Below are 229,598 nucleotides of genomic sequence, written 5' to 3'. Positions count from 1 at the left end.
GCCCCGCTGACCTGGTTCACGGCACCGCCTTCGTTCTCGGGAATGACTCCATCCGCGTGGGTCAGCCTGGCTTACGTATCGATCTTCAGCATGCTGATCGGTTTCGTATTCTGGTATCGCGGGCTTGCCCAAGGGGGTATTGCCGCCATCGGCCAGCTTCAGCTTCTACAACCGTTTTTTGGATTGGCGCTGGCGGCCACGCTGCTTCACGAGCAGGTCAGCATTGGCATGCTGGGTGTTACCGTTGCGGTGATTCTTTGTGTCGCTGGAGCGAGAAAGTTTTCGAAGTAGAGGCTTATGGCAACACCTGAAACCGTCGTTCAATCAATCACCGCGGATTCTGTAGCAGCTGGCGAAGCCTGTGTTCAAGCAGCTTGATCGCCAGCGCCGAGGTTAGCCGAGGTACCGGCAGGCCCGCCGCCTTGTGGCGCAATAATGCATCGGACCCCAACTGGATTAACAGCATGCCGCCCCCCGGGCCTGACCCGTGACGCTGTGCTCATGTTACGTCAGCTGCCAGTCATACTGTCGCCATTGATGCTGGTCGCAGACCTGTTTCAGCGCTGGCGCGGGGTTGACGACACACGCATGCTGGACCGCATGCAATAGCGGCAAATCATTCACCGAGTCACTGTAGCCAAAGCTGCCTTGCAAGCTGTTGCCATGGATCTGCAGCCACGCCTGCAAGCGCTCTACCTTGCCTTCCCGAAAACTGAGCACCCCTTTGGTTGCGCCGGTAAAGCTGCCTGCTACCTGTTCAAGCTCTATGGCGATCACCTCGTCCACGCCCAGCATGGCGGCGATACGGCGGACGATAAAGTCAGCCGTAGCCGAGATGATTAATAGTGTGTTTCCCTGTTGACGATGCCACTCGATTTGCCGACGTGCAGCAGGAAATATGCGCGTGGAAATCATGCTGGAGACAAAGTCATCAGCCCATCGTTCCACTTCGCTGACGGCCACTCCAGACAACGGTTGGAGCGTAAAATCCATGTACTGCGCCATGGACAGTTCGCCCAGATGATAGGCTTGCATCATCGCCTGCTCGGTGACCAGCATGTCGGCTGCCGCCACACCGCGCTGCACCAGATAGCGCAGCCAGAGACTGGAGCTATCGCAATCGATAAGGGTGTCGTCCATGTCAAAAATAGCCAAAATCGTCATGCGACCTCCTGCAGTTCTTCACGATTGAACAGCAGGTCGAGCTGCGCGCCTGCCGGCAGCAAGGATCCAGAACTGCGATTGAGCATATCGACCATCAACGAACAGCCTTGCGCGTCGACGTGGTAGCGAATGACGTTGCCGAGCAGTTGATGGTGACGTACCGTGGCGCGGCACGGTGTACCCAGATGTGGGCCATAGCTGCGGCCGGCTTGCGCCACATGGATCGCTTCCGGCCGGATTGCCAGTTGTCCTTGTATGTGCAGGCCAAGCAACTGTTCCGCCTGGCTGGCATCCAGCAAGTTGTAGCTGCCCATGAAACGCGCGACAAAACCATTGGCCGGTCGTGTGTAGATGGTCTCGGCGCTCCCTTCCTGCACGATGCGACCACCATCCATGACGATGATGCGGTCGGACAGCATCAGCGCTTCTTCCTGATCGTGGGTGACAAAAATGGTCGTCAGTTTCAGCTGCGACTGGATCCGCCTGATCTCTTCCTGCAGGTGCTTGCGGATGCGTGCATCCAGCGCCGACAGCGGTTCATCCAGCAGCAGGATGCGTGGCCGCACCACCAATGCCCGCGCCAGGGCGACACGCTGGCGCTGGCCGCCGGAGAGCTGACTGACGAATTTGTTCTCGTGCCCCTGCAATTCAACCAGGCGCACCGCATCGGTCACGCGCTGGAAGGTTTCATCGACACAGACGCCCTGCATTTCCAGGCCGAAGGCAATATTGCCCGTCACCGTCAGGTTCGGGAACAACGCATAACTCTGGAATACCATGCCGATGCCACGTTTCTGCGGAGCAACATGGGTAATGTTGTTTCCCGCCACATGGATCTGGCCGCTATCAACTTCAGTTAAACCGGCGATGCAACGCAACAAGGTTGACTTGCCGCAGCCACTGGGGCCGAGCAGGGTCACCAGTTCGCCTTCCTTGATAGTGAAATTGATGTCGTCAAACACGCGGGTCTTGTCCGAGCTTTTGCCGAAAGATTTAGATAATTTGGAGACTTCAAGATAATTCATCGCACAGTCCTATCGACTCAAGCGGGTGGCAATCCAGGTCACGACCAGCGTAAATATGAAATAACTCATCACCACAGCACTCACAAAATGGCCGCTGGTGGAGCGCACGGAATAGAGATAGACGTTCAAGGTTTCGTAACGGCTGCCAACCAGTATGTTGGCGAACACAAACTCGCCCAGCAGGAAGGAGAGTGAGAGAAACAAGGCTGCCATCAATCCCTTGCGGATATTCGGCAAGATCACCCGTAAAAAAGCAGCGGGAGTACTTGCCCCTAGCAGATGCGCCGCATCCATCAGGTCGCGCACGTTCAGCCCTTGCAGACCATTGGCCAGTGCCCGGTACATGAACGGCAGAACAATCGTGAAATAACACCCTATCAGTACCCACGGCGTGCCGATCAGCGGTAGCGGGCCGTCGGCATAAATCTGCAGCAAGCCCACCGACGACACCACAGGCGGCACCGCGAACTGGATCAAGATCAGGATGTTCATCCAACGATCCAGGTGCGGAAAATAATAGAACACGACAAATGTGGCGGGCACGATGACCACTGTACTGAAGACCAATGTGCCCAGTGCAATCAGCAGGGAGTGACTAAATGCACTCAAGAAGCGCGGCTCTTGCCACAACTTCAGATACCAGTCGAACGTCAGCCCGTCGGGTAATATCGTTGCACCCCAATGCTGGGAGAATGAATAAACCAGGGTCGCCAGAACAGGGACACTGAGTAGAGCCATCAAGCCATACAGCACGAACTGGTGGTAACGGTTAGTGTGCATGGTAGCTTCTCTTCATCAAGAACTGGTTGACCATCGCCACGAACACCAGCATCGCCACCAGAAGCACGGACAGTGCTGCCGCCAGATTCGGTTCCAGAGAAATGTCCCCAGCGACCAGGCTGGAAATCCGGATGGTGACCAGGTTGTAGTTGGAGGTCATCAGTGCGTAAGCACTGGCATATGCCCCCATGGCATTGGCCAACAACAGAATGAACGTGCCGAATACCGCCGGCATCAGCACCGGTAACGCCACCCGGCGCCAGTAACTGGCACGGCTGGCCCCCAGCAAAGAGGCGGCCTCTTGCCAATCGTCCTGCAGCGCATCAAAGGCTGGATAGAGCAACAGTACCGCCAGCGGTATCTGGAAATAGCTGTAGATCAGCGTCAGCCCAGCCTGCGTGTATAGATCAAACTCAGCCAGCCAACCCCATCGCCGCAAGAGCAAAGTCAAGGCACCATTGGTTCCCATCACGATAATGAAAGCGAATGCCAACGACACCCCACTCAGGTTGCCAGTCATATTGGTGAATGCCACTGTTATGTCGCGAACAGTGCAATCCACCCGTTTCAACGAAGCGGCGGCCACCATCGCGATGGCTAATCCAATCAAGCTGGAGCAGACGGAAACCCAGAGGCTGTTGCCAAAGGCCTGACGGTAAAACGGAGAATTCAGGATTTCGCTGAAGTTCGCCAGCGACCATGCGCCATCCACCTGCACGCTGTTGATCAGCAGCCATGCTGTCGGCGCCAGTGAAAACAACGCCAATACACATAACAAGGGCAGCAGGACCAGCGCCGCCCGCCAGTGGCGAAAGCGTGGATAATGCCGGGTGTCGATAGTCACTGGGGTTGCCAGCGGGTTCGATGCAGCTGTCATACAACTAGCAACTCCGTGTTCCTTGGGTTTTGATAAGTGATAGCGGGGCACCGCGGCAGTAAAGCTTTAGTGCGGCCAATGCCCCGAACACTGTTCTCATGGCCCCCTCGAAAAACCGCAGTGAACGAGCAACGTTCGCGCAGTGGTTTATAGAGGCGGCCTAACGCCACTGGCATTACTTGTTATAAATCATGACTTGCTCTTGCCACTGCCGCGGTATGGCCTTGGTGGTCCCCTCCCACGCCACGAAGTCCTGGATCGGTTTGGCGTTGTTATATTGCGCAGCAGGCAACATCTTGTCCTTTACATCTTGTGGCAGGACCACGTCGCTACGAATCGGACGCGCGAAACCGCGGGCCAGGTTAATCTGGCCGGCATCGCTGAAGATGTATTCACGCACCAGTTTGGCGGCGTTCGGATGCTGCGCGTATTTGTTGATCAGGGTTGAATAGCCGGCACTCACGCTTCCATCTTCGGGAATGGAGACCGTGAACAAGGATGGATCAATCTTGTCGCGGTAGCCCAATGAGGTGAAGTCCCATAACAGCGCGACCTCCACTTCACCTTTTTCCAGGTTGGCAATACTCGCATCGGTCATGGAGAGCCGCCCTTGTTTAGCCAGCTCGGCAAATAACTTATACGCAGGTTGCAGATTCTTTTCGTTGCCGCCATTGGCAATCGCCGCTGCCAGCAGCGCACTGTTGGCCTGCGCCGAAACACCCACTTCGCCTACGGTCACCTTATAGTTGCCTTTGAGCAAATCGCCCCAGGTCTTAGGCGGATTCTTGACCAGCTTGTTGTTGCTGATGAAGGAAATGGTCCCGCTGTAAGCCACTACCCAATGACCATCCTGGTCCTTGGCCCACGCCGGAATTTCGTCCCAGTTGCTCGGCTTGTAGGCTTGGGTTACACCCTTCCTGACCGCAATCGGACCGAACGATTGGCCAACGTCGCCGATGTCGCCTGATGCGTTCGATTTCTCAGCTTCGAATTTGGCGATTTCCTGCCCGGAACTCATGTCGGTATCCAGGTGTACCAGGCCATATTTTTGCGTGATCTGGGCCCAGGTATCTTTCCAGTTCGCCCAGTTATCCGGCATCCCCAAGCTATTGACCGCGCCTTCCTTTTTGGCTGCGGCGACTAAAGCATCCAGGTCCTGCTGCGCATACGCAGCAGGAACTGCAATCGACAAGGCACTTGCAAACAAACTCGTAATCAGGATTTTTTTCATGATTTAACCGTGTGGTATAGACCAGATTGGGGCGAGAACTGGATACTACCCAGAGGAAATGACCGAAATATGACACTCAGGATGCTGCGACACCGACACCGCCCCCAATGCGATGAGATATGCGCTATGCAACAGGGCTGTCGTTGCGCCAGGGAACGTCTGTCGATGCCACGCTCGTTGCGCGCCCGGCTCGACCAGGAACAAGAAAGGTAAGCGCGATCCCAAGATGCACCAGAACGCGAACGCGGACGACGGGCGAGCACCCGTTGCGGGCGATCAAACGTCAGAGGGGTAGTGGGCCAGGTGTGCCCAAAGAGCATCAGTTGAGTGTCGTAAAGGGAATGAAATCATTAACTGGGATAACATCAGCGCTCGAATATCATCCAGACCATCACCGTGACAAAAAAAATCACCACCCAAGCTGCCACCATCCATCACGCCCTGGCGACGCAAATCATCAATGGCACGCTAGCGTCCGGCAGCAAGCTCCCTTCCGAGCGAGAACTGAGCGAGCTGTTTTCCACAACCCGCATTACGCTCAGGGAAGCCCTGCAAAGAATGGAAGCGCAAGGGTCGATCTATCGGGAAAGCAGGCGCGGCTGGTTTGTTACCCCTCCCCGACTGGTGTACAACCCTTTCACACATTCGCTGTTCCACCAGATGGTCGAAAGTCAGGGGCGCAAGGCGGCCACACAGGTCATATCGACCAGTACGGAATTGGCAAGCCCGGAGTTGTGCCTGAAGTTGGCGGTGCCGCCGTTAAGCATGCTGCACTGTATACGCCGCCTGCGTTCAGTCGATGGGCGCCCCGTGATGTTTGTAGAACATTATCTGAAACCAGAGTTCTTCCCGGATATATTGAAACTGGACCTGACTCAGTCGCTGACATTGATTTACCGAAAACACTATGACATCCATTGCGGCCGCGCCACTTTTGATATTTACCCGACCGCGGCACAGGCCAGCGTGGCGAATTACCTCAATCTGCCAGAAGGCAGTCCGCTGCTAATGATCATTCGCATCAACTATGATCAACATGGACAGATACTTGATTGCGATCGCGAGTTCTGGCGTCATGACGCAGTCCGAATCACCATGGATAGCCAGGCACTGCATTCTGACAAGGTCGCTTAAATATTCTCATGGGCATCGGAGCCCCTCCTGGATCTATGAGCTTCACTGTCTGGTCTTCACGGTGACGAACATTTTGATGCGATCGTGAATTTCCTGGAGAGCATGACGAAAAGGTTCATGTCTCTCACTGGTCGTCGGATCTTCAAAGCTCCACACTATCACCTCGCCGGAGGATGGCATCCGAGATGCCTCTTCGCACGACTCATCACACAGAGTGATTACATAGTGGAACTGCTGCCCCTCAAACTCATCGATTGCTTTACTACGCAACCCCGTGGTGTCTACGCCAATATGATCGAGAGTCTCCAGGGTGCGTGAGTCGATCTCACTGGCCTCAAGGCCTGCGCTGAAAGCTTCGAAGTGCAACGAGTCAGTGTGTCGAAGAAGTGCTTCTGCTATGAGTGAACGAACGTCATTTTTTGCGCAAACGAACAGCACTCGAAATTTCTCAGCCATGACTTTCTCCCCCATCTCAGCCTGTTGGACTCGTGATCCTGGAAGCGACATTTTTTATTAAAGCAGCGTTTTTGATCTTGTGGCCCCTAGTCGATGGAATACACTTTTTTCACGCGCAGCCAACTGCGCTTCAGCGGGTCATGACGATCAGCAATGTGCGATAGCCCTCGAAGGCGCTGATGGCCGTAACCGATATCTGCAAGGTGGCTATTGTCGATTAGTGTTTACACATCAGACCATGAAGAACGCCAAACCTTAAACCCGGCTCGGAAGGCGTCATATGCGAGACACCAAACACCTTGAACGCCGCCAGCATGAGCACCAGACCTCCAGGCAGGATGCTCAGGCGATGGCTTTGTAAACCCGCCAGTCTGAGCTGTTTGACATGTCCCACTTCAAGCAGACGCAACGACAAGCGCAACAGGCCGCTGTAGGTGATGCCGCTTTGGCCATCGTCGTTCAACCCGTTGGCCTTGAGCACTTTGGCCAGCATCCGTGCGGTACCTGAAGAGCCTATAACCTGCTGCCAACCCTGAGCGCGATAACGACGCGCCACTTTTTCAAACTGTAGAGTGGCGACACGCTCAGCCTCCAGGAGCGCCGCAGCCGTGATACAGCCGCCCTGGAAGTAACGCGCACCAAAGGTGCCGCTGCCAATGGCAATACTCTCGGTCAACAGAGGCTGAGCGCCCTGCCCCAGAATCAACTCAGTGGAGCCGCCGCCGATATCCACGACCAGGCGCATACTCGCTGTACCGGGTATCGTATGGGCAACACCGGCGTATACCAGTCGGGCCTCTTCATGCCCAGAGATGACGTCAATCCGGAAACCCAGGTGCCGCTCCGCGCTGGCCAGAAACAGTTGAGCATTATCGGCTTCGCGGACCGCACTGGTCGCCACCGCCCGCACACGACCTGCCTCAAAGCCGCGTAACTTTTTGCCAAATCGCGTGAGCGCTTGCCATCCCCGATCCAGAGCCAACTCATCCAGCACCCCGCCTTGAAACCCCTCCGCCAAACGGACAGGTTCACGCAAGGTTTTCACTTCCTGGATCACGAACCCCTGATTCCGTCTGACCGACTGGCCGATCATCATGCGAAACGCATTAGAACCAAGATCAATGGCTGCAAACAGGGAGGCGTCTCTCATGGGGGGATTCCTTACAAATTCATCAACCAGCAGGTGGAAGTCTGCTGGGTGCTCTAGATGGTTTGTGAGGATCTTGCCATGGGTTCGATGACGCTAAGATGACGCCCTCTACCCTTTTCGAATGAGCAGACACCAGGATCGCGGTGAACGAAACCACCCCCTCATCTCCACAGCGTAACAACGAAAAAATCCCGGAAGCAGAAATGCTTCCGGGATTTTTTACTCGCTGAACATCAAGCGCTTACGGTTGGTTTATTGGCGGCCGGGGCCGTTTGGCCGTCTTCTGTTCGGCGTTGCGAGGCATCCCGGTAGTCGAGGTATTTACGCTGCGTGGCAATATGGTCAGCCACATGCTTGGCATCGTGCCAGACGCCCCAGATGAACGAGGAACCGCGACGCGACTGCCACGGCAGGCCCAGGAAATAGACGCCCGACTCGCTCGAAACGCCGCGCTGATGCTGCGGCTTACCGTTTTCGTCGAAGGCGTCGACCTTCAGCCAGCTGTAGTCCACGGCAAAACCGGTGGCCCAGATGATCGAGGTCACGCCGGCCTTGGCCAGATCGAGTTCAAGAATGGGATTCGTCACACACTCCGGATCCCGGAACGTGTGGCGGGCTTCAGGTTCTTCCGGCAGGTCCAGACCATTGCGTTCAATGTAGGCGTCGGCCGCATTGAGCAGCGCCAGATAGTTCTCATCGCCGCGCGCCAGGTTGTCGGCAAGATTCGGTTGGAAGGTCGCCACGGCGCCATTGAACGAACTCGTCAGACCCACCAGCGTCATCCCCCGATGGGCCAGACCGCGGAAGTCCACCGTACGGCCGCCGTGAGCACCGCTTACAGCAATGGTGACGTGTTCCTTGCCTGGCTTCATGGCCGCCGCATCCCATTCGCCGAGAACGCCCAACCACCAGCAGAAGTCACGGTTGCGATAGGCACGTGGAGGACGATCGTGCGCTCCCACCGAGAGGTAAACCTGCTTGCCGGCACGCTGCAATTCATCGGCGATCTGCACCCCCGACGACCCGGCGCCCACGACCAGAACGGCGCCCTCGGGTAGCTGCTGTGGATTGCGGTATTCGGCCGAGTGGATCTGAGTGAATTGCTCATCTTTCGGAGCGATCGGCGGGATAACCGGGCGCTGGAAAGGGCCCGTGGCGGCCACCACGCGATTGGCCTCGATCACGCCCTCAGAGGTTTCAATGGTGAAGCCCGGCCGACCGACATTGCGTTCGACCTTCTTCACTTCCACGCCGGTACGGATCGGAGCGTTGAACTTCCTGGCATAGGCTTCGAAATAATCCGCAACCCGCTCTTTCGGGGCAAAGCCGTCGGGGCTGAGATCGTCGAACTCAAGACCGGGAAAACGATCGTGCCAGGCCGGACCATTGGCAACCAGCGAATCCCAGCGTCCGGTGCGCCAGCGTTCGGCAATACGATTGCGCTCCAGCACGAGGTGGGGCACCCCGAGTTTGCTCAGATGTTCACTTATGGCCACGCCTGCCTGACCGGCGCCAACAACAAGCGTATCTATTTTTATTTTTCCAGCTGTCATGTCTGCGTCCTTCTCAAAGGCGGTTTGATTCAGTTCGGTCATGGCTTGTTTCCTCTGACCAGGTCAAGACCTGAGCATTGTTGTTCCACTCTTGCGGCTGTGGGGGTTCGCTGCATTCTGTTCAGATACAGGGGATAGCGAAATTATGTTTTTTGTCGTCGCAAGGCAGGAAAAAGCTAGGTCCGATATGAAGCGTCGCGCAGAGGTGTCGGATGCGACCGTGGGCTAACGCGCACGGTCAAACGAAGAGCAGAAGGTCGAGACAGGGGGATGCGTGACTCAGCCCTTCAGCATTCCATGGCACATCAGACTGAGAACATCACGCATATGCCTGGCGTGGGCCTCTCTGTCAGGCGTTTTCTCAGTCGCCAGACGGATAAAGGCCATATTGGCGTATTGGTTGAACAGGGTGGCCGCCACGTCTATGTCGATCGACTCCCTCAGCATGCCCTTGCGTTGAAAATGGAGTAGCAGCGCTCGGGTTTCTTCGATTACCGCGGCATTCCAGGGGTGGAAGGTCTCAGAGAGATCGCCGGTGAACATGAATGGGGCAAGCTCGCGCCAGAGAGAAGCCGGCATGGCCCGCAGTTGGTACGTGGTCATCAGGCCTTCAAGTTCACATAAGGCATCCAGCGGGTCCGGGTTATCGTCCAGACGCGAGCGGGCCTCGCGCATTGCTTGTTCATCGGGCTCTTTGAGCAGCGCGAGGAGAATTTCCTGCTTGCCACCGAAGTAGTTCACCACCGTAGGTGCCGACACCCCTGCCTGATTGGCGATCTGCTCCAGCGTGGTGGCGACAAACCCATTGGTCTTGAAAAGCTCCAGGGCGGCGTCGGCGATCACCTGCCGACGCTGCTCTTTTTGTCTCTCTCTGAGTCCACTCATTTCTTTCCTGCATGCGGTTTCAACCAGGCTCCAGCCTATGGGCATTTATTTTCAATCACAAATATTTTCTTTACAAAAATATTTTTAGATGCCAAATATTAGCTGCCACCTTGGCATTCGTCAGACGGGCGCACAGCCATCCATAACCTGATGCGCGCCTTTGCCAAGTCAATTTGCGCTGCCGGCGCAATCACACTGGAGACAAGCAATGTCCACTGAACTCAACCCAACCCGCACCACGAGTGACTATCAGGCATCCGATGCGGCCCACCATATTCACGCCTTCGTTGACCAGAAATCATTGAATGAGGAAGGCCCGCGCGTCATGGTCCGCGGCGAGCGACTGGCGTTGTGGGATAACGATGGCAACCGCTACATGGATGGCATGTCGGGCCTGTGGTGCACCAACCTCGGTTATGGACGAAAGGACCTGGCCGCCGCTGCTTGCGCGCAACTGGAGCAACTGCCGTACTACAACATGTTCTTCCACACCACTCACCCGGCCGTGATCGAGCTGTCCGAGCTGCTGTTCAGCCTGCTGCCCAAGCACTACAGCCACGCGATCTATACCAACTCAGGCTCCGAAGCCAACGAGGTGTTGATCCGCACGGTACGCAAGTTCTGGCAGGTAATGGGCAAGCCGGAAAAGAAAATCATGATCGGTCGCTGGAACGGTTATCACGGCTCGACACTGGCCGCGACGGCGTTGGGGGGTATGAAGTTCATGCACGAAATGGGCGGCACTATTCCTGATGTGGCGCACATCGACGAACCGTACTGGTACGCCCATGAAGGTGACCTGAGCCCAGCGGAATTCGGTCTGCGGGCAGCCCGTCAGCTAGAGGAAAAGATCCTCGAGCTGGGTTCGGACAAGGTCGCCGCCTTCGTTGCCGAACCGTTCCAGGGCGCGGGTGGAATGATCATTCCACCTGAAACCTACTGGCCCGAGATTCAACGTATCTGCCGCCAGTACGACGTACTGCTGTGCGCCGACGAAGTCATTGGCGGGTTCGGCAGGACCGGCGAATGGTTCGCCCACCAGACCTTCGGATTCGAACCCGACACACTCTCCATCGCCAAGGGACTGACCTCGGGCTACATCCCTATGGGTGGGTTGATTCTATCCCGACGCATGGCTGAAGCACTGGTGGAAAAAGGCGGCGTGTTCGCCCACGGACTCACCTACTCCGGGCACCCCGTCGCCGCGGCCGTGGCCACTGCCAATCTGAAGGCATTGCGTGACGAAGGCGTGGTGACACAGGTCAGAAACGACACCGGCCCCTACCTGCAAAACTGCTTGCGGCAGGTATTTACCAACCATCCGCTGGTGGGTGAGATCCAGGGAGTCGGCCTGGTGGCAGCGCTGCAGTTCGCCGAAGACAAGGCGACCCGCAAGCGCTTCGTCAACGAGAACGATATCGCTTGGCGCTGCCGTACCATCGGGTTCGAGGAAGGCATCATCATCCGCTCGACACAGGGCCGCATGATCATGGCCCCGGCATTGATCGCGACGCGCTCGGAGCTGGACGAACTGGTTGAGAAGACGCGCATCGCGGTCGACCGGACTGCGCGGGAGTATGGGAGGCTCTGACGGCAAAACCGGCTCGTCACACGGGCCGGTCATTCCCTGAGACGGAGCGAATACCGTCCCGGCACAGGGCTCCACTAACTATTTTTTTCTTAACCAAGCACCACAAAAAACCTCGTTTCGCCAACCGCAGGGCATGGACAGAATGGGGTCATATCCAACCGAAGTTTAATCAGAGGAAACGTGGATGACCCAACCAACCCACACCCGCATTCGCATGTTCAATACCAAAGAGACGTATCCGAACCAGTCATTGGATAACGACCTTTGCCAAGCCGTGCGCGCAGGTAACACCGTCTATGTTCGCGGCCAGATAGGCACCGATTTTGAAGGCAACCTCGTCGGCCTTGGCGACCCTCGTGCCCAGGCCGAACAAGCCATGCGCAACGTCAAGCAACTGCTTGAGGAAGCGGGCAGCGACCTGAGCCATATCGTCAAGACCACCACCTATCTGATCGACCCTCGCTACCGGGAACCGGTCTACCAGGAAGTCGGAAAATGGCTCAAAGGAGTGTTTCCCATCTCCACCGGGCTGGTCATTTCCGGGCTGGGACAACCGGAGTGGTTAATGGAAATCGACGTGATCGCGGTCATTCCGCAGTAAAGGACGAACACACCATGACGTTTTCAATCGTCGGCCGTTGCGCCGAAACAGGTCAACTGGGAATCGCCATCAGTTCCTCGAGCATTGCTGTGGGCGCACGTTGCCCATGGCTGCGTCCGGGCGTTGGTGCAGTCGCCACGCAGAACATCACCCTCCCCGCGTTAGGCCCTCAGGTACTCGACCACATGGAGAGCGGGCTGTCACCCTCGCATGCGCTGGACAAAGCGCTGACCAGTAATGGTTACAGTCAATTCCGCCAACTGACGGCCGTCGATCATCTGGGTCAAACCGCACATTTCAGTGGCAGTGAAACCCTCGGCACGCACAACGCGCTGGCAGGTGAACAGTGCGTGGCTGCCGGCAATATGCTGGCGAATCGGTCGGTGGTCGAAACCCTGGTTCAGACCTTCGAAAACACTGGCGGCCAATTGGCCGATCGCCTGCTGGCTGCCATGCAAGCTGCAGTGGCCGCTGGCGGCGAGGCCGGCCCTGTTCATTCAGCAGCACTGGTGGTGGTGGGTGAACTGACCTGGCCCATCGTCGACCTGCGCGTCGACTGGGCGGACGAAGACCCGATCGGCAAACTGGCCCAACTGTGGAGCGCTTACAGTCCGCAGATGCAGGATTATATCGTCCGCGCCCTCGACCCGACCAAGGCGCCCAGATATGGCGTACCGGGGGATGAATGAATGAGCCGCAGCCGAGAGCTATTGGCATCGCTGATCGGATTCGACACCACTAGCCGCGAATCGAATCTTGAACTGATCGAGTTCGTCCGCGATTACCTGACCCGGCTGGACGTGCCCTGCGAGCTGATCTTCAACGACAACCGCAGCAAGGCAAACCTTTTCGCGACACTGGGCCCGGACGACCGTCCGGGCATTGTGCTTTCCGGTCACACCGATGTGGTTCCGGTGGATGGGCAGCCCTGGACCGTTGCGCCGTTCGAGCTGACTGAAAAGGAAGGCAAGCTCTATGGGCGCGGGACCGCAGACATGAAGGGCTACATCGCCTGTGTGCTGGCCGTGGTCCCCAAACTGTTGGCTGCACCGTTGCGCATGCCAGTACACATCGCACTGTCCTATGACGAAGAAGTCGGTTGCCTGGGCGTGCGCTCCCTGCTCGCCGAGCTCGAACAACGGCCGCACAAACCCCTGCTGTGCATCATTGGCGAACCCACCGAGCTCAAACCGGTACTGGGCCACAAGGGCAAACTGGCCATGCGTTGCGACGTCCACGGGGCAGCGTGTCACTCGGCCTATGCGCCGCAGGGCGTCAATGCGATCGAATACGCCGCTGAATTGATTGGCGAACTGGGCCGGATCGGCTCCCGCCTGCGCGCACCTGAGCTGCATGACGCGCGTTTCGATCCGCCTTTCAGCACCGTGCAGACCGGTGTGATCAGCGGTGGAAAGGCACTCAATATCGTCCCTGCCGACTGTCGTTTCGATTTCGAAGTGCGCGCGCTTCCCGCGCAGGATCCGCGCGAAGTGGCCGAGCAGCTTGAGCGTTACGCCGAGCAGGAAGTGCTGCCCAGGATGCGCGCCGTAGATGCGGGGAGCGCCATCCGCTTTTCCGAGTTGTCGGCCTATCCGGGACTTGCCACAGACACCCAGAGTCAAGCGGCACAGCTGATTGCGCAGTTCTGCGGCTCAAGCGAGTTCACGACGGTGGCGTTCGGCACTGAAGGCGGGTTGTTCGACGCCATCGGCATCGCGACAGTGGTCTGCGGCCCGGGCAGCATGGACCAGGGCCACAAGCCCGATGAGTTCGTCAGCATCGAGCAACTGGATGCCTGTGACGCGATGCTCGAACGCATGGTGCAGGCGTTGCACGCCTGATGTCAGGCGTCCTCCTTGGGCGCCAACACCTCGCGACAATGATCGACAAACAACTGTGCTGGTTTGGTCAGTTGCGAGCGCCGCAACCAGGCCGCTGAAAGTCCGGAACCTGTGACTTGCTCAACCAACGGCACGCACACCACCTTTTGCCCATCGTAGGTGTATTCGGAGTGCGGTCGGGTCACCAGAATCGAAAAGCCGAACCCGCGCCCGACCATACCCCTGACCATTTCAATCGAAGGCGAGCTGAACAGGATATGCGGGGTCAGTCCACGCTCCTCGAAGATACTCACAAAGTACGTACGGCTGGGTTGCACGTCCAGCAGCACCATAGGTTCCAGCACCAGATCGCTCAGCGATACTTTCGCCTGATGGGCGAAACGATGCCCTTCGGGCAACAACGCATAGGGTTGTTGCGGTGCCATCAACGGCACGGTGTCAATGGTACTGTCCAGGTCGTGCTCATAGAGCATCGCCAGATCGATACTCCCGGAGGTCAACGCCTGGACCAACTCCTGCTGCTCCCCGTCGCGAATACGAATTTCCACCCCGGGCCAGCGATCACGAAAGCCGGCGATCAAGCGCGGCAAATAGAGCGGCGCGACGGTTTCAAAACAGCCGACGTCGATCTGGCCAGAGACCACATCGCTATCTGCCAGCGCGTTCTGCTCGAACTCATGGGCCGCCCGCAACAACTCCTGGGCCTTGCGGTAAAAGCGCGCGCCACCAGGCGTCAATGACACACCCAGCGCATGGTGGCGGATCAACAGCTGTACTCCGAAGCTTTCTTCCAGGTGCTTGATGGCGGCGGAGACCGACGGCTGAGCGATATAGAGCTTGCGTGACGCCTCGGCGACGCTGCCGCACTCGACGGTGGTCATGAAATATTTGAGTTGCCGCAGGTTGTAAGCTGCCATGGGTACCTCGAATGTGACGAAACTCATTGCCAATCAATATATGCCGCCCCCCTCGCCGTTGCGCAGGATATCGGAGCATGGCTAGCGAGTTTTTTTATCGACAGGGAACATATTTTTACTCATTTCCTGCTCTTGGTAGCTGAGCCACTATCACCGCAACTCATCGTGGATGACTCCCTCACAGGGCTACCTTGGAGCTTGCAGTGACTGACCTGAACAGCTGGCAAAACCTGGCAAAAAAACAACACTTCATCGATACAGCGAACATCGGCGGGCGCAGCCATTACTCACAGGACGGCAAGACGTTCGCGGTGATCAATCCGGCCACCAACACGCTGCTCGCCCGTGTCGCCGCCTGCTCCGATGCGGACGTCGACCTGGCTGTCGGCGTCGCCCGCAACGCTTTCGAAAATGGACCCTGGGCACGGATGGCGCCCCGGGAGCGCAAGGCCATCCTCCTGCGCCTTTGCGAACTGATTCTTGCCCATCGCGAGGAACTGGCGTTGCTCGATTCGCTGAGCATGGGTAAGCCGGTGATGGACGCCTACATGATCGATGTACCGGGCGCCGCGCAGGTGTTTGCCTGGTACGCGGAAAGCCTCGACAAACTGTATGACCAGGTGGCGCCCACCGGCCGCAACACCCTGGCCACCATCACGCGGACACCTTTGGGCGTCATCGCCGCCGTGGTGCCGTGGAATTTCCCGCTGGACATGGCGGCGTGGAAACTTGCGCCCGCACTGGCTGCCGGCAACAGCGTGATTCTCAAACCTGCAGAACAGTCGCCCTTCTCTGCCCTGCGCCTGGCCGAACTGGCGCTGGAGGCCGGCGTCCCGGAAGGTGTGCTCAACGTTGTTACCGGGTTAGGTGAGCAGGCAGGACGCGCACTGGGCCTGCACCCGGACGTCGACGCGCTGGCTTTCACGGGCTCGACCGAAGTGGGCAAGTACTTCATGCAATATTCGGCGCAATCGAACCTCAAGCAAGTCTGGCTGGAGTGCGGCGGCAAAAGCCCGAATCTGGTGTTCGACGATTGCCAGGACCTGGACCTCGCGGCCGAAAAAGCGGCGTTCGGGATCTTTTTCAATCAGGGCGAAGTGTGCTCGGCGAACTCGCGGTTACTGGTGCAGCGCTCGATCCATGACCAATTCGTCGAACGTCTGATCGAGAAAACCCGACACTGGCAGCCCGGTGACCCACTGAACCCCGCCAGCAAAATGGGCGCAATCGTCGACGCCAGGCAAGCCGAGCGCGTGATGGGTTACATCACCGAAGCCACCGCCAGTGGTGCACGTCTGGTCGCCGGTGGTGATCGCCTGATGATCAATGGTTCGAACAATTTCATTCAGCCGACGCTGTTCACCGGCGTCACACCCGAGATGCGTTTGTCCCGCGAGGAAGTCTTCGGCCCTGTTCTGGCGATCACTCCCTTCGACGATGAGGATCAGGCGGTGAAGATGGCCAACGATCATATCTACGCACTGGCAGCGTCGGTCTGGACCGACGACCTCAACCGGGCGCACCGCGTGGCGGATCGCTTGAATGCGGGGACCGTCTCCGTGAACACCGTGGACGCGCTGGACGTCAGCGTTCCTTTCGGTGGCGGCAAGCAGTCGGGCTTCGGCCGAGACCTCTCGCTGCACTCATTCGACAAGTACACGCAGTTGAAAACCACATGGTTCCAGCTGCGTTGAACGGCACTTTCTCTGCGTGAAACGCTGTCGCTCTTGCCAGAGCGGCGGCGTTTTTTTTGTGCTGGTCGAATGACCGCGGCGCACGTCCAAGGTCATTCCACAACCGCTCGACAAGCCATTTTTTTCCTCGTCAGCGAAGACATATTTACTCATTTTCCTGCCCCCCGACATCAGCCAATATCAAGGCTGTCGCACAGAGGCAAAAGGTCCGTCAGAGACCGTAAGGATTCAGTTTTTGGCGCTATGCCCCACTGCCCCGAAAAACAACAAAACCATCGTTCCGGGAGTGTTTCATGATCAAGTCATTCGTATCGCGCTGCATGCGTCCCCTGGCCCTGACCGCAATCACCGCTGGCATCGCCAGCGGTGCCCAGGCAGGCACCCTCTCCATCGGCCACACCACCTGGGTCGGTTACGGCACCTTGTACCTCGCCAAAGACCTTGGCTACTTCAAGGAAAACGGCCTGACCGTGGAACTGCCCACCATCGAAGAGTCTTCCATGTACATGGCGGCTCAAGCCTCGGGCCAGTTATCCGGTTCGGCTTCTACCATTGATGAAATCCTCAAATACCGGCCGCAATTCTGCTTCAAGGCAGTCGCAGCGCTTGACGACAGTCATGGCGGCGATGGCGTACTGGTGAGCAAAGGCATCAACAGTCTGCAGGACCTCAAGGGCAAAGCGGTCGCCGTCAACGAGGGCTCGGTTTCGCAGTTCTGGCTCAGCTACCTGCTGAAGAATGCAGGTATGAAGATGAGTGACCTGACCATTCAAAACATGACCGCCGATGACGCGGCGACCGCCTTCATCTCGGGCCGCGTTCCAGCAGCGGTCACCTGGGAGCCGCATCTGTCGACTGTCCGCAGCAAGCAACAAGGCAAAGTGCTGGTCGACAGCAGCACCACACCCGGCGTGATCGTCGACGTCGTGGCGTTGAGCTGCAATGTCATCGAGAACCAACCGGACGACGTCAAGGCGCTGGTCGCCGGTCTGTACAAGGCGGTCCAGTACACCCAGGACCACCCCAAGGAGGCCTACGCAATCATGGCCAAGGGCGTCGGTGGTTACCTGGCTGACCCAATCGAACTGGCTGCCGCCGCCAAGGGCGTACGCTTCTATGATCAGGCCATGAGCGAGAAATTGCTGGGCACCAACGGCAGCACCGGCGACGCCGCCAATGTGATCAAACTGGCGAATGAATCGGCCTCCGAACTGCAAGGCAAGTCGTTCAACGTCAGCTATGCCGACCTGATCGACAACCGTTTTGTCAGCCCGAAGTAAGGAGCATCGTATGTCCAAGCGCAATTCATGGCTGAACCGTTGTCTCACCCCGAAAACCGGCTTGCCTGTTCAGGTGATCTGGAGCGCCAGTGCCCTGGCCTGGATTCTGTTGATCGGACTATGGGCTGGCCTGTCCTATGGCGGCGTGGTGCCCGCGATGTTCCTGCCGACACCCGGAGCAGTGCTGGAAGCCGCGATGCGTCTCGGCCGAGAAGGCACCCTGGGCGAGCATGTCTGGGCCAGCTTCGAAGTGGTGATGGTCGGGTTCGTGATTTCTTCCGTGATCGCGGTCCCGCTGGGTTTGCTGATGGGCAGCTTTCGGGTCGTTCAGGCATTTCTCGAGCCGCTGGTCAACTTCATCCGCTACCTGCCCGTCACCTCGTTCGTGCCGCTGTTCATTTTGTGGATCGGCATCGGACTGGAGCAACGGGTCTCGATCATCATCTTCGGGGTGTTTTTCCAGCAACTGGTGATGATCGCCGACGTGTCGAAAGGAATCTCAAAAGACCTGATCAACGCGTCGTACACCTTGGGTTCCAGCCGTCGGGATGCGGTGCTCCACGTCATCGCGCCGGCTTCGCTGCCCGGCGTACTGGACACCTTGCGCGTCACCATGGGCTGGGCCTGGACGTACCTGGTAGTCGCCGAACTGGTTGCCGCATCGAGCGGCCTCGGTTACCTCAGCCTTAAAGCCATGCGTGGCTTCCAGGTCGATGTGATTTTCCTGGCGATCGCCGTGATCGGCCTGCTGGGTCTGTTCACCGATCAACTTTTCAGATTTCTTCGCTTGAAGGTGGCCGCATGGGCTCAGTAACCGCAACATCCCCAAAGCTCGTCATACCCGTCAGCGCGGCGCCAAACGCGGCCCCGCGGCTTAAAGTGGAAAACGTCAGCTTGCGTTATCAGACCCCTGCGGGCAGTACTTTCACGGCACTGGAGCAGGTATCGCTCGAGGTGCCTGACCAGCAGTTCGCGGTGTTGGTCGGCCCCTCGGGTTGTGGCAAATCCAGCTTGCTCTATCTGACCGCAGGCCTTGCCGAACCCACGTCCGGGGAGATCTTCGTCGGCGGCAAGCAGGTTGACGGGCCTGGAGCCGACCGCGGCATGGTGTTTCAGGGCTACACCTTATTTCCATGGCTGACGGTACGACAGAACATCGAGTTCGGCCTCAAGCGTCGAGGCGTGCCCTCTCGGGAGCGCAAGGAGATCGTCGAGTTCTACCTCAACGAGGTCGGTCTGCTGCGTTTTGCCGACAACTACTCCAAGCAACTGTCAGGCGGCATGATGCAGCGGGTTGCCATCGCTCGCGCACTGGCCAATGACCCACAGATCCTGCTCATGGATGAGCCTTTCGGAGCCCTCGACAGTCAGACACGGTTGCAGATGCAGCAGCTGCTGTTGAAGGTCTGGGAACACAGCAAGAAAACCGTCCTGTTTGTCACCCACGACATCGACGAGGCGATCCTGTTGGGCGATCGCATTTTCGTCATGGGCGCACGTCCGGGGCGTATCAAGGAGGTGCTGGATGTTCCAATGCAGCGCCCGAGAAACCTGGATATGGTGATGGACCCCGAGTTCATCAAAATGAAGAGAAGCATCTTTCATCTGCTGCATGACGGTCCAGAAGAGCATTGAGGCGATCGCGCCAATGGGTGCCTGGCAGGTAACTGCCGGGCACCTGTTTTTCTTGCGCACTTCATCCCCGAACAGTCGCACTGATCCGTGTTTTTCTTCGCTACCTGCATCTGTATCGAAATCAGCCCCCGTCCGACAATATCCCCAAGGGTGGAGCCTGGTGGGGACGTTTGCATGCGACTCGATTTTCGCAGCTCCGCAAACCGATCATTGAGGAGGCCTAATGCCTAAGCTTGCAGTTTTCCTGGTTGGATTTTTAGCATTAACCATCCTGGTGGGTGCACTTGCCACAATCCCTCCAACATAAAACGTCAGACAGGGACGACGCAGAGTCGCCTAATCGGCGCGCTGGGCCCGTTCCGATTCATCCAGGTGCTCCAGCAGCGCCGCTATCGTTGCATCCCGCAGCTTGATGGCCTCCGTCCAGTCCGGCCCCTGCGCCAACAGTGGGGGGCAGACGTTGACATGGATGGCAGCGTGGCGCGGGAACCACTGACCTTCGCGCAGCACCCTGCGCGTGCCGCGGATGGCGACCGGCAGCAGCGGTACGCCGACACGCGCGGCGAGCACGAAGGCGCCCATGTGGAAAGTGCGCAAGCCTGGCTCGCGGGTGAAGGTTCCCTCGGGGAAGAACACCAGGGGCTGGCCAGCCTGCAGCACCTCGGCCAGGGACTCGGCGTCTGCGGTGCTGCGCTGCAGGTCGAAGCGTTCGACGAAGCGGGCGCCGAGCTGGCGCAGGAATCGGCCGGCGATCCACTGGTCAGCCAGTTCGCGCTTGGCAACGAAGCTGAACTGCGGCGGCAAGGCCGCGCAGAGAATGACGCCGTCGAGGTAGCTGGCATGATTGGCGGCCAGCACGCTCACCGAGGATTCAGGCAGGCGCTCCAGCCCCGTGACGCTGAATGGCACACCCGCCAGGCGCAAGAACAGCCGTGCGGCCGCGCGGGTAAAGCTGCGGCACCAACGCTGGCGCGGCAGGATCGCGACGCCCAGCCAGGTCAGCGGTGTGAGCAGCCAGAACAGCAGCCAGATGTAAGCGGCATACAGCGCGGCGCGGCAGGTCCGCCAGCTGCGGCCGAACTGCCCGCGTGCGGCCTGCAGCACCAGGCGCAGTAGCTGGCGCCACACGGCGAGGTGCGGCCGATCCACTTCGCCGCGTTCATACAGTTCGCGGCTGGCAGCACGACGAATCTTGCCGCTGGAGGTCTTCAGTACGCTATGCGGTGGCGCCAGAACGATATCGTCGGGCGGCACACCGGTGAGGTCGACCACGATGCGGTTGACCTCCTGCTGCAGGCGTTGCCGCGCGCCAGCTTCCTTCTCGTAGCTTTCCGCCAACACCACCAGGCGCTCGGTGCCGGTGGCCGGGTCAGGACTACCGAACACCGCGATGCAGCCTTTGCGCAGGCCGGGCAAATTGCCGACCGCTGCTTCGACATCGTAGGGGTAGATGTTGCGCCCGGCACGAATGATCAGGTCCTTGGCGCGGCCGGTCAGGTACACCTCACCGCCGGCCATGTAGGCGAAGTCGAGCGAGTCGAACCAGCCATCGCGCAGCACCCGGCGGGTCTCTTCAGGGTTACGGTAGTAGCCACCGGTGGTGGACGGGCCGCTGAATTGCAGGTGACCTTCGCTGCGCTCGGGGAGTTCGACCCCGCTGCCATCGACGATGCGAATCTGATGGCCCGGCAGCGGTCGGCCGCTGGAGACGAAGCGCAGCGTCGCGCTGACGTCCGCTTCGGCGGGCAGCGCATTGCCGCGGGCCTGGAACGCCTCGCGCTGTACCCGGTCGATCAGCGGCCCCCGGCCCACAGGAGGAAAGGCCACGCCCAATGTGGCCTCGGCCAACCCATAGACCGGCGCCAACGCAGTGGGCGCCAGGCCGTAGCGAACGAAACGTTCGGCGAAGCGTTGCAAGGTATCCGGGCTGACCGGCTCGGCACCGTTGAAGGCCACGCGCCAACTGCTCAGGTCCAGGCCCTCGAGGTCGGCTTCAGCGAGTTTGCTCAGGCACAGTTCGTAGGCGAAGTTGGGCGCCCCCGACAACGTGCCGTGGAAGCGGTCGATGGTCCATAGCCAACGCGCCGGCCGCGCGAGGAACGCCAGCGGTGACATCAACACCAGGCTGTAGCCGTAATACAGGCTGCCCAGCCAGGCACCGATCAGGCCCATGTCGTGGTACATGGGCAGCCAGCTGACGAACACGTCCTGTGGCCCCACGTTCAGAGCCCTACCCATGGCGCGCAGATTGGCCAGCAGGTTGGCGTGGCTGACCATCACGCCCTTGGGCTGGCCAGTACTGCCCGAGGTGTACTGCAGGAAGGCGATGTCATCCGGTTGCCGCGGCGGTGTGACGCACTCGCGCCCCTCGCCTGTCAGCTCGGCCACACTGGCGATGCGAGTCAGGCTCGGGACCTGCGGCTGGAGCAGCCGGGCGAGCAGCTTCGCTTGCGTCACGGTAATCAGTACTTTGGCCTCGGCATTGCGCAGGATGCCGGCCTGGCGGCGCAGATGATCCTCTATCTGTGACAGCCGTAGCGGTGGGTAGATGGGCACCGGCACGCCACCGGCCAACAGAATGCCGAAAAAACCGTAGAGAAAGTCGCTGCCCGTGGGCAGCATCAGGGCCACGGTCTGACCGGTTTGCAAGCCACTGCGTTGCAGCCCTGCGGCAACGGCCAGAGCGCCCTGGTGCAAGGCGCCATAGCTGATGTCTTCCGGCTGGTCACTCTCATCCAGCAGGCGCACGTGGGGATACTGCGGCTGATGGCGCACATGCCATTCCAGCACCTCGATCAAGGTTCGCGCGGTGTCCGGCGTCTGCCCCGATGCTACCGGGGCCTCGCTGGAGGACAATGGGCGAGCCGCCTCGGCGCCAGGTCTGCTGCGCAATACGCGCAGTACATCGGCGGGAGTGTCTGCCGAGGCGAACAGGTTTTCCGGCAAGCGCACAGCGAATTCGTGCTCGATACGGGACCAGAGTTCGACCCGGGCCAGGCTGTCTACGCCCAGGTCCCGGTCCAGCACGCTGTGCAAGGTGACTTGCAACCCTTCTGCGGCCTGCGGGCGCAACTCGACTACGGTGCGCCGGACAATTTCGAGCAATTTTTCCGCGTCCCCATCGGAACGGGGAACGGCGCGGGTTTCTGGAGGCGGACGAGACATCGGCGGCCCCTCATGACAGGACACTCGGTGTGTAAATCCTTGCCCATAGCCATTATGCGCCTATGGCGGCGACTGGGAATGCCATCAGCGCTCGCAGGATGGGTCAGCCAGGGCTAGGCTCAATACCGATCGGTTAACAGAAATCCATGGTCGGACGATCAACTGTGGCGAGGGAGCTTGCTCCCGCTCGGCTGCGCAGCAGTCGTAAAGCCTGTACATGCGGTGTGCCTGGCAGAACCAGCTTGCAGGTTTTAGGGCCGCTGCGCGCCCCAGCGGGAGCAAGCTCCCTCGCCACAGGTGTGATGTTCACCTGAAAATCCTTAACTGAAGTACCTAGGCCTACAGAGAGATCGCCATGTCAGCCAGCCTTGCCCCCGGAGTGACACGCCGAGAAATCTGGGCCTGGGCGATGTTCGATTTCGCCAACTCCGGCTACACGACGGTGGTGATCACCGCCGTGTTCAACGCCTACTTCGTCGCGGTGGTCGCCGAGGGCGAAGCCTGGGGTACGCTGGCCTGGACCAGCGCCACTGCCCTCTCCTATGTCCTGATCATCCTGACCGCGCCGCTGCTCGGCGCCTACGCCGACGCCTTCGCCTGCAAGAAGCGCCTGCTGCTGTTCAGCACGCTCGGTTGTGTCGCCTTCACCGCTGGACTCGCGCTGGCCGGGCCGGGGGAGCTTGGTGTCGCGATCCTGTTCATCGTGCTATCCAACTTCTGCTTCGGCAGCGGCGAGAACCTGATCGCCGCCTTCCTGCCCCAACTCGCTCGTACGGAGGCCTTGGGCAAGGTGTCCGGCTGGGGCTGGGGGTTCGGCTATCTCGGCGGTCTGGTCAGCCTGGGTGCCTGCCTGGCCTTTGTCAGCTGGGCCCAGGCGCAGGGCCAGACTGCGGCGCAGTTCGTGCCGGTGTGCATGCTGATCACCGCGGCCTTGTTCGCCATAGCCAGCGTACCGACCTTCCTGTTCTTGTGCGAACGCAGCCAGCCGCAGCCAGGGCGCAGCGACATGCCTATCGCGCAAGCGGCGCTGGCGCGCTTTGCGCAGACGCTGCGCGAAGCCGACCACTATCGCGACCTGCTGCGCTTCCTTGCCTGCACCGTCTGCTACCAGGCCGGGATCTCGGCGGTGATCACCCTGGCGGCCATCTATGCCAATCAGGTCATGGGCTTCAGTACCCAAGACACGCTGCTGCTGATCTTCGTGGTGAATATCACGGCCGCCATCGGAGCCGTGCTGTTCGGTTGGCTGCAGGACCGCCTCGGCCATCGCGCCACGCTGGCGCTGACATTGCTGGGCTGGCTCGGCATGGTCGGTCTGGTCTGGGTCGCGCACGGCCCCGGGCTGTTCTGGCTGGCGGCCAACCTCGCCGGTCTGTGCATGGGCGCCAGCCAATCGGCCGGCCGCGCGATAGTCGGTCTGCTGGCGCCGCCGACGCGCCTGGCGGAGTTCTTCGGCCTCTGGGGGCTGGCGGTCAAACTGTCGGCAATCCTCGGACCCATGACTTACGGCCTGGCCAGTTGGGTATCCGGCGGCGATCACCGCCTGGCGATGCTGATCACCGGCAGCTATTTCGTGGTCGGCCTGCTGATCCTCGCCGGTGTCGACCTCGAGCGCGGGCGGCAGGCAGCTGTCAGCGGTACCGAGAGTCTCGGAAAGTGAGAGGGACTGTCCATATCCGGTCAGCTTTCGCAGGCCACCGACGGCAACAGGGGCGCGAGAATTTCCCTGCGACAGACCTCGAGAATCTCATCCGCCAGCGGGGAGTCATCCGGACAGGCGCGCGATAACACGACTGCGCCGATCGCATGGGCCAGCCTGTCGATCATCTTTGCCCGAACGTTGTGCTGATCCACACCCAGTGTCGCGCCCTCGCGCTCAAGGGCTGCCAGCATGCCTTCGATCCCGCCAGCAAACGTCGCCTTGATCTCCTCTGACTGACGCGCAGCGTCCCCGCAGAGGGCTGCCATCGTGCAGCCAACGCTGGGGGCATCACGGTGATCCCGGGACACGTAAAGATTGAAGAACCCGGCTACGTCGAGGCCTGCGCTATTTGACAGATTCTGCGAAAACCCGCTCGCGGCCGCTTCGGCCATCAAATCGGCTTTGGAGCGGAAATGCTTGTAGAACCCGCCATGGGTGAAGCCGGCAGCCGCCATCAGTTCCGCCACCCCCACGCCGTCATAGCCACGTTCACGAAACAGGACGGAGGCCGTCTCGACGATGTGCGCCCGATTCGCCTGTGCCTGCGCTTTGGTGACCCTCATATCTAAATGCCTCTTTGCTTCTGCCAACAGTCAGGCGGTCAATATACATTGATGTCAATCATCATCAAAGTTATTGACGATTAAGATTATGATCATCATCATAATGGCTCGCCACTATCTGGAAGGACTGAAGTCATGAGCGACACCCACCTGACAGCGCCGACACGCTTCATCGAAGTTGATGGCGACCGATTCGCCTATCGCCGCTGGGGCAAGCCCTCCGGCGTCCCGCTGTTCTTCGTACAGCATTTTCGCGGCGGCCTGGATCACTGGGATCCTCTGCTGACCGATGGTCTGGCCGAAGGCCGGGAGGTCATCCTGTTCAATGGGCGCGGTATCGCCTCGTCGACCGGCACGCCTCGCAATCGGATCGAAGATATGGCGGACGATATCGCTGCTGTGATTCAGGCGCTCGGCCTGGCCCAGGTTGATCTGCTGGGCTTCTCGATCGGCGGCTTACAGGTGCAAGAGGTCGCGCTGCGCCATCCGCAACGAGTCCGCAAGCTGCTGTTGCTCGGCACTGGCCTTCGGGGCGGTGATCCGACGATGGATCCCAAAGTGTTTGAAGTTGCGCCGAATCCGGTTCCGACCGCTGAAGACTTCCTTTTCCTGTTCTTCGGCCGCTCGGAGGCCGCGAAGAAGGCGGGCCTGGCCTTCTGGGAGCGGCGCCACCAGCGTCTCGAGCAGGATTCACCCAGTTCGGCTGAAGTGGCCAAGGCTCAGACCGAGGCGCACATGGCCTACTTTGCGCCGCTACCGGGAGAGAACCCCTATGCCTACTTGAGCGCGATCAAGCAGCCGACCCTGGTGCTCAACGGCGTCAACGACATCATGATCGCCTCGATCAATTCCTGGCACCTGGCCCAGAACATCCCCAACGCCCAGTTGCTGATCTACCCCGATGCCGGGCACGGCGCGCAGTACCAGTATCCCGAGCGCTTCCTGAAGCACGCGATCCAGTTCCTGGAGGAGTAATGCTGGTGCAAGGTCGCCGTGCTCGCGAAGCGCCGGTCTGACTTGAGCGGTCCCAAGGGATTCAGCACACGACGACGTGCATCTCCAACCATCACCATCAATCGACGTGGAAGCAAGAAGACATGACTGACAAGACTTTGTTTGAGCCCTACACCCTTGGCTCCCTGACACTCTCCAACCGGATTGTCCTGGCACCGCTGACGCGCAACCGCGCCGGTAAGGGCTTTGTTCCGAGCGAGTTCGCCACGACCTACTATAGCCAGCGCGCATCGGCCGGCCTGCTGATTTCCGAGGCCTCTCAGATCTCGCAGCAGGGACAGGGCTATCAGGATACGCCCGGTATCTACTCGCAAGCGCAGATCGACGGCTGGCGCGAGGTCACCGATGCCGTCCACGCAGAGGGTGGGCGGATCTTTCTGCAACTGTGGCATGTCGGGCGTATCTCACACGTTCACCTGCAAGAAAATGGCGCCGCTCCGGTAGCCCCCTCGGCCATCCGGGCCGAGATCAAGACGTTCGTCAACAACAGCTTTGTGGACGTCTCCGAGCCTCGGGCCCTGGAGCTCGACGAACTGCCGGGAATCGTCAACGATTTCCGCCAGGCCGCGGCAAACGCCATCGCTGCTGGCTTCGATGGCGTCGAGATCCACGGCGCCAATGGCTATCTGCTGGACCAGTTCGTCAAGGACGGTGCCAACGTACGTACTGATGCCTACGGCGGCTCCATCGAAAATCGCGCGCGGCTGCTGCTGGAAGTGACGGCGGCCGTGGTGGACGAGATCGGCGCCGAGCGCACCGGCATCCGTATCTCGCCGGTATCGCCAGCCAACGGGATTTCAAGCAGCGATCCGCAGGCGCAGTTCGACTACATCGTCGATCAGCTCGACGCATTGGGCATCGTATACCTCCATGTCGTCGAGGGCGCGACCGGCGGTCCGCGCGATGTCGCACCGTTCGACTTCGACTCCTTGCGCCTGCGCTTCAAGAACACCTACATCGCCAACAACAGCTATGACCTGGATCTTGCCACCTCCCGGCTCACCGAAGGCAAGGCCGACCTCTTTGCTTTCGGGCGCCCGTTCATTGCCAACCCCGACCTGGTGGAACGTCTGAAGACCGCAGCGCCGTTGGCGTCATTCGATCCGACCACACTCTTCGGCGGTGGCGCCGCGGGATACATCGACTACCCGGCGCTCGCAGATTCCAACGCCCTGTAACGCTGGCGGGGCCGCGAACAGGCGCGGCCCCGATTTGTTAGTCGCGCCCCCCCAGCATGGGTTCACCTAATTAAGAGAGCAAATACATGACTACCCGTTCCGCAGTCCTCATTACCGGCGCTTCCTCCGGCATCGGCGCCACCTACGCCGAGCGCTTCGCACGTCGCGGCCACGATCTCGTGCTGGTTGCCCGAGACAAAGCGCGACTGGAGACGCTCGCGGCTCGCCTGCGCGAGGAAAACAACGTCGCCGTCGATGTCCTCCCGGCCGATCTCACCCAGTCCAACGACTTGACCGTCGTTGAGACGCGCCTGCGCGATGACTCCCGAATCGGGATTCTCATCAACAATGCCGGAGCAGCCCAGTCCGGCAGCTTCATCGAGCAGACGACCGACGATGTCACTAGGCTCGTCGCACTCAACACGACCGCACTGGTCCGACTCGCCAGTGCAATCGCCCCGCGGCTTGCGCAGGCCGGCGAAGGCGCGATCGTCAATATAGGCTCAGTGGTTGGATTGGCGCCGGAATTCGGCATGTCGGTCTATGGTGCCACCAAGGCCTTTGTGTTGTTCCTCTCCCAGGGACTGAGTCTGGAGCTCACACCCAAAGGCGTCTATGTCCAAGCCGTGCTCCCTGCCGCCACTCGCACGGAGATTTGGGAGCGTGCGGGCATCGACATCAACACGCTGACCGAGGTAATGGAAGTGGGCGAACTGGTCGATGCGGCCCTGGTCGGCTTCGATCACCGTGAGCCCGTGACCATCCCGCCATTGCATGACGCCGCACGCTGGGATGCCCTTCAGGCCGCGCGTCAAGCCCTACTTTCGGACATCAGGCAGGAGCATGCTGCAGAGCGGTATAGCACCGCCTCGTAAACACCCTGTCGTAGGGGAAATCCAAGGACACACCACCTTCGCCCTAAGCGGGGACTTTCCCACCTCATCACAGAATTTACGGCCCATATGAGACACGCGGAGTAAACAATGACCCATTCCGACAAACACCTTCACCCTGGGCCGGGTACGCCGTATGTAAACGCTGCGAACCGATCGATCAACGTTGGAGGAACTGCTTTTGCCTACCGTGACCTGGGACCTCGCAGCGGAGTGCCATTGATTCTTCTCAATCATTGGGGTGCGGTATTGGACAATTTCGACCCGCGGATCATCGATGGCCTTGCCGGCAGGCGCCGCGTCATCGCCACTGACTATCGGGGGATCGGCGCATCGGGCGGAACAGCACCCGTGACCGTCGGTGAAATGGCACAGGATGCGATCGCCCTGATTCGCGCCCTAGGCTTCGAGAAGGTCGACCTGTTCGGCTTTTCTCTTGGAGGATTCGTGGCGCAGGACATTGCGCTGAAAGCACCAGACTTGGTACGCAAGCTGATTTTGACCGGTACGGGTCCCGCGGGCGGCAAAGCTATCGACAAGGTAGGGCCAGTGTCCTGGCCATTGATGATCAAGGGCCTGCTGACGCTGCGCGATCCGAAGTTCTACCTGTTCTTCACCACCACGGCCAATAGTCGACAAGCCGCGAAGGCCTTCTTGAAACGGCTGAAGGAGCGCAAAACGGATCGGGACAAAGGCCCCACGCCCGCTGCCTTCTTGCGGCAGTTGAAGGCGATCAATGCATGGGGCCGACAGGCTCCCCAGGATCTCGGCAGCCTACGGATCCCGGTGCTGATCGCGAATGGTGATAACGACATCATGGTGCCCACAGTGAACTCTACTGATATGGCACGTCGCATCCCGAATTCGCAACTGATCATTTATGCAGACGCTGGGCATGGCGGGATTTTCCAGAATCACGCCGACTTCGTGCCAAAGGCCCTGTCCTTCCTCGATGCCCTGACACCCTGACCAGCACGTTTCAGTTCTGCACCAGGCCGCGCTCCAACTTCACAATCCAAAGAGCTAAATCATCATGAAGGCATTTTTTATCGACAGCTACGGCAAGAATAATGGACATATTGGCCAGTTGCCCGACCCTGAGGTGCGGACCAACGACGTCCTGGTCCAGGTGCATGCCACAAGCGTCAACCTCCTGGATTCCAAGCTCAGGAAAGGTGAGTTCAAACTGATCCTGCCGTATCGCCTTCCACTGGTGCTGGGCAATGATCTGGCTGGTGTCGTGGTCCGTGTGGGGCCTGGCGTGAGGCAGTTCAAGCCAGGCGACGAGGTCTACGCGCGTCCTCACCAGGATCGCATCGGCACCTTCGCCGAGCTTATTTGCGTGACGGAAGATTCGCTTGCGCCGAAACCCAAGAACCTCAGCATGGAGCAAGCCGCGTCCATCCCCTTGGTCGGCCTGACGGCCTGGCAGGTGCTGGTCGAAACCGCCAAATTGAAGAAGGGACAGAAGGTCCTCATCCATGCCGGTTCAGGCGGCGTGGGCACCATTGCCATCCAACTGGCCAAGCATCTGGGGGCTTTCGTTGCCACGACCACCAGCACAAGCAACGTCGAGTGGGTGAAAGCACTGGGTGCGGACGTCGTTATCGACTACAAGAAGCAAAACTTCGAGACCGTGCTGCAGGACTACGACGTCGTACTGAACAGCCTGGGCGCAGACGTCCTCAAGAAATCAATCAAGGTCCTGAAGCCTGGTGGCCAGCTCATTTCCATCTCCGGTCCACCGACCCCGCAGTTTGCCGAAGAGCAGAAACTGTCCTGGGGCCTGAGGCAGGTCATGCGTCTCCTGAGCCACGGCATCCGGAGGAAAGCGCGCAAAGGTGGTGTCAGCTACGCGTTCGTTTTCATGCGGGCAAGTGGCGCCCAACTGCGTGAAATCAGCGCGCTCATTGAGTCCGGCGCCATCAAGCCGGTGGTGGATCGATCCTTTCCGTTCGAGTCGACAGCAGATGCGCTGAGCTATGTCGAACAGGGAAGATCGAAAGGCAAAGTGATCATTAAGGTTAGGTAACTGGCGAAAACAACATGGACAGCGTTTTGCAATCCCATGATCAATGTCTCATATCAATCGACTGTTCGACTGAAATGCAAAAGGACGCGCCGCTCCCTGGTGAGGGCCAGGCTCAATTGACTGAGCAGGATAAGACGGTTCTTGAAAAACAATGCGAGACGGCCCAGACGCACCCAGGCCTTACCCCCCTCAAGAACCATCCTCCAATCATCTGGCGCGGCTTGATGCTGGAACAGTAATGCCAATGTCGTTAGGTATTGGACTTCAACCTGGTCCACAGGCGAGTACTCAGCCGTGCGATTGCAGGGGGGAGATCCTCGACGATGAAGAGCTTGTCCAGCACACTTTTCGGCGGGTAAATCGCCAGGTCCTGCTTCACGGCCGGAATGACATACTCATCCGCCGCAAGGTTGGGGTTGGCGTAATGGATGCTGTTGCTGATGTTGGCAATGACCTGAGGCTCAAGCAGGTAGTTCATGTAGGCGTAGCCATTCTTCTCGTGCGGCGCGCTTTTTGGCATGACCACCATGTCCAGCCAAAGGGTCGATCCTTCGTCAGGGATCGAATAGGCGATTTCGATTCCGTTGTTGGCTTCCCTGGCGCTGGTGGCAGCTTGCACAATGTCGCCATTGAAGCCAATCACGGCGCAGATGTTGCCATTCGCCAGGTCGCTGACGTACTTGGAGGTGTGGAAATACTGGATGTAAGGCCTGATCTTGAGCAACGCCTGCTCGGCTTTTTTGTAATCCGCAGGCTCGTGACTATGGTGCGGCAGTCCCAGGTAATTGAGGGTGATCGGCAGAATTTGCGTGGGGTTATCGATAATCGCCACGCCGCACTGGCTCAGCTTCTTGAGGTTGTCTTCAGCAAAAAACAGGCTCCAGGAATGGGTGACATCGGTGTTGCCGAATATCGCCTTGATCTTCTCGACGTTGTAGCCAATACCCGCGGTGCCCCACATGTACGGATAGCCGTACTGGTTGCCCGGGTCATTGACCTCCAGTTTTTTCATCAACGCCGGGTCAAGGTTCTTCCAGTTGGGTAGCTGACTTTTATCAAGCTTCTGAATGGCCCCTGCCTTGATCAATCTGGACAGAAAATGGTTCGAAGGACTGACCACGTCATAACCGGTATTACCCGTCATCAGCTTTGATTCCAGGACTTCGTTACTGTCGTGAATGTCGTAAGTCGCCTTGATCCCCGTTTTGTTGGTGAAATGGGTCAAGGTATCTTCGGCGATGTAGCCGTTCCAGTTGGAAATATTGACTGCTTCGGCCGCGTAAGTGGCTGCTGAAAACGTAGTGAGCAATACCACCAGGGAAATATTGTTGACGTGCATGTTCGATCACCTTTTTAGGAGCTTTTGTTCTTTTTTGGCTTTCTGGATTCTTGTTCTTTTGCGGCTTACTAGATTTCTGTTCTGGCCCTGACCGCCTCCACGCGCATTCGCAGCATGGCGCCGATGTCGAGTAATGGTTTGGGCGGCAGCCAGCCGGGCTGAGCTCTGTGCATGACCGAGTGCAATAGTGGCGAGCCGGCACCCGATGCCAGTTCAGCGAGCAGCCGCCCCCAGAGAGTGCCGCGCGCGACGCCCGAACCATTGCATCCGGCCACGGCATACAGGCCCTCTTCGACCTTGGCAAAATACGGTTGCCCGGTGCGTGAGGCGCTCAGGTGTCCGGTCCAGGTGTATTGAATATCCTGCTCGGTAAACCACGGAAAACGTCGCTGCAAGCCCAGTACATGGCGTTTTCGACGGAGCAAGAGATCACTGTCGGACAAATCCCGAGAGCGGTATTCCGCCGTGTTGCGGATCATCACTCGACTATCCGGGGTCAGTCGCACCGTGGCTCCAAGTGGCCGGGTGGACAGCACGCCCCAAGGCTCGACAGCGCCGATCGCTCGGAACTCTTCGTCGCTGAGCGGCCGCGTGAGGCTGGCGCTGAGCTCCATCGGGAACGTTGCGCTGTCATCTATCCCCGCGCGTGGGATGAAAGCGTTCAGGCAAACCAGCACCTGCTTCGCCTCAATGCTTCCATCGACACCATTAGCGCGGATACGCCCTTCGCCCAAGCGTGCAAGGCCAGTGATATCGGTGCTTTCGTAGAGGGTCACATTGTCCGGCAGCGCATCCAGCAGGCCCTTCACGTATTTCGCTGGTTGAAGCAGTGCGTTGCCATGGCCGCACCAGATCGCGGCCTGGTAATGCCGGGTTCCCAGTTTCTGGATCAGCTGTTCACCTTGCAGAAAGTGCGCAGAGGCACCGACGGCTCGTAGCGTCGCCAGTTTGGCCTCGACATGGGTCAGCTTGGCTGGATCGCGGACGGCAAAAAAATAGCCGGAGTCCCTGAATTCGCACTCGATGTCATGACGAGCAATGCGCTGGCGTACCTCCTCGCTGGCGGCCCGTGAAATCGACGTGTCGACTTCAAAATCAGCGAACCCCTGGCAGCCAATCAGCTCATCATTGCCCGGATGTTCGTGGGCCACTACGAATCCTGAATTGCGCGCCGAGGCCCCCTGCGCTGCTCGCTGTCTGTCGACGACCACGATGCGCGCCTGAGGGTGCATTTCAGCGAGCGTATGAGCGGCACAAAGGCCGGTGATACCGGCACCGATGACCAGCCAATCGGCTTTTTGCGTGCCGCTCAGGCGCTCACGAACGGATGAATTTCCAGCTTGCGCAATCCAGCCACATACATTTTCCATGCGTCACCTTATTTGACTGTCGTTCTGCCAGACGCCTATCCCGATACATGCAGCAATCGCATGACTAGCTTGATAAGGCGTTAGCCAGAGCTAGAATCTATAAGGTCTTCGGTGATACAACCAACGTTATAAAATCATTGAGCTATTCATAAATCGCATGGATAAAATTCGCCACGTCCCTTCTCTTCAGGCCATGCAGGCATTGATAGAGGTCGCTGATTCGGGCAGCTTCACTCAAGCTGCGCAAAAGCTCTGCCTGACCCAAAGCGCCGTGAGCCGGAAAATTCAGCAGTTGGAGAGTCACTTCGGCGTACCGATGTTCGTGAGGAGCAGCCGCAGTATTCGACTGACCCCTGAGGGCGAACAGGTGCTTGGCAGCGCCCGGAATATCCTGGAGCAATTGAAGAGTCTCGAGGATCGGCTTTCTCCGCAGAAACGCCCCTTTCGCATACGCATGCATGTGTCGCTGGCGGTTCGCTGGTTGCTGCCCAAACTGAGCGACTTCTACCGGCGTCACCCGGACATTTCCCTGTCGATCGAGACCGTTGCGACGGAGATCGTCGAGCCGGCCAGCGACAGCGACGCTTATATCCTCTATCTGCCCGAGCCATCCAGCGATCCTGACTGCCTGACCCTGTTCGAGGAAGCGCTGGTTCCGGTGTGCGCCCCAAGCCTTGGCAACTCAACCCGGCCACTGGCATCGGTGGCGGATCTTGTACGCTTCCCGCTGCTGCATCGTTCAGCGGACAAGCAAGCCTGGATTGATTGGCTGGCAGCCAACGGCGCCAGGTCGCTGGAGGACTATCGGCACATCCCCTTCAACCTTGACGAGTTGGCGCTCGATGCAGCGGCGCGAGGTCTGGGCGTGGCGATGACCGACATGACACTGGCAGAGGAATCAATCGAACGCGGGGTGCTCATCGTCCCGTTCGGCCAACCCTTGAAGACCAGCGGGCGCTATTCGCTGTGCCCGCAACCCTCGGCCGCCTCTCATCCGGCGTGCTCGCTGATCATGCAATGGTTCGCCCGACAGGCCGGACAGGACGCAGGCTGAAGTTGCAACGGGGTGGTGAAGATAATGCAGTGGTTGGAGGTCCTGGCCATAGCCGAAGGAACATCGGGGCAAATTCGTATACCATATCTGCAACTCATTCCGAACGATCACGACCGTGGCCCTGACAAAACTCAACGCTCCCGACCTTGGCAATTCGCCTTCGACTTCGGAAATCATCACCCGGCATCTGCGTGACGCCATTGTCGCCGGGCATTTCGCCGAGGACGAACCCATTCGCCAGGACGACATCGCCCGCCAGTTCAATGTCAGCAAGATTCCGGTACGCGAAGCCCTCAAGCGCCTGGAGGCCGAAGGCCTGGTGATGTTCCAGCGCAATCGCGGGGCGATGGTCACGCGGGTTTCCGATGCGGAACTGGCGCAAATGTTCGAAGTGCGCATGTTGCTCGAAGACAAGGCGCTGCGCCTGGCCATTCCCAACATGACCGAAGAAACCTTCGCTCGCGCCGAACGCATCTGCCAGGAGTTCATCGGCGAAGATGACGTGGGACGCTGGGCCGAGCTCAACTGGGAACTGCACGCCTGCCTCTACGAACCGGCGCAACGACCGTTTCTGGTCAGCCTGATCCGCTCGGTCAACGACAAGCTGGAGCGCTACCTGCGCATGCAGATGAGCCTCTCGGCCGGCAAGGAGCGCGCCGATCACGAACACCGGGAAATCCTCGCGGCCTGTCGCGCCGGTGACGTGGATCTGGCAGTAAAGCTGCTCGACGAGCACATCGCCGGGGTCTGCAAGACCCTGTTCGAGCACCTGCCTCACAGCCACTGACCGCTCGCCGTACTGTGCCGATTTCGTCATCAGTACTGGATAAAACCATCAAGCCGGTACGCACCCGCACAGGCCACTCTTTCGTTCACTCATCTGAACGGACGTGGCCATCCCATGAAACGCATCACCGTGATCGACTCCCACACCGGCGGCGAACCCACCCGCCTGGTGACCGCCGGCTTTCCTGACCTGGGCACCGGCAGCATGGCCGAACGTCGACGGCGGCTGGCCGAACAGCATGACCAATGGCGCGCCGCCTGCGTGCTGGAACCACGGGGCAGCGACGTGCTGGTCGGCGCCTTGCTCTGTGAGCCGGTGGACCCGAGCGCCTGTGCCGGCGTGATTTTCTTCAACAATACCGGTTACCTCGGGATGTGCGGCCACGGCACCATCGGTCTGGTGGCATCGCTGGCGCATCTGGGCAAGATCGGCCCCGGCGTGCACAGCATCGAAACCCCGGTGGGAACGGTGCAGGCGACCCTGCACGAAGACGGTTCGGTCAGCGTGCGCAACGTGCCCGCCTATCGTTACCGCAAAGCGCTGGCGCTGCAGGTGCCGGGCGTCGGCCAGGTGGTCGGCGATATTGCCTGGGGTGGTAACTGGTTTTTCCTCATCGCCGAGCACGGCCTGGACATCGCCGGCGACAACCTTGAGGCGCTGACCGCCTATACCTTCGCCGTGCAGCAGGCCCTGGAGGCTCAGGGAATTCGAGGCGAAGACGGCGGGTTGATCGACCATGTCGAGCTGTTCGCCGATGACGCGCAGGCCGATAGCCGCAACTTCGTCCTCTGCCCCGGCAAGGCCTACGACCGCTCGCCCTGTGGCACCGGCACCAGTGCCAAACTGGCGTGCCTGGCGGCCGACGACAAACTGCAGCCGGGACAGATCTGGCGCCAGGCGAGTGTCATCGGCAGCGAGTTCGAGGGCTCCTACGAACTTCAGGGCGAGCGCATCGTGCCGACCATTCGTGGCCGCGCGTTTATTAGCGCCGAAGCCAGCCTGATCATCGAACAGGACGACCCGTTCGCCTGGGGCATTCGCCCATGAACGAGGGCCCGGTGGCCGATGTGATTGTGATCGGCGCCGGCATCATCGGCGCCGCGTGTGCCCAGGCGCTGGCCCGGCGCGGCTTGCGCGTGTTGGTGCTGGATGCTGGCCTGCCCGGGGCGACGGCGGCGGGTATGGGCCACTTGTTGGTCCTTGACGACAACCCGGCCGAACTGGCCCTGAGTCAATATTCCCTGCAACGCTGGCGCGAACAGGCTACGGCCCTGCCCGACGGCTGCGCCTACCGCAGCAACGGCACGCTCTGGCTGGCGGCCAATGCCGAAGAAATGGCCGTTGCCCACAGCAAATACCTGAACTTGCAGGCCCAAGGCGTGGCGTGCGAGTTGATCTGCAGCCGAGCCTTGCGCCAGCGCGAACCCGAATTGCGCGAAGGTCTGGAAGGCGGCCTGCTGATCAATGGCGACGGCATTCTCTATGCCCCGGCGACGGTCAGCTGGATGCTCGACACCCCGAACATCAGCCAACGCCGGGCGCGGGTCTGCGAAGTGGATGGCAACCGGGTGCGATTGAACGACGGCCAATGGCTGAGCGCTGAAGCGGTGATTCTGGCCAACGGCATCCAGGCCAACGAGCTCTGCCCCGAGTTGCCGATAGAGCCGAAGAAAGGCCACTTGCTGATCACCGACCGCTACCCCGGCAAAGTCACCCATACCCTGGTGGAACTCGGTTACGTCACCAGCGCCCACACCGCCAGCGGCCCTTCGACCGCTTGCAACATCCAGCCCCGGCCGACCGGGCAATTGTTCATCGGCGCCTCGCGGCAATTCGGCACCACCGACCCGCAGGTCGAGGGCTGGATGCTGGCAAAAATGCTCAGGCGTGCCGTCGACTATATGCCGGGGCTGACTCAGCTCAACGGCATCCGCGCCTGGACCGGTTTTCGCGCCGCCAGCCCCGACGGCTTGCCGCTGGTGGGTCAGCACCCGCAACGCAAAGGCTTATGGCTGGCGGTCGGCCACGAGGGTCTGGGCGTCACCACCGCCCCCGGCACCGCCGACTTGCTGGTCGCGCAGCTGTTCGACGAAACGCCGCCGCTGGCCGCGCAACCTTACCTGCCGCAACGTTTTCTGGGGGAGCCTGTTTATGCCTGAATTGATGCTGGATGGGCGTGCGCTGAGTGTTGCCGAGGGCACCAGTGTCGCGGCGGCACTGGCCTTGGGCGGTGACGGTTGCACTCGGACCTCGGTCAGTGGTCAGCGTCGCGCACCGCTGTGCGGCATGGGCATTTGCCAGGAATGTCGGGTGACCATCGACGGTCGACGGCGCCTGGCCTGCCAGACCCTTTGCCATGACGGCATGCACGTGGAGACTCACCCATGAGCGAGTACGCCGATCTGCTGATCATCGGTGCCGGCCCCGCTGGCATGGCTGCTGCTCTTGCTGCGGCACCCAGCGGCGCACGCATCGTCCTGCTCGACGACAACCCCCTGCCGGGCGGGCAAATCTGGCGCGACGGGCCCCTGGCCAGCCTGCCGAAACAGGCGCGTCGCCTGCGTGAGCAACTAGCGGCCTGTAGCAACGTCCGCTGCCACGCCGGCACCCGGGTGATCGCCTGCGCCGGCCCGAAAGAACTGCTGGTCGAAGACGCCGATCGAGGCTGGTTGATCGGTTACGACAAACTGGTTCTGTGTACCGGCGCCCGCGAGCTGCTCTTGCCCTTCCCTGGCTGGACGTTGCCCGGCGTGACGGGTGCTGGCGGCCTCCAGGCACTGATCAAAGGTGGCCTGCCCGTTCGCGGCGAACGCCTGGTGATTGCCGGCAGCGGGCCGTTGTTGCTGGCCAGTGCCGCCACGGCGAAATATAACGGCGCCGAAGTACTGCGCATCGCCGAGCAGGCCTGCGCGACCGCTGTCGCCGGTTTCGCCGCCCGACTGCCACGCTGGCCCAACAAACTGATGCAGTCGTTCACCTTGTTCGACCGTCATTATCGTACCGGGACCCACGTATTGGCCGCCTTGGGCAATGAGCGACTGGAAGGTGTGCGTCTGCAACAGCAAGGAAAAATAGTCGAACTGGAATGCGATCGCCTGGCCTGTGGCTTCGGCTTGATTCCCAACACCCAGCTCGGTCAGGCACTGGGTTGTGAACTCGATGGCCCGGCGCTCGCGGTCGATGTCTGGCAAACCACTCGCCGCGCCGATCATTACGCGGCGGGCGAATGCACCGGTTTCGGTGGTAGCGAACTGGCATTGGTCGAAGGCGCGATCGCTGGCCACGCCGCCGTCGGCGACAGTCAAGCGGCCCGAGCGTTATGGCCTCGGCGTGCGCGCTGGCAGGGTTTTGCCAAGGCCCTGAATCACACCTTCACCCTCAACCCGCAGCTCAAGTCGCTGGCCCAAGCCGACACCCTGGTGTGCCGCTGCGAAGATGTTCCCTACGGGCTACTTGCCGGGCACGCTGGCTGGCGCGAGGCCAAACTGGCCAGCCGTTGCGGCATGGGCGCCTGCCAGGGTCGGGTGTGCGGCGGCGCACTGCAGCACCTGTTCGGCTGGCAACCTTCGGCGCCACGGCCACCGTTCAGTCCGGCGCGGATCGAGACCTTGCTGTGCCTGGACGACACCCCGCCGACCTGAATACCGGCCCGGGGCTTTCGGGTCCGCTGCCGAGTCTTTATGATCCCGGAGGTCGCCACCAGACCTCCTGCGCCATGTATGCTTCGCTCACTCACTTCAAACCCTGCGACCTGCCCACCCTGCTGAGCAGCCTGCAGCCGATCGCGGCGCTGCTCGACACCCTGTCGGACGTGGTGTTTTTCATCAAGGACACCGAGGCCCGCTACGCCTTCGTCAACCAGACCCTGGCCCGACGCTGCGGTTTCAGACACAGTGACGAGCTGCTCGGACGCACCGCCGACATGGTCTTTCCGGAACGCTTCGGCCCGCTGTACACCGAGCAGGACCGGAGGGTGCTTGCCACCGGCCGCGAACTGGCCGACCAACTCGAACTGCACCTGTATTTCGGCAACCAGCCCGTCTGGTGCCTGACCCACAAACTCGCGTTGCGAGACGTGCAGGGTCACATCGTCGGCCTGGCCGGCATCTCCCGCGACCTGCAAGCGCCACAGTCCAGCCATCCGGCGTTTCAGAAACTCGCCGCGGTAGACGCGCATATCCGCAGCCATTTCTCCCGGCCCATCAGCCTCGCCGAACTGACGGCGATTGCCGGGTTTTCCGTGGCGCAACTGGAGCGTCACTGCAAACGGGTGTTCCAGCTCACCCCACGGCAGATGATTCACAAGGCCCGCCTGGAAGAAGGCTCCCGGCTGTTGCTGCACACCGACCTGCCGATCACCGAGATCGCGCTGCGCTGCGGTTACACCGACCACAGTGCCTTCAGCCGGCAGTTTCGTGCGCTGACCAGCCTGGCACCCAGTCAGTATCGTGAAAGCCGTCGCTGATCCCCGGGCGAGTGTTCCTTTTAGGGGCGCCAGGTGTCCCCACTGCTCCCTTCTGTAACACCGCCGGATACACGCCACAGCGGTGTTCTTCTTGTACGTCTTTTCCCCCAATCGTGTAGGACCTCTAACTCAAGGCTTGGCGAAAAATTCTCGTCGCTATTCGGAAACAGGCACGCTCATTGCTAATCACATATCGTATACGAAATTCACAATACGATATCCAACAGCACTTTCCGACAACGAGGCCTCTATGAAAAACCCCGCATTTGCCGTAGCCCTCAGCGCTGTTCTCAGTACTTCCTTCATCGCCACCGCCCAGGCCGACAAGCTCGACGAGATCATTGGTTCAGGCAAGCTGCGCTGCGCCGTGACCCTGGACTTCCCGCCCATGGGTTTTCGCGATGCAGGTAACAACCCGGCCGGTTTCGACGTGGACTACTGCCACGACCTGGCGAAAATCCTCGGGGTCGAAGCCGAAGTGGTTGAAACGCCCTTCCCCGATCGAATTCCGGCGCTGGTCTCCGGGCGTGCCGACGTGATCGTCGCGTCCACCTCCGACACCCTCGAACGGGCCAAGACCGTCGGCCTCACCGTGCCGTACTTCGCCTTCCAGATGGTCGTGCTGACCCGCGACAACACCGGCATCAACAGCTTCGCCGATATCAAGGGCAAAGCCCTGGGCAACACCAGTGGCACCTATGAAGCCATTGCCCTGGAAAAAGATGTGAAGAGCTGGGGCACCGGTACGTTCCGCGCCTATCAGTCGCAGAACGACACGCTGCTGGCAGTCGCCCAGGGCCACATCGACGCCACCGTGGTCACCAACACCGTGGCCGCCGCCACGATCAAGTCGGGTAAATACAAGAACCTGAAAATTGCCGGTAACGCGCCGTACACCATCGACTACGTCTCCCTGGGCGCCAAGCGCAACGAGTATGGCCTGCTCAACTACCTCAATCTGTTCGTCAACCAGCAGGTGCGCAGCGGCCGTTACAACGAGCTGTTCGTCAAATGGGTCGGCACCGAAATCCCGCCGACCAACCTGACCGTGCCACAGGTTTACTACTGAGGTGTCCGGCATGCCCAGGACCACTTCTCTGACCGGTCGCAGCCTGGTCGCGGGCGCCGCCCAGGGCGCCCTGTTGTTTGCCGATGTGGGCTTGAGTTTCTGGGGCGGAGTCGACCCGTTCAGCGGCGAGGTCATCGACCGTCACCACCCGCTCAGCGGCGAACACCTGGCCGGCCGGGTGCTGGCCATTCCCAGTGGCCGCGGCTCTTGTACCGGCAGCAGTGTGCTGATGGAACTGATCAGCAACGGTCATGCGCCGGCCGCACTGGTGCTGGCCGAAGCCGATGAGATCCTGACCCTGGGCGTGCTGGTGGCGCAGACCATTTTCGAGCGTTCCCTGCCGGTGCTGTGCATCGGCCGGGAGGCCTTCGCCGCCTTGCGCGGCCAGGCCTTTGCCCGGGTCGAAGAGTCAACGGTGACACTGTTCGAGCACCTGCCCGGCGATGCCTGGCGGGCACTCGACAGTCCATTGCACATAGCGCAAACAAGCGCCTCGATCGAACTCACCGAACAGGATCGGGCGCTGCTCGACGGCCGACATGGCAAGGCCGCCCGGGTCGCCATGCAGATCGCCTTGCGCATGGCTGAACTGCAGGGAGCCCGTAGCCTGGTGGATGTCACCCAGGCGCACATCGACGGCTGCATCTACACCGGACCTGCAAGCCTGCGCTTTGCCCAACAGTTGGTGCAATGGGGAGCAAAAGTACGGGTACCGACCACCCTCAATTCGATTTCCGTCGACCAGCGTCGTTGGCGTGAATTGGGTATCGACCCGGCACTCGGTGAACCGGCCAGTGCCTTGGGCGATGCCTATATGGCGATGGGCGCACAGCTGAGTTTTACCTGCGCACCCTACCTGCTCGACAGCGCGCCAAAGGCCGGCGAGCAGATCGTCTGGGCCGAATCCAATGCGGTGGTCTACGCCAACAGCGTGCTTGGCGCACGCACCCTGAAATACCCGGACTACCTGGATATCTGCATCGCCCTGACCGGCCGCGCGCCCCTGATCGGCTGCCATCTGGACGCGCAACGTAAAGCGAGACTGCAAATCGAATTACCGGTTTTGCGCGAGTTGGACGATGCCTTCTACCCGCTGCTCGGTTACCACATCGGTGCCCTGGCCGGCAGCCGGATTCCGCTGGTGCTAGGGCTGGAACACAGCAAGCCGAGCCTGGATGACCTGAAAGCTTTCGGTGCGGCTTTCGCCACCACCTCCGCCGCGCCGCTGTTCCATATCGCCGGGGTGACCCCGGAAGCACTCGACCCGACGCAGGTGCTGGAGGCGGATGCCGATGTGCCGGTGGAAAAAATCCGCCTGAAGGATTTGCTGCTCAGTTGGCGCGAGCTCAACAGCGCCCGCGACAACCAGGTGGACGTGGTCTCGCTGGGCAACCCGCATTTCTCCCTCAGCGAATTCGCCCGCCTGGCGCGACTGTGTCGGGGTCGGCACAAGCACCCCGAAGTGGTCCTCGCCATTACCTGCGGCCGCGCGGTGCTGCAGCAGGCCCGTGAGGCGGGGCATATCAGCGTGATCGAAGCCTTCGGCGCGACCCTGGTGACCGATACCTGCTGGTGCATGCTCGGCGAGCCGGTGATCCCGCTGGCCGCAAAAACCTTGATGACCAATTCCGGAAAATACGCCCATTACGCCCCCGGTCTGGTGGGGCGCAAGGTGCACTTCGCCAGCCTCGCCGAATGCGTCGACGCCGCCTGCAGCGCCACGGCCAGCGGTCGTTTGCCGGTCTGGCTGCAATCCGCCGCCCCACTGGAGAGCCACACGCATGTTTGATTACACCTTCCAATGGCGTGCGACGTTGCGCGCCCTGCCGGACATGCTCGCCGGTGCCTGGGTCACCTTCGAGACCGCTGCGCTGTCGATGATCTTCGGCGTACTGATCGCCCTGGCCCTGACGGTGATGCGCGAAACCAAAAACCCGCTGCTGCGCGGCATCGGCAACGGCTGGGTATCGATAGCCCGCAACACCCCGTCGCTGTTCCAGATCTACGTCCTCTACTTCGGTCTCGGCTCGCTGGATTTGCATGTCAGCTCATGGTTCGCGCTGCTGGCCGGTATCACCTTCAACAACGCTGGCTACCTGGCGGAAAACTTTCGCGGCGGTCTCAAGGCCGTGCCCGGCACGCAAGTGCGCGCCGCGCGTTCGCTGGGTATGAGCGCCTTCCAGGCCTACCGGATGATCATCGTCCCGCAGCTGTTGCGGATCGTGTTCTACCCGTTGAGCAATCAGATGGTCTGGGCGGTGCTGATGACGTCGCTGGGGGTGATCGTCGGGCTCAACAATGACCTCACCGGCGTGACCCAGGACTACAACGTCAAGACGTTCCGCACCTTCGAATACTTCGCCATCGCAGCGGCGTTGTATTACCTGATTGCCAAGGCGATCGTCGCAGTAGCCCGGCTGATGGCCTGGCGGCTGTTCCGTTACTGAGGACGTGACCATGTTTTCCACCAGTTTTTCCGGGAATGACCTGCTGTTCCTGCTCGATGGCGCCTGGGTCACGCTGCAACTGACGTTCTGGTCGATCATCCTCGGCTCCTTCGCCGGGCTGTTGTTCGGGCTGCTACGTGCCCTGCTACCGCGCGCCAGCCTGCCGCTGGCCTGGGTGTTGGACGTGTTTCGCAGCGTGCCGTTGCTGATCCAGTTTGTTCTGTTCAACTCGCTCAAGAGCATCGTCGGTTTGAACATCAGCGCCTTCAGCGTCGGCTGCATTGTGCTCGGGGTCTACGCCGCCGCGTACTTCACCGAGATCGTGCGCAGCGGCGTGCTCTCGGTGCCGTTCACCCTGCGCCGGGCTAGCCGCTCGCTGGGCTTGAGCTTTGTGCAGGACTTGCGCTGGATCGTTCTGCCGATGGCCACGCGGGTGGCCTTTCCCGGCTGGCTGAACCTGGTGCTCAGCGTGATGAAAGACACTGCGCTGGTGATGTGGATCGGCATCGTCGAACTGCTGCGCGCCTCGCAAACCATCGTGACCCGCATTCAGGAACCGCTGCTGGTGCTGTGCATCGCGGGCCTCATCTACTACGTCATGAGCCTGGTGGTCGCGCGCCTCGGTGCTCGTCTGGAAAGAAGGTGGCAAGAAAATGATTGAGATCGACAACGTGTACAAATCCTTCGGCGACCTCGAAGTGGTCAAGGGCGTCAGCCTGACGGTGAACAAGGGCGAGGTGGTGTCGATCATCGGCGGCTCCGGCTCGGGCAAATCGACCCTTCTGATGTGCATCAACGGCCTGGAACCAATCCAGAAAGGCAACATTCGGGTCGACGGTGTCGAGGTCCACCACAGCGCCACCGACCTCAATCGCCTGCGGCAGAAGATCGGCATCGTCTTCCAGCAATGGAACGCCTTCCCGCACCTGACCGTGCTGGAAAACGTGATGCTGGCGCCACGCAAAGTGCTGGGCAAGAGCAAGGCAGAAGCCGAAGAACTGGCGGTGCAACAACTCACCCACGTCGGCCTGGGTGACAAGCTCAAGGCCTTCCCCGGCAAGCTCTCCGGCGGCCAGCAGCAGCGCATGGCGATCGCCCGTGCCCTGGCCATGTCGCCGGACTACATGTTGTTCGACGAAGCCACCTCGGCCCTCGACCCGCAACTGGTGGGCGAGGTACTGGACACCATGCGCATGCTCGCCGAAGACGGTATGACCATGGTCCTGGTGACTCATGAAATCCGCTTCGCCCGCGATGTGTCCGACCGTGTGGCGTTCTTTCGCAATGGTTTGGTGCATGAGATCGGCTCGCCAGATCAAGTTATTGGCAACCCGGTGCATGCGGAAACTGCGGCCTTTCTGAAATCAGTGAAATAACTAATGGCCCCATCGCGAGCAGGCTCGCTCCCACATTGGCTTGGGTCGAGCCCCGATTTTGTGTACACCACCAAACCCTGTGGGAGCGAGCCTGCTCGCGAAGGGGCCCTAGCAGACAAAACAAGGAGCAAACCATGCGCTCATCAAAAGTCATCCATGTAGTCAGCTGCCACGCCGAAGGCGAAGTCGGCGACGTGATCGTCGGCGGCGTCGCGCCACCGCCCGGGGCCACCGTGTGGGAACAGTCGCGCTGGATTGCCCAGGATCAGACCCTGCGCAACTTCGTCCTCAACGAACCTCGCGGCGGCGTGTTCCGTCACGTCAACCTGCTGGTGCCGGCCAAGGATCCTCGGGCGCAGATGGCCTGGATCATCATGGAACCGGCCGACACGCCGCCGATGTCCGGCTCCAACTCGCTGTGCGTGGCCACCGTGCTGCTCGACAGCGGCATCCTACCGATGACCGAACCGCAAACCCGGTTGGTGCTCGAAGCCCCCGGCGGATTGATCGAGGCCGTAGCCGATTGTCGTGATGGCAAGGTCGAACGGGTGGAAATCAAGAACGTGCCCTCCTTCGCCGACCGCCTCGATGCCTGGATCGACGTCGAAGGCCTCGGTTCATTACAGGTCGACACCGCTTACGGTGGCGACAGTTTTGTGATCGTCGACGCCAAGCGCCTGGGCTTTTCCATTCGTCCTGATGAAGCGGCCGAGCTGGTCGAGGTCGGGCTGAAAATCACCCGCGCAGCCAATGAACAGTTGGGCTTCGTCCATCCGCTGAACCCCGAGTGGTCGCACATTTCCTTCTGCCAGATCGCTGCTCCCCTCATCTATGAAAACGGCATTGCTACCGGCGCCAACGCGGTGGTGATTCAACCCGGCAAGATCGACCGTTCGCCGACCGGCACCGGCTGCTCGGCTCGTATGGCGGTGCTGCAGGCCAAGGGATTGATGCAGGTCGGGGAGCGTTTTATCGGCCGTTCGATCATCGGTTCCGAGTTCCATTGCCGCATCGATTCCCTGACAGAGGTGGCTGGACGCCCGGCGATCTATCCGTGCATTTCCGGCCGGGCCTGGATCACCGGCACCCACCAATTGATGCTCGATCCGAGCGATCCATGGCCACAAGGCTATCGACTGTCTGACACCTGGCCTGGGGCCTAAACACAGCCTTACAAACTCTCACCAAAAAACTCTGACAAACGGCTAGTAAAAAACCCTTCTTAATTGAAAAAAGCACTGGCCGAGTCTTTTCACATGAAATATCGTATACGAAATACAATTAACGAACCGGAGGCAACAATGAGCAAGCGCATTAACTGGAGTGGCGTCTTCCCCGCGGTGACCACTCAATTCAACGATGACTTCACCATCAACCTGGAAAAAACCCACCAGGTGATTTCCAACGTGATCCGTGACGGCGTATCGGGCCTGGTGGTCTGCGGTTCGGTGGGGGAAAACACCTCACTGAGCGCCGAAGAAAAAATCGCCGTGACCGAAGTCGCGGTCGACGCCTCCCGCGGCCGCGTGCCGGTGATCTGCGGCGTGGCCGAATTCACCAGCGTGCAAGCGGCCAAGGTGGCCAACGCTGTGCGCCGGGTCGGTGTCGATGGCGTAATGCTGATGCCGGCGCTGGTCTACGGTTCCAAGCCGTTCGAGACCGCCGAACACTACCGCTACGTGGCCAAGAATGCCGACGTACCGCTGATGGTCTACAACAACCCGCCGATCTACAAAAACGACGTCACCCCGGACATCCTGATTTCCCTGGCCGACTGCGACAACGTGGTGTGCTTCAAGGATTCCTCCGGCGACACCCGTCGATTCATCGACGTGCGCAATGAAGTGGGTGACCGTTTTGTGCTGTTCGCCGGTCTCGACGATGTGGTGCTGGAAAGCATCGCGGTGGGTGCCGAAGGCTGGGTCTCGGGCATGTCCAACGTGTTCCCGAAAGAAGGCGAAACCATCTTCCGTCTGGCCAAGGCCGGTCGCTTCGCCGAAGCCATGCCGATCTATGAATGGCTGATGCCGATCCTGCACCTCGATGCCCGTGCTGACCTGGTGCAGTGCATCAAGCTGTGCGAAGCCATCGCCGGTCGCGGCAGCGCCCTGACCCGTCCGCCACGTCTGGCCCTGCCGGAAGCCGATCGGGTATTCGTCGAGCAGATCATGGCCAAGGCCCTGGCCAATCGTCCGCAGTTGCCGGACGTCGGTCTCTGAGTGATTGCCGGGCGGGTCCTCGAGGGCCCGGCCGGCTGCCTGTCTTTGCGCCTCTACAGGAACGTCAGCATGTCCAATCCTCAAAGCAATTCCAGCGCAACCACCCCTTCGGGACTCAAACGCGTCGTGGCCGCCGCCATGGCCGGCACCGTCGCCGAATGGTATGAATTTTTCCTCTATGGCACTGCCTCGGCACTGGTCTTCGGCCAGCTGTTCTTTCGCCAGACCGACAGCCCGATCGACGGCATCCTCGCCGCCTTCGCCCTCTATGCGGTCGGCTTTCTCGCCCGCCCACTGGGGGGTCTGGTGTTCGGTCATTACGGTGACAAATTCGGCCGCAAACGCCTGCTGCAATTGAGCCTGGTGGTGGTCGGCATCACCACGTTCCTGATGGGTTGTTTACCCGGTTTCGACCAAATCGGCTACGCGGCGCCGGTGTTGCTGGTGCTGCTGCGGCTGATCCAGGGGTTCGCCTTTGGCGGCGAATGGGGCGGCGCGATTCTGCTGGTGTCCGAACACTGCCCGGACAATCGCCGAGGCTTCTGGGCCAGCTGGCCGCAAGCCGGCGTGCCAGCCGGCAATCTGGTGGCGACCGTCGCCCTGCTGTTGTTGTCGTCGAACCTTTCCGAGGAGCAATTCCTCGCCTGGGGCTGGCGCGTCGCGTTCTGGTTCTCGGCGGTTGTGGTGCTGATCGGCTACTGGATTCGCACCAGCGTCGATGACGCGCCGATCTTCAAGCAAGCCCAGGCCCGTCAGGCGCAGAACACGCAACAACAGCTGGGCGTGGTCGAAGTACTGCGTCACCACTGGCGTGCGGTGCTGGTCGGCATCGGCGCGCGGTTTGCCGAGAACATCCTTTACTACACCGTCGTGACCTTCTCGATTACCTACTTGAAACTGGTGGTGCACAAGGACACCTCAGAGGTCCTGTTTCTGATGTTCGGTGCGCACCTGCTGCATTTCTTCATGATCCCGCTGATGGGCTACCTGTCCGACCTGGTGGGGCGCAAACCGGTGTACCTGACCGGCGCGATACTTACCGCGTTCTGGGGCTTCATCGGCTTCCCGATGATGGACACCGGCAACAACTGGCTGATCATCGGCGCGATCACCCTGGGCCTGGCCATCGAGTCGATGACCTACGCGCCCTACTCGGCGCTGATGGCTGAAATGTTCCCGACCCATGTGCGCTACACCGCATTGTCCCTGTGCTACCAGGTGGCACCGATCTTCGCCGGTTCTTTGGCCCCGCTGATTGCCCTCACCCTGCTCAACAAGTACCACAGCTCGACACCGATCGCCTGGTACCTGGTCGGTGCCTCGCTGATTTCCATCGTCGCCGTCGGCCTGACCCGGGAAACTCGTGGCAAGTCGCTGCACCAGGTGGACAGCGAATCCGCCGCGCGCATCGCTGCCCTGGATAACGCCGAACCCGTCACTGCACGCCGGGGTGATTCGTTGGCTTGACCTCAATACGCAACCTGTAGCAGCTGCCGCAGGCTGCGTTCGAGCGCGTAGCGGTCGTAAATACTGGCGACACGATGTGACTGTGACACCGCGTTGCATGGTTTTACGACGGCTTCGTCCGTACGCGGCCCGTACCGAACGCAGCCTTCGGCAGCTGCTACGGGTCATGCGCTGCGGTCTGCCAACGTACTTGGCCTCACATTTCGACAGGAGTTTTTCATGCCCCACATCATCGGCCACAACTACATCGGCGGTGCGCGCAGTGCCGCCGGCAACATCACCGTGCAAAGCCATGACGCAAGTACCGGTGAAGCGCTGCCCTACTCGTTCATGCAAGCCACCGTTGAAGAAGTCGACGCCGCCGCCCAGGCCGCGGCTGCAGCTTACCCAGCCTTCCGCAATCTGTCGGCGAGCCGCCGCGCAGAGTTTCTAGAGGCCATCGCCGCGCAACTGGATGCGCTGGACGATGCGTTCGTTGCCCTGGTATCGCGCGAGACGGCGCTGCCGACCGGGCGTATCCAGGGTGAGCGCGGCCGTACCAGCGGCCAGATGCGCCTGTTCGCCCAGGTCCTGCGGCGCGGCGATTTTTATGGTGCGCGCATCGACCGGGCCTTGCCCGAGCGTCAACCGTTGCCACGGGTCGATCTGCGTCAGTACCGGATCGGTGTCGGCCCGGTGGCAGTATTCGGCGCGAGCAACTTTCCGTTGGCGTTCTCCACCGCCGGTGGCGATACCGCAGCCGCCCTGGCCGTCGGTTGCCCGGTGGTGTTCAAGGCTCACAGCGGGCATATGGCGACTGCCGAGCACGTGGCCGATGCGATCATCCGCGCCGCCGAGCAAACCGCCATGCCCGAGGGGGTGTTCAACATGATCTACGGTGCCGGAGTCGGCGAAGCGCTGGTCAAGCATCCGGCAATCCAGGCGGTCGGCTTCACTGGTTCGCTGAAGGGTGGCCGCGCCCTCTGCGACATGGCCGCCGCACGGCCACAACCGATTCCGGTGTTCGCCGAAATGAGCAGCATCAATCCGGTGGTGGTGTTGCCGGAAGCCCTACAGCTACGGGGCGAGAAAATTGCCCGCGAACTTGCCGCGTCAGTGGTGCTCGGCTGTGGCCAGTTCTGCACCAACCCCGGACTGGTGATCGGTATTCGCTCCCCTCAGTTCAGCGCATTCATTGAAACGCTCAGCGCGCTAATGGCTGAACAGCCAGGGCAAACCATGCTCAACGCTGGCACGCTCGACAGCTACGGCAAGGGCGTGCAGGCATTGCGCGCACACCCGCAAATCACTCATTTGGCCGGCCGCGAACAACAGGGCAAACAGGCTCAGCCCCAGCTGTTCAAGGCCGACGTCAGCCTGCTGCTCAATGGCGATCCTCTGCTGCAGGAAGAAGTTTTCGGCCCGGCCACGGTGCTGGTGGAAGTGGCCGACAAGGCCGAACTGCAACGAGCACTGCAGAGCTTGCACGGTCAACTCACGGCCACGCTGATTGCCGAAGCCGGTGACCTGCAAACCCATCACGACCTGCTCCCGCTGCTTGAACAGAAGGTCGGCCGGGTTCTGTTCAACGGCTACCCGACCGGCGTCGAAGTGTGCGATGCGATGGTGCATGGTGGTCCTTACCCAGCCACCTCCGATGCCCGTGGCACCTCGGTCGGCAGCTTGGCCATCGAGCGTTTTCTGCGCCCGGTGTGCTACCAGAACTGCCCCGATGCGCTTCTGCCCGACGCGCTGAAAAACGCCAACCCGCTAGGCATCGCCCGCCTGGTTGACGGCAACAGCCATCGCGAACCGCTGTAAAAAACACTCAGATGTGCAGCGAAATCCTGTGGGAGCGAGCTTGCTCGCGTGATGCGCGTGTCAGTCAATGAAGATGTTGAATCTGATGGCCTCATCGCGAGCAAGCTCGCTCCCACAGGTCTGGCTTTCACTCAGCCCAGCAGTGCCTTCAAGTCGTTGTACAAGGCCTCGGGAATCTGCACCCCCTCCATCTGACTGAGTGCTCGCGCCTCATAACGCCGTTGCGACGGCAAGCGTGCGCCCTGCCCTTGTATGCTCTGGAACATGACTTCGGCACGGGCCAGGTGTCGCTCGGTGGCCTCGCCGAGAAAGCGGCGCGGGTCGAGGGCGATGATCAGCTCGCCGTGGTACGGCGACGACTTGCTGCCGGCGTCATAGGCCAGCGACTCAGCACTGGTCAGGTCACCGATCAAAGGTCCCGCGATCAACTCCACCATCGCCGCCAGCGCCGAGCCTTTGTGCCCGCCGAACGTCAACATCGCGCCGGTATCGAGCACCACGTTCGCATCGGTACTGGGCTGTCCGTCAGCATCGACGCCCCAGCCTTCGGGTATCGCTTTGCCGGCACGACGATGCAGCTCGATATCACCCCGGGCAATCGCACTGGTGGCAAAGTCGAACACAAACGGATCCTTGCCCGAACGCGGCCAGCCGAACGCGATGGGATTGGTCCCGAACACCGGCTGACTCCCACCTGCCGGCGCGACCCAGGCATGACTGGGATTACAGGCCAGCGCCACCAGACCGGCAGCGGTCAGCTGCTCGATCTCGACCCACAGTGCGGAAAAATGCACGCAGCGATTGATCGCCAAGGCCGCAATCCCGTTTGCCCGGGTTTTCTCCTCCAGCAACGGCAGCCCCGCCTGGAACGCCAACTGGGAGAAACCACCCGCCGCATCGACCCGCACGATCGAAGGTGCCTGGTCGATCACCCGCGGTTCGGCATCGGCCACCACCTTGCCGGCTCTGAGTGAATTCACGCAACCCAATACCCGGTACAGACCGTGGGACGCGCAGCCATCGCGCTCGCCGGCAATCACCGTGTCGCTCACCGCACGGGCGTGGGCAAGGTTGAAACCGTTGTGCAGCAAGATCGATTCGGCCAGCTCGCGAGCTTCGGCCAGGGACAGTCGGATCATGATCAACTCCTTGGACAGACCGTCCAGACTGGCCCATTCCAGAGCCCGCGGCTTGATCGCTTTAGGCCCGGTCGATGACGAATTCGGCATACCGCCGAAATGTCGACGGCGCGGTTGACGCTGCGCGTTCCAGGTCTGGCACACGATGTCGCGACGACGCTGGCGCATACCGCCGACCAGATTTGCCCGTACTCCAAGGCGACGCGGGGTAACATTGACGTGGCCCTGAACGTCCTCACGGCTTGACGCACCTTGCCTCGCGGACAGTGGATACGACGCCCGTTGAGGTAAGGCTCCGGCTCGGTTTCGTAGCGCCAGTTGTACTTCTTGGTGTTCATCGGGATCGAAGGTTCGCCCGGCAAGCCGAACAGGACGCAGGCTGAAGTCGGCCCTGGCCGATGTCGTGTACGCCAACGCAGGTCATAAGGCCAACCCAAAGGTTGGCCTGGCTGCACGTCAGCTCTTGTTGGCAGGATTTCGGGTCTCGATTTTTTTCAGCGCGCTGGTTGTTTCACTGATGCACTTCTTGTCATCGCCCGCTGCCTGGGCATCTTTTGCATCTTTCAGCGCCTTTTTGATGTTGTCCACGGCGCTCTCTGATGTCGAGGGTGCGGTAGCCAGCGCGTCTTCGATTGCTTGTATGTTTGACGCACAAAGATCTTTATCCGCAGCAAACCGGTGAGGCCAACATTGCAGCAGTGATGAACAATCCAGCAATTGTAGAATGCTTCATGGTTATCTCCTTATGCATGGCTCGGCGCTGTCGATCGATGGGGCCGCTTGCCGAGGTGGTTATAAGCCCCTTCGCAGGGTCTCGCTAAATGACTATAGCCGCACGTAGCCATTCGGTGGTGATACGCGCGGCTCGATCAAACCCTGACGTTGCGCCCCGGCGCCGATGTCCGCTGGCTGGTTTCCCAGTTTTCGGCGAGACCGACTGCCACATCGGACGCGGGCAGCATCTGGCGCCCGCGAAGCAGATCGGATGCCCGCTCGGCCAGCATGATGGTCGGCGCATTGAGGTTGCCATTCGGCTCGGTTGGGAACACCGATGAGTCGATCACCCGCAACCCCTTGATGCCCCGTACACAGAGTTCGGAATCGACCACCGCCATGTCGTCCTCGCCCATGCGGCACGAGCCGCAAGGATGGTAGGTGCTCTCCAGGTTTTCACGCACGAAGGCGTCGATCTCTTCATCGGTATTCACCTGCGGCCCCGGCGCGATCTCGCCGTCGCGGAAGCGATCCATCGCCGGCTGGCCGATGATCTCCCGGGTCAGGCGGATGCAGCGACGGAAACCTTCGCGATCTTCTTCGCGTTGCAGGTAGTTGAATTGAATCTGCGGATGTTCGTAAGGGTCGGCGGAGCGAACCCGCACATAGCCGCGGCTCTTGGGTTTGTTCGGCCCGGTGAGCACCATGAAGCCGTGGCCCTTGATCGGTTTATTGCCGTCGTAACGCATGGCCGCGGGCAGAAAGTGGAACTGGATGTCCGGCCAGCGCAGACCCTTCTCGGAGCGGATGAAACCACCGGCCTCGAAATGATTGGTGGCGCCGAGCCCGTCCTTGAACAACAGCCAGCGCAGGCCGATCAACAGCTTGCTCAGGGGATCCATTTTGTTATTGAGCGTCACCGGTTCCTTGCACCCGAACTGGATGTAAACCTCTGCGTGATCCTGCAGATTCTCCCCTACCCCCGGCAGGTCATGCCGGACCTCGACCCCGGCTTTGCGCAGAACCTCGGCCGGCCCGATACCGGATCGCTGCAGCAGGTGCGGCGAACCGATGGGACCTGCCGACACGAGGATTTCCCGGTTGCAATAGACCTGGTGGGTCTGGCCTTGGTGGTCATAGCTGATCCCGACGGCTTTTTTGCCTTCCAGAATGATATGACGCGTCATCGCGTGAGTGACCACGGTCAGGTTCGGGCGACCCATGGCCGGCCGCAGATAAGCGTTGGCTGTGGAGCAACGCACACCATTTTTCACCGTCATGTGCATGGCACCGAAACCTTCCTGCATGAAGCCGTTGCAGTCGTCGGTCTTGATGTAGCCCGCTTCGGCACCGGCTTCGATCCAGGCTCCGTACAACGGGTTTTTCATGTGATTGCCGTTGGTGGTGTGCAACGGGCCGGTGCTGCCGCGATAGCCGTCACCGCCCTCCTCGTAGTGCTCGGCCCGTTTAAAGTAAGGCAGGCAGTTGCGATAGCCCCAACCCTGTGCGCCGAGCGACTCCCATTCGTCGAAGTCATAGGCGTGGCCACGGATGTACACCAGGCCATTGATCGACGATGAACCACCCAGCACCTTGCCTCGCGGACAGTGGATACGACGTCCGTTGAGGTAGGGTTCCGGCTCGGTCTCGTAGCGCCAGTTGTACTTCTTGGTGTTCATCGGGATCGAAAACGCGCTCGGCATCTGGATCACCACACTGCGATCACTGCCACCAAATTCCAGCACCAGTACCGAGGTGGCCGGGTCTTCGCTCAGGCGGTTGGCCAACACACAACCTGCCGAGCCTGCACCGATGATGATGTAGTCGTATTTTTGCGTAGCCATGATTATCTCCCGGCTGTCGATTCGTTGAAAACCGGCAACGAGTGCTTGCTCAGCTTCTCGCCGGTGGTGTATTGCGGAGATGTTTTCTCGATGTGCTGGATAACCGCTTCTTCGCCTTTGAGGTCGATCGAGCGGCTCAACCAGTAGTACGCCAGCCCCGACACGATCAGCCCGACGAGCCAGGCGATGTCGATGCTGCCGAGCGCCTTGGCGAGCGGGCCGACATAGACCTCACGCTGTTCGACGGCGTCGTAGATGTAGAAGAACGGGATCATCGAAATGAAGCCGATCGCATACGCCGCGATACCACGTAGACCCCAACTGCCGTAGATGTTGCCGTGCGGCATGAAGAAGTGCGGGATGGCGTAGCGGCCTTTGCGGACGAAGAAGTAGTCAGTCAGGTTGACCGAGGTCCATGGCACCAGGAAGTACAACATCACCACCAGGTAGATACCCAGCACCGACAGGCCTTTACCCGAGCTCTGGATGCTCAGGGCCACGCCCAGCTGCAGCAGGATCACGAAACCGATGGCCAGAATGCGCGCCTTGCGCGTCGGCTCGATGTGCTTGATGGAGTCGACGCAGGTCAACGTGGTCAGCTTCGCGCTGTAGATGTTCATCGCGATGACCGGCAGGAAGGCCAGGATCGTGACGACCACCACCACTGTACCGATGAGCGGCGACACCGTGTTGCCCACTTGCCCGAGGGCGACCAGCACATCCGTGGAATGCAGGTGATCGGCCAACCAGCCACCCACGGAAATCATCCATGCGCCGGACAACGAGGCCCCCAGAAACACCACTGCGATCAGTTTGCCGCTGGAGGTGTTCTTCGGCAGGTAGCGCGAATAGTCGGACACATAGGGGGCGTAAGCGATGTTGTAACTTGCCGCCGCCGCGAACTGGGCGATGAAACCGGTCCAGTTGAAGCCCAATGGTGGCGGAGCAATTTCACCGGCCGCGAGTACCGGCATCGGCGCATCGGGAACCCAGCCCATCAGCACGGCCAAGGTCACCAGACCGTAAAGCGGAATCGACAGATACAACGCCCACTTGAAACTGCGGTGCATCCAGTCATGGCCGAGGATAGCCAGGATCGCAGCCGGTATCGTCACGGCCACCGCCACCACAATGGGGTTGAAACCGAATAGCGTGTGCAGGCCCTGCATCATCAACACCAGGTTAACGATGTTGAAACCGGCGAACACAAACAGCGTCGCCAGCAGCACGAGAATGACGCCGCGATAGCCGAACTGCGCACGCGACTGGATCATCTGTGGCAGCCCCAGGTGTGGCCCCTGCGAGCCATGAAAAGCCATGAACAGCGTGCCGAACATGATGCCCAGCGTGCCGGCGAGTGTGGTCCAGAGCGCGGTCAGGCCGACGCTCGGGCCAACGAAGCCGATGGTCATGGTGAAGAAGGTGAAATTGCCGAGGAACCAGAACGGGCCCTGGCTCGACAGTTTGTCGGTGCGCTCGTTTTCCGGGATGAAGTCGATCGAATGACCCTCGACGACGGGCTTGTCGTCGCGGGTCAACACGCTTGGGGCGGCTTTGGCGTCAATGTTCATGATGTACTCTTATTTTTGGAAGATCATGACGAGATAACTGCATTCTTTTGGGTGAACGACGTCCCTGTGGGAGCGAGCTTGCTCGCGATAGCGGAGTATCAGCCGACATCAATGTTGGATGTGCTGGCCTCTTCGCGAGCAAGCTCGCTCCCACAAGGGCTGTGTCAGCCTTGACTCAGGGCAGCGTGATCCAGACCGCCTTGGTCTCCATCAGATAATCGAGCTGTTCCGGCCCCAGATCCTTGCCGAATCCAGATTGCTTGTAACCACCGAACGGCATCGACGGGTCGATGGTGCTGTGGGCGTTGACGTAGACCGAGCCCGCTCGCAACCGCGGAATCAGGCTGTGCACACGTCCAAGGTCATTGGAGTAAAGTGCGGCCGCCAACCCGTAGGGCGAATCATTGGCCAGTGCCAACGCCTCTTCTTCATCATCGAAAGGTGCGGTCACCAGCACCGGACCAAAGATTTCTTCCTGGACGATGCGCATATCGTTGCGGCAATGAGCGAAGATGGTCGGCTCTACGAAGAAGCCGGGGCCATCGACAGGCTGGCCGCCGTAGACCAGTTCGGCGCCTTCACGCTTGCCGGTTTCGATGTAGTCGGTCACTCGCTCCTTTTGCAACGCCGATACCAGCGGGCTGATGAAGCAGTCTGGATCCAGACCCGGCGCCATCTTCAACGTCCGTGTGTAGGCGATCAGTTCGCGCAGGAAATCGTCGTAGATGCTGCGATGAATATAGGCGCGTGTACCGGCATCGCACACCTGACCCGAGTTGAAGAATACCCCGTTGGCGATCGCCTGGGCGGCGGCCGGAAGGTCGGCATCGGCCAGCACTATTACCGGTGATTTTCCTCCGAGTTCGAGGGTTAGTCGCTTCATTTCGTCCAGCGCAGCACGTCCGACGGTGCGGCCTACCGGCGTCGAGCCGGTAAAGGTCAGCTTGTCGATGCCTGGGTGCGTGGCCATGGCCGCACCGACCACGCTGCCGCGTCCGGTCACGATGTTGATCACCCCATCCGGGATGCCCGCTTCCTGAACCAGTTCGGCGAAACGCAAGGCGGACAGAGAGGTCAGTTCGGCGGGTTTGACCACCACGGTGCAACCGGTTGCCAGCGCGGCACCGAGCTTCCAGGCCATGGTCTGCAGCGGGAAGTTCCAGGGCACGATGGCGCCGACCACACCCACAGGTTCCTTGCGCGTATAGGCCAGGTAATTGCCCGGTAACGATGGCTCGACGGTGCGCCCGTGAAGTTTCGTGGCCCAGCCGGCGAAGTAACGCAGGGTATCGACCGTGCCCTGGATATCGACATCCCGTGCTTGGGCAGCGGACTTGCCCATGTCGATCGATTCGATTTCCGCCAGTTCGGCGGCGTTGTTTTCAATCAGGTCAGCCAGGCGGTGCATCATCCGTTCGCGTTCCGCCGGCTTGGCCTGACGCCAGGCGCCACCGTCAAACTGCGCGCGGGCGGCTTGCACGGCGCGATCCAGATCCTCGGTGGTGCCCATTGGAATACGGGTGATCAGGCCCTCGGTCGACGGCTCGATGACATCGGAAGTCTGGCCGTCGCTGGCCTCGACCCAGGCGCCACCGATGAACATCTTCTGAACCTTGCCGAGGAAGGTTTGGGTGGCTTCGGATACTCCGAATTTCTGCAGGTACTGCTTAACGATCGTGTCCATTTTTATTCTCTCTGCCCGGCGGTCAGGCCACGCCGGGTCACTGTGGTTCGAGGATCGATCCGGACAATCAAGCCGGGGTGGTTTCGCTCATTTCCTGACGCGCTTGAGCCCGCTCGTGGAAGATGAAGCCGATGCTGTTGAGCAGCAGTTGTGCCGCCAGAATCGAGGTAATGCCGGAAGGGTCATAGACGGGCGCCACCTCGACCAGATCCATACCAACGATGTTGCCTTTACTGCGCTTGGCCAGGGCCTGGATGATTTCCAACACTTCGTAGTACAGGAAGCCGCCGTGGCTGGGCGTGCCCGTGCCGGGGGCGATGGACGGGTCGAAACCGTCGATGTCGATGGTGATGTAGTAGTTGATGTTTTGCGGGATCAACGCCAGCACACCCTCGGTGCCGAGACGGCGGACATCACGTACCGAAAGGATCTTCGAGCCGGCGCTATGGGCCGCTTCGTAGTCATCGCGATTGGAAGAAGACACGTTGCGGATGCCCATCTGGGTCATGCCGACGATGTGGTTCATTTCCGAAGCGCGGCGCAGCGGGTTGCCATGGCCGTAGCGAACGCCATGACGTTCGTCGACGAAATCCAGGTGCGCATCGAAGTGAATGATGTGGATCGGGCCGCGGCCCTCGAAAGCCTTGATCACCGGGGCGTGAATCGAGTGATCGCCGCCGAGTACAACCGGCATGACACCGGCATCGAGAATCTTGCGCACGGCGTACTCGGTGTTCTCGTTACTCGTGACCATGTCGGTGTGCACGATGTCGGCGTCACCCACGTCGACCATGCGCACGTCCGACGCGGTCAGGTACATGACGTCATCTTCGTGGTCATAGGCACCGGCGTGGCCGAAGGAAAACAGCGTCGATGCCTCGCGAATCCCGCGCGGCCCGAAGCGTGCGCCGGAACGCCACTGGGTGCCCATGTCGTTCGGCGCGCCGAGGATGGCGACATCGGCATCAAGCGCATCCCAATCGGTGCACACCGGGGATTTGGCAAAGGTGCAGTGCCCCACGAACGGCAAGTTCAGGCGACCGGATTCATAACCATGCTTCGACATTTCAGGCATCTCCAATTCTTGTTATCGGCTAGGCGGACTTGGAAGGCGACCGCCGTTGGAATGACTATGGGCGCAGGTTTTCGTGGAAAAAATGCTAAACATCAGATACTCATATCGGCATTGCCGATGCATCCACAGGCAGGAGGTCCAAGGTGATTCAGCTGCACGATGTCGATCTGAAGCTGCTCAGGGTGTTTGCCACGATTGTCAGGTGCGGGGGGTTTTCCGCCGCGCAGGCGGCTTTGAACGCCGGCCAGTCGACCATCAGCGAACAGATGACCCATCTGGAAACCCGGCTCGGGGTCAAACTCTGTCAACGCGGGCGCAGCGGCTTTCGCCTGACCGAGCAAGGCGTGGCGATCCATGAAGCCACCCAGCGCCTGCTCTCGGCGGTGGAGAACTTCTGCATGGACGCCGACGTGCTCAAGCAGCACATCAGTGGCAAGCTCAACCTGGGGATCATCGACACCACCATCACCGACCCTGATTCACCGATTCCACGAACCACCCAGCGCTTCGTGTCGAGGGGGCATGATGTGCATCTGAACGTGTATGTCGGCACCCCCGCCGAACTGGAGGAACGCGTACTCGACGGCCGACTGCACCTGGCCATCGGGCACTTCCCGATCTACGTTCCGGGTCTGTTGCACTCACCGCTGTATCAGGAAGCACTCGGGCTGTATTGCGGGCGGCGGCATCCGCTCTATGGCAGCAAGGCCGAGAGTGCCGAACTGCTCGAAGAGATTGGCGAGAGCCGGATTGTCGTCAGGGGTTACATGCAGCAGTACGACCTCGAACACCTGGGCGTCAGCAAGGCCGCAGCGACCGTGGACAACATCGAGGCGCTGGCCATTCTGATCATCTCCGGCGCCTATCTGGGCTTTTTGCCCGTGCACTTCGCCACCCAATGGATCAAGACCGGCGAAATGCACCAATTGGCGCCAACCAGTTTGCATCTGATGTCGCCCTTCGACGTGATCACCCGACGTGGCATTGCCCCGCCGCCGATACTTCAGGCCTTCCTCGAGGATCTGGCCGCCTGTTCACGCAAAACAGGCAGCACCTGACGTCACGCTCGCCACACGCTCACAGAGACCGGCATACTCATTGACGCAGTGATCCAGTTCGCAACCCTTGCAGGCCAACCATGCGCATCCACGTCACATTCATCGACCGCGTTGGTATCACCCAGGAAGTGCTGGCCCTGCTCGGTGGGCGCAGTTTCAATCTGGATGCCGTCGAGATGGTGCCACCGAACGTTTACATCGACGCCCCGACCCTCGGCGCCGATGTGCTGGAGGAGTTGCGCGAGGCCTTTCTCGATGTGCAGGGCGTGCAATCGGTGACGATGGTCGACATCCTCCCGGGGCAACGTCGACGCTTGCAACTGGATGCCTTGCTGGCTGCCAGCACCGACCCGGTCCTTGCGGTGGATGGCCGCGGCCATGTGCTGCTGGCCAATCCGGCGCTGATCGCACTGTGTGGCCGCGAACCGGCCGGTGAGCCGCTGACGGCGCTATTCGATGATCCCTCCTTGCAACGCACGCTGATCGAACACGGTTTCCGTCTGCCCATGCATGAGGTCAGCCTCGGTGGCCAGACCTTGCTGCTCGATGCCATGCCGATCACCGACGCCGGCGCCCTGCTGACCCTGTATCAACCGAACCGCATCGGTGAACGCCTCTCGGCGCTGCACCATGACCATGCCGAAGGTTTCGATGCGCTACTGGGCGATTCGCCTCCGGTGCGAGCCTTGAAAGCCCGTGCCCAGCGTGTTGCAACGCTCGACGCACCGTTGCTGATTCAGGGCGAAACCGGCACCGGCAAAGAGCTGGTGGCCCGCGCCTGTCACGCCATCAGCACACGGCACGACTCGCCATTTCTGGCCCTGAACTGCGCAGCGCTGCCGGAAAGCCTCGCCGAAAGCGAGCTGTTCGGCTACGCCCCTGGCGCCTTCACCGGCGCGCAACGGGGAGGCAAAATCGGCCTGCTTGAACTGGCCGACCAAGGCACGGTGTTCCTCGACGAAATCGGCGAAATGTCGCCCTACCTGCAGGCCAAGTTGCTGCGCTTTTTAAGCGATGGCTGTTTCCGTCGGGTGGGTGGCGATCGTGAGGTCAAGGTCAATGTGCGGGTCCTCAGCGCGACCCACCGTGACCTGGAAAAAATGGTCAGCGAAGGCAGCTTTCGCGAGGACCTGTTCTACCGTCTGAATGTGCTCAATCTGCAAGTGCCGCCGTTACGCGAACGCGGCCAGGACATTCTGCTGCTGGCCGGCTACTTCATGCAGCAGGCCTGCGCACAGATCCAGCGCCCGGTCTGCCGTCTGGCGCCGGGCACCTATCCGGCGCTGCTGGGCAATCGCTGGCCGGGCAACGTGCGCCAACTGCAAAACGTGATCTTCCGCGCCGCCGCCATTTGCGAGAACCCGCTGGTGGACATCGAAGACCTGGACATCGCCAGGACGGCCGTGGCACGGCAGAACAGCGGCGAGGTGGGCAGCCTGGAGGATGCCGTCGAAGATTTTGAGAAGAGCCTGCTGGAACAGCTCTATGGCAGTTACCCTTCCAGCCGGTTACTGGCCGCACGCCTGCAAACCTCCCACAGCGCCATCGCCGTCCGCCTGCGCAAATACGGGATTCCGAGCAAGCCCTGATGCCTTTGCCGGAACACATTTTCACCAGCAACACCTAACCCCTGTGGGAGCGAGCTTGCTCGCGATTGCGGTGTCACAGTCAACATTGATTTCGACTGATACGCCCTCATCGCGAGCAAGCTCGCTCCCACAGGGGTTATGTATTAACCCAGCCCGTCTGCAAATCAATACATCGTATCGAATTCAAGACAAAACGCCGCAACTCCCGCGCCTACTAGCCCGGCCCGGACTTGCCACCCGCCTTCCCGGACACCTGTATTGATTTCAATACGGAACAGCGCCGCAAATTCTCCTAAAAACAACTCAAGCCATTGATTTAAAAAGATTAAATAAAACTGGCACCCGCCTTGCTATCACCCCTCAAGCCACGCTCGCTGCCCCGGCACGAGCCTGTCCATCGTCATCCGCCACCAGCAGCGGATGAGTCTGAACAATGAGGAGTTGATATGAGCGAATTGCGTTTTACCGTCGATCACGAATGGCTGCGTCTTGAGAGCGATGGCCTGATCACTGTGGGTATCACCGCTTACGCCCAGCAGGCGCTGGGTGACGTGGTCTTCGTTCAGGTGCCGGAATCGCGTGCCTTCCGCGCTGGCGATGAAGTGGCGGTGCTGGAGTCGGTGAAAGCCGCCAGCAGCGTGTACATGCCCTTGGACGGCGAAGTGGTCGAGGTGAATTCAACGCTGGAAAGTGCCCCCGAATTGATCAACGAAGACGCGCTGGGTGAAGGCTGGTTCTTCCGTATGCGCCCCAGCGACGCCAGCGCAATGGACACCCTCCTCGACCAGGCCGCTTACGAGCGCCTGACCAACGACGACGCTTGAGGATTTCAGCATGACCACCGTCCTCAACACCGCCAACGAATTCATCGCGCGCCACATCGGCCCGCGTTCGGGCGATGAGCAAGCCATGCTCAACAGCCTCGGTTTCGACTCCCTGGAAGCCCTGAGCGCCAGCGTCATCCCGGACAGCATCAAGGGCACCAGCGTGCTCGGCCTGGAAGACGGCCTGAGCGAAGCCGATGCCCTGGCCTCGATCAAAGCCATCGCCGCGAAAAACCAGCTGTTCAAGACCTACATCGGCCAGGGCTACTACGGCACCCACACGCCGTCGCCGATCCTGCGCAACCTGCTGGAAAACCCGGCCTGGTACACCGCCTACACCCCGTATCAACCGGAAATTTCCCAAGGCCGTCTGGAAGCGCTGCTGAACTTCCAGACGCTGATCAGCGACCTGTCCGGCCTGCCGATCGCCAACGCCTCGCTGCTCGACGAAGCCACCGCCGCGGCCGAAGCCATGACTTTCTGCAAACGCCTGAGCAAGAACAAAGGCAGCCACGCGTTCTTCGCCTCCAGCCACTGTCACCCGCAGACCCTCGACGTCCTGCGCACCCGTGCCGAGCCGTTGGGCATCGAGGTGGTGGTCGGTGACGAGCGCGAATTGAGCGACGTGACGCCGTTCTTCGGCGCCCTGCTGCAATACCCGGCGAGCAACGGCGACCTGTTCGACTACCGCGAACTGACCGAGCGTTTCCACTCCGCCAATGCGCTGGTCGCGGTGGCCGCTGACCTGCTGGCCCTGACCGTGCTGACCCCGCCGGGCGAATTCGGCGCCGACGTGGCCATCGGCAGCGCCCAACGCTTCGGCGTGCCGCTGGGCTTCGGTGGCCCGCACGCGGCCTACTTCTCCACCCGCGACGCGTTCAAGCGCGACATGCCCGGCCGTCTGGTTGGCGTGTCCGTGGACCGTTTCGGCAAGCCGGCCCTGCGCCTGGCCATGCAGACCCGCGAGCAACATATCCGCCGCGAGAAAGCCACCAGCAACATCTGCACCGCCCAGGTGCTGCTGGCCAACATCGCCAGCATGTACGCCGTCTACCACGGCCCGAAAGGCCTGATCCAGATCGCCCAGCGCATTCATCACCTGACCGCGATCCTCGCCAAAGGCTTGAGCGCATTGGGCCTGAGCGTCGAGCAAGCACACTTCTTCGACACGTTGACGATTAAAACCGGCGCGCAAACTGCTGCTTTGCACGACCAGGCCCGCGCCCAGCGCATCAACCTGCGCGTCGTCGATGGCGAGCGTCTGGGCCTGTCCCTCGACGAAACCACCAGCCAGACTGACGTTGAAACCCTGTGGAGCGTGCTGGCCGACGGCAAAGCACTGCCGGACTTCGCCGCCCTCGCCGCCGCGGTCGAAAGCCGCATCCCGGCGACTCTGGTGCGCCAATCGCCGATCCTCAGTCACCCGGTGTTCAACCGTTATCACTCGGAAACCGAGCTGATGCGCTACCTGCGCAAGCTCGCCGACAAGGACCTGGCGCTGGATCGCACCATGATCCCGCTGGGCTCCTGCACCATGAAACTCAACGCCGCCAGCGAGATGATCCCGGTGACCTGGGCCGAGTTCGGTGCCCTGCACCCGTTCGCCCCGGCCGAGCAAAGCGCCGGCTACCAGCAACTGACCGATGAACTGGAAGCGATGCTCTGCGCGGCGACCGGTTACGACGCGATTTCCCTGCAACCGAACGCCGGCTCGCAGGGCGAATACGCCGGTCTGTTGGCGATCCGTGCCTACCACCAGAGCCGTGGCGAAGACCGTCGCGACATCTGCCTGATTCCGTCCTCGGCCCACGGCACCAACCCGGCCACCGCCAACATGGCCGGCATGCGTGTGGTGGTGACTGCCTGCGACGCCCGCGGCAACGTCGACATCGAAGACCTGCGCGCCAAGGCCATCGAGCACCGCGAACACCTCGCCGCGCTGATGATCACCTACCCCTCGACCCACGGCGTGTTCGAAGAAGGCATCCGCGAAATCTGCGGCATCATTCACGACCACGGCGGCCAGGTGTACATCGACGGCGCCAACATGAACGCCATGGTCGGCCTTTGCGCACCGGGCAAGTTCGGCGGCGACGTGTCGCACCTGAATCTGCACAAAACCTTCTGCATCCCCCACGGCGGTGGCGGTCCGGGTGTCGGCCCGATTGGCGTCAAGTCGCACCTGACGCCGTTCCTGCCGGGTCACGGCACGATGGAGCGCAAGGAAGGCGCGGTCTGCGCCGCACCGTTCGGCAGCGCGAGCATTCTGCCGATCACCTGGATGTACATTCGGATGATGGGTGGCGCCGGCCTCAAGCGCGCTTCGCAACTGGCGATCCTCAATGCCAACTACATTTCCCGTCGCCTCGAAGAGCACTACCCGGTGCTGTACACCGGCAGCAACGGTCTGGTGGCCCACGAATGCATCCTCGACCTGCGTCCGTTGAAAGACAGCAGCGGCATCAGCGTCGATGACGTCGCCAAGCGCCTGATCGACTTCGGCTTCCACGCCCCGACCATGTCCTTCCCGGTGGCCGGCACGCTGATGATCGAGCCGACCGAAAGTGAATCCAAAGAAGAACTGGACCGCTTCTGCGACGCCATGATCCGCATCCGCGAAGAAATCCGCGCAGTGGAAAACGGCACGCTGGACAAGGATGACAACCCACTGAAAAACGCCCCGCACACCGCCGCGGAGATCGTTGGCGAGTGGACGCATCCGTATAGCCGTGAACAAGCCGTTTACCCACTGGAGACCTTGATCGACGGCAAATACTGGCCACCGGTCGGTCGCGTCGACAACGTGTTTGGCGATCGCAACCTGATCTGCGCCTGCCCGTCGATCGCGGACTACGCCTGAGAACAACGCCTTAACCCTGTAGGAGCAGCCGGTCGACGCTCGATTGCTCGCGAAGAGGCCCTCAAGACCGCTAAAAGCTTCGCGAGCAATCTCGCTCCCACAGGTGTACATCAGCCAATCCAGAGAACAAAAAGAGGACTCCACCATGTTCAGCAAGCACGACCAGATCAAAGGCTACGACGACGAACTGCTGGCGGCGATGAATGCCGAGGATGCACGGCAAGAACACCACATCGAGTTGATCGCCTCGGAAAACTACACCAGCCAACGGGTGATGGAGGCGCAAGGCAGCGGTCTGACCAACAAGTACGCCGAAGGCTATCCAGGCAAGCGCTATTACGGCGGCTGCGAACACGTCGACGTGGTCGAGCAGTTGGCCATCGATCGGGCCAAACAGCTGTTCGGCGCCGACTACGCCAACGTCCAGCCGCACTCCGGCAGCCAGGCCAACGCAGCGGTCTATCTGGCCCTGCTGCAAGCCGGTGACACCGTGCTGGGCATGAGCCTGGCCCACGGCGGCCACCTGACCCACGGCGCCAAAGTCAGCTTTTCCGGAAAACTGTATAACGCGGTGCAGTACGGCATCGACACCGCGACCGGGCTGATCGATTACGACGAAGTCGAGCGCCTGGCCGTCGAGCACCAACCGAAGATGATCATTGCCGGCTTCTCTGCCTATTCGAAGACCCTGGACTTCCCGCGCTTTCGTGCAATTGCCGACAAGGTCGGCGCTTATCTGTTTGTGGACATGGCCCACGTCGCGGGGCTGGTGGCGACCGGTCTGTACCCGAACCCGATCCCCTTTGCCGATGTCGTCACGACCACCACCCACAAGACCCTGCGCGGCCCGCGCGGCGGCCTGATCCTGGCCAAGGCCAATCCGGAACTGGAGAAAAAGCTCAACGCCGCGGTGTTCCCTGGAGGGCAAGGCGGCCCGCTGATGCACGTGATCGCCGCCAAGGCCGTGTGCTTTAAAGAAGCGCTGGAGCCAGGCTTCAAGACCTATCAGGCACAAGTGATCCACAACGCCCAGGCGATGGCCAGCGTCTTTATCAAGCGTGGCTATGACGTAGTTTCCGGTGGTACCGACAACCACTTGTTCCTGGTCAGCCTGATTCGTCAGGGCCTGACCGGCAAAGACGCCGACGCCGCCCTCGGTCGTGCCGGTATCACCGTGAACAAGAACGCCGTACCGAACGACCCACAATCGCCGTTCGTGACCTCTGGCCTGCGCATTGGCACTCCAGCAATCACCAGCCGTGGTTTCAAGGAAGCCCAGAGCATTGAACTGGCTGGCTGGATCTGCGACATCCTCGATCACCTCGGCGATGCCGATGTCGAGGCACAAGTCGCCGTTCAGGCCGCTGCGATGTGCTCTGACTTCCCTGTCTACCGCGACTGATTGCGCAGGACTATCTCTGTGGGAGCGAGCCTGCTCGCGATTACGATTGATCATTCAACATTGATGTCGACTGTCACTCCGCCATCGCGAGCAGGCTCGCTCCCACAGGTTCCGCTGCCGAACTCGCCTCTCCCACTCGAACAAAAGAAAAATACACATGAGCCTACTTGTGGAATCGGCCGGCAACAGTCCGGCCAAAGTGGAGGTCGGTACCAAACTGCGCGGTGCGCAAAAGGTCGCGCGGATTCCGGTAAAGATCATCCCGACCGATGAGTTCCCACGTAAACCCGACTGGATTCGGGTGCGCATGCCGATCTCCCCGGAGGTCGACCGGATCAAGCAACTACTGCGCAAACACAAGCTGCACAGTGTCTGCGAAGAGGCCTCCTGCCCGAACCTGGGTGAGTGCTTCTCCGGCGGCACCGCGACTTTCATGATCATGGGTGACATCTGCACCCGTCGCTGCCCGTTCTGCGACGTCGGCCACGGCCGACCGAAACCCCTGGACGTCGACGAGCCGATGAACCTGGCGGTGGCCATCGCCGACCTGCGCCTCAAGTACGTGGTGATCACCTCGGTGGACCGCGACGACTTGCGTGACGGTGGCGCCCAGCACTTTGTCGATTGCCTGCGCGAGATCCGCAAACTGTCGCCGGGGGTGCAGCTGGAAACCCTGGTGCCGGACTATCGTGGCCGCATGGACGTAGCCTTGGCGATCACCGCCTCTGAGCCGCCGGATGTGTTCAACCATAACCTGGAGACCGTACCGCGCCTGTACAAGGCTGCGCGTCCGGGTTCGGACTACCAGTGGTCGCTGACCTTGCTGCAGAAGTTCAAGCAAATGATGCCGCACATTCCGACCAAATCCGGCCTGATGCTCGGCCTGGGCGAGACCGACGAAGAAGTCATCGAAGTCATGCATCGGATGCGCGAGCACGATATCGACATGCTCACCCTTGGCCAGTACCTGCAGCCATCGCGCAGTCACTTGCCGGTGCAGCGCTTCGTGCATCCGGACGTGTTCGCCTGGTTTGCCGAAGAGGGTTACAAAATGGGCTTCAAGAACGTCGCCTCCGGCCCGCTGGTGCGCTCCTCCTACCATGCCGACCAACAGGTTCAGGGGGCGAAGAACTCTGGGATTCAGACTGTAATGTTATAGATAACCAAATCTTATCCAGCTCTGGCGGTTGTCACTGCCAGAGCTGACTATTCCCTGCCTGCGATCCTTCCATGACTAACGCTACCACCGTCCCCATCGCTACGACCTTGAGCCAACGCCTGTTGTCCATCGATGCCCTCAGGGGCTTGACGCAGGACCGGCTAATGGGTCCCCTCCTTTTTCCATTTCCACTGGGAAACGACAATCAAACCTCGGCGTCGAGGAGCTCGAACTTCACTTGATCGGGATAGAACGCCATGTATCCGCGAATCTGCTCTACCGACACCTTGGGATCTTCATAACTCCATACCGCGTTGGCGCCTTCATGCCCCGGGACTTGCAGACTGAAATAGCTGGCATCGCCCTTGTAGGGGCAATAGCTGGTGTGATCGGTGCGGGCAAAGTACTTTTCGTCGATGTCCTCCCGCGGGACGTAGTACACCGGAGGGTAATTGGCCTCAAGCAACACCAGCGCCCGTGCGGACGCGGCCACCTCGATACCGTGAAACTTCACCAGCAGGCAGCCGGGTTGCTCGGCGATGGTGATGACAGGACTAGGACCGGAGCTTTTCATGGAACACGTTCCTCATGACGGGGATGGACCTGTAGGAGCAAGGATTGCCCTCGATGGGCTGCACAGCAGCCCTGAAACCTGAGACCACGGTTTTTTAGGTATAACCCAGGTTTCGCAATCACGACGGCTTCGCAGCCGAACGGGACGATGCGGCGTTCCGACAAGCGCCCTCGCCACCTTTTTCCCTTGTAGGGGCTCTGGTACTGCAATTGTGTTTAAAATGCCGCCCTTTCAAATTGCCGGCCCTGCCCGATGAACCCTGAAGCACTGTCCACCCTGCATCACCATTTGCTGACGGCCCTGGCGGCCGCCCCCGAAGAAACCCGCCGCCTGTTCCACGGCCGGGGCCGATGCTGGCCGGGGCTGGAACAACTGACCGTCGACTGGATGCAGGGCGTGGTCCTGGTCTCGCTGTTCAAGGAACCTGAGGCGGTGCAGCTGGAGGCATTGAAGCGGCTGCTGATGGAGATCACCGAGTCGCCTGCGTGGCAAGCATCCGGCGCTCATACGTTACTGCTGCAACACCGTTACCTGCCGCAAAGCACTACCGAATGGCTGCTGGGGGAAACGGTTGAAGAGTGGACCCTCACCGAGGGTGGCCTGCGCTATCGGGTGGACCTGGGCAAGAAACAGAACAACGGCCTGTTTCTCGACATGCGCTACGGCCGCAATTGGGTGCGGGCCAATGCCCACGGCAAGCGGGTCTTGAATCTGTTCGCCTATACTTGCGGGTTCTCGGTCGCCGCCATCGAGGGTGGCGCGGATCATGTGGTCAATCTGGACATGTCCCGCGCGGCCCTGAGCCGTGGGCGCGACAATCACCGACTCAACGGACACGACCTGAGCAAGGTGAGCTTTCTCGGCCACGACCTGTTCAAGTCCTGGGGCAAAGTGATAAACACCGGACCTTACGATCTGGTGATCATCGACCCGCCTTCTTTTCAGAAAGGCAGCTTTCTGCTGACCAAGGACTACCAGCGCGTGTTGCGCCGCCTGCCGGAACTGCTCAGCAGCCATGGCACCGTACTGGCCTGCATGAACGACCCGGCCATAGGCTCGGACTTCCTCATCGACGGCGTAACCCGCGAAGCTCCAAGCCTGCATTTCGAACAGCGCCTGGAAAACCCACCGGAGTTTCCCGACGCCGACGCGCAAGGCGGCTTGAAGGCGCTGGTGTTCAGGCTGGGCTGACCAGCCAACGCGGAATGAGCGGTGTCTGCTTTCGGCCAACGCCAGCCGGTGGACTGAGCGATAGCATATGAGTAGCTATGCTTGATCTGTTGCCAGACTCCGGCAGCAACATCGTGAAGGAGGCGTTTGAGATGCAACTCATCACTGTCAAAATCGATAAGCCGCAAGAGACGAACTTCATTTTTGGTCAGACGCACTTCATCAAGTCCGTCGAGGACATCCACGAAGCGTTGGTCGGTGCCGTGCCAGGTATCAAGTTTGGCGTGGCCTTTTGTGAAGCTTCCGGCAAATGCCTGGTGCGATGGTCTGGCACCGATACCGCGATGATCGAACTTGCCCAGAGGAATGCGCAAGCCATCGCCGCCGGCCATAGCTTCATCATTTTCCTCGGCGACGGTTTCTATCCGCTGAACGTGCTGAACACCGTCAAAATGGTTCCAGAGGTGTGCCGTATTTTTTGCGCGACAGCCAACCCAACCGAAGTGATTCTCGCTGAGACGGAACAAGGGCGAGCGATCCTCGGCGTGGTGGATGGTTTCTGTGCCAAAGGCATCGAAGGCGACGAGGACATCCTGTCGCGCAAGAATTTGTTGCGACAGATCGGCTACAAGCTGTGAGTGAAGAACAGGCGATTAGTGGAACAATGAACTGAATCGCTTTCGCCGAATGATTCAAAGGGAGCGCACAGATGGCCCGTCTCACTGCGAAAGATTTTGCCCCTGAACTGCTCGAACTGTATGACTACTACGCCCATGGCAAGATCAACAGACGAGAGTTTCTTGATCGCGCGGCGGCATTCACGCTCTGTGGCCTGACCGCTACCGCTATCCTCGCGGCCTTGAGTCCGGATTATGCGCTCGCCGAACAAGTGGAGTTTACCGACCCGGACATCATCGCCGAGTACATCTCCTATCCATCACCCAAAGGTCACGGGCATGTCCGTAGCTATCTGGTCCGCCCTGCGAAAGCCACCGGCAAGGTGCCGGCTGTCGTTGTCGTGCATGAAAACCGCGGGCTCAACCCCTACATCGAGGATGTCGCCCGGCGTGTAGCCAAGGCAGGATTCGTCGCACTCGCCCCCGATGGCCTGACGTCGGTTGGGGGCTATCCCGGCAACGATGACAAAGGCCGGGAACTTCAGCAGACCGTAGACCCTGAAAAGCTCATGAATGACTTCTTCGCCGCCATTGAGTGGCTGATGAGTCATGACGCTACCACGGGGAAAGTGGGTATCACCGGGTTCTGCTATGGCGGCGGAGTCGCCAATGCCGCTGCCGTGGCTTATCCAGAGCTGGGAGCTGCCGTGTCCTTTTATGGCCGTCAGCCAAAGTCCGAAGATGTCACCCGAATCAAGGCTCCTCTGCTGCTCCACTACGGCGAGCTGGATACGCGCATCAATGAAGGATGGCCAGCCTTCGAGCAGGCGTTGAAAAGCGCCGGCAAGACTTATGAAGCCTACATCTACCCAGGCGTTAACCATGGCTTCCATAACGACTCCACGCCTCGATACGATGAAGCGGCTGCCAAGCTTGCATGGGGCAGGACGCTGGATTGGTTCCGGCGATACCTGGCTTAGGGTTGATCAGGGCTCGAGCAACACAATGCCTTCCTCAAGCGCTGTGGCGAGAATGTTTTTTGCGGGTACGTTGACCCATGTTGACGCGTCGATTTCGCCAACTGACGCGAGCCAGCGCCCGACCATCTGATAACCGAGCGTATAACCAAGCCATTTAGGGTGAGAACCAACACCCGACGGTGTGGCTGGACCGGCGCTGATTGCATCAATATGACTCAGTGAGATGACAGGATGCCATATGAGATTTCTTGTAGCTGCCCATTGTAAAATTGCTCCGGCAATGCCACTGCAATGACATACGTCTTTACAGGAGTGCGCAAAAATGGCCTCAATCAATGTCCGTGTGGACGACGACCTCAAAATCCGCGCCTACCGCGAGCTGGAACGTTTGGGGGTGACACCGTCTGAACTCATGCGACAAGCCTTGCAGTACGTTGCTGAGCGCGGTCAGCTCCCCTTCCGGCCTGTACTTATGACAGAAGAGGATGAAACCCTCATAAACACTGTACGCGAGCGATTGGCTTCTCCGCAGCGCGTCAAGGTTACGCTGGATGACCTATAGCCTTGAGTTCGATCAGCGCGCCCTGAAGGAATGGCACAAGTTAGGAGACACAACAGCAATTCAAGAAAAAGCTGGCTGAAATCCTGGAGAGTCCCCGTATTGAGGCCAACCGCTTACGCGAGCTGCCGGATTGCTACAAGGTAAAGCTACGGAGCGCAGGCTACAGACTGATCTACCAGGTTATAGACCATGAAATTGTGGTGTTCGTAGTCGCTATCGATAAACGTGAGAATGAAGCCGCGTATCGGAAGGCATCAGAGCGACTCAAATGAACAACACCCCTCACCCCTGCCGCATGTCGTCATCTGGGAAGAAGGCGCGAGCTTGTTGCTGGGCGGCAGGAAGGCCGAAGGCCCTGGCAACTTTTACGAGCCCACCGTATTCGGTGATGTCACCGACCAGATGACCTCGTTCAAACAGGAACTGTTTGGCCCAGTGGCCTCGATCGCTTTCGGCCCAGAGTGTGAGCCCTCGAAATGACTGTTAAGCCCTCCGCGCAGAGCAATACTCCACAATGAGCTGAGAGAGCGCTGCCACAATCGCCTGATCCGCCTCAGCAGAGGTAAACAACCGAAACTGCGCATCCGGCAAATCCGGCAACCCTTGCTCCGCGCCAAGAACCGCCAGTCCCTGCCCCAACTGACTGACCGCCATGGGCGCCACCGCGAAGCCAGCCAGCGCCGCCGCCCGCAACCCGGCAGTGCTGGTGCATAACATCGCCGTACGTTGGGCGATCCCCGCCTGAGCCAGCCGCGTCAGCGCTACCTCGCGATACGGGCACGGCTCGGGGAACAGGGCCAGCGGCAACGGCGTCGGTAATTGGGTGACGGGTTGCGCCGACCAGGCCCACACCAGCGGTTCCTGCCACAGTAGCAGCCCCGATTCTTTGGTTTCGCACAGCGAACCGATGACCAGCTGCAGATCGCCTTGCTTCATCAGGTTCAGCAGCGTGCCGGGAATGCCCACCTGCACGTCGATCTCCAGGCCCGGGTACTGCGCCGCGAAATCCTGAAAAGCCCGCAGTAACCGCGCTTCGACAAAATCCTCGGACACCCCGATCCGCACCCGCCCGTGAAACGGCGTGCGTGTCAGTTGCGCCCAGGCATCACGGTTCAGCGCGAGGATCGTGCGCGCATAAGCGATCAGGCGCTCGCCATCGGGAGTCAGGTGCTGGGAACGGGTCGTACGCTTCAACAGCGGTTTACCGACCTGTTCTTCCAGTCGCCGCAAGTGACCACTGACCGCAGACTGGGTCAGGTGCAGTTTCTCGGCTGCGCGGCTGAAGCCTTCTTCATCGACGACTGTGACAAATGTTTTGAGCAGCAGAACATCGAACATAGTTCTTTACGTGATTAATAGCCTGTTTATTTACAATTTATATTCCAAATATAACTATGTTGCAATGCCCCGCACTTCCCCATCGTCCGAGGCACTCCATGACCACCCTCCTCCATATCGAATGTTCCCCGCGCAAACAGCGTTCGGCCTCCCTTGAAGTCGCCCGCAGCTTCATTGCGCGCTATCAAGAGAACGCCCCAGACAGCGAAATCATTACCCTCGACCTTTGGAACATGGCATTGCCGGAATTCGATGAGCTGGCAATGGACGCAAAATACGCCGGGCTCAATGGCACGCCCTTGACCCCGGCGCAGCAAGACGCCTGGAACACCTTGAAAGATCTGGCCGCGCACCTGCACCGCGCGGACGTCCTGGTAATGTCCGTACCGCTGTGGAATTTCAGCATCCCGTACAAACTCAAGCACTTCATCGACCTGGTGTCGCAGAAAGACATCCTGTTCAGCTTCGACCCGGAACGCGGTCTGGAAGGCATGCTGCATAACAAAACCGCCGTGGTGATGTACGCCCGCGGCCTGGATTTTTCGGCGCAGTCGATCACGCCGGCGGAGCGCTTCGACTTCCAGAAGCCCTATGTGGAAGCCTGGCTGCAATTTATCGGCGTGAGCGATGTGCACTCGGTGATTGTGGAGAAAACCATCCTGGGGGAAGACGTTGACCTCAGTGCGCGTGAGGTCGCGACTCAGCAGGCCAGGAGGTTGGCAGACAGTCTTGGTCGCTGACGCTTCAGGTGCTCTCGCTGCGGGCCAAGGCTAAGTATCCGTTTCGGGATAAGTCCGCGGCATCAGCCCTTGGTCTGATGCCGAGAAGTTAAGCCGTTACGCAAACCGTAGGGGAATGTGTTGACCCTGAAACTCCTTAACTTGCCGGCATTAGCCCTTGGCCGCCATCGCGGTGACTTCCACGCGCATGCCTTCGACCGCCAGAGCGGCCACGCCAACGGCGGCGCGAACCGGCCATGGCTTGGCGAAGAAGCGCTGGTAGACCTCGTTGAAGGCGGCGCGGTCGGCCATGTCGGTGAGATAGATGGTCAGATGCAGGACCCGGTCCATGGAACTGCCGGCACGCTCCAGCGCTACCTTGAGCGCCTGCAGAGTGCACTCGCTCTGCTCGACTATACCGCCCAGCTCCAGGCTGCCGTCGGCGCGGGTGGGGATCTGAGTGGAGACCAGCAGGCCTTTGATACCGGCGACGTCGGAGGAGATGGATTCCGGGTCTGGGTCGGGGATGAAGGTGAGGTCGTGGTTTGCCATGGGGATCTCTTGCTTGAGGTGGTAAAGGGGCGATCGTGTAGGGGGCGGCCGGCCCGACATCGTCAGCGGGCTCGGTCAGCCAAGCTCCTGGGGCATTCAATGAGGCAACGCCTTTTGCGCGGCCAGTTTACAGCCCCTTCGTTGGGCCGCAATCGAACGTTATACGACACGCCATCGCGACAAGAAACGCGACATGGCATGTCGCCTAATAGTAGTCAGGCGTCATCCGGGCATCGCACTGTCGATTTCGCAGAGTCTCGTTCGACTATCGTTAGGAATGAATCTGATGGGTCGCAGTGATCGTAGGCGTTCTCTGTACGAGAACTTTCACGAGGACGCACCTGGAGAAGCGTATGCGCAAGCTCATCGTTGCCGCTTTCATTAGTCTGGATAGCGTTATTCAATCGCCCGGCGGGCCTGAAGAAGATACCAGCGGCGAATTCCGCCTCGGTGGCTGGATAGTGCCCTACGCCGACGAAGCCTGCGGCCAGGCCGTGCAGGACCTGTTCTCGCAGCCGTTCGAGTTGCTGCTGGGGCGTCGCACCTACGACATATTCGCGGCGTATTGGCCGCACATACAGGCCGATTCAAACAACCACGTCATCGCTGACCTGTTCAACAGCGTGCCTAAGCACGTGGCCACGCATCGATCCGATACGCTTGATTGGCAGAACAGTCATGCGTTGGAGGGCAACCTTGCCGACGCGATACGCGCGCTCAAGCACCAGGACGGCGCCCACCTATTGACGCAGGGCAGCGGCGATATGGTGCGCCAACTGCTTGCAGCCGGGTTGGTGGACGAGCTTCGGCTTATGATTTTTCCCATCGTACTTGGGCGCGGCAAGCGCTTGTTCGGTGACAACGCACAAGCGTCGGCCTTCACTTTGGCGCACTCGACCAGCACGCCTGGCGGTGTACTGATCACCCATTACGTGCGCAGCGGCGCCGTGCGCACTGGTTCGTTCGGAGAAGTTGAGTAGGAAAAGCCAGTGGCCACCTTGTTTATGGACCGATGGTCATTTCACTACCCTCTGTGAACGAGTGAATCTCCCCTGTGCCCGCATAAGTTCAAAGGGTGACGTCAACGATCGCCTGCATTGTGGATGAAGGTGACTGTGAGCCCACCGCTGCGCCAAGTATGAATATCGAGCGCTCACCGTTATCGGTTCAGCGTTAGAATCCGATAGGCTTGGTTCACATTTTTGAGGATGACCAAGGCATGTCCAGGCTCGACACCTCCCTGCAAGACACCGCCGCGCCTGAAGGCGTTTGTTACGGCTGCGGCAGCAGTAATCCGCACGGGCTTCACATCAAGAGCTTCTGGCATGAGGACGGCGTGCATGTCATGGCCGAGCACTTGCCTGATGCCAAGTATTGCGGCTGGCCAGATCTGGTTTACGGCGGAATGATAGCGATGCTGGTTGATTGTCATTCAAACTGGACGGCGATGGCCTATCACTACCGTATGGAACACCGCGAAGTCGCAAGCCTGCCCCGCATCAATTGCGTCACTGGCAACCTTGGCATCAAGTTCATCAAACCGACTCCGATGGGTGTACCGCTGACCCTGCGTGCGAAAGTAGAAGGCGATGTCGGACGCAAAAGTCGCGTCATCTGCGAGGTCTATGCGGGGGGCGTGCTCACTGCTATTGGAGACTCCATTTTTGTCCGCGTAGATACCGAGCAACTGGCAGCCGTCGCTCATAGTCGGTAGGTTTGCCTCCATCCAGCCCCAAGGACAACCCGTTTGGCCGCATGCGGGCAGCCTCACTTCCTGAAGGACTGCAATCGGCCAGAAGCTGTCATTCAACTGTGTCTACGTATTTGAGGGCGATTCAAATTGGCCCTCGCTTCGTCTTAGGCTTTGTACGAAAAGTGCCTACGCCTCGATCATGCTGCGTTGAAAACAGGCTCGTGCGCGAGTCCGATCGGAATGCTCATTTACAACCCGTTAAAGTCGAGCGCGACCCTGGCCTTTCCTCGCCTGTTTTCGCCTTGCCTGATCGCCGCTCGGCGACTTTTCGTACAACCCCTGGACCGGGCTCAAGCCAGCAGCTCGGTGATCCACCGGGCCTGCCGGGCGATGTCCTGCACCTTCTCCTCGGGCACCTGCCGCGCCCGGGCGAAGTGGGTCAGGGTCTGCTGCTTCTGGCGCAGCAAGCGCTGCCACTTGAGCAGGAACGCAGGGCTGCGTGCCTGCATCTGCAGCGGACCGAAGTACAGCTCCTCGGCGGTGTACACCACCAACCCAGCGCGCTCGGCGACGATGATTTCGTAGTCGAAGCGGTTTTCCCGCAGCACTTCCTCGCTGAGGATGCGGTAACCATTTTCCATCAGCCATTGGCGCAAGGGCTGCTCGCCGCCGTTAGGCTGAAGGATCAGGCGCTCCTGGCCGCTCAGACGCGCCTTGCCACTGTCGAGGATGTCGCGGATCGTCTCGCCGCCCATGCCGCAGATGCTGATCGCTGTGATCCCGTCTCCCGGCTCGATCGCCGCCAGGCCATTGGCCAGGCGCACGGTGATCCGCAGGTCTTGGCCGTTCTCGCGCACGGTACGTTCGGCCGAGCGAAACGGCGTCAATGCCACCTCTCCGGCCACCGCCGCCGCGATGGCGCCACGGCGCATCAACGCCACAGGCAGGTAGCCGTGATCCGAGCCAATATCGGCCAGGCGCGCACCTGCTGGCACATGCGCCGCCACGCGCTCCAGGCGCATGGACAATGTCTGTTCGTTCAACTGCAGCCCCTTTTCACCACGAACGTCCGGCGCCTTTGGCCGGATCGGGGCGCGATTCTGTCGGGCAACGCCGTGCATTTCAAATTTATGCGACCAGGGCCAGTACCTACCGCTCGCGTATCGGCCCAAAGCGAATGAAACACCCCCTCGGCTGCATCCAGCCTTTGGGGTGCAATTCATCAAGCCATCAAGAGCGCCCTACGGAACCTGTGACCGGTAGATTTCCCAGCAAGTTGAGCCCGGTACTCTTCACGAAAGCGTCATAGTCCATCGGTCTCTCGATACGAGTTTCAGCGTTGGGTAGTACGTAGGCCCAGGCACGCTTGGACGATGCGTCGTAAACCAGCTTGAACAGGCGGGTCGGCACCCAGACTTTGTTGTCGCCGATGGTGGTGTGGCCTGAGTCAAAGAGCGGGCCGGTAAAGACAAAAACATTACCATCGGCTCGCTTGGCAAACTTTCTGACATCGGACTCAACCTTACTCCAGATCTTCCGGTTGTTGGTTGGGTCTTGCGGCACCATGTTCGACAGCGCAAAGGATTGGGCCATTGCATTGGGGGTCGGTGCATCGGCTGCCGGGGATTGATGGCCACGGTCCACGGCCGGATGTTGGCTACGGTAGTCGCTCAACTCTGCCCGCCCACTCTTGGGGATGCGTGGGTCCGGGTAGAACTGGTTGGTGCGCTCCTCGCCTTTGGCATCCTGCAGCTGGGCGGCATTAAGGCGTTCGACCACTACCAACGGCGTCTTGCTGGTTTGCGAGTACAGCACCGCAAAGTTATCGGAACACAGGGCCAGGGGTTTCATTGTTGCAGGCACAGTGGCCATGTTGATCGGTTTCGCAGCCGGGAACAGATCTGCGCAGCCGTCAAACGATGCCTGTTTCTGTTTGTTTGAATAGAGGCCCAGGGCCGCGTTCTGGCTGATCGAGCCCGAGCGGGACACTTGTTCCTGATGCTGGGTGGGCGGCTTGATGAGATCCAGCAGACTGCGGGCTTCTGCCCCGGTCGAGAGCAAAACAAGGGCCGACAGCCCAACTGCAATTTTTCGTAGGTGCATGCTTTAAATCTTCGAATTGGATTGAGGGGTAAACAGAGTCCCGATTCACGGAACCAGGTGGAGGCGGTTGCTGATTAAATTGCGGCAAGCATGCTTTCATTGTCCTTGATCAAAATGCCGATGCGGATCCGGTCGGTTCCGAGCAGTACGACTGCTGATGGTCGTGCGGATTTATTGACCATTACAAGTCACATTAGTGCTGAACAGCGTTTACATTCGACTCGCCATTGCTCGTCGAAGAAGCGATCGGCAGAGTACGGCCAGAAGCGCTCATTCGGAGTCTTCCAGGAAACCAGGGGCGATTCGCCGCCTATTTCCAACGTTATGCACTAAGTGCGCACCACAGGGATCTGGCCCAATATTTTAAGCTGATATCATTCAAGAACTTCCAAACCGAGTAGAAAAATATGAATCGTCGTAAAAAAATAAAGCAGTTGTTAAAGGCTCACGCCAAAAAGGCTAGTGCCAAATTGGCACCGCCAAGCAAGTCGAAATACATTAGTAAAGCTGACCGATTGAAGCTAGCTGCTGAATCCAGTCACGACTCAATCATTTCTTCTGAGAGCTGATCTACGAAGCTCCATGGCATAGTCAATTTCAACATGATTACAATCGTAGTTTGGGGCCTACCGCAGAAGATGTCCGGACCAGACTCGCTCATCCTGCAGCCCTGCCATACTGTTCAGCATGACCAGTGCAACCTTCCGCTTCTACGAGGAGCTCAACGATTTCCTGCCGGCCGAACGGCGGCGGCAGTCCTTCACCTGCGAGTGCGCGCGAGGGGCGACGGTCAAGCACATGATCGAGGCGCTCGGGATACCACACACCGAGGTCGAGCTGGTGCTGCTCAACGGCGAGTCGGTGGGCTTCGAGCGGATGATCTTCGACGGTGACCGGCTGGCGGTGTATCCGAAGTTCGAAGCGCTGGACATCAGCCCGCTGCTCAAGGTTCGTGCGCAACCTTTACGGGTGCTGCGCTTCGTCGCTGATGCGCACCTTGGCGGGCTGGCCAGCCTGCTGCGCATGAGCGGCTTCGACACCCTCTATGACAATGGCTTCGAGGATGGCGAGATCGCCGAGATCGCTGCGCAGCAAGGACGCATCGTGCTAACCCGCGACCGCGAACTGCTCAAGCGGCGGATCATCAGCCACGGCTGTTACGTGCATGCCCTGAAACCGTCGCTGCAGCTGCGCGAATTGTACGAGCGCCTCGACCTGGCGCGTAGCGCGCGGCCATTCAGCCTGTGCCTTCATTGCAACCTGCCGCTGCACGAGATCAGCCCGGAACTGGCTCGGCCGCAGGTGCCGCCACGCATTGGCGCCCTCTATTCGCACTTCCTGCGCTGCGACGCCTGCCAACGGATTTACTGGGAGGGTTCGCACTGGCGCGGCATGTGTGCACTGCTGGCACCTCTGCTGGACCGATAGCCGAGCGCATCGGGCCGGCTGCGTTGCCAGGGATAACTGGCTTTGAGCGTTGGCGACATCGACCGGGATCGTAGTCCCCTGGCCAGTTTGCGCGTGCTGCGGTTTTTGGTAGCTTACAGCACATTCCCCAAGTGCCGAACGACGCAGCCCATAGCGTCAATTAACTAAGCTTTATCAGAGCGCCACTTCGCGAAATCCTGAAAAGTCAGGAGGCAAAAAATGAGCAAACAACCTCAACCCCGTAGCCGCTCCAACCCTCAACCCAGATCCCGCCCGGTAGTGCCTAACCTGCCCAGCAAAACGGGCAACAAATCCGGGGGCTTGCGCGGCAACTACCCGCCGAAGAAGTCGCAATGACCTCAGGAGTACGGCAGGCTTTGCAATTGAGTCTGCCGTACTCCGCGTCAATTCAGCATTAATCCCAAGCTGCGCAGTTTTCTGGACTTCTGCGTCGAAGCCTTTAGCCCTCGGTCCACATGATGCGACGCAGGTCAGGTGCTTAGCCCTTATGAATCAGTTTTTCCTCATCTATCCTCGGCGAATGCATCCTTGATAAATGCCTCCAGCTCTTTCTCTTCAAGCAGTTCAATAGAAAAATGCCCAAAGCGTTTCGGTAACCAAATTATGCGTGTCCCGCTTGGCGATTGGAGGTTATCGCGAGACAGTGGTTTTCCGTTCTCATTTTCCGGCTGAACACCTGCGTCGATCAATTCGTCGTAGGCTGCCTCAATGTCCGGTGTGGAGTAGCAGTGACGGTAGATTGTGCCTTCGCCGTTGGAGTCCATTAGAGCCTTGAGATTTCCGGTAAACGGTTGCGCCAGCATAAGGCGCTCCGCTCCAAACATGACGATCGCATAGCGCACATGCAAACCGTCGCGCTGCCAATCAAGTGTCTTTGAAATCCTGGCTCTAAAGACTTGGGCATAATACCTGCACGCTTCCTCGAGGTCTTCGACGAGAACATCCACGTGGCTGAACTTTAACTTCAATTGCCTCACCTCTTTAAGACATGCGATTCGTTTGCTGTAAGTCCGGGTATTCTGATTCGCTAGTCGCACCGGCAGCTACTGAAACCTACATTCGGTCGTCTCCAGATCGGCCGCTTTGGCTCGATTGCCGCCCTTCACAACAGATTGCAATTTGGCCAAAACCGGTCAATATCGCTCCCTTTCGTCTACCCTCACGAAGCGCCATGCAGCAATCAGCTTGCGCCAGGCGCCTCGACATTCTTGCGTTAAATGCACCGGAGAACTTCCATGCTCAAGCATACCCTGGCATTGGCCGTCGGCTTGACCCTGTCTTTTTGCACTCTGCTGGCGCAGGCCGCCGACACCCTGAAAGTCAGCGCGATTCCCGATGAAGCCCCTACCGAACTGCTGCGCAAGTTCAAGCCGCTTGGCGCTTATCTGGAACAACAATTGGGCATGAAGGTCGAGTTCGTGCCCGTGAGCGACTATCCGGCCGTGGTCGAGGCGCTGGCCACCGACCGCATCGATCTGGCCTGGCTGGGCGGCTTCACGTTCGTGCAGGCACGCCTGAAAACCGGCAATGCCATCCCGCTGGTACAGCGCGAACAGGACGCCCAATTCACCAGCAAGTTCATCACCGCCGACCCAGCCGTCAAGTCGCTCGCCGATCTCAAGGGCAAGACCTTTGCATTTGGCTCGGTGTCCTCCACTTCAGGCAGTCTCATGCCGCGCTACTTCATGCTCCAGGACGGCATCAAGCCGGAAAGCTGGTTCAGTCGCGTAGGCTACTCCGGCGCCCATGACGCCACCGTCGCCTGGGTTCAGGCCGGTAAGGTGGACGCCGGGGTACTTAACGCCAGCGTGTGGGAAAAACTGGTCGCCGCCGGCAAGGTCGACACCACCAAGGTCAGAGTGTTTGCGACCACCCCGACCTACTACGACTACAACTGGACTGTGCGCGGGACCCTCGACCCAGCGCTGGCGGCCAAGATAAAGGCAGCGTTCCTTGCTCTCGATCCGGCGAACCCCAAGGACAAGGAGATTCTGGATCTGCAGGCCGCCAGCCGATTCATCGAAACCAGGCCTGAAAACTATAAGGGCATCGAGGAAGCCGCACGCGCCGCCGAACTGCTCAAATGACGTTGCATCTGACCCAGATCAGCCTTACCCACGCCAACGGCGTCCAGGCGCTGCGTGGCGTGGACCTGCACATCGGTGCAAGCGAACAGGTCGCCATCATCGGCCCGTCCGGCGCGGGTAAGTCGAGCCTGCTCAACCTGCTGGCCACTGCCCTGCGACCGGGCAACGGCGAGCTGCAGGTGCTCGGCGAGCACGCCTGGCAGCTTTCTGCCCGTCAGCGTCAGCGCCTGCGCGCGCGCATCGGTCTGATACATCAGTCGCCTCCCCTGCCACCGCGCCAGCGCGTGGTCACCGCGGTTCTGGCCGGAAAGCTGGGTCAGTGGGGTCTGGGCAAGAGCCTGCTGAACCTGCTGCATCCACTGGATATTCCGGGCGCACGCACGGCATTGGCCAAGCTGGACCTGAGTGACAAGTTGTTCGCGCAGTGCCAGCAACTGTCCGGTGGACAGCTACAGCGCGTGGGCATTGCCCGCGTGTTGTATCAAGCGCCCGAGGTGTTGCTGGCCGATGAACCGGTATCGGCCATGGACCCGGTGCTGGCCCAGCACACGCTTTCGGTGCTCTGTCGCCATGCCCGGCAGCACAACGTCACCCTGGTCGCCAGCCTGCATGCGGTGGAGCTGGCCCTGGCGCACTTTTCGCGCATCATCGGCTTGCGTGATGGACAGATCCTGTTCGACCTTGCGGCCAGCGAAGTCGACCGCGAGTTGCTCGACAAGCTCTACGCCAACGAACAACTCGAATCCCCACCGATTGCTCCGCCGCCCTTGAGTGTGCAGATTCCCCGATGCTGACCCGCGATACCCGAGATCCGGCCACCCGGCCCCGCCTGCTGCTCACCTTGCTGGCCCTTGCCTTGCTGTGGCCTGGCATCCGCTTCAGCGAGCTGGACCTGAGCGTACTGGTGGCGAGTGACAGCCAGAGCGAGATGGGCCGTTTTGTATCAGCCTTCTGGCCACCGGCCCATGGCGCGGAGTTCATCGAGCTGTTGCTGCAAGCCACCCTGCAGACCCTGGCCATCGCCACGGCCGGCATGGCCCTGGCGTTGCTGTTGGCAGTCCCCGCCAGCCTGCTGGCCAGTCGCGCTCTGTCGCTGTCTGCTGCCTCCCGTGCCGGCCACCCGAGCTATTGGGGCCAACTGCTGCGTTGGCCGGTACGCGGTTTACTGATCTTCCTGCGTAGCGTGCCGGAAATCGTCTGGGCCCTGCTGTTCGTGCGCGCCGTCGGCCTCGGCCCGACTGCCGGGGTACTGGCCATTGCCATTACCTACAGCGGTATGTTGGGCAAGGTCTACGCGGAAATTTTCGAGTCGGTCGACCAGCGCCCGGCCCACGCGCTACTGCAGTCCGGCAGCGGTCGACTCGCAGCCTTTTGCTACGGGATCCTGCCCAATGTCTCTGCGGAGCTGCTGTCATACACGGTGTACCGCTGGGAATGCGCAATCCGCGCCTCGGTGGTGATGGGCTTCGTCGGTGCGGGCGGTCTGGGCCAGCAAATGGATCTGTCATTGCGCATGTTCGCCGGCGGTGAAGTGGCCAGTTTGTTACTGACGTTCCTCGTACTGGTGCTGCTCGCCGATCAACTCAGCCGCCTGCTGCGCTGGAGGCTGGCATGAATCGCCTGATCAACCTGGCACTGCTGCTCTGCATCGGCGCAGCGGTCGTCGCCTCGTTCATCTACCTGGGCATCAACCTCGGCGAGCTCGGCGGCACCAACAACCTGAATCATATGGGCGCTTATGCGCAGCGTTTTCTCAGCCCGGACCTGAGCTCCGGCCATCTGCAAGCCATCGGCCACGGCGCCCTGGAAACCATTGCCATGTCCGCCCTTGGCACTCTGCTCGCGGCGGTACTCGGTCTGCTATTGGCATTGCCCGCGGCCGGGCGCTTCGGCTGGCCACTGCAGAGCGCGTCGCGTCTGGTGCTCAACGCCTTGCGCGCGGTTCCGGAACTGGTGTGGGCCGCGCTGATGGTCCTTGCCGCCGGGCTCGGTCCCAATGCTGGCACCCTGGCGTTAGCCCTGCACACCACCGGCGTGCTCGGCCGGCTGTTCGCCGAAGCGCTGGAAAACACCCCACCAGAACCGGCCGAAGCAATCCGCCTGCAGGGCGGCAATGCCGTATGGGCTTTCTGTTACGGCACACTGCCCAACGTGCTGCCACAGCTACTGGCCTACATCCTGTACCGCTGGGAAAACAATATCCGCATGGCCAGTGTGCTCGGCTTCGTCGGCGCCGGTGGTTTGGGGCAAATGCTCTATGTCAGCCTCAGCCTGTTCCAGGAAGCTCAAGCCAGCACGGTTATTCTGGCCATGCTGTTACTGGTATTGGCCGTCGATACATTGAGCAGCTGGAGCCGTCAACGCTGGGTCAAGGCCTGACTGTTTTCGCAGAACGGATGTATCAGCAAGACGCCCGGTAGTCTTATGATTCGATGAAGTTTCGCTATCTTTCAGGAAGGTCATGGACATTCAATTGACGGAAGCAAAAGACTGGATGTTTTTGAAGCAAGTCCGTCTTGCTGCGCTTTTGGACACGCCGACAGCGTTTGGTGTGAGCTACCAAACTGCCGCTAATGACAGTGATGAGCAGTGGAAAGAACGAGCCTCGTCAGCGGCCGGGCCGGAATTTTGGTTGGCCATCAAGGAAGATAAACCGGTGGGAATGATCGGTGGCGGGGTCAGTCAAGCGAATCGCTATAACTTGATCGGAATGTGGGTTGAACCCGCTGTGCGTGGCTCTGGTGTGGCAACTCAGCTTGTTGAGGCGGTGAAATCTCGCGCGATAGAAAAAGGGCATGATCGGGTTTTTTTGGATGTCTCTGCGGACAATGCAAGAGCCTCGAACTTCTATCTAAAGCAGGGTTTCTCTTTCATAGATGAATGGGAACATTTAGTCAGTCATCCGCATATCATGGTTCAGACAATGCTCTGGACTATACGGAACTGACTAACAGACGTGTCTGTTTGCTGTACGTCTGCAATGGGTCCAGGCTGTGTGAAAAAGCCTGCGATTGTCTAACCTTCTGATCGTCGAGATCGTAGCGGGAACGGGGTCGAAAGCGACCGGTGGTGACCGGCAGCAACCGGCCATTTCCGGTCAGTCGTGACAGACATGAACTCGCCAGCATGCCTCGCTGCGGCTCCAGATCTTTGCCCTGAGTGGGTACCCGAGCGTATCGCGTTCACCTCCCATCCTTCGCAATGCCACCTCTATCGCATTTCATGTCGCAGGATAATTGAGCACCTGCGACAGACTCAGGTACATCGCAAAGCCTTTACCGTAAGGCGCGTGTGAGTCGTCGCATCACTCAGAAGTTTCGCGACTGTGATGGAGGGTGCGGATATTACTTGGCAAGAGCACCGGGCTTTCCCGCTCAAGCGTATATATCTATTTGCTGGTGAGATTTGATGCCATCCCTTCCAGCTTTCGTTTCAGTCGCCTGAGATCACTATTGACGATCAGCTTATGCGCTGGACCTACCGGCAACATGTAGATGCGCCCAAAGGCATTATGCGTGACGACAGATGATGTGATCACGAGCACACGATCTGTTATCGAAAGACAAATCATGACATCCAGGTGCCGGTCACGCTCGGTCAGAACCAGCATGTCGGGGGCACTATGCTCCACCAGAAAGAAATCCAGCTGTTCGCCCGCTTGCACTGTCGCTCGCCTGGCGCCGGAGAACCCGCCGATCCGCTTCACGCCGAACAACGAGGAAATCGCGTCCCTCGTTCGGAAAGCTAGCCGCATGAGCAGTCCCGATTCGGCCGTCATGATGTTCCAAGCGTCAAGAACGGTGATTTCAACAGGGAGCAGGACTGACCTGCTGTCATAGTAATCAAGTTCGGACAGCGTACGCAGAGTGTGAACAGGTGATGTGGTAGCCAAACATTATCTCCCTTCGCAGAAGCACTTGCGATGTCGGCTCATCGGCCTAAGCGGCCGGTCGCAGTATCAAAATCGGACATTCTCTTTCTACACGAACCGCGAGGTGTTGCCGTTGCACAGTATCCATATATGTGTCCATCGGCACCGGACCTTCTCATGCTGATTGTCTGCGCCAAGTGCCGGGTGATGTGCCGAACTGGCGTTTGAATGCACGACTGAACGCAGCTTCGGATTCGTAGCCAACTGCAAAGCCGATTTGCGCCACATTACCGCGACCTTCGCGCAGGTGTTGAGCCGCCACGTGCATACGCCAGAGCGTCAGGTATTGCATCGGTGGCTGTCCGACCAATGCCGTGAATCGCTCCGCGAATACCGAGCGCGACATGCCCACTTCAAGCGCCAGGGCTTCTGCAGTCCAGCCCTCGGTGGGACGTGCATGGAGCAGCGCCAGTGCGCGCCCGATATGCGGATCTCGCAAACCCGCCAGCCACCCGCGCCGCTCAGCCGGGAGGCTCGCGACATACTGGCTGACGGCTTCGACGAACAGCAATTCGGATAGCTTGGCGATGACCGTTGTCGAGCCGACGCTTCCTGCCGCGATCTCACTGACAGCGAAACGGAATGAGCTTTCAATCCAGGCTCCCGAAGCCGTCGCGCGTACGTCTAATTTCAATAAGGATGGCAGCGACGAAAGCAACGGACTGAAGGGTGTTTCAGAGCCGAGGAATCCGCACAATAACTGCGTGGTCTCGCCGCCCCCGCCGTACTTGATTCGTGAAATGCCGCCGACTTCTGGCGGCTGAATGACTTCGCTCGCCGGCATGGGCGCAATGCTCAGGTCGCTGCCAAAAGAATGAGCGTCATTGCGAGGAAGCAGAACCAGTTCGCCTGCCCCCACGTCGATGGTGGCACCACCGTCGATTCGTAATTGCATGTTTCCGGCGGCGACAAAATGCGACGCAATGATATGTCGAGGCGCCGCCAGGAACGGCTTGCAATCGTCCGCAGAGATTCTTCCGTTGATGCACCAGGGCGCAGTGAATTCCGCCTCGAGGAAGACCCCTCCAGACAGCCGAATCACACGCAAGACATCAGAAAGCGCATCCAACAATTGCCAGCCCTCCTTTCCGGAGTCCGGAGCATGTAATCAGGCGCACTGGTCATTCACCGCCTGAACTGCGAGGCCCAGATTAGCACCAACGCGGACACAGTGATCGAGACTATCCCCAGATGCTTCACCAATGGTCATTGACTCCGGCGTTAACCGTAATTGGCCCATTCCAACTCGACCACGCAAGCCGGAGATCAATATGAACACCGTCGCTACCCTACCCAGCTCAGATTCGGGCAACGCCGCCCGTTATGCTCAAATTGTCAGATCATCGAAGAAAGCGGAATGGCAGATCGATCGTGATTTGCTACAGGACCGGAGTTTCGACTTCTCGCGCAAATTCTTGCCCGACGGACTATCGCGGATCGACCGCCTGACCTTTCTCGCCGCGGACGAGGCGCGTCTGCTCAGTCAGATTCAGGGCCGAACCTATGCGTATATCTTTGGTTTGGTCGAGCGTTTTATCAGTGCCAAAATGCTCGATCAAGGTCGGGCCCATGTATTTGACGATCAGCTCGCACTCGAAGCGCTGGTGCGCTTTTCTAACGACGAGATCAAGCACCAGGAGCTGTTCCGGCGCATGGAGACGATGATGGGTTCGCAACTGCCAGCGGGATATCGTCAGGTTGTCGATCCAAACGATGTGGCGCGCGTGGTACTTGCGGCCAGCACCTGGTCGGTGCTGGCGCTGACCTGTCATATCGAGCTATTTGTTCAGGCGCACTACGCGCAAAGCATCGCCCCGCGCGAGGAGTTGTGCCCACTATTCAAGGATGTCTTCAAATTTCACTGGAAGGATGAAAGCCGGCACGTCGTACTTGATGAACTGGAGTGGAAGGCGGAGCACGCGAAACTCTCGCCCGCCGAGCGCGACCAGGCAGTGAACGATCTGATTGCGCTGGTGGCGGCCGTCGACGCAATCCTGCAGGCACAATCGGCATCCGATGCCGACTACTTTATTGGAAATGTTTCACGATCGTTCAGTGTCGATGAGACAGCGCAAATCAACGCCTGCGTGCTGAGCGCCTACCGCTGGCAATACATTATCTCGGGCGTGCAGCATCCACACTTTGGCCGGCTGCTTACGCGCATGACAACACCAGCACAGATGTCCAGGATTCAGACCGCGCTGGCACCCATCATGAGCAATTGATCGACAGGGCGCGACCGACCGCGCGTCGGCCGCGCGGCTGTGGGATGACGAGCTGAAAATGATTGATTGAGGATGGCGGCCATGACGATACCGATGTGGATGCTGCTTGGGTTTGCGACCTGGACTTTGCTGCTGTTGATAGCCACCGTCGGGGTGTATCGCTGGGTCGGAATCTTGTTCTCGAATGTTCCGATTGCCTCTTTCCGAAGCGATCAGCTCGAAGGCGAGGATTGGTATCGGCGCGGGACTAGAGCACACGCGAACTGTGTGGAAAATCTGCCTGTCTTTGGCGCCATCGTGTTTGTGATTTCAGCCCTTGGTGTCGACGGCCCTGCAGTGAGCTACTTGTCCATAATCGTCCTGATCGCTCGCGTGTGCCAGTCTCTGGTTCACGTATCCCATGTGCAAACCGATACGTTCGTGGCAGTTCGATTTACCTTCTTTTGCGTTCAGTTGGTCTGTTTTCTCGCGCTCATTGTTATAGCCGCTTATTACGGCGTATGAATATCTTGAATAGAGGGATGAATCTGGGCCTGGTCCTGCAAATCAACATTTCGCTCGGACGCGCCCCTGGCGAGTCAGTGGTTAGATTCGATCCAGACAAGTCTTCGGTGCGACCGGCAGAAAACGGCCATTAGCGGTCACTGGTTGCGCCTCAAATCCGCCATCAGCAAACGTCCACCCAACCCGCACAACCCGTCATGACGCCTGCTGACGTTCTATTCAGACGCTTCATTGTCTTCGGTGACTGGATGGCCCGCTAGATTCGCGACGCGGTAACGAGGTAAGTCAATTGGACGGTGAGATCGATCCCGATGCCGAGCGCGGTAATGAAGATGACTTCTGGCCAGGACAGAGCCGTCAGATCAAATGCATGGGGCAACACCGCGCCGAAAAATACGACGGCTTTAAATTACTCAGAGTCAGCACGGCTCCGGCGAGAAGGCCCGGCCTGCTGAGCGCTTTGGAGGTGCCTGCATTTGTTCGGTGTTCTTTGACCATAAGTTCCAGGCGATGAACAGGATAAAGGCAACGCCGAGTCATTTCACCGCGATGAAGACCGACTCGAACTGCAGGGCCAGTGCTGCAAGTCCGAGGGTGGCGACCAGCAGCCCAGGCAAACTGATCTACAGGCCGCGTTGACGTCGATGTGCGTGGCTAATCCAGGATGAACAGGTCCCCTTCCACATCCGTATCGCCGTGTTTACGACTCTCCGCCGCAGAGTCGTAGACGATCATCAGAACCTCCCCAGGCTGCTCGCCCGATTGGAACAGACACATGCCCTCAGCGTGATCGTTGCCTTGCCCGAAAGGCACCTCCAGCACCTTCTCCAATTGATCGGTGAAGACCACGCTTTCCTCGTCGGACGCGAAACCGCCGCGCCAGCGGAAGACCGTTACCGGACCGTCCTGCTCCATCGTGGGGCCCGCCAGGATCAGCAGATCGTCACCGCGGGTGCACAGGTCACGCAAGCCCAGGCCATTGAGCGCGAAGAAGTGCTTGCGGTAGCGGCGCCCATCCGGACCGATCTTCTTCAGCACCAGCGTGTCAGACGAGGCGTCGTTCAGCTCGGGTTCGATCTCCAACAACACGGCCCAGCCGCGTAGCACCGGTCCACGCAGCCCCAGCAGAAGGCGCGAGCCGATCATCACCAACCCTTCGATATCGAAGCCGTTGTCCTTACCCGGGATACGCAGGAAGTCGCGTAGCTGAGGATCTTCAGCAATGGCCGCGGTCAGGTCGTTACCGACTTCGTTGCCCTGCAGCTGCGCCGCTGTACGTCCATCGGCATCCACTTTCCTGGCGAGTACATAGCTGTCGTTCTGCTGCACCACAGGGATGCGGGCCAGCAGAAAACGATTGCCGTCCGCCTCTACCGTCGACAGGCGCTTGATATTCTTCTGTGCAGAAGTGCCGGCCTCGGACTTCTTGCGCTTCAGGCTATGGGAGCCCACCACCCAGAGGTAACCACTGTCAGGGACATAGGCCAAACCCTCGATATCGATCTCGGCGTCTTGTTTCGGTATGGGCAGATCCAGATATTCCAGGAGCGGAAACGATTGGTGCTCGTCGCACCTTACGACGCCGCCGGGCGCAGCATCCTGGATTTTCAGGCGTTCCAGGCTCGTGGTTTCGTCGTTCGCCACCCAGAGTGTGTCGTCAATCTGCTGAGCGACCGAAAGGCCATCGCGCAACGACGCAAACGCCGGATCAAAGCTCAACAGCGCAAAATTGCTTCGGTGGCTCATGAGCGGTCTCCTGTCTTTATGGCGCGGCGCGCCGGTTATTCAGAACCGGATTCTGAGCGTGTTCTTCGTCCAGTGCATGCACTCATCCTAGCCGACCCGTCCACCGCTGATGGCTTAGGTCCCTTCGCTGCAGCTGCTAAGCAACCCGGATTAGTTCCATCAACTCCCAAAATAGCCGACTAACGGTGACCCCCGTAGGCACAAAGCCTGCTACAACCACCTTGACGAACATTTGACGTCAATCTACCGCCATACGGATTTCCTAATCAGCAGACCCAATTGACACAGCTCAATAGCGTCGGTTCGAGCGCAACTGTGGCCGCAACATTCCCCGCATACAGGATTATTGACATGATCGACCTCGCCACCTGGAATTTAAGCATCCCTGAAGGCAGCCCACCGGCTACCATAGAAACGCCTCGACTGGCGCAAGGCTTCAAGGACCAGTATTTCAGTTCTGAAGCCGCTACCCTTTCCTTCTGGGCACCTGTGACCGGTTCCAGGACGGCCAACGCTATTTACCCGCGCAGCGAGTTGCGGGAAACCTATAGCGATGGAACGCTGCGCAACTGGCAGTATTCAGCGGCGGATAACATTCTGCGGGCGAGTCTGACCGTCAATCAGGTGCCCAGCACCGGCAAGATCGTGATTGGTCAGATTCACAACAAGGACAGCAACAGCCCCATGGTGAAGCTGGAATACCAATACAAAACGTCGGCTTCGACGGGAAACATTGTCGCCAAGGTGCGCATGCGCCCCGACGATGAAGAGGGCCAGGTCATTACCATTGCGACGGGTGTGCCGCTCGACCGCAACTTTTCCTACCAGATCCACCTCAGCCCGAAGGGCGCGCTGGGCATCAGCGCAGCAGGATACAACTGGAGAACCACCATCGACCCGAGCTGGAAGACCAAACCACTGTATTTCAAAGCGGGTGCGTATGTGCAGGACAACACCGGCTATCCCACCGAGGGCGGAAAAGTGACGTTCAGGATGCTGGAGATCCAACACAACATTTAGTCGCTTCTTTAGGTCACTACCGTTGGCACGCCGATCCGAAGGGTGAAGACTTTAGTGGATTTCCTCGTCGATCGGCTACCAAGTGGCTAGCTGTCAGTGAACTCAACCGCGCGGGCGGCAGATGCCCTCGAAGCCTTTCAAAACCATTGCGTGCGCATACAGTGGGATACGCTGCTATCGCAGGCGGGTGTCGAAGGTGGCGGCACGCATCCTTACATGGTGCGATCACGTTCACTATCGCAAAGAAGGCGAGCGGGACGAGGAATGCATCAGATTGGTGGCGGAGGCTACCCAGAGAAGATTTATCCTGAATTATGAACGCTCTTTCCTGCACCCGGTGCTGGATTGAGTTAACTAACCTTAAGGGCGTCGGTCGATTGCACCATTTCGCGATGGGCAGCAATCGGCCGAGGCTGTGTAAAAACGATTTTCAATCGGTACGGCTGAGCGGAATCACTCGAAAAGTCCTGTTCCTGCGCAAATTTCAGGTCTGCTGAGCATCCGATCGTCAGTAGATTTCGCGTAGGAACGCATGCATCAACACCTGCAGCGCGTTTTTACACAGCCTGGGCCAATAGCTGCCTCTCATTTCGGCAGCAATGGGCAGGTGAAGACTGCATCTTATGACTGAGTATTGGTGCAAGTCAGAGGGGGCATTTCTTCATTGAGAGCCGTAGTCGCTGCCATTCATTCCAGCAGTCCTCGGCAACTAAGTCCCGGAAACCACGTTCGTTCTCCATATCCAGGGCGACGTCGAATGGAACTGCAACACACGTCGCTTGATCACGGATTTTGAGTGCCTCGGACTCTGTAAGTGGGGAGCCTTTGTTCGTTTCGGCGCTTTGCAAAGCCACCGAAAGCGCCGGAATGAATACAACGCAAAGCTGTTCCGTCATCTGTTGCTAGCCTCAATTGTGCGGGAAGGCCGAAAGATTACGCTGGTTGCTTAATCACGGCTATTGGCCAAGAGCATCCATCGCCTGATGTCAGCGTTGGGTCGATTGCAGTCGGTCGCGACAGGCAGAAATCGACCCGAAGCAGTCGTTCGCCAAGGGACTGCTTTCAGCTGTGGATTCAACCGGTCGAGCAGGCGCCTTTCCTCCTGGCGGGTCAGGCGCAGGATGCGCAGATCGGCGCCGGGAGTGTCCAGCAGTCGCTCAAGCCCGTAGATGCAGGCTCCGGGCGGGCAGGGTTGGCGGATCGGGAATGGGGGCTTCATGAACTCCGATCATAACGAACCGAGATCGCTGTTGCCCATGGGGTTCGGAGAGGCACGCAGATTCGGGCTGTCCGGCTGAGCAAGAATCAGACGCTGTTTTGGGTGATGGCCACCTCAATTCTTCTCTGGCATTGCAGAGGAGTGGTGACTAGTAATCAACCACTGCGTTCCGTCCCACTTGTAGGTGTATGTGTAGCGAGCTTTGACTTGAGCACCCGTAGTGCCAAAGGTGAACGTATAGAGCCCAGCATCAACCGCTGAGTTACAACCAATCTCTATTGTTCTCGAGTCGATCCTGCCTGCGGGCTTGTTTTCCAGGAAGTGATGGAAGTAGTCCTCTTTTTCGGCCGCGGTTAATCGCGGTTTGTTCGACACGGTAGGAAGAAGGACCGAGCGCTCGGCATAGTTGGCGACAACTTGGTGTGGGTCCCCGGTTTGCAGCGAGCGATTCCATCGGTCAAACAAGGCCGAGATTTCTTGCTCATTGGTTGCCTTGCAAACTTCCGTGTGTGCAGTACCGGACTCGAGCCCCGATGGGGCTGAGGCACAGCCTGCAAGAACGACTGCAAAGGCAGCTGACAGGACAGATATGTTTCTCATGGGCGATCCTCCTGGTGACGGTCGAAAACGCTGAGGGCATAACGCTTCTTGTCATTTTGCAAGTCCGTGTTTTGCCTGAGTGTGGTCACTGCGCGTACGACATTGCTCGAGGAGAGGCACGACAAAGATGGCAAACCCGAACTGCCTGATGAGTATAGGTGGCAAATCAAATTACGCTGCTGACATGCCGGCAGCTTGTCCACTGTCCGCTATTGGCCGGTAGCTGCCTGTCGCGAAGGGCTTCAATCGACCCCGGCTGTGTGAAAACGCATGCGCCGTTTTGAAGTCTGCGTTGCTACGTAAAATCTGTCGGCGTTTGCTTGGTCAGCCAGACCTGAAATTTGCATAGGAACGCGATTTTTGTTCCGATTCTGACTGTCAAACTTGCTCTAAAACGTTTTCACACAGCCTGGACCCGAAGCAGCCTTTCATCAATGGCTGGAAGCGGCGACCAGGCTCCTGAGGTAGGCAGTCAAATCACGAAACGGTTTTCGCCATCTCAGAGGTGGCAATATCTACTTTGTTCATGGCTATGGTCTCCGATAGGCACCCTGTGAAAGCTTAGTGGGCGTTCACAGGGTGCGACGGGGTAACCATTTTGTGTTTTAAAGATCGTATTTCAACACTTCAGCGCACAGGCGGTGCGTACTGAATCCCGCCGTTGTTCCACAAGGCGTTGAGGCCTCGCTTGATCTTCAGCACGCTGCCCTGGCCAATATTGCGCTCAAACACTTCGCTGTAGTTGCCGACCTGTTTGACTATCTGAACCACCCAGTCCTTGCGCAGCTTCAAGTCCTTGCCGTATTCACCATCGGCACCCAGCAGCCGTGCGACATCCGGGTTCTTGGTGCTCTTGGCCTGCTCTTCGACGTTCTGCGAGGTGATGCCCATTTCCTCGGCGTTGAGCATGGCGAACAGGGTCCACTTGACGATGCTGAACCACTCCTCGTCGCCCTTGCGCACCAGCGGGCCGAGCGGCTCCTTGGAGATGATTTCCGGCAGCACCACGAATTCGTCGGGGTGGGCCATTTTGATCCGTTGGGCGTAAAGGCCCGACTGGTCAGTGGTCAACACATCGCAACGACCGGCTTCCAGGCCCTTGGCGCTTTCATCGGCGGTGTCGAAGGTGATGGGGGTGTATTTGAGGTTATTGGCGCGAAAGTAATCCGACACGTTGAGTTCGGTGGTGGTGCCAGCCTGGATGCAGATGGTCGCGCCGCCCAGTTCCTTGGCGCTGCTCACCCCCAGTTTGTTGTTCACCAAAAAGCCAATCCCGTCGTAATAGGTCACGCCGGTGAACACCAGGCCCATGCCGGCGTCCCGGGAACTGGTCCAGGTGGTGTTGCGGGAAATAAGGTCGATCTCCCCCGACTGCAACGCGGTGAAGCGCTCTTTGGCGGTCAACTGGCTGAACTTCACTTTCGACGCGTCGCCAAACAGCGCGGCAGCCACAGCGTGGCAAACATCGACGTCGATCCCGGTCATTTTGCCCTGAGCGTTCGGCACGCCGAACCCCGGCAGACCATCGCTGACACCGCACTGGATAAAGCCCTTTTTGGTAATGGCATCCAGCGTCGCCCCCGCTTGAGCGGTAGCGGTCACACCCAACAGGGCGGTGGCGGCCAGCAAGGCCAGGGTGGATTTCATGCTCTTCATGCCAACGACTCCCTAGTGTTTCTTGTTATTCGACGCACATGTCGCGCGCCTGCACGCACCCGATAGTGGATGAAATCCTTGATGCCGGTGAGTTTTAGTGGTTTTTTAGCCGTCCAGCAAACGACCTTTCGGCAAGCGCTCCTTCCGGTTTGGAATGAACTGCCCCTGGCGCCGCATCCGTTCCCCTTTAGGTGGCCTCGTGTTTTCAAAACGTTTAACGCCGTCGATGACCGCCCTGCAGTGCTTCGAAGCGGCCGCTCGCCACCTCAGTTTCACCCGCGCCGCCCAAGAGTTGCACCTGACCCAAAGCGCCGTCAGTAAGCAGGTGGCGCAGTTGGAGGAAATGCTCTGCCACAACCTCTTCGAGCGAGTGCGCCAACGCCTGCACCTGTCGCCGGCCGGCGCCTTGTACCTGGCCGAAGTGCACAAAATCCTCAATCAGGTGGACATCTCCAGCCGCTACATCCTCAGCTACGGCGGCGAAACCGAAGTCCTGCGCATCGCCACCCAGCCGACCTTCGGCGACCGCTGGCTGGTGCCCAAGCTCAAGGACTTCGCAGCGCTGCACCCCCGCATTCACCTGGACGTGCGCACCGATCTGGAGCCTTTCGACGTATTGCAGGCCAAGGCCGATATCGCGTTTTTCTACGGCCAGGGCTCCTGGCCGGGTGCGACCTGCATTGAATTGTTCAGTGAAGATGTGGTGCCGGTCTGCGCCCCGGGGTTCGTCGCCAGCACCGAGATCGCCCCTTCCCGACACACTTTGCTGCAATGCACCTCCCGTCCTGAGGCCTGGCATGCATGGTTTCTGGAACAGGGTCTGCATTCGCAAAACAGCTACCACGGCCCACGTTTCGACACGTTTTACATGTGCATTCGCGCCGCCCAGTCGGGGTACGGCGTGGCGCTGGTGCCCCGGTACATGGTGAGCGACGAACTGGCCCGGGGCAGCCTGGTAATTCCCTGGGATTACGCCATGCCCAGCGCCGGCGCACACTTCATCGCCCATGCCGAGCATGCGGGGGAAGTGCCCAAGGTGAAGGCGTTTTTGCGGTGGATGGTCACGTATATCACGCCCGCCTAGGACTCCCGTGGCTCTATGTGGGAGCGGGCATGCTCCAGAGAACACCACACATCCCAAATTTTTTAATGACCCGCACACTTTACTTAGTTTGCGGCACGGACCTGCCCCCGGCTTAGATACCCCTAGCTGCTCATCGGTATAGGCGCCGAATCAAACAACGTTGCTGACATGACGCAGCCCTTCCACTGGCCGCTTTTGGCCGATTTCTGCCAGTCGCGAAGGGCAGCAACCGATCCATAGCTGACGGTGGCGACAGGCAGAATCCGGCCACTAGCTGACAATCGCATTCACTTTTGTATCACCGCTTGAACTGGCCGGGTGCCGCCGATGTCGAACACATGCTTGTCGACGCTTGGGAATAGCTGTTTCATGGCGGCGAAGTCGCTCGGGCTTGTGCGTCGGATCAGGCGATACCAGGCTTCCAGTGCATTGGCCGAGTGTGACCATTTCTGCTGGGCTTCCCGGATGCGTTTCTGAGTAATGACGTGCATTGTGAGCCTGTTATCGCAGCTTGCTATGAAGCTAAGGTATCGCGATGCCGGTAGTATTACAGGTTGCGATACTTTCTCAGGCAGTCGCCGCAGCCTGGTTTGGTCGCCGGCACCCCGGCTTGCCGAGCCAGCCCGCCGGCCATACGATTCGACTATTCCTCAGACGGAGGAGTCATTGTGAAGCCGGTGATGCTCCTGACGCGCATCCTGGCGCCTGCCATCGCTCTGGCGCTGGCATCCGCCGGCCTGCATGCCGACGACCCGTTCGCGCCGTTGCGCGACGCCATGGTGCGGGAGATCGCCAACATGTCGTCCGTCACCCGCGACGAAACCGGCAGGGTCGAGTTTGCCGCGCCGGTGATGGCCGCGATGGCCAAGGTGCCACGCCATAAGTTCGTCCCGCCCGACGAGGTGCCCTACGCCTACGAGAACCGCCCGCTGCCGATCGGCTACGGCCAGACCATCTCCCAGCCCTACATCGTCGCCCTGATGACCGACCTGACGCAGGTCGGGCCCGGCGACGTGGTACTCGAGATCGGCACTGGCTCGGGCTACCAGGCGGCGATCCTTGCCGAGCTGGCGCAGGCGGTCTACACGATGGAGATCATCGAGCCGCTGGCAGTGCAGGCCGGGGAGCGCCTGGGCCGGCTGGGATATGCGAAGGTGCAGGCCCGGCTGGGCGATGGCTACCACGGCTGGCCCGAGCACGGGCCTTACGACGCCATCCTCGTCACCGCCGCCGCCAGCCATGTGCCGCCGCCACTGATCGCCCAGCTCAAGGCCGGCGGACGGATGGTAATCCCGGTCGGCGCGCCGTTCATGATCCAGTACCTGCTGCTGATCGAGAGGGCCGGCGATGGCAGTGTGTCCACCCGGCAGGTGCTGCCTGTGCGCTTCGTGCCGCTGGTCGGAGGTGGTTGAGCATGCATTCGCCGCCGTTGCTCGCCCTGGCGCTGCTGTCTGCCTCCGCGCTCGGCTATGAGGTGCTGCTGCTGCGACTGCTTTCGATCATCCAGTGGCACCATTTCGCCTACATGATGATCAGCGTCGCGCTGCTCGGCTACGGCGCTGCCGGCACCGCCGTGGCGCTGGCGCGGCCTGTGCTGGCGCCGCGCTTCCACGGCGTGTTCATCGGCGGCGCGGTGCTGTTCGGGCTGAGCGCCATCGCCTGCTTCAGCCTGGCCCAGCAGGTTCCGTTCAATCCCCTCGAGATCCTCTGGGACGCGCGGCAGTCGGCGCGCCTGCTGCTGATCTACCTGCTGCTGTTTGTGCCGTTCTTCTGCGCGGCGGTGTGCATCTGCCTGACCTTCACCTGCTATCAGGAACAGATTCATCGGATCTACGCCTTCGACATTCTCGGCGCCGGCGTGGGCAGCCTGGCGATCGTCGCCGCACTGTTCGCCCTGACGCCCGTCGATGCGCTGCGGCTGCTGGGCGGCACCGGCATCGCCGCCGGGGCGCTGGCCGGCATGGCTTGCACGGGGCATAGGCACTGGCTCGTGCCGTTGCTGCTGGCGGCGGCGGTCGCGGTGCCGGCCGGCGTGCCCGGGCGCTGGATCGCCCTGTCGCCCTCCGAGTACAAGGAACTGAGCCAGACGCTGCGTATTAAGGATGCGCGCGCAATCGCCCAGACCTGGAGTCCGCTGGGCCTGCTCACGGTCGTCGACAGCCCGACCATTCCCCTGCGCCACGCGCCGGGCCTAAGCCTCAACGCGACGCAGGAACCGCCCGCACAACTGGCCATCTTCACCGACGGCGACGGCCTTTCCGTGCTGAACCGCTATGACGGGCGCCGCGAGCCGCTCGCCTACCTGGACTACCTGACCTCGGCTCTGCCCTATCACCTGCTGCGGCAACCCCGCGTGCTGGTGCTGGGCAGCGGCGCCGGCGCCGATGTGCTGCAGGCGATCTACCACGGCGCCAGCGCGGTGGATGCCATCGAACTGAACCCGCAGGTGATCGATCTGGTCCAGCGCCGCTTCGCCGACTTCTCCGGCAAGCCGTACAGCGCGCCCAACGTCCGTGTGCTGATCGGCGAGGCGCGCGGCCTGGTGGCTTCGCGCGGCGAGCCTTACGACCTGATCCAGATCGCCCTGCTGGACTCCTTCGGCACCGCCTCGGGCGGCCTGCATGCGCTGTCCGAGAACTACCTGTACACGGTGGATGCCTTCGCCGAGTACCTGCGCCATCTCGCGCCCGGCGGCCTGTTGGCCATCACCCGCTGGGTCACCCTGCCGCCCCGCGATGTTCCCAGGCTGCTGGCCACCGCGGCCGCGGCCATCGAGCGCGACGGGCAGGCCAGCGCGGCGCGCCGCATCGTCATGATCCGCGGCTGGAAGACCGCGACGCTGCTGGTCAGCAACAGGGATTTCGACGACGCCGGCATCGCCGTGCTGCGGGAGTTCTGCCGGGCGCGCTCCTTCGACCTGGCCTACTACCCCGGGATGACCGTGGCCGAGGCGAACCGCTACAACCTGCTCGACCGGCCCTGGTTCTTCGAAGCGGCGCAGGCCCTGCTGTCCGGCGAGCGCGCGGAGTTCCTGGCACGCTACAAGTTCGACGTGCGTCCGACCATGGATGACCGGCCGTATTTCTTCCACTTCTTCAAGTGGCGCTCGCTGCCGGAACTGCTGGCGCTGAAGGCGCAGGGCGGCCTGTCAATGCTGGAGTGGGGCTATCCGGTGCTGATCGCCACGCTGCTGCAGTCCAGCGTGGCCGCCGTGCTGCTGATCCTGGCGCCGCTATGGGTGGCGCGGCGGCGCCAGCGGCGCTCTCGGAATGCGGCTTTGGCCAGGTTCGAACTTCGGGTCGTGTCCTACTTCGCCGCCATCGGCTTCGCCTTCATGTTCGTGGAAATCGCCTTCATCCAGAAGTTCACCCTTTTCCTCAGCCACCCGTTGTATTCGGTGGCGGTAACGCTCAGCGCGTTCCTGATCTTCGCTGGCCTCGGCAGCCGTTACTCCGGCCGGCGGCGGGGGGACATTGGAACTGGTGTGGGGCCCCGTTATCCGCTCGCGCGGCCAGTCCTGGCGATCTGCGCGATCGCCCTGCTCTACCTGATCGCCCTGCCCCCGTTGTTCCAGCTGCTGGCGCCGGTGCGGATCCTCGCCAGGTTCGGCATCTGCGCCGCGCTGGTAGCGCCGCTGGCGTTCGCCATGGGCATGCCGTTTCCGCTCGGACTCGGGCGCGTCTCCGCGCGCGCCGAAGCACTGGTGCCGATCGCCTGGGGCGTCAACGCCAGCGCATCGGTGGTGGCGGCCGTGCTGGCGACCCTGCTGGCGATCCACCTGGGCTTCACCGTGGTGTTGCTGCTGGCGTTGCTGCTGTATCTCGCGGCGGCGGTCGTGTTTCCCTGATCGCGGCGGTTCGCAGCGACGTCAACAGACCCTGGTGAGACGAATGGCCTGTTGGAACGCCGCTTGCCGCAGTTCACACGTCTCGCCGTGTCGATCAGCGAGGGTGACGCCTTTCCTGCTTCGAAGCTAAACATTTGAAAATGTGGACGTGTGCGTCATGCCAAAGATGAGAGGTTCCGTGCCGCAAGCAATTGGTTTTGGCCGACGCAGTCGAGTCGTCAGAGGTGGCTTTCATCCCATAGCTGCCGGTGGTGACCGGCAGAAACCGGCCAAAAGCAGCCTCTGACGAGATCGACCGCAGAATATTTTTGCGAGCGACGGTTTTGAGTACGGCCAGAATGCTCTGGCTTGCCGTTACCGGGTGGGATTGGAGCTTGTACTGCCCCAGTCCCGCCATTTCTATTTTTGGCCACCCGGCAATGGTGGGGTTCGAGGAGGGATCAACCGTTTGGAAAAGGGGACGCCCATTAGCCTTGACTTGATACCGGCTAATGGGTGCCCACTTTGGGGATGTTATTCTCGGCGCGTAACAAATTGACAGGTAGTACGGAATGCTGGCGAATCGAGCTGGCAAGCAAGGATTTGCAGCCAATAATAGTCAGCAGACTGCAGGAATCCTGGAAGATTATTTTAATAACGAGGACCGCTGGATGATTGATTTCAACAACAAGGGTTTCTTCAAGCTGAAACAAAACAATGAGTACGCAGAACGTGTCACCTCCCTTCTGCTGGAGGGAGAGCAGGTAATCGATTCATATAAATCCATGCGTGATGGCGTGGTATTTACGAACAAAAGAATCATCGCGGTGAACGTGCAAGGCATCACCGGAAGCAAAAAGGACTTCACCTCCTTGCCCTACAAAAATATCGTCGCCTATTCCGTGGAGACGTCTGGAACATTTGACTTGGACTCCGAGCTGGAAATTTATTTTTCGTCGCTGGGCAAAGTAAAGTTTGAATTTACCGGAAAAACTTCGATTGTAGAAATTTCGAAGCTCATATCTAGTTACCTTCTCTGAGCCGGGTTCGGACTACTCCCCGAACTCCCGATTAGCAGGTTCTTCCGGGGCGAGGTTGCGGTTGCCTGCCCCTTTTTCCAAGGGACGCCATTAAGCATCCTCAAGTCGCTCACGCAGAAACTCGATAAACCGTTGGGTTTTCGCTGGCAACAGCCGCGTCTCGGTGAGGGCATAAACCGAGATGGGCGAGGCCTGCCATTGCGGCAAGACTCTGCGCAGCGTGCCATTGGCAAGGTCTTGCGCAGCGATACCTTCCGCCAGTAACGCGATCCCCAGATCCAGCGTCGCCAGACGTCGAATCATTCCCACGCTGTTGAGTTCGAATCTCCCGCTAACCCCAACCTCCACCTCCCCTTCACTGCTGGAGAGTATCCAGCGGTCAGCACGCGTTCCGCGCAGTCGCAGGCATTCGTGGTTGGTCAGGTCCGAGGGATGAACAGACTCACCGGACAGTTCTAGGTAACGGGGTGAGGCGTAAAGACAGCGGCGCAAACTGGCAAGCTTGCGGGCAATCAGGTTCGAACTCGCCGGCTCGCCCATGCGAATGACCACATCAACCGGCTCACTTACCAGTTCGACCTGACGCGGGGTCAGATCGAAATCGAAGCTGATACCGGGATACAGCCGGGCAAACTCCGCGATCAGCACGGTTGGTGACTGGTCACACAGTGGATGCCGCCACCACCGGCGGCGATTGCGTCGATGTTGAGCTGCACCACCTCACGGTCCGGGTAGAGTTCAGACAACAGATCAAAGGCTTTCGTATCTGCCGCCTTGTCACCGAACTCGGGCGCAATGACCGCACCATTGATCACGAAATAGTTGATGTAGCCCGCGGCGAAGTCTGGATTGTTTTTGCTGAACATACTCGTTCGTGGATTGAGCGGGGGCGATACGGTGTGCACTTGCAGCTTGTGGCCATCGGCATCAGTGGCATTCTTGAGAATTTCCAGATGGGCAAGCGTCACTGAGTGGTCATATGACTCAGGGTCGTTGTCGAGGTTGGCGATCACTACTCCTGGCTTGACGAAGCGGGCGTAGAAGTCGACATGGGCATCCGTGATGTCTTTGCCTTTGATTCCAGGCAGCCAGATGATTTTGCGCAAGCCAAGCCTATTCTTCAGTTCTTCCTCTATGTCTGCCTTGCTCCGGTCGGGATTGCGGTTGGTATTGATCCAGCTACTTTCGGTCATGATTCCCGTGCCGTGGCCATCCACTTCGATACCGCCACCCTCGCCCACCAGCTGGCTGCGGATATAGCTGGCGTCAGCTGTCTGGGCGACCAAAGCGGCCAGCTGCGCATCATCGGCATGCTGTTGCTTGTTGCCCCAGCCATTGAAGTTGAAATCCACGGCGCCGAGCCCACCTTCCCCATCATTGACGAAGTTGGCCCCGATATCGCGCATCCAGATATCGTCCAGCTCGGTGGTGACGTAGGTGATGTTAGTCGTGCCACAGTGCTCTTCGGCCAGATCCTGCTCGCTCTCGCGACAGAACACGGTCACCGGCTCATAGCGGGCGATGGTGCGAGCGATCAAGCCAATGGCCGCTTGCACGTCAGCGGTAAAATCCTCCCAAACGGCCTCCTGTGCGCCAAAAGCGATGAAGGCCCGCCGGTGCCTGTCGCCCTCATCCGGCATGCGCCAGTTGCCCGGTGTGGACGCTTGCACGTGCAAGGGCGTCAGGCCCAGTCCGAAGGACGCTGCCGCGCCCAAACCGGCAACGACCGATACTTGCTTGATGAACTCGCGACGAGTCGACATGTGTTGATCCCTGAATGTTTGTCTGAAGTCATTGGGTAGTGGCCGTCTTGAACTTGGTCCAGGCCCGCATGCGCGCCCGCATATCGGCCTGCGCAATGTCCTTGCCGGGAATCAGCCGTTCATAAGTGGCATCGTCGAGGTAAATATCCGGATTGTTGCGCATAGTTGCATCGACGCTCGGACGTGCCTTGGCATTGGAGGTGGGGTAACCGGTGAAGTTACTGATGGCTGCCATGTTCTGCGGGCGCATGACGAAGTTGATGAACGCATAGGCGTACTCCGGATGTTTGGCGTCGACAGGAATCGCCATGGTGTCCATCCACACGGTGGTGCCTTCACGAGGAACACGGTACTGGAACGTGGTTTTCTTGCCGGCGCTATCAGCCGTGCGTTGCGCCTGAGTCATATCCCCGCTGTAACCGAGCGACAGGCACAGGTTGCCGTTAACCAGATCGGTCACCGGCTGCGACTGGAATTTACGAATGTACGGCCGTAGCTTGAGCAGCAGCTCACCCGCCGCCGCCAGGTCCTCGGGTCTGGCGCTGCGTGGCTCGCGGCCCAGGTAATTAAGCACCACCGCCAGCACTTCGTCCGGCGAATCGATCAGGGAGATACCGCAGTCCGCAAACCTGGCGGCCAGCTCCGGTTTGAACAGCATGTCCAGGCTGTTGACCGGGGCATCCGGCATGCGCTGTTTGATCTGCTCGGCATTGTAGGTCAGGCCGATGGTGCCCCAGGTGTAGGGGACGGTGGCCTGGCTCGAATGCACATAATGGGTACGCAGCTTCTGCAGACCGGGTTCGATGTCGTCCAGGGCAGTGAGCTTTGACTTGTCCAGCGGCTGCAGGCTGCCGGCGCGCATTAGACGCTCGCCAACGGTGTCGCCCGGGAAGATCAGGTCATAACCACTGCCGCCGGCCAGCATCTTGGCTTCCAGCGTTTCGCTGCCATCCATGACGTCGTAGATCACCTTGATCCCGGTTTCGGCGGTGAATCGGGCCAAGGTGTCCTCGGCAAAATAGTCGGCCCAGTTGTACAGCCTGAGGGTTTTCTCCTGCGCGTGCAGCGACGACACGACACCGCCAAGGGCCAATCCCAAAGCGCCCATCAACAGCTTGTTGGAAATGTGCATGTCAAACCCCTTGAGTATTCCAGCGTGCATTGAGGTGACGACCGTCCTGGCTTAACAACGCCCCGTACATGTCCGGACGGCGGTCGCGGTAGATCCCCCAGCTCAGGCGCTCTTCACGCATGGCCGTCAAATCCAGGCTGTGGACCAGCACGCCGGTGCTGTCACGGTCGGCCTCGGCGAGGAGCTTGCCCTTGTGGTTGCAGATAAAGGACGAGCCGTAGAAGCTCATCTGCAGGGTCGGATCGGTGGTCGCCACTTCTCGACCGATGCGGTTGGCTGCCACTACCGGCAGGATGTTGGCGGCGGCGTGGCCGCGCATGGTCATCTGCCAGTGGTCACGTGAATCCAATGCTGCACAGCCAGGTTCAGAGCCGATGGCGGTGGGAAACAGCAAGACTTCGGCGCCCATCAACGCCAGGCAGCGTGCGGTCTCGGGGAACCACTGATCCCAACAGATGCCCAAACCTATGCGCCCAAAAGCAGTGTCCCAGACACGAAAGCCGGTATCGCCAGGGCTGAAGTATTCCTTCTCCTGATAACCGATGGCGTTGGGTATATGCGTCTTGCGATACACACCCAGCAGCTGCCCATCAGCATCGGCCACGCTCAACGAATTGAAGTAGGCATTGCCCGCCTTCTCGAACCAGCTCAGCGGCAGCACCACACCCAGTTCCCTGGCCAGCGCGGCAAAGCGTTTCAGCACCGTGCTGTCCTGATATTCTTCAGCCAGTGCCAGGTGTTTGTGATGTTGCTCAATACAGAAATACGGTGTGGCAAACAGCTCCTGCAACAGAATGATCTGGGCACCCTTGGCCGCCGCCTCACGTACCAGTCGCTCGGCCTGATCGAGATTGTGTTGCAAGTCCCAGGTACAGGGCATCTGGGTGGTGGCAATCGTCAACAGGGTCATGGCATCAACCCTCCAGTGGCCAGGCGGGCTGTTGCTGGGTGATGCAATGCACACCGCCGCCGCCATGGGCCAGATGATTGATCCGCACCGGTACCACTTCGTGGTCGGGGAAGGCCTGAGCCAACACTTCGGCAGCCGCGTTGTCGGCATCGATGCCGTAGGCCGGCATGATGATGGCGTTGTTGGCGATGTAGAAGTTGGTGTAGGAGGCACAGAACACTTCAGCCTCGGTGTCCACCGCATCGGTGGCTTCATACAATTCGATCAGCTCGAACTTGCGGCCCCGAGCATCGGTGGCCAGTTCCAGCGCGCGACGGTTTTCGCGTACAACTTCGGCATACACCGAACCCTTGTCGTGGGTGGCGTCCACCAGCAACACGCCAGGGCGAGCGAACGCGCACACGCCATCGACATGGCCGTCGGTCATGTCGCCGGTCACATAGTCTGAATCGCCCGGCAGCCAGACGGTCTTCTTCACGCCTAGCAGGCGAGTGAAGATCTCCTCCATCTCAGCCTTGTTCATGCCCGGGTTACGATTGGGGTTGAGTAATACCGACTCAGTGGTGATCAGCGTGCCCTCGCCGTCGACATGAATGGCGCCGCCTTCGTTACTCAGTGCTGTACCAAAGCACTGCACGCCCAGGTAATTGAGGGCCCGGCGCGCCAGGCTTTCGTCCAGGTCAAAGGCCGACTTCCCACCCCACGCGTTGAAGCGCCAGCTCACACCGGCCAGACCCTGTTGCGGGTGGCAGACGAAGCTCGGGCCGGAGTCCCGGCACCAACTGTCGTTCACCGCCAGCTCGATCAGTTCAATGTTGGGTCCACACAACGCTTTGGCACTCGCTACAGCAGAAGGGTCAACGACCATTTTCACCGGTTCGAACCGGGCAATGGCGTTGGCCACGCGAGCGAAATCTTCTTGTACCAGCGGCAGTGTGACGCCCCAACCCGATTCCCATAGCACCTTATTGTGCGGCCAAACCATCCAGGTCGCGGCGTGCCTGACCCACTCTGCGGGCATCATCCAACCCGTGTTTCGAATTTCATTCTGCTGCATGACATGCTGCATGATAAAAAGCCCTTTTAGTTAAGTTATTGTGTTCACTAAAACTGCCTTGGCGGTCTTGGCATGCATGCTACGACTGTAAAAACGGGCTAACAAACGATGGATTTTGCAGGCAACTGATTAGAGGAACTTATCGATATGCTCAAACACTGGCCGCCTCTCGGCACCCTTCGCGGCTTTGAAGCCGCCGCCCGGCTGGGCAGTTTCCACAAGGCAGCCGCAGAGTTGCACCTCACCCAGTCGGCAATCAGCCAGCAGATCCGCAGCCTTGAGGCTTACCTGGAACAACCCTTGTTCTTTCGCAATGGACGCAGCGTCAGCCTGACCGATGCCGGTCACGACTTGCTCAGCACCACACAGGCACTGCTGCAACAACTTGCTGTCGGCATTCGCCGCCTTGGCCAGTACCAGAAACCCAACCAACTGGTCCTCAACACCACCCCGGCGTTCGCCCGTCACTGGCTGCTGCCACGCCTGGAAGATTTCCGCCGTCAGCATCCGGAAGTTGATCTCTGGATATTCAGTACCGATGAAGTCCCGGACATGACGAGCCAGACCATCGACCTCGCTGTGCGAGATGACATCAGCTCCCAGGCCGAATGCAGCTTCAAGGTGCTGCACGCTGACCGCCTGTACCCGGCTTGCCATCCAAGCCTGTTGGCGGTGCCCAGCGAACAGCGCACAACCCTCCATGGCGAGCGGGAAATGGACTGGAGTCACTGGGCAGTGGAGGCTGGTATAGATGTAGGTCAGAAGGATCAGGGGCTGAACTTCTCCGACCCCGGCCTGCTGTTGGACGCCGCTTGTGCAGGGCTCGGTATCGCCTTGGTCAGCCAATTATTGAGTCGGCAAGCGCGCGCCAATGGGCTGTTACAACCCTTGGTTGAGGCAACCATTCGTGGCCCCAACTGGGCCTTGCTGACCCATCGTGATAGTGAGAACAACCCGTTGGCGCGCAGCTTCAGTGAATGGTTACTTCGCAACCTGGCAGCAGGCAGCCAGGTAACGTAACGGTTCTGGATCAAGGCTTGAAGGGTGCCCCCTGGGTTCACTTGGTGCACTTTGATTTGCAGATGCATGAAAGGCTGCGTTGGGGCCAGAAGCTGCCGATGGTCGTTGCATTTCGCTTGTCGCCGGCGTTTGGCTAAGCTGAATAAACCGGGACGAACTGAAACCTGAGTGATAGCGGCCATCAACGGATCTGGATGGGCATCAAGACGGTAACTCCCAAAGGAGACGACTATGTATGCGGTTATAAGAACCTACTTGGGTACTGGAGCAAAGCAGCTTTTCGAGCTTATAGAAGAGCGCAACGCCGACGTCGAAGCTACCCTGCGGACAGTGCCTGGCCTCGTCAGCTACACACTGCTCAATACCGGTGATGGCGGCACGGCGGTGACTGTTTGCACGGACAAGGCCGGCACCGATGCGAGCTTGAAAGTCGCGCGCGACTGGATTCAGAAAAATGCCTCGAATATCCACGCGAAGCCGCCGATCGTAACGGAAGGTCCGGTCATTGTGCAGATCAAATAGCGCGCCCTAGCGATCTCTCATGACACTATCGCTGTCGCAGTCATTGCTTTATGAATGACCTGTCTGGACATTACTCGGGCCGCTGGTGGCACAACCTGCCCGATGGCCGAATTCAGTGCGACCTGTGTCCTCGTGACTGCAAGCTGCGGGACGGACAGCGCGGCGCCTGCTTCGTGCGCATGCGCGAAGGCGGGCAGATGGTGCTGACCTAATCTGGATCCCCGGATCGCATGAGCACATGCTACTCCAACACAGATGATCATCTGTGGCCGATGAAACGGTACGCATTCAATATTGCTAAACGGTCATCCGCGAATTTTACTCGGAGCCTCTCCGAAATGACGCCGATAGGCTCGACTGAAGCTAGCGCCATCGGAAAACCCCACCATTTCAGCTATTTGCCCCAAACTCAATTTTCGACTGATGAGCAGTGCTTGAGCCTTAATCATTCGCCGGCTGGCTACATACTGTTGAGGGCTCAGACCCGATAGTTGTCGCATAAGTACGTACAAGTGACTCGTGCTTACATAGCAAAGGTTCGCCAATTCATCGTTGTCGATACCACGGTGAAGATGCTTATCAATATATGAGTCAAGCCGTTGCCTATCCAGGCGCCGCTCCACAGGAACTGTTGCCGAAGCATGCCCGTCATGCATCATCAGATGAGTGAGGAACACGGTGATCAGCTGATACTGGAATGCCGGTCTGTCATGTAAAGAAGTTTGCTGCAGTTGAGTATCAGCCCAATCCAGCAGGCTCAACACGCTTGAGGTCGGGCTTAGCAGTTCAGGCTGATCGAGCAACCGCGCCTTGACCGATGATAGACAGACTTCTTCCAAGGCATTTATGAAGACGTCCTCGGGATTGATATCAATGACCAGCAACCGACACGTTTCGGAGCGGCCATGGTAGTGATGTTCCACAGCACCGGGAAGGATCCCAATAGAACCGCGCGCTATCGTTCCACTGCTTCCAGGCAGTTCGCACTGCATGATGCCTTGATGACCTATCAGGATTTGCGGGTGATCGTGACTATGTGTGCCCTGGCTTGTAGCAATGTGGTTAGTTCGCAGTAACGTTTCCACATTCAAACCTTCTCAGTAGTCTGAGTCAAAAACCTGATAGCTGCGAACAAGGCGCGCCTGGATACCCATATTAGGATGGAGACACCTTCAATGTCGAGTGTCTCTCATGTACCTGAATGCCCAGCAACTGGCCGAAGCACTTCCTTGGGACGCGCTGATCGAAGCTCTGTCCGATATCTTCACTCGCACGGTGCACTCTCCTGTGCGTCACCACCACAAAATCGAGGTACCTGGCGATCCCGCGGCAATGCTTCTGTTGATGCCGGCCTGGATCGAGGGTGAGTACCTCGGCGTCAAACAAGTGAACGTCTTCCCTGGAAACAATGCGAAAGGCCAACCTGGACTCAGCAGCCACTATCTGCTGAGTTGTGCGAAAACAGGTTTGCCATTGGGTCAGTTTGAAGGCAACGAGCTGACTGCTCGTCGCACGGCGGCCGCCTCGGCTTTAGCGTCACGTTATCTTTCACGCCCCGATTCGACTCGATTGTTGATGGTGGGTGCTGGTCGAATGGGCCGCTACCTGGTCAGTGCACACCGCTCGGTTCGCGATCTTGAAGAAGTGGTCGTTTACGACCTTAACGTCGATGCAGCTCAAGCATTCGCCAACGACATTTCTGCTCAGGGGATCTCGGCCAGAGCGGTGACACTCGAAGGCTTACCGGAAGCAGCGGCAGCCGCTGACATCATCAGTTGTGCCACTTTGGCCACAGAGCCGGTCATCAGGGGCAAGTGGCTAAAGCCGGGTGTGCATCTCGACCTGGTCGGTAGCTTTACCCCATCCATGCGAGAAGTTGACGACGACGTCGCGGCGCGCTGCACTATATTTGTCGATACGCGCGAAGGGGCGCTGGCAGAGACCGGCGACCTGATCCAGCCTATCCGCGATGGGATCATCAGTGAAAAAGATGTCATCGCCGAGTTTAGCGAGCTGTGTGCCGGGAAACATGCGGGGCGTTCTGCGCTGAAGGATTCAGAGCAGGCCATGACGATGTTCAAATCTGTTGGTGCATCGGTAGAAGACCTTGCGGCAGCGATACTGGCCTACCAGCGAACTTCGGCTACCCAGTAGTGCATGCATCCAATTGAGCTTAAAGGTCGGCCTATAGCAGGACGACGAAGCGCTTGGCAAAAAGCTGCGCGTGCGCAGACCGCAACTGCGCCTTCCCGACGGCAGGTTTGCGCCGTCGGGAAGATCCTCGTCAATATGATGCGAGTGCCGCTACATCGCAGGACGTTGCAGCTTGACCCACTCCTGCACCGCAGGTCGCTGCCATTGGCGCTGCGCGTATTCCACCAGCGCCGGTGGCACGGAGTCACCATTGAGTATCAGCCGGTTGAGCATCAAGGCCAGATCCACATCGGCGATCGACCATTGGCCGAACAGGTACTCGCGGTTGTCGGCCAGCAGCGCTTGTGCGGCACCGAACAGCTTGCGCGCTGCCGACTCGGCAGCTGGCGACAAGGGCTCTGATTTGAGGCCATAAAACACCACCAATGTGGTTCGCTCCTGCCGAATGGGCAGCAGGTCACTGCGCAGCCATGCCTGGACTTGTCGTGCCTTCGCACGCTGCATCAGGTCTTGTGGGTAAACCGGCGTCTGGGGCAAAACGTCTTCCAGGTACTCAGTGATCGCCGACGATTCAGACAAGGCGAAGTCGCCATGCACGAGTGTGGGTACGCGCTGGGTCAGCGAGAGGCTGGCATAGCCCTGCGCCTGGTTTTCGGACGCTTCGAGGTCCAGCGGGCTCATTTCAAACTCGATGCCCTTTTCGCGAAGTACCACGAAAGCCGACATGGCATAGGGGCTGGCGAATTGAGAGTCGACGTACAGGCGCAGGCGGGAATTATTCACGGGGTCATCTCCTTATGTAGAAGGAGACACGCTACGAGATCCCAAACGATAAATAAAATTCATGATTTTCATGGGCGTATTCCAGGCCGGAATACGCTCAGGAATGGCAACCTCCCTGGAGCCCCCGACCTGAGCGATCAGGTCGAGGTGGTCCACTTCAAGACCCAGGGTCCAACGCTCGCGTCACCTGAGGTCGAAGCGGTCAAGGTTCATCACTTTGGTCCAGGCCGCTACGAAGTCTTTCACGAACTTCTCCTGCGCGTCGCTGCTGGCATAGACCTCAGCCAACGCCCTCAACTGCGCATTCGAGCCGAAGACCAGATCGACACGGGTGCCTGTCCATTTGAGGTCGCCGGTTTTGCGATCGCGTCCTTCAAACTCTTCATTGGCGTCCGAGACCGGCTTCCATTCCACGCCCATGTCGAGCAGGTTGCTGAAGAAGTCGTTGGTCAACGCTTCCGGCCGCTTGGTGAAGACCCCGTGCGGGGTTTGTCCGACGTTGGTGTTCAACACACGCAGGCCGCCAATGAGCACCGTCATTTCCGGCGCGGTGAGTGTCAGCAGTTGCGCCTTGTCGATCAGTAAGGCCTCGGCCGGTACGCGGTAGCGGGTCTTGAGGTAGTTACGGAAGCCATCGGCGATGGGTTCGAGAAAGCCGAAAGACTCGACATCCGTCTGTTCCTGGGTCGCGTCCATGCGTCCTGGCGTGAACGGCACCGTGACGGTCTGGCCGGCATTTTTCGCCGCCTGTTCGACGCCAGCGCTACCGGCCAGCACGATCAGGTCCGCCAGCGAGATCTTCTTGCCGCCGGACTGCGCGTCGTTGAACTCGTTCTGGATACGTTCGAGGGTCGCCAGCACCTTCGCCAGTTGCTCAGGCTGGTTGGCCGGCCAGTCTTTCTGCGGGGCCAGGCGCAGACGTGCACCGTTGGCACCGCCGCGCTTGTCGGAGCCACGGAAGATGGAAGCCGCCGCCCAAGCAGTTGATACCAGCTGCGAGACTGTCAGGCCACAGGACTGGAGTTTGCCCTTGAGTGCGGCGATGTCGCTGTCGTTGACCAGGGTATGGTCGACCGTCGGGATGGGGTCTTGCCACAGGAGCACTTCGTTCGGCATTTCCGGGCCGAGATAGCGCGAGAGCGGCCCCATGTCGCGGTGGATCAGCTTGAACCAGGCACGGGCGAAGGCGTCGGCCAACTGATCGGGATTCGCCAGGAAGCGCCGCGAAATCGGTTCATAGATCGGGTCGAATCGCAGGGACAGGTCCGTGGTCAGCATGGTCGGATTACGCCGCTTGGACGGGTCGTGAGCATCCGGAATGATGCCCGCGCCGGCGCCGTTTTTCGCCGTCCACTGGTTCGCGCCCGCCGGGCTCTTGGTCAGCTCCCACTCGAAGCCGAACAGGTTTTCCAGGTAGTTGTTGCTCCATTTTGTGGGCGTGGTGGTCCAGGTCACTTCCAGGCCGCTGGTGATGGTGTCGCCGCCTTTACCGGTACCGAAGGCGCTCTTCCAGCCCAGGCCCTGCTGTTCGAGGCCGGCGGCTTCGGGGTCGGCGCCCACATTGGTCGCAGGCCCGGCGCCGTGGGTCTTGCCGAAGGCGTGGCCGCCGGCGATCAGTGCCACGGTTTCTTCGTCATTCATCGCCATGCGAGCGAAGGTTTCGCGGATATCCACCGCAGCAGCGAGCGGGTCCGGGTTGCCCTCCGGGCCTTCCGGGTTGACGTAGATCAAGCCCATTTGCACCGCGGCGAGCGGTTTCTCCAGGTTGCGCTCCTGGACGGTAGGGCTCTGCTCTTTGCCATAGCGCACGTCGCCCCCCAGCCAGGTTTTTTCGGAGCCCCAGTAGACGTCTTCATCCGGTCCCCAGACGTCCGGACGACCGCCGGAAAAACCAAAGGTCTTGAAGCCCATGGACTCCAGCGCGACGTTGCCGGTGAGAACGATCAGATCGGCCCAGGAGATGTTACGACCATACTTTTGCTTGATCGGCCAGAGCAGCCGGCGCGCCTTGTCGAGGCTGACGTTGTCCGGCCAGCTGTTGAGCGGCGCGAAGCGTTGCTGACCGGAGCCGGCACCACCACGCCCGTCACCGGTGCGGTACGTGCCTGCGGCGTGCCAGGCCATGCGAATAAAGAGCGGCCCATAGTGACCGAAGTCCGCTGGCCACCAGTCTTGCGAATCGGTCATCAGCGCATGCAGGTCTTGCTTGACCGCCTCAAAGTCCAGCTTTTTGAACGCTTCGGTGTAGTTGAAGCCCTCCTCCATGGGGTCGGACAGGGACGAGTGCTGGTGCAGGATCTTCAGATTGAGTTGGTTCGGCCACCAGTCGCGGTTCGACGGGCCACCGCCCGCGGCGGCGTGATTGAACGGGCATTTCGATTCAGTTGCCATGTGTGAGCTACCTTTGGTCGTGTTCATCCGACTATCCGGCCCGACATGGGCGCAATAGCGACGAGCGAAATCAATGACATAGGCTGCAGGGCCAGCTGTTCGATCAATTGATCGTCGTGGTCACACGGAAAACCCGGATAGCAGCAATCGAGTTGCCAGCACGGTGGCCCACGGCAAGCCTAGTACGCTTCTGACTTGTTCGTATCTCTTATCAGGTCTCAACCGGCCAGTTTTCACCAGCGCTCCGCTAAGGTTAGACCCCTATAAAGCAGTCAGCTAATAGGTGGCGTATTAGGTCTTGATAGGCATAATCTTTTACTTGACCTGTGGAGATGGAGCAGCGGGTATGGAGTACGCGACCTGCACGGGAGAGAACCAGACCATGAATAAGCGCCCGCGCCGCACGGCCATCCACGAAGCTGGCCACGCCCTGGCCTTTTGGTGGAATGATCAGCACATAGAGCGCGTCACTGTGCGCACCAGGACGGAAGCCTGCACCGGCCCAATGATTGATCTGCGCGGCAACCCGCAACACGTCGAGGGGTTGGTCGAGGCTGATTACTGTGTCCCGCACCCCTCCTTCGACGCCCCCGGAATTGCTGAATACCTGCCCTCTATGGTCGAGTCTATTGAACGCGACCTTCTCCATTGCTTCGCCGGCCCCGTGGCCGAAGCCGTCTACAGGCACAGCAAATCCGACCAATTCATCAGCGGCAGCGGCTGGGGTGACCGGCGCCGGGGTTTCGAATTGATCAGTTTGCTGCCCGCACGCAAGCTGCTCGACGCCGAATCCCGGGCAATCGCCCGGGCCAGCTGTCTGGTGCGCCGTTACTGGACCGCTGTCACCGCGGTGGCGGATCTTCTGCAAGAGCACGGCACGGTTAACGGGCAAGCGATAACAGCGCTGCTGTGCGAAGTCACCGGGGAGTCACCTACGCGGCTCACTCATGAGCTGGCAACCCTCGACACGCGACGCAACAGGCGGTGGACGGCAGTTCACGCGAAGCTACCTTTCAAAAACACCGCAGGCAGGCCGTAATGCCGGTGTAGGAGCAGCCGGTCGACGCTCGATTGGTCCGGGCGGCGTTCCGACGATGGACGTTAACGATAACGCGTATTTTCTGAGTAATCCCGTCGCCCTTGAGTCCATCGCGAGCAAGCTCGCTCCTACAGGCGCCCAGGCAAAGGCAAGCCCAGCAGCCACTCCCTGAACGCGACCAGAGCAGGCAGGTTCTGATACCGGTGTTGATAAGCGAGGTAATAGCTTCGGTCGCTGCTGATGGGTTCGAACAGTTCGATCAGGTCCCCGTTATCGATCTCATCCTGTACCAGGATTCGCGGCACGAGCCCGACACCAATCCCGGCGACAACGGCCTGGATCAAATGTGAGGTGAGTTCGAAACTCGGGCCCAGGCGCATGGCTCTGTGGTCCAACCGCTGTTTTTCGAACCACTCCGACCAGGCATGGGGTCGGGTCACGACACTCAGCAACGCCTGTTTGGCAATCTCGATCGGCTGTATCGACGCTGGCGCAGATACGACCTCGGGACTGGCAATCACAATCAGTTCTTCGGACACCAGTTCATGAGTGATGTAACCCGGCCAGTTGCCGGCGCCCGCGAAGATAATGGCGTTCATCTCGCTGGCTGCCGACGACAGATCGGAATGAACGATGCGCGAATGGATGTGCACCTGAATGCCCGGGTGCCCGGCATAAAAATCCTTCAGGCGTGGCAATAGCCATTTCGAGCCAAAAGTCGGCAGTACCGCCAGGTGCAGCGTTCCGCTCTGAGAGTTGAAGGCGATGGTTTGCAAGGTCGCGCTACGAATACGGCTCAGTGCAGCGGCCAATTCATGCTGATACAGCGCACCGGCCGCGGTCAGTTCGATGCGTCTGCCTTCGCGTTTGAACAGCGGGACCTCCAACAACGACTCCAGGGTTTGCACCTGCCGACTGACGGCACTCTGCGTCAGCGCCAGCTCATCGGCCGCCCGGGTGAAACTGCAATGTCGGGCGGCAGCTTCAAAGGCGACCAATAACGACATGGAGGGGGTAAGTTTTCGCGGGTTCATTCATAAAGCTCATGCTAATGCTGCAGGAATTACGTTTGTTTAAGGGGCAGGAATGAGCAAAATCTAGCACAACGGCTCAAACGGGCCACTTGGATGATGCGCCATGCATGCATCTTCTGAATATAAAAAATTCGCTCAGGAACACTCGCCGTGATTGCCCTTTTAAGCACTGATAATGAACAACCTGCGCATTACGAGCATTTCCTGAGCGACCTCAAGCAGGAGGGCTTTCGCGGAGAAATCGTCAAGGACCATGGTTCGCGGACCGTATTGGCCACCGATAACTCGATTTATCAGCGCTTGCCCCAGGCGGCCGTTTTCCCGATGGATACCGACGACGTCCAGTTACTCGCACGCCTGGCCGCACAGCCCGGTCATCGGCGCATTGTGCTGACGCCTAGAGGTGGCGGAACAGGCACCAACGGCCAATCGCTGACGAACGGGATCGTCGTCGATCTGTCGCGTCATATGAACAGCATCCTCGACATCAACGTCGAGTCGCGCTGGGTGCGAGTGCAAAGTGGTGTGGTGAAGGACCAGTTGAACGCGGCGCTGAAACCCTATGGCCTGTTCTTTGCGCCGGAGTTATCGACCTCCAATCGAGCGACTATCGGCGGGATGATCAATACCGACGCCAGCGGGCAAGGCAGCTGCACCTATGGCAAAACGCGGGATCACGTCATTGAGCTTTCTACGGTGCTGCTGGGTGGAAATCTACTCGACAGCCAGGCATTGGATGGCCGCCGCCTGAAAGACGCAACGGCGCGCACTGACCGGATTGGCGAGGTTTACCGCTGCGCCAGCGAGATTTCGACCAGCCAGTCTCAATTGATTGCGACAACCTTCCCCAAGCTCAACCGCTGCCTGACGGGCTACGACCTGGCTCATCTGCAAGAGGCCGATGGGCGCTTCAACCTGAACAGCGTGTTATGCGGCTCGGAAGGCTCTCTGGGTTTCGTGGTCGAGGCCAAGCTGAACGTCTTGCCGATTCCTCGGCATTCGATCCTGGTCAACGTGCGTTACGCAGGTTTCATGGACGCGTTGCGAGACGCCAAGGCGCTCATGGCCCTCCATCCCTTGTCCATCGAGACGGTGGACTCCAAAGTCCTGATGCTGGCGATGAAAGACATCGTCTGGCATGGCGTGGCCGAATATTTTCCCACAGACCCGGGCACACCGACGCTGGGGATCAACCTTATCGAGTTCAGTGGCGACGACCTCACCGCGCTCGAGCAACAGGTTCATGACTTTGTCGAGCACCTGAAGACCGACACGTCAGTGTTGCGTCTGGGTCATACCCTGGCAGTCGGCGGTGACGCGGTAAAGCGCATTTATGCGATGCGCAAGCGCGCCGTCGGACTACTCGGTAACGTCAAGGGCGAGGCCAGGCCGCAGCCGTTTGTCGAGGACACAGCCGTGCCACCGGAGAACCTTGCCGATTTCATTCTGGAGTTCCGGGCGCTGCTTGATAGCTACGGGCTTGAGTACGGAATGTTCGGCCATGTGGATGCCGGAGTGCTGCACGTGAGGCCTATCCTGGACATGAAAGACCCCGCTCACGCCGCGTTGATCCGCCCGATTTCCGATGCCGTGGCGGCGTTGACCCGCCAGTACGGCGGGCTGCTGTGGGGCGAACATGGCAAGGGGCTGCGCTCTCAATATGTGCCGGATTACTTCGGCGATCTTTACCCTTCGCTGCAAGCGCTCAAGGCTGCGTTCGATCCGTTCAATCAATTGAACCCCGGCAAGATTGCGACGCCGGCGACCCTACCGACCGCACAGTTGACCCGCGTGGACGAGGTCCAACTCAGGGGCGCGTTCGACCGTACCATTGATGAGCGGGTGTGGCGCAGCTACGAGAGCGCCGTTCACTGCAACGGCAACGGCGCCTGTTACAACTTCGACCCGGACGATGCCATGTGCCCGTCCTGGAAAGCCACGCGCAACAGAATTCACTCACCCAAAGGTCGAGCCTCATTGATTCGCGAATGGCTGCGCCTGCAGGGCGAGAAAGGCCTGGATGTGCTGGACGTGAGCAAACGCATTCGCAGCTCCAGCCACCTGACCGGTTTTGTCCTTCGAGCCAAAAACACGCTCGCCATGAAATGCGGGCAACGGGATTTTTCTCACGAGGTGTATGAAGCCATGACCGGCTGCCTGGCCTGCAAATCCTGCGCGGGCCAGTGCCCGGTGAAGGTCAACGTCCCTGAGTTCCGCTCGCGTTTTCTGGAGCTTTACCATGGGCGTTACCTGCGTCCACTGAAGGACTACCTGATCGGTTCTCTCGAGTTCAGCATCCCGTGGCTCGCACGGTTTCCATCCTTGTACAACGCCGTAATGAGCGCCAAAACTACGCGTTATGTACTTGAGCATATGGTGGGAATGGTCGACAGTCCGCTGCTAAGCAGAATGGATTTCCAGGCAGTGTGTGAGCGCTGGAACGTTCGCATCGCCACGACGGAGCGCCTGGAGGTTTTGACGGCCGAGCAGCGCCAGCGCAGTGTGATTCTGGTCCAGGATGCATTCACTCGTTACTTCGAAACCAGCGTGGCGGCAGATTGGATAGAACTGATCGCCAGGCTGGGTTATCAGGTCTACCTCGCGCCGTTTGCGCCCAATGGCAAGCCATTGCAGGTGCAGGGTTTCCTGGGGGCGTTCGAGCGGGCCGCGCGTTTCAACGCGCAATCACTGCGCAAGTTGCAGCAGTACGGTGTGCCGCTGGTGGGACTGGATCCGGCGATGACCCTGGTGTATCGCCAGGAATACAGCAAGACGCTGGGTCATGAAGACACACCGACCGTGATCCTGCCCCAGGAGTGGCTTGCAAACGCCCTGCCCCGGCAAGACGCGGAAGCTGTCGCGCAGGTCTATCAATTCCTCCCGCACTGCACTGAAAAAACCAATGAACCGGCAAGCATCGGTCTATGGCAACAGGTGTTCGAGCGGCTGGGACTCAAGCTTGAGGTATTGGCGAGCGGCTGTTGCGGAATGTCAGGAACCTATGGACATGAAACCCGGAACGTCCAGACCTCCGCTGTCATTTACGGTCAGTCCTGGCAGCCACTGGTTGCGAAATTCGGCGCAGCCGGTGGTTTGGTCGCAAATGGTTATTCGTGCCGAAGCCAGGTTAAACGACTGGATGGCCAGGTCGTATTGCATCCGCTTCAGGTGCTTCTAGGCCATTTAAAGAGCCGTGATCGTTTGAAAGCTGGATAACCGCGATATAGGTCTCGCAAGCTCAGCGACGGTCTGGCTCAGACCGTCGCCATCCGGCGAAAAACAGCTAATCGTGATGGGCAGAAATCGGCCAAAAGCAGTCGGTGGACAGACTAGTGGCAAATAGATGGTGTCCTGCTACCCTCTTTACCGTAGTCGGGCTTGCCGTCACCCCTGTCGCGTTATCCCTCGATAGATCTCGCGCTTACCGCGACATGGCATGTCACCTAATGAGAGAGTGTCAGGATAGCGCCATGAAAGTTCGATGCCCTAGTTGTGGTTATATCGCAGACAAGCTTCCGCCAAGCCTTAAGTGTCCTAAATGCGACGATTTTTCCCATGACTGGCTGATTTATGATTGGGAAAGCTTTGCTTCAATGAAGCGTCGACATATTAGATATAACCTTTTAATTATTGGCATAGCTCTAATTAATTTACTTGTGGCGATCACCTTGAAATCAACAGATGCGTTTCAATGGTTGTTCAGCTTGTTTTTTATCCCGGCAATGATCAGTTTGTTTTATTGTCGAAAGCAGCTTAGAAGGAAATCGGAGTATGAGGGGCATAGAGGCAGGGCTTTACTTCCCTGGTTTATCGGTTTCGGGGGTCTCTAAAGCGGCTAACAAGTCGTATATGGACTCTCCCCACACGTGGTGAGTAATGCCTTCCAACCCTGTCGTCAGTGCGATTGCATCCGTATATCTGGTCGGTGTTGGGCTTGCTCGCCCTGGCCACTCTGTAGTTAGCGCAACTGGGGCCAGTCGTTCATGGACCGTGGCAGGTAGCTGCCAGCAGTGAACGACCGTAAAGGGTCGACATCGGCCTTTCGTGCCCGGCAGCACTCGCCCCTGAAAAGGCGGCTGCGGCGCGATAGGGTCCGTGACGTCAGGCGGACCCAAGAGCAGCTTACGGCAGAGTTTCTGCGAGTGAATATACTGGTTAGTGCGTATTCACGCAGCGGAGAGAAATCATGCGAACGGTTCACATTATCGAAGCGGATAAAACGCCCGAGCCTGTCAACGTGGTTGGCGAGGCGATCACTATTCTCGCCGGCGGGGATGCCACTAAACCCTTCGAAGTGCATATCCAGGAGGGTGTGCAAGGCGGCGGACCACCGCCCCACTTTCACCCTTGGGACGAGGCGTTCTACGTCATGGATGGGCAGGTCGAGGTGACCGTGGAAGGCAAGTCCACCACAGTGACAGCCGGCGGTTACGTGCATATCCCGGGTGGAACCGTACATGCTTACAAGAACATCAGCGCAACCGCAAAAATCCTCGGAGTGGTCTCTGATCCCAGAGGAGGCAATTTTTTTGCAGCCGTGGATCAGCTCAAAGTGCCTGAAGATCTACCTCGAATAATGGCGATAGCCAAGAGTTTCGGTCTTGTCTTCCTGGTGCCGGCTGCACCCAAGTAAGGAATACAGCCGTTTGTTCGGCGCACCGCCACGATATTGAAGAAAGCCCTCATGGCCCAGTCGGTTCATGACAACGTTGGCGACGGTGGTTATTGAGGTTGCGCAAACGCGGGACGTCCCCCTATATCTCGACCTGAGTACCCAGCTCTATCACCCGATTCAGCGGCAAATTGAAATACCGCAAATTGCTGTTGGCGTTCTTCAGCAAGAAAGCGAACAGCCCCTCGCGCCAGCGTGCCATACCGATACGCTTGGTCGGGATCACCGTCTCGCGGCTAAGGAAATAGGTGGTACGCATCGGGCTGAAATCCAGCTCACTCAGCGGACAAAGCTTGAGCGCGGCTGGCACATCCGGCTCCTCGATAAAACCGAAGTGCAGAGTCACCCGGAAGAAGCCCTCGCCGTACGCCTCCACCTCGAAACGTCGCTCTTCAGCCACCCGAGGGCTATCTTCGGACACCACGGTGAGCAATACCACTTGCTCGTGCAATACCTGGTTGTGCAGCAGGTTATGCAATAGTGCATGAGGAACGGCGTCTGCACGCGCGATGAGGAACACCGCGGTGCCTTGCACCCGATATGGCGGCTGTACGCGGACGCTGTCGATAAACAGCGGCAGTGGCAAGGCACTCTCGTCCAGTCGCTCGACCATGATCTTGCGGCCACGCTTCCAGGTGGTCATCAGAGTAAACAGGACGATACCCGCAATCACCGGGAAGGCACCGCCCTGCACAATTTTCGGCACATTGGCGGCGAAGTACAGGCTGTCCACCAGCAAAAAGCCGAGCAGTATCGGAATCGCCAACCAGAGCGGAGCTCTCCACAGCAGTAGCGCCACTGCCGACGCCAATAGCGTGGTAATCAGCATGGTGCCGGTCACCGCCACGCCGTAGGCGGCTGCCAGCGCGCTGGAGGATTCGAAACCGATCACCAGCAGCACCACGCCGACCATCAGCGCCCAGTTCACCGTACCGATATAGATCTGTCCCTGCTCCTGGTGGGAAGTGTGCTGAATAAACATGCGCGGTACATAGCCAAGCTGGATGGCCTGAAGGGTCAGGGAGAAGGCTCCGGAAATCACCGCCTGCGAGGCGATGATGGTCGCCAGCGTGGAGAGCGCGATCATTGGCAACAGCGCCCAACCCGGCGCCAGGAGATAGAAAGGATTGCGTACAGCCTCAGGGTTCTCCAGGATCAACGCGCCTTGGCCAAAGTAATTCAGCACCAATCCTGGCAATACCAGGATGAACCAGGCGCGAGCAATCGGCTTGCGACCGAAATGGCCCATGTCGGCATACAGTGCTTCAGCCCCCGTCAGCGCGAGCACGACTGCACCGAGGATGGCCACACCGATCCCCGGATGAGCGATAAAAAAATGCGCCCCCCAGTACGGGTTGAGCGCTTGCAGCACTTCCGGGCGCTGCAAGATGCCGTAGATCCCGAGGACACCGAGAACCACAAACCACAGCACCATCACCGGTCCGAAGAGGATGCCGATCCGCGCTGTACCGTGTTTCTGAATCAAGAACAGCGCCACCAGTACGATCACGGACAAGGGGACAACCCAGTGCTCGATTCCATCAAATGCCAGCTGAAGCCCTTCAACAGCGGAGAGCACCGAGATTGCCGGGGTGATCATGCTGTCACCATAAAACAGTGCCGCACCGAACAAGCCGAGTAGTACCAGCGTCCTTCTCAAGCGCGGATAAGGCCAGGCAGCACGTCGGGCCAGGGCGGTCAGCGCCATGATGCCGCCCTCTCCCTGGTTATCGGCACGCAGGATAAACAGCACGTATTTGATCGACACCACCCAGATCAGCGACCAGAAGATCAGCGAGAGAACGCCCAGTACACTATCCTGATTGACCTGCACACCGTAGTGCCCGGCAAACACCTCTTTGAGGGTGTACAGCGGGCTGGTGCCGATGTCGCCGTAAACCACTCCAACGACGGCAATCAGCATCCCTATGGCCGGAGCTTTAGCGGGAGGTTCCTTGGTCTCGCGGGAAAGAATTTCGCTCACTTGATCTTCTCGGTCGACAATAAGAAATACATCCTGCTCTTACAGTAGCTACAAGATAAACAGGCCGCCAGGAAAGTCTTCTGCCAGGCAACACTCGGCTACCGTACCGGCGCACTGGCGGGTGTCGGCACTCCGCTGCCGGCCTCCTCGCGTGCATAAAGAATCACCGAGGCGCGCAGCTTGTTGCCGCCGAAAGCGCACATCTTGTCGAATGCCTTATGGCTGACAGGCAGATGCTGGCAGTCGATTGCCTGACGATGCTGGCTGTGATCAATGTCCGGGTCATGCAGGTAGACGAAGTCTTCATCGCGGTCGGTGACGATTACCCAGTGCGGGGCTTTCGAGCGAGTCAGGCGGTAGCTGCTGATCAGCACCAGCGGTTGACCGCCGGCCTTCAGCGCGAGTGCCAGATCCAGTTGGTTGCTGCTGATCTGCTCCACATCGCTGTGCTGAAGTTCTGTGCAGAACTCTTCGTGTACCAGGCGCATCACCTCCTTTTTATGTTCGTCGCGCACGCCATTGAGAAACAGCGGGCCGGCGATGCTGACTTGCAGGCGCACGCGAAATCCTCGGCGCCAGGCCGCCAGTGCCAGCCCTTGGGGGCTGCAGCCACCGTGCCCCGAGGTCATGAACACAGTGGTGGCTTCACGCCAGATTTGCAGTTCCTCCCGGCGCTCGATCGAGCGATCCGGCTGCAATGCACTCATGGCCATCAAGAGGCAGGCCGGGCCGCAGGTGAATTCAGTGGTCTGTTGATAATAGGGCACCTGGATTTCACGGTTTTCACGATGCTGCACAATGCGTTTCTCCAGGCGCAGCGCATGGGCATGGTCTGCGTAGTAGTCGTTGACCACGGCGAAGCGCCGGTATCCGTTGCGCTCATAAAGACTGATGGCGGCGGGATTATCCGGTCGGACTTCCAGGCGTAGATAAGCGCAGTCGTTTGCACGGGCACAACCTTCCGCCTTGTCCAGCAGCTGTTTCCCCAGGCCCAGGCCGCGACTGTGGGCGGCAATGGCGATGGAGTACAGGCGCGCCAGGGAGGTGCCGCGGTGGAACAGGACCAGGCAATAGCCCATCAACTGACTCCCAAGCTGCGCAACGATCAGGCTGGCATGGGCGCGGCTGATCATCCACTGAAAACTGCGCGGGGTCAGCCGGTCAGAGGTGAAGCACTGGTTTTCCAGCTCCAGCAGGGACTTCAGATCATCTTGTGTAGCCTTGCGAAATACCAGGTTCATATAGCCGCCGTAAAAGTTGCGTAACGAAACGAGACTTTCTTGAAAGTTCGTGCTTAATAGATAAGGACTTGTTCTCCAACGGACCTCCTCCTATGTCAGCGGTACAAGGCGATTTGCGTGAAGTATCAGAGCAAAATCGGTTAACGGCAATATCAAGCCTTACTTATTTATCTGCTGTAACCCGAAGTTCCAGCCAGCTGGTTATTATTGTCGAACGCAAAGAAGACTGGGCCTCTTACTTCCCCTCTGACGATGTGATGAGTGCACAGGAGTATCTCGAGCAGCCCCTTGAAAACGAGGCCGGCAAGCGTATTCAGGTCATTAATTTGTGCCGCAGCTACAAGTATCTGGGGCACGGGTATTACTGTTCATTACTGGCGGAAGCACGTGGCCATAAAGTTATTCCGTCCGTGCGAACCATCAGCGAACTGACCCGCAAGTCCCTGTATGGCCTGGCGCTCGATGATCTGGACAAGGCGCTCGACAAGGCACTGAACAACCACCTTTACAGCAATACCGAAGGGTTCACGCTAAGCCTGTACTTTGGTAAAACCAACCTTGAACCCTTGCAGGAACTGGCGCGGCAAATTTTCGAGATATTCCCTTGTCCGATCCTCTTGGTCGAGTTCCGCAAAAGCAATAGTTGGCGCATCGAAGGAATAAAGTCCGGCGCCTTGCACAAGTTACGCGAAGACCAGGAAGATCAGTTTGCCCACTCGCTGGACAGTTTCAGCCGCAAGATCTGGCGATTGCCGCGCTCACGACGCGTGGCACGTTACGACCTGGCCATACTGCATGACCCGCAAGAAGCGCTGCCGCCTTCCAATGCCAAGGCATTGGAGAGCTTTATCCGGGTCGGTAAGGGCCTGGGCATTGATGTCGAACTGATCGAGAGAAAAGACTATTCACGAATCGCCGAGTATGACGCCCTGCTGATTCGCGAAACCACCAGCGTGGATAACCATACCTACCGCTTCGCCAAGAAAGCCGAAAGCGAAGGCCTGGTGGTGATGGACGACCCCACTTCAATCCTGCGCTGCACCAATAAGGTCTACCTGACGGATCTGCTCAATAGCCATCAACTGGGCATGCCGGCGACCGAGATTCTGTACAAGGAGCGACCGGAAGACTTCGAAAGGGTTGGCGAGCGTCTGGGCTTCCCGTTGGTGCTGAAGATTCCCGATGGTTGTTTCTCCCGTGGCGTGATCAAGGTCGAAAGCCAACAGGCATTGCTGCAAGCCACCGCCGAGCTATTCGAACACTCGGTGTTGTTGCTGGCTCAGGAGTTCTTTTACACCGAGTACGACTGGCGCATCGGCGTGCTCAACCGCAAACCGATATTCGCTTGCCAGTACTTCATGTCCAAGGGGCATTGGCAGATCTACAACCACAAGGCCAAGGGCCAGGACATCAACGGTGAGTGCCGCACCCTGGCGGTACACGAGGCGCCGCGAGCGGTGGTCGAACTGGCGGTGAAGACCGCGAACCTGATCGGCGATGGTCTCTACGGGGTCGACCTCAAGCAGTCGGGCGATAAAGTGGTGGTGATCGAAGTCAACGACAACCCGAACATGGACGCCGGCATCGAAGACGCCTACCTGCAGGACGACCTCTATTCTCTGGTTCTGGAAGAGTTCATCCGCCGCCTCGAGCTGAAACGTCGCGGCCAGGCCTGGTGAGCGGTTGATCCCATGTTCATCTTCCAGGACACCTGACTTGCGCAGTCGATAACGCCAGAGAGCAGACATGATCAAGAGTTTTCAACTGGCCCATGGGGCATTGGTAGCGGTTGAATACCTCGATGCCGAGGTGATGCTGTTCAGCAATCCCGATATCGCCGAACGGGATCTGCTGCTGAGCGATTTCAAGCTGGACGATCACGCGCTGGCTTCGGCGCTGGATCCGGACGAGGTCTCGCGCATCGAGTTCCATCCGGATAACCTGTTCTTGATCTGGAAGCGTCCGGAAAGTTACTCGGGCGGCGACAGCCTGGCCTTCGAGGTGTCGTCGTTCGGTTTACTGTTCTCTAAAACACGCTTGCTGGTAATCGCCACCGACGATTCACAGTTGAGCGGCCTGGGCGTGCGGCAACCCTTGCACACACCGCTGGACGTGCTGCTGGACATGCTGTTCAACAACCTCCATCACTACCTGGGCCACCTCAAGGTGATCAAGATGGTGGCCCGCGAGCTGCAGCAGAAATTCAATTCCTCGATGGAGAACCGACATCTGATCCAGATGTTCAATCTCAGCGAGAGCCTGATCTATTACATCAACGCGATTCACAGCAACGGCGCTGTCCTGACCCGGCTGCGCAACCATGCCGAGAAGGAGCACTTCAGCCCCGAAGCAATCGCTCTGATCGACGATCTGATCATCGAGAACAACCAATGCAACAAGCAGGCGGAAATCTACTCAAGGGTGTTTTCCGGTTTGATCGATGCGCGTGGCAATCTGATGAACAACAGCATGAACAACCTGCTGCGCAAACTGACGCTGATCAACGTGGTCTTCCTGCCGCTCAACCTGATCGCCAGCATTGGTGGCATGTCCGAATTCAGCATGATGACCGCAGCCGTACCCTGGTGGATTGCCTATCCGCTTTTTCTCGCAGCGATGCTGGTTGCCGGGGGCCTGATGGTGATTGTGCTCAAGCGTCTGACGCGTGGCTCGCCCAATGTGAGTGCCCCCACTGAACCCTTTTAACAATGCATGCCAGCGGCCGTGTGGGGCTATTGATCCACGCGCCCATTGTCGGTCGGGGCCTGGTCGTCACTTTTTCCGTCCTGAAGGGATTGCTGGCCTGGCAGGGGAACTTCTCGCGGTACCGGTCCGATGATGACCGGCAGCGTAATGGTATTGGCGAGACTTTCTTCGATGTGCCCGGACAGGTGATAGACCGCTGTCATCACCCCGAAGGTGGGGCTCTTCACCAGCTTGAGCCACGCCTCGTCAAAGGCAGCACCGAGGTTTTTCCGAACCTGCGCCTCCATGTCCGGCCGGTCGTTCTCGTGGGCGATGGCGCGAAAACCCGCCGCTCCCATGGAAATTATCATGCCTGCTACCCGGCCAGCCGCCGCTGCGGCAGCGCTTGCGATACCTCTGCTGGTGAACTGGGCCTCGAGTTTTTCGCGGGTCCGTTTCGCCACCGACGATATAGCTGCGTCCGATGTTTCGGCTCCCGTTTTACCAGCGGCAGTGTGGATCCTATCGGTCAGGGCCACATAGGCCGGCAGCGTGGTGATCGACTCGGCGTGGACCACCTGGTAGAGCGAAGCGCTGTGGGCGGGTGGCGGCGCCAGCGCGATCGCGGGAATGTCTTTGAGCCGCCGGTCGAGTTGAACCGCAGGTACACCGTAGCGCTGCGCGATTTCCTGAAGTTGTTTGCCGAGGAGCTGGAGGTAGAATTCCGTCGCCTGCCCCATGATCGCGTCGGGATCGACCTCCACGGCGACGGGGGCCAGCACACGATCGTGGTATTGCTCCTGCAGATAGGCAGCCAATCGTCTTGTCGAAAGGTCCTTCTCTTCCCCTGCGCTCAGGGTGTACCAGGTCACCTTCATAGACAGCCATTCCTGGGTCCAGTAGCTGCCAAACCACGGAATGAAGTTTTCCTCGGTTTGTTCGTAGACGCGGACCCTCCAGTGATCCATGGAGCCGCGGGCGTAGACTTTGACCTGTTCTGTCGCGTCTTTCGATGCCGCGATGATGTCCTGATCGACCTGCAGCCAGGTACTCTCCGGGATCAGAACCGGCGCAACCACCTCGGGCGCGCGTTGTGGAATGGCGCATCCCGCCAACACCACCAACAAGGCGACGATCAGGGCGCGCAGGTTCAAGATCGCAGTCCTCTAAAGTAGATTCGACCGCGGTAGCCCACCCGACCTCGGATGAGCTTCAACCGAGTACTTCACGTAGGAGCAGCCGGTCGACGCTCGATTGGTCCGAGCGGCGTTCCGACGATGGCCGTTAACGATAACGCGTGCTTTCTGAATAAACGCGTCACCCATGAGTCCATCGCGAGCAAGCTCGCTCCTACAGGGGTGCAGCGTTCGCCCCCTCCCCGAACGGAACGTCCAGCGCGTCCGACCACCCTGTCTTGAGTATAGGTGGCGAAAACACCCTCAAGAAAATCCGGCTGGATGGTACGGTCTCGGCACGCCCCCGCAGCCGCCTTCTACAGGCTTGTAGAAAATTATTGTATACAACTTTATGGACAAGACTTTGCCTTATTGAATACAGTGTCGCCAACAATAAAAACAGGGAACCTTGCACCATGAAAACGCCTCTTGTTTCACAACAACGGCCTGAGGATGAAAACCTCGGGGTCGGCGCGAATATGGCTTATGGCCTTCAGCACGTTCTGACCATGTACGGTGGCATCGTCGCGGTACCGTTGATCATCGGGCAAGCAGCCGGGCTTTCCCCAGCTGAAATTGGCCTGTTGATCGCCGCGTCACTGTTTGCCGGCGGCCTGGCAACATTGCTGCAAACCCTCGGCTTGCCGTTTTTCGGTTGTCAGCTGCCGTTGGTGCAGGGTGTGTCCTTCTCCGGCGTGGCCACGATGGTCGCGATTGTCAGCAGCGACGGCAGTGGAGGTTTTCAGTCGATATTGGGTGCCGTCATTGCGGCGTCGTTGATCGGGCTATTGATCACGCCGGTCTTCTCCAGGATCACCCGATTCTTTCCGCCCCTGGTGACCGGCATTGTGATCACGACCATCGGCCTGACCCTGATACCCGTTGCGGCACGCTGGGCGATGGGCGGCAACAGCCAGGCAGAGAACTTCGGCAGCATGTCGAACATCGGTCTGGCCGCGATTACGCTGGTCCTGGTGTTACTGCTGAGCAAGGTTGGCAGCGCCACGGTTTCGCGATTGTCGATTCTGTTGGCCATGGTCATTGGCACTGTCATCGCGGTTTTCCTGGGCATGGCTGACTTCTCGATGGTCAGCGAAGGGCCGATGCTGGGTTTCCCTACTCCCTTCCATTTCGGTATGCCGACCTTTCACGTGGCAGCGATCATTTCGATGTGCATCGTGATCATGGTGACGCTGGTCGAAACCTCTGCGGACATCCTGGCGGTCGGTGAAATCATCGATACCAAGGTCGACTCCAAGCGTCTGGGCAACGGCCTGCGCGCCGACATGCTGTCGAGCATGATCGCGCCGATCTTCGGCTCCTTCACCCAGAGTGCTTTCGCGCAAAACGTTGGGCTGGTCGCGGTCACGGGGGTCAAGAGCCGTTACGTGGTGGCCACCGGCGGGTTGTTCCTGGTGATTCTCGGTCTGCTGCCGGTGATGGGCCGGGTGATCGCTGCGGTACCGACTTCCGTGCTGGGCGGCGCCGGTATCGTGCTGTTCGGCACGGTCGCCGCCAGCGGTATCCGCACGCTGTCCAAGGTCGACTATCGCAACAACATGAACCTGATCATTGTCGCCACCTCCATCGGTTTCGGCATGATTCCCATCGCGGCCCCGACCTTCTACGACCACTTCCCGAGCTGGTTCGCGACGATCTTCCATTCCGGCATCAGCTCGTCGGCAATCATGGCGATTGTGCTGAACCTGACGTTCAACCACCTCACCGCCGGCAACTCGGATCAACAGTCGGTATTCGTCGCCGGCACCGAGCGCAGCCTGCGCTTTCAGGATGTCGCAGCGCTGCGTGAAGGCGACTACTTCAGTGACGGCAAGCTCCACGACGCCGAAGGCAACGAGATTGTTCTGGTGGCCGAGGCTATGGATGAGCACGCCCCTCATCACGCTGCCAGCAAGACCGATGGCGTTCGTCTCAGCAGCGTCTAGGTCAGCCTGAACCCTCCCACCCCTCTGCACGCCGCATCACTGCGGCGTGCAGCTTGAGTGAACTGGTGTACGCGGACCGCGTGACGGCTTGACTTACCGCCAGCTCAGAACAACCCGAGCTGGCCGCCGATCAGCGTGGTGAAGTCGTCGTGTACGAATGGCAGGATGGCGTCTGCCACCGGCTGTAGCTGGCGCGTGACGTAGTGATCGTAGTCGATGGGCGCATGCCGCGTTTCCAGAGGTTCGGGACCCGCGGTGGTGATGACGTAGCTGATCCAGCCACCGTTCTGGTACTGACGCGGCCGGCCCTGGCGGTCGTTGTATTCGTCGGCGATGCGCGCCGCGCGCACATGCGGTGGCACGTTGCGCTGGTAGTCATCCAGTGTGCGGCGCAGGCGTTTTCGGTAGATCAGCAGATCGTCGAGTTCACCCGCCAGCGTGCGGCGCACGTAGTCGCGCACATAGTCCTGGTGCGGCTGCCGATTGAAGATGCGCTGGTAGAGTTCCTGTTGGAACCGCTGGGCCAGCGGCGACCAGTCGCTGCGTACTGTTTCCAGGCCCTTGTAGACCATCTCGCGGCTACCGTCGGCGCGCATCACCAGCCCGGCGTAGCGCTTCTTGCTGCCCTCCTCCGCACCGCGAATGGTCGGCATCAGGAAACGGCTGAAATGCGTTTCGAACTGCAACTCGAGCGCGCTTTCCAGACCGAACTCACTGAGCAGATGATCACGCCACCATTGGTTGACGTGCTGCACCAGCGCTCGACCGATGCGCGTCGCGTCTTCCTCTGCATGAGGGCTTCCGAGCCAGACGAAGGTGGAGTCGGTATCGCCGTAGATCACCGCATAACCTTCGGCCTCGATCAGCTCGCGGGTCTTGCGCATGATCTCGTGGCCACGCAGGGTAATGGAGGACGCCAAACGTGTATCGAAGAAGCGGCAGCCGCTGGAGCCCAGCACACCGTAGAACGCATTCATGATGATCTTCAGCGCCTGCGACAACGGCCCGTTGTGCTCGCGCTTGGCCACTTCACGCCCCTCTGAAACACGCGCCACGATGGCCGGCAAGCAATGCCGGGTTCGCGAGAAGCGCGCACCGCGAAAGCCTGGCACCGATTCGCTGTCACCGGGGTTGCGCAGGCCCTCCACCAGCCCCACCGGATCGATCAGGAAGGTGCGAATGATCGATGGATAGAGGCTCTTGTAGTCGAGCACCAACACCGATTCGTACAGGCCCGGCCGCGAGTCCATCACGAAGCCACCCGGGCTCGCCTCCGGTGGTCGCTCCCCGAGATTTGGCGCGACAAAGCCCTGGCGATGCATCTGCGGGATGTAGAGGTGCGAAAAGGCTGCGACCGAACCGCCGCTGCGGTCGGCAGGCTGACCGGTCACGGTGGCGCGCTCCAGCAGGAACGTCAGCAGTTCGGTCTTGGCAAAGATCCGCGTGACCAGCTCGCAATCCTTGAGGTTGTAGCGCGCCAGTGCGGGCTTGTCCTCGGCGAACATGCGGTTGATTTCGTCCATGCGCTGGTACGGGTTGTCGATGGACTTGCCTTCACCGAGCAACGTCTGGGCAACGTTCTCCAGACTGAACGATGGAAAACTCCAGGTCGCCGACCGCAGCGCTTCAATGCCGTCGATGATCAGCCGTCCGGCAGCAGCCGCAAAGAAGTGATTCTTGCTTGTGCCGTGCTCGCGCCATTGCATTTCATCGCCACCGCGCCCGAGCCGCAAGGGTACGGCCAGGCGCCTGGCATGCTCGTGCAACACCCGCAGGTCGAACTGCACGAGATTCCAGCCGATGATCGCGTCGGGGTCATGCAGGGCAAACCACTCGTTGAGTTTTTTCAGCAATAGCGTTCGGGAATCACAGTACTCGAGGTCGAAATCGAGCCCGTCAGCGTCGCCATTTGCCGGCCCGAGCATATACACCTGACGCTCGCCACAGCCTTCGAGCGCGATGGAGTACAGCTCGCCCTGGGCGGTGGTTTCGATGTCGAGGGAGACCAGTTTCAGTGGCGGGCGGTAATCCGGCGCGGGCTTCATCTGCGCGTCGAGCAGCATGCCGCTGCTGTCCGGCTTGCCACCGAACAACACTGGAGCGGTAATGAAGCGTTCCATCAGGTAGCGTTCCGGCGGGCGAATATCCGCTTCGTAGACATCGACACCGGCCTTGCGCAGCAGGTTGTCGAGATGCATCAACTGACGATGCTGCTGGCAATACAGACCGAGCACGGGACGATTCTGGAAATCGCAGAGCGCCAAAGGGCGAAGTTCGACGTCGCGCTCGCCGCGCAGCAATGGCTCGGCCCGCTCGCGCTGCTGCGCCGGAATGAAGGCCACCGAGGGCTGATGAGGCAGACGGATATACCGGGGACCGTCGTCGGTCGCCAGCCAAAAACCGACTTCCGTACCAGCGGGCGTATCGCGCCAATGCCGGGTCAGGACAAAACCCTGCTGTAGATCCACCGCTGCAACCTCAAGAACCTGCCTTTCAGCCCATGATTCTACGCGCCATCGCTGTGGATAGCGCGCACGAACCATTGGAGCAGTGGCGCAGGGTGTGAAACCTTACCAAAGCGCCAGGGTATAGCTGAGGATCAAACGGTTCTCATCCAGATCGTTGCCGAAGTTCGAACGCACCGACGCGTTGCGCCACTTCAAGCCCACCCCTTTGAATTTACCGTCCGGCACTACGTAAGCGATGTCGGTGTCGCGCTCCCACTCCTTGCCTTCGCCCGGCGCGCTGCGTTGCACGTTATCGCCCGAGATGTAGCGGGTCATAAAGGTCAACCCCGGCACACCCAGTGCGGCAAAGTTGTAGTCATAACGGGTTTGCCAGGAGTGTTCGTCGACGTTGGCGAAGTCGTTGATCTGCACGAAGTTGACCAGGTACGGATCGCTGCGCCCGATATACGGAAACGGATCGTCGCCACTCATGCGCTGGTAGCCGAAACCCAGAGCATGGCCGCCAAGGCTGTAGGTGAACAATGCACCGAAGGCCTGGTTGTCGAGCTCACGGAAACTGCCGTCTTCGGTGCTGCGCGAATAGCGCAGGTCGCTCTTGAGCGACTGGCCCGAGCCCAGGTCCAGCAAGTGCACCAAGCCGAGGTAGTTCTGCTGGTAGATATCTTCCAGCTTGCCGTAGCGGTACTGCGCCGTCAGGTTCGGCATGAACTGATAGTCAGCCCCGGCGAACTGGAACTTGTCGCTGCGCCCGCCGATGCGGTTGGCGGTCATGTCCTGATAGTCGGTGGAGTCGACGAAATTGATCTGGGTGAGTTGCCCGGCTGTTAGCTTCAAACGGTCGATTTCCTGCATATTCACCAGGCCGCCCTTGAAGGTTCCCGGCAACAGGCGAGTGTCGTTGGAGCTCACCACCGGGTCCTTGATCTGCAAAGTCCCAAGCTTCAGGGTGCTGTTGGACAAGCGCACTTTGGCGGTCAGGCCCAATTCGCCGTAGCTATCCTGGGAGCCGCCGGACGAATCCGCCGGCAACAGATTGGTGCCCGCCGTGCCGCCACCGGAGTCCAGTTTGAAACCGGCCATGCCCAAGGCATCCAGGCCAAAGCCCAAGGTGCCGGCGGTATAACCGGACTCCATCCGCAACAGAAAACCCTGCGCCCATTCCTCGGCCTTATCCCGCGAACCCTCCTGACGGAAATCGCGATTGAAGTAGAAGTTGCGCGCTTCCAGGCTGCCTTTACTGTCCGCAATGAAATCCGCCTGAGCGCCCGGCGCACAGAGCAGGCTCAAGCCGAGCAATGTACCGGCCGGGACGTACAAGCGTTGGGTGGAAATGAAATCGTTCATGCCGTGCTCCTTTTGCGGACGCGAGCGAACCCTCTCGGGGGCGTTGCGCTCGCGACCGATGTTGTCGATAAGAAGTGGGGTAGGAGCCGAGCTTGCTCGCGATGGACGTCAACGATAACGCGTGCTTTCTGAATAAACGCGCCGGTCTTGAGTTCATCGCGAGCAAGCTCGCTCCTACATAGGGCTCACTCAGGACTCGAGTTGTCGACCGCGGGTCTCCGGCAGGCTCAACGCGGCCAGAATCACCACGCCATAAGCGCCGGCAGCGAAGACTCCGATACCCGTGCCAATTGGCAGCGTGTCGCTCAGCGCACCAATGAACAACGGGAACAGCGCGGCTATGGAGCGTCCGGCGTTGTAGCAGAAGCCCTGGCCCGAACCGCGCATGCGGGTCGGAAACAACTCGGTGAGAAAAGCCCCCATGCCGGCGAAGATGCCCGAGGCGAAGAAGCCCAGCGGGAAACCGAGCCAGAGCATCCAGGTGTTATCGATGGGCAACTGGGTGTAGGCCAGGACGATCGCCATGGAGCCGACGGCGAACAGAATGAAGTTCTTCTTGCGGCCGATGGCGTCGGTCAATAGTGCGCTGACCACATAGCCGATGTAGGAGCCGACGATCACCATCGCCAGATAGCCGCCAGTACCGAGCACGCTCAGGCCGCGCTCGGTTTTCAGGTAGGTCGGCAACCAGGTGGTGATCGCGTAGTAGCCACCCAGCGCGCCGGTGGTCAGCAATGAAGCACGCAAGGTGGTGCTGAGCATCCGTGGTGCGAAGATTTCGAAAAAAGCCCAAGGCGAATCCTGCGCAGGCTTGGCCTTGCGCTCACGCTGAGCATGCTCGAAGGTGTCCGACTCCTTGACCAGCCGGCGAATCACCAGCACGAACAGCGCCGGCACCAACCCGATCATGAACAGCCATCTCCAGGCCTCTTCCGCTGGCAGAAAGCTGAATAAGCCGGCATAGAGCAACGCCGTCATTCCCCAACCCAGCGCCCAGCCGGCCTGCACCATGCCCACCGCCTTGCCGCGATCTTTGGAGCGAATCACCTCGCCGATCAGCACCGCGCCGGCTGTCCATTCACCGCCGAAGCCAAAGCCCATCAGGGTCCGGGCCACCAGCAATTGCTCGTAGTTCTGCGCCAGTCCGCAGAGGAAGGTGAAGAAAGCGAACCACAGCACCGTCAGTTGCAAGGTGCGCACCCGGCCGATGCGGTCGGCCAGAATCCCGGCGACCCAGCCACCCGCCGCCGAGGCCAGCAGCGTACAGGTGCCGATCATCCCGGCTTCGCCCTTGGAGATGCCCCAGGTAGCGATCAACGTAGGGATCACGAAACTCAGCATCTGGGTATCCATGCCATCCAGGGCATAGCCGATCTTGCAGCTCCAGAAGGTGCGTTTCTCATTTTTCGACAGGGGGCCGTACCAACTGAACGGGCCAGTGCGGCCCGTACCTGAAGGCACGTGATCAGTTATGGTTTTTTCCACGGGAAGTTCCTGCGGCAGCAAACGAAGATGACGGACACGCCTCTTTATTTTTTTGTGAAGGCGTTGTCGTGGGGGCAGACGCAGTGGCTGCGTCGTGGAGCGGATTCTTCGCGCCGGGGTCAAGCTGCGTCAAACGGGAAAAAAACGAGGTTATGCATAAGAATAATTGATACCCCCAGCGACGGTCTCTGGAGTAACAATTGCAGGGCGCCGAACACGTTTCTCTGTGGGAGAACGGTGACCGCCCCCAATAACAAAAGCTGCGAAAGCTGTGAGAGCCTCCATGAACCTCAAATTCCTCGAAACCTTCGTCTGGGTCGCCCGCCTGCAAAGCTTCAGCCTGACCGCAGAGAAGATGTTCAGCACTCAGGCAGCGATCTCCAGCCGGATCGCCTCGCTGGAAGATGAGTTGGGCCTGCGCCTGTTCGTGCGCGATTCGCGCGGGGTGTCGCTGACGCCCGAAGGCCTCAAGGTGCTCGACTACGCCGAGCAAATGCTCGAGGTGCAGCGAGCGTTGAAGCACTCGCTGGACAACACCAGCCCGCAGCAGGGGCTGGTGCGCATCGGCGTGATGGATACAGTGATCCACACCTGGCTCAGCCCGTTGATGTCGACCCTGATGCAGACCTTCCCCGCCGTGGAAATCGAGATCACTGCTGACGCCGCACGCAATCTTTGCGAGCAGCTGCAAAAGGGCTATCTGGACATCGTGTTCCAGACCGATCTGATCCGCCACGAAAGCGTGCGCAACCTCGAACTGGGGCACTACCCCATGCACTGGATCGCCGCCAGCAACTCGATCTATGCCCGCCCCTATGCCTCGCTGGCCGAGATGGCCGGTGAACGGATCATCACCTTCGTCAAACACTCACGACCGCATCAGGATGTACTCAACCTGCTGCACGCCCATGGCATCAGTGCGCCGCGCGTCAGTTGCGTGAATTCGGTGTCGGCGATGACCCGGCTGATCCGTGACGGCTTCGGTATTGGCGCCCTGCCGGCCGCGCTGGTGGCCAAGCCCCTGGCCAGTGGCGAGCTGATTCAGCTGGACCCGGGCAGCCGCTTGCCGCAACTCGATGTCGTGGCCTCGTGGCGCGCCGGGGTGGGTCTGGAACTGATCGAGAGCATCGTCGACATGAGCCGCCAGGTGGTCTGCCAATACGCCGCCGATGTCGGCCCGCAGCGAATGGTGCCGGCACCGGGTCTCGACAGTCGACTGCCCCTTGAATAACTTTTAGTTGTCCGGGGTAACAACATTCCTTGTTGGACGGCATCGTCATGATTTTCTAAAAAGAGCCATCGAACCTGAGGAGATGCCGTGATGAGTCAACCCGCCCTGTCCTTCGAACAATTGCAGCACAGCACTCCACTGGCCCTGCGCCAATCCATCGCCGCCGGGCACTATCAGGGCCACACCAGCGGCCTGGGCCAAGGCCGGGTGCAAGCCAATATCGTGATACTGCCCAGTGATTGGGCCAACGAGTTTCTCCGCTATTGCACGCTCAATCGTCAGGCTTGCCCGGTGCTCGACGTGACCGAACCGGGTGATCCGTATTTTCGCAATCTCGGGACCGCCATTGATATCCGCCATGATGTGCCCCGATACAGGGTTTACCGCCATGGCGAACTGAGCGAAGAACCGCTGGATATCGAGCATTTGTGGCAGGACGACCTGGTGGCCTTCGCCATCGGTTGCTCGTTCTCCTTCGAACAACCGCTGCTGGATGCCGGTATCACCCTCAGGCACATCGATTTGGGGCGCAATGTCGCCATGTACCGGACGAACATAGACACCCGCCCCACCGCTCGCTTGAGTGGCAAGCTGGTGGTGAGCATGCGCCCGATGAAAGCCGCCGCGGCGATCCAGGCGATTCAGATCACCGCACGCATGCCCAACGTCCACGGCGCACCCGTACACATTGGTGATCCTTCGCTGATCGGCATCCACTCGCTGAGCAGCCCGGACTACGGCGATGCCGTACCGATCGAAGCCGACGAAATCCCGGTGTTCTGGGCGTGCGGCGTGACCCCGCAATCGGTGGTGCAAACTTCACGTCCGCCGCTGTGCATCACCCATGCCCCCGGTTGCATGCTGGTGACGGATCTGTGGAATAGCGCTTTGTAAATGCGTGCGGGCTCGCGTGTATAGTCATGTGAGCCTCGGATGAGGCTGTTCTCAACCTGGTATGGATGCGACGGACAAACAATGAACACTGCTCAACTATCGATTCGACAGTACATAAAAGCCAAGGACGGCAACCGTCCACATTTGTTAGGCCAGGCCTTTGCGCCAGACGCAGTACTGGACATGGTCGTGCGCACCGGATCTATCTCGTTTCCACCCCATGTTGAAGGCCTTGGCCCCATCGGCGAGGTGCTGGTCAGGCGATTCGGCCAGACCTTCGAAAACGTCTATACCTTTTGCCTGGGACACCCACCTGAACCGGAGGCCAGAACATTCCAGTGCAAATGGCTGGTCGGCATGTCCGACAAGAACTCCGGCGAAGCCCGAGTCGGTTGCGGTCTGTATGAATGGCAGTTCAGCCCCGAGTCGGGACTTGTCGAGAGGCTCACTATCACCATCGAGCACATGAAAACCCTGCCAGCGACTGATCTGCAGTGCATCATGGAGTGGGTATCGAGTCTGGATTATCCATGGTGTCGCCCGGAAGCGTTAGTGAGCAACGCTCCAGATATCGGCGCGCTGGAAGAGGTGATCCAGTACGTTATGGCCAATATTCCATAATCGAAGGTTCACCGGCTACAACGTCAGTCATATTCAGCTTCCTTGTGATTTCCCAGCAGACGCAGTTGTCGCGGCGTGGCTGCGGCCAGCACGGCAGGGTTGAAGCGCCAGTGCAGATACGGCGCGAACTTCTGCGCGACCATTCGCCTGCCATAGTGCACCTGCAACAGGTAACGCGTGCGGTCGAGGGTCCGGTTGCTGCTGCCGGCGTGCCACAGTTCGCTGCGAAACATCAGCACGTCGCCGGCCCGGCACAACACTGGCCGTGGCGTGCGGCCCTGCCACCGGGTTTCACTGGCAGTGGGCGGTCGTCCGGCCCGGTGGCTGCCGGGGATCACCCGCGTGGGACAGAGATCGGCGTCGATATCGTCAAGGTAAAGGTGCGCGGTGCAGATCTGCATCGGCAGCTTGAAGGCGGGATCGGCCAGCAGGCTTTGTGGCAGTTCCATCACCAGGTAGTCCAGATGCAGCGGCAGGCCAATGAAGCCGGGATGGCAGCGCCAGGCAGTCTGGCCGATCACGTGACAATCGGCGCCGAGGGCCGCTTCGGCCAGTTCGATGATTCCCGGCAGGTCGAGAAACGCTAGCCACAGCGGATCGCGATTGAACACACATTTGTAGTGTTCGAGCAGACCGCTGTAGTCCCAGTGCTGTGGTTCGAGGCGATCAATGGCATCGCGCAGCGTTTCAATCTGTGGGCCATTCAGCACCCCGGGCAGCAGGACGAACCCTTCTCTATGCAGGGCCAGCAGACGGCGGCGGGTCAGGCGTGGCGAAAGCTCGGTGATGTCCATGGCATGCACCCCGGACAGTGCGGATAACCATATTTGCACGGCGCGCAAGGTTTGACCATGCAACGAACGACCCGCCCGAGACTGCCGTTGGCGTCTTCAAAGCACCCGGCTTCATCACCTGACATATACTTCAAGGGGGATCTTGCTCGATGCAACGCGCAATCGTGTTCGATGGCTAACCTATGGGGCACCAACGTGCGACGTGTCGAGTGCTCGTTCACGCAGGCTCCAGCCTCTGGCCTGCCTTCGTATGAGGAGAACATCATGGCCCGCAAATACATCGATTGCCGCGAATTTCCGAGCGAAAGCAAATGTTCGGTCGCGCTATCGGCAGACTCCGAAAACGAACTGCTCGAGGTGGCTGTACAACACGCGGTCACTGGTCACAAATATACCGATACGCCCGAACTGCGCTCACAACTGAAGGGGATGTTTCACGACGGCACACCGCCCGTCGAAGCACCGCGTCAAGCGTAGTACGCGGCTGTCTGTTTCAAGCGCGATACGCCGCAGCGCCTATCGCGCTTGTGCCTGGATAACCTCTGCCATTTGCCCGAGTCAGGAGCAACGGAGTCGACATGTCCTACCGGATAGCCGCCGACGGATTGGTGCTGCTCCATCTGCTGTTCATTCTCTTCGTGCTGTGCGGCGGGTTACTGGTGCTCAAATGGCGCCACCTGTGCTGGTGGCACCTGCCCGCGGTGGCATGGGGGATGGCGGTCGAGGGCTTCCACTGGCCCTGTCCGCTGACGGGATGGGAAAACGACCTGCGTCTGGCCGCCGGAGAAGCAGGCTATGCCGACAGTTTCATCGAGCACTATCTGTGGCCGCTGATTTATCCGGTCGGGCTGACACCCGGCATACAGGTATGGCTGGCGATTCAGGTGCTGCTGATCAATGTGCCCGTTTACCTGTTGCTGCTCAGGCAGTGGAAGTCTGGGTGAGTGCCCTGCCAGGCGCGGTATCGCACCGAAGCTATACTCAATCACTGCAATGATACTGCTGCCTCTCGAGGTCCAGGAGAATGCCGCATGTGCCTGCTGTCGATGTGGAGACTGCTGCGAGCCTCGGCAGCGCTAAGCCTGGCGCTACTTCTGGCCTGCTGTACGTTGACGACCATCGCGCCGGACATGGCGTATAGCGATCCCGATTCGGTGCAGATCGACGCTGCCCATGGACCGCTGTCGGCCGAACGCAGCAAGGCCATCCTCGATCGTCTCAAGGCCGGTGGTGTGCAGACGAATATCTTCGACCTTCATATGGCAATCGAGGAAGCCATCGTCGGCAGCCCTCTGAGCGTCGGCAACAAGGTCGAGCTGCTGCAGGACGGCCCGGCCACCTACCGTTCAATGCTTGCCGCGATCGACGGCGCGCGTGACCATATCAATATTGAAACCTACATCATCGAGGACGATGAAGTCGGTCAGCGCTTCGCCGCGGCGTTGATTGCCAAACAGCGCAAGGGCGTGCAGGTCAATATGATCCGGGACAGCGTCGGTACCCTCAAGACCCCGGCCGAATTTTTCAAGCGTCTGACCGACGCAGGCATCAAGGTGCTGGAGTTCAATCCGGTCAATCCTGCGACCGCCAAGGCCGGCTGGGAAGTCAACCAACGGGACCACCGTAAACTACTGATCGTCGATGGGCGCATTGCCTTCCTCGGCGGCATCAATATCAGCGCCGTTTATTCGACCGGATCGCTTAGCCAGCGCTCCAAAAAAGACAGACCTGATGGCGAGTTACCTTGGCGCGATACCGACCTGCGGCTTGAGGGGCCGGTGGTTACTGAGCTGCAAAAGCTATTTATCGAGACATGGGAAAAACAGAAAGGCGAACCGCTCGCCAAACGCAATTATTTCCCAACGATCAAACCCAAAGGGAAAGAAGTCGTGCGTGCCATTGGCAGCTCGCCAGACGACCCCTACAGCCTGATCTACGCCACGCTTATCTCGGCGCTGCACAGTGCGCAAACCGAAATCTTGCTGACCAACGCCTACTTCGCGCCCGATCAACAATTCCTCGCGGAGCTTAAGGAGGCAGAGGCGCGAGGTGTCGATGTGAAGCTGATAGTGCCCAGCAGCACCGACTCCTGGCTGGTATTCCACGCCGGCCGCACGCGCTATACCGAATTGCTGGAGGCCGGTGTCAGGATCTACGAGCGCCATGGTGCCTTGCTGCATGTCAAAACCGCGGTGATCGATGGCGTTTGGTCGACGGTCGGCTCGACCAATCTTGACTGGCGCAGCTTTGTGCACAATGAAGAGCTCAACGCCGTGGTGCTCGGTACCGACTTCGGCGACAAAATGCGCGCAGTGTTCGCCGCGGACCTGGCGCAATCGGACGAAATCACCCTCGAGCAGTGGCGACGTCGTCCCCTTAACGTGAAAGCCATGGAACTGTTCGGACGCCTCTGGCTGTACTGGCTATGACACCAGCACAGGCGATGCCCAACAGGCGTGTGAGCTGGATGAAGACTGGATGCCCCATGCTGCTTCAGGCGATTTTACTCTCTATGCTGGTCGGCATGCCCATGGCACACGCGCAAGACACACCCGATGCGCAAGCGCTCAAAGCGCGCCACCTGGCCTTGCGCGAGCAGTTGGCCAACAACCCGTACCAACGCCCGCTCTACATCGAATCGAGTGAAACTTCGGACAGGCTGGCAGGAGAGATCTACGCGGTGGTTGAACAACCCTTTGCCATGCTCAGCTCCGCGCTGCTGGGAATCGACCACTGGTGCGACATCCTGATCCTGCATCTGAACGTAAAGAGCTGTCGTGCTTCTTCCAGCGCCAGCGATACGTTGAGCCTCAATATCGGACGCAAGTTCGAGCAACCGCTGGCAGATACCTATCAGGTCGACTTTCTGTATCGGGTGGTGGTGGACACGCCCGAGTATCTTCAGGTGATGCTGAGCGCCGCGCAAGGACCGCTTGGAACCAGCAATTACCGTGTCAAACTCGAAGCAGTGAAGCTCGATTCCCAGCGCAACTTCCTGCATTTTTCATATGCGTACGACTACGGTATCGCGGCTCGCATGGCCATGCAGAGCTATCTGGCGACGGTCGGCCGCAACAAGGCTGGCTTCAGCGTCGAAGGCCCTCAGGTCAATGGTCAACCTGACTATGTTGGCGGCATCCGCGGGATCGTCGAGCGCAATACGATGCGCTACTTCCTGGCGATCGAAGCCTACCTCGGTGCGCCTGCGCCGCAACAGCTCGAAAAACGTCTGAGCGACTGGTACACCGGGATCGAACGTTATCCGCTGCAGCTGCAAAATATTGAGCGCAGCGAGTATCTCGAGATGAAACGCAAGGAAGTCCAGGCTCAAGGTTCCACACCAACCGCAAAAGAGGTGGGCGCCGATAGCTCGGCAGACGGTCCAGGTAAGAAGCCATGAAGATCACAGCGAAAATGGCGTTTTTCAGCATTGCGGCGACACTCGCCTATCTCGGGCTTGCTGTTCTGGGGCTAGGTGGATTTGCGGCTTTCTTCTCTCACCCAGCCTTGGTTGTCATCGCACTTACAACCCTTGTGATGTCCGTAGTCGCGCTCTTCACCGAGGGGAATTTGAGTTCTGGAGTGCGTGAAGACCGGGCTAACCGCTGGGTGCTTCCAGCCTTTGGCCTGATTGGCCTGCTGAGCGCCTTCCTGCCCGCCTACACGGACCGACTGGACGTGTGGACAATCGATGGCGAGGGGGTGCGCTGGTTGGGCGTCGTGCTCTTCATCGCCGGCGGTGCGCTACGGATCTGGCCAGTCTTTGTACTCGGTAACCGCTTCAGTGGACTGGTGGCGATTCAACCGGGACATACGCTGGTCACCGATGGCATCTATCGCACGCTGCGCAATCCCAGTTACCTGGGATTACTGATCAACTCCCTGGGATGGGCACTGGCCTTTCGTTCGGTCGTTGGCGTGCTGCTGACACTGCTGACGCTACTGCCGCTCATCGCACGCATACGCGCCGAGGAGGTGCTGTTACACGCGCAGTTTGGTAGTGAATATGAGGCTTATTGTGCGAGGACGTGGCGGCTTATTCCGGGACTTTATTGAAGTGAATCAGGTACGCGGTTGAGGTCGTCCCCAAATCTCCAGTGCGAAATCAACAAAGCTTCTCAGCTTTGGCAACCTGTACCGATCCTGGGCATACATCAGATTCATCGGTCTGCGATACTGCAAAAACACTGACCGATGATGGAGCTTTTCTGAGTCTCCCCATGGATGAATCCAGAGGCTTGCGCGGCTGATTTGGTCAGTCATCCAGCGGTTTGGGTGGCGCTGCCGGCTTGGCGGGTTTACCAGCCTTGCCGCCCTTGGCTGCTTTGCCGGCAGGCGCCACCTCGGGTTCCGGTGGAGGTGGCGGTGTGGCCTCTTTTTCCTTGGCGGGCAACTGGTCGATGGTGCTGAAGATTTCCTTGGGATCGATGGGCCCTGCGTGGTCGAGCTTTTTCTCGCCATCCTTGCCTATCAGTATCACCTTGGCGTCGACACCGGCCCCCAGCTTGAGTTCACGGATCAGCGCCATGGTGGTTTGCGGGTCCATATCCTTGCCATTGCGCTGGCCCATCATGTTGACCACGGTATAGAGCACCATGTTGCGTTCGGCGAAGGCTGCGCGGTTGGCCGGCTCATCCAGGGCTTTTTTCAGGTTGACCAGCGTGGGATCGACGGGGGTGCGAGTGATGATGATCAGCGGGCGGTATTTTCCCTGATCCTGAGCCAGGGGGGCATCACTGTCGGCGGCCAACAAGGGGCCGGCTGCTGCGAGCAGAATAGCGAGTGTCAGTGACCGGATGAGCATGCGCATCTCCTTCTCATATTCATGCAGTACTCACTGAGAGTCTCATCCGTGAGGTTTCGAACTCAAGACCGCATCCGTTGTGTTGTTCTCAAGCTTAGGCCAGCGCGCTCATCGCGCAACCACTCCATGACGGTACTTTGGCCTGGGTGCTGTTCACTGCAGCGGGCTCGCCAAAACCAATGGCTGATCGTAGAGTGAGGTCCTTCAGTAATTGCGCCAAAAGGGATTTTCAATGATCAGTCTTTCAGTGCTTGTGCTGTTTTCAGGTGCCTGCCTTGCACTTGCCCTCACTCCGGGTCCCGACATGCTGCTCATTGCTTCACGCAGCGTAAGCCAGGGACGGGCAGCAGGCTTTGCCTCCCTTGCCGGAATACAAGTCGGCACCTACTGCCATGCACTCGCTGGCGCGCTCGGCCTTTCCCAGCTTTTTCTCACGGTTCCCCTCGCCTATGACATCGTGCGCTTCGCTGGCGCGGCTTATCTGGTTTTTCTAGCCTGGAAAACCTTCAGGTCGGTTGACACACCTCTAGCGACAGACGCAACCATGGGACCTCGCCCGCTTACCCTGATTTTCAAGCAAGGCCTGCTTACGAATCTGCTAAACCCCAAGATGGCGCTGTTCGTGCTCGCTCTGTTTCCGCAGTTCATCAACCCGCATGCGGGATCGATCATCGTGCAGATGCTGGTTCTCGCTACCCTGCTTAACCTGATCGGCCTGCTGGTGAACGGTGCCGTCATTCTCATGGCAAGCAAGCTGAGCAAAAGAATGTCGGCGAGCAGGCGGATAGGCAAGTTGATGAATCAACTGCTGGGAACCGTCTTTCTTGGATTGGCGTGTCGGCTGGCGCTGGCCAGTCGCGATTGATGAGGCATGCCTTGTTGCCTGGACGCGCAACGATGTCCGTTGGCGAGGCTATGCAGTGAGCTTAACGAATTGCTGCACTGCGGCAATCGGCCACTCGCGACATCTGTTCTCCAGAAGAAACTTCGGTGCTAGAGTCGCCGCCCATGAAAATTACCCGCAATGACCGATCTCTGACTGCATGGATACTGTACGCCAGCGTCCTGTTCAGTCTGGTCGCCTGCGGGATTCATCACGGGCAAATGGGTGGCCTGAGCCTGAGCGGGCTGAACGGTGGCTTTTGCTCTGTCAGTAACGACCATGGTCCTTATATAGATGCCGGCGATTCGCATGATCCGGCACCCCACCTGGCATCGCAGCTTTCCTGCCCCTTGTGCTCCTCCTTTGCCGTGGCCGTTGCCATTAATACCTTGGCCTGGGCGCTGGACTATGTGCCGGGCGGCACCGTAACCCCCATCATCGTCCGCAGTCTGGCGCAGCCGCCACCCCGTTATGTGTGGCCTGCTCTTAACCCCCGCGCATCCCCCGACACTTCCTCCGCTGTGACTCTCTCGGCCTGACGTTGCCTGCCTGCGCATTTGCGCAGCCACGGGGACCTTCAGGTGCGGCCTCACATTCTTTGCGTGGAAGTTGCTCATGAACAAAAGAAACACCTCGTTGGTGCTGATGATCGGTGCCTGCAATCTGGCCTGGGCCGCTGACGATGCCCTCAACCTGCCGACCACTACCATCTCCGCTCACCAGGAACAGCCCTCGGGCGTGATACTCGATCAACCGATCAAAACCGGTTCACGCCTTGGTCTGACCGCCCGCGAAACACCCGCATCGGTGAGTGTCGCCGACCGTGCGATCATCGAGGAGCGTGGTGCCAAGGACACCCAGGACGTCATCAACTCCATGACCGGGATCAACGCCTCGGCCAACCCTGGTTACGGCGGTTTCGTGGCCTACCGCGGCTTCACCAGCAACCAGATCACCCAGCTCTACAACGGCATTGGCATGAGCTACAGCAGCGCCACACGCCCGGTGGATGCCTGGATTTATGATCGCGTGGAGTTGATCGGCGGACCATCCACCTTCCTCTACGGAGCAGGGGCAGTGGGCGGTTCAATCAACTACATCACCAAATTGGCCAGCCGCGAGGAGCAAGCCGTGGAAGGCCGCGTTCGCTACGGCAGCTACGATTCCTCGGAGCTTTCTCTCGGGGTCAACCATGCCTTGAGCGCCGGCCCCGACCCCGACCCGCATCACTTTGCCCGCCTGGATGTTAGCCGTACGGGCAGCAATGGCTACATGGACCGCAATGAGCGCGAGTCAACAAGCACCGCGTTCTCCATCCTCAGCGACCTGACACCCCAGCTCAGCCACACCCTGGCCCTTGAGTACCAGGAAGACAAAGAGGACAGCCCCTACTGGGGTTCGCCGATTCTGAACCCGATCGGCGATACCATGAAGATCGACAAAAGCCGGCGCTTTGAGAATTACAACGTCGAGGATGGCCGTTACGAACAGCGCGTGCGCTGGGTGCGTTCGATCATCGATTACCGGGTCAATGACAGCACCAGCCTGCAAAATACCCTGTATCACTACGACGCCCAGCGCGACTACCGTAACCTGGAGAACTATCGCTACAACGCCGACAATAGCCGGGTGAGCCGCTACTCGGCCTACCTGCAACGGCATGATCAACAGGTCGACGGCAACCGCTTCGAACTGCGTCACGACAATACCTTGTTTGGTCTGGCCAGCCAGTGGTCAGCGGGGGTCGACTACTCGGTCAACCAGCAAAAGCTGCACCCCAACGGCAAGTTCTCGACCTCCCCCTACGACACGATTGACCCGGACAACTTCGATCCCGGCAGTTTTTACGATATTCCAGGTGTGAATGGCGGGTTGCAAAAAGTGCGTAAGCATGAGGTCACTACCCTGGCCGGCTTCATGGAGAACCGCCTCGAACTTACCGAGCGCCTCTCACTGCTGACCGGCCTGCGCTACGACCACCTGCATATGGAAGTGACCAACTACGGCGCGGTCACGCCCACCAGCCCGGCCTTCTTCGAGCGTACCTGGGAGCCCGTCACCGGTCGCATCGGATTGGTCTACGCCTTGACTCCAGCCGCCAACGTCTACGTGCAATACAGTACTGCGGCCGATCCACCGGCAGGCTCACTGGCCTCGGCGACCTTTTCCCAGGCGCAGAACGCCGACCTGACCACCGGCGAGCAGCTGGAGGTCGGTAGCAAGTTCGACTTCCTCGATGGTCGTGGCTCGGCGACGCTGGCCGCTTACCAGATCGTGCGCAAGGACTTTTCGGTCACCGACCCCACTAACATCAACAACACCATTCAAGCCGGTCAACAGACCTCGAAAGGCATCGAACTGGCCGGTAGGCTGCAAGTCACCTCGAAACTGATGCTCGAGGGCAACTACGCGTATGTCGATGCGCGGTACGACGACTTCACCGAAAACGTCGGGGGCCAGGCGGTATCGCGCAAGGGCAACACGCCAACCAACGTACCTGACCAGGTCGGCAACTTCTGGGTGACTTACGAAATCGTGCCGGCGTGGCAGGTTGGCATGGACGCGCGCTATGTCGACTCGGTTTATGCAAACAATGCCAACACGCTCAAAGCGCCGTCGTACACCCTCTATGGCGCCTTTGCCCGCTTCAGGGTGGACAAACACAGCGCAATTACAGCCCGCGTGCGCAACCTGACCGACAAAATCTATGCCAAGCAGGCCTACGGCACCTTGTATTACCAAGGGGCACCGCGAACCTTTGAAGTCGCACTGGATACGCGCTTCTAAACGGGGAACAGCAATGAAACGCTACCTTTACCTCTGGCACCGCTGGTTGGGTATTGCGCTGTGCCTGTTAATGGCGCTGTGGTTCGTGTCCGGCGTAGTGATGCTGTATGTCGGCTATCCAAAGCTGACGCCTGCGGAACACCTTGCACGACTGCCGCAGCTGTCGGTGGAGAATTGTTGCATCAGCCTGGATACGGCGCTGGCCGCTAGCGGCGAATCCCTGGTACCGCAGAGCGTGAAGCTGACTTCAGTGGCCAACGAGCCGCGCTACCTGCTCGGTTTCCCGGACAAGGCGCAAGTAGCGGTCGATGCCCGCACTGGACAGCTCATTGGGTCCCTGGACAGGACCGCCGCGCTGGCCGCCGCTCGAGCATTTGCCGGGGGTACCCAGGCCCATTATCTGGGTCTGGTTCACGAAGACATGTGGAGCCACTCCCGCGCTTTGAGCGCGGAGCGGCCGTTCCATGTGGTGCAGGTGGACGACCCGCAACAGCGGCGGCTGTACGTCTCGCAGCACAGCGGCCGCGTGCTGCTGGATGTCACCGCCCAGGAGCGTGTCTGGAACTGGCTCGGCGCCTGGCTGCATTGGCTTTATCCACTGCGTGGTGGCGTAGTCGATAGCTGGGCGGCGGATATCGTCATCTACCTGTCGCTGGCTGGCACTGTGCTGGCAGTGCTTGGTCAGGTGGTCGGCTTGTTGCGCTGGCGCTTCGCCAAGCCCTATCGCAGCGGCTCGCGCTCGCCCTACCCCGGCGGCTTCGCCCGCTGGCACCATATCGGCGGGCTGCTGTTCGGCTTCGTGCTAATCGCCTGGATCTTCAGTGGCCTGATGTCGATGCGCCCCTGGCATCTGCTGGACAACCAGTCAGCGTTGTCACCAGCCGCCTATCAAGGCGCAGAGCTGCGCGTCGATGGGCCGGCCCTGCCGATTGCGCAGGCGATCAAGCGCTTCAACCAAGCCGGCGTACAGGCCCGTGAGCTGGAATGGAGGATCGTCGGCGGCACAGGTTATCTGGTGGCTTACGACGGTGCCGGCAACAGTCGGATACTGCCCGTCGCCGACGATGCCGAGCCCCAGGTGCTGCTGCCTTCAATTGACCTGGAGCGAGCAGCCCAAGCAATGCTGCCGGGTGCACGGCTGGAATTCGAATGGCTGACTGCCTATGACTTCTACTATTACGCCCGTGCCGAACAAAGCATGTACGGCAACAAGAGCAAGCGCTTGCCAATGTTACGCGTGCGCTTTAACGACCCGGCAAGCACTTGGGTTCATATCGACCCCTACAGCGGTGCGTTGATAGAGCAACTCGACCAGCGCATGCGTCTCTCTCGCTGGCTTTTCAATTTACTGCACAGTTGGGACTGGCTGCCGCTGCTGGAACGTTCGTTACTGCGCGACGTGCTGATCATCGCTTTCAGCCTCGGTGGCCTGGCCATCAGTGTCACTGGCGTCGTCCTCGGTTGGCGTCGCTTGCTGCGTGCACGTGGCCGCCACAGAAAATCGCCCACCGTTATTACAAACCCATTTGTTCCCCGCAAGAATAATCGGTGAGAGTGCGCAGAGTGAGTTGCTCGGCTGTGAGTCCGAATGTGTTTTTACACGGCCGCGCAATCGGGTATCTCTTTTTTATCAAGGCTGGGAACCCATGCACAAACTCCTGTTTTCCAGAAAAACACCGCGATGACGTTTTTCGATGACATGTGTGCCGCTTTGTTCCTTGCCCTATTGGCCGCTCTCTACGATTCTGTATAAACCATCAGGACGGTTCGCGGCCGTCCGAAGAACAATACCGGAGAGCCCCCCATGAAGACCGTCGCCCAAGTACTGAAGTTAAAGGTCAAGCACAACCAGCAAGTCCACACCATCGCCCCGCATCAGATGGTGCTGGAAGCGCTCATGGTCATGGCCGAGAAAAATGTCGGCGCTTTACCGGTGCTGGAAAATGGCCAGGTGGTCGGCGTTATCAGCGAGCGCGACTATGCGCGCAAGCTGGTCCTGCATGGACGGTCCTCGGTCGGCACGCCCGTCAGAGACATCATGAGCGCGCCCGTGGTGACGGTGGATTCTCATCAAACGGTAGAAACCTGCATGGGCATCATGACCGATAGCCACCTTCGCCACTTGCCGGTGGTAGAGAACGGACAGCTGTTGGGCTTGCTGTCCATTGGCGACCTGGTCAAAGAAGCCATTGCCGAACAGGCAGACCTGATCCGCCAGCTGGAACAGTACATTCGCGGAGAATAGGCTGAGCGCTCCATGACGTGAGACGCGAGCGTCATTGTCGCGTCGACACCTAGAACACCGACCAGCCAATGCGCTGACTCAGCAACTCCAGAGCAGCCATCCCGGCCAGCGAATTACCGGCAGCGTTCAGCTCCGGTGACCAGACGCAGACGGTAAATCGCCCCGGCACCACTGCGACAATCCCCCCGCCCACACCACTCTTGCCCGGCAAACCGACGCGATAGGCGAAGTTGCCGGCCTCGTCATACAGGCCGCTGGTGGCCATGATCGAGTTGACCTGCTGGGTTTGACGCGAAGTCAAAATTTGTGCGCCGCTGTGCTTGCAGAAACCATCGTTGGCCAGGAAGCAGAACGCGCGGGCCAGATCCACACAACTCATGCGCAACGCGCAATGGCTGAAGTAGCTGCGCAGCACCGCTTCAACGTCATTATGGAAGTTGCCGAACGATTGCATCAGGTAGGCCATGGCCGCGTTTCGGGCGCGGTGCTGGTATTCCGACTCAGCGACTTTGCCGTCGACCAGCACCTGCATGTTGCCGGACAGGCGTCGGACGAAATCACGCATCGACAGTGCCGGTGCGGCAAACCGTGACTGGTTGATATCGCAAATCACCAGCGCGCCCGCATTGATGAATGGATTTCGCGGACGCCCGCGCTCGAACTCCAGCTGCACCAGCGAGTTGAACGGCTGGCCCGAGGGTTCGTGCCCCAGTCGGTCCCAGATTGCCTCACCGGAATGGTCGATGGCCTGCACCAGGCTGAACACTTTGGAAATGCTCTGCACAGAGAAAGGTGTTTGCGCATCGCCCGCGCAAAATAGCTCGCCGTCATTGCCATAGACGGCAATACCCAATTGCTCCGCCGGCACACTACCCAACGCCGGGATGTAATCAGCCACCTTGCCCTGACCGATCAGAGGGCGAACTGCATCAAGAATTTCGTTCAACAGCGCTTGCATGCTTGGGTCCGTCTTCATTCACTCCCCGTGCGGCTGCGGGGATACTTTCGCTAGACGCCGGATGCAATCTCCAGAGCACAGTTTTGCTTGCGTAACGACGGCGATGGGCCTGGCACTACGTAACCCGTAGCAGCTGGCGTAGCCTGCGTCCGGCTGCGCAGCAGTCGTAAAATCAGATACTGCGGTATTCCAGACAAACCGTGGAAGCAGGATTTACGACTGCTGCGCAGCCGGACGCAGCCTTCGGCAGCTGCTACGGACAGCTCAAACCAACCCGGAAAACCGCTCCCCCAGCCGTTCATCCTGCAAGATGTCAAACAGCGCCTGGGCTGCCGCCGACAACTCATGACCCGGTTTGGTCAGCACGCCGATCGCTCTCATCACCGGATCGCGCAGGGTGATGCAGCGCGCACCCAGCTCTTGCATCTGCCCGGCACATAACGCCGGCACCGCACTCACACCCAGTCCGCTGGCAACCATCCGCCCTACCGTCGCAAGCTGGTGACTCTCCAGCTCCACCGCAAGCGTAATGTCGCGGGCCTGCAAGTGCTCCTCAAGCATGACGCGCACGGTCGAGGGTCGTTGCAAGGTAATGAAGGGCAGTTTCAACAGGGATTCCCAGTCGGTCTCGCCGCAATCGGCCAACGGTGAATCACTGGGCACCACAGCCACGAAGCGGTCGATGTACAGCGTTGTGAATTCCAGCGACGAGCTCTGTTGCGGTTCGAAGGCGACCCCCAATTCCACATGACGGTCGCGGACCATTTCCAGCACCTGCTCGTTGATCACGTCGTTCACCGTGACGTTCACGTTCGGGTAGCGCGCGCGGAAGGTTTTCAAAATCGACGGCAGCAAATTGCCGGCAAATGAAGGCATCGCTGCGATGGTCACGCGCCCGCGCTGCAGGGTGAAGCGTTGACGCAGTTCGTCCTCGGCATTGTCCCAATCGGCAATCAGTTGCCGAGCCAGCGGCACGAGTGCGTCACCTTCCGGGGTCAGTGCGACATTGCGCGTGGTACGGCTGAACAGTCGCCCGCCCAGGCCTTCCTCCAATGCCTTGATCGTCAGGCTGAGGGCCGACTGGGACAAGTGCAGACGCTCGCAGGCCACGGCAAAGCTGAGGCTTTGCGCCACGGCGAGAAATGCACGGATCTGTTTGACAGTCATCTGCAACGCCCTTGGGGTTTGATTGTTTTATTTTATCTATCAATCAACCTTAAAAATCAACTTAACAAATATATTATCCAGAGCAACACTCTTGCCCATACGGCTAGCCAGCCGCCCACAAAGAATAAAAGAGGATGGTGCATATGGCAGGTTTCGATAAGCGCGTGGCTTCCTACGAGGAAGCGTTGGCCGGTCTGGAAGACGGCATGACGGTCATTTCCGGTGGCTTCGGTCTGTGCGGCATTCCGGAAAACCTGATCGCCGAGATCAAGCGCAAAGGCACTCGCGATCTCACCGTGGTGTCGAACAACTGCGGCGTCGACGGTTTCGGTCTTGGTGTACTGCTGGAAGACCGGCAGATCAGCAAAGTAGTCGCCTCCTATGTCGGTGAAAACGCCCTGTTCGAGAAGCAACTGCTCAGCGGTGAAATCGAAGTCGTGTTGACCCCGCAAGGCACCCTCGCTGAAAAAATGCGCGCCGGCGGCGCTGGCATCCCGGCGTTCTTTACCGCCACCGGCTACGGCACCCCGGTTGCCGACGGCAAGGAAACCCGCGAATTCAAGGGTCGCCCGTACCTGATGGAAGAGTCGATTACCGGCGACTTCGCCATCGTCAAAGGCTGGAAGGCCGACCACTTCGGCAACGTGGTCTATCGCCATACCGCACAGAATTTCAATCCGCTGGCCGCCACCGCCGGCAAGATCACCGTGGTCGAAGTCGAAGAAATCGTCGAACCGGGCGAGCTGGACCCAACGCAGATCCACACTCCAGGCATCTACGTTGACCGGATCATTTGCGGCACCTTCGAGAAGCGCATCGAACAGCGCACCGTGCGCTCCTGATCCCCTTCCCTTCCAGCCCGAAGCTCTTGATAACAGAGCGTGGAGAACAACAATGGCTCTTACCCGCGAACAAATGGCTCAGCGCGTCGCCCGCGAAATGCAGGACGGCTTCTACGTGAACCTCGGCATCGGCATTCCGACCCTGGTCGCCAACTACATTCCGGAAGGCATGGAAGTCATGCTGCAATCGGAAAACGGCTTGCTCGGCATGGGTTCCTTCCCGCGCGAAAATGAAGTCGACGCCGACATGATCAACGCTGGCAAGCAGACCGTCACCGCGCGTATCGGTGCGTCGATTTTCTCGTCCGCCGAGTCCTTCGCGATGATTCGCGGCGGCCATATCGACCTCACCGTGCTCGGCGCTTTTGAAGTCGACGTGCAAGGCAACATCGCCTCCTGGATGATCCCCGGCAAGCTGGTCAAGGGCATGGGCGGCGCAATGGATCTGGTGGCTGGTGCCGAGAACATCATCGTCACCATGACCCACGCCTCCAAGGACGGTGAGTCGAAACTCTTGTCACGCTGCAGCCTGCCGCTGACTGGCGCCGGTTGCATCAAGCGGGTGCTGACCGATCTGGCCTATCTGGAAATCCGCGATGGCGCATTCATCCTCAAGGAACGTGCACCCGGCGTCAGCGTCGAGGAAATCGTCAGCAAGACCGCTGGCAAGCTGATCGTGCCGGAGCACGTTCCAGAAATGCAGTTCAGCGCTTGATGAGGAGTGATCCGATGCAAGAAGTCGTCATTGTCGCCGCAACCCGCACCGCCATCGGCAGCTTTCAGGGTTCGCTGGCCAGCATTCCCGCGCCGGAACTTGGCGCTGCGGTGATCCGTCGTCTGCTGGAGCAGACCGGCTTGAACGCCAGCGAAGTGGATGAAGTGATCCTCGGTCAGGTGCTCACCGCCGGCAGCGGCCAGAACCCGGCGCGCCAGGCCTCGATCCTCGCCGGCCTGCCCCACGCGGTACCAGCGCTGACCCTGAACAAGGTCTGCGGCTCGGGCCTCAAGGCCCTGCACCTGGGCGCCCAGGCGATCCGCTGTGGCGATGCGCAAGTGATCATCGCCGGCGGCATGGAAAACATGAGCCTGGCCCCCTATGTCTTGCCGGCTGCCCGCACCGGTCTGCGCATGGGCCATGCCAAAATGATCGACAGCATGATCAGCGATGGCCTGTGGGATGCGTTCAACGATTACCACATGGGCATCACCGCCGAGAACCTGGTTGACCAATACAGCCTCAGCCGTGAAGAACAGGATGCGTTCGCCGCAGCCTCGCAGCAAAAAGCCACGGCAGCCATCGAGGCCGGTCGTTTTGCCGACGAGATCACCCCGATCCTGATCCCGCAACGCAAAGGCGATCCGCTGTCCTTCGCGGTCGACGAGCAACCCCGCGCCGAGACCACGGCAGCCTCGCTGGCCAAGCTCAAACCGGCGTTCAAGAAGGACGGCAGCGTCACCGCCGGCAACGCCTCCAGCCTCAATGACGGTGCCGCCGCCGTACTGTTGATGAGCGCCGACAAAGCCAAAGAACTGGGCTTGCCTGTTCTGGCGCGGATCGCCAGCTATGCCAATGCCGGCGTCGACCCGGCCATCATGGGCATCGCCCCGGTATCGGCAACCCGCCGCTGCCTGGCAAAAGCCGGCTGGAGCCTCGGCGAGCTGGACCTGATCGAAGCCAACGAAGCCTTCGCTGCCCAGTCACTGGCGGTCGGCAAAGAGCTGGAATGGGACGCGAGCAAGGTCAACGTCAATGGCGGCGCGATTGCCCTCGGTCACCCGATCGGTGCTTCTGGCTGCCGGGTGCTGGTATCCTTGCTGCACGAAATGATCAAGCGTGACGCCAAAAAAGGCCTCGCCACGCTGTGCATCGGCGGCGGTCAGGGCGTCGCCCTGGCAATCGAGCGGGCGTAAGTCCGCAAGCGTTCAACAGGCAAAGTCGGTATCCACGAAATCCGCCTTTGCCTGGCAACAAACCAGGCGCGACTTCGGTCGCGCCTGGCCTTATCCCCCTTTTTTTGTTCCAGGGGCATGTTCCGCCTGCGCTCACGCGCTCACGATCATCTCGAAGCCGCCGAAGATCATCCGTTGACCATCGAAGGGCATCGGGTTGACGTCCGGTTGCAGCCGCGGGTCGGCCATGACCTTCTGCATACCCGCGTCGCGGGTCTGGCGAGAGGGCCAGATGATCCACGAAAAGACCACGGTTTCGTCTTCCTTGAGTTTCACCGCCATCGGGAATGAGGTCAGCTTGCCTTCGGGCACGTCGTCGCCCCAACACTCGACGACACTCAATGCGCCAAACTCTTTGAAGAGTGCCGCAGCCGACTCGGCATGCTGCTTGAACTTTTCGCGGTTGGCCGTAGGTACTGCGGCAACGAAGCCATCGACATAGGACATGATCAATCTCCTGCCTGGGGGTGCATGAAAAGGTGCAATCGACCTGGGTGGATCGCCTCGTCGATTGCAGATCGTTCTGCCTGTTAGTCGATCCGGTAGACGTCATTTCGACACCAAGAGTCGATCAAGCCGACCGACGGCCATTTCCGGCAGATCAAAACAGGACGTGGTAACTATGCTGATCAAGCGGCTGACACATAGGGGCCACATCGCAACCCAACGGACACGTATCTGGAGGTGAGACATGAAGATCGTCGTCATCGGCGGCACCGGTCTGATCGGGAGCAAGCTCTGCAAGAACCTGCAAGATCTGGGGCATGAAGCCTTGGCTGCGTCGCCGAGTACCGGCGTCAACACCCTCACCGGCGAAGGGCTGCAGGACGCCTTGCAAGGCGCCGACGTCGTCGTCGACGTGGCGAACTCACCGTCATTCGAGGACGCTGCCGTTCTCCAGTTTTTCGAAACGTCCGGGCGCAACCTCCTCGCGGCCGAGGCGGCTGCCGGAGTCAAACACCATGTCGCCCTGTCGGTCGTGGGCAGCGAGCGGATGCTCGCCAGTGGTTACTTCCGGGCCAAAATGGCTCAGGAAAAACTTATCGAGGACTCAGGCATTCCTTACACCATCCTGCGAGCGACGCAGTTCTTCGAGTTCATCGAGGCCATTTCGCACTCAGGCGTCGAGGAAGGCGAGACCATCCGTTTGACCTCCGCTACGTTGCAACCGATTGCCTCGACCGATGTCGCGGCGGCACTGACGAAGATAGCCGTGCAACCACCCGCCAATCAGACCCTGGAAGTGGCCGGGCCTGAGCGTTGGCCGCTGGTCGAGTTCGTGAGGTTGTTCCTGCAACACAACAACGATTCGCGCAAAGCCGTCCCGGACGACACCGTTGCGTATTTCGGCGCGCCAATCAACGACCAATCGCTTACGCCGGGGAGCAATCCCATTGTCGGCCCGACTCGCTTCGAAACCTGGCTCAAGAGCACCCAAGCCTAGGTATCTTGATGCTTGGCAGGGCGTAGCAGCTGTCGAGTGGAACGAAGCAGCCGTAAAACCCTGCACCTCGGTATCTCGGATAAATCGCGAGCACAGGTTTTACGAGGACTCCGTCCTCGGACGCTGCCTCGTTCTACTCGACAGCTGCTACGGCGGCGCCGAATGCTCCAAAAATTTGTCCCTCCTCCCCGTGAACCTTGTGCTGAGGCCTGAGTCTTACCCCAGCCTTGGAGTCCACTTGCCAGCCACTACAGCGAAGCGCTTCCTCAGCCCCTTTCATCCCATTACCATCGTCATCCCCTCAGAGCTGATCGCCTCATGCGCCAAACCGTCTGCTCCTCCCGCTTCGTCTCGCTCTGCCTCATTCCTTTGCTCCCCCTGCTCGCCAGTCCCGCCCATGCCCGCGGGGAAAGGCAACTGGTGGAGGCCATCAACGACTACCGCGCCGAGTCCCAGCGCTGCGCAGGGCGCGTGGTTAAAGCCTCGACGCCGCTGGCGCTGAAGTCGAGCCTGGCCTTGCCGATCAACCAGCGCGGCGGTTTGCGGGAGACGTTGAAAGCTTCCGGCTATCAGGCGGTGACGGTGCGGACCATCCGACTGGTCGGAGCGCAAGATGCCGAGGAGGCCTTTGACATGCTCCAGAGCGACTACTGCCGGGCCCTGCTCGACACCCAGTACGCCGATATCGGTGTCAGCCGCGACGACGATGAATGGCGAGTGGTGCTGGCGCGACCCTTGATCGATGGCCATATGGACGATCCGCGAACGGCAGGCAAGACGTTGCTGGCACAGGTCAACGCAGCACGGGCGAAGCCGCGCCTGTGTGGCCGTCAGCGCTTCGCCGCCGCACGGCCGCTGACCTGGAATGCCGCCCTGGGAGCGGCGGCGCAGGGGCACAGCCGGTCGATGGCTAATGGCAATTACCTCGCGCACCAGGACTCCGACGGCGATTCGCCGGCGGACCGCGCGAGAGGCGCCGGCTTTCGTGGCCGGCAGATCGGCGAGAACATCGCCGCCGGTCAGGGTTCGCCGAGCAAGGCGATGGCGGGCTGGCTCGCCAGCCCCGGGCATTGCGCCAACCTGATGAACCCGATGTTCACCCAGGTCGGCGCGGCCTATGCCGCGGACTCGCGTAGCGACTCGGGCATCTATTGGACGATGCTGTTCGGCGCGCCTTGAGTGGTGCTCGCGGACCTGATGGGTGTCGGCACCAGTGTGTTGGAATGCCACTGGGCCAGGCGCCACCACTAACACGGGCAGCATCGTGGTCGCGCAAAAGAAGGGGACGCTTTGTCCAGAAGGGCCGCCCCGTTGGGATAGTTGCCTTCGATCAAAAGTGAATCTTCAGGAAGGCTTGTGAAAATGGACTCCATTAAAAATGGAGTCGTGTCGATTAGTACCGATAGGTTGCCTGCACTGAAATTCCATTCGCACTATTGTCGTAGTTGGCACTGTATTCAGGTTGAAGACCGGAGTTGTTCGACTGCTTTACGGAAACTTTGGAATCCCAGAGATAACCATAAGCAAAGTCTATCGTCAGATCGGCATTCGGCGAAAAAGCACCGCCCAAGGTCACGGCTTGGCGATTCCCGACCGGAATGCGCACGCTGCGATCGGCATTTCTAATGGGCGACGGATCATAGGCGTAGCCTGCGCGCAGCAGCCATTGTTGGTTCAATTGGTAGGAGGCGCCAACTGCGGTGGCCCAAGTGTCGCGCCAGTTCATTTCTTCGATCACACTTCCCAGGCCAGCCGCCTGACCCAGGGGGGTAAGACCGCTGTTGACTGCCTCGACCTTCTGGATCCGGCTCCAACGTTTCCAGGTGGTCCCCAGATATCCTGTCCAGCGACTATTGAAATGATGGGTGATGGACGTGTCCACGGATTCGGGCATAGTGAGGTCTATCTTGTTGTCATACTTTCCGTCCAGCGGGATAACGCTCGGGGAGCCGTTAACCTCAGTATGCCCTTCGAGTTCATAGTCCACCTTCGAGTGATAGTTAATCCCCCAAGTAGTTGCATCACTCAAGTCAACCAAGAGGCCGACGTTGTAGCCAAGTGCCGTGTCATCGCCTTTGATGGTGACCAGTGTGTCCTGGCCGTTGTTCAGGGCGCCGGTGGCCAGGTAATTCTGAAGCTTTGCACTGAAATGGTTTATGGTCGGTCCACCACCAATGGACACGTAATCATTGATCCGATAGGCAATGGTGGGCTGCAGGGTTACTTCCTTGGTCGTGCTATAGGAACCATGGTAGCGACCCTGAAAAGAGCCCTCGTAATCATTGATCAGACCACTCGGAGCATAGAGGCCCAGACCAATCGAAAAACGATCGTCAAGCGGCGTCGACATGTAGGCGAAGGGCACGGCCCCCAAAGGTACCGAGTCCCCTTTATTCGTTCCTGGGGCACTGCTCTGCGCATCACTGATGTCGTCGCTCACCGAGACGACCGCGGCACCGCCGGAAATCTCAGTACGCTTCAACTTGGTCAAGCCTGCAGGATTTCCAAAGATGGTACTGGCGTCCAGCGCGGATGACGACCTTCCCGCATAAGCAGTTCCCGCACTGCTGGCGCTTTGTTCGTTCAGGGCAATGCCATTGGCGCCTGCAATTGTAGAGGCGCTTAGTAGTGCCATGGCACTGGTGAACTTAATCCACGCAGCACACTTTCGCTGAGCAGAGAGACACGGGATCACACGGCTATTCAGTTGCATTTTCCACCTCTTGATTATTGTTTTTGTTGATTGCACGCAGGCAAGGCTTCGCCTTCCTGTGCACCTTTCAGTGCCGGTTGGAGTTGATCGAAGTTGTGTAAAAGGCCCTGGTGGAACAGCACCAGGGCATGATTGCTGGACTTACAGATGCGAATCAGGAACTCAATTAAGCCACTCGATCTGGAAGCTATAGCGCCCCAAGAGCGGCGCCAGGATTTCTTGGTTAGTTCCGGCCCGGATGCAGGCGACATGCCCACGGCGATTGTCCTGCACGACCTCAACAGCAATATCCGAAAGCCCCAGGCGCTCCACTTCCTGCTGGACTACTTGGGCAATCTCCCGCTGCTGCAAAGCGGGCTTGAATATCTTGCCCACAGCAGTCAGTGGCAACGCTTCGAGGATTTCAATGCGCTTGGGCACTGCTGCCCGCTCGCTGATGTGGAGATGGGCGAACGCCTCAAGTTCTTCGGCGTTGCAGGTTTGCCCGGGGCGCAGTTGAACGTAGGCGACCGGCACCTCGCCCGAGTAGGCATCGGGGCTGCCGATTGCAGCGGCCAAGGCGACGGCGGGATGCGCCTGCAGAGCCTCCTCGATTTGCTTGGGATCGATGTTGTGGCCGCCGCGGATGATCAACTCTTTCTTGCGTCCGGTCAGCCAGAAGTAACCCTGCGCATCCTGGCGCCCCAAATCGCCCGTATTCAACCAGCGCTGACCGTCGATATCGATCCAAAGGCCCTGGTTATGACGCTCCTCCAGATAGCCATCGAAGAGGTTCGGACCACTGATCGTGATGAGGCCGATCTCATCCACGCTGGCGTCGCGCAGGTACTCTCCAGAATCATTGAGCAAGACCGCGCGCATATTCTGGTAGGCGATCCGTATCCCGATGGAGCCGATACGGCGCTCGCCATGGGGCGGATTGATTGAGGAAACGCAGGCGCCCTCAGTAAGACCGTAACCTTCAAGGATCTTTACCCCGGTCCGGCGCTCGAACTCTCGGAAAAGCTCAGCCGGCATGGGTGCGGCGCCACACATTGCATAGCGAAGACTGGAGAGGTCGCGGCCCTGCCATTCATTTTGCAGAAGTGCAGCATAGACAGTTGGCACGCCGGAAAAGAGGTTGATACCGAAGTGCTCGACCATCTCCCAGAATCGTGGGATCACCCCCTCGCCACGATACCCATTAGGCGTCCCGAGGATCACATGGTCGCCTTGAGTCCAAGGCATCAGCCCAGTCACCATTTGTCCATTGACATGAAATAGCGGCAGGCCACAAAAGATAACCTGACTACCACTGCGTGGCTGCAAGTGAGCGGCGATGGCCCATGCATTGAATACTTCAGAGCCATGGGTACGCGCGGCGATCTTGGGGAGCCCGGTGGTGCCGCCGGTACAGATGTAGGAGGAGCATTCATCCTGGCGGATCTGCCGACCGCTCTTCAGGTGTGTGTGCGGCTGAGTACTCATCAGCGATAGCCAATCGTGGATCGCAATACCGCTGTGCAAGTCTCGTTCCTTCAGTGCCGCGGCTTTCAGGGCCCCACGCACAGGTTCGGCGACATAGGGCTCCATGCTGACCCAAACGACAGACTTGATCCCGGGTAGCTGATCCAGCTGCGAAGACAGTTTTGGCCACAGGTCGCTGCCCGCCGTCGGCGCGAGTGTCACCACCACGGATGCCTTCGCGGCATTCAGCAAGCCAGCCATCTGCTTGGCCTCAAGCAGAGGATTGATCGCCATGACGATACCTGCTGCCTCCCCGCCCCATATAGTGAAATGGGTTTCCGGCAGATTGGGCAAAATAAAGGCAAGCACCTCGCCCGGTTTTATACCCAGGTCATCGAAGGCATTCGCCGCGCGGGTGATATCCGCGAAGAGCTGGGAGTAGTTCCACTCGTAGGTGCGCCGGAAATCGGCGGCATCGGCGAAGAAGCTTAGCGCCGGCGCCTGGGGGGTGCGCTCGGCCGCCTGTCGCAGCGCTTCATAAGTGCTGCAAGCCAGGCCACGCTCCGACAAGGGGACTCGTTCGAGACTTTCGATGTCATTCAGGCTCTGCACAACCATCAAGCTTCCCCCACGACCCGGTTGCGTTGCACGCCGAGGTCGATCACACCATCGGCGCTGCGAATGCGCGCCTCGACCACGTCACCTGCCTTGAGATACTGCGTCCGGCCCTCCTGCGCCTTGAGGAAAAGCTTCCACTTGGTGGCTTCTGGCATCAGGGCCGCAATGCGCTGTTTGGCAGGCGAAGGTATCGTTAGAGCACAGCCGGCAGGAGTACCGGTGGCGATCAGGTCTCCAACGGCGAGATCCTGCAAAGCGGAGAGTTCGGTAAGGGTTTCAGCGGGGCCGTAAACCAGGTTGGCCGTGCTGTCGTTCTGTCGCACCTGGTCGTTGACCGTCAGGCGCAGCTGCAGTGCTTTGAGGTAATGCATGCTCTTGGCATCCAGAAGGCAGAGGTACGGGCCGACCGGGCCAAAAGTGCGGAAGCTCTTGCCCTTGTAGAACTGCATCTGGGGAATCTGAATGTCACGAGCCGAGTAGTCATTGACAATGACGACGCCTGCAATGAACTCATGCAGATTGGCGTCGGTGACAGCAATAGCGCCGGTGATCGCGCGCTTCATCACCAGCCCCAGTTCGATCTCGTAGTCAAGGAAGCGCACGTTGCGCGGCTTGATCAGGTCACTGTCGGCCGCCACCAGGCAACTTGTCGCCTTGGTGAAGATCATGTTGAATTTCTTCGCATCCGGGTCCATGCCCGACTCGATCATGTGCTGACGGTAATTGGCGCCCTGGCAGACGAACTGCTGGTTACGGGTCACCGGCGACAGCAGTTTCACTGCGCCCTCCTCCAACTCCGTACCTTTTAATTGAGCAAGGTCGTCGATACTGTTCTGGCGAATGAAGTCACCGGTGGTTTCAAAAACACCGGGGACAACCGTGATACGGCCCTGGCGTAGCACGCCCCAGTGGATACCGTTCTGAAATTCAAAGCGGACTACGTGTACAGCAGACATTGAAGGTACTCCTGGAGCGGCGTTTGCCCCGCGCTCGGTGGCGCGAGAACTGTGGTGTTGTTCTGAGAGGGGGCTGGCAACGCTGTAGACCAACGAGCCGCCGGCGATCAAGGCGCCGGCTTTGAGCACATCCCGCCGGCCATACCTGGTTGAATTGCCCGACATGGCGGCAGCTCTACCCGAACATCCGCATGAGTGTTATCAACTTGCGAATGGTCAGGTCCGGGCTGCGTCGCAGGTTACGGATCAGCGCACGCACATTGGCTAAGCTCATCTTGGGTTTGGTAAAACGCTTGGGCATGCGCTGCCCCCACTGCGCCATTGCCTCGGGGCTCACCGGATGAATGCCCGTAGGCTGTATGGCCGTGAAGATATCCCCGTCGCAGTAATGCTCGTGCTTATCGCCCCAGGGGTCTTGCCAGTAATCGAAGATCTGACTGCCCAGAATGTGTCGACCGATTCCCCATGAGTGCTCCCACCCCCGCTCCCGCAGGACGCGCTGCCCCATGCCCACCGCGTCGGCATCGACGACCTCATAGGCGCTATGGCTATAGGTAGCCATGAACCCTTGCGCTATCGCGAGCGTATGGTGAGCCGCGGGAATGTCACCGAGGTCAAGGCGCATGAAGGCGACGATAGGCGTGCCGTCGGGGAGTACCTGCACATCGCTGGGAATAAACCCGAAATGCTCCGTATACCAGGCACAGGTCGCCTGGTAGTCGGCCACTTCGATAACGATGTGGCCCAGTTTGAGGACTTCAGGCGGAGCAATCGGCGGACGCTGCGTGGCGTTGATTCGCGGTTGCTCCTGCGCCAGATTCCAGGACAGAGGAGCTCTGTGTACCAGCGTTTTACCAGGAGTCTGGTCGCAAACAGCTTCCACAATGAACCCGGAAGGATCGGTCAGCCTGACGTAATACCCGCCACCAGGATGTTCCGATTTCTCGACCGGTGACGCGCCCGGGATTCGCGTCAGTTTTTCCAGATCCTTGAGCGACTGGACTGCCAGTCCGAACCCAATAAAACGTGCATGTTCTGCACGATGGACACGGTAACAGTATGAAGTGGCATCGGTGGCGCGCAGGTAAAGCGTATCGGCGCCATGCTGACTTACCGTCAGGCCGAAGTCGGTCAGGAAACGCGCCGCCTCATTCAAGTCCGGCCTTTGAAAGATCAGGTGAGTCAGATCCTGAGCCTTCACCGTCGGTTGCGGATGCCGGGCAGGTTGTGGTGTCGCTAACCGGGGCATTTCATTTTTGTGGTTCATTGTTCTTGTTTTCCGGGTTTTTAGAGCAAAGCCGTCCCCGCACCCCTGAAAATCAGAGGTGTCTGGTTGGGTCAGTTAACTAACTCAGTCGAGAGAAGGAAGTGCTGGCAACTCTGCGGTCGCCAGCGCACGAGCCTCCTCTGGTGACACACCCAATGCCCGCAGCACCAGCTCGGCCGTGTCAGAGCCCGATTCGCGCCACGTTCTGTGCCCTTCCAGTACCAGAAAAATCGAGCCGAGGACGCTGCTCGATATCAGCGTCAGTACAGAGAGCAATTGCTCCTTTTCAAACGTGTACCGCCCACTGGACAGTCCGCTCAGAAGATCCGTCGTCGCTTGGCTGCTGAACATTTCGCGCAACGAAGAATTGCTCATGGCGAATTTATGGATGAACGCCCCCCACTGGGAGTCTTCGTGAGCCCGACGAATGAACAAACGAATGCCATTGGCAAGGCGCTGAGCCGGATCAGTGAGGGAATTGAAGCTCTTGTTGACGCGCTCATGCATCTCCTTCGCGAGATGGCTGGCGACCGCTTCGAACAGGCTTTCCATGCTGTCGATGTTGCTATAGACCGTTCCGCGCGCCACGCCTGCCTCTTGTGCGAGGTCGAGAATGTTCACTTGTGAGGTGCCTCTCTCAGCGAACAGGCGAAAGGCGGCTTGATGAATGCGGCGCTGTGTTGGATTTAGGGATTCCACGGTTCTCTCCAGGATTACCTTATGGCCTGATTGAACACTTGTGTTCAGATTACGTCAACAACGTTTTTTGAATTAAGTACGTAAAGCTCAATGTAAACCGTTATACGCCCCAAAAACTGGAGAGTTAGATTGATATGGCAAGATCGATGGAGGGCTCTTCACATTGACACAAATGAACACGCGTGTTCAGCTACGTATCGTATTTGTGGCTCGCCCTCTCGGCAGGTCATCAAGCCGGCCCATCGATGCAAACCAGGACCTCAACAACCTGAGCAAGCACTGTGCAGACGGTGCTTAAACGGTATGACCCTTAGCGATGGCTGGCCGAATTCTCATCAGCTGAAGGACAGAACATGACCGGCTCAAAGCTCTTCAAACCGCTTCGTTTGCCTAATGGCACGGTGATTCCAAACCGAATCGCCAAGGCTGCCATGGAGGAGAACCTTGCCAATGAGGATCACGCTCCAGGGGAAGCGCTGGTTAAGCTCTATCGGCGTTGGGCGGAGGGTGGTGCCGGCCTGATCATCACTGGCAACGTCATGGTTGATCGCCACGCCTTGACCGGACCGGCTGGCGTGGTGCTTGAGAACGATCGGAACCTGGGCAAATTCAGGCTATGGGCCGATGCTTGCCGCAGTCGTGGAGCCCAGGCCTGGATGCAAATCAATCATCCCGGACGGCAGCTATTGGCTTCCATGGGGCAATCGGCACGGGGTCCCTCCGCGGTTGCTGTCGACATTCCCGGACTATCAAAGGCTTTTGTGCCGCCCAGGGCCTTGGATGAGCAGGAGATCGAAGAGCTGATTGAGCGCTATACCCATGCCGCAGCGCTAGCCGAGCTTGCCGGATTCACCGGCGTGGAGATTCATGCAGCGCATGGCTACCTGTTCAGCCAATTCCTTTCGCCCTTGACCAACCGGCGTAGCGACCGCTGGGGTGGCAGCCTGGAAAATCGTGCACAAATTCTCCTGCAAACCATCGACGCAATACGTCTGCGAGTGGCACCGACCTTTTGCGTCGCTGTGAAGCTCAATTCCGCGGACTTTCAGCGCGGTGGTTTCGATGCCGAGGATGCGGCTCGCGTGGTGGAAATGCTCAATGCCAAGGCGGTCGACCTGGTCGAGTTGTCAGGTGGCAGCTACGAAAGCCCGGCAATGCAGGGGCAGACCCGCGATGGCAGCCGCCTGGCTCGAGAAGCCTATTTTCTCGAGATCGCGCAGAAAATAGGAGAAATAGCGCGCATGCCGCTGATGGTCACCGGCGGCGTGCGTAGAAAGGAGGTCGCGGAGCGAGTGGTGAGCGGCTCGGTGTCGATGGTGGGGCTTGCTACGGCGCTGGCAATCGAGCCGGCCCTGCCAAGCCAGTGGATGGCCGGTCAGGACACCGAAGTGGAGCCCATCGTCGTCCGCTGGAAGAACAAGGCGCTGGCATCGCTTGCAGTGGCGTCGGTGGTCAAGAAGCAACTCGGCTTGCTGAGCCAAGGGAAACGGACAAAACCCAGGACGTCGCCCCTCATGGCATTGATCGGCAATCAGCTGAAGTCTCGTCGCCAGGCGAAAAACTATCGGCAATGGATTGGCCGGGCCTAGCGGGTCGAGGATGACATCAGGGTAGCGGTTTGCCGGCGATTCGCTTGGCTTTGGCAGGTGTTACGCCCAGAGCCTTGAGAATCATTTCCGCGACCAACAAATCATGCTCCGCCACCGCACGCCCCTCGACAACCGAGCGCATGGCGCCGGTTGTGCAGGATACGACCAGGTCCAGGGCGATCCCTTCGTCCTCGTAAGCGAAAGTGCCCGCGCGCAGACCTTCACGCAGGTCGCCAAGCACATGGTCAGCCAACCGCGAGCGCATGGCCTGATCGGAATGGATGATGCGCAGCAGTGCGTTGGCCCATTGATAGTCGTAGGCGGCCCGGCATACGAACATGCGCACGCCAATCGAAAGCCGCTGTGCGCCGCAGTGCACGTCCGAGCTCAGGGCGGAAATGGCATCGGAGAACTCGGCCGCCATGGCGATACCAACCGCCTCGAGTACTTCGTCGCGAGTTCGAAAATAGTTGTAGATGGTGCCATTGGATACCGCGGCCTCCGCGGCTACCTCGAGCAGTGCAATCTCCCCCACCTCCTTACGTGCGACGAGACGCAATGCCGCGTCCACCAGGCCGCGACGGGTGCGTTCACGCTTCTTGTGGCCGCGAGTGAGAGGCTCTTGCGCAGTTGTTTCTGAAGGAAAAGTGGGGGAAGGCATCTTCAGGCTCTTAATCGAGGGGGCTCGTTGATGGTAATGGAAACGCTATCGGCAGTGGCGTCGGCGCTAGCCAACAGGCCCATGCAGTCTCGAACGAGACTGCCTGCATCTGCGCCTGGGGCGTGGTGCATGATGATACGGTCGGGGCGAACCGCGACCAGAGTTCCTTTAGCAGCCAGCGGCAGGATGTCATGGTTCAGGTCTTCGATGAAGTCGCAACTGCCGCCGGAGCGCTGGCCGCATGTTCTGATCTGTAAGAAGTGGCCTCCCATTTTTTCCCAGGAAACGATCTGAGCAGGTGTCAGCACTGACAGCGGGTCAACACCGAATCCAACCAGGGTCAGGTTGTCTCCAAGAGCATCGTCGCTCAGTTTAATCTGCTTTTGCATGTTACGAACCCAGGCTTGGGGAAACAGACTGCCACGAACCAGCTTGTCGCCACGCCGATGCTGCACGAACAGACCGTGTTTGAAGATGTTCTTCGGCTTGATGTCCAGCTGCTCGAAGTACTTTCTGGTAGCGGGAGTCAACGCCAGCATGCGCATCAGGCCGTGGATGAAGAAAGCTGCGATCTTGTTTCTGGGCATCACCAGGCGGCCCATGAGTTTCGCCAGATTGATCATCGCCTGGGCATGGGGGCGGCGCTCTACGTCATAGGTATCGAGGACTGAAGGCGCGGCATAGCCGCGAAGTACCCAGGCCAGTTTCCAGGCAAGGTTGGCGCCATCTCGAAGTCCCGCTACGAGACCTTGCCCGACAAAGGGCGGGGTAATGTGGGCTGCATCCCCGGCGAGGAAGATGCGTCCCTTGCTGAATTTGTTGCAGCAGCGCGCGTGGAATCGATACACCGCCTTGCGCTCGATTTCCAGCTCCTGCGGGTTGATCCAAGGCGCGATCAGCCGGGCTATGCTTTCCGGGCTTTCCAGCTCTTCCCGGGATTCGCCTGGGTGTAGCATGAACTCCCAACGCTCCCTTCCGCCGGGTGCGGGCATGTGCGGCGTTGGGCGCCGCGGATCACAGAGAAACTCAATGTGATCAATCGCTGACTTATGCCGGTTCATGACATCGACAATCAGCCAATCCTCTGCATAGGTTTGTCCTTCGAATTCCTGGCCAATCAAGGCCCTGACCCTGGAGCTTGCACCATCCGCACCTATCAGGTATTGGGCGCGAACGAAATGCGTATTGCCATCCTGATCCCGTACGGAGGCGACGACACAGTCCGATTCCTCGACCAGGCTCTCGAGCTCGAAGCCACCAAGGCTGGTCACTGACTTCATCCGGGAGACCTGGTTGCGCATCGCGTGTTCGAGGTCGGGTTGATAGAACGTCACCAGTTTGGGATGGCCGTCGATACACCCCGCGGTATTGGCCCGACTGAATTGCCCGAGGACCGGGGAGTGCATCTTCACTTCAGGGATAACGATCTTCTCGAAAGCATCTTCCGACAATCCGGCGAGTTGCAGGATGCGAAGCGCCTCGTTGTCCAGAGCGATGGCGCGGGGCATTAGTACGACCTCATGGGTCTTGTCCAGTACCAGTGTCTTTACCCCATAGCGGCCGAGCAGCGCCGCGATTGTCGCCCCTACCGGACCATTACCGACGACCAGCACATCGACGGCGGTGGGAGGCAATTCGCAAACTTTCTTGTTGTTGTTCATCTCGAGCCCTTGTTGTGATTGAAGTCGTGAGACGTGGAGGTCTCATCGTCAGGCAAGGTGAAGGTATGCAAAATTGAGACATTTTTCAATATTGATATTTTTGTCATTTATTTTTTGAGATCATTACCGCACCAGGATGAGGCCCCATGCGGGCTGTGCCGAGGGTGTCAGGGGCGGAGTCGCAGCGCCTCATTGAGTTGCCCCGCGATGGCCTGCGGGTAGTGGTCTGCGTCAGTTTCCGACCGGTGAGGCTTGGCTTCTGAGCCGATCAGCGTTGTTATTGGAGTAATGGCCCAGTACTAGAAACTATGTTTTAGTCTTCAGGAATCCAACGTGGCACGTCCGCAGCCCCATCCGAACCCGGTCCAGCTCTGCTTCGTCGAGTTCGAACTCGACGAGGCCAACGCCTGCTTGTTACGTAACGGAGAAGCCGTGGCATTGGCGCCAACGCCCTTCACCCTGCTGTGCGTACTTGCACGCCAGCCTGGATCGCTGGTGACCAAGGATGCCTTGCTTGATGCAGTGTGGGGGCATCGGTTCGTCAGCGATTCGGTGCTGAAGACGGCCATCAGCGATCTGCGCAAGGTACTGGGCGACGACCCCAGGCAGCCCCGCTTCATCGAGACGGTGTCGCGGCGCGGCTATCGCTTCATCGCCGCGCCGTCCCCTGCACCTTCGATGCCGCCTGCATCCGCGATGGTACCGGCGGCCGGCGCGCATCCGGCGCCGCCATTCATTGGTCGCACCGACGAGGTCTCAAGGCTGCAACGGGCGTGGGAGCGGGCTTGCGGCGGCCAACGTGCAGTGGTCTGGCTTGCCGGAGAACCGGGGATTGGCAAGACCACGTTGATCGAGCATTTCCTCGCCAGCCTTGGCGGCATCGCCTGCGCACGCGGCCATTGCGTGGAGCACTACGGCACCGGCGAGCCGTACCTGCCGGTGCTGGAAGCGTTGGCCGATCTGTGCCGCAGCGACCCCTCCCTGCCGGCGCTGCTGCGCACCGTGGCGCCGACCTGGCTGCTGCAACTGCCGTGGCTGAGCACTACGCAGGAGCGAGACGCATTGCGGCGCGAGCTTGCCGGCGTCGGTCCGGACCGCATGCTCCGGGAAATGGGCGAACTGCTGGACCGCTACACAGAGCAGCGCCCGCTGTTGCTGGTGACCGAAGATCTGCACTGGAGCGATCGGGCGACGGTCCAGCTCATCGACTATATGGCGCGGCGACGTGGCCGCACGCGGCTTATGTGGCTGTCGAGCTTCCGCGTCGCCGAGGTGGTAGCGCTCGAACATCCGCTCAACTCGTTGCGCCACGAACTACGCCTGCAACGTCTGTGCGAGGAAGTGGTGCTCGATCCGTTCTCGGAAACCGAGGTCGCTGACTATGTCGCGCTGCGTTCGGCCTCGCTGGCGCGCGATGAAGCCTTCGTGCGCGCCCTGCACGAGCGCACCGACGGTGTACCGCTGTTCGTGTCGTCAGTCATCAGTGAAGTGATGGACCCAACGGACGACGACGCCACCATCGAGGCTCGGTTGGCGGGAATGGCGGTCCCCGAGAACCTCGCGGCCATCATTGATCACTACATTACCAAGCTCGGGCAGGAGCAACGTGCGCTGCTCTCGGCGGCAGCGGTATGCGGAGTCGAATTCCGGGTCGAGACGGTTTCGCAGGTCCTCGAGCGCGATCTCGATTCTGTGGCCGACACCTGCGAGGAACTGGTGCGCGAGCACGTATGGCTCACGCGGTCGCGGGCCGCCGAACTTGAAGAGACGGTGGAGCTACCCTACTCGTTCCGGCATGCCCTCTTCCGCCAGGTACTGTACGACCGCACGCCGCGCTCATTGCGCACTCACCTCCATCGCCAGGTTGGCGCTACGCTCGAACGCGAGCGCATGGCCGGCGTGCCGGTTGCTGCCTCGGAGCTGGCGACGCACTTCGACCGGGCTCGGCAGCCGATGATCGCGCTGCGCTACTACGCCGAGGCCGCGGAAGCCGCGCTGCTGCACTTCAGCCCGGCCTTGTGCATCGGTCTCACTGAGCGCGCGTTGGTCCTGCTGCGGCAGGCGCCAGAAGGGATGGAGCGCGATACGCTCGAAATTACTTTGGCCACGCTGCAGGGCGTGTCAGCTTTCCATACGCTCGGTGTCGGCAGCGAAGCCAGGAACGCTTTCGAGCGCGCATACACGCTGCTAGCGGATGTACCCGAGCATCCAATGCGCGGTCGCCTGCTGCACGGATTCGGCTATCTGCTCGGTCTGCGCGGCGACTATACGCTGGCGCTGGCGGTAGCGGAGCGCGCCGAAGCCCTCTCGTGCGAGGCGAACGATCCGGCGCTCATGCTGGTGGCGTGCATCGTGCAGGGCGAAGTGCATCATCTCCAGGGGCGCACACAGGCGACCCGCCGTTGGCTAGAGCGCGCCCTCGCGATCGCCGAGCCGCTGGACATCGGGACGAACGAGATCTTTGCGGTCGATCCTCAGGTCATGCTGCACGGTATGCTGGCCATAGAACTCGTGCGTTCTGGCCTGGTTGAACAAGGCCGAAACCACATGCAGCGGGCGCGAACCCGCGCGCAAGCGCTTCGCCAGCCTATGACCTGGCTGGTCGCCGCCTGGCAGGAGGTGTTGATCGAGGTGCGAATGGGGAACCCTGTGCGTGTGGCAGCGCTGGCTGACGACATGCAGACGCTGGTCGATGAGTATTCGCTCGCACTGGGGAATACGGCTTGCCGCTGGTGGCGCGGCTGGGCCGACGCGCGCAACGGCGCACCACGCGACGGCTACCGTCGCATCCGCGAGGCTTACGAAGAACACACTGGGCTCGGCATGCGCTCCGGTGCCAGCGAGGTGCTCGGCTACGCCGCCGAGGCGCTGCTGCTGGCGGGTGATTGCGACGCTGCGCGAGTCGAACTACAGGAAGCACTACGGGTCGGGGAGGAACTGGGCGAGCGCGTGTACCTGCCGCAACTGTTACTGCTGGAGGCAGCGATTGCGCGGATGCAGGGCCGGCCCGACGCCGGCAGCACTGCGGTGCGGCGTGCGGTTGAGGAGGCTCGCGCCCAGGCAGCACCGTGGCTGGAGTTGCTCGCGCTGGTCGATCTGTGCGAGCACCACGACGCTGCAACCGAGGACCGCCAGGCCCTGGCGGCGCTGGTTGACCAGTTGCCCGAAACCGATGGAACCGAGCTGGTGAAGCGTGCGCGCTCGCTGCTTCAGGCTGCAAAGTCGGATTGAAGCGACGCGATTTCCGTCGGGGGCAGACGCTGTCCCGACCGAAGTCTGACCTTTTGCTTACGACTCGCCCAGGGGGGACGGCCTACGCTGTCGTCGAACTTTCTTGATCCCCTGGTCTGCCATGAGCCTGAACCCTGAATCCAAGTACCCGAGCCGCCGCTCGTACGTAGTGAAGCTGCGTAGCGATGCCACGCCCGGGGCCCTCGTGGGCCGCCTCGAAAACCTGGTCACCGGGTGTCAGCGCGAGTTTTCGTCCGCCGAAGAGTTGCTGGAGTCGATCGACTCGGACCTCACGTCAGTGACCGGCGAGCACACGGCAGATGCCGACGGCGAGTGACCTCTCCAACCTGAATGAGCGCTCGATATGGCGACCGAACGGCGACGCTTCGCTGACGACTTCGCGCACACCGGGCCCTACGCTGATGCCACCTCGAATCTACACGAGTCCAATCCGATGCCGCGACTTCCAACCCCCCATCCACTGACCCGCTACGCCGGGCAGACGCCCCTGCAACATGCCGAACGCCTGCTCGGCGTCGTCGTTGGTGCGGCGCTCGCCGCGTCTTTCGCCCTGGTCTTGACCGGTTGCTCCACGGAGACCGCCAAGCCGTCGGTGCCCCTGGCGGCCAGGTTCGCCGCAAGCACGGCCTCCGAGATGGAACCCGAAGCCGCGTGGTGGGAGACTTTCAACGACCCGGTGTTGTCGGAACTGGTGCGCCGCGCGATGCGCGAGAACCGTGATATCAAAATCGCTGCCGAGCGCGTGCGCACCGCTCGCGCCGGTGAGACGATCAGTCGCTCCTGGCTCTTCCCGAGTGTCGGAATGTCCGCCTTCGGCTCCGACCGTAGCAGCGGCTACAGCACTGCCAAGAAGCAAGGTTATCCAGATACCGAGACCGTGGGCGCGGGCCTGGACGTCTCGTGGGAACTTGACCTGAGCGGACGCCTGCGCGCTGGCGCGGCAGCGGCCGAGGCCGACGCATTGGCCGCGGAGGACGGCGTACGCGGCGTGCGCCTGCTGGTGATGAGCGACATCGCCAGCAACTACTTCACGCTGGTCGGCGCGCTGCGCCAGGCCGAAACATTACGCGCGATCTCGACGGCGCAGGACGAGACACTGCGTCTGGTTAATGCCCGCCACCGTGTAGGGCTGGCAACCTCCTTCGACGTCGAGCGCGCACAGACCGATGCCGCATCGGCGCGCGCCCAGATCCCTCCGTTGGAAACCCTGGCTGCTGTGGCGCGGCACCGCATCGCAGTATTGATCGGTGACCAGGCCTTTAACGCCGCGAGTATCCAGCCCTCCCCTGGCAACGTGGTGGCGCCCGAGGCCCGGCAGGGGCAGCCCGCTGCCCTGCTACAGCGCCGGCCTGATGTATTGGCGCTGATGGCGCAGCTCGATGCCGCCAATGCGCGCCGTAAACAAGCCGCGGCTGAGTGGTTTCCGCGGCTGTTCCTCGGTGCATCCTACGGCCGCCAGGGCCTTGAGCTGAACGGTCTGGATCTGGGCGCCGCCCGCTTCACCAACGTGGCCGGCTTGCTCGCCATGCCGATCTTCAACGCCGGGCGCACACGCGCGATCAACGAGGTCGCCGAGAGCGGCCAGCGTGAGGCGCTACTGCGCGCCGAGGACGGCATTGTGCGCGCGCTCGAGGACGTGGAGAACGCCCTCGTCACGCAGACGCAAGAACGTCAACGCGCCAAGTCGTTGCAGTCGGCCACCGAGTCTGCGGAGGCTGCGCTGAGCCATGCGCAGTCGCTCTACAACAGGGGACAAATCGACCTGTTGCCGCTGCTGGACGCGCAACGGGCGCGCTTGTCGGTGCGCCTGAGCGCCAACGACAGCAACACCCGACTGCTGCTCGATAGCGTGCAGCTCTACAAGGCACTGGGCGGAGGCTGGCAGGTGTTCGAACAACCCGCCATCCCCACCGCAGCCACCGAAGCCGACCGACCACCACTTTCTTAAGAATCTGCCGTTTTTCAAAGAGGAACCGCCTTGAAAACCTCCCTTACTGCGGCCGGCGCCTTGGCCGTAGCCGTCATGCTGTCCGCGTGTAGCCCGGACCAGCCCGCCGTGCAGGCACCACGCCCGGTGCGCACCGTTGAAATCAGCTACGACAATGCCCGCGACGTCAGTCGCTACGTGGGTACCGTACAGTCGCGGCATGAAGTCGACCAGGCCTTCCGCGTGGGCGGCAAGGTAGCCCAGCGCAAGGTCGATGTAGGCCAGTTGGTGCGCGAAGGCGAAATACTGGCTGTGCTGGATGACAGCGACTACCGCCTCGCTGAGGACGCATCGCTACAACAGTGGACGATTGCCGTCGAGCAGACGCGCCAGGCCGACTCGGACCGCCAGCGCCTGACCGCGCTGAAGGCTGACGGCTCGGTCAGTGCGGCCGAAGACGAGCGCGCGCATACCAATGCCCAGACCGCGCATGCGACCGCCAAGGCCGAGGCGCGAAAGCTCGAGCTCGCGCGCAACCGGCTTAAGTACACCGTGCTGCGCGCCTCGCGTAGCGGCGTCGTCACGGCTGTGCGCTTTGAGGCCGGGCAGGTCGTGGCGGAGGGCCAATCGGTTGTCTCGGTCGCGAATCCGGGTGAATCCGAGATCGTCATCGATGTGCCCGAGGATCAGCTGTCCGCCTTCAAAGAGGCGCGTTTCAAAGCCTCGCTGGCCAGTGCGCCAAACGAAACCTTCGATGTCACGCTGCGCGAGCTGTCGCCGCAGGCCGCGGCGCAGACGCGCACCTATCGCGCGCGGCTGAAGCTGGGAAACGCGCTGCCTCTGCCGCTGGGCGCCACCGCTACGGTAATGGCCGAGCGCGTGATGACCAGTATCTCGGTGGCGGCGGTGCCGGCTACGGCCCTGACGCAACACGGCGGCCAGCCGGCGCTGTGGGTGGTCACGCCCGCGGGCAAGGGCCCGGTAGGCATCGTCGAACTGGAGCGTGTGGCGGTGTGGGGCTACCGCAATGACGAGGTGCTCGTCTCCGGGCCGCAGGCCGGCGTATTGGTCGTCACCGCCGGGGTGCAGAAGATGGCGTCCGGACTGAAGGTCGCGCTTCCCGGCGCGGCGATTGTTGACGCGAACACCACGCAGCAGGCCACCCGATGAACAACCTCAACCTCACCGACTGGGCGCTGCGCCATCGCGCCATCGTCCTGTTCATGCTCATCCTCGTCGCGGTGGCCGGCACCTTCAGCTTCACCAGGCTCGGCCAGCTCGAGGATCCGAACTTTTCCGTGCCTTCCATGACCGCCATGGTCATCTGGCCGGGCGCCACCGCCCAGCAGTTGCAGGACCAGGTCCTCAACCGCATGGAGAAGAAATTCGAGCAGATCGACAACTTCGAGAAAGTGGTCACCTACGCGCGGCAAGGCTACGCGGGCATGACGCTCACCGTGCGCGGCGGCACCTCCAAGGCTGACCAGCGCGAGGCCTGGTACCAGGCGCGCAAGAAACTCAACGACCTGAGCCTGGAGATGCCTGACGGCGTGATCGGCCCGATCCTGAACGACGAGTACGGCGACGTGTATGGCCTGATGTACGCGGTCAAGGGCGACGGCGTCGGCCACGCCGACCTGTCGGACGCGGCCGAGGACATCAAGCGCCAGATGCTGAAGGTGCCGATGGTCAAGAAGATCGATCTCATCGGCAAGCAGGCCAAGCGTGTCTACGTCGAGTTCTCGCACGAGCGCCTGGCAGCGCTGGGCATTACACCGCTGGCCATCGCCGAAAGCCTCAAGAGCCAGAACGCCATGCTGCCCGCGGGCCAGATCGATACCCGCGGCGACCGCGTCATGGTACGTGTAAGTGGCCAGTTCGACAGCGTAGACGCCATCCGCGACTTGCCCATCGCCGCAGGCGGCCGGCAGATCAAACTCGGCGACATTGCGACCGTTACCCGTGGCTTTGAGGATCCGCCGACCTACACGGTGCGCCACAACGGCCAGCCAGTGCTGATGCTCGGCATCACGATGACCAGCGACGGCAACATCGTGGACCTTGGCAAGGAGATGGACACCGCAGTCGCCAGGATCCAGTCGGAACTTGCGCATGGCGTGGAGCTGGAGCTCGTGGCCGACCAGCCCACCACGGTGAAGGACGCCATCCTGGACTTCGGGCGCGCGCTGGCCGAGGCGTTGATCATCGTGATCGCGGTGAGCCTGGCCAGCCTGGGCTGGCGCGCCGGCCTCGTGGTCGCGACCACAGTGCCGCTGGTGCTGGGCGGCGTGGCGCTGGTGATGCTGGCGATGGGCTGGAACCTCGAGCGCATCTCGCTCGGCTCGCTGATTATCGCGTTGGGACTGCTGGTGGATGACGCCATCATCGCCATCGAGATGATGGTGGCGAAGATGGAAACCGGCATGGACCGCGTGAAGGCGGCCGCCTTCTCCTATCAGTCCACCGCCATGCCGCGCCTGACCGGCGCACTCATCACCGTCGTGGGCTTCCTGCCGATCGGTCTCTCGCAGTCCACCACCGGCGAGTACGCGGGTGGCATTTTCTGGATCGTCGGCGCCGCGGTGCTGTTCTCGTGGATCTGCTCCGGCATCTTCACGCCGTACCTGGCGGTCAAGATGCTGCCCAACGACTTGGGCAAGCACCAGCACGGTGATCTGTACGACACCAAGTTCTACCGCAGCCTACGTCACCTGATCGACGCCGCCATCGAGCGCCGCTGGGTGGTCATCGGTGCGACGTTTGGCGCTCTGGCGCTTGCTCTGGCCTGTATCAAGCTAGTGCCGCAGCAATTCTTCCCCAACAGTTCGCGTCCTGAACTGGTCATTGACCTGCGCGTCAAGGAAGGCGCCTCGTTCGCCGCGACGACCGAGCAGGTCAAGCGCATGGAGGAGATCCTGGCGAAGGACGAGGACGTGCGTTTCTATACCGCCTACACCGGAGCCGGCGCACCGCGCTTCTATCTCTCGCTCAACCCCGAGCTGCCGAATCCGGGATTCGCTCAGTTCGTTGTGATGACCAAGGACCTGGATGCACGCGAGCGGGTACGTGAGCGGCTGGTGACCTCGGCCGACCAACAATTCCCGCAGGCGTGGGTGCGCGTGACCCGGCTTGAATTGGGGCCGCCTGTCGGCTACCCGGTGCAGTTCCGCGTCGTAGGCCCCGATACCCAGGTGGTGCGCCAGATCGCCCGCGACGTGGAGAAAGTGGTGGCGTCCAACCCGAAGGTGCGCGACCTCCAGCTCGACTGGAACGACCCGGTGCGCACGCTGAAAGTGGAGCTTGATCAGGACAAGGCGAGCGCGCTTGGCCTCACGCCGGCCGACGTGTCCCTGGCGACCCAGACCGTGATGAACGGCGCAACCCTGTCGCAGCTGCGTGAGCGCGAGGACCTGATCGACATCGTGGCCCGTGCCGTGCCCGCGGAGCGCCTGAGCCTCGACACTCTGAAGAACATCAATCTCTATACGCGCCAGGGCACGGTGGTGCCGTTGTCGCAGGTGGCACAGGTGCGCAACGAGCTGGAAGAGCCGGTGCTGTGGCGCCGCAACCGCGATATGGCGATCACGGTGCGTGCCGACGTGAAGGATGGCGAGCAAGGTGTATCGGTGACGCAGGAGATCCAGCCGTTGCTTAAGGACATCGAAGCGAAGCTGCCGTCGGGCTACCGCATCGACGTGGGCGGCGCGGTGGAGGAAAGTGACACGGCCAACAAGGCGCTGCTCGCGATAGCCCCGTTGATGCTGGTCAGCATCCTGCTGCTGCTTATGCTGCAACTGCAGAGTTTCTCTCGCATGTGGATGGTGGTGCTGACCGCACCGCTGGGTCTGATCGGTGTGGTGCCGGCGCTGCTGGTGTTCCAGTCGCCGCTGGGCTTCGTCGCAATCCTGGGCATCATCGCGCTGGGTGGCATGATCATGCGCAACTCGGTGATCCTGATCGACCAGGTGCAAACCGAAATCGCCGAAGGGCGCGACCCGTGGAATGCGGTGCTGGATGCCGCCATTCATCGGGCCCGTCCGGTGATGCTGACGGCGCTGGCCACCGTGCTGGCAATGATCCCGCTAACGCGCAGTGTGTTCTGGGGGCCGATGGCAATTGCGATCATGGGCGGCCTTACCGTGGCGACGCTACTGACAATCTTCTTCGTCCCGGCGTTGTACGCCGCATGGTTCAAGGTGGGTCGCCAGACGGCCGCTGACACCCAACAGGTACGGGGGGACGCCGCGCTCGCTTCTGAGTGATCAGTCGTGACGGCCCCGCCGTCGGCTGTCGGCAAGACCGAGTCAGGGTTTCGGAGGCAGCTCATTCAGCCGGTTTGGTGCGAGCCACCGCTCGCACCGACGTGTTAAGAGCCACCGCGACGCGAATCAGCGCCTTCAACGCTTCTTCATCGATCCTGTCGCCCTCATGAAAATCAATGGCACGTCGGGTGTTACCTTCGAGGCTGGAGTTGAAGAGACCTGAAGGGTCCTCCAGCGAAGCGCCCTTGGCGAAGGTCATCTTCACGACATTCTTGTACGTCTCGCCGGTGCAGATGATTCCGGCGTGCGACCACACCGGAACCCCCCGCCACTTCCATTCCTCGACTACTTCGGGGTCGGCCTGCTGGATGAGCATTCGGACCCGAGCGAGCGTCTCGCCCCGCCAATCGCCCAGCTCCTTGATTCTCGCATCTACCAGCTGAGAGGCAGAGCCTGCGCCCTCTTCTTCCTTTGAGCCGATCTTCTTCATGACGGTTGTCGCCCTCTTCATGGCAGTTGTCGCCCGCCACTTGAGTATCGCTGACTGCCGGCTCTCTTCAAGACGGATACTGAGCAATCAGACCTTCTTCCCCTCGAAGCTGGCGGCTCATGTCGTCGCAGCTTTGCGACCAGGCTGTCAGCCATGTCGACATCTCGGGTGACTGTTCAGCCAATCCCAGCTCCCGGACGATCTCGGCAGGTGCAACCGTGCCTTTGGCCGCGCGGAACAGACCCCGCATGATAACGACGCCGATCACTCGCCCTTTGCTCACGAAGCGGTGTTCCATAAAGCTCCATTTATCGTCCCAGCCGAGCATTCGGGTGTGAATCTCGAACGACTCGAACACCTTGAGCTCACGACGAAACTTGCCCCAGGTATCCCCAACGATCGGCACTGCCCTGTTGCGCAGGGCCACTCGGTAGGCGCCGCTGCGCAGGACGAAATCCATGCGGCCTATGTCGGCCAGAGTGAAATAGCGGCCATTGGTGACGTGCCTGTTGAGGTCGAGATCGAGCGGCCAGACGCGCATGCGGATGACGGTGGTGGCCAAGGCGTCAACGGGCTTGCGCCACGGGCGACGAAACAGCATGAGGAGAAGTCGGAACCAGAGATTCATAAGTACGCCGAGGGTTGAATGACCGGTGCACTTTAGGGGGGAGAAATCGGATAAGGTAGGTGCACAAATGACTTTTTTCATGCGAAAAGCGCAATCTGGATCATTTCATGCACGTCACCCTGCTACTGGCGGATCAATGTTCTGCCGCCAGCGCCACCCTGGCGCTGGAGGTGCTCAGTGCCGCCAACCTGTTCGCGGACACCGACAGCTCGCCTTTTGATGTGGTTACCGCCTCTCTGGATGGCGGTGATGTCGCCGCGTGGAGAGGCCAGACGCTGCACGTGGACCTGTCCATCGCCGACATCTTGCGAACCGATCTGGTGCTGATCCCGGGGTTCCTCTTCACGCTGAAGGACGCCTTGCCGGCATTTCCAGGTTATGCACCGTGGCTGCGTCAACAGCACGCGCAGGGTGCCGTTGTGGCTTCAATGTGTACGGCGGCGTTCATGCTGGCCGAAGCGGGAATGTTGAGTGGCCTTCGTGCAACCACGCACTGGGCATTTGCCGATCTCTTTCGTCGCCGATACACCGAGGTCTGTCTGGAGGAGGCGCAGATCCTCTGCGAGGACAATCGCGTGATCACCTGCGGCGGCGCGAGTGCCGCCATGGATCTTTTGCTGCATCTCATCCGCCGGTTCGCTTCACTGGAACTGGCGCAGAAGTGTGGCAAATACTTGCTGGTCGACAAGGTGCGCAGCGAGCAATCGGTCTATGCCATGTGCTCATTACCGAAGAACCATGGCGATGGCGACATCCTGCGAGTTCAAAACTGGCTGGAGGATCACTTCGATCAGCCTCTGCCGATCAATGACATGGCCCAGCGATTCGGGTTCGGCGTCAGGAATTTCAAAAGGCGTTTCAAGGAAGCCACTGGCTACACGCCGTTGACCTACCTGCAAACGCTACGTTTGGAGAAGGCAAAGCAGCTTCTCGAATCCACACGAATGACCCTGGACAGCATCACTTACAAAGTGGGTTACGAAGACAGCAACTCATTCCGCAGGCTTTTCCAGCAGCGAGTGGGCCTGCTTCCGGCGGCCTACAGGAAGAAGTTTCAAGCGAGTGCGAGCTGAGTCACTGTCACCTCTCAAGCCTGATCTGGAGCAGAACATGAAGAAAACCGCAGTCCTCACCTTCGCTTTGATGCTCAACTCAGGATTATTCAGCATGCACGCACAGGCGACCGGCGATGCTGAAGCGGGCGAGAAACTGTTTGCCCGGGTATGCGGCGGCTGCCATCAAGTAGGAGGATCCGCACGGGGTTCATTTGGTCCGCAGCTCAATGCCATTTTTGGGCGTCTTGCTGGAAGCACGACGGACTACCAGTACTCTTCCGCCCTGAAATCGTCAGGCGTCGTCTGGACCCGCGAAACGCTGATCGCGTACATCGAAGATCCAAAAGAAGTGGTACCCGGAACCCGGATGATTTTCTGGGGTATCAGCGATCCGGAAAAGATCGAAAACCTGTTGGCCTACCTTCAGACATTTCAGCCGCAGTGATCTGTGCCTTATCGAAAGTTCAACCAGCACTGCCGTCCTCAAGGCTATTCCCGGCATTGTGTTAGCGCACACCGGCGCAGGTCGCCCTGCCCGCTCCCATCATTCGCGTCGATGTTCACCATCGACCCAATGAAGTTCTCATAAAAATCCTGTCGCGTAACATCAGCTCCATACCCACTTATGACACCCCGGAGCACACCACCATGAAACGCCAAATCATTCTCGGCATCGCTTTCTCGGTACTTGCAGCCAACGCTTTTGCCGCTTCTTCGGTTCACCCCGTCATCGCTGAAGGTGGTTCGGACCGTCTGATCGAAAACCGCGTCGCTGAAGGTGGTTCGGATCGCCTGATCGAGAACCGCGTCGCTGAAGGTGGTTCGGATCGCCTGATCGAAAACCGCGTCGCTGAAGGGGGTTCGGATCGTCTGATTGAAAATCGCGTCGCTGAAGGTGGTTCGGATCGTCTGATCGAAAACCGCGTTGCTGAAGGTGGCTCGGATCGTTTGCTCGAAAACCGCGTCGCTGAAGGTGGTTCGGACCGTTTGATCGAAAACCGCGTCGCTGAAGGTGGCTCGGACCGTCTGATCGAAAACCGCGTCGCTGAAGGTGGTTCGGATCGTCTGACTCAGAATCAGAATCATGCATGAATAGCCTTACCGCGGTACTCAACCTCAAAGCCCGGCTGATCAGCCGGGCTATTTTTTGGAAAATTATTCAGCGTGTTCCAGGAATAAGATTCAAAATATCTTTTATTGCCAAACAATGTTTTTCAACCTCAGCGGTGCATCCATTTTTTAATATCTCAGATGCTACAAAATGCATAGCAGGATAAGCGGCACGAAGCAAATGATTCGCATAAATCACGACATTAAAACCATTCTCGATTAAAGCATCATAACGTATACAATTAAAAGTAGTTGGAACGCAAACAAGCGGAATATTTTTGTGATAACTTCTGAATACGCTAGCAAACTCTAAAACTTCGCACGGTGACGTCTCCCGACTGTGAATCATAATTCCATCCGCGCCCGCCTCTACATAAGCTAAGGCACGATGTATCGCGTCACTCATTCCTGCTTCCAACACCAAACTTTCAACTCGAGCAATTAAAAAGAACTCTTCTGTCAGTTGAGCTTGCTTCACCACAGAAATTTTCTTTGAAAACTCAGCCACCCCTGCCTGAGACTGAAGGACGTCATTACCTAATAAAGAATTCTTTTTCAACCCTGTTTTATCTTCAATAATGAACGCCGAAACACCCAGTCTTTCGGCAGCTCGAATATGATAGGCAAGGTGTTCCGGCATCCCGCCGGTATCAGCATCGAAAATCAGCGGTTTAGTAGTCACCTCAAAAATATCTGATATATTTGACAATCGATCAGAAAAATCAACTAACTCAATATCCGGCTTCCCCAGCAAGGTTGAGTCAGTAAGAGAGCTAGACCAAAAAGCATCGAATTCGATTCGACCTTTTTTCTCCATATGAAAAATTTTTTCAACTAACATTGCACACAATGGGCTATGCACCTCCATAACACGAATCCCATCATTACAATTCAACAGCCGCTTTAAAGCAGCACACCTCTTTTCAGCAGTTATACTACCCAATACTAAATCCTTCATAGCACGCATCCTTTATTAACAATAGAAATCAAACTCACCCATTAAGCCCATAAGAATCCGCCCCAAACAAATAAAAGCACGCTATAGACAAAGCAACAACACAGGACAGAAGCGAAAGAATTGCCTTTATAGATAAAACAAAAAAAACAGCAACCATCAATATAAAACACACAACCAACACATATAAACCAGACTGAACGCCAAAGGTCAGAAGCTTATTTCTAGAATGCCAACCCAACAATAAAAACAATGCAGGCTGAATCAACATATTTGATAAAAAAACCAAAAACACTACAAAAATAAAAACAAAATAATCACCCGAAAATACCATCCAAAGACAACACCCCAAGATTATAACCTGAAATAAAAAACCTATCACCAACCGTAATCTCATCGAAATATGCTGACAACACCTTACAACTATCCAACCAATAACAACCCATATACTCAGCACAACCAAATATAAATAAACTATAGAAAAACCAGGATAACTCAAAGCTTTTATCATTGGAACAAGCATCAATGTCAGAAAAAATACAACATTGGCAATTATAAGATTTATACAACTCATCAGACTTGTTCGCGAAGCTCCACCATTACCCACTGAAAACATATCATCCACACTAACTCTTGCATCACTTAATAAAAACATGACAATAGCTATTGCATACACAAACGAAGCACAAAGAGCTGCTGCTGGCCTCTGATGCAAGACTAGAACTGAAAATAATGTTGGTATAATTAGAGGAAGGCTAGCGAGTGCCAAACTCAGAACCGAGAAATTCCTATATGCATTATTGCTTCTCTCTGAAGACGCAAGTATCGCTCTACCCAAGATAACAGTGCATCCGCTCGCCCCGCCCCAAAGAAACCTTAACAAAAAATCAAACCAACTATAAAAAACATCATCACCAATTGACAAAGCCAAGCAGACGCAGAAAGCAGAAACTAAAAACATTAAAAATAACTTATCAGAAACCACTTTTGAGTTTCTTATACTCACTAAGCCTATAATACAACACCCGAAAGACAAACCCAGCAGATAAGCTACCAGAGGATAGTATGCCGACAGACTCCCTAACTCATATTGTATCGTGTAGTCAATCCAGACCATCAGTCCAGACGACCCTAAGATATTTGCCGTGCTTAAAAGAAGACTGAAGTATACAGTGGCATCCTTCCTAAACATCATAGAGTCATTACCCTGTTTTCCAGCGTCCCGAATAGAGACTTTGGATATATATCTTCAGCATCATCTAAAAAATAAAAATCAATTTTCACCAAATCTCCAGCCTTCAAAAACTCCATACCAGAGATGTTATTTTTAAGTTTTACACACCTTCGCTTCTCTGCTATACAGCCGTGACTTAGCGAATCGCTTCCATATGTTGAAATAGCTCCCGAAGTAATAATAGTTCCAGCCGGCAAATCACGTGTCTTAGCGCAGTATGCAACAAGCTCGGGGAACCCGTACAACATATCACCCGTTGAAACAGCGCAAAAAATCTCGTCATTGATGGCGACCTCCAATTCAAGAATCGGCATTCCATTATTCCACATCGCCTTATTCGCATTGGGCAATACACCAAACCTGCAAAAACTGGTTAATGGCTTTGACTGGATAAAACCAAATCCCGATTCTCTATCTGTGCTTGCAAGCTTTCTGTATGTGAAATCATTACAAGCGGTTAGTATTTTTATGTAATTCTCTGCTTCAACTACCGAAACACCTGCTGGTACTGCATCAGTGATAATTGCCAGTTCCGCTTCAAAGTCCAGATCCAAATCATCTATAAACTTTAATTCATCACCTGACCCCAAGAAAAAATCACTAGCCCCCTGGTAAGCTCTTATTGGTCCTTTTGCACTTCCACCATGATGATTCATACGACCTTTTTTATCAGGAAAAACACTACCATAAAAAATTTGTGGGGCCTGACTGACGATCGGTGCAGCAGAACTAGATGACCACACCTCGTCTACCACCGCATTCCCACTATCCTCCGAGCTTGGTACAGCACAAAACTCGTATAGCTTATTATCATCATTAAACAGCGAACAAAAACGCTTCACTTAACACCTCATTCGCGCATTATTAGACATATAAGCAAAACATTCCGTTTGATCTAGAGCCAAGGCGCTAGAACACAAGGTTTGTTTGTAGACGTCAAGCGCACTTTCATAAAAATTGCTTTTTATCTTGAGTTCACAAAACAGTTCACCAGAAAGCTCAAGATCTTTTATCCTTATGTCTAATGGAACTGTAATGCTACGCTCCATGCGCATATACCTTTCGAGCAACAGTTCAAGATACACAGATCGTCCTCTGCCTAAACCTAACGACCTTCCAATTACCTCCTTCTCGACCCCATAAGTCTCTGCCAGTAGAAGTGCCTCTGCAGCGACTATCAAATTTATCGCCTCACAATAATTATTAATAACTTTCATCGCTTGAGCAGCCTGATTAGACTGCATTAAGCAATAGCTTCGTAGCAAAGTTTTTAAAACGACATCAAACTCCGACTTCGAGTATTTCGGGCTTTGACCAACGTAACCAACAAGCCCTCCTGAAAGTGCACCTTCAGCCCCGCCAGAGACCGGCAACTCAACATAGTCTATGTCAAACTCCCTGAAAAACGTATCCAGTCTTGCGGAAGCATTCGGCCCGATTGTGCTTGTATTAATTATTAAAAATTCATGAAGCTTTAATGCCGCAACTATTTTCTCACTTGAAAAAACCTGGCGAATACTTGCCTCATCTCGCAAGCATAAAATCCACACCTTTCTCTCTCTAACAAAAGCCTTATCAAGATCATCAATTGGCTTAGCCCCCATCAACACCAATTTTGTCAGCTTATGCTTAGTTCGATTATACGCAGAGACATTAAACCCACAGTTCAACATACGTGTAATTAATGCCTCACCCAAAACTCCGACACCTATCACCGAGACATTGATCATGATGCCACCCCATTGAAAAAACGCCCAAACTCAAGATAAATTGTAGTTAAATGCAAGTATTTCTGAATCATCCTCAAGTGCTATAAAACTGTGCGGTACATTTGGACTTATATAAATCGAGTCTCCTGCACCTAGCGTTTCAGTTTGCCTACCCAACACGGCATTGCCCCCCCAGTCCACCCGCACAATTCCTCTTAGCACATAAACAACTTCTCTAGACGAATGCCCTTCATTCAGGACAATATTTTCGGGACAACGACAATGCAAAATAACCTTCAACGCCATTAACTCTGGAGCAGTGTTTGAAGTGGCGAGATGCTGATATGTATAATATGTGTTTCCGCCTCTACTATTGACCTTGCAAAAACCCTCATCGCGTCTGAAAATCTTCACTCCTTTTGTTAGGTCGCTGCCCAAGCCGTGTAGAACCTCGGACAAGGGCATTATTAAAATATCTGCCAGTTTTTGTAGTTCTTCAATAGAATCAATCTCAATATATTCTGCACACTCCGCATTTATCGCACTTAAAACCTCTTCGATAGACATCTTCCTACTGACGGCCAATTCTTCAATTTTCGAACATCCGATTTTAATACTCATACGCATTCTCCTGAATTCATCCAAGTAAATTTTTCCTTGTAAAGCTTAGATATCCTCATTAACTCATTAGCCGCATCGCTTATGCATGAAACAGTTTCGCCTTTAACAATAAGTTTTTTTAGTTCTACAACATCAAAAAATGCACCACCGTCAAACCTCATTTTACTTTCTTCAATCAATGTCAGCCCAGCACCTAATTGAACCCATGTATGAGCATCGCTACCACATAGCTGGCCTTTTGAATATTTACTCGCAAGCTTTAAATAATCACTCATAGAAGCCGACTGTTTCCCTGGCACTTCAATCGCGTCAATACGATCTATGACCTGTTCGAAATCCTGCCACCACTTCCCATGAAGTAACAGATGATGTGCCACAGAAACATAATGACTACCGCTATCATCAAGTAATTTCAGAACCTCGGCCGGAGTATATACATTTTTTCTCCGATCCAAACTCATCACCGTGTCTAGATCTGTGTGCACACCTATATCACCATCTCCAACCAAGGAGACTTCTGCCCCGGGACTAACAACAACTCCAGATGCTAGTTTTATTGTTCCATTTGGCTCGACATTTCCGCCAAATCTATTTTCACTGAACACCTCTAGGTAAAGCTCTTCAAACCCAACAGCGTCTCTATGCTCTGTTAAACATAGAACATCAATATTTTTTTCTTTCGCCACATATAATGTATAGGCTATTTCACTCCAATCAGGCCTCGATGTTTTTGATGCCAATAAGTGGACATGGGTATCTACCAACATAGCTCACCCCTAATTTATAGATTATTGGTTGAAAAAGACTTCACCCTTAACGACAGCTACAACACCTAACAACTCCTCATTACTTAATCCCTTTTCGTTTTTCATGGACAGCGCACGCGTCAAACTCAGATATTCGCTCAACTCACTCTCTGTTGACTCAACTCCCAAAGTCTGAAGAACATACTCAATTGCAGAACGCCCCGAGTGTTTTCCGACGACAATGCGGCGAATACCACCGACGAGTTCCGGTAAAAACGGCTCAAAACTAGCACTATTTTTTAATATACCATTCGCATGGATGCCCGATTCGTGAGCAAATACATTTTTTCCTACTATAGGCTGCCATGGAGAGCACTGCACGTGGGTAGCCTCTGCAACAATATGGCTCAAGGATATAAGCTTGGTTGTATCAACACCTAGATCGATACCATATAAAACTTTTAAAGCCAGTACGCATTGCGCGAGATCAGGCATACCCGCGCGCTCACCGATTCCATTTACTGTTGCATGGAAAAATGTAGCTCCTGCCTGAATACCAGCCAATGTATTGGCCGTAGCAAGACCAAAATCATTATGCGCATGACATTGTACGGCAATACCTGATACCCGCTTTACACTACTTACAATTTTACCGTACTGTTCGGGCGTTAGTATCCCAACAGTGTCTGAAAGACGAATTCTATCTGCCCCTGCTTCGGCGACATGCGAGGCATACTCCTCAACAAAACCAAGCTCTGAACGACCTACATCTTCAGCGCTGATTGAAACAAAAGCGCCACTGTCTTTCGCTAGCTTAATAAGATCAGCCGATGTTCTTAATAGCCAGGATCTATCTTTTTTTAAGTTATCGCTCAGGTGCAGATTAGAGGTAGGAAGACCTATATGAACAGCTTCAAAGCCAAGCTCTAAAGACTGAACAACATCATTTTTTACTCCTCGATTCCACGCGACCAATACTCCCTCACTTTTACGCTCAAGCAAAGTTTGTATCGTATTTAGCTCATCACCCCCCATAGCCGGAATACCAATTTCCAACCATTTTACTCCCGCCTCAATCAAGGATGAAAATATAGCAATTTTCCTTTGTTTGGAAAACGCCACTCCTGGTGATTGCTCTCCATCACGCAAGGTAGTGTCTTCCAGAATAATATCGCTCATTTTTTCACCTCACCTATTAACCTTTGAAAAGCCACAATGCCATATAACGATAAAATTAAATTAACACCGTGCAATTTTGGCGTAAGCAATTGACCTTCGCTCAATCGGAAGACTAACAGCGCAACACAGAAAATCAACTCGTGAAAAGTATGAAAGTTCAGACTTAATCGTAGGAAAATCACTCTTTTCTCGAAGGGAAATTCCTACAAATAACCAACCCATTGATTATGCAATAAATTATCTTTACGTCGAGGCATTAATGTACTACGCATGCCTATCTCATATGCCGCATCCAGTTCCGAGCACACTATGCTCTGTGCAGGACAGCGAATTCATTAGGCAATGATTGGGCGCGCTGAAGCTGCATTTCCTGTTTCATACCAAACAACATGGCATCAAATGCACATTGACTAACGGTTATCATGTTACCGGGACGCTATCGCACATCGAGTTAATTGGATTTCGAAGACGGCGTACTGCATCGCCAAAAGGATTGAGCAGCTGCGACGAAATTGGTGGACGAGTCGATGCTGGTCTACAACGAAGAACGGACATATCTATCCCTAAAATACAAAACGCCCGATGCGGTAGTTGGGGCGTTCTGACTGATATAGGTAGACGTTGCTATTCAAGACCTTATAAACGGTTCATCACTGTCAACGTCCCGAAGCCCTTTTCATGCAGCGCTGATGACGTTCGTCGACCCGTTTGGCGAACCAGGCGGTGGTGAGTTTGCGGGTGATTTTCGGGCTTTTCAGCAGGATACCCGGCAGCACTGCCCGTGGCAGTGGCTTGCCTTCGGCCTTTTCAGCCAGGGCGAAAACTCGTTCGTAGAGTGTGCTGTCTTCGAATTCGAGACTGTCACCCTGCTCCAGCTGTCTTCTGATCGTCGGGTTGCGCATGCTCAATTGCTTACCCAGGGTGCGCACCGCCAACTCAGTCGTCCCGGGCATGATGGAACCGTGGAGAATCAGGTCACCATCGAGTGCCAGGGGTATCCCCGAAGCGCTACTGACGGCGTTCTGGAAAGCCGCATTGCGGCTGGCGTACCAACCGGCATTGAAATCGGCGAAACGGTACAGCGGTTTGGCGTAACTCACCGGATAACCCAGCAGATGCGCAATACCGAAGTACATGCCGCCACGACGGCTGAACACTTCGTGGCGAATCGAGCCCTCCACTGGATAGGGATAGGCCCGTGCCTGGGTTTCGGCAAAGTCGATGCTGACTTGCATCGGCCCGCCGGTATGCACCGGATTGAAGTTCCCGAAGAGGGTGCGTCCCATCGGCACCATGCCGATGAAGTCGTCGAAAATGGCGCTGAGTTCTTTTTCGGTACGTGCGGCGCTCAAGCGCTCGCTGTAACTCTTGCCATTGGGCGAGCCAACCTGCAAAGCGGCACTCACCAATAGACTGGGGACATGCACGCTGGCCGCACGACGGTCGATCTCATCGCGGGCGATTTTTCCCAGCCCCGGCACCCGCGGATCGACCTGGAAAGTGGACTCCTGCTCGGCCACTGCCAGCACCGAACAGAGGTTTTCCGTGGTCGGCGCAATGCCTTGCGCCGCGAACGCCGCGTAGATGTCGGTGGCCCAGCCCTCTCGATCGACCGTCTTCGCCGGCAATAGCCGGACAATCTTCGCCTTCACCTCGGCCGGCCGCGGCGCAGGTGGCTCCTGGGTGCGCTGGCTGCCGCAGCCGGCCAGCACCAGCAGCGTGGCGATCCCCATGATGAATCGATTTGATCGCATGTTTCCCCGAGTCGCGTTGGGCTAAATGGAGCGACTATGAACAAAGCCGCCGCGGATATCGACCGTTGAGTCGAACGGCTGTTCAATGTCGGGTATCTATTCCATGGTCTTGGCGGTGGGCCAGCCAACGCATTGTGGCGAGGGAGCTTGCTCCCGCTGGGGCGCGAAGCGGCCCTAAAATCGGCCACACGGTTTTGTCAGGTAGAACGAGGTTGCTGGTTTTACGACTGCTTCGCAGCCGAACGGGAGCAAGCTCCCTCGCCACAGGTTCTGCGTTCAATGCTACCTTTTCTTGACCAACCGACATCAATGCTTTCCACCGCAAACCTCATACTCTGGAGTTTGATCCTCATGCTCACCCTGGACTTCCTCATCACCTCATTGATCGTTGTGCTGATTCCTGGCACCGGGGTGGTATTCACTATCTCCACCGGTCTTGCCGCCGGAAAGCGCGCCAGTGTCTTTGCGGCCCTGGGTTGTACCGCCGGTATCGTTCCGCATCTATTGGCCTCGGTGCTTGGTTTGTCAGCGATTCTGCATACCAGCGCCCTGGCGTTCCAGGGGTTGAAGTTCGCGGGTGTGGCGTATCTGCTGTACCTGGCTTATGCGACGTGGCGGGATAGATCGGCTTTTGCGGTGGACGACGTACCGACCGCTACCAGCGCTGGCGGCTTGGTGGTCAAAGCCTGTCTGTTGAACATCCTCAATCCGAAACTGACGATTTTCTTCCTGGCGTTCCTGCCGCAATTCATTACGCCGACGGGCCCGGCTCCGTCGCTGCAAATGCTGACCCTGAGTGCGGTGTTCATGGGGATGACATTTGCGGTGTTTGTGCTTTACGGTCTGCTGGCGAATTTCTTTCGCAAGGCGGTGATCGAGTCTCCCCGCGTGCAGACCTGGTTACGTCGCAGCTTTGCCGCGACATTTGCGGGTCTGGGGGCGAATCTCGCTTTTGCCCAGCGCTAAGCTGCTCAATTCGCAACATAGGCGCACACTCTACGGCATGGAATTGATCTCTACCCGAGGGCAACGACATGAAGCGCTGTGACGTTCTGATCATCGGGGCCGGCCCGACCGGGCTGGTTCTGGCGCTCTGGCTCAGCAAACTGGGGATCCAGGTGCGAATCCTCGACAAGACCGCCGTGCCGGGCACGACATCCCGGGCCCTGGCGGTCCAGGCGCGAACCCTCGAACTCTACCGTCAGCTCGACCTCGCAGACGCCATTGTGCAAGGCGGTCACACAGTGCCTGCGGCCAACCTCTGGGTCAAAGGCGAACAGGTTGCGCGTCTGCCGTTCGAAACCATCGGCAAGGGCCTGACGCCCTATTCCTTCCTCGAAATTTACCCTCAGGACCAACACGAACAACTGCTGATCGAACGTCTGGAAAGGTTCGGCGTTTCGGTCGAGCGCGAAACCGAACTGAGGAGCTTCGAGGAGGCCGACGGTTACATCATCGCGCACCTGGCCAACGCCCAAGGGCAGGAAGAGACCTGCGAAACCAGCTACCTGGCGGGTTGCGACGGTGCCCGTTCGACGGTGCGCAAAACCCTCGATATCGGTTTTCCCGGTGGCACCTACCAGCAGGTTTTTTACGTCGCCGATGTGGAGGCAGCAGGTCCGCCGATCAACGGTGAACTGCACGCAGACCTCGACGAAGCGGACTTCCTCGCAGTCTTCCCCCTGGCAGATGCGGGTCATGGACGTGCCCGGTTGATCGGCACGGTACGAGACGAGCGCGCTGAACACGCGGAAACACTCAAGTTCGAGGACGTCAGCAGCCGGGCCATGGAGCATCTCAAGGTTCAAGTGCTCAAGGTCAACTGGTTCTCCACCTATCGCGTGCATCACCGGGTGGCGGAGCACTTTCGCAACGGACGAGCGTTTCTGCTGGGCGACGCTGCGCATGTCCACAGCCCCGCCGGTGGCCAAGGGATGAACACCGGGATTGGCGATGCGATCAATCTCGCCTGGAAACTCGCTGCCGTACTGAAGGGCAAAGCTTCGGACAGCCTGCTGGACAGTTATGAAACCGAGCGAATTGAGTTTGCCCGGCGACTGGTGGCAACCACCGATCGGGTGTTCAGCTTCATCTCCGCCAATGGGCCGATTGCCAATATCGTGCGTACACGCCTGGCGCCGGTGCTGCTGGCCAAGGCCACCTCGCTGGCAGCGGTACGCGGGTTTATGTTCCGCACGGTTTCGCAAATCACCCTGAACTATCGAGCAATGGCCCTGAGCGTCGGCAGCGCTGGTGACGTTCATGGTGGTGATCGGTTGCCCTGGGCGCATGATGGCGATACCGACAACTTCGACTCCCTGTCGAGCATGGCCTGGCAGGTCCATGTGTATGGCCTTGCCAGCGACCCACTGGTTGCATGGTGCGCCGAGCACGGCATCGCGCTGCACATTTTTCCCTGGGGACCGGCCCCTGAAGCGGCCGGTCTTGCGCGCAATGCGTTCTATCTGCTGCGACCCGACACTTATGTGGCGCTCGCTGAACTGTCCAGCGATCCAAAGGTTCTCGAGCGTTATTTCAGCGAGCGCGGGATTCAGCCTTGATCATTATGGAGCAGGCGTGGGACCCCGCCTTACCAGAGCGCGATATCGTAGGTGAAATACAGCCGATTACTGTCGCGGCCACGGGAGAAGTCCGAGCGGTACACGTAGTTGCGCAGCTTCACGCCCAGTCCTTTGAACGTGCCTTGTTGAATCACGTAGGCCACTTCGGCATCGCGCTCCCACTCGTGAACGTTTGAGTTCGATTTTCCATCGTCGCCTTTCAAATAGCGGGTCATGAACGTCAGACCCGGCACCCCGAGCGGTGCAAAGTCATAGCCATAACTGAGCATCCAGGTCTTTTCGTCTTCCTCGATGAACTTGCCGATACCGACGTTACTGAACGAGTAGACGGTTGCGCCACTGATATAGGGCAAGCCAGCGTCACCGCTGAGTGTTTGATAACCGGCGCCCAGGGTGTGGCCGGAGATGGCATAGGAAAGCTGGCCACTGAGCATGTCGTTGTCGATCTTGCCGCCATCGGCAGTCCCGGCATCGGAACTGTGAAAGTAACGCAAGTCACTGGTCAGTTTGCCGGAGCCCAAGGGCAGATCGTGCTGGATACCGGCGAAGTTCTGGCGGTAGAAATTTTCCAGTTCCCCGTAGAAATAGCTGAGGCGTATGTTCTTGCCAAGCTTGTAGTCGGCCCCGGCAAAACTGAAATCGCCACTCTTGGCGCCTGAGTAGCCATCTGGGACGATCGAGCGACTGTCGCTGGAATCGCGCAACTTGAATTGATCGAGGTGACCGCCCGTGAGGGTCAGATTGTCGATATCGGTGCTGGTGATCTGGGCACCTTCATACGTCTGCGGCAACAAGCGCGCATCGTTGTAGATCAGCACGGGTGTTTTGGGCAGCAAGGTACCGTATTTAAGGGTGGTCCTGGCCAGTTTGGCCTTGGCGGTCAAGCCAGCGCTGGCGAATTCGTCGGCAGCGCGGCCATCGTCATGCACCGGCAGCAGACCTGTACCGCTGCGGCCCCGCCCGGAGTCTAGCTTGACTCCGAGCAAGCCCATGGTATCGATACCAAAGCCGACGGTTCCGGGTGTATAGCCCGATTGAAAGTCGAGCAGAAAGCCTTGGGCCCATTCTGTACGTTCGCTCTTGGCAGTCCTCGCAGAACGCGCACTCAAACCCTGTTCATCGCGGAAGTTTTCGTTGATATAGACATTGCGTAACTGCAACTTCAACTTGCTGTCATCGATGAAATCGGTAGCGCTGGCGCCTGCCATGGGCAACACGCTCAGAAATGGAAGAATAGCCCCACGCTTCATGAACTTGGTCATGCTGATGTACTCGTTGTTGTTATCGGTTGTTGGCGTTATTGCGGGTGCAGATCACCGCGCACCCGCTGTGGGCGCGTTGGATCGAAAGGTTTTATTTCAGGAAATCAGGCGAATAACGTCAGCGCGCCAGTGAGCAAGGCCAGTGCCGTAACCACCAGTGAAGTGAGCACCGCCCATTTGACGGTGGCTTTCTGGAAGTCTCCAATGTCGCGGTCGACCATGCCGACCAATAACAAGGTCGAGGCCACCAGCGGACTCATCAGATGGACCGGCTGACCCAGAATCGAAGCCCGGGCGATCTCCACCGGGCTGATGCCATAGGCCGCAGCCGCATTGGCCAGGATCGGCACCACGCCAAAATAGTAGGCATCGTTGGACAGCACGAAGGTCAGGGGCATGCTGGTGATCGCCACCACCAACGGAAACAAATGGCCCCAGGACGGCGGGATCCAGTCGACCAGTGTTTGCGCCAGGGCATCGACCATTTTGGTACCCGAGAAAATGCCGGCGAAGATGCCCGCGGCAAATACCAGCAGCACTACCGTCATGGCGTTGCCCGAGTGAGCGAGGATGCGTTCTTTCTGAATGTCCAGTTGCGGGTAGTTGATCAGCAGCGCAAGGACGAAGCCGATCAGGAACAGGATCGCCGAGTGCATCAGCCCCATCACCAACGCGATCATGACCGCGGTCACCAGCAACAGATTCACATAAGCCAGTTTGGGCCGTTTGTGCGGCGTGTCTTCGAGAATCGCTTTGATGTAGCAGTCCCCGCCACCGCTCTGCAATTGAGTATTACCAATACGCTTGCGCTCGGCGCGGCCCAACAGAAACGCGGTGAAAACCACCCATATTGCGCCGCCGATCATGGTCGGCAGCAGCGGGATGAAGTACGCCCCGGCATCGAGCCCTAGCGCTGCAATCGCCCGGGTAGCCGGACCGCCCCAAGGCGTCATGCCGCTCATGATGCTGAGTGAGAGCATGGAAATCGTCGCCAGGATCATCGGATTCATGCCAATACGCTTGTACAGCGGAAGCATTGCCGCGCAGGTGATCATGTAGGTGGTGGTGCCGTCGCCATCCAGGGCCACGGTCAAGGACAGCAGCGCGGTGCCGACGGCAATTTTCATCGGGTCGCCGTTGACCCGCTTGAGGATCTTTCTGATAAAGGGATCAAACAGCCCGGAGTCAATCATCAGGCCGAAGAACAGAATGGCGAACAGCAGCAATGCAGCGGAGGGTGCGACCGTTTTCAGGCCGTCGAGCATCATCTTCCCGGTGGTGCCGCCAAAACCGCCAATCACGGCAAATACGATGGGTACGATCGTCAAGGCAACGATCGGGGACAAACGCTTGGTCATGATCAAGTAGGTGAACACAACCACCATGGCCAAGCCGAGTAAGGCAAGCATAGTTATCTCTCTTGTTGTTATGGATAGCATGACCGACATAAGGGCGAATGCCTCCCATGCCCGCCAGGCGACGCGATGAACGGCGCCCGGCAGCAGGTCTTTTATGAGTTGAACAGTGACTGCGCGCGGTACGAGGATTACCCAGCGAGTCGTTGAGAAGCAGGTGCGTATACAAAGCCGGAGAACAGCCTTCGTGCTGTACGAACGACCGAAGCACGAATGGTCTCACCGTTTGCGCCGGTGTAGGACAATACGACATCGATTCCGCCACTGGGGTGTTCTATCCGAACCTGTCGCAAGCGAGGCTCAGTGGTCGCGCCCAGCATGCGTGCAACCACACTGCCTTCGCTGACGCAGGCCGTTGCCAGACCGATGGAACCGGTAATCGCCAGCGCACGATGGCAGTTGTGCGGCATAAAGTAGCGGACCTGCACGGTGCCCCCGGCCTTGGCCGGTGAAACCAGCACCGGCTTGGGAATGACCTTGTCGCTGACGTCGCCCAGGCCCATGGCCATACCGGCACGCAGGCGCAACGACTCCAGGCGGCGAAGGAAATCCTTGTCCGCATCCAGCTCGGCCGGCGTCTCGTCACCGCGCTTGCCAAGGTGACTGGCCTCGATGATCAGCATCGGCATGGCCATGTCGATACAGGTCACCGGGATACCATCGAACCAGTCCAGGGTCTGCCCGGTAGGAAACAGCTTGCCGGTCTTGCTGCCGGCGGCATCGAGGAATGTCAGTTGAACCGGCGCCGCTGTGCCGGGCACACCATCGATGGCGGTCTCGCCTTCGTAGCTAACCTTGCCATCGGGCGTCTGCACATCGGAGGTGACGAAGGTCCCGGTATTGAGATTGCGAATGCGCACTTGGGTCAGATCGCCCCTTGCCTTGACCAGTCCCTGCTCGATTGCGAAAGGCCCTACCGCACACAACATGTTGCCGCAGTTCGGGGCGGTATCCACCCGACGCTGCGAAACCATGACCTGCACGAAGAGATAATCGACATCGGCATCCGGGTGCAAAGAAGGACTGACGATTGCGACCTTGCTGGTTTGCGGACTTCCGCCACCGATGCCATCGATTTCAAGTTCGTGGCCGGAGCCCATCACGCAGAGCAACAGCTCATCGCGTTCTTCGATCGATGCAGGCAGATCCCAAGCCAGAAATACCGGTCCTTTGGAGGTACCACCGCGCATCAGCACACAAGGAATTCGTTGCATAGCCACTGACTCTTGTTAATCAATCGGAGCAATTGATGTCTTGGGAACAAGAGTGGCAGGGATTGAAAAGTGTTTCCAATGCAAAGATCGGAGCTATTATTGTGTTTCGCGCATGAAAGAATTAAGGTTCACCACGTGGTCCGCAGTCCTCTTCTGAAGAGATAAAAAATGGAATATGAACTCCAGGATATCCGATCTTTCGTGAAAATCGCCGAACTCGGCAGTTTCCATGAGGCTGCAGATGCCTTGCATCTGTCTCAACCTGCACTCAGCAGACGGATAAAAAAACTCGAGAAAGGTTTGGGCACCACACTTCTGGACAGAACAACCCGCAAAGTCAGCCTAACGAGCGTCGGTCGCGACTTCCTGCCAAAAGCACGCCGGCTGCTGGATGACTTTGACGACTCGATCCTGAACATTCGCGAGTTGGCGGAGCGGCAAATCGGCCAGGTGACCCTGGCCTGTATTCCTACCGCCGCGTTCTATTTCTTACCGTCGGTGATTCGTCTCTATAACGAGCGATATCCGAAAATTCGCATACGCCTGCTGGATCTCAGCGCCAACGAAGGGCTGGAAGCGGTGCTGCGTGGGGAAGCAGATTTTGGCATCAATATGATGAGTGGCCAGCACCCGGACATCGAGTTCGTTTCTCTGGTCAATGAGCCGTTTGTACTGGCCTGCCGCCGCGATCATGAATTGGCTGAACGAACCTCCGTCACCTGGTCCGAGCTGAGTGCTTACCGCCTGATCGGCGTCGGGCGTTTAAGCGGGAACCGGATGCTGCTGGACCATGCCCTGTCGGGTCTGAGCTGGCGCCCTCAGTGGTTTTACGAGGTGCAGCACTTATCGACATCTCTGGGCATGGTCGAAGCCGGTTTGGGGGTATCAGCCATGCCCAGCCTGGCAATGCCTGCGGCGGACCATCCGACGCTGGTGAGCGTCCCGCTGATAGAACCGGTGGTCAACCGAACGCTGGGACTGGTCTACCGCCGGGGCGCGTCGTTATCGCCAGCGGCGGAAAAGTTCGTTTCCATATTGTTGGAGCAATGGCCGCATTGATTGTGCCGGCCACTGGATCGCTCCTCTCTACAGACTCAAGCTTCCCTCGATACAGGTCACCGCCGAGCCGCCGACCCAGATCTCATCGCCGATCTGCTCGACATGAATTCTCCCGGCACGGCCCATGGTCAGGCCCTGACTCACCACGTAAGACGCAGGTGCCAGGCCTTCGCTCAATAGCCATTGTGCGACGCCGGCATTCAGACTGCCGGTGGCCGGGTCTTCAGGCGCGCCGTCGCCGGAGATGAATGCGCGTACTTCAAACTGCGCATCGGTGTCGTCCCGCTCCGGGCAGCAGGGTGCAATAACGCCCACCGCCAGCCCGCGCAGTTGCGCGTAATCGGGTTGCAAGGCCATCACCTGGGCACGATCAGCGAGCATTAGCACCAGCCAGCCGGCACCGTTGTCGACCCACTGCGCAGCAGTAATCGTTCCCGCTTCCACACCCAGCCCAAGACGAACACGCTCCACCAGATCAGCGTCCACGGGACCGGATCTCAGCAACGGCGGTGCGAGAAAAGCGAGATCGCCACCCTGTCGGCGGATCCGCACCAGACCGACAGCGCATTCCTGAATGATCTCTTCACCCTTGGCAATACCGCCGGCCTCAAGCCAGGCATGACAGGTCCCGAGGGTCGGATGACCGGCGAAGGGCAGCTCTTGCAAGGTGGTGAAAATTCGCACGCGATAGTCGGCCCGTGGATCACGCGGTTCGAGCACGAAGGTGGTCTCACTCAGGTTGGTCCAGGTCGCGAAGGCGGCCATGCGCTCGTCACTCAGCTCGTCCGCGCCGAGCACCACGGCCAGTGGATTACCTTTGAGCGGTGTGCGACTGAAGACGTCCACTTGCTTGAAATCGAATTGACTCATTGTCCATCCTGGTCATGATGAAAATTACTTGGGAATTTCGAGACCGCGCACAACCGCCGGCCGTGCTACGAAGCGCTCCAGCACCCGCAAGACGTTGGGATAGTCCTTGATGCCCACCAGATCCCCGGCCTCATAAAACCCGATCAAATTGCGCACCCACGGGAACGTCGCGATGTCGGCGATGGTGTAGCGCTCGCCCATGATCCAGTTGCGGCCAGCCAGCCGCTCGTCAAGTACATTAAGCAAACGCTTGGCCTCTGCGATATAACGGTCACGAGGGCGTTTGTCTTCAAAGTCCTTGCCGGCGAATTTACTGAAGAAACCGACCTGGCCGAACATCGGACCGATACCCGACATCTGAAACATCAGCCACTGGATCGTCTCGTAGCGCGCTGCCGACTCTTGCGCCAGGAGTTGCCCGCTCTTGTCGGCAAGGTAGATCAGAATCGCCCCGGACTCGAACAGTGCCAGCGGTTGGTCGCCGGGGCCATGGGGATCGATGATCGCCGGGATTTTGTTATTGGGGTTGAGCGACAGGAACTCGGGAGACCGTTGATCGCTGGTGTCAAAACCCACACGGTGAGGCTCGTAAGGCAGACCGATTTCTTCGAGCATGATCGATACCTTGACGCCATTTGGGGTCGGCAAGGAATAGAGCTGAATCCACTCAGGGTACTGGGCAGGCCATTTTCGGGTGATGGGGAAAGCAGAAAGATCGGTCATGGTGAACGTCCAATGACAGTGCTGTTCGAGGATTGGGCACGCGCTTGGGTGCCACGGCGGGGCTGATTATAAACGCAGCTTTTGCCGGGGCTTCTTAATTCCGAAACATGGTGTCGCTAACCTCCTCACCAAGCCTCCTCCGGTCCGGATAAAGTACCGTCAAGTGGCGAGGATGAACCAACGGGCCTCAAGGGACTCTGAGAAGGACACGGCAACCCACCGACCGTTAATGACAGGGAGAACCGCACGCGGCCGGGAGCTTGCGGTGGACAGGTTTGTCAGCCTTAATCGAACACGCTGAAGATCAACTATCCAATGAAGATCCCACGGAATATCGCTAAACACCTGAAACAGCGCCCCTATACTTTATTGTCTGCGCTGCTGGTGGCCGGCGCGTTGTTCCTGGCACTCGAGGCCAGCGAAACCCGTGCGCAACCGGCTGACGGAACCCAGACCCTGGTGTTCCTGCGCCATGCGGAAAAACCCGCCGGCGGCCTCGGGCAGTTGAATTGCCAAGGTTTGAACCGTGCCATCAATCTGGCAACGCTGCTGCCGGAAAAGTTCGGCAAGGCCAATTATGTGTTTGCCGCCAACCCGACGCGTAATGTCGAGGAAGGCGAACTGGACAACTCTTATAGCTATATCCGACCGTTGATGACAATCAATCCCAGCGCGATAAAACTCGGCTTGCCGGTGAACATCAAATTCTCGGCCAACGACACCAGTGCGCTGGCTGACGAATTGCTGCATGACAAGTACCACAATTCGATCATCTATACCGCCTGGTCCCACGGCTACCTGCCCGAACTGATCAACAAAGTCGCGCAGGAAGCCGTCGGCGAGAAGCGCACCATCACCGATGACTGGGAGTCCGGCGATTTCGACTCGCTGTTTGTGCTGACACTGACCTGGCATAACGGCAAGGCAACCTTGCTTAGCCACAGCTACAAGCAGGGGCTGGATAACGGGCAGGAAGATTGTCCGACATAAACATTCGGTAGCAGCCCACATGCAGTGGGCTCAACAGGGTCAACGGCATACAGGGTTGAGCGCGATGATTGCGGTGCGCTCCAGGGCCAATCGCGAGCAAGCTCGCTCCCACACTTGACCGCATCAGACACACATTTTGTGTGCGCCGCGGATCTAATGTGGGAGCGAGCTTGCTCGCGATGGGATCGGAAGCCCCCCACACCTACCCGCATTCAATCGCCGGACTTACAGCCAGCGCAGTTCACCTGCCGCGCTCGCGCAGATACTCGAGCACGGCGGCCCGCTCTCCCGCGAACTCGATGCGTTCACCTTTGCTCTCACGCTGGAAGGCGTACATCGGGTCGTAGTACTCACTCAGCAACCCTTCGATCCAGGCACAGTGCTGATCCACCGCCCCACTGCACGCCTGCTCCGCCAATGCCGCTTCCATGAGTGCCAGCATCCGCTGATGACGCTCGCCCCCCAGGCGTTTGTGAATATTGTTCAAACTCGCCAGCATTCGCTCGCAAAAGAGTGCAAAGCCTTGCTCGCCATGCACCGCAATAAACTCCGCACACAGGTCAACCACGTAATCACCCAGGATGCGCTCGACCCGCCCTTGCAGGCTGTCTTCGAGCCAGACCATGGGGAAGCGCTGCATGCCCTGATAAAGCGGCAGCGGCAAGGCGCAGCTGCCAACCATGCGACTCTCATCTTCCAGCACAAATTGCTCGATACCTCTGGCGCGCTTCTTCAGCACATCCACGGCCAGGCGGTTCTCAAAATCGATGTTCGTCGGTTGGCCCGTTGCGCGCTTGCCGAAACTGGAGCCGCGGTGATTGGCGTGGCCTTCCAGGTCCAGGCCGTTGCTCAGCTGAGTCAGCACCTCGGTTTTGCCGGTTCCGGTCATGCCACCGAGCAAGACGAAATCGCACTGCGCGACCGCTTGATCGACCGTTTCCAGCAGGAAGGTGCGCATTGCCTTGTAGCCGCCACCGACTCGCGGATAATCGATCCCGGCCTCGTCCTTGAGCCACTGCTGGACGATCTGCGAGCGCAAGCCACCGCGAAAGCAATACAAACACCCATCGGGATTGGCCTGGGTAAAATCAGCCCAGGCCTGGATACGTTCGGCTTTGATGTCGCCAGACACTAACTGATGGCCCAGGTCGATCGCAGCTTGCTGACCTTGCTGCTTGTAGCAAGTGCCGATCCGTTGCCGCTCGCTGTCGGTCATCAGCGGCAGGTTGATCACCCCGGGAAAGGCGCCCTTGGAGAACTCGACCGGCGCACGGGTATCCATCATCGGCCGGTCGTTGAGGAAAATGTCGCGGTAGTCGGTGATGTCGATGGGCATCAAAACACCTCTACCGCGTTAGTCTGTCGTTCAACCAGTTCACCGATCGGTTCGAGCGCTAGCCCCAGCTCGGCGGCGACCGCCAGAAACTGCGCGTTGCCCTCGGGAGTCACGGCGACCAGCAAGCCACCGCTGGTCTGCGGATCGCAGAGGACCCGCTTGTGCAACTCTTGAAGACGACCGATCTTGTCGGCATAGCTGTCAAAGTTGCGCAGGGTCCCGCCCGGAACACAACCTTGATCGAGGTAGTACTCCACGCCAGGCAGGCGCGGCACACGCGCATATTCGATGCGCGCGGTCACGCCACTGCCGTCGGCCATTTCCACCAGGTGCCCAAGCAGACCAAAACCGGTGACATCGGTCATCGCCGTCACGCCCGCCAGCTTGCCAAAGCGGCTGCCGGGCTTGTTCAGGGTGCACATCCAGTCGCGAGCCAGACCGACATCGGCGTCACGCAGCTTGCCCTTTTTCTCTGCCGTGGTAAGGATGCCGATGCCCAGGGGCTTGGTCAGATACAGCAGGCAACCAGCGGTCGCGGTGTCGTTGCGCTTCATATGGCGTTTTTCCACCAGACCGGTAACGGCCAGCCCGAAGATCGGCTCCGGAGCATCGATCGAATGCCCGCCGGCCAACGGAATTCCCGCCTCGTCGCACACCGAACGCCCGCCGCGAATCACTTCCCGGGCGATCTCCGGCGCCAGCACGTTGACCGGCCAGCCAAGGATCGCAATCGCCATCAAGGGATCACCACCCATGGCGTAGATGTCGCTGATGGCGTTGGTGGCGGCAATGCGCCCGAAATCGAACGGATCATCGACAATCGGCATGAAGAAATCGGTGGTCGATACCACACCGCGCTCTTCGTCGATGGCATACACCGCCGCATCATCACGGGAAGCATTACCCACCCAGAGTTTGGGGTCGAGATTCTGCGCACCACTGCCGGCCAGAATCACCTCCAGCACCTTGGGCGATATCTTGCAGCCGCAACCCGCACCGTGGCTGTACTGGGTCAGGCGAATCGGCTCGCTCATAGGTGTACCTCTTGAAGTCAGGATGGCCGATTCTAGCAGAGCGGCCATGGCCAACGGCCGATCCGGCGCTGGAAAACCTGTTCCGCACCGGCAACCCCTTGGTGCAGGCGATCATCAGGAACTGGTCGGCGTGGGAGAAGGGTGTGCCTGAGGTGTGATCATACAGATTCAATAGGTGCGTTGATTGCAAAGACGCCTTCGCGGGCAAGTCGAATCGTCGCACCGCCGCTCCCACAGGGGAATGCGATCTAATGTGGGAGCGTGGCTTGCCCGCGAAGAACGATGACGCGCGATATCTGAAAAAACGCGGTGCTGAAAGTGGAGCCGCGCCAGGCTCCACGTAAGTCCTGGCTATCAGCCTTGGGCGCCCTTGGCGCATTTGCAACCGGTAGAAGCGCAAGCCTCTCCATTCGGGTGATGATCGGCACACGCCTGGCAGCAATAATGCTTGCCATGACGAACGATGGAATGCTCGCCGATTTTGCAGTTGCAGTCCTTACAGGCACAGGTGTCATTGGCCATGAGTTTGACTCCATTGTTGTGGTGGTCAAATCACAGCTTAGCAGCCACGCCTTGAACAGTGACCGTCCTTTTCCGATCCAGGTTGCTGGCCTGGTCCAACACATGGACAGTAAGCCCCCTGAGGTCAATGATAGAGGTCAGATGTTCCCGTAAACAGGCCTCTAATAGGGCAACTCAGGGGGCGTTAGCCACCCATGAACATTCTCTACGACGAACGTGTTGACGGTGCCCTGCCTGCCGTCGATAAGGCCGCGTTGCTCCAGGCCCTGCAAGCGCAATTGCCCGACCTGGACATCCTGCACCGCGAGGAAGAACTCAAGCCTTACGAGTGCGACGGCCTGTCCGCCTACCGCACCACGCCGATGCTGGTGGTGCTGCCCCGCAACCTCGAGCAGGTACAAGGCGTGCTCGAACTCTGCCATGAGCGCCAGGTGCCGGTGGTCGCACGCGGTGCCGGTACCGGGCTTTCCGCTGGTGCATTGCCGCTGGAAAAAGGCGTGCTGCTGGTGATGGCGCGTTTCAACAGCATTCTGCAGATTGACCCCGCCGCTCGCAGTGCCCGCGTTCAACCCGGTGTACGCAACCTGGCAATCTCCCAGGCCGCCGCGCCTTTTGGTTTGTATTACGCGCCGGACCCCTCTTCACAGATCGCCTGCTCCATCGGCGGCAATGTGGCCGAGAATGCCGGTGGTGTACATTGCCTGAAGTACGGGCTGACCGTGCATAACCTGCTCAAGATCGAGATCCTCACGGTCGAAGGCGAACGGCTGACGCTGGGCAGCGACGCACTGGATTCACCGGGTTTCGACCTGCTGGCGCTGTTCACCGGCTCCGAAGGCCTGCTCGGGATCATCACCGAAGTCACGGTCAAACTGCTGCCCAAACCGCAAATCGCCAAAGTGCTGCTGGCGGCCTTTGACTCTGTGGAAAAAGCCGGACGCGCAGTCGGCGACATCATTGCCCAAGGCATCATTCCCGGCGGCCTGGAAATGATGGACAACCTGGCGATTCGCGCGGCCGAAGATTTCGTTCATGCCGGCTACCCGGTAGACGCCGAGGCCATTCTGCTGTGCGAGCTGGACGGCGTCGAAGCCGATGTCCACGACGATTGCGACCGGGTTCGCAGGGTACTGGAAAAAGCCGGCGCCACCGAAGTGCGCCAGGCCCGCGACGAAGCCGAACGGGTTCGATTCTGGGCCGGACGCAAAAATGCCTTTCCGGCGGTGGGCCGGCTGTCGCCGGATTACTACTGCATGGACGGGACCATCCCGCGACGCGAACTGCCCGGAGTGCTCAAGGGTATCGCCGAGCTGGCCAGCGATTACGGTTTGCGGGTGGCCAACGTGTTCCATGCCGGAGACGGCAATATGCACCCGCTGATTCTGTTCGATGCCACGCAGCCAGGTGAACTGGATCGCGCCGAAGCCCTCGGCGGCAAAATCCTCGAGCTGTGCGTCAAGGTCGGCGGCAGCATCACCGGCGAGCATGGTGTCGGCCGGGAAAAAATCAATCAGATGTGCGTCCAGTTCAACAGCGATGAATTGACCCTGTTCCACGCAGTTAAAGCCGCGTTCGACCCCAGCGGCCTGCTCAATCCCGGCAAGAACATTCCGACCCTGCACCGCTGCGCCGAATTCGGCGCCATGCACGTGCACCTGGGCCAGTTGCCCTTCCCTGAACTGGAGCGTTTTTGATGTATGTCGAACAGAATGTCGACGGCAGCGCTGCGCTACTGGAACAGGTCAACCAGGCGCTGAACAATGCCACGCCGTTGCTGATCCAGGGTTCCAATAGCAAGGCGTTTCTCGGCCGCCCGGTCGCCGGTGAAGTGCTCGACACGCGCGGTCATTGCGGCATCGTCAGCTACGACCCGACCGAACTGGTGATCACTGCGCGGGCCGGTACGCCGTTGGCCGATCTGTCCGCAGCCCTGGAAGCGGCCGGCCAGATGCTGCCCTGCGAGCCGCCGTCTTTCGGCGAGGGTGCAACGGTGGGTGGAATGGTCGCCGCCGGGCTGTCCGGCCCGCGTCGGCCCTGGGCCGGTTCGGTGCGTGACTTCGTTCTCGGCACCCGCGTGATCACCGGCTTGGGCAAACACCTGCGCTTCGGCGGCGAAGTGATGAAGAACGTCGCCGGCTACGATCTGTCGCGCTTGCTGGTGGGCAGTTACGGCTGCCTTGGCCTGCTGACTGAAGTCTCGCTGAAGGTCCTGCCCAAGCCGCGCCAGTGCATCAGTCTCTCGCTGGAAATGGACCGCGTAAATGCCTTGAGCAAGCTTGCCGAATGGGGCCAGCAGCCCCTTCCCATCAGCGCCGCCAGCCATGACGGCCAGTGCTTGCATTTGCGCCTGGAAGGTGGCGAAGGCTCGGTGGCTGCCGCCCGTGATCGCCTCGGCGGCGAGTGGCTCGACTGCGCTTATTGGGACGAGTTGAATGAACAGCGTCTGGCCTTTTTCGACGAAGGCCAGCCGCTGTGGCGTCTGTCCCTGCCCAACAACACCGGCATCCTCGATCTGCCCGGCGAGCAGCTGATCGATTGGGGTGGCGCTCAACGCTGGCTGAAAACCGACGCCAATGCGGCGGTTATTCGCTCGATTGCGCAGGAAGCCGGCGGTCACGCGACCTGCTACAGCTACGGCCTCATCGACAGCCCTTTCCAGCCTTTGCCCCCGGCGTTGCTGCGCTATCACTGTCAACTCAAGGCGCAACTCGACCCCCAAGGGATCTTCAACCCAGGCCGAATGTACGCGGAGTTCTGAACCATGCAGACCACGTTAAGTGAACAGGCCAAACGCCTGCCGCGCGCCAAAGAGGCCGAAAGCATTCTGCGCACCTGCGTGCATTGCGGCTTCTGCAACGCCACCTGCCCGACCTATCAACTGCTCGGCGATGAGCTGGACGGCCCGCGCGGGCGCATCTACCTGATCAAGCAAGTGCTCGAAGGCCATGAGCCCACCGAGAAGACCCAGCTGCACCTGGACCGTTGCCTGTCGTGCCGCAACTGTGAAACCACCTGCCCGTCTGGCGTCGACTACCACAACCTGCTGGACATCGGCCGCGCGGTGGTCGACTCAGCCGTGCCGCGTCCGCTCGGCCAGCGCCTGCTGCGTCAGAGCCTGCGGGCGCTGGTGCCAAATCCGCAGCTGTTCAAGACGCTGATCAATAGCGGCGAAATCTTTCGTCCGTTGTTGCCTGAGGTACTCAAGGTCAAGTTGCCGCGCACCGTGTATCCGGCCAAACCGCGGCCGACAACGCAGCATGCGCGGCACGTGCTGATGCTCGAAGGCTGCGTGCAACCGAGCCTGTCACCCAATACCAATGCCGCCACCGCCCGCGTGCTGGATCGGCTGGGCATCAGCGTCACGCCCGTCAGCCAGGCCGGATGCTGCGGCGCCGTGGACTATCACTTGAACGCCCGAGAGGCCGGCCTCGATCGCGCCAGGCGCAACATCGACGCCTGGTGGCCGAGCATCGAAAGCGGGGCCGAAGCCATCGTGCAGACGGCCAGCGGTTGTGGAGCCTTCATCAAGGATTACGGCCATCTGCTGGAAACGGATCCCGCTTATGCGGCCAAGGCCAAACGGGTCAGTGCCCTGGCCAGGGATCTGGTGGAAGTGCTGCGCGACGAGCCGCTGGAGCCACTCAAGGTCAAGGCTGCAACGCGCATCGCCTTCCATTGCCCCTGCACTTTGCAGCACGCGCAAAAGCTCGGCGGCGCGGTAGAAGAGTTGCTGACTCGCCTGGGCTTCAACCTCACGGACGTGCCGGACAGCCATTTATGCTGCGGCTCGGCGGGCACCTATTCGCTGACCCAGCCCGAGCTGTCTCGACAACTGCGCGACAACAAGCTCGACACCCTGGAAAGCGGCAACCCCGAGCTGATCGTCACCGCCAACATCGGCTGCCAGACCCACCTCGACGGCGCCGGTCGAACCCCTGTCAGGCACTGGATCGAACTGGTCGAAGATGCCCTGCGTTAATCGAACCCCTGGAGAGTCCCATGAAAACCAAAGCCGTATTGAGCCAGACCGAAGTCAGTCAGATCCTGGCCGCCGCGCGCACCGAAGCACAGAACAATCAATGGGCGGTAACCATCGCCATTGTCGATGACGGTGGCCATCCGCTGGCCCTTGAACGTCTCGATGGCTGCGCCGCCATCAGCGCCTATATCGCCACGGAAAAAGCCCGCACCTCGGCCCTGGGCCGCCGTGAATCCAAGGGCTATGAGGACATGATCAACGGTGGCCGCAGTGCCTTTCTTTCGGCGCCACTGCTGACCTCGCTGGAAGGCGGCGTGCCGATCGTCGTCGATGGACAGGTGATCGGCGCGGTCGGGGTGTCTGGGGTGAAAGCCGGGCAGGACGCCCAGGTCGCCAGAGCCGGCGCCCAATGCCTGAATTGAAACGGCCCTTTGGTTTTGTGATAAAAACCAGCCATGAAGACTGACACTGAACCCTCATCAAGGATGAACACTACCACCCCGCCCTTCCTGCAACCCGGCGAGCGCGTCGTGTTGTTCGACGGGGTCTGCAAGTTATGCAACGGCTCGGTGCGATTCTTGATCCGGCATGACCGCAACAGAAAGATCAAGTTGGCGTCCGTGCAATCCGTCGAAGGACAAGCCTTGCTGGCCTGGTTCTGCTTGCCGACCGAGCGTTTCGACACCATGGCGTTCATTGAAGACAACGCGTTGTATGTGCGCTCTGAGGCTTTTTTGCGGGTAATGAAGCTTCTGCCACAACCATGGCCCCTGCTGACGGTGATGAGCGTCATTCCCAAAGGAATCAGGGATTGGTGCTACGACCGCATCGCACAAAATCGCTACCGGCTGTTCGGTCGCTACGATACCTGCCAGTTGCCCAGCCCGGATCATAAAGGGCGGTTTCTTGATGATCAGGACTGACCTGTGGCGAGGGAGCTTGCTCCCGCTGGGGCGCGCAGCGGCCCTAAGACCTGCAAGCCGGCTCTGCCAGACACACCGCATATACAGGCTTTACGACTGCTGCGCCCGGGCGCGGATCGGCCGGCGGGAGCAAGCTCCCTCGCCACAAGTGATCGCTCCCACACATCGCATGTTCAGCACTCGAACATCCCGCTAGAGTGATTCGCTACGCCCATGGGATGATCGCCTTCACAGCGCGATCACCCTGGAGAGTTTGAATGTCATTGCTCGGTAAAAAAGTGCTCGGTAAAGCCATCGTTTTGCTATTGGCCGCCGCAGCCAGCTTCGGCGCCATCAGCGTTTACGCGGCGACCCAACCGGCGGCGAAAACCTCGACCGTACAAAAGGTCTCGACCCTGGGTGGCAAATTCACCTTCAACCTGACCCAGGGTTTTGAAGCCAACCCTTTGCCTCCTGGCGACTCAGCCAGCGGCACTGCGGGTGCGATGGGCACCATGTACACCAACCAAACCAGCAAAACCGTGGTGATCGTTGCCGAGAACGTACGCACCGACGGCGTGCAGATCAAAGACAACGACAACGAATTCCTCGACGGAGCGGTTGAAGGCTTCCTCCAGAAACAGAGCACGGCGTTGTCTGACTTCAAGAAACTGGACGAAAAGAAACTGACCATCAAAAGTTTTGGCCTGCGCCAGATCGACAGCACAGCCACCATGGGGGGCGGCAAGACCCTCGGCACCACCTTGCTGGCGGGATTTGGCAGCCGCAGCCTGGTGATCCAGATTATTTCGCGGGCCGATGACCAGAACGGACACACTGCAGCGGTCAAGCAGATCGTCGGCGGGGAATAAGCGGGGTGGGAGCGGCAAACGCTGCTCCAGCCTCACGGATTGAGCTTGCGCAGCCAGCTGTTCAAATCCTGCATTTCGTTTGCCGTGATGGTGTGGCCAATGCCCGGATAAGCATGAAACTCCGGTTTCAGCGCCAGGCTTTTGAGCAGGCTGTCGGCATCGCTGCCATCGGTATAGGGAAGCAGCTGATCGGCAGTGCCATGGCCGATAAAAATCGCCAACGGCTCAAGATTTCTGTCGGGTTTGAGCTGAGACTTCAGCACCGGTAAAACCTTACCGCTCAACGCTGCAATCCCGCCCACGATCTCTGGATGACGAAGGGCAACCTCATAGGACATGATCGCGCCCTGGCTAAACCCCACCAGAAAAACCTTGTCGCTTTGGGTGTGATATTTCGCGGTGGCCTGAGCGATGAAGTCGGCGATCAGTTTGGCACTGCTGTTCAGGTCGTCTGTTTCACCATCGTATGCACCCTCGCCTTTTTTGTGAAACCACTGATAGCTGTCCCCATCCAGCACCTGCGGCGCCCGCACCGAAACATAGGTGTACCGGACAGGCAATTGATCCTTGATCCCGAACAAATTCTCCTCATTACCGCCGTAACCATGCAGGAAAATCACCAGTGGCTGGTTGCGCGAATCAGGATTGGCCTGCTCCACATACTGCAACGGCAGATCGGTTTGCAGCCCGGTTTGTGCCTGCACGGCGGCGGACGCCAACAACAGCGCCATGGCCAGAAACTTGAACATAGTCCTTCCTTTACTGCACAGCGGATTCGCGCAAGAGCCTAGCATCCGGAAGGTGGATCACGAAGGTTCTTCAAGCCCCCGTTCGGCTCGGTCTGCGTTCGGGCGCAGCAGCCGTAAAAACGGCTGACGCGCTCTAGTCTGAAGAAACGTGGCGGCCGGTTTTGGGGCCGCTTTGCCTATCGCCCCAATCATTTCCATCATCCGAACGCAGGCACTCTCAACCCAACGCCGCAATCAACTCGGCGGTGGTGATAATTGAATGAGCATAAGTAGGCCCGTTTATCTCATGCGCTGCGTGCATGGCTTCCTTGCTGAATGCTGCGGTGGCGTCTCGTACCAGCGTCACGTGATAGCCCAGTTCGGCTGCGAACTTGCCGGTGGTTTCGATGCAGGTATTAGCCAGCATCCCCACCACCACGACCCTCTCGACACCCCGTTGTTTGAGCTGGAAATCAAGGTCGGTGTTGGCAAATCCGCTGCCACCCCAATGCTCCTTGACGACCACATCATTCTTCTGAGGCAGGAAAGCCGGATGCCATTCACCACCCCAGCTATCGAGCGCGAAAACCTGCGCACGACCGGCTCCCAATTGATAAGGGCTGGGGTGTTTCCAGCCCTCATAGTCATTGGGTAAAGCACGATGGTGTGGAACATAAAAGACCTGGATACTTGCTTTGCGTATCGCCTCGACCACCCTGATCAGATTGGCGAGAGTACCCACGCTATCGGCAATCGGCTTGGCAAAGCCATGAAGCTTGCCACCTTCGCTGAGAAAATCGTTGTAAGGGTCAACGAGCAGCAGACCTGTACATTCTGCAGAATAGTTATCGGCATTCATGGTGGCTGGCCTCCGAGTGGGTCGAATTTCAGTGTAGAAGTCCTTATTGTGGCAACGCGACAATCAGTCATTATAAAAAATCATGATCGTGCACAGACTGAAACAGAGGAATTGCCGTGTCGAACTATCCGGCGTCATTGAGCCTGATCCAGCACCACCCCGCCGAGGGACCTGGCGCCATCGCCTTGTGGGCCGAGGCCCGCGGGCTGACGTTGAAAGTCTTTCGTGCCGACCTCGGTGAACTACCGCCCATCAGCGCCGCGCCAGTGATCATTCTGGGCGGGCCTTACGAGTCCAACGCCGGGCCTGACTGGCTGGGTGAGGAGCGTAAATGGCTGGCCGCCAGCCTGGCTCAGGGTGCGCCGGTGTTCGCGATCTGCCTCGGCGCGCAACTGCTGGCCCGGGCGCTTGGCGGGGATGTACGGCGCATGGCCGACACCGAGACCGGCTGGACCAAGGTGACCTTTGCCGATGGCCACTCATTGAAGGTGCTGGAATGGCACGAGGATGCGATCGATCTGCCGCCAGGCGCTCGCTTGCTGGCCAGCAGTGCTCAATGCGCGCAGCAGATGTACTCGGTCGGCCCGACACGGGTGGGTTTGCAGTTTCATCCAGAGTGGAACCGTGAGTCGGTTGCGGTGCTCAATGCCCACTTCGCGGATGAATCACCGTTGCCGCGCGATCAGGATGACAGCGCCGCCTACGGGCAAGTCTTCGACTGGTTGCAGGGAACGCTGGATCGATGGTGGGCGGCCACCCGCCTATAGGAGATCGTCGTCCAGGCGTCAGTGCTTGACGTATACGTCAAGCAGCAATTAGCTTAGTGCCAAGACCTTTCTTGAGCGCTTCCATGAGCAGCCAGACTTACAGCATTTCCGACCTCGCCCGCGAGCTCGACATCACTACCCGTGCCATTCGCTTCTATGAGGAACAAGGCTTGCTCGCCCCCGAGCGGCGCGGTCAGGAACGCATCTACTCGCCCCGCGACAAAGTCAGCCTGAAGCTGATCCTGCGGGGCAAGCGCATCGGCTTCTCCCTGGCCGAATGCCGCGAGCTGATCGAACTCTACGACCCCACCAGCGGCAACCAGAAACAGTTGCACAGCATGCTGGCGAAAATTACCGAGCGTCGCGAACAGCTTGAACAGCAAATGCTGGATATCGAACAGATGAAGCTGGAACTGGACACGGCGGAAGAGCGCTGTATCCAGGCGCTGGAACAGACGATCGAGAATCAGAAAGCTATTCAATGATCGTTCCCACGCTCCCGCGTGGGAATGCATCCCGTGACGCTCTGCGTCACATCCAACAGCGGACGCGGAGCGTCCAGGGCGGCGTTACCACGCGGAGCGTGGGAACGATCCCATATCAACAAGAACAGGTGAACCCCTTATGTCTCTCCCAACCCATGTGCGCCTGATCGAAGTCGGCCCTCGCGACGGTCTGCAAAACGAAGCCCAGCCCATCAGCGTCGCGGACAAGGTGCAATTGGTCGATGCACTGACCGCTGCCGGCCTTGGCTATATAGAAGTCGGCAGTTTCGTCTCGCCCAAATGGGTACCGCAGATGGCCGGTTCCGCGCAGGTCTTCGCACAGATCCAGCGCAAGCCGGGCGTGACCTATGGTGCGCTGGCACCGAACCTGCGCGGTTTCGAAGACGCACTGGCGGCCGGGGTCAAGGAAGTCGCGGTGTTCGCCGCCGCCTCCGAAGCCTTTTCCCAACGCAATATCAATTGTTCGATCAGCGAGAGCCTGGAGCGTTTCGTACCCATCATGGACGCCGCCAAACAGCACGGCGTCAGCGTGCGCGGTTATGTGTCCTGTGTGCTGGGCTGCCCTTATGAAGGCCAGATCGCGCCCGAGCAAGTCGCCTTCGTCGCCCGTGAGCTGTACGCCATGGGCTGCTACGAAGTCTCCCTCGGCGACACCATTGGCACCGGTACCGCCGGCGCTACGCGAAAAATGTTCGAGGTTGTCGGCGCTCAGGTACCACGGGACAAACTGGCCGGGCACTTCCACGACACCTACGGCCAGGCCGTGGCCAATATCTACGCCAGCCTGCTGGAAGGTATCTCGGTGTTCGACAGCTCAATCGCCGGCCTCGGTGGCTGCCCCTATGCAAAAGGCGCCAGCGGTAACGTCGCCACCGAAGACGTGCTCTACCTGCTCAATGGCCTGGGAATCGAAACCGGAATCGACATGGATCGCTTGATCCAGGCCGGCCAGCAAATTTGCACAGTACTGGGGCGCCCTACGGGTTCTCGTGTGGCCAAGGTCCGCAGTGCAGTGTGAGGGGATGAATGTGTCCGGGTGTTACCGACATGAGTAACACGGAAACAGTTCACCGGGTTTCAGCTGACGGGATTTTCTTACAAAATCATCAAGCCATTGATTTTAAAGGGATTTGTAAAGTTGGCACGGCTTCTGCTATCTCTACTGCATAACAAGAATAAAAAAATTGCGGCAAACCTAATAAAAACAAGACGTAACGACTCTGACATAACAAAAACAACACGGCAGAGACGCAGCTAACAGATTTTTTTGGAGAAGATGTGCTTTTCAGGGTGCTTTTCGAAGTAACCCGCAACCGGGCAGAGAACAATAAAACTACCTTCAGGTAGCTCCCGAACTGGTTGGATCGCTTAGCGAAAAAGCAGATCAGCGCTCAAAAAAATACGTTTGCTCTTGATCCCGAATGGGGATCGACAATAACAGCGGTAAAGGGCCACGGTTGCCAAAAACAACAATAGACCGACCCTCAATAATAAAAAAAGAGCACGTAACAACAAATTAAAGGGGAGCTTCGGCTCCCCTTTGTGCTTTCTGCTGTTTGCCATTTCCACTGCTCCACCCCTGTGGGAGCGAGCCTGCTCGCGATAGCGGTGGATCAGTCGACATCTATATTAGATGTGCTGCCATCATCGCGAGCAGGCTCGCTCCCACAGGGGATTGTGGTCAGGCGTGGTTACCTCGCAGCTCCTCGATGCTGATCTCCCTCATCCGGAACTTCTGGATCTTGCCGGTCACGGTCATCGGAAACTCCTCGACGAACTTGAAGTAACGCGGCGTCTTGAAGTGGGCGATGCGCTCCTTGCACCAGGCTTGCAGCTCCTGTTCGCTGGCGCTGTGACCGGGATGGAATTTGATCCAGGCGACGATTTCTTCACCGTATCGGGTATCTGGAATGCCGATGACCTGCACATCCGCCACCGCCGGATGAGTGAAGAAGAACTCTTCCAGCTCTCGCGGGTAAACATTCTCGCCACCGCGAATGATCATGTCCTTGTTGCGCCCGGCGATGCAGACGTAGCCGTCTTCGTTCATGGTCGCCAGGTCGCCGGTGTGCATCCAGCCGGCCTGATCGATGGCTTCAGCCGTGCCTTGCGGGTTGTTCCAGTAACCGAGCATCACGCTGTAACCACGGGTGCACAACTCGCCGATCTGCCCGCGCGCAACCGCGTTGCCTGCCTCGTCGATGATCTTGCTTTCCAGTTGCGGCTGGGTTCGGCCGACCGTGGTGACGCGTAACTCCAGATCATCCGCGGGACCGGTCTGCAATGACACCGGGCTGGTTTCGGTCATGCCGTAGGCGATCTGTACTTCGTTCATGTGCATCTCGCTGATGACCCGGCGCATCACTTCGATCGGGCACGTTGCCCCGGCCATGATCCCGGTGCGCAGGCTCGACAGATCGAACCCGGAGCGCTGAGGATGATCGAGCATGGCGATGAACATGGTGGGCACGCCGTACAGCGCCGTGGCCTGCTCTTCGGCGACGGTGGTCAAGGTCAGTAGCGGATCGAACGCATCGTTGGGGTAGATCATGGTGCTGCCATGGGTCATGCAACCGAGGTTGCCCATGACCATGCCGAAGCAGTGATACAGCGGCACCGGGATCACCAGCCGATCGGCAGCCGTCAGCCCGAGACTTTCGCCGACCATGTAACCGTTGTTGAGAATATTGTAGTGGCTGAGGGTCGCGCCTTTGGGAAAACCGGTGGTGCCTGAGGTGTACTGGATGTTCACCGCTTGATCGAAATGCAGGCTGTTCTGCCGGGCACGCAATTGCTCGATCTCCACCCCGGCGCCCAACCCCGACAACTGCGACCAGGGCAGGAAACCCGATGGTGGCTGCGGATCAAGGCTGACGACGCCGCGCAACTCCGGCAGGCGTTCGCTCTGCAACTGGCCGATCGGGTGTTCTGCCAGTTCCGGCGCCAGGCCTTGCAACATCGCGTGGTAATCGGAAGTCTTGAAGGCCCCGGCGCAGACCAGCCATTGGCAGCCGGATTGCTTCAACACGTATTCCAGTTCGGAACTGCGATAGGCCGGATTGATGTTGACCAGGATCACCCCGATCCTGGCGCTGGCGAACTGGCTGATGCACCACTGAGCGCAGTTGGGTGCCCAGACTCCGAGACGGTCGCCGGGCTGTAAACCCAGCGCCATCAAGGCTCTGGCATGCAAGTCAACGGCTTCGGCCAGTTGCTTCCAGCTGTAACGCAATTGCTGATGGCGAACCACCAACGCCTCTCCATCCGGATACTTCGCAACAGTGTTATCGAACGCTTGACCGATGGTCAGCGCCAGCAAGGCTTTGTCCTGTGAGCCACGGGTGTAGCTCTGACTTGAGTGAGAACCTGGTTGATCCATGACGACCCCTATTGTCTTTATTGGCGGGTGTGTGAGAGCCGGGCTTGTGTGGCGAGGGAGCTTGCTCCCGCTCGGCTGCGCAGCAGCCGTAAAACCAGCGAATGCGGTTTATCTGACGAACTGCAATAGCCGATTTCAGGGCCGCTTCGCGACCCAACGGGAGCAAGCTCCCTCGCCACAGGTGAAAGCCCTGTTCCTACAGAAACTTCCTATACTCTCGCTCAAGTTGACGTTAACGTAAAGGGTGATTGACAGCCGCCCATCGCAGGCTTACGTTAACGTAAAGGTGAGAGCCGATCAGCCGCTCTCCGCCCCTGACAAAAAGACCAAAGGTGACCCATGAGCTACCCATCCCTGAACTTCGCCCTGGGCGAAACCATCGACATGCTGCGCGATCAGGTTCAGTCCTTCGTCGCCAAGGAAATCGCCCCTCGCGCAGCGCAGATCGACATCGACAACCTGTTCCCCGCCGACCTGTGGCGCAAGTTCGGTGACATGGGGTTGCTCGGGATCACCGTGCCGGAAGAATACGGCGGTGCGGGCCTGGGCTATCTGGCCCACGTGGTGGCCATGGAAGAAATCAGCCGCGGCTCGGCTTCGGTCGCCCTGTCCTACGGCGCGCACTCCAATCTGTGCGTGAATCAGATCAACCGTAACGGCAACCACGAACAGAAAACCAAGTACCTGCCGAAACTGATCAGCGGCGAACACGTTGGCGCCCTGGCCATGAGCGAGCCGAATGCCGGTTCCGACGTGGTCTCGATGAAACTGCGCGCCGAAAAACGCGGCGATCACTACGTGCTCAACGGCAGCAAAACCTGGATCACCAACGGCCCGGATGCCAACACCTACGTGATCTACGCCAAGACTGACCTGGAGAAAGGCCCTCACGGCATCAGCGCCTTCATCGTCGAGCGTGACTGGAAAGGCTTCAGCCGCAGCAACAAATTCGACAAGCTCGGCATGCGCGGTTCGAACACCTGCGAGCTGTTTTTCGACGACGTCGAAGTCCCGGAAGAAAACCTGCTGGGCGCCCTCAACGGCGGTGTCAAAGTCCTGATGAGCGGCCTCGACTACGAGCGCGTGGTCCTTTCAGGTGGCCCGACCGGGATCATGCAAGCCTGCATGGACTTGATCGTCCCGTACATCCACGACCGCAAACAGTTCGGCCAAAGCATCGGCGAATTCCAGCTGATTCAAGGCAAAGTCGCTGACATGTACACCCAGCTCAACGCCAGCCGCGCTTACCTGTACGCCGTTGCCCAGGCCTGCGAGCGCGGCGAAACCGCCCGCAAGGACGCCGCCGGGGTGATCCTCTACAGCGCCGAATGCGCGACCCGAATGGCCCTCGACGCGATCCAGATTCTCGGCGGCAATGGCTACATCAATGAATTCCCCGCCGGTCGTCTGCTGCGCGACGCCAAGCTGTACGAAATCGGCGCCGGCACCAGCGAGATTCGCCGCATGCTGATCGGTCGTGAACTGTTCAACGAAACCCGCTAAACGGAGCTGTCCATGGCTATCCTGCATACCCAGCTCAACCCCCGTTCGGCGGAGTTCGCGGCCAACAGCGCGGCGATGCTCAAACAGGTCGACGCCCTGCACACGCTGCTCGCTCAAGTGGCGCAAGGTGGCGGCCCGAAGGCTCAAGAACGCCACACCTCGCGGGGTAAGTTGCTGCCCCGTGAGCGGATCAATCGCCTGCTCGATCCGGGTTCGCCATTTCTCGAGATCAGCCAACTGGCAGCTTATGAAGTCTATGGCGAAGATGTTCCGGCCGCTGGCGTGATTGCCGGGATCGGCCGGGTCGAAGGCGTCGAATGCATGATCGTCGCCAACGATGCCACCGTCAAAGGCGGCTCGTATTACCCGCTGACCGTGAAAAAACACCTGCGCGCGCAAACCATCGCCCAGCAGAATCGCCTGCCCTGCATCTATCTGGTGGACTCCGGTGGCGCCAACCTGCCGCGTCAGGATGAGGTGTTTCCGGACCGCGAACACTTCGGGCGGATCTTCTTCAACCAGGCCAACATGAGCGCCATGGGTATTCCGCAAATTGCCGTGGTCATGGGCTCCTGCACCGCCGGTGGCGCTTACGTACCGGCCATGGCCGACGAAGCGATCATGGTTCGCCAACAGGCGACGATTTTCCTTGCCGGCCCACCGCTGGTGAAAGCCGCCACCGGTGAAGTGGTCAGCGCCGAAGACCTCGGCGGGGCCGATGTGCACTGCAAAATTTCCGGGGTCGCCGACCACTACGCCGAGAGCGATGAACACGCCCTGGCCATTGCCCGACGCAGCGTTGCCAACCTCAACTGGCGCAAACTCGGCGAACTGCAACAGCGCACGCCGATCGCCCCGCTATACAGCAGCGACGAGTTGTACGGCGTGGTGTCGGCGGACGCCAAGCAACCATTCGACGTGCGCGAAGTCATTGCCCGTTTGGTCGACGGCTCGGTGTTCGATGAGTTCAAGGCATTGTTCGGGACGACACTGGTGTGCGGCTTTGCTCACCTGCACGGCTACCCGATCGCGATCCTGGCCAACAACGGCATCCTCTTCGCCGAAGCCGCGCAGAAAGGCGCGCACTTTATCGAACTGGCCTGCCAGCGCGGCATTCCGCTGCTGTTCCTGCAGAACATCACCGGCTTCATGGTCGGTCAGAAGTACGAGGCCGGCGGCATCGCCAAACACGGCGCGAAACTGGTGACGGCGGTGGCCTGTGCCAAGGTGCCGAAATTCACCGTGATCATCGGCGGCAGCTTCGGTGCCGGTAACTACGGCATGTGTGGACGGGCCTACGATCCGCGGTTCCTATGGATGTGGCCGAACGCGCGAATCGGCGTGATGGGCGCCGAGCAGGCGGCTGGCGTGTTGGTGCAGGTCAAGCGCGAGCAGGCGGAACGCAGCGGCCATCCCTTCACCGACGCTCAGGAAGCCGAGATCAAGCAACCGATCCTCGATCAATACGAAGAGCAAGGCCACCCCTACTACTCCAGTGCCCGGCTGTGGGACGACGGTGTCATTGACCCGGCGCAGACCCGCGACATCCTCGCGCTGGCCTTGTCGGCCTCGCTGAATGCCCCTATCGAACCGAGCCGCTTCGGCGTGTTCCGCATGTGACTCTGTGTAGGAGCGAGGCTTGCCCTAATGCCAATCAGTTAAGAGTAGAGGCGCCGAATGCAAAACCTGTGGCGAGGGAGCTTGCTCCCGCTCGGCTGCGTAGCAGTCGTAAATCCGGCTAATGCGTCCTATCTGAAAAACCGCGATTGCTGGTTTTAGGGCCGCTTCGCGCCCCAGCGGGAGCAAGCTCCCTCGCCACAATTGATCACCACGCCGTAGATTCTTGTTAACTGACTGGCAAGCCAGCTCCCACAAAAGCAGTGAAGGACAAAATAATATGAGCGACTTCAACACCCTCGAACTGCTGACCGACCCGCGTGGTTTCGCGACCTTGTGGCTCAGCCGTGAAGAAAAGAACAACGCTTTCAACGCCGAGATGATCCGCGAGCTGATCATCGCGCTGGACAAGGTATCCAGCGATACCAGCCTGCGGTTCCTGTTGGTGCGTGGCCGCGGCAAGCACTTCAGCGCCGGTGCCGATCTGGCCTGGATGCAACAGTCGGCCGAACTCGATTATCACACCAACCTCGACGATGCCCGTGAATTGGCGGAGCTGATGTACAACCTGGCCAAGCTGAAAATTCCGACCCTGGCGGTGGTGCAAGGTGCGGCCTATGGCGGCGCGCTCGGTTTGATCAGCTGCTGCGACATGGCCATCGGTGCTGACGATGCGCAGTTCTGCCTGTCGGAAGTGCGCATCGGCCTGGCACCGGCGGTGATCAGTCCGTTCGTGGTGCAAGCCATCGGCGAGCGCGCGGCACGGCGCTATGCCCTGACCGCTGAACGCTTCGGCGGGCAACGGGCACGGGAAATCGGCCTGCTGGCCGAAAGTTATCCGGCCACCGAACTGGAGCAAAAAATTGAGCACTGGATCGATAACCTGCTACTCAACAGCCCGGCGGCCATGCGCGCCAGCAAAGACTTGCTGCGCGAAGTCGGCAATGGCGCCCTGACCCCGGCGCTGCGGCGCTATTGCGAAAACGCCATCGCGCGGATCCGCGTCAGCCCCGAAGGTCAGGAAGGCCTGCGCGCCTTCCTGCAAAAACGCCCGCCAAGCTGGCAGCCCAACACGACCACCAAGGAGCCGCGTTGATGAGCGCCCCTCTTCTCACCACCCTGCTGGTGGCCAACCGCGGCGAAATCGCTTGCCGGGTGATGCGCACCGCCAAGGCCCTGGGCCTGACCACCGTGGCCGTGCACAGCGCCACCGACCGTGACGCCCGACACGCCCGCGAAGCGGATATTCGCGTCGACCTGGGCGGCAGTAAAGCCGCTGACAGCTACCTGCAAATCGACAAACTGATCGCCGCCGCCAAGGCCAGCGGTGCCCAGGCTATCCATCCTGGTTATGGCTTTCTTTCCGAGAACGCCGGGTTCGCCCGCGCCATCGAAGCCGCCGGCCTGATCTTCCTCGGCCCGCCCGCCTCGGCCATCGACGCCATGGGCAGCAAATCCGCCGCCAAGGCCTTGATGGAAACCGCCGGTGTGCCGCTGGTGCCCGGTTATCACGGCGAGGCTCAGGACCTCGACACCTTCCGCGATGCCTGCGAACGCATCGGCTACCCGGTGCTGCTCAAGGCGACTGCGGGCGGCGGCGGTAAAGGCATGAAAGTGGTCGAGGACGTCAGCCAACTGGCCGAAGCCCTGGCCTCGGCTCAGCGTGAAGCGCAGTCGTCGTTCGGCAACTCGCAGATGCTGGTGGAGAAATACCTGCTCAAGCCGCGCCACGTGGAAATCCAGGTGTTCGCCGATCAGCACGGCAACTGCCTGTACCTCAACGAGCGCGACTGCTCGATCCAGCGTCGGCACCAGAAAGTCGTCGAGGAAGCACCCGCGCCGGGGCTGACTCCGCAGCTTCGCCAGGCCATGGGCGAAGCTGCGGTGCGCTCGGCACAAGCGATCGGTTATGTCGGCGCGGGCACCGTGGAGTTTTTGCTGGATGCGCGCGGTGAGTTCTTCTTCATGGAGATGAACACGCGCCTGCAAGTCGAACACCCGGTCACCGAAGCCATCACCGGCCTCGACCTGGTGGCCTGGCAGATTCGTGTCGCTCAAGGCGAAGCGCTGCCGATGACTCAGGAACAGGTGCCGTTGATCGGGCATGCGATTGAAGTTCGCTTGTATGCCGAAGACCCGGGCAATGACTTCCTGCCGGCCACCGGCCGTCTTGATCTGTATCGCGAATCGGCGGCAGGCCCGGGGCGACGTGTCGATAGCGGTGTGGAAGAAGGCGACAGCATTTCACCGTTCTACGACCCGATGCTCGGCAAGCTGATCGCCTGGGGCGAGAATCGTGAACAGGCCCGTTTGCGTCTGTTGAGCATGCTCGATGAGTTCGCCATCGGCGGACTGAAAACCAACATCAGCTTCCTGCGTCGCATCGTCGGCCACCCGGCCTTCGCGGCAGCGGAACTCGATACCGGGTTTATTCCGCGCTATCAGGAACAACTGCTGCCAGCGCCGAACGAGCTGAGCGACGAGTTCTGGCAAGCCGCGGCTCAAGCCTTTGCCCAGAGCCAGCCGGACACCGTGCGTGACGATGACCGCAGTTCACCGTGGGCGATTGCCAGCGGTTTGCGTGCCGGACTGCCGGCACAAACCACCCTGCACTTGAGTTGTGAAGGGCAGGATAAAGCGGTCACCCTGGACATTGTCAGCGCTCGCTCTGCCGAGCTTTCGGGTGAGCAGCTGCTGATCGAGCGTGACGGCCTGCGTCGTCAACATCGGGCGATCCGCCGCGACAACACGCTCTATCTGCATTGGCAGGGCGACCTGCGCAGCATCAAGCCGTACGACCCGATTGCCGAAGTCGAAGCCAGCCACAGCCACCACGGCGGCCTCACGGCCCCCATGAACGGCAGCATCGTGCGGGTGCTGGTCGAAGCCGGGCAAGCCGTCGAAGCCGGTGCGCAACTGGTGGTGCTGGAAGCCATGAAGATGGAACACAGCATTCGCGCGCCCCATGCCGGAGTGATCAAGGCACTGTATTGCCTGGAAGGCGAGATGGTCAGCGAAGGCAGTGCGCTGGTAGAGCTGCAGTAAGCGGTGAAGTGATCGGTCCGACGCTTGCGCAGGACCGACCGGGTCAGAATTTCGCCGTGGCCTGCATGACCACACCGATGATTCGGCATTTATCGGTGTAGAGGGTTTTCGGATAAGTCGGGTTGAGCGGGACGAGGTAACGTTGCCCGCCCTCCTCGATCAACTTGCGAAAAGTCGCCTCAGCGCTGTCCGGCCAGCGCGCAATCACCAGTTTGCCTGGCACCGCTTCCACGGCCGGGTCGACCAGAATCAGCATGTCTTGCGCGATACTGAGGCCACTCGGGGCGGTCATTGCGTCCCCCACCACCACCAGCCAGAACGCCGCGCCCCGAGCATGGTAATCGGTTAGTTCATAACGTCCCTTGGGCCTGGACCGGGACCTGGAGTAGTCCGGTTGCTCCTCGCGCACCTCGCACAGGGTTCGCCAGTCACTGACCGGATAGCGGAAGTACGGGTTGTACTTGTCTGCCAGCGAGAGGTGGTAACCGTCATCCTCCTCATCCCTGGAAGCTGCGGGTTCCCTGATCACCAGTGCGACTTCAAGAAACCCCAAGCCAATTTCCTGAAGCACACGGTTCATGTCCTCAATACTGGGTTGGCGACGCTTACTCAGCCAATGGCCAACGCCGCCCTGAGACATTCCGAGGCGCTCTGCGAGTTTTTCTTGAGTGATTTTGAGTTCACTCATTTTGGCCTTGACCAATTCGATCCATTTATCCATGGCCGGAACAATACGTTGTGTACTCAAGCGCTCAACACACACGTTGTAGTATTTAAATTTTCGCCATAAATACACTTTGTACTAGTCTTGGATTTACTTGTTTGCCCCATCATTAGAGCACCCGCCATCATGATCACACCCAGCAATGACTCGTCAGAAACGGAAACAGACGTCACGTTAGCCTCGTTGAAAGGCAACACCGCAGCGCAACGTGCCCTGGACTATTACTTGAAACCGGCTGTTTCAGGACCCGAAATCGAGGAAAAACTCTTTGAGGTGAGACGCGGTATCAGCAGCGAAGAAGCCCTGGTCCATGCCTCGGGTCTGTTGCGCTGCGCAGCGGCCACGGCTTATGAATCCGCAGAAAACCTGTACGGCGCAAACCGCGATCTGGCGTTCTCGGTGGTCCATATGATTGATTTGGCCAAAGCCATGGTGGACAGTTCGCTGGATGGAAACCGGGTCGATTGAATAGCGTAGCCCCGCACAGCCAATGGCTATGACGGATTCAATGCCAGGCGTGTAGCGAGGGCAGGAAAAAAATTCCAGAAAAGTGCGGGAAAACATTTGACCTGCAAATGATAATGATTATTATTGCATGCAGCTGGTCGCGAGATCGGTCGATAGCCCAGGAGACCTTAGGTCGGACTCCTGGAATATCTCCTCATCAGGCTAATCACGGTTTTTGACCCGGCTTTTTGCCGGGTCTTTTTTTGCCAGTTTTTCTGGCTTGGCTTCAGGCTAATGAAGACTGGATATGTTCAATGGCGGCGATAATATCAAAAGAACATCATTTTGCAAGAAAGCCCCGGCGATATTGGGGCAAACGTACCGAAAATAGCGCTTGAGAGTCCATCGCATAGTCACTAAGCTGCTGCTGCGTCAAGGACGACGCCCCCCTACATATCTCCTCGAAATTACCCCGCTGTTTCCCTCCCCCTTGCGTGTAAAGTAGCCGTCATAAAATCATACTCAGGTAACCAGACTATGGCCGTGGCTCAAGGCGCCGTTCAAATTACTGCCAACTTCGACAGTGGCAATATCGAGGTGCTGGACACCAGCAATCCACTGCAAGTGTTGTTGGCTATCAAGCCGGACACCCGCAGCCAGCACTTCCAATGGTTCCACTTCAAGGCCAGCGGCCTGCATGTGGGCCAGGAGCATTGGTTTCGCCTGAGCAACGCCAGCAAGTCGTCCTATAACAAAGCGTGGGATGGTTACCAGACCGTGGCCTCCTACGATCACGTCAACTGGTTTCGTGTACCGACGATTTTCGAGGGCGATACCTTGCGGTTCAGCCTCGAAGCCAGTGCAACGAACGCCTGGTTCGCCTATTTCGAACCCTATAGCCGTGGACGCCATGACTGGTTGATCGGACAGGCACTGACCAAGGCCGGCACCGAGCTGCTCGCCACCGGCAAAAGCGTCGAGGGTCGCGACATTCAGCTGCTGCGCAAGGGCACTGGCGCCGAAGGCCAGCGCAAGGTCTGGATCATCGCTCAACAGCACCCCGGCGAGCATATGGCCGAGTGGTTTATGGAAGGCATCATCGAGCGCCTGCAACAGCGCGATGATCCTGTGATGAAAAAGCTGCTGGCCAGTGCCGATCTGTACCTTGTCCCCAACATGAACCCGGATGGCGCCTTCCATGGCCATTTACGCACCAACGCCATGGGCCAGGATCTTAATCGCGCCTGGCAGAGTGCGAGTCAGGACCTCAGCCCGGAAGTGTTCTTCGTTCAGCAGCAGATGGAGAAGTACGGTGTCGACCTGTTCCTCGATATCCATGGCGACGAAGAAATCCCCTACGTCTTCACCGCTGGCTGCGAAGGCAACCCGGGCTACACATCGCGAATCGAGAAACTCGAAGAGCATTTGCGCAGCCACCTGAAACACCTGACCCGCGACTTCCAGACCACCCACGGCTACACCCGTGACAAACCGGGCAAAGCCAACATGACCCTGGCCTGCAACAGCGTCGGCGAGAAATTCGATTGCCTGTCGTTGACCCTGGAGATGCCGTTCAAGGACAACAACGATGCACCGAATGCGCTCACCGGCTGGTCGGGCAAGCGTTCGATGCGGTTGGGTAAGGATGTGTTGACGACGGTGGCGGATATGGTCGGGATGTTGCGCTAAGCCGCGATCGCACTGCATGTCATCAACCGATGGTGGTGGACCGGCTCACCCAAAACCTGTGGGAGCGTGGCTTGCCCGCGAAGAACGATGACGCGTAATGCCTGAAAAACCGCGGTGTTTTCTTCGCGGGCAAGCCCGCTCCCACAGGGTTGTGTGTTGGCAAGATTTTCAGCCGTGATCCTTACCAAACAACATGCTCTGCAATACCCCGTCACGACGCACCCAGCCATGGAACAGCGCCGCCGCCAGATGCAGCAGCACAGTCAAGAACAGCAGGTACGCCAGATAACCGTGAGCCTTGCGCAAGAAGGCAAAGGTCTGCGCATCGGCCGGCACTATCGCGGGCAGTTGCAGCGAACTGCCGAGCATCACCGGATCACCGGCTGCCGAGATCATTGCCCAACCCAACAGCGGCAGTATCAGCATCAAGGCGTACAGCAACACATGGGACGCCTTGGCAGCCAACGCCTGCCAACCCGGCAGGTCTGCTGGCAGCGGCGGTTGCCGGGTCGAGAAGCGTACGGCCAGACGCACGACCACCAGCAGCAGAATCGCCACGCCCAAAGGTTTGTGGATATGGATCAGCCATTCATGACGCTCGGACACCGAAGCCGCCATGCCGGCGCCGATAAACAGCATGGCAATGATCATCAGCGCCATCAGCCAGTGCAGCAGCCGCGCCAAGGGTGCGAAATGATTCGGTTGGGCACTCATGGTTGCGACTCCTGTGTAGCTGCGGGCAATTGGCTGACTTCACTGGTGCGACGCAGGTAGGACTTGGCGTACGCCGCAGAGCGGGCGACCAGCAATGGGTCGTCCGAACCTTCGATGCCGCTCGGCAAAATCAGCGGGTCGTAGTTGACGTCACGGCACTCGCCATTGCTTTGCGGCTGGCTGCTCTCAAGCACCAGCGTGCCGGCATTCAGCACCTTTCTATCGTCCGGCCAGGCTTTACTGGCGTCATTGGTTGGATCACCGGGATTGGCCAAGGTGATGTTCAGTTGCCAACGCAGCGGTCCGGCGGCCAGTCGCTGGAGCAGATCTTTTCCCAGAAAATCGCCGCCTTCAGGCGCGCTGGCTCCCGCCGAGTCTTGAACAAGCGGCGCCACGCTCCAGCGCACGGCCTGACGCTGACCGGCAGCATTTACCAGATAAAACGCGTTGATACTGTTGTAGGTTTCAGTGGCATAGCTGGCCGACGGTTTGGCGGTCTTGACCCACTGCAGGAACGGCGCGGTTTCCGGGTGCGCGGCAAAAAACGCCGGAGGGCCCGCTGGATTCGGCTTGCCGGTAGCCGGGTCCGGAGAATTGGCCTGTTGAAATTGATAGAAGGCTTCGGGCGTACCCACCGGGAACACCGGCATGCTGTTCATGCCGGTGCGCCACTGTTGACCATTGGCCTGAGTGAAACGCAGCGCCAGGCTACGGATCGGTACGCTGCTGTCCGGCGCATAAGGATTGCCGCTGGGCAATGCGAACCGCCCTACCACTGGCGTGCGCGCCTCGCTGAATACCTGCGCCCTGGAAAACTCACGGGCCTGACCGCTGCTCTCGAAATAACCGGCCACGCACACACCTTTGGAGTGATTGCGTCGAAACCCCGGATGCACCCCGTTGTTTTTCTCCAGTACATCGACCAGGGCTTTGGGCGTCAGGCGCTGGGGGTCGAAGGTGCCGTGAACATAGGCAAACGCCCCGGCAATCGCCGCGACCACCACAGCAATACCCGCCAGGCGCACGGTCAGGCTCGCGGCACTCAGCGCAGGCCTGATTTGCCGCGGTGGCGGCGGTGAGTGATCAACCATGAAAAACTCCAGGGCCGTGGGCCGCAGGTGAGAAGGATCAATCAGACGAAGCCCGGAAAGGTTTATTCCATCGCCCGGTATTTATTTTTACAGGCGTGGAATAACCTTCAATGCCGGGCGTCTTCCTAGTCCCAAGCGTAGTGACTAGCCAGCATTTCATGAACGATCTCGACGAACAGTTACGCGAACTCATCCCAAGGCTTCGGCGGTTTGCCGTGTCGTTGACCCGTAACCCGAGCAGCGCTGACGATCTGGTGCAATCGTGCCTTGAGCGGGCGCTGTCGAGTTGGACCGACAAACGTCCCGAGGGCGATCTGCGTGCCTGGCTGTTCTCGATTCTCTATCGGCAGTTTCTCGATGCCCATCGGCGCTCGCGGCGCTATGCGCGGATGCTCGAATTCTTCACCGGCCGCGATGATGCGCAGCCCTCGGTCGAACGCACAGTGATCGCTCAATCGACCCTTCAGGCGTTCGACCAACTGACCGCCGAGCAGCGCGCCCTGCTGCTCTGGGTCTCGGTGGAAGGCTTGAGCTACAAGGAAGTCGCCGAAATTCTCGAGGTTCCCACCGGCACCGTGATGTCTCGCCTGTCCCGCGCCCGCCAGGCCTTGCGCCATTTCAGCGACGGAGAAATCACCAGCCCTTCTCTGCGGATACTCAAATGATCAGCATGCCCCCAAGCGTTAGCGACCTGCACGCCTATGTCGACCATCAGCTCAGCGATGCGGACCGGCGTCTGGTCGAGACTTATCTGGCGGCTCAGCCCGAAGTCGCAGCGCAAGTCGAGGCCTGGCAGCAGGATGCTCAACAATTGCGCGCGGCGTTGAGCGGCGCCTTGCAACAACCGGCCAACCCGGACCTCGACCCTACCGTAATTCGCCAGCGCCTCAAGCGTCAGTCGCGACGCAATCTGGCCAGCGCCGCCGTGCTGCTGATCGCCGTCAGCGTCGGTGGCTTGAGCGGTTGGCAGGCGCGGGAAATGACCCTGGCCAGCGCCCCGCCGCCGATGACCGATGCGATGCAGGCCTACCGGCTGATTGCCCAGCAAGGCCTCCTGCCGGCGGACTACAAGGTCAGCGATGACGGCGACATGCAAGGCTGGCTCGACCGCTATTTCAGCCAGGCCCATCGTCTGCCGAACCTGACCGCTTCCGGATACAAACCCATCAGCGGGCGGCTGCTCAGTACCGAACAAGGGCCGGCGGCGATGGTGGTGTACGAGGACCGGAGCGGGCACAAGATCAGTTTCTACGTCCGTCCACCCGGGCCAAAAAACACCCTGCTGCCCCGGGGCAGCCGCAGCGACGGCGAACTGCAGGCCGAGTACTGGTCCGGAGCCGGGTACAACTATGCGATGGTCAGCCCGAGTAACACGCCGGCGGCGCAGATGCTCAAGCAGACGTTGAAGTTCTGATCACCATCATTCCCCTGTGAGAGCGAGCCTGCTCGCGATGAGGCCGGTACATTCAACATTAATATCGACTGATACACCGCTATCGCGAGCAGGCTCGCTCCCACATTTGGATTGGTGGAGATTTGTGGATTGTGGTCAACCCTGCCCGAACACCTGCAAAGGCCTTCGCAATAGCGGATCGAACGGATTGATCCGCGGCCCGATCAGCGCGGCTTCACGCTTGAGCATGTCGACCACCGTCGGCAAGCGATCCGGCCCCAGGCGATCACTGACCGTGGCACAATCTCTGCGCCAGCGCCTTGGCCTGACTGGCCACATCCGTCACTGCGGTGCTTTCCCACCACATCCCGCGCAACGGCGGGCCCATGGCGAACAAGCGGTCGGCGACCTGTCCATTGGCATTGACCAGCGCGCCGCCCGCATCGGCGGCAATTCCCAGCGCCAGCGGTCCCGGCTGAATCAGACCGCGAGCCAGCAGTTGCTGCGGCAAGGGCCGGGCCACGCGGCGCCAGTCGTATTCGATCCCGCTGGAGTTGATCAGCGCCGCACCAGTGACCCGTGTGGTGTGCGCTTCTCCACGTCGACGAATGCGAATGCTCAGCTGGCCGTCAGCCGATGGCTCGAGGCCCTTGAATGACGCCGCCTGAATCCGCAAACGCCCCTCGTTGTGCAAACGCTCCACCAACTCGGCGCTCAACGGTGGTGAACGGTGATGGTGGCTTTCCCACCATGGTCGTACATGCCGCACGAATTGCCGGCGCTGCACATCCGTCGCCTGGCTCCACAAACGGCCGATATGCGCGCGCACGGTGTCCAGCGGCGCTTGCCAGTCGATACCGGCCGCCATTGCCGCCTGGCACTGGCGGCGCAATTCGCGCATCAACTGTCTGGGGCTGCGAATGCTCGGGTCCTCGGCGAGAAAATCCACCCAGGTCGGTGGCTGGCGGCGGACATGGGGCAGCAGTCCGTGCCGGGAAAACACCTCGATCGGTCCACGATGACCGGCCTGTTCCAGCGACACCACAGCATCGACCATGGTCAGCCCGGAACCGATGATCAGCACCGTGGAGCGCGGATCGAGTCGGGCCATGGCCGACACATCCCAAGGGTCCACCGCTGCCGCATTCAAACCGCTGGATTCGGTTTGTGGCGTACGCGCAGCCGCAAACAAGCCCGTGGCCAGTACCGCGAACGCACCGCGCAATTGCGTGCCGTCACCGAGGGTCAACAGCTCCCCGGTTTCGTCCGTTTGCAGATCGACCACTTCCCCACGGACATGCTCGACGCTGGAGCCATTGTGCGCGCCGACTGCCTGCGCTTCGGCTAGTCGTTGCTGCACATACAGACCAAAGATCCCCCGTGGCGGGAACAACTCGCTGACCGGCACCGGCTGCTGATCCGACTCCGGCCAGCCGCCGGCGGCGATGAACTCGCTCAGCCATTGAGTCAGGTCATCGGCATTGTCCGGGTCGACGCTCATGCGCGCCGCATTGCCGTTCAAGGTATGTCCCAACTCGACCGCACTGTAGGCCTCGCCCCGCCCCAATTCAGCGCGGGGCTCGATCACCAGCACCTGACGCTTGCCAGGCAGACGCAACAACTGCGCCGCCAGCAACGCGCCACTCAAGCCGCCGCCGACGATCAGGATGTCAGCGCTACGGATGTCGTCAGTTGCCTGTCTGCCTTTGGTTTCGCTCATTCCGTTCTCACTTGTCAGTGCTTTGCGCGCCGGCAACTCGTTAGTGCTGCGCGATGATCTCGAAAAATGGTCTCGAAAATTTCCTGAGCAATCATAGGCGTCAAACCCATGGACGGTTCGCCCTGTAGTACCAAAGTAGGACGCATTGGCAGAGGCAACAGTTACTGTCCGTTCAAATCACCACATTGCGCACGAACCGCGCCGCCACCGGCCCATCGTTGCGATAGGCATGGGGTTGGTTACTGGCGAACATAAAAAACTCACCGGTACCGATGCACTTTTCTTCTTCGCCCAGCAGCAGTGTCAGGCAGCCTTCGAAGACAAACAGTTGCTCGCTCCAGCCTTCGGCGTCCGGCTCCGATGGATAGTGCTCACCGGGTTCCAGGCGCCATTCCCAGAGTTCGACTTCGCGCCGGGCGATGGCCTTGGCCAGCAACACCGCTTTGCTGCCAGGGATTACCCCGGCCCAGGCAAGTTCGTTGATACGGCTTGGATCGCGAGCATCCGGGGCTTGAATCAGGTCGCTGAATGCAACGTCCAACGCTTCGGCGACCCGATCCAGAGTCGTCAGGCTGACGTTTTTCTCGCCGGCTTCGATGGCCACCAGCATGCGCCGGCTGACGCCGGATTTTTCCGCCAGAGCCGTCTGACTCAACTGCGCGGCATGCCGCAGGCGACGTACGTTCTGGCTGACGTGCTGCAGGACGGAGGTGCGCTGTGTAGGATCTTTGTGCACTATATTGCTCACTTGACTGATTTGCGCAGTATACTGCCCAACTTCCGGCGCATTGTGCGTCCCACTCAGGTAGCGCGCAAGGCCATGACGTCGGTGAATTCCCCCCAAGCCTCTCCCCTGTTCTCGCGGTTCAGCAAAGCCGAGTGCGTGCTGGTACTGATCACCATGGTCTGGGGCGGGACATTTCTGCTGGTGCAGCATGCGATGACCGTCAGCGGGCCGATGTTTTTCGTCGGTCTGCGGTTCGCCGCAGCGGCAAGCATCGTCGCGCTGTTCTCCTGGCGCAGCCTGCGCCATTTGACCCTGTTCGAGTTCAAGGCGGGCGCCTTCATCGGTGTGGCGATCATGCTCGGTTACGGTCTGCAGACGGTGGGTTTACAGACCATCCCCAGCAGTCAGTCGGCCTTCATTACAGCGCTCTACGTGCCTTTTGTACCCTTGCTCCAATGGCTGGTGCTGGGGCGTCGGCCGGGGGTGATGCCGAGTATTGGCATCATGCTGGCGTTCACCGGTCTCATGCTGCTTGCAGGCCCCAGTGGCGCCTCACTGAATTTCAGCCCGGGAGAAATCGCCACCCTGATCAGCGCCATCGCGATTGCGGCCGAAATCATTTTGATCAGCACCTATGCCGGGCAGGTCGATGTGCGCCGGGTCACGGTCGTGCAACTGGCCGTGACCTCGGTGCTGGCGTTGCTGATGGTGGTGCCGACCCAGGAAGTCATTCCCGGGTTTTCCTGGCTGCTGCTGATCAGCGCCTTGGGTCTGGGCGCGGCCAGCGCGGCGATTCAGGTGGCGATGAACTGGGCGCAGAAAAGCGTTTCACCGACCCGCGCGACGCTGATCTATGCCGGTGAGCCGGTGTGGGCCGGAATCGTCGGGCGCATCGCCGGCGAGCGGTTGCCGGCGATTGCTTTGCTGGGTGCGGCATTGATTGTGGCGGCGGTAATCGTTAGTGAGTTGAAGACCAAGGGCAAGGGTGCGGTTGAGGCTGAGGGAGAGCTGGAGCGCGAAACCCAGGGCTGAAAACCTCAGCATTTTCGGCGTCTGGAACATCGCATTCGCGGGCAAGCCCGCTCCCACAGTTGACCGCATTCCCCTTGTGGGAGCGGGCTTGCCCGCGAAGGCGGCTGAACAGACAACAGCCATTTCAGCAATATCGCTGACTCATCGAGATCAGGAAAACCAGACTTTTTCCGTCTGCCTTGTAGGATCCTGCCACAGCTTGGCAGTTGGTGATCCGGGACCCGGCACGTATGATCCATCACCAAACTTGCGCAGATTAGAAGCCTATGTCCCTGATAGTTCTACTGCTTTTGCCTTTTATCGGCAGCAGTCTGGCCGCCTTGCTGCCGCACAACGCCCGTAACACTGCATCCCTGTTGGCTGGTCTGGTTGCACTGATCGGCACTGTACAAGTCGCCATGCTCTACCCGCAGATCGCCCATGGCGGCGTGATTCGCGAAGAGTTCTTCTGGCTGCCCAGCCTGGGCTTGAACTTCGTCCTGCGCATGGACGGTTTCGCCTGGCTGTTCTCGATGCTGGTGCTGGGCATCGGCACGCTGGTGTCGCTTTACGCGCGTTATTACATGTCGCCGGAAGATCCGGTGCCGCGCTTCTTTGCGTTTTTCCTGGCCTTTATGGGCGCCATGCTCGGGCTGGTGATCTCCGGCAATCTGATTCAAATGGTATTTTTCTGGGAACTGACCAGTCTGTTCTCGTTCCTGTTGATCGGCTATTGGCACCACCGCGCCGACGCCCGCCGAGGTGCCTATATGGCGCTGATGGTGACCGGCGCGGGCGGTTTGTGCCTGCTGGCGGGGGTCATGCTGCTCGGCCATGTGGTCGGCAGCTATGACCTGGACAAGGTGCTCGCCGCCGGTGAGCTGATCCGCGCCCATACCCTGTACCCGGTGCTGCTGCCGCTGATCCTGATCGGTGTCTTGAGCAAAAGCGCACAATTCCCTTTCCACTTCTGGCTTCCCCATGCCATGGCCGCACCGACACCGGTCTCGGCCTATCTGCACTCGGCAACCATGGTCAAAGCCGGGGTATTTCTGCTGGCACGGCTCTGGCCGTCACTCTCCGGCAGCGAAGAATGGTTTTATATCGTCGGCGGTGCCGGCGCCTGCACCCTGTTGCTGGGCGCCTATTGCGCGATGTTCCAGAACGACCTCAAAGGACTGCTCGCCTACTCGACCATCAGCCACCTGGGCCTGATCACCTTGTTGCTGGGCCTGAATAGTCCATTGGCCGCCGTCGCGGCGGTGTTCCATATTCTCAACCACGCCACTTTCAAGGCCTCGCTGTTCATGGCCGCCGGCATCATCGACCATGAAAGCGGCACCCGCGACATCCGCAAACTCAGCGGTCTGATCCGGCTGATTCCGTTCACCGCCACCCTGGCCATGGTCGCCAGCGCCTCGATGGCTGGCGTGCCGCTGCTCAACGGTTTCCTGTCGAAAGAGATGTTCTTCGCCGAAACCGTGTTCATTTCCGCTACCGCCTGGGTCGAGATGACCCTGCCGGTGATCGCCACCCTCGCCGGCACTTTCAGCGTCGCCTATTCCCTGCGTTTCACCGTCGACGTGTTCTTCGGCCCGGCTGCCACTGACCTTCCGCACACCCCGCACGAACCGCCACGCTGGATGCGCGCGCCGGTCGAGTTGCTGGTGTTCGCTTGCCTGCTGGTGGGAATCTTCCCGGCCCAGGTGGTCGGTTCGTTGCTGGCGGCGGCGGCCCTGCCGGTGGTTGGCGGCACGCTGCCCGAGTACAGCCTGGCGATCTGGCACGGCTGGAACGCACCGATGATCATGAGCCTGATCGCCATGTCCGGCGGCATCGTGCTCTATCTGTTGTTGCGCGATCAGCTCAAGCGCGGGCGTTTCGACCACCCGCCAATCATCCGTTACTTCAACGGCAAGCGGATATTCGAGCGCAGCCTGGTGATCATGATGCGCATGGCCCGACGCATCGAGCGACGAGTCAGCGCCAGGCGCCTGCAAAGCCAATTGTTCCTGCTGGTGCTGATGGCGGTACTCGCCGGGCTGATCCCGATGCTCCACAGCAGCCTGAGTTGGGGTGATCGGCCGAAAATTCCGGGGTCGATCGTCTTTGTCATCCTCTGGCTGCTGGCGATTGCCTGCGCCCTCGGTGCCGCCTGGCAAGCCAAGTATCACCGTCTCGCGGCCCTGACCATGGTCAGCGTCTGCGGCTTGATGACCTGCGTGACCTTCGTCTGGTTCTCGGCGCCGGACCTGGCCTTGACCCAACTGGTGGTCGAAGTGGTGACCACGGTGCTGATCCTGCTGGGGCTGCGCTGGCTGCCACGGCGGATCGAAGAAGTCTCGCCGCTGCCGAGCAGCCTGCGCAAGGCGCGGATTCGTCGTGTGCGGGACTTGCTGCTGTCGACCGTGGTCGGTGGCGGCATGGCGTTGTTGTCCTACGCCATGCTGACCCGTCAGACCCCCAACGACATTTCCTCGTTCTACCTCAGCCGAGCACTGCCGCAAGGCGGTGGCAGCAACGTGGTCAACGTGATGCTGGTGGACTTCCGCGGCTTCGACACCCTCGGCGAAATCACTGTGCTGGCGGCCGTGGCCCTGAGCGTATTCGCCCTGCTGCGACGCTTCCGCCCGCCCAAGGAAAGCATGCAGCTGCCGGCGCAGCAGCGTCTGCTGGCGCCCGACGTGGTGACCGACCTGGTCAACCCGCGCCACGCCAGCGACACCGCGCTGGGCTTCATGATGGTCCCGGCGGCGCTGGTGCGGTTGTTGCTGCCGATTGCCCTGGTGGTGTCGCTCTACTTGTTCATGCGCGGGCACAACCAACCGGGCGGCGGCTTCGTAGCCGGACTGGTGATGTCGGTGGCGTTCATCCTGCAATACATGGTCGCCGGCACCCAATGGGTCGAGGCACAAATGAGCCTGCGGCCAGTGCGCTGGATGGGCACCGGGCTGCTGTTCGCCACCGTCACCGGACTGGGGGCGATGGCCGTGGGTTACCCGTTCCTGACCACCCACACCTGGCACTTCGCGCTGCCGATAGTGGGCGACATCCATATCGCCAGCGCGCTGTTCTTCGACATCGGCGTATACGCCGTGGTGGTCGGTTCGACGCTGCTGATCCTCACTGCGCTGGCGCACCAATCGGTACGTGGCCATAAACCCGTCAGCCAGCCCAAACCCGTTGCCATGGCAGGAGTCATCTGATGGAAGAAGTCATCGCAATTGCCATTGGCGTACTGGCCGCTTGCGGAGTCTGGCTGGTGCTGCGCCCGCGGACCTTTCAGGTCGTCATGGGCCTGTGCCTGCTGTCCTACGGGGTCAACCTGTTCATTTTCAGCATGGGCAGCCTGTTTATCGGCAAGGAGCCGATCATCAAGGACGGCGTGACGCAGGATCTGCTGCACTACACCGACCCGCTGCCGCAAGCCTTGGTGCTGACCGCCATCGTCATCAGCTTCGCCATGACCGCGTTGTTTCTGGTGGTGCTGCTGGCCTCCCGGGGCCTGACCGGGACCGACCATGTGGATGGCCGGGAGCCTAAGGAATGAGCTGGATGCCCCACCTGATCGCCGCACCGATTCTGCTGCCGTT

At 59.3% G+C, this 229,598-nt stretch carries 210 protein-coding genes and 8 pseudogenes (2 of these 218 running past the window's edge); 128 read left to right on the top strand and 90 right to left on the bottom strand.

What is annotated here, in order from left to right:
- On the top strand, positions 1-291 hold the final stretch of the coding sequence (locus tag AC3I0A_RS11425) for a DMT family transporter (protein ID WP_489377882.1). It extends 603 nt beyond the left edge of the window; 291 of the gene's 894 nt are visible here — the last part of the coding sequence; the start codon falls outside the window, past its left edge; its stop codon occupies positions 289-291.
- Positions 292-504: 213 nt separating this feature from the next.
- Here AC3I0A_RS11425 and AC3I0A_RS11420 read toward each other — a convergent pair whose 3' ends face one another.
- The 5 genes from AC3I0A_RS11420 to AC3I0A_RS11400 all read right to left on the bottom strand — a co-directional run bounded on the left by AC3I0A_RS11420 (position 505) and on the right by AC3I0A_RS11400 (position 5,077).
- Entirely contained in the window at positions 505-1,164 is a 660-nt protein-coding gene (locus AC3I0A_RS11420) for an HAD family hydrolase (protein WP_489377880.1), read from the bottom strand.
- Positions 1,161-2,189 carry an ABC transporter ATP-binding protein gene (locus AC3I0A_RS11415; RefSeq protein WP_489377879.1) on the bottom strand — a complete coding sequence of 343 codons (1,029 nt, stop codon included), beginning with the start codon at positions 2,187-2,189 and terminating at the stop codon, positions 1,161-1,163. The genes AC3I0A_RS11420 and AC3I0A_RS11415 overlap by 4 nt, the downstream gene beginning before the upstream one ends.
- Before the next feature lie 9 nt (positions 2,190-2,198).
- Positions 2,199-2,969, bottom strand: coding sequence for an ABC transporter permease (locus AC3I0A_RS11410; protein WP_489377877.1), 771 nt, complete (start codon positions 2,967-2,969; stop codon positions 2,199-2,201).
- Complete coding sequence (locus tag AC3I0A_RS11405) at positions 2,959-3,846, bottom strand: ABC transporter permease (protein ID WP_489377876.1); 888 nt, start codon at positions 3,844-3,846, stop codon at positions 2,959-2,961. Before AC3I0A_RS11405 ends, AC3I0A_RS11410 begins: the two co-directional genes overlap by 11 nt.
- A 175-nt stretch (positions 3,847-4,021) precedes the next feature.
- Entirely contained in the window at positions 4,022-5,077 is a 1,056-nt protein-coding gene (locus tag AC3I0A_RS11400) for an ABC transporter substrate-binding protein (RefSeq protein WP_489377875.1), read from the bottom strand.
- 396 nt (positions 5,078-5,473) lie between these two features.
- Between AC3I0A_RS11400 and AC3I0A_RS11395 the strand changes: the two genes are divergently transcribed.
- Positions 5,474-6,211, top strand: a complete 738-nt coding sequence (locus tag AC3I0A_RS11395) for a UTRA domain-containing protein (protein WP_489377874.1) — start codon at positions 5,474-5,476, stop codon at positions 6,209-6,211.
- A gap of 42 nt (positions 6,212-6,253) precedes the next feature.
- Here the strand turns inward: AC3I0A_RS11395 and AC3I0A_RS11390 are convergent, their stop codons facing one another.
- The 4 genes from AC3I0A_RS11390 to AC3I0A_RS11375 form a co-directional block, all read right to left on the bottom strand.
- The gene (locus tag AC3I0A_RS11390) at positions 6,254-6,667 is read right to left on the bottom strand and encodes an arsenate reductase ArsC (RefSeq protein ID WP_489377873.1); all 414 of its coding nucleotides are present in this window, start codon (positions 6,665-6,667) and stop codon (positions 6,254-6,256) included.
- Between the two features lie 217 nt (positions 6,668-6,884).
- Positions 6,885-7,817 carry a Ppx/GppA phosphatase family protein gene (locus AC3I0A_RS11385; protein ID WP_489377872.1) on the bottom strand — a complete coding sequence of 311 codons (933 nt, stop codon included), beginning with the start codon at positions 7,815-7,817 and terminating at the stop codon, positions 6,885-6,887.
- Between the two features lie 233 nt (positions 7,818-8,050).
- Entirely contained in the window at positions 8,051-9,412 is a 1,362-nt protein-coding gene (locus AC3I0A_RS11380) for a flavin-containing monooxygenase (protein WP_489377871.1), read from the bottom strand.
- A 237-nt stretch (positions 9,413-9,649) separates the two neighbouring features.
- Positions 9,650-10,255, bottom strand: coding sequence for a TetR/AcrR family transcriptional regulator (locus AC3I0A_RS11375; RefSeq protein ID WP_489377870.1), 606 nt, complete (start codon positions 10,253-10,255; stop codon positions 9,650-9,652).
- Between the two features lie 208 nt (positions 10,256-10,463).
- Here AC3I0A_RS11375 and AC3I0A_RS11370 point away from each other — a divergent pair, with 208 nt between their 5' ends.
- The 4 genes from AC3I0A_RS11370 to argE all read left to right on the top strand — a co-directional run bounded on the left by AC3I0A_RS11370 (position 10,464) and on the right by argE (position 14,288).
- Entirely contained in the window at positions 10,464-11,846 is a 1,383-nt protein-coding gene (locus AC3I0A_RS11370) for an aspartate aminotransferase family protein (RefSeq protein WP_489377868.1), read from the top strand.
- Positions 11,847-12,030: 184 nt separating this feature from the next.
- A complete protein-coding gene (locus AC3I0A_RS11365; protein ID WP_489377867.1) occupies positions 12,031-12,447 on the top strand; it encodes a RidA family protein in 417 nt (138 codons plus the stop codon).
- A 14-nt stretch (positions 12,448-12,461) separates the two neighbouring features.
- Positions 12,462-13,136 (top strand): DUF1028 domain-containing protein, encoded by a 675-nt coding sequence (locus AC3I0A_RS11360; RefSeq protein ID WP_489377866.1) that lies wholly within the window; start codon positions 12,462-12,464, stop codon positions 13,134-13,136.
- Positions 13,137-14,288 (top strand): acetylornithine deacetylase, encoded by a 1,152-nt coding sequence (gene argE, locus AC3I0A_RS11355; protein WP_489377864.1) that lies wholly within the window; start codon positions 13,137-13,139, stop codon positions 14,286-14,288.
- A 2-nt stretch (positions 14,289-14,290) separates the two neighbouring features.
- On the opposite strand, the gene AC3I0A_RS11350 is transcribed toward argE, so the two are convergent.
- Positions 14,291-15,205: a LysR family transcriptional regulator gene (locus AC3I0A_RS11350; RefSeq protein ID WP_489377863.1), complete on the bottom strand. Its 915-nt coding sequence runs from the start codon at positions 15,203-15,205 to the stop codon at positions 14,291-14,293.
- A gap of 203 nt (positions 15,206-15,408) precedes the next feature.
- On the opposite strand from AC3I0A_RS11350, the gene AC3I0A_RS11345 reads away from it, so the two are divergent.
- The 4 genes from AC3I0A_RS11345 to AC3I0A_RS11330 all read left to right on the top strand — a co-directional run bounded on the left by AC3I0A_RS11345 (position 15,409) and on the right by AC3I0A_RS11330 (position 19,814).
- Positions 15,409-16,899 (top strand): aldehyde dehydrogenase, encoded by a 1,491-nt coding sequence (locus AC3I0A_RS11345; RefSeq protein WP_489377862.1) that lies wholly within the window; start codon positions 15,409-15,411, stop codon positions 16,897-16,899.
- A 293-nt stretch (positions 16,900-17,192) separates the two neighbouring features.
- Positions 17,193-18,179, top strand: coding sequence for an ABC transporter substrate-binding protein (locus AC3I0A_RS11340; protein ID WP_489377861.1), 987 nt, complete (start codon positions 17,193-17,195; stop codon positions 18,177-18,179).
- Between the two features lie 10 nt (positions 18,180-18,189).
- The gene (locus tag AC3I0A_RS11335) at positions 18,190-18,993 is read left to right on the top strand and encodes an ABC transporter permease (RefSeq protein ID WP_489377860.1); all 804 of its coding nucleotides are present in this window, start codon (positions 18,190-18,192) and stop codon (positions 18,991-18,993) included.
- A complete protein-coding gene (locus AC3I0A_RS11330) occupies positions 18,981-19,814 on the top strand; it encodes an ABC transporter ATP-binding protein (protein ID WP_489377859.1) in 834 nt (277 codons plus the stop codon). Before AC3I0A_RS11335 ends, AC3I0A_RS11330 begins: the two co-directional genes overlap by 13 nt.
- 336 nt (positions 19,815-20,150) lie before the next feature.
- Here AC3I0A_RS11330 and AC3I0A_RS11325 read toward each other — a convergent pair whose 3' ends face one another.
- Positions 20,151-22,979 (bottom strand): AMP-binding protein, encoded by a 2,829-nt coding sequence (locus AC3I0A_RS11325; protein WP_489377858.1) that lies wholly within the window; start codon positions 22,977-22,979, stop codon positions 20,151-20,153.
- Between the two features lie 355 nt (positions 22,980-23,334).
- Between AC3I0A_RS11325 and AC3I0A_RS11320 the strand changes: the two genes are divergently transcribed.
- Positions 23,335-24,639, top strand: coding sequence for an MFS transporter (locus AC3I0A_RS11320; protein ID WP_489377857.1), 1,305 nt, complete (start codon positions 23,335-23,337; stop codon positions 24,637-24,639).
- Between the two features lie 20 nt (positions 24,640-24,659).
- Here AC3I0A_RS11320 and AC3I0A_RS11315 read toward each other — a convergent pair whose 3' ends face one another.
- Positions 24,660-25,244 (bottom strand): TetR/AcrR family transcriptional regulator, encoded by a 585-nt coding sequence (locus tag AC3I0A_RS11315; protein WP_489377856.1) that lies wholly within the window; start codon positions 25,242-25,244, stop codon positions 24,660-24,662.
- Positions 25,245-25,379: 135 nt separating this feature from the next.
- Here AC3I0A_RS11315 and AC3I0A_RS11310 point away from each other — a divergent pair, with 135 nt between their 5' ends.
- The 6 genes from AC3I0A_RS11310 (at position 25,380) to AC3I0A_RS11285 (ending at position 30,600) form a co-directional block, all read left to right on the top strand.
- Positions 25,380-26,219, top strand: coding sequence for an alpha/beta fold hydrolase (locus AC3I0A_RS11310; protein WP_489377855.1), 840 nt, complete (start codon positions 25,380-25,382; stop codon positions 26,217-26,219).
- 122 nt (positions 26,220-26,341) lie between these two features.
- Complete coding sequence (locus AC3I0A_RS11305) at positions 26,342-27,436, top strand: alkene reductase (RefSeq protein WP_489377854.1); 1,095 nt, start codon at positions 26,342-26,344, stop codon at positions 27,434-27,436.
- A gap of 86 nt (positions 27,437-27,522) precedes the next feature.
- Positions 27,523-28,311 (top strand): SDR family NAD(P)-dependent oxidoreductase, encoded by a 789-nt coding sequence (locus tag AC3I0A_RS11300; protein ID WP_489377853.1) that lies wholly within the window; start codon positions 27,523-27,525, stop codon positions 28,309-28,311.
- A 108-nt stretch (positions 28,312-28,419) separates the two neighbouring features.
- Positions 28,420-29,298, top strand: coding sequence for an alpha/beta fold hydrolase (locus AC3I0A_RS11295; protein WP_489377852.1), 879 nt, complete (start codon positions 28,420-28,422; stop codon positions 29,296-29,298).
- A gap of 64 nt (positions 29,299-29,362) precedes the next feature.
- Complete coding sequence (locus tag AC3I0A_RS11290) at positions 29,363-30,361, top strand: NADP-dependent oxidoreductase (protein ID WP_489377851.1); 999 nt, start codon at positions 29,363-29,365, stop codon at positions 30,359-30,361.
- A gap of 14 nt (positions 30,362-30,375) precedes the next feature.
- A complete protein-coding gene (locus AC3I0A_RS11285) occupies positions 30,376-30,600 on the top strand; it encodes a hypothetical protein (protein WP_489377850.1) in 225 nt (74 codons plus the stop codon).
- An 11-nt stretch (positions 30,601-30,611) separates the two neighbouring features.
- Here AC3I0A_RS11285 and AC3I0A_RS11280 read toward each other — a convergent pair whose 3' ends face one another.
- Both AC3I0A_RS11280 and AC3I0A_RS11275 read right to left on the bottom strand, forming a co-directional pair.
- Positions 30,612-31,700 (bottom strand): polyamine ABC transporter substrate-binding protein, encoded by a 1,089-nt coding sequence (locus AC3I0A_RS11280; RefSeq protein WP_489377848.1) that lies wholly within the window; start codon positions 31,698-31,700, stop codon positions 30,612-30,614.
- Between the two features lie 68 nt (positions 31,701-31,768).
- Positions 31,769-33,070, bottom strand: a complete 1,302-nt coding sequence (locus tag AC3I0A_RS11275; RefSeq protein ID WP_489377847.1) for an NAD(P)/FAD-dependent oxidoreductase — start codon at positions 33,068-33,070, stop codon at positions 31,769-31,771.
- 157 nt (positions 33,071-33,227) lie between these two features.
- Here AC3I0A_RS11275 and AC3I0A_RS11270 point away from each other — a divergent pair, with 157 nt between their 5' ends.
- The 16 genes from AC3I0A_RS11270 (at position 33,228) to AC3I0A_RS11195 (ending at position 49,754) form a co-directional block, all read left to right on the top strand.
- Entirely contained in the window at positions 33,228-34,124 is an 897-nt protein-coding gene (locus tag AC3I0A_RS11270; protein ID WP_489377846.1) for a LysR substrate-binding domain-containing protein, read from the top strand.
- A gap of 115 nt (positions 34,125-34,239) precedes the next feature.
- Positions 34,240-34,911: a GntR family transcriptional regulator gene (locus AC3I0A_RS11265; RefSeq protein ID WP_489377845.1), complete on the top strand. Its 672-nt coding sequence runs from the start codon at positions 34,240-34,242 to the stop codon at positions 34,909-34,911.
- Between the two features lie 114 nt (positions 34,912-35,025).
- On the top strand, positions 35,026-35,958 hold the full coding sequence (locus AC3I0A_RS11260; RefSeq protein ID WP_489377844.1) for a 4-hydroxyproline epimerase: 933 nt from the start codon (positions 35,026-35,028) through the stop codon (positions 35,956-35,958).
- Positions 35,955-37,070, top strand: coding sequence for an NAD(P)/FAD-dependent oxidoreductase (locus AC3I0A_RS11255; RefSeq protein WP_489377843.1), 1,116 nt, complete (start codon positions 35,955-35,957; stop codon positions 37,068-37,070). Before AC3I0A_RS11260 ends, AC3I0A_RS11255 begins: the two co-directional genes overlap by 4 nt.
- Complete coding sequence (locus AC3I0A_RS11250) at positions 37,063-37,299, top strand: (2Fe-2S)-binding protein (protein ID WP_489377842.1); 237 nt, start codon at positions 37,063-37,065, stop codon at positions 37,297-37,299. Before AC3I0A_RS11255 ends, AC3I0A_RS11250 begins: the two co-directional genes overlap by 8 nt.
- Positions 37,296-38,552: an FAD-dependent oxidoreductase gene (locus tag AC3I0A_RS11245; RefSeq protein WP_489377841.1), complete on the top strand. Its 1,257-nt coding sequence runs from the start codon at positions 37,296-37,298 to the stop codon at positions 38,550-38,552. Before AC3I0A_RS11250 ends, AC3I0A_RS11245 begins: the two co-directional genes overlap by 4 nt.
- 74 nt (positions 38,553-38,626) lie before the next feature.
- On the top strand, positions 38,627-39,376 hold the full coding sequence (locus AC3I0A_RS11240) for an AraC family transcriptional regulator (protein WP_489377840.1): 750 nt from the start codon (positions 38,627-38,629) through the stop codon (positions 39,374-39,376).
- A gap of 250 nt (positions 39,377-39,626) precedes the next feature.
- The gene (locus AC3I0A_RS11235; protein WP_489377839.1) at positions 39,627-40,445 is read left to right on the top strand and encodes an ABC transporter substrate-binding protein; all 819 of its coding nucleotides are present in this window, start codon (positions 39,627-39,629) and stop codon (positions 40,443-40,445) included.
- A gap of 10 nt (positions 40,446-40,455) precedes the next feature.
- On the top strand, positions 40,456-42,234 hold the full coding sequence (gene lhpI, locus AC3I0A_RS11230) for a cis-3-hydroxy-L-proline dehydratase (protein ID WP_489377838.1): 1,779 nt from the start codon (positions 40,456-40,458) through the stop codon (positions 42,232-42,234).
- On the top strand, positions 42,227-42,892 hold the full coding sequence (locus AC3I0A_RS11225) for an amino acid ABC transporter permease (RefSeq protein WP_489377837.1): 666 nt from the start codon (positions 42,227-42,229) through the stop codon (positions 42,890-42,892). Before lhpI (AC3I0A_RS11230) ends, AC3I0A_RS11225 begins: the two co-directional genes overlap by 8 nt.
- A 10-nt stretch (positions 42,893-42,902) precedes the next feature.
- A complete protein-coding gene (locus AC3I0A_RS11220; protein ID WP_489377836.1) occupies positions 42,903-43,553 on the top strand; it encodes an amino acid ABC transporter permease in 651 nt (216 codons plus the stop codon).
- A complete protein-coding gene (locus tag AC3I0A_RS11215) occupies positions 43,546-44,268 on the top strand; it encodes an amino acid ABC transporter ATP-binding protein (RefSeq protein ID WP_489377835.1) in 723 nt (240 codons plus the stop codon). Before AC3I0A_RS11220 ends, AC3I0A_RS11215 begins: the two co-directional genes overlap by 8 nt.
- Before the next feature lie 134 nt (positions 44,269-44,402).
- On the top strand, positions 44,403-45,431 hold the full coding sequence (locus AC3I0A_RS11210) for a trans-3-hydroxy-L-proline dehydratase (protein ID WP_489377834.1): 1,029 nt from the start codon (positions 44,403-44,405) through the stop codon (positions 45,429-45,431).
- 138 nt (positions 45,432-45,569) lie between these two features.
- A complete protein-coding gene (locus tag AC3I0A_RS11205) occupies positions 45,570-46,487 on the top strand; it encodes a dihydrodipicolinate synthase family protein (protein WP_489377833.1) in 918 nt (305 codons plus the stop codon).
- A gap of 69 nt (positions 46,488-46,556) precedes the next feature.
- Positions 46,557-47,954 carry a fosfomycin efflux MFS transporter AbaF gene (abaF, locus tag AC3I0A_RS11200; RefSeq protein WP_489377832.1) on the top strand — a complete coding sequence of 466 codons (1,398 nt, stop codon included), beginning with the start codon at positions 46,557-46,559 and terminating at the stop codon, positions 47,952-47,954.
- A gap of 219 nt (positions 47,955-48,173) precedes the next feature.
- The gene (locus AC3I0A_RS11195) at positions 48,174-49,754 is read left to right on the top strand and encodes an aldehyde dehydrogenase (NADP(+)) (RefSeq protein WP_489377831.1); all 1,581 of its coding nucleotides are present in this window, start codon (positions 48,174-48,176) and stop codon (positions 49,752-49,754) included.
- Between the two features lie 131 nt (positions 49,755-49,885).
- Here AC3I0A_RS11195 and AC3I0A_RS11190 read toward each other — a convergent pair whose 3' ends face one another.
- Positions 49,886-50,893 (bottom strand): Ldh family oxidoreductase, encoded by a 1,008-nt coding sequence (locus tag AC3I0A_RS11190; RefSeq protein ID WP_489378479.1) that lies wholly within the window; start codon positions 50,891-50,893, stop codon positions 49,886-49,888.
- A gap of 108 nt (positions 50,894-51,001) precedes the next feature.
- Between AC3I0A_RS11190 and AC3I0A_RS11185 the strand changes: the two are divergent.
- Positions 51,002-51,139: pseudogene (locus AC3I0A_RS11185) on the top strand (peroxiredoxin); the annotation flags it as partial.
- 210 nt (positions 51,140-51,349) lie between these two features.
- Here the strand turns inward: AC3I0A_RS11185 and AC3I0A_RS11180 are convergent.
- The 5 genes from AC3I0A_RS11180 to speB all read right to left on the bottom strand — a co-directional run bounded on the left by AC3I0A_RS11180 (position 51,350) and on the right by speB (position 57,772).
- On the bottom strand, positions 51,350-51,610 hold the full coding sequence (locus tag AC3I0A_RS11180; protein WP_489377830.1) for a hypothetical protein: 261 nt from the start codon (positions 51,608-51,610) through the stop codon (positions 51,350-51,352).
- A gap of 152 nt (positions 51,611-51,762) precedes the next feature.
- Positions 51,763-53,451 (bottom strand): choline dehydrogenase, encoded by a 1,689-nt coding sequence (gene betA / locus AC3I0A_RS11175; protein WP_489377828.1) that lies wholly within the window; start codon positions 53,449-53,451, stop codon positions 51,763-51,765.
- Positions 53,452-53,453: 2 nt separating this feature from the next.
- On the bottom strand, positions 53,454-55,022 hold the full coding sequence (locus AC3I0A_RS11170) for a purine-cytosine permease family protein (RefSeq protein ID WP_489377827.1): 1,569 nt from the start codon (positions 55,020-55,022) through the stop codon (positions 53,454-53,456).
- 175 nt (positions 55,023-55,197) lie between these two features.
- On the bottom strand, positions 55,198-56,706 hold the full coding sequence (locus AC3I0A_RS11165; protein ID WP_489377826.1) for an aldehyde dehydrogenase family protein: 1,509 nt from the start codon (positions 56,704-56,706) through the stop codon (positions 55,198-55,200).
- Positions 56,707-56,773: 67 nt separating this feature from the next.
- Entirely contained in the window at positions 56,774-57,772 is a 999-nt protein-coding gene (gene speB / locus AC3I0A_RS11160; protein ID WP_489377825.1) for an agmatinase, read from the bottom strand.
- A 152-nt stretch (positions 57,773-57,924) separates the two neighbouring features.
- On the opposite strand from speB, the gene AC3I0A_RS11155 reads away from it, so the two are divergent.
- The 6 genes from AC3I0A_RS11155 (at position 57,925) to lipA (ending at position 66,673) form a co-directional block, all read left to right on the top strand.
- Positions 57,925-58,839 (top strand): LysR family transcriptional regulator, encoded by a 915-nt coding sequence (locus AC3I0A_RS11155; protein ID WP_489377823.1) that lies wholly within the window; start codon positions 57,925-57,927, stop codon positions 58,837-58,839.
- Positions 58,840-58,919: 80 nt separating this feature from the next.
- Positions 58,920-60,428 (top strand): sigma-54-dependent transcriptional regulator, encoded by a 1,509-nt coding sequence (locus AC3I0A_RS11150; protein WP_489377821.1) that lies wholly within the window; start codon positions 58,920-58,922, stop codon positions 60,426-60,428.
- A 446-nt stretch (positions 60,429-60,874) separates the two neighbouring features.
- Positions 60,875-61,252, top strand: a complete 378-nt coding sequence (gene gcvH / locus AC3I0A_RS11145) for a glycine cleavage system protein GcvH (protein ID WP_489377820.1) — start codon at positions 60,875-60,877, stop codon at positions 61,250-61,252.
- Positions 61,253-61,262: 10 nt separating this feature from the next.
- Positions 61,263-64,112 (top strand): aminomethyl-transferring glycine dehydrogenase, encoded by a 2,850-nt coding sequence (gene gcvP, locus AC3I0A_RS11140; RefSeq protein WP_489377819.1) that lies wholly within the window; start codon positions 61,263-61,265, stop codon positions 64,110-64,112.
- 145 nt (positions 64,113-64,257) lie between these two features.
- The gene (gene glyA, locus AC3I0A_RS11135; RefSeq protein WP_489377817.1) at positions 64,258-65,514 is read left to right on the top strand and encodes a serine hydroxymethyltransferase; all 1,257 of its coding nucleotides are present in this window, start codon (positions 64,258-64,260) and stop codon (positions 65,512-65,514) included.
- A gap of 157 nt (positions 65,515-65,671) precedes the next feature.
- Positions 65,672-66,673: a lipoyl synthase gene (gene lipA, locus AC3I0A_RS11130; protein ID WP_489377816.1), complete on the top strand. Its 1,002-nt coding sequence runs from the start codon at positions 65,672-65,674 to the stop codon at positions 66,671-66,673.
- 205 nt (positions 66,674-66,878) lie between these two features.
- Here lipA and AC3I0A_RS11125 read toward each other — a convergent pair whose 3' ends face one another.
- The gene (locus AC3I0A_RS11125; protein ID WP_489377815.1) at positions 66,879-67,247 is read right to left on the bottom strand and encodes a DUF427 domain-containing protein; all 369 of its coding nucleotides are present in this window, start codon (positions 67,245-67,247) and stop codon (positions 66,879-66,881) included.
- 252 nt (positions 67,248-67,499) lie between these two features.
- On the opposite strand from AC3I0A_RS11125, the gene AC3I0A_RS11120 reads away from it, so the two are divergent.
- From AC3I0A_RS11120 to yghX, 3 genes are all read left to right on the top strand, one after another.
- Positions 67,500-68,438: a class I SAM-dependent methyltransferase gene (locus AC3I0A_RS11120; protein ID WP_489377813.1), complete on the top strand. Its 939-nt coding sequence runs from the start codon at positions 67,500-67,502 to the stop codon at positions 68,436-68,438.
- Positions 68,439-68,569: 131 nt separating this feature from the next.
- Positions 68,570-69,055 (top strand): adenosine-specific kinase, encoded by a 486-nt coding sequence (locus AC3I0A_RS11115; protein ID WP_489377812.1) that lies wholly within the window; start codon positions 68,570-68,572, stop codon positions 69,053-69,055.
- A gap of 71 nt (positions 69,056-69,126) precedes the next feature.
- On the top strand, positions 69,127-70,014 hold the full coding sequence (gene yghX, locus AC3I0A_RS11110) for a YghX family hydrolase (protein ID WP_489377810.1): 888 nt from the start codon (positions 69,127-69,129) through the stop codon (positions 70,012-70,014).
- A gap of 6 nt (positions 70,015-70,020) precedes the next feature.
- On the opposite strand, the gene AC3I0A_RS11105 is transcribed toward yghX, so the two are convergent.
- Positions 70,021-70,140, bottom strand: a complete 120-nt coding sequence (locus AC3I0A_RS11105) for a hypothetical protein (protein WP_489378478.1) — start codon at positions 70,138-70,140, stop codon at positions 70,021-70,023.
- A gap of 196 nt (positions 70,141-70,336) precedes the next feature.
- On the opposite strand from AC3I0A_RS11105, the gene AC3I0A_RS11100 reads away from it, so the two are divergent.
- The 3 genes and pseudogenes from AC3I0A_RS11100 to AC3I0A_RS11090 form a co-directional block, all read left to right on the top strand.
- The gene (locus tag AC3I0A_RS11100) at positions 70,337-70,576 is read left to right on the top strand and encodes a type II toxin-antitoxin system RelB/DinJ family antitoxin (protein WP_489377809.1); all 240 of its coding nucleotides are present in this window, start codon (positions 70,337-70,339) and stop codon (positions 70,574-70,576) included.
- Positions 70,566-70,848 (top strand): annotated as a pseudogene (locus tag AC3I0A_RS11095) (type II toxin-antitoxin system RelE family toxin). The gene AC3I0A_RS11100 and the pseudogene AC3I0A_RS11095 overlap by 11 nt, the downstream one beginning before the upstream one ends.
- 37 nt (positions 70,849-70,885) lie before the next feature.
- Positions 70,886-71,023: pseudogene (locus tag AC3I0A_RS11090) on the top strand (aldehyde dehydrogenase family protein); the annotation flags it as partial.
- Between the two features lie 36 nt (positions 71,024-71,059).
- Here the strand turns inward: AC3I0A_RS11090 and AC3I0A_RS11085 are convergent.
- Positions 71,060-71,914 (bottom strand): LysR family transcriptional regulator, encoded by an 855-nt coding sequence (locus AC3I0A_RS11085; protein ID WP_489377808.1) that lies wholly within the window; start codon positions 71,912-71,914, stop codon positions 71,060-71,062.
- Positions 71,915-72,012: 98 nt separating this feature from the next.
- On the opposite strand from AC3I0A_RS11085, the gene AC3I0A_RS11080 reads away from it, so the two are divergent.
- Positions 72,013-72,654, top strand: coding sequence for an FMN-dependent NADH-azoreductase (locus tag AC3I0A_RS11080; protein WP_489377807.1), 642 nt, complete (start codon positions 72,013-72,015; stop codon positions 72,652-72,654).
- A gap of 150 nt (positions 72,655-72,804) precedes the next feature.
- Here AC3I0A_RS11080 and AC3I0A_RS11075 read toward each other — a convergent pair whose 3' ends face one another.
- The gene (locus AC3I0A_RS11075; RefSeq protein ID WP_489377806.1) at positions 72,805-73,185 is read right to left on the bottom strand and encodes a RidA family protein; all 381 of its coding nucleotides are present in this window, start codon (positions 73,183-73,185) and stop codon (positions 72,805-72,807) included.
- A 353-nt stretch (positions 73,186-73,538) separates the two neighbouring features.
- Here AC3I0A_RS11075 and AC3I0A_RS11070 point away from each other — a divergent pair, with 353 nt between their 5' ends.
- Complete coding sequence (locus AC3I0A_RS11070) at positions 73,539-74,165, top strand: dihydrofolate reductase family protein (protein WP_489377805.1); 627 nt, start codon at positions 73,539-73,541, stop codon at positions 74,163-74,165.
- Positions 74,166-74,404: 239 nt separating this feature from the next.
- Positions 74,405-74,899 carry a PaaI family thioesterase gene (locus tag AC3I0A_RS11065; RefSeq protein WP_489377804.1) on the top strand — a complete coding sequence of 165 codons (495 nt, stop codon included), beginning with the start codon at positions 74,405-74,407 and terminating at the stop codon, positions 74,897-74,899.
- A gap of 329 nt (positions 74,900-75,228) precedes the next feature.
- Here the strand turns inward: AC3I0A_RS11065 and AC3I0A_RS11060 are convergent, their stop codons facing one another.
- Together AC3I0A_RS11060 and AC3I0A_RS11055 are read right to left on the bottom strand one after the other, a co-directional pair.
- Entirely contained in the window at positions 75,229-75,921 is a 693-nt protein-coding gene (locus tag AC3I0A_RS11060) for a tRNA (adenine(22)-N(1))-methyltransferase (protein ID WP_489377802.1), read from the bottom strand.
- Positions 75,922-76,108: 187 nt separating this feature from the next.
- Positions 76,109-76,981: a DNA/RNA non-specific endonuclease gene (locus AC3I0A_RS11055; protein WP_489377801.1), complete on the bottom strand. Its 873-nt coding sequence runs from the start codon at positions 76,979-76,981 to the stop codon at positions 76,109-76,111.
- Between the two features lie 407 nt (positions 76,982-77,388).
- Here AC3I0A_RS11055 and AC3I0A_RS11050 point away from each other — a divergent pair, with 407 nt between their 5' ends.
- The 3 genes from AC3I0A_RS11050 (at position 77,389) to AC3I0A_RS11040 (ending at position 78,766) form a co-directional block, all read left to right on the top strand.
- Positions 77,389-77,550 carry a DUF2986 domain-containing protein gene (locus tag AC3I0A_RS11050; protein WP_081729292.1) on the top strand — a complete coding sequence of 54 codons (162 nt, stop codon included), beginning with the start codon at positions 77,389-77,391 and terminating at the stop codon, positions 77,548-77,550.
- A gap of 118 nt (positions 77,551-77,668) precedes the next feature.
- Complete coding sequence (locus AC3I0A_RS11045; RefSeq protein ID WP_489377800.1) at positions 77,669-78,409, top strand: Mut7-C RNAse domain-containing protein; 741 nt, start codon at positions 77,669-77,671, stop codon at positions 78,407-78,409.
- Positions 78,410-78,628: 219 nt separating this feature from the next.
- Positions 78,629-78,766 carry a hypothetical protein gene (locus AC3I0A_RS11040; protein WP_489377799.1) on the top strand — a complete coding sequence of 46 codons (138 nt, stop codon included), beginning with the start codon at positions 78,629-78,631 and terminating at the stop codon, positions 78,764-78,766.
- A 167-nt stretch (positions 78,767-78,933) separates the two neighbouring features.
- Here the strand turns inward: AC3I0A_RS11040 and AC3I0A_RS11035 are convergent, their stop codons facing one another.
- Positions 78,934-79,398: a VOC family protein gene (locus tag AC3I0A_RS11035; protein ID WP_489377798.1), complete on the bottom strand. Its 465-nt coding sequence runs from the start codon at positions 79,396-79,398 to the stop codon at positions 78,934-78,936.
- A 267-nt stretch (positions 79,399-79,665) separates the two neighbouring features.
- Here AC3I0A_RS11035 and AC3I0A_RS11030 point away from each other — a divergent pair, with 267 nt between their 5' ends.
- From AC3I0A_RS11030 to AC3I0A_RS11010, 5 genes are all read left to right on the top strand, one after another.
- The gene (locus AC3I0A_RS11030) at positions 79,666-80,517 is read left to right on the top strand and encodes a putative selenate ABC transporter substrate-binding protein (protein WP_489377797.1); all 852 of its coding nucleotides are present in this window, start codon (positions 79,666-79,668) and stop codon (positions 80,515-80,517) included.
- Positions 80,514-81,311, top strand: coding sequence for a phosphonate ABC transporter ATP-binding protein (locus tag AC3I0A_RS11025; RefSeq protein WP_489377796.1), 798 nt, complete (start codon positions 80,514-80,516; stop codon positions 81,309-81,311). The genes AC3I0A_RS11030 and AC3I0A_RS11025 overlap by 4 nt, the downstream gene beginning before the upstream one ends.
- Positions 81,305-82,132: a phosphonate ABC transporter, permease protein PhnE gene (gene phnE / locus AC3I0A_RS11020; protein ID WP_489377795.1), complete on the top strand. Its 828-nt coding sequence runs from the start codon at positions 81,305-81,307 to the stop codon at positions 82,130-82,132. The genes AC3I0A_RS11025 and phnE (AC3I0A_RS11020) overlap by 7 nt, the downstream gene beginning before the upstream one ends.
- On the top strand, positions 82,129-82,896 hold the full coding sequence (gene phnE / locus AC3I0A_RS11015; protein WP_489377794.1) for a phosphonate ABC transporter, permease protein PhnE: 768 nt from the start codon (positions 82,129-82,131) through the stop codon (positions 82,894-82,896). The genes phnE (AC3I0A_RS11020) and phnE (AC3I0A_RS11015) overlap by 4 nt, the downstream gene beginning before the upstream one ends.
- Before the next feature lie 82 nt (positions 82,897-82,978).
- Positions 82,979-83,464 (top strand): GNAT family N-acetyltransferase, encoded by a 486-nt coding sequence (locus AC3I0A_RS11010; protein WP_489377792.1) that lies wholly within the window; start codon positions 82,979-82,981, stop codon positions 83,462-83,464.
- A 441-nt stretch (positions 83,465-83,905) separates the two neighbouring features.
- Here the strand turns inward: AC3I0A_RS11010 and AC3I0A_RS11005 are convergent, their stop codons facing one another.
- Complete coding sequence (locus AC3I0A_RS11005) at positions 83,906-84,409, bottom strand: DUF2867 domain-containing protein (RefSeq protein ID WP_489377791.1); 504 nt, start codon at positions 84,407-84,409, stop codon at positions 83,906-83,908.
- Between the two features lie 154 nt (positions 84,410-84,563).
- On the bottom strand, positions 84,564-85,520 hold the full coding sequence (locus AC3I0A_RS11000) for an AraC family transcriptional regulator (protein ID WP_489377790.1): 957 nt from the start codon (positions 85,518-85,520) through the stop codon (positions 84,564-84,566).
- Between the two features lie 199 nt (positions 85,521-85,719).
- Between AC3I0A_RS11000 and AC3I0A_RS10995 the strand changes: the two genes are divergently transcribed.
- The gene (locus AC3I0A_RS10995; protein ID WP_489377789.1) at positions 85,720-86,673 is read left to right on the top strand and encodes a diiron oxygenase; all 954 of its coding nucleotides are present in this window, start codon (positions 85,720-85,722) and stop codon (positions 86,671-86,673) included.
- Positions 86,674-86,754: 81 nt separating this feature from the next.
- Positions 86,755-87,177 (top strand): MAPEG family protein, encoded by a 423-nt coding sequence (locus AC3I0A_RS10990; protein WP_489377788.1) that lies wholly within the window; start codon positions 86,755-86,757, stop codon positions 87,175-87,177.
- A 654-nt stretch (positions 87,178-87,831) separates the two neighbouring features.
- Here the strand turns inward: AC3I0A_RS10990 and AC3I0A_RS10985 are convergent.
- Positions 87,832-88,923, bottom strand: coding sequence for a DUF3616 domain-containing protein (locus AC3I0A_RS10985; RefSeq protein WP_489377787.1), 1,092 nt, complete (start codon positions 88,921-88,923; stop codon positions 87,832-87,834).
- Positions 88,924-89,274: 351 nt separating this feature from the next.
- Here AC3I0A_RS10985 and AC3I0A_RS10980 point away from each other — a divergent pair, with 351 nt between their 5' ends.
- Positions 89,275-89,943, top strand: a complete 669-nt coding sequence (locus AC3I0A_RS10980; protein ID WP_489377786.1) for a polysaccharide lyase family 7 protein — start codon at positions 89,275-89,277, stop codon at positions 89,941-89,943.
- A 644-nt stretch (positions 89,944-90,587) separates the two neighbouring features.
- Here AC3I0A_RS10980 and AC3I0A_RS10975 read toward each other — a convergent pair.
- From AC3I0A_RS10975 to AC3I0A_RS10960, 4 genes and pseudogenes are all read right to left on the bottom strand, one after another.
- A complete protein-coding gene (locus AC3I0A_RS10975) occupies positions 90,588-90,839 on the bottom strand; it encodes a hypothetical protein (RefSeq protein WP_489377785.1) in 252 nt (83 codons plus the stop codon).
- A 179-nt stretch (positions 90,840-91,018) separates the two neighbouring features.
- A pseudogene (locus tag AC3I0A_RS10970) lies at positions 91,019-91,162 on the bottom strand (hypothetical protein); the annotation flags it as partial.
- A gap of 114 nt (positions 91,163-91,276) precedes the next feature.
- Complete coding sequence (locus AC3I0A_RS10965; RefSeq protein ID WP_489377784.1) at positions 91,277-91,762, bottom strand: SgcJ/EcaC family oxidoreductase; 486 nt, start codon at positions 91,760-91,762, stop codon at positions 91,277-91,279.
- Between the two features lie 627 nt (positions 91,763-92,389).
- Positions 92,390-93,418 carry an amino acid ABC transporter substrate-binding protein gene (locus AC3I0A_RS10960; RefSeq protein WP_095077204.1) on the bottom strand — a complete coding sequence of 343 codons (1,029 nt, stop codon included), beginning with the start codon at positions 93,416-93,418 and terminating at the stop codon, positions 92,390-92,392.
- Positions 93,419-93,644: 226 nt separating this feature from the next.
- Between AC3I0A_RS10960 and AC3I0A_RS10955 the strand changes: the two genes are divergently transcribed.
- Complete coding sequence (locus AC3I0A_RS10955; protein WP_489378477.1) at positions 93,645-94,502, top strand: LysR family transcriptional regulator; 858 nt, start codon at positions 93,645-93,647, stop codon at positions 94,500-94,502.
- Between the two features lie 314 nt (positions 94,503-94,816).
- On the opposite strand, the pseudogene AC3I0A_RS10950 reads toward AC3I0A_RS10955, so the two are convergent.
- Positions 94,817-94,993, bottom strand: a pseudogene (locus AC3I0A_RS10950) (type II toxin-antitoxin system HigB family toxin); the annotation flags it as partial.
- A 177-nt stretch (positions 94,994-95,170) separates the two neighbouring features.
- Here AC3I0A_RS10950 and AC3I0A_RS10945 point away from each other — a divergent pair.
- The 3 genes from AC3I0A_RS10945 to AC3I0A_RS10935 all read left to right on the top strand — a co-directional run bounded on the left by AC3I0A_RS10945 (position 95,171) and on the right by AC3I0A_RS10935 (position 99,368).
- Positions 95,171-95,914, top strand: coding sequence for a protein-L-isoaspartate(D-aspartate) O-methyltransferase (locus AC3I0A_RS10945; RefSeq protein WP_489377783.1), 744 nt, complete (start codon positions 95,171-95,173; stop codon positions 95,912-95,914).
- 2 nt (positions 95,915-95,916) lie between these two features.
- Positions 95,917-98,349, top strand: coding sequence for an SAM-dependent methyltransferase (locus tag AC3I0A_RS10940; protein ID WP_489377782.1), 2,433 nt, complete (start codon positions 95,917-95,919; stop codon positions 98,347-98,349).
- 650 nt (positions 98,350-98,999) lie between these two features.
- Positions 99,000-99,368, top strand: coding sequence for a PH domain-containing protein (locus AC3I0A_RS10935; protein ID WP_489378476.1), 369 nt, complete (start codon positions 99,000-99,002; stop codon positions 99,366-99,368).
- A gap of 90 nt (positions 99,369-99,458) precedes the next feature.
- Here the strand turns inward: AC3I0A_RS10935 and AC3I0A_RS10930 are convergent.
- From AC3I0A_RS10930 to AC3I0A_RS10910, 5 genes and pseudogenes are all read right to left on the bottom strand, one after another.
- Positions 99,459-100,013 (bottom strand): annotated as a pseudogene (locus AC3I0A_RS10930) (substrate binding domain-containing protein); the annotation flags it as partial.
- Entirely contained in the window at positions 100,010-101,131 is a 1,122-nt protein-coding gene (locus AC3I0A_RS10925; RefSeq protein WP_489377781.1) for an agmatine deiminase family protein, read from the bottom strand. The gene AC3I0A_RS10925 and the pseudogene AC3I0A_RS10930, both read right to left, overlap by 4 nt.
- A 28-nt stretch (positions 101,132-101,159) precedes the next feature.
- The gene (locus tag AC3I0A_RS10920; RefSeq protein ID WP_489377780.1) at positions 101,160-102,263 is read right to left on the bottom strand and encodes an extracellular solute-binding protein; all 1,104 of its coding nucleotides are present in this window, start codon (positions 102,261-102,263) and stop codon (positions 101,160-101,162) included.
- 1 nt (position 102,264) lies between these two features.
- Positions 102,265-103,173: an N-carbamoylputrescine amidase gene (gene aguB / locus AC3I0A_RS10915; RefSeq protein ID WP_489377779.1), complete on the bottom strand. Its 909-nt coding sequence runs from the start codon at positions 103,171-103,173 to the stop codon at positions 102,265-102,267.
- A gap of 4 nt (positions 103,174-103,177) precedes the next feature.
- A complete protein-coding gene (locus AC3I0A_RS10910) occupies positions 103,178-104,230 on the bottom strand; it encodes an agmatine deiminase family protein (RefSeq protein WP_489377778.1) in 1,053 nt (350 codons plus the stop codon).
- Between the two features lie 147 nt (positions 104,231-104,377).
- On the opposite strand from AC3I0A_RS10910, the gene AC3I0A_RS10905 reads away from it, so the two are divergent.
- The 3 genes from AC3I0A_RS10905 (at position 104,378) to AC3I0A_RS10895 (ending at position 105,984) form a co-directional block, all read left to right on the top strand.
- Positions 104,378-105,250, top strand: coding sequence for a LysR substrate-binding domain-containing protein (locus AC3I0A_RS10905; protein WP_489377777.1), 873 nt, complete (start codon positions 104,378-104,380; stop codon positions 105,248-105,250).
- A 231-nt stretch (positions 105,251-105,481) separates the two neighbouring features.
- The gene (locus AC3I0A_RS10900; RefSeq protein WP_489377776.1) at positions 105,482-105,772 is read left to right on the top strand and encodes a hypothetical protein; all 291 of its coding nucleotides are present in this window, start codon (positions 105,482-105,484) and stop codon (positions 105,770-105,772) included.
- Positions 105,773-105,822: 50 nt separating this feature from the next.
- A complete protein-coding gene (locus AC3I0A_RS10895) occupies positions 105,823-105,984 on the top strand; it encodes a hypothetical protein (protein ID WP_489377775.1) in 162 nt (53 codons plus the stop codon).
- A gap of 93 nt (positions 105,985-106,077) precedes the next feature.
- On the opposite strand, the gene AC3I0A_RS10890 is transcribed toward AC3I0A_RS10895, so the two are convergent.
- On the bottom strand, positions 106,078-106,857 hold the full coding sequence (locus AC3I0A_RS10890) for a helix-turn-helix transcriptional regulator (RefSeq protein ID WP_489377774.1): 780 nt from the start codon (positions 106,855-106,857) through the stop codon (positions 106,078-106,080).
- Between the two features lie 106 nt (positions 106,858-106,963).
- Between AC3I0A_RS10890 and lhpI (AC3I0A_RS10885) the strand changes: the two genes are divergently transcribed.
- The gene (gene lhpI / locus AC3I0A_RS10885) at positions 106,964-107,926 is read left to right on the top strand and encodes a bifunctional Delta(1)-pyrroline-2-carboxylate/Delta(1)-piperideine-2-carboxylate reductase (protein WP_489377773.1); all 963 of its coding nucleotides are present in this window, start codon (positions 106,964-106,966) and stop codon (positions 107,924-107,926) included.
- A gap of 150 nt (positions 107,927-108,076) precedes the next feature.
- Here the strand turns inward: lhpI (AC3I0A_RS10885) and yfcF are convergent, their stop codons facing one another.
- Together yfcF and katG are read right to left on the bottom strand one after the other, a co-directional pair.
- Positions 108,077-108,709 carry a glutathione transferase gene (yfcF, locus tag AC3I0A_RS10880; protein ID WP_489377771.1) on the bottom strand — a complete coding sequence of 211 codons (633 nt, stop codon included), beginning with the start codon at positions 108,707-108,709 and terminating at the stop codon, positions 108,077-108,079.
- Positions 108,710-108,892: 183 nt separating this feature from the next.
- A complete protein-coding gene (katG, locus tag AC3I0A_RS10875) occupies positions 108,893-111,127 on the bottom strand; it encodes a catalase/peroxidase HPI (protein WP_489377769.1) in 2,235 nt (744 codons plus the stop codon).
- 355 nt (positions 111,128-111,482) lie between these two features.
- On the opposite strand from katG, the gene AC3I0A_RS10870 reads away from it, so the two are divergent.
- Positions 111,483-112,139, top strand: coding sequence for a hypothetical protein (locus AC3I0A_RS10870; protein ID WP_489378475.1), 657 nt, complete (start codon positions 111,483-111,485; stop codon positions 112,137-112,139).
- 128 nt (positions 112,140-112,267) lie between these two features.
- Here AC3I0A_RS10870 and AC3I0A_RS10865 read toward each other — a convergent pair whose 3' ends face one another.
- The gene (locus AC3I0A_RS10865) at positions 112,268-113,173 is read right to left on the bottom strand and encodes a LysR substrate-binding domain-containing protein (protein ID WP_489377768.1); all 906 of its coding nucleotides are present in this window, start codon (positions 113,171-113,173) and stop codon (positions 112,268-112,270) included.
- A 150-nt stretch (positions 113,174-113,323) separates the two neighbouring features.
- On the opposite strand from AC3I0A_RS10865, the gene ydiJ reads away from it, so the two are divergent.
- Both ydiJ and AC3I0A_RS10855 read left to right on the top strand, forming a co-directional pair.
- On the top strand, positions 113,324-116,389 hold the full coding sequence (ydiJ, locus tag AC3I0A_RS10860) for a D-2-hydroxyglutarate dehydrogenase YdiJ (protein WP_489377767.1): 3,066 nt from the start codon (positions 113,324-113,326) through the stop codon (positions 116,387-116,389).
- A 970-nt stretch (positions 116,390-117,359) separates the two neighbouring features.
- On the top strand, positions 117,360-117,806 hold the full coding sequence (locus tag AC3I0A_RS10855) for a cupin domain-containing protein (protein ID WP_489377765.1): 447 nt from the start codon (positions 117,360-117,362) through the stop codon (positions 117,804-117,806).
- Positions 117,807-117,927: 121 nt separating this feature from the next.
- Here the strand turns inward: AC3I0A_RS10855 and AC3I0A_RS10850 are convergent, their stop codons facing one another.
- Both AC3I0A_RS10850 and AC3I0A_RS10845 read right to left on the bottom strand, forming a co-directional pair.
- Positions 117,928-119,829 carry a potassium transporter Kup gene (locus AC3I0A_RS10850; RefSeq protein ID WP_489377764.1) on the bottom strand — a complete coding sequence of 634 codons (1,902 nt, stop codon included), beginning with the start codon at positions 119,827-119,829 and terminating at the stop codon, positions 117,928-117,930.
- Between the two features lie 98 nt (positions 119,830-119,927).
- Positions 119,928-121,070 (bottom strand): peptidase C39 family protein, encoded by a 1,143-nt coding sequence (locus tag AC3I0A_RS10845; protein WP_489377762.1) that lies wholly within the window; start codon positions 121,068-121,070, stop codon positions 119,928-119,930.
- A gap of 92 nt (positions 121,071-121,162) precedes the next feature.
- On the opposite strand from AC3I0A_RS10845, the gene AC3I0A_RS10840 reads away from it, so the two are divergent.
- Both AC3I0A_RS10840 and AC3I0A_RS10835 read left to right on the top strand, forming a co-directional pair.
- Positions 121,163-122,749 (top strand): RimK family ATP-grasp domain-containing protein, encoded by a 1,587-nt coding sequence (locus AC3I0A_RS10840; protein WP_489377761.1) that lies wholly within the window; start codon positions 121,163-121,165, stop codon positions 122,747-122,749.
- Between the two features lie 67 nt (positions 122,750-122,816).
- On the top strand, positions 122,817-123,776 hold the full coding sequence (locus tag AC3I0A_RS10835; protein WP_489377759.1) for a magnesium transporter CorA family protein: 960 nt from the start codon (positions 122,817-122,819) through the stop codon (positions 123,774-123,776).
- A gap of 26 nt (positions 123,777-123,802) precedes the next feature.
- Here AC3I0A_RS10835 and AC3I0A_RS10830 read toward each other — a convergent pair whose 3' ends face one another.
- Positions 123,803-124,909 (bottom strand): hypothetical protein, encoded by a 1,107-nt coding sequence (locus tag AC3I0A_RS10830; RefSeq protein WP_489377758.1) that lies wholly within the window; start codon positions 124,907-124,909, stop codon positions 123,803-123,805.
- A 437-nt stretch (positions 124,910-125,346) separates the two neighbouring features.
- Between AC3I0A_RS10830 and AC3I0A_RS10825 the strand changes: the two genes are divergently transcribed.
- Positions 125,347-126,876 carry a nucleobase:cation symporter-2 family protein gene (locus tag AC3I0A_RS10825; RefSeq protein ID WP_489377757.1) on the top strand — a complete coding sequence of 510 codons (1,530 nt, stop codon included), beginning with the start codon at positions 125,347-125,349 and terminating at the stop codon, positions 126,874-126,876.
- Positions 126,877-126,980: 104 nt separating this feature from the next.
- Here the strand turns inward: AC3I0A_RS10825 and AC3I0A_RS10820 are convergent, their stop codons facing one another.
- The 3 genes from AC3I0A_RS10820 to AC3I0A_RS10810 form a co-directional block, all read right to left on the bottom strand.
- A complete protein-coding gene (locus AC3I0A_RS10820) occupies positions 126,981-129,344 on the bottom strand; it encodes a DNA polymerase II (RefSeq protein ID WP_489377756.1) in 2,364 nt (787 codons plus the stop codon).
- 102 nt (positions 129,345-129,446) lie between these two features.
- Positions 129,447-130,688 (bottom strand): OprD family porin, encoded by a 1,242-nt coding sequence (locus AC3I0A_RS10815; RefSeq protein ID WP_489377755.1) that lies wholly within the window; start codon positions 130,686-130,688, stop codon positions 129,447-129,449.
- Between the two features lie 189 nt (positions 130,689-130,877).
- On the bottom strand, positions 130,878-132,161 hold the full coding sequence (locus tag AC3I0A_RS10810) for an MFS transporter (RefSeq protein WP_489378473.1): 1,284 nt from the start codon (positions 132,159-132,161) through the stop codon (positions 130,878-130,880).
- Positions 132,162-132,456: 295 nt separating this feature from the next.
- On the opposite strand from AC3I0A_RS10810, the gene AC3I0A_RS10805 reads away from it, so the two are divergent.
- The 3 genes from AC3I0A_RS10805 to AC3I0A_RS10795 all read left to right on the top strand — a co-directional run bounded on the left by AC3I0A_RS10805 (position 132,457) and on the right by AC3I0A_RS10795 (position 134,919).
- A complete protein-coding gene (locus AC3I0A_RS10805) occupies positions 132,457-133,404 on the top strand; it encodes a LysR family transcriptional regulator (protein WP_489377754.1) in 948 nt (315 codons plus the stop codon).
- A 90-nt stretch (positions 133,405-133,494) separates the two neighbouring features.
- Entirely contained in the window at positions 133,495-134,298 is an 804-nt protein-coding gene (locus AC3I0A_RS10800) for a putative hydro-lyase (RefSeq protein ID WP_489377753.1), read from the top strand.
- Positions 134,299-134,379: 81 nt separating this feature from the next.
- Complete coding sequence (locus AC3I0A_RS10795) at positions 134,380-134,919, top strand: hypothetical protein (protein WP_489377752.1); 540 nt, start codon at positions 134,380-134,382, stop codon at positions 134,917-134,919.
- A 23-nt stretch (positions 134,920-134,942) separates the two neighbouring features.
- Here AC3I0A_RS10795 and AC3I0A_RS10790 read toward each other — a convergent pair whose 3' ends face one another.
- The gene (locus AC3I0A_RS10790) at positions 134,943-135,713 is read right to left on the bottom strand and encodes a phytanoyl-CoA dioxygenase family protein (RefSeq protein WP_489378472.1); all 771 of its coding nucleotides are present in this window, start codon (positions 135,711-135,713) and stop codon (positions 134,943-134,945) included.
- Between the two features lie 264 nt (positions 135,714-135,977).
- Between AC3I0A_RS10790 and AC3I0A_RS10785 the strand changes: the two genes are divergently transcribed.
- The 5 genes from AC3I0A_RS10785 to AC3I0A_RS10765 all read left to right on the top strand — a co-directional run bounded on the left by AC3I0A_RS10785 (position 135,978) and on the right by AC3I0A_RS10765 (position 139,769).
- Positions 135,978-136,190 (top strand): DUF1059 domain-containing protein, encoded by a 213-nt coding sequence (locus tag AC3I0A_RS10785; RefSeq protein ID WP_489377751.1) that lies wholly within the window; start codon positions 135,978-135,980, stop codon positions 136,188-136,190.
- A gap of 101 nt (positions 136,191-136,291) precedes the next feature.
- A complete protein-coding gene (locus AC3I0A_RS10780; RefSeq protein ID WP_489377750.1) occupies positions 136,292-136,657 on the top strand; it encodes a DUF2784 domain-containing protein in 366 nt (121 codons plus the stop codon).
- 87 nt (positions 136,658-136,744) lie between these two features.
- Positions 136,745-138,142, top strand: coding sequence for a cardiolipin synthase (gene cls / locus AC3I0A_RS10775; RefSeq protein ID WP_489377749.1), 1,398 nt, complete (start codon positions 136,745-136,747; stop codon positions 138,140-138,142).
- 56 nt (positions 138,143-138,198) lie between these two features.
- Complete coding sequence (locus AC3I0A_RS10770; protein WP_489377748.1) at positions 138,199-139,113, top strand: hypothetical protein; 915 nt, start codon at positions 138,199-138,201, stop codon at positions 139,111-139,113.
- On the top strand, positions 139,110-139,769 hold the full coding sequence (locus AC3I0A_RS10765; protein WP_489377746.1) for a methyltransferase family protein: 660 nt from the start codon (positions 139,110-139,112) through the stop codon (positions 139,767-139,769). The genes AC3I0A_RS10770 and AC3I0A_RS10765 overlap by 4 nt, the downstream gene beginning before the upstream one ends.
- Before the next feature lie 6 nt (positions 139,770-139,775).
- Here AC3I0A_RS10765 and AC3I0A_RS10760 read toward each other — a convergent pair.
- Positions 139,776-139,886, bottom strand: a pseudogene (locus tag AC3I0A_RS10760) (LysR family transcriptional regulator); the annotation flags it as partial.
- 82 nt (positions 139,887-139,968) lie between these two features.
- Positions 139,969-140,517 (bottom strand): DUF4174 domain-containing protein, encoded by a 549-nt coding sequence (locus AC3I0A_RS10755; RefSeq protein WP_489377744.1) that lies wholly within the window; start codon positions 140,515-140,517, stop codon positions 139,969-139,971.
- A gap of 232 nt (positions 140,518-140,749) precedes the next feature.
- Between AC3I0A_RS10755 and AC3I0A_RS10750 the strand changes: the two genes are divergently transcribed.
- From AC3I0A_RS10750 to AC3I0A_RS10730, 5 genes are all read left to right on the top strand, one after another.
- On the top strand, positions 140,750-141,382 hold the full coding sequence (locus AC3I0A_RS10750) for a LysE family translocator (RefSeq protein WP_489377743.1): 633 nt from the start codon (positions 140,750-140,752) through the stop codon (positions 141,380-141,382).
- 143 nt (positions 141,383-141,525) lie between these two features.
- Entirely contained in the window at positions 141,526-141,939 is a 414-nt protein-coding gene (locus AC3I0A_RS10745; protein ID WP_489377741.1) for a DUF2946 domain-containing protein, read from the top strand.
- A 76-nt stretch (positions 141,940-142,015) separates the two neighbouring features.
- Positions 142,016-144,187 (top strand): TonB-dependent receptor, encoded by a 2,172-nt coding sequence (locus tag AC3I0A_RS10740; protein ID WP_489377740.1) that lies wholly within the window; start codon positions 142,016-142,018, stop codon positions 144,185-144,187.
- A 13-nt stretch (positions 144,188-144,200) separates the two neighbouring features.
- The gene (locus tag AC3I0A_RS10735) at positions 144,201-145,739 is read left to right on the top strand and encodes a PepSY domain-containing protein (RefSeq protein ID WP_489377738.1); all 1,539 of its coding nucleotides are present in this window, start codon (positions 144,201-144,203) and stop codon (positions 145,737-145,739) included.
- A 252-nt stretch (positions 145,740-145,991) separates the two neighbouring features.
- Positions 145,992-146,432 carry a CBS domain-containing protein gene (locus tag AC3I0A_RS10730; protein WP_489377736.1) on the top strand — a complete coding sequence of 147 codons (441 nt, stop codon included), beginning with the start codon at positions 145,992-145,994 and terminating at the stop codon, positions 146,430-146,432.
- A 49-nt stretch (positions 146,433-146,481) separates the two neighbouring features.
- On the opposite strand, the gene glsB is transcribed toward AC3I0A_RS10730, so the two are convergent.
- The gene (glsB, locus tag AC3I0A_RS10725) at positions 146,482-147,390 is read right to left on the bottom strand and encodes a glutaminase B (protein WP_489378470.1); all 909 of its coding nucleotides are present in this window, start codon (positions 147,388-147,390) and stop codon (positions 146,482-146,484) included.
- Positions 147,391-147,654: 264 nt separating this feature from the next.
- Positions 147,655-148,557 carry a LysR family transcriptional regulator gene (locus AC3I0A_RS10720; RefSeq protein ID WP_489377735.1) on the bottom strand — a complete coding sequence of 301 codons (903 nt, stop codon included), beginning with the start codon at positions 148,555-148,557 and terminating at the stop codon, positions 147,655-147,657.
- A gap of 143 nt (positions 148,558-148,700) precedes the next feature.
- Here AC3I0A_RS10720 and AC3I0A_RS10715 point away from each other — a divergent pair, with 143 nt between their 5' ends.
- From AC3I0A_RS10715 to AC3I0A_RS10705, 3 genes are read left to right on the top strand one after another with little or no spacing between them, the layout of a single operon-like run.
- A complete protein-coding gene (locus tag AC3I0A_RS10715; RefSeq protein WP_489356410.1) occupies positions 148,701-149,399 on the top strand; it encodes a CoA transferase subunit A in 699 nt (232 codons plus the stop codon).
- Positions 149,400-149,451: 52 nt separating this feature from the next.
- Positions 149,452-150,114: a CoA transferase subunit B gene (locus AC3I0A_RS10710; protein WP_489377734.1), complete on the top strand. Its 663-nt coding sequence runs from the start codon at positions 149,452-149,454 to the stop codon at positions 150,112-150,114.
- Between the two features lie 14 nt (positions 150,115-150,128).
- A complete protein-coding gene (locus AC3I0A_RS10705; protein WP_489377733.1) occupies positions 150,129-151,310 on the top strand; it encodes an acetyl-CoA C-acetyltransferase in 1,182 nt (393 codons plus the stop codon).
- 132 nt (positions 151,311-151,442) lie between these two features.
- Here AC3I0A_RS10705 and AC3I0A_RS10700 read toward each other — a convergent pair whose 3' ends face one another.
- Positions 151,443-151,796 carry a DUF1428 domain-containing protein gene (locus AC3I0A_RS10700; RefSeq protein WP_489377732.1) on the bottom strand — a complete coding sequence of 118 codons (354 nt, stop codon included), beginning with the start codon at positions 151,794-151,796 and terminating at the stop codon, positions 151,443-151,445.
- Positions 151,797-152,040: 244 nt separating this feature from the next.
- On the opposite strand from AC3I0A_RS10700, the gene AC3I0A_RS10695 reads away from it, so the two are divergent.
- Positions 152,041-152,793, top strand: a complete 753-nt coding sequence (locus tag AC3I0A_RS10695) for an SDR family oxidoreductase (protein ID WP_489377731.1) — start codon at positions 152,041-152,043, stop codon at positions 152,791-152,793.
- A gap of 318 nt (positions 152,794-153,111) precedes the next feature.
- Positions 153,112-153,972 (top strand): CAP domain-containing protein, encoded by an 861-nt coding sequence (locus AC3I0A_RS10690; protein ID WP_489377729.1) that lies wholly within the window; start codon positions 153,112-153,114, stop codon positions 153,970-153,972.
- A gap of 214 nt (positions 153,973-154,186) precedes the next feature.
- On the opposite strand, the gene AC3I0A_RS10685 is transcribed toward AC3I0A_RS10690, so the two are convergent.
- The 5 genes from AC3I0A_RS10685 to AC3I0A_RS10665 form a co-directional block, all read right to left on the bottom strand.
- Positions 154,187-155,506, bottom strand: a complete 1,320-nt coding sequence (locus AC3I0A_RS10685; RefSeq protein WP_489377728.1) for an outer membrane protein transport protein — start codon at positions 155,504-155,506, stop codon at positions 154,187-154,189.
- A 162-nt stretch (positions 155,507-155,668) separates the two neighbouring features.
- On the bottom strand, positions 155,669-157,570 hold the full coding sequence (locus tag AC3I0A_RS10680; protein ID WP_489377727.1) for an acyl-CoA synthetase: 1,902 nt from the start codon (positions 157,568-157,570) through the stop codon (positions 155,669-155,671).
- Positions 157,570-158,526, bottom strand: a complete 957-nt coding sequence (locus AC3I0A_RS10675; protein ID WP_489377725.1) for a fumarylacetoacetate hydrolase family protein — start codon at positions 158,524-158,526, stop codon at positions 157,570-157,572. Before AC3I0A_RS10675 ends, AC3I0A_RS10680 begins: the two co-directional genes overlap by 1 nt.
- 175 nt (positions 158,527-158,701) lie before the next feature.
- Positions 158,702-159,793: a VOC family protein gene (locus AC3I0A_RS10670; RefSeq protein WP_489377724.1), complete on the bottom strand. Its 1,092-nt coding sequence runs from the start codon at positions 159,791-159,793 to the stop codon at positions 158,702-158,704.
- A gap of 84 nt (positions 159,794-159,877) precedes the next feature.
- A complete protein-coding gene (locus tag AC3I0A_RS10665) occupies positions 159,878-160,492 on the bottom strand; it encodes a TetR/AcrR family transcriptional regulator (RefSeq protein ID WP_489377723.1) in 615 nt (204 codons plus the stop codon).
- A gap of 353 nt (positions 160,493-160,845) precedes the next feature.
- Between AC3I0A_RS10665 and AC3I0A_RS10660 the strand changes: the two genes are divergently transcribed.
- Positions 160,846-162,081, top strand: coding sequence for an NADH:flavin oxidoreductase/NADH oxidase family protein (locus AC3I0A_RS10660; RefSeq protein WP_489377722.1), 1,236 nt, complete (start codon positions 160,846-160,848; stop codon positions 162,079-162,081).
- A gap of 16 nt (positions 162,082-162,097) precedes the next feature.
- Here AC3I0A_RS10660 and AC3I0A_RS10655 read toward each other — a convergent pair whose 3' ends face one another.
- Entirely contained in the window at positions 162,098-162,742 is a 645-nt protein-coding gene (locus AC3I0A_RS10655) for a TetR/AcrR family transcriptional regulator (RefSeq protein WP_489377721.1), read from the bottom strand.
- A gap of 2 nt (positions 162,743-162,744) precedes the next feature.
- Complete coding sequence (mhpA, locus tag AC3I0A_RS10650; RefSeq protein ID WP_489377720.1) at positions 162,745-164,403, bottom strand: bifunctional 3-(3-hydroxy-phenyl)propionate/3-hydroxycinnamic acid hydroxylase MhpA; 1,659 nt, start codon at positions 164,401-164,403, stop codon at positions 162,745-162,747.
- 333 nt (positions 164,404-164,736) lie between these two features.
- On the opposite strand from mhpA, the gene AC3I0A_RS10645 reads away from it, so the two are divergent.
- From AC3I0A_RS10645 to AC3I0A_RS10625, 5 genes are all read left to right on the top strand, one after another.
- Entirely contained in the window at positions 164,737-167,634 is a 2,898-nt protein-coding gene (locus AC3I0A_RS10645; protein ID WP_489377719.1) for an AAA family ATPase, read from the top strand.
- Between the two features lie 121 nt (positions 167,635-167,755).
- The gene (locus AC3I0A_RS10640; protein ID WP_489377717.1) at positions 167,756-167,971 is read left to right on the top strand and encodes a hypothetical protein; all 216 of its coding nucleotides are present in this window, start codon (positions 167,756-167,758) and stop codon (positions 167,969-167,971) included.
- Between the two features lie 117 nt (positions 167,972-168,088).
- A complete protein-coding gene (locus AC3I0A_RS10635) occupies positions 168,089-169,603 on the top strand; it encodes an efflux transporter outer membrane subunit (RefSeq protein WP_489378468.1) in 1,515 nt (504 codons plus the stop codon).
- 30 nt (positions 169,604-169,633) lie between these two features.
- The gene (locus tag AC3I0A_RS10630) at positions 169,634-170,752 is read left to right on the top strand and encodes an efflux RND transporter periplasmic adaptor subunit (RefSeq protein WP_489377716.1); all 1,119 of its coding nucleotides are present in this window, start codon (positions 169,634-169,636) and stop codon (positions 170,750-170,752) included.
- Positions 170,749-173,844, top strand: coding sequence for an efflux RND transporter permease subunit (locus tag AC3I0A_RS10625; RefSeq protein ID WP_489377714.1), 3,096 nt, complete (start codon positions 170,749-170,751; stop codon positions 173,842-173,844). Before AC3I0A_RS10630 ends, AC3I0A_RS10625 begins: the two co-directional genes overlap by 4 nt.
- Before the next feature lie 61 nt (positions 173,845-173,905).
- Here AC3I0A_RS10625 and AC3I0A_RS10620 read toward each other — a convergent pair whose 3' ends face one another.
- Together AC3I0A_RS10620 and AC3I0A_RS10615 are read right to left on the bottom strand one after the other, a co-directional pair.
- The gene (locus AC3I0A_RS10620) at positions 173,906-174,334 is read right to left on the bottom strand and encodes a DUF1801 domain-containing protein (protein WP_489377713.1); all 429 of its coding nucleotides are present in this window, start codon (positions 174,332-174,334) and stop codon (positions 173,906-173,908) included.
- Between the two features lie 67 nt (positions 174,335-174,401).
- The gene (locus AC3I0A_RS10615; RefSeq protein WP_489377712.1) at positions 174,402-174,962 is read right to left on the bottom strand and encodes a thioesterase family protein; all 561 of its coding nucleotides are present in this window, start codon (positions 174,960-174,962) and stop codon (positions 174,402-174,404) included.
- Positions 174,963-175,069: 107 nt separating this feature from the next.
- On the opposite strand from AC3I0A_RS10615, the gene AC3I0A_RS10610 reads away from it, so the two are divergent.
- The 3 genes from AC3I0A_RS10610 (at position 175,070) to AC3I0A_RS10600 (ending at position 177,109) form a co-directional block, all read left to right on the top strand.
- Positions 175,070-176,035, top strand: coding sequence for a GlxA family transcriptional regulator (locus AC3I0A_RS10610; protein ID WP_489377711.1), 966 nt, complete (start codon positions 175,070-175,072; stop codon positions 176,033-176,035).
- Positions 176,036-176,072: 37 nt separating this feature from the next.
- The gene (locus AC3I0A_RS10605; protein WP_489377709.1) at positions 176,073-176,462 is read left to right on the top strand and encodes a c-type cytochrome; all 390 of its coding nucleotides are present in this window, start codon (positions 176,073-176,075) and stop codon (positions 176,460-176,462) included.
- Between the two features lie 203 nt (positions 176,463-176,665).
- Positions 176,666-177,109 carry a phage infection protein gene (locus AC3I0A_RS10600; protein ID WP_489377707.1) on the top strand — a complete coding sequence of 148 codons (444 nt, stop codon included), beginning with the start codon at positions 176,666-176,668 and terminating at the stop codon, positions 177,107-177,109.
- 67 nt (positions 177,110-177,176) lie between these two features.
- Here the strand turns inward: AC3I0A_RS10600 and aepX are convergent, their stop codons facing one another.
- The 8 genes from aepX to AC3I0A_RS10560 all read right to left on the bottom strand — a co-directional run bounded on the left by aepX (position 177,177) and on the right by AC3I0A_RS10560 (position 185,325).
- Positions 177,177-178,085 (bottom strand): phosphoenolpyruvate mutase, encoded by a 909-nt coding sequence (gene aepX, locus AC3I0A_RS10595; protein ID WP_489377706.1) that lies wholly within the window; start codon positions 178,083-178,085, stop codon positions 177,177-177,179.
- Between the two features lie 34 nt (positions 178,086-178,119).
- A complete protein-coding gene (locus AC3I0A_RS10590) occupies positions 178,120-179,067 on the bottom strand; it encodes a hypothetical protein (protein ID WP_489377705.1) in 948 nt (315 codons plus the stop codon).
- Between the two features lie 206 nt (positions 179,068-179,273).
- On the bottom strand, positions 179,274-180,158 hold the full coding sequence (locus tag AC3I0A_RS10585; protein ID WP_489377704.1) for a fumarylacetoacetate hydrolase family protein: 885 nt from the start codon (positions 180,156-180,158) through the stop codon (positions 179,274-179,276).
- Complete coding sequence (locus AC3I0A_RS10580; protein WP_489377703.1) at positions 180,159-181,046, bottom strand: NAD(P)-dependent oxidoreductase; 888 nt, start codon at positions 181,044-181,046, stop codon at positions 180,159-180,161.
- Positions 181,047-181,076: 30 nt separating this feature from the next.
- Complete coding sequence (locus AC3I0A_RS10575; protein WP_489377702.1) at positions 181,077-181,646, bottom strand: cupin domain-containing protein; 570 nt, start codon at positions 181,644-181,646, stop codon at positions 181,077-181,079.
- Positions 181,643-182,413 carry a PHP domain-containing protein gene (locus AC3I0A_RS10570; protein ID WP_489377700.1) on the bottom strand — a complete coding sequence of 257 codons (771 nt, stop codon included), beginning with the start codon at positions 182,411-182,413 and terminating at the stop codon, positions 181,643-181,645. Before AC3I0A_RS10570 ends, AC3I0A_RS10575 begins: the two co-directional genes overlap by 4 nt.
- Positions 182,414-182,434: 21 nt before the next feature.
- Positions 182,435-183,571 carry a homocitrate synthase/isopropylmalate synthase family protein gene (locus AC3I0A_RS10565; protein ID WP_489377698.1) on the bottom strand — a complete coding sequence of 379 codons (1,137 nt, stop codon included), beginning with the start codon at positions 183,569-183,571 and terminating at the stop codon, positions 182,435-182,437.
- Between the two features lie 656 nt (positions 183,572-184,227).
- On the bottom strand, positions 184,228-185,325 hold the full coding sequence (locus AC3I0A_RS10560) for a DUF1615 domain-containing protein (protein ID WP_489377697.1): 1,098 nt from the start codon (positions 185,323-185,325) through the stop codon (positions 184,228-184,230).
- 351 nt (positions 185,326-185,676) lie between these two features.
- Between AC3I0A_RS10560 and AC3I0A_RS10555 the strand changes: the two genes are divergently transcribed.
- Both AC3I0A_RS10555 and AC3I0A_RS10550 read left to right on the top strand, forming a co-directional pair.
- Positions 185,677-186,291, top strand: a complete 615-nt coding sequence (locus AC3I0A_RS10555) for a LysE family translocator (RefSeq protein WP_489377696.1) — start codon at positions 185,677-185,679, stop codon at positions 186,289-186,291.
- Between the two features lie 68 nt (positions 186,292-186,359).
- The gene (locus tag AC3I0A_RS10550) at positions 186,360-187,886 is read left to right on the top strand and encodes an FAD-dependent oxidoreductase (protein ID WP_489377695.1); all 1,527 of its coding nucleotides are present in this window, start codon (positions 186,360-186,362) and stop codon (positions 187,884-187,886) included.
- A gap of 29 nt (positions 187,887-187,915) precedes the next feature.
- On the opposite strand, the gene AC3I0A_RS10545 is transcribed toward AC3I0A_RS10550, so the two are convergent.
- The 3 genes from AC3I0A_RS10545 to AC3I0A_RS10535 form a co-directional block, all read right to left on the bottom strand.
- Positions 187,916-189,169 (bottom strand): OprD family porin, encoded by a 1,254-nt coding sequence (locus AC3I0A_RS10545; protein WP_489377694.1) that lies wholly within the window; start codon positions 189,167-189,169, stop codon positions 187,916-187,918.
- A gap of 104 nt (positions 189,170-189,273) precedes the next feature.
- Positions 189,274-190,578 (bottom strand): CitMHS family transporter, encoded by a 1,305-nt coding sequence (locus tag AC3I0A_RS10540; protein WP_489377693.1) that lies wholly within the window; start codon positions 190,576-190,578, stop codon positions 189,274-189,276.
- Positions 190,579-190,715: 137 nt separating this feature from the next.
- Entirely contained in the window at positions 190,716-191,798 is a 1,083-nt protein-coding gene (locus AC3I0A_RS10535; RefSeq protein ID WP_489377692.1) for a 4-oxalomesaconate tautomerase, read from the bottom strand.
- A gap of 168 nt (positions 191,799-191,966) precedes the next feature.
- Between AC3I0A_RS10535 and AC3I0A_RS10530 the strand changes: the two genes are divergently transcribed.
- A complete protein-coding gene (locus AC3I0A_RS10530; protein ID WP_489377691.1) occupies positions 191,967-192,857 on the top strand; it encodes a LysR family transcriptional regulator in 891 nt (296 codons plus the stop codon).
- A gap of 27 nt (positions 192,858-192,884) precedes the next feature.
- On the opposite strand, the gene AC3I0A_RS10525 is transcribed toward AC3I0A_RS10530, so the two are convergent.
- The gene (locus AC3I0A_RS10525) at positions 192,885-193,727 is read right to left on the bottom strand and encodes a PhzF family phenazine biosynthesis protein (protein ID WP_489377690.1); all 843 of its coding nucleotides are present in this window, start codon (positions 193,725-193,727) and stop codon (positions 192,885-192,887) included.
- 24 nt (positions 193,728-193,751) lie between these two features.
- Entirely contained in the window at positions 193,752-194,450 is a 699-nt protein-coding gene (locus tag AC3I0A_RS10520) for a glutathione S-transferase C-terminal domain-containing protein (RefSeq protein WP_489377689.1), read from the bottom strand.
- Positions 194,451-194,765: 315 nt separating this feature from the next.
- Here AC3I0A_RS10520 and AC3I0A_RS10515 point away from each other — a divergent pair, with 315 nt between their 5' ends.
- Positions 194,766-195,440, top strand: a complete 675-nt coding sequence (locus tag AC3I0A_RS10515) for a histidine phosphatase family protein (protein WP_489377688.1) — start codon at positions 194,766-194,768, stop codon at positions 195,438-195,440.
- 241 nt (positions 195,441-195,681) lie between these two features.
- Here AC3I0A_RS10515 and mnmH read toward each other — a convergent pair whose 3' ends face one another.
- The gene (mnmH, locus tag AC3I0A_RS10510; protein ID WP_489377687.1) at positions 195,682-196,776 is read right to left on the bottom strand and encodes a tRNA 2-selenouridine(34) synthase MnmH; all 1,095 of its coding nucleotides are present in this window, start codon (positions 196,774-196,776) and stop codon (positions 195,682-195,684) included.
- Positions 196,776-197,810, bottom strand: a complete 1,035-nt coding sequence (gene selD, locus AC3I0A_RS10505) for a selenide, water dikinase SelD (protein ID WP_489377685.1) — start codon at positions 197,808-197,810, stop codon at positions 196,776-196,778. The genes mnmH and selD overlap by 1 nt, the downstream gene beginning before the upstream one ends.
- A gap of 11 nt (positions 197,811-197,821) precedes the next feature.
- On the opposite strand from selD, the gene AC3I0A_RS10500 reads away from it, so the two are divergent.
- Positions 197,822-197,968 (top strand): hypothetical protein, encoded by a 147-nt coding sequence (locus tag AC3I0A_RS10500; protein WP_489378629.1) that lies wholly within the window; start codon positions 197,822-197,824, stop codon positions 197,966-197,968.
- 196 nt (positions 197,969-198,164) lie between these two features.
- Here AC3I0A_RS10500 and AC3I0A_RS10495 read toward each other — a convergent pair whose 3' ends face one another.
- Entirely contained in the window at positions 198,165-198,332 is a 168-nt protein-coding gene (locus tag AC3I0A_RS10495; protein WP_489377684.1) for a metallothionein, read from the bottom strand.
- Between the two features lie 194 nt (positions 198,333-198,526).
- Between AC3I0A_RS10495 and glcD the strand changes: the two genes are divergently transcribed.
- From glcD to AC3I0A_RS10465, 6 genes are all read left to right on the top strand, one after another.
- Positions 198,527-200,026 (top strand): glycolate oxidase subunit GlcD, encoded by a 1,500-nt coding sequence (glcD, locus tag AC3I0A_RS10490; RefSeq protein ID WP_489377683.1) that lies wholly within the window; start codon positions 198,527-198,529, stop codon positions 200,024-200,026.
- Positions 200,026-201,090: a glycolate oxidase subunit GlcE gene (gene glcE, locus AC3I0A_RS10485; RefSeq protein WP_489377682.1), complete on the top strand. Its 1,065-nt coding sequence runs from the start codon at positions 200,026-200,028 to the stop codon at positions 201,088-201,090. Before glcD ends, glcE begins: the two co-directional genes overlap by 1 nt.
- 3 nt (positions 201,091-201,093) lie before the next feature.
- Positions 201,094-202,311: a glycolate oxidase subunit GlcF gene (gene glcF / locus AC3I0A_RS10480; protein ID WP_489377681.1), complete on the top strand. Its 1,218-nt coding sequence runs from the start codon at positions 201,094-201,096 to the stop codon at positions 202,309-202,311.
- 20 nt (positions 202,312-202,331) lie between these two features.
- The gene (locus tag AC3I0A_RS10475) at positions 202,332-202,733 is read left to right on the top strand and encodes a heme-binding protein (RefSeq protein WP_489377680.1); all 402 of its coding nucleotides are present in this window, start codon (positions 202,332-202,334) and stop codon (positions 202,731-202,733) included.
- Positions 202,734-202,796: 63 nt separating this feature from the next.
- A complete protein-coding gene (locus tag AC3I0A_RS10470; RefSeq protein WP_489377679.1) occupies positions 202,797-203,234 on the top strand; it encodes a thiol-disulfide oxidoreductase DCC family protein in 438 nt (145 codons plus the stop codon).
- Positions 203,235-203,491: 257 nt separating this feature from the next.
- Entirely contained in the window at positions 203,492-204,085 is a 594-nt protein-coding gene (locus tag AC3I0A_RS10465) for a DcrB/PsbP domain-containing protein (protein WP_489377678.1), read from the top strand.
- 32 nt (positions 204,086-204,117) lie between these two features.
- On the opposite strand, the gene AC3I0A_RS10460 is transcribed toward AC3I0A_RS10465, so the two are convergent.
- Both AC3I0A_RS10460 and AC3I0A_RS10455 read right to left on the bottom strand, forming a co-directional pair.
- Entirely contained in the window at positions 204,118-204,834 is a 717-nt protein-coding gene (locus tag AC3I0A_RS10460; RefSeq protein WP_489377676.1) for an alpha/beta hydrolase, read from the bottom strand.
- Between the two features lie 217 nt (positions 204,835-205,051).
- The gene (locus AC3I0A_RS10455) at positions 205,052-205,672 is read right to left on the bottom strand and encodes a cysteine hydrolase family protein (RefSeq protein WP_489377675.1); all 621 of its coding nucleotides are present in this window, start codon (positions 205,670-205,672) and stop codon (positions 205,052-205,054) included.
- A gap of 116 nt (positions 205,673-205,788) precedes the next feature.
- On the opposite strand from AC3I0A_RS10455, the gene AC3I0A_RS10450 reads away from it, so the two are divergent.
- From AC3I0A_RS10450 to AC3I0A_RS10435, 4 genes are all read left to right on the top strand, one after another.
- Positions 205,789-206,439: a type 1 glutamine amidotransferase gene (locus AC3I0A_RS10450; RefSeq protein WP_489377674.1), complete on the top strand. Its 651-nt coding sequence runs from the start codon at positions 205,789-205,791 to the stop codon at positions 206,437-206,439.
- Between the two features lie 83 nt (positions 206,440-206,522).
- Complete coding sequence (locus AC3I0A_RS10445) at positions 206,523-206,924, top strand: MerR family transcriptional regulator (RefSeq protein ID WP_489377673.1); 402 nt, start codon at positions 206,523-206,525, stop codon at positions 206,922-206,924.
- Positions 206,925-207,063: 139 nt separating this feature from the next.
- Positions 207,064-207,963, top strand: coding sequence for a hydroxymethylglutaryl-CoA lyase (locus tag AC3I0A_RS10440; RefSeq protein ID WP_489377672.1), 900 nt, complete (start codon positions 207,064-207,066; stop codon positions 207,961-207,963).
- A gap of 29 nt (positions 207,964-207,992) precedes the next feature.
- Positions 207,993-208,115: a hypothetical protein gene (locus AC3I0A_RS10435; protein ID WP_489377671.1), complete on the top strand. Its 123-nt coding sequence runs from the start codon at positions 207,993-207,995 to the stop codon at positions 208,113-208,115.
- A gap of 511 nt (positions 208,116-208,626) precedes the next feature.
- Here AC3I0A_RS10435 and AC3I0A_RS10430 read toward each other — a convergent pair.
- Entirely contained in the window at positions 208,627-210,324 is a 1,698-nt protein-coding gene (locus tag AC3I0A_RS10430; RefSeq protein ID WP_489377670.1) for an AMP-binding protein, read from the bottom strand.
- 339 nt (positions 210,325-210,663) lie between these two features.
- Between AC3I0A_RS10430 and AC3I0A_RS10425 the strand changes: the two genes are divergently transcribed.
- The 4 genes from AC3I0A_RS10425 (at position 210,664) to AC3I0A_RS10410 (ending at position 216,489) form a co-directional block, all read left to right on the top strand.
- Positions 210,664-211,827 carry an isovaleryl-CoA dehydrogenase gene (locus AC3I0A_RS10425; RefSeq protein ID WP_489377669.1) on the top strand — a complete coding sequence of 388 codons (1,164 nt, stop codon included), beginning with the start codon at positions 210,664-210,666 and terminating at the stop codon, positions 211,825-211,827.
- A gap of 12 nt (positions 211,828-211,839) precedes the next feature.
- Positions 211,840-213,447, top strand: coding sequence for a carboxyl transferase domain-containing protein (locus AC3I0A_RS10420; RefSeq protein ID WP_489377668.1), 1,608 nt, complete (start codon positions 211,840-211,842; stop codon positions 213,445-213,447).
- Positions 213,448-213,724: 277 nt separating this feature from the next.
- Positions 213,725-214,540 (top strand): gamma-carboxygeranoyl-CoA hydratase, encoded by an 816-nt coding sequence (locus tag AC3I0A_RS10415; protein WP_489377667.1) that lies wholly within the window; start codon positions 213,725-213,727, stop codon positions 214,538-214,540.
- Positions 214,540-216,489 carry an acetyl-CoA carboxylase biotin carboxylase subunit gene (locus AC3I0A_RS10410; RefSeq protein ID WP_489377665.1) on the top strand — a complete coding sequence of 650 codons (1,950 nt, stop codon included), beginning with the start codon at positions 214,540-214,542 and terminating at the stop codon, positions 216,487-216,489. The genes AC3I0A_RS10415 and AC3I0A_RS10410 overlap by 1 nt, the downstream gene beginning before the upstream one ends.
- Positions 216,490-216,532: 43 nt before the next feature.
- Here the strand turns inward: AC3I0A_RS10410 and AC3I0A_RS10405 are convergent, their stop codons facing one another.
- Positions 216,533-217,210 carry a LexA family protein gene (locus tag AC3I0A_RS10405; RefSeq protein WP_489377664.1) on the bottom strand — a complete coding sequence of 226 codons (678 nt, stop codon included), beginning with the start codon at positions 217,208-217,210 and terminating at the stop codon, positions 216,533-216,535.
- 129 nt (positions 217,211-217,339) lie between these two features.
- On the opposite strand from AC3I0A_RS10405, the gene AC3I0A_RS10400 reads away from it, so the two are divergent.
- The gene (locus tag AC3I0A_RS10400) at positions 217,340-217,681 is read left to right on the top strand and encodes a DUF6124 family protein (RefSeq protein ID WP_489377663.1); all 342 of its coding nucleotides are present in this window, start codon (positions 217,340-217,342) and stop codon (positions 217,679-217,681) included.
- Between the two features lie 516 nt (positions 217,682-218,197).
- The gene (locus AC3I0A_RS10395; RefSeq protein WP_489377662.1) at positions 218,198-219,349 is read left to right on the top strand and encodes a M14 family metallopeptidase; all 1,152 of its coding nucleotides are present in this window, start codon (positions 218,198-218,200) and stop codon (positions 219,347-219,349) included.
- A gap of 168 nt (positions 219,350-219,517) precedes the next feature.
- Here the strand turns inward: AC3I0A_RS10395 and AC3I0A_RS10390 are convergent, their stop codons facing one another.
- Positions 219,518-220,063 carry a cytochrome b gene (locus tag AC3I0A_RS10390; protein ID WP_489377661.1) on the bottom strand — a complete coding sequence of 182 codons (546 nt, stop codon included), beginning with the start codon at positions 220,061-220,063 and terminating at the stop codon, positions 219,518-219,520.
- A complete protein-coding gene (locus tag AC3I0A_RS10385; protein ID WP_489377660.1) occupies positions 220,060-221,154 on the bottom strand; it encodes a catalase family peroxidase in 1,095 nt (364 codons plus the stop codon). The genes AC3I0A_RS10390 and AC3I0A_RS10385 overlap by 4 nt, the downstream gene beginning before the upstream one ends.
- Before the next feature lie 158 nt (positions 221,155-221,312).
- On the opposite strand from AC3I0A_RS10385, the gene AC3I0A_RS10380 reads away from it, so the two are divergent.
- The gene (locus tag AC3I0A_RS10380) at positions 221,313-221,819 is read left to right on the top strand and encodes an RNA polymerase sigma factor (RefSeq protein WP_489377659.1); all 507 of its coding nucleotides are present in this window, start codon (positions 221,313-221,315) and stop codon (positions 221,817-221,819) included.
- The gene (locus AC3I0A_RS10375; protein ID WP_489377658.1) at positions 221,816-222,568 is read left to right on the top strand and encodes an anti-sigma factor family protein; all 753 of its coding nucleotides are present in this window, start codon (positions 221,816-221,818) and stop codon (positions 222,566-222,568) included. Before AC3I0A_RS10380 ends, AC3I0A_RS10375 begins: the two co-directional genes overlap by 4 nt.
- 135 nt (positions 222,569-222,703) lie before the next feature.
- Here AC3I0A_RS10375 and AC3I0A_RS10370 read toward each other — a convergent pair.
- From AC3I0A_RS10370 to AC3I0A_RS10360, 3 genes and pseudogenes are all read right to left on the bottom strand, one after another.
- Positions 222,704-222,847: pseudogene (locus AC3I0A_RS10370) on the bottom strand (IclR family transcriptional regulator); the annotation flags it as partial.
- A complete protein-coding gene (locus AC3I0A_RS10365; RefSeq protein ID WP_489377657.1) occupies positions 222,834-224,267 on the bottom strand; it encodes an FAD/NAD(P)-binding protein in 1,434 nt (477 codons plus the stop codon). The pseudogene AC3I0A_RS10370 and the gene AC3I0A_RS10365, both read right to left, overlap by 14 nt.
- A 172-nt stretch (positions 224,268-224,439) precedes the next feature.
- Entirely contained in the window at positions 224,440-225,003 is a 564-nt protein-coding gene (locus tag AC3I0A_RS10360) for a helix-turn-helix domain-containing protein (RefSeq protein WP_489377655.1), read from the bottom strand.
- Here AC3I0A_RS10360 and AC3I0A_RS10355 point away from each other — a divergent pair.
- The 4 genes from AC3I0A_RS10355 to AC3I0A_RS10340 form a co-directional block, all read left to right on the top strand.
- Positions 224,998-226,026 (top strand): DMT family transporter, encoded by a 1,029-nt coding sequence (locus tag AC3I0A_RS10355; RefSeq protein WP_489377654.1) that lies wholly within the window; start codon positions 224,998-225,000, stop codon positions 226,024-226,026. The two genes, AC3I0A_RS10360 and AC3I0A_RS10355, sit on opposite strands and share 6 nt — an antisense overlap.
- Before the next feature lie 266 nt (positions 226,027-226,292).
- Entirely contained in the window at positions 226,293-229,211 is a 2,919-nt protein-coding gene (locus AC3I0A_RS10350; RefSeq protein WP_489377653.1) for a monovalent cation/H+ antiporter subunit A, read from the top strand.
- Entirely contained in the window at positions 229,211-229,555 is a 345-nt protein-coding gene (locus AC3I0A_RS10345; RefSeq protein WP_489377651.1) for a Na+/H+ antiporter subunit C, read from the top strand. Before AC3I0A_RS10350 ends, AC3I0A_RS10345 begins: the two co-directional genes overlap by 1 nt.
- Positions 229,552-229,598: the 5' end (the start) of a monovalent cation/H+ antiporter subunit D gene (locus AC3I0A_RS10340; RefSeq protein WP_489377650.1), read on the top strand. It continues 1,639 nt past the right edge of the window; 47 of the gene's 1,686 nt are visible here — the first part of the coding sequence; the start codon lies at positions 229,552-229,554; its stop codon lies off the right edge, out of view. Before AC3I0A_RS10345 ends, AC3I0A_RS10340 begins: the two co-directional genes overlap by 4 nt.

It is taken from the genome of Pseudomonas sp. KH_024_B2 (assembly GCF_057839965.1).
Note: the sequence above shows the minus strand (reverse complement) of the source record. Positions and strands in the feature narration are given on the sequence as shown.

Coding starts and splice junctions, on each gene's coding strand:
- AC3I0A_RS11025 (WP_489377796.1), top strand. CDS start 80,514: ATGACGTTGCATCTGACCCAGATCAGCCTTACCCACGCCAACGGCGTC.
- AC3I0A_RS10705 (WP_489377733.1), top strand. CDS start 150,129: ATGCAAGAAGTCGTCATTGTCGCCGCAACCCGCACCGCCATCGGCAGC.
- AC3I0A_RS11235 (WP_489377839.1), top strand. CDS start 39,627: ATGAAAAACCCCGCATTTGCCGTAGCCCTCAGCGCTGTTCTCAGTACT.
- AC3I0A_RS11280 (WP_489377848.1), bottom strand. CDS start 31,700: ATGCACGTCAACAATATTTCCCTGGTGGTATTGCTCACTACGTTTTCA.
- AC3I0A_RS11245 (WP_489377841.1), top strand. CDS start 37,296: ATGAGCGAGTACGCCGATCTGCTGATCATCGGTGCCGGCCCCGCTGGC.
- AC3I0A_RS10525 (WP_489377690.1), bottom strand. CDS start 193,727: ATGAGTCAATTCGATTTCAAGCAAGTGGACGTCTTCAGTCGCACACCG.
- AC3I0A_RS11120 (WP_489377813.1), top strand. CDS start 67,500: ATGAACCCTGAAGCACTGTCCACCCTGCATCACCATTTGCTGACGGCC.
- AC3I0A_RS10560 (WP_489377697.1), bottom strand. CDS start 185,325: ATGCGATCAAATCGATTCATCATGGGGATCGCCACGCTGCTGGTGCTG.
- AC3I0A_RS11080 (WP_489377807.1), top strand. CDS start 72,013: ATGACCACCCTCCTCCATATCGAATGTTCCCCGCGCAAACAGCGTTCG.
- AC3I0A_RS10660 (WP_489377722.1), top strand. CDS start 160,846: ATGACCGGCTCAAAGCTCTTCAAACCGCTTCGTTTGCCTAATGGCACG.
- AC3I0A_RS11315 (WP_489377856.1), bottom strand. CDS start 25,244: ATGAGGGTCACCAAAGCGCAGGCACAGGCGAATCGGGCGCACATCGTC.
- AC3I0A_RS10625 (WP_489377714.1), top strand. CDS start 170,749: ATGAACAACCTCAACCTCACCGACTGGGCGCTGCGCCATCGCGCCATC.
- AC3I0A_RS10740 (WP_489377740.1), top strand. CDS start 142,016: ATGAACAAAAGAAACACCTCGTTGGTGCTGATGATCGGTGCCTGCAAT.
- AC3I0A_RS11225 (WP_489377837.1), top strand. CDS start 42,227: ATGTTTGATTACACCTTCCAATGGCGTGCGACGTTGCGCGCCCTGCCG.
- argE (WP_489377864.1), top strand. CDS start 13,137: ATGAGCCGCAGCCGAGAGCTATTGGCATCGCTGATCGGATTCGACACC.
- AC3I0A_RS11030 (WP_489377797.1), top strand. CDS start 79,666: ATGCTCAAGCATACCCTGGCATTGGCCGTCGGCTTGACCCTGTCTTTT.
- AC3I0A_RS11390 (WP_489377873.1), bottom strand. CDS start 6,667: ATGGCTGAGAAATTTCGAGTGCTGTTCGTTTGCGCAAAAAATGACGTT.
- glcF (WP_489377681.1), top strand. CDS start 201,094: ATGCAGACCACGTTAAGTGAACAGGCCAAACGCCTGCCGCGCGCCAAA.
- AC3I0A_RS11320 (WP_489377857.1), top strand. CDS start 23,335: ATGTCAGCCAGCCTTGCCCCCGGAGTGACACGCCGAGAAATCTGGGCC.
- AC3I0A_RS10400 (WP_489377663.1), top strand. CDS start 217,340: ATGATCACACCCAGCAATGACTCGTCAGAAACGGAAACAGACGTCACG.
- AC3I0A_RS10385 (WP_489377660.1), bottom strand. CDS start 221,154: ATGGTTGATCACTCACCGCCGCCACCGCGGCAAATCAGGCCTGCGCTG.
- cls (WP_489377749.1), top strand. CDS start 136,745: ATGTGCCTGCTGTCGATGTGGAGACTGCTGCGAGCCTCGGCAGCGCTA.
- AC3I0A_RS10785 (WP_489377751.1), top strand. CDS start 135,978: ATGGCCCGCAAATACATCGATTGCCGCGAATTTCCGAGCGAAAGCAAA.
- AC3I0A_RS10900 (WP_489377776.1), top strand. CDS start 105,482: ATGTATGCGGTTATAAGAACCTACTTGGGTACTGGAGCAAAGCAGCTT.
- AC3I0A_RS10405 (WP_489377664.1), bottom strand. CDS start 217,210: ATGGATAAATGGATCGAATTGGTCAAGGCCAAAATGAGTGAACTCAAA.
- AC3I0A_RS11415 (WP_489377879.1), bottom strand. CDS start 2,189: ATGAATTATCTTGAAGTCTCCAAATTATCTAAATCTTTCGGCAAAAGC.
- AC3I0A_RS11340 (WP_489377861.1), top strand. CDS start 17,193: ATGATCAAGTCATTCGTATCGCGCTGCATGCGTCCCCTGGCCCTGACC.
- AC3I0A_RS11250 (WP_489377842.1), top strand. CDS start 37,063: ATGCCTGAATTGATGCTGGATGGGCGTGCGCTGAGTGTTGCCGAGGGC.
- AC3I0A_RS11170 (WP_489377827.1), bottom strand. CDS start 55,022: ATGAACATTGACGCCAAAGCCGCCCCAAGCGTGTTGACCCGCGACGAC.
- AC3I0A_RS10620 (WP_489377713.1), bottom strand. CDS start 174,334: ATGAAGAAGATCGGCTCAAAGGAAGAAGAGGGCGCAGGCTCTGCCTCT.
- AC3I0A_RS11370 (WP_489377868.1), top strand. CDS start 10,464: ATGTCCACTGAACTCAACCCAACCCGCACCACGAGTGACTATCAGGCA.
- AC3I0A_RS11075 (WP_489377806.1), bottom strand. CDS start 73,185: ATGGCAAACCACGACCTCACCTTCATCCCCGACCCAGACCCGGAATCC.
- lhpI (WP_489377773.1), top strand. CDS start 106,964: ATGTACCTGAATGCCCAGCAACTGGCCGAAGCACTTCCTTGGGACGCG.
- AC3I0A_RS11165 (WP_489377826.1), bottom strand. CDS start 56,706: ATGGACACGATCGTTAAGCAGTACCTGCAGAAATTCGGAGTATCCGAA.
- AC3I0A_RS10845 (WP_489377762.1), bottom strand. CDS start 121,070: ATGAACCTGGTATTTCGCAAGGCTACACAAGATGATCTGAAGTCCCTG.
- AC3I0A_RS11365 (WP_489377867.1), top strand. CDS start 12,031: ATGACCCAACCAACCCACACCCGCATTCGCATGTTCAATACCAAAGAG.
- AC3I0A_RS10680 (WP_489377727.1), bottom strand. CDS start 157,570: ATGGTTGTGCAGAGCCTGAATGACATCGAAAGTCTCGAACGAGTCCCC.
- AC3I0A_RS10910 (WP_489377778.1), bottom strand. CDS start 104,230: ATGCAGCAGAATGAAATTCGAAACACGGGTTGGATGATGCCCGCAGAG.
- AC3I0A_RS10380 (WP_489377659.1), top strand. CDS start 221,313: ATGAACGATCTCGACGAACAGTTACGCGAACTCATCCCAAGGCTTCGG.
- AC3I0A_RS10605 (WP_489377709.1), top strand. CDS start 176,073: ATGAAGAAAACCGCAGTCCTCACCTTCGCTTTGATGCTCAACTCAGGA.
- AC3I0A_RS11195 (WP_489377831.1), top strand. CDS start 48,174: ATGCCCCACATCATCGGCCACAACTACATCGGCGGTGCGCGCAGTGCC.
- AC3I0A_RS10675 (WP_489377725.1), bottom strand. CDS start 158,526: ATGTCTGCTGTACACGTAGTCCGCTTTGAATTTCAGAACGGTATCCAC.
- AC3I0A_RS10685 (WP_489377728.1), bottom strand. CDS start 155,506: ATGCAACTGAATAGCCGTGTGATCCCGTGTCTCTCTGCTCAGCGAAAG.
- aguB (WP_489377779.1), bottom strand. CDS start 103,173: ATGACCCTGTTGACGATTGCCACCACCCAGATGCCCTGTACCTGGGAC.
- AC3I0A_RS11085 (WP_489377808.1), bottom strand. CDS start 71,914: ATGTTCGATGTTCTGCTGCTCAAAACATTTGTCACAGTCGTCGATGAA.
- AC3I0A_RS10545 (WP_489377694.1), bottom strand. CDS start 189,169: ATGACCAAGTTCATGAAGCGTGGGGCTATTCTTCCATTTCTGAGCGTG.
- AC3I0A_RS11205 (WP_489377833.1), top strand. CDS start 45,570: ATGAGCAAGCGCATTAACTGGAGTGGCGTCTTCCCCGCGGTGACCACT.
- AC3I0A_RS10350 (WP_489377653.1), top strand. CDS start 226,293: ATGTCCCTGATAGTTCTACTGCTTTTGCCTTTTATCGGCAGCAGTCTG.
- AC3I0A_RS10750 (WP_489377743.1), top strand. CDS start 140,750: ATGATCAGTCTTTCAGTGCTTGTGCTGTTTTCAGGTGCCTGCCTTGCA.
- AC3I0A_RS11215 (WP_489377835.1), top strand. CDS start 43,546: ATGATTGAGATCGACAACGTGTACAAATCCTTCGGCGACCTCGAAGTG.
- AC3I0A_RS11240 (WP_489377840.1), top strand. CDS start 38,627: ATGTATGCTTCGCTCACTCACTTCAAACCCTGCGACCTGCCCACCCTG.
- AC3I0A_RS10730 (WP_489377736.1), top strand. CDS start 145,992: ATGAAGACCGTCGCCCAAGTACTGAAGTTAAAGGTCAAGCACAACCAG.
- AC3I0A_RS10410 (WP_489377665.1), top strand. CDS start 214,540: ATGAGCGCCCCTCTTCTCACCACCCTGCTGGTGGCCAACCGCGGCGAA.
- lhpI (WP_489377838.1), top strand. CDS start 40,456: ATGCCCAGGACCACTTCTCTGACCGGTCGCAGCCTGGTCGCGGGCGCC.
- AC3I0A_RS10495 (WP_489377684.1), bottom strand. CDS start 198,332: ATGGCCAATGACACCTGTGCCTGTAAGGACTGCAACTGCAAAATCGGC.
- AC3I0A_RS11010 (WP_489377792.1), top strand. CDS start 82,979: ATGGACATTCAATTGACGGAAGCAAAAGACTGGATGTTTTTGAAGCAA.
- AC3I0A_RS11045 (WP_489377800.1), top strand. CDS start 77,669: ATGACCAGTGCAACCTTCCGCTTCTACGAGGAGCTCAACGATTTCCTG.
- AC3I0A_RS10925 (WP_489377781.1), bottom strand. CDS start 101,131: ATGTCGACTCGTCGCGAGTTCATCAAGCAAGTATCGGTCGTTGCCGGT.
- speB (WP_489377825.1), bottom strand. CDS start 57,772: ATGTCGAAGCATGGTTATGAATCCGGTCGCCTGAACTTGCCGTTCGTG.
- AC3I0A_RS10995 (WP_489377789.1), top strand. CDS start 85,720: ATGAACACCGTCGCTACCCTACCCAGCTCAGATTCGGGCAACGCCGCC.
- AC3I0A_RS11330 (WP_489377859.1), top strand. CDS start 18,981: ATGGGCTCAGTAACCGCAACATCCCCAAAGCTCGTCATACCCGTCAGC.
- AC3I0A_RS10770 (WP_489377748.1), top strand. CDS start 138,199: ATGCTGCTTCAGGCGATTTTACTCTCTATGCTGGTCGGCATGCCCATG.
- AC3I0A_RS11420 (WP_489377880.1), bottom strand. CDS start 1,164: ATGACGATTTTGGCTATTTTTGACATGGACGACACCCTTATCGATTGC.
- AC3I0A_RS11100 (WP_489377809.1), top strand. CDS start 70,337: ATGGCCTCAATCAATGTCCGTGTGGACGACGACCTCAAAATCCGCGCC.
- AC3I0A_RS10515 (WP_489377688.1), top strand. CDS start 194,766: ATGAAGATCCCACGGAATATCGCTAAACACCTGAAACAGCGCCCCTAT.
- AC3I0A_RS11360 (WP_489377866.1), top strand. CDS start 12,462: ATGACGTTTTCAATCGTCGGCCGTTGCGCCGAAACAGGTCAACTGGGA.
- AC3I0A_RS11050 (WP_081729292.1), top strand. CDS start 77,389: ATGAATCGTCGTAAAAAAATAAAGCAGTTGTTAAAGGCTCACGCCAAA.
- AC3I0A_RS11275 (WP_489377847.1), bottom strand. CDS start 33,070: ATGGAAAATGTATGTGGCTGGATTGCGCAAGCTGGAAATTCATCCGTT.
- glyA (WP_489377817.1), top strand. CDS start 64,258: ATGTTCAGCAAGCACGACCAGATCAAAGGCTACGACGACGAACTGCTG.
- katG (WP_489377769.1), bottom strand. CDS start 111,127: ATGAACACGACCAAAGGTAGCTCACACATGGCAACTGAATCGAAATGC.
- AC3I0A_RS11125 (WP_489377815.1), bottom strand. CDS start 67,247: ATGAAAAGCTCCGGTCCTAGTCCTGTCATCACCATCGCCGAGCAACCC.
- AC3I0A_RS10720 (WP_489377735.1), bottom strand. CDS start 148,557: ATGACTGTCAAACAGATCCGTGCATTTCTCGCCGTGGCGCAAAGCCTC.
- phnE (WP_489377795.1), top strand. CDS start 81,305: ATGCTGACCCGCGATACCCGAGATCCGGCCACCCGGCCCCGCCTGCTG.
- AC3I0A_RS10420 (WP_489377668.1), top strand. CDS start 211,840: ATGGCTATCCTGCATACCCAGCTCAACCCCCGTTCGGCGGAGTTCGCG.
- AC3I0A_RS10765 (WP_489377746.1), top strand. CDS start 139,110: ATGAAGATCACAGCGAAAATGGCGTTTTTCAGCATTGCGGCGACACTC.
- AC3I0A_RS10575 (WP_489377702.1), bottom strand. CDS start 181,646: ATGAGTATTAAAATCGGATGTTCGAAAATTGAAGAATTGGCCGTCAGT.
- AC3I0A_RS10965 (WP_489377784.1), bottom strand. CDS start 91,762: ATGAGAAACATATCTGTCCTGTCAGCTGCCTTTGCAGTCGTTCTTGCA.
- AC3I0A_RS10635 (WP_489378468.1), top strand. CDS start 168,089: ATGCCGCGACTTCCAACCCCCCATCCACTGACCCGCTACGCCGGGCAG.
- mnmH (WP_489377687.1), bottom strand. CDS start 196,776: ATGCCCATCGACATCACCGACTACCGCGACATTTTCCTCAACGACCGG.
- AC3I0A_RS10345 (WP_489377651.1), top strand. CDS start 229,211: ATGGAAGAAGTCATCGCAATTGCCATTGGCGTACTGGCCGCTTGCGGA.
- AC3I0A_RS10375 (WP_489377658.1), top strand. CDS start 221,816: ATGATCAGCATGCCCCCAAGCGTTAGCGACCTGCACGCCTATGTCGAC.
- AC3I0A_RS10565 (WP_489377698.1), bottom strand. CDS start 183,571: ATGAGCGATATTATTCTGGAAGACACTACCTTGCGTGATGGAGAGCAA.
- AC3I0A_RS10745 (WP_489377741.1), top strand. CDS start 141,526: ATGAAAATTACCCGCAATGACCGATCTCTGACTGCATGGATACTGTAC.
- AC3I0A_RS10835 (WP_489377759.1), top strand. CDS start 122,817: ATGATCAAGAGTTTTCAACTGGCCCATGGGGCATTGGTAGCGGTTGAA.
- AC3I0A_RS11400 (WP_489377875.1), bottom strand. CDS start 5,077: ATGAAAAAAATCCTGATTACGAGTTTGTTTGCAAGTGCCTTGTCGATT.
- AC3I0A_RS11190 (WP_489378479.1), bottom strand. CDS start 50,893: ATGATCCGACTGTCCCTGGCCGAAGCTCGCGAGCTGGCCGAATCGATC.
- AC3I0A_RS11105 (WP_489378478.1), bottom strand. CDS start 70,140: ATGGTCGGGCGCTGGCTCGCGTCAGTTGGCGAAATCGACGCGTCAACA.
- AC3I0A_RS11310 (WP_489377855.1), top strand. CDS start 25,380: ATGAGCGACACCCACCTGACAGCGCCGACACGCTTCATCGAAGTTGAT.
- AC3I0A_RS10600 (WP_489377707.1), top strand. CDS start 176,666: ATGAAACGCCAAATCATTCTCGGCATCGCTTTCTCGGTACTTGCAGCC.
- AC3I0A_RS10795 (WP_489377752.1), top strand. CDS start 134,380: ATGAACACTGCTCAACTATCGATTCGACAGTACATAAAAGCCAAGGAC.
- AC3I0A_RS11115 (WP_489377812.1), top strand. CDS start 68,570: ATGCAACTCATCACTGTCAAAATCGATAAGCCGCAAGAGACGAACTTC.
- AC3I0A_RS10840 (WP_489377761.1), top strand. CDS start 121,163: ATGTCAGCGGTACAAGGCGATTTGCGTGAAGTATCAGAGCAAAATCGG.
- AC3I0A_RS10425 (WP_489377669.1), top strand. CDS start 210,664: ATGAGCTACCCATCCCTGAACTTCGCCCTGGGCGAAACCATCGACATG.
- AC3I0A_RS10855 (WP_489377765.1), top strand. CDS start 117,360: ATGCGAACGGTTCACATTATCGAAGCGGATAAAACGCCCGAGCCTGTC.
- AC3I0A_RS10735 (WP_489377738.1), top strand. CDS start 144,201: ATGAAACGCTACCTTTACCTCTGGCACCGCTGGTTGGGTATTGCGCTG.
- AC3I0A_RS11300 (WP_489377853.1), top strand. CDS start 27,523: ATGACTACCCGTTCCGCAGTCCTCATTACCGGCGCTTCCTCCGGCATC.
- AC3I0A_RS10455 (WP_489377675.1), bottom strand. CDS start 205,672: ATGAATGCCGATAACTATTCTGCAGAATGTACAGGTCTGCTGCTCGTT.
- AC3I0A_RS10935 (WP_489378476.1), top strand. CDS start 99,000: ATGATTGATTTCAACAACAAGGGTTTCTTCAAGCTGAAACAAAACAAT.
- AC3I0A_RS11065 (WP_489377804.1), top strand. CDS start 74,405: ATGTCCAGGCTCGACACCTCCCTGCAAGACACCGCCGCGCCTGAAGGC.
- AC3I0A_RS10530 (WP_489377691.1), top strand. CDS start 191,967: ATGGAATATGAACTCCAGGATATCCGATCTTTCGTGAAAATCGCCGAA.
- AC3I0A_RS10475 (WP_489377680.1), top strand. CDS start 202,332: ATGAAAACCAAAGCCGTATTGAGCCAGACCGAAGTCAGTCAGATCCTG.
- AC3I0A_RS10555 (WP_489377696.1), top strand. CDS start 185,677: ATGCTCACCCTGGACTTCCTCATCACCTCATTGATCGTTGTGCTGATT.
- AC3I0A_RS10670 (WP_489377724.1), bottom strand. CDS start 159,793: ATGAACCACAAAAATGAAATGCCCCGGTTAGCGACACCACAACCTGCC.
- AC3I0A_RS10440 (WP_489377672.1), top strand. CDS start 207,064: ATGTCTCTCCCAACCCATGTGCGCCTGATCGAAGTCGGCCCTCGCGAC.
- AC3I0A_RS11260 (WP_489377844.1), top strand. CDS start 35,026: ATGAAACGCATCACCGTGATCGACTCCCACACCGGCGGCGAACCCACC.
- AC3I0A_RS11220 (WP_489377836.1), top strand. CDS start 42,903: ATGTTTTCCACCAGTTTTTCCGGGAATGACCTGCTGTTCCTGCTCGAT.
- AC3I0A_RS11405 (WP_489377876.1), bottom strand. CDS start 3,846: ATGACAGCTGCATCGAACCCGCTGGCAACCCCAGTGACTATCGACACC.
- glsB (WP_489378470.1), bottom strand. CDS start 147,390: ATGCAAGCGCTGTTGAACGAAATTCTTGATGCAGTTCGCCCTCTGATC.
- AC3I0A_RS10690 (WP_489377729.1), top strand. CDS start 153,112: ATGCGCCAAACCGTCTGCTCCTCCCGCTTCGTCTCGCTCTGCCTCATT.
- AC3I0A_RS10700 (WP_489377732.1), bottom strand. CDS start 151,796: ATGTCCTATGTCGATGGCTTCGTTGCCGCAGTACCTACGGCCAACCGC.
- AC3I0A_RS10975 (WP_489377785.1), bottom strand. CDS start 90,839: ATGACGGAACAGCTTTGCGTTGTATTCATTCCGGCGCTTTCGGTGGCT.
- AC3I0A_RS10460 (WP_489377676.1), bottom strand. CDS start 204,834: ATGTTCAAGTTTCTGGCCATGGCGCTGTTGTTGGCGTCCGCCGCCGTG.
- aepX (WP_489377706.1), bottom strand. CDS start 178,085: ATGAAGGATTTAGTATTGGGTAGTATAACTGCTGAAAAGAGGTGTGCT.
- AC3I0A_RS10550 (WP_489377695.1), top strand. CDS start 186,360: ATGAAGCGCTGTGACGTTCTGATCATCGGGGCCGGCCCGACCGGGCTG.
- AC3I0A_RS10640 (WP_489377717.1), top strand. CDS start 167,756: ATGAGCCTGAACCCTGAATCCAAGTACCCGAGCCGCCGCTCGTACGTA.
- AC3I0A_RS11335 (WP_489377860.1), top strand. CDS start 18,190: ATGTCCAAGCGCAATTCATGGCTGAACCGTTGTCTCACCCCGAAAACC.
- abaF (WP_489377832.1), top strand. CDS start 46,557: ATGTCCAATCCTCAAAGCAATTCCAGCGCAACCACCCCTTCGGGACTC.
- AC3I0A_RS11305 (WP_489377854.1), top strand. CDS start 26,342: ATGACTGACAAGACTTTGTTTGAGCCCTACACCCTTGGCTCCCTGACA.
- AC3I0A_RS10695 (WP_489377731.1), top strand. CDS start 152,041: ATGAAGATCGTCGTCATCGGCGGCACCGGTCTGATCGGGAGCAAGCTC.
- AC3I0A_RS10800 (WP_489377753.1), top strand. CDS start 133,495: ATGAGTCAACCCGCCCTGTCCTTCGAACAATTGCAGCACAGCACTCCA.
- AC3I0A_RS11375 (WP_489377870.1), bottom strand. CDS start 10,255: ATGAGTGGACTCAGAGAGAGACAAAAAGAGCAGCGTCGGCAGGTGATC.
- AC3I0A_RS10570 (WP_489377700.1), bottom strand. CDS start 182,413: ATGTTGGTAGATACCCATGTCCACTTATTGGCATCAAAAACATCGAGG.
- gcvH (WP_489377820.1), top strand. CDS start 60,875: ATGAGCGAATTGCGTTTTACCGTCGATCACGAATGGCTGCGTCTTGAG.
- AC3I0A_RS10815 (WP_489377755.1), bottom strand. CDS start 130,688: ATGAACGATTTCATTTCCACCCAACGCTTGTACGTCCCGGCCGGTACA.
- AC3I0A_RS11380 (WP_489377871.1), bottom strand. CDS start 9,412: ATGACCGAACTGAATCAAACCGCCTTTGAGAAGGACGCAGACATGACA.
- yghX (WP_489377810.1), top strand. CDS start 69,127: ATGGCCCGTCTCACTGCGAAAGATTTTGCCCCTGAACTGCTCGAACTG.
- AC3I0A_RS11150 (WP_489377821.1), top strand. CDS start 58,920: ATGCGCATCCACGTCACATTCATCGACCGCGTTGGTATCACCCAGGAA.
- AC3I0A_RS11210 (WP_489377834.1), top strand. CDS start 44,403: ATGCGCTCATCAAAAGTCATCCATGTAGTCAGCTGCCACGCCGAAGGC.
- AC3I0A_RS10940 (WP_489377782.1), top strand. CDS start 95,917: ATGCATTCGCCGCCGTTGCTCGCCCTGGCGCTGCTGTCTGCCTCCGCG.
- AC3I0A_RS10805 (WP_489377754.1), top strand. CDS start 132,457: ATGAACCTCAAATTCCTCGAAACCTTCGTCTGGGTCGCCCGCCTGCAA.
- AC3I0A_RS10615 (WP_489377712.1), bottom strand. CDS start 174,962: ATGAATCTCTGGTTCCGACTTCTCCTCATGCTGTTTCGTCGCCCGTGG.
- AC3I0A_RS10985 (WP_489377787.1), bottom strand. CDS start 88,923: ATGAGCCACCGAAGCAATTTTGCGCTGTTGAGCTTTGATCCGGCGTTT.
- AC3I0A_RS10470 (WP_489377679.1), top strand. CDS start 202,797: ATGAACACTACCACCCCGCCCTTCCTGCAACCCGGCGAGCGCGTCGTG.
- AC3I0A_RS11040 (WP_489377799.1), top strand. CDS start 78,629: ATGAGCAAACAACCTCAACCCCGTAGCCGCTCCAACCCTCAACCCAGA.
- glcE (WP_489377682.1), top strand. CDS start 200,026: ATGTATGTCGAACAGAATGTCGACGGCAGCGCTGCGCTACTGGAACAG.
- AC3I0A_RS11255 (WP_489377843.1), top strand. CDS start 35,955: ATGAACGAGGGCCCGGTGGCCGATGTGATTGTGATCGGCGCCGGCATC.
- AC3I0A_RS10980 (WP_489377786.1), top strand. CDS start 89,275: ATGATCGACCTCGCCACCTGGAATTTAAGCATCCCTGAAGGCAGCCCA.
- AC3I0A_RS10920 (WP_489377780.1), bottom strand. CDS start 102,263: ATGCACATTTCCAACAAGCTGTTGATGGGCGCTTTGGGATTGGCCCTT.
- AC3I0A_RS10895 (WP_489377775.1), top strand. CDS start 105,823: ATGAATGACCTGTCTGGACATTACTCGGGCCGCTGGTGGCACAACCTG.
- AC3I0A_RS10715 (WP_489356410.1), top strand. CDS start 148,701: ATGGCAGGTTTCGATAAGCGCGTGGCTTCCTACGAGGAAGCGTTGGCC.
- AC3I0A_RS10540 (WP_489377693.1), bottom strand. CDS start 190,578: ATGCTTGCCTTACTCGGCTTGGCCATGGTGGTTGTGTTCACCTACTTG.
- gcvP (WP_489377819.1), top strand. CDS start 61,263: ATGACCACCGTCCTCAACACCGCCAACGAATTCATCGCGCGCCACATC.
- AC3I0A_RS10445 (WP_489377673.1), top strand. CDS start 206,523: ATGAGCAGCCAGACTTACAGCATTTCCGACCTCGCCCGCGAGCTCGAC.
- AC3I0A_RS10390 (WP_489377661.1), bottom strand. CDS start 220,063: ATGAGTGCCCAACCGAATCATTTCGCACCCTTGGCGCGGCTGCTGCAC.
- AC3I0A_RS10790 (WP_489378472.1), bottom strand. CDS start 135,713: ATGGACATCACCGAGCTTTCGCCACGCCTGACCCGCCGCCGTCTGCTG.
- AC3I0A_RS11350 (WP_489377863.1), bottom strand. CDS start 15,205: ATGGCAGCTTACAACCTGCGGCAACTCAAATATTTCATGACCACCGTC.
- AC3I0A_RS11325 (WP_489377858.1), bottom strand. CDS start 22,979: ATGTCTCGTCCGCCTCCAGAAACCCGCGCCGTTCCCCGTTCCGATGGG.
- AC3I0A_RS11070 (WP_489377805.1), top strand. CDS start 73,539: ATGCGCAAGCTCATCGTTGCCGCTTTCATTAGTCTGGATAGCGTTATT.
- AC3I0A_RS11410 (WP_489377877.1), bottom strand. CDS start 2,969: ATGCACACTAACCGTTACCACCAGTTCGTGCTGTATGGCTTGATGGCT.
- AC3I0A_RS10465 (WP_489377678.1), top strand. CDS start 203,492: ATGTCATTGCTCGGTAAAAAAGTGCTCGGTAAAGCCATCGTTTTGCTA.
- AC3I0A_RS10535 (WP_489377692.1), bottom strand. CDS start 191,798: ATGCAACGAATTCCTTGTGTGCTGATGCGCGGTGGTACCTCCAAAGGA.
- betA (WP_489377828.1), bottom strand. CDS start 53,451: ATGGCTACGCAAAAATACGACTACATCATCATCGGTGCAGGCTCGGCA.
- AC3I0A_RS11285 (WP_489377850.1), top strand. CDS start 30,376: ATGGACAGCGTTTTGCAATCCCATGATCAATGTCTCATATCAATCGAC.
- AC3I0A_RS10780 (WP_489377750.1), top strand. CDS start 136,292: ATGTCCTACCGGATAGCCGCCGACGGATTGGTGCTGCTCCATCTGCTG.
- AC3I0A_RS10865 (WP_489377768.1), bottom strand. CDS start 113,173: ATGAACCCGCGAAAACTTACCCCCTCCATGTCGTTATTGGTCGCCTTT.
- selD (WP_489377685.1), bottom strand. CDS start 197,810: ATGAGCGAGCCGATTCGCCTGACCCAGTACAGCCACGGTGCGGGTTGC.
- AC3I0A_RS10825 (WP_489377757.1), top strand. CDS start 125,347: ATGAAAACGCCTCTTGTTTCACAACAACGGCCTGAGGATGAAAACCTC.
- AC3I0A_RS10430 (WP_489377670.1), bottom strand. CDS start 210,324: ATGGATCAACCAGGTTCTCACTCAAGTCAGAGCTACACCCGTGGCTCA.
- AC3I0A_RS11055 (WP_489377801.1), bottom strand. CDS start 76,981: ATGCACCTACGAAAAATTGCAGTTGGGCTGTCGGCCCTTGTTTTGCTC.
- AC3I0A_RS10610 (WP_489377711.1), top strand. CDS start 175,070: ATGCACGTCACCCTGCTACTGGCGGATCAATGTTCTGCCGCCAGCGCC.
- AC3I0A_RS11295 (WP_489377852.1), top strand. CDS start 28,420: ATGACCCATTCCGACAAACACCTTCACCCTGGGCCGGGTACGCCGTAT.
- AC3I0A_RS10960 (WP_095077204.1), bottom strand. CDS start 93,418: ATGAAGAGCATGAAATCCACCCTGGCCTTGCTGGCCGCCACCGCCCTG.
- AC3I0A_RS10905 (WP_489377777.1), top strand. CDS start 104,378: ATGCTCAAACACTGGCCGCCTCTCGGCACCCTTCGCGGCTTTGAAGCC.
- AC3I0A_RS10435 (WP_489377671.1), top strand. CDS start 207,993: ATGAGTAACACGGAAACAGTTCACCGGGTTTCAGCTGACGGGATTTTC.
- phnE (WP_489377794.1), top strand. CDS start 82,129: ATGAATCGCCTGATCAACCTGGCACTGCTGCTCTGCATCGGCGCAGCG.
- AC3I0A_RS10415 (WP_489377667.1), top strand. CDS start 213,725: ATGAGCGACTTCAACACCCTCGAACTGCTGACCGACCCGCGTGGTTTC.
- AC3I0A_RS10955 (WP_489378477.1), top strand. CDS start 93,645: ATGACCGCCCTGCAGTGCTTCGAAGCGGCCGCTCGCCACCTCAGTTTC.
- lipA (WP_489377816.1), top strand. CDS start 65,672: ATGAGCCTACTTGTGGAATCGGCCGGCAACAGTCCGGCCAAAGTGGAG.
- AC3I0A_RS10755 (WP_489377744.1), bottom strand. CDS start 140,517: ATGCTCATCCGGTCACTGACACTCGCTATTCTGCTCGCAGCAGCCGGC.
- AC3I0A_RS10520 (WP_489377689.1), bottom strand. CDS start 194,450: ATGACCGATCTTTCTGCTTTCCCCATCACCCGAAAATGGCCTGCCCAG.
- AC3I0A_RS10870 (WP_489378475.1), top strand. CDS start 111,483: ATGAATAAGCGCCCGCGCCGCACGGCCATCCACGAAGCTGGCCACGCC.
- AC3I0A_RS10365 (WP_489377657.1), bottom strand. CDS start 224,267: ATGAGCGAAACCAAAGGCAGACAGGCAACTGACGACATCCGTAGCGCT.
- AC3I0A_RS10655 (WP_489377721.1), bottom strand. CDS start 162,742: ATGCCTTCCCCCACTTTTCCTTCAGAAACAACTGCGCAAGAGCCTCTC.
- AC3I0A_RS11385 (WP_489377872.1), bottom strand. CDS start 7,817: ATGAGAGACGCCTCCCTGTTTGCAGCCATTGATCTTGGTTCTAATGCG.
- AC3I0A_RS10990 (WP_489377788.1), top strand. CDS start 86,755: ATGACGATACCGATGTGGATGCTGCTTGGGTTTGCGACCTGGACTTTG.
- AC3I0A_RS11270 (WP_489377846.1), top strand. CDS start 33,228: ATGGATAAAATTCGCCACGTCCCTTCTCTTCAGGCCATGCAGGCATTG.
- AC3I0A_RS10710 (WP_489377734.1), top strand. CDS start 149,452: ATGGCTCTTACCCGCGAACAAATGGCTCAGCGCGTCGCCCGCGAAATG.
- AC3I0A_RS10580 (WP_489377703.1), bottom strand. CDS start 181,046: ATGATCAATGTCTCGGTGATAGGTGTCGGAGTTTTGGGTGAGGCATTA.
- glcD (WP_489377683.1), top strand. CDS start 198,527: ATGAACATTCTCTACGACGAACGTGTTGACGGTGCCCTGCCTGCCGTC.
- AC3I0A_RS11290 (WP_489377851.1), top strand. CDS start 29,363: ATGAAGGCATTTTTTATCGACAGCTACGGCAAGAATAATGGACATATT.
- mhpA (WP_489377720.1), bottom strand. CDS start 164,403: ATGAACAACAACAAGAAAGTTTGCGAATTGCCTCCCACCGCCGTCGAT.
- AC3I0A_RS10395 (WP_489377662.1), top strand. CDS start 218,198: ATGGCCGTGGCTCAAGGCGCCGTTCAAATTACTGCCAACTTCGACAGT.